The 223146-nt window shown below is 68.2% G+C and carries 209 protein-coding genes, 1 tRNA gene and 10 pseudogenes (1 of these 220 running past the window's edge); 106 read left to right on the forward strand and 114 right to left on the reverse strand.

What is annotated here, in order from left to right; translation table 11 throughout:
* Positions 1–48: 48 nt before the first annotated feature.
* The 7 genes and pseudogenes from flgK to AC1RRR_RS11580 all read left to right on the forward strand — a co-directional run.
* Positions 49–2160, forward strand: coding sequence for a flagellar hook-associated protein FlgK (gene flgK / locus AC1RRR_RS11550; RefSeq protein ID WP_492813143.1), 2112 nt, complete (start codon positions 49–51; stop codon positions 2158–2160).
* A gap of 3 nt (positions 2161–2163) precedes the next feature.
* Positions 2164–3087, forward strand: a complete 924-nt coding sequence (locus AC1RRR_RS11555) for a flagellin (protein WP_492813145.1) — start codon at positions 2164–2166, stop codon at positions 3085–3087.
* Between the two features lie 66 nt (positions 3088–3153).
* Positions 3154–4368: a tRNA 2-thiouridine(34) synthase MnmA gene (mnmA, locus tag AC1RRR_RS11560; RefSeq protein WP_492813147.1), complete on the forward strand. Its 1215-nt coding sequence runs from the start codon at positions 3154–3156 to the stop codon at positions 4366–4368.
* Between the two features lie 9 nt (positions 4369–4377).
* Positions 4378–4722, forward strand: coding sequence for a gamma-glutamylcyclotransferase family protein (locus AC1RRR_RS11565; RefSeq protein ID WP_492813149.1), 345 nt, complete (start codon positions 4378–4380; stop codon positions 4720–4722).
* A 60-nt stretch (positions 4723–4782) separates the two neighbouring features.
* A complete protein-coding gene (locus AC1RRR_RS11570) occupies positions 4783–5232 on the forward strand; it encodes a DUF4126 domain-containing protein (RefSeq protein ID WP_492813151.1) in 450 nt (149 codons plus the stop codon).
* On the forward strand, positions 5229–5378 hold the full coding sequence (locus AC1RRR_RS11575) for a hypothetical protein (RefSeq protein WP_492813153.1): 150 nt from the start codon (positions 5229–5231) through the stop codon (positions 5376–5378). Before AC1RRR_RS11570 ends, AC1RRR_RS11575 begins: the two co-directional genes overlap by 4 nt.
* A gap of 6 nt (positions 5379–5384) precedes the next feature.
* Positions 5385–5478 (forward strand): annotated as a pseudogene (locus AC1RRR_RS11580) (hypothetical protein); the annotation flags it as partial.
* Between the two features lie 6 nt (positions 5479–5484).
* On the opposite strand, the gene AC1RRR_RS11585 reads toward AC1RRR_RS11580, so the two are convergent.
* Together AC1RRR_RS11585 and AC1RRR_RS11590 are read right to left on the reverse strand one after the other, a co-directional pair.
* Positions 5485–7296: a methyl-accepting chemotaxis protein gene (locus tag AC1RRR_RS11585; protein WP_492813155.1), complete on the reverse strand. Its 1812-nt coding sequence runs from the start codon at positions 7294–7296 to the stop codon at positions 5485–5487.
* A 120-nt stretch (positions 7297–7416) separates the two neighbouring features.
* Positions 7417–7917, reverse strand: coding sequence for a winged helix-turn-helix transcriptional regulator (locus AC1RRR_RS11590; protein WP_492813157.1), 501 nt, complete (start codon positions 7915–7917; stop codon positions 7417–7419).
* A 235-nt stretch (positions 7918–8152) separates the two neighbouring features.
* On the opposite strand from AC1RRR_RS11590, the gene AC1RRR_RS11595 reads away from it, so the two are divergent.
* Both AC1RRR_RS11595 and AC1RRR_RS11600 read left to right on the forward strand, forming a co-directional pair.
* Entirely contained in the window at positions 8153–9340 is a 1188-nt protein-coding gene (locus tag AC1RRR_RS11595) for an acetyl-CoA C-acyltransferase (protein WP_492813159.1), read from the forward strand.
* A 47-nt stretch (positions 9341–9387) separates the two neighbouring features.
* On the forward strand, positions 9388–9657 hold the full coding sequence (locus AC1RRR_RS11600; RefSeq protein ID WP_492813160.1) for a GNAT family N-acetyltransferase: 270 nt from the start codon (positions 9388–9390) through the stop codon (positions 9655–9657).
* Here AC1RRR_RS11600 and AC1RRR_RS11605 read toward each other — a convergent pair.
* Entirely contained in the window at positions 9654–10157 is a 504-nt protein-coding gene (locus AC1RRR_RS11605; protein WP_492813162.1) for a winged helix-turn-helix transcriptional regulator, read from the reverse strand. The two genes, AC1RRR_RS11600 and AC1RRR_RS11605, sit on opposite strands and share 4 nt — an antisense overlap.
* A gap of 102 nt (positions 10158–10259) precedes the next feature.
* On the opposite strand from AC1RRR_RS11605, the gene AC1RRR_RS11610 reads away from it, so the two are divergent.
* On the forward strand, positions 10260–11054 hold the full coding sequence (locus AC1RRR_RS11610; RefSeq protein WP_492813164.1) for an SDR family NAD(P)-dependent oxidoreductase: 795 nt from the start codon (positions 10260–10262) through the stop codon (positions 11052–11054).
* Positions 11055–11168: 114 nt separating this feature from the next.
* On the opposite strand, the gene AC1RRR_RS11615 is transcribed toward AC1RRR_RS11610, so the two are convergent.
* On the reverse strand, positions 11169–11738 hold the full coding sequence (locus AC1RRR_RS11615; RefSeq protein ID WP_492813165.1) for an OmpA family protein: 570 nt from the start codon (positions 11736–11738) through the stop codon (positions 11169–11171).
* A gap of 195 nt (positions 11739–11933) precedes the next feature.
* On the reverse strand, positions 11934–12803 hold the full coding sequence (locus AC1RRR_RS11620) for a LysR family transcriptional regulator (RefSeq protein ID WP_492813167.1): 870 nt from the start codon (positions 12801–12803) through the stop codon (positions 11934–11936).
* Between the two features lie 100 nt (positions 12804–12903).
* On the opposite strand from AC1RRR_RS11620, the gene bla reads away from it, so the two are divergent.
* The 3 genes from bla (at position 12904) to AC1RRR_RS11635 (ending at position 17154) form a co-directional block, all read left to right on the forward strand.
* Entirely contained in the window at positions 12904–13806 is a 903-nt protein-coding gene (bla, locus tag AC1RRR_RS11625) for a class A beta-lactamase (RefSeq protein ID WP_492813169.1), read from the forward strand.
* A gap of 308 nt (positions 13807–14114) precedes the next feature.
* On the forward strand, positions 14115–14453 hold the full coding sequence (locus AC1RRR_RS11630; protein ID WP_492813171.1) for a hypothetical protein: 339 nt from the start codon (positions 14115–14117) through the stop codon (positions 14451–14453).
* Between the two features lie 85 nt (positions 14454–14538).
* Positions 14539–17154, forward strand: coding sequence for a glycoside hydrolase family 3 C-terminal domain-containing protein (locus AC1RRR_RS11635; RefSeq protein WP_492813173.1), 2616 nt, complete (start codon positions 14539–14541; stop codon positions 17152–17154).
* A 117-nt stretch (positions 17155–17271) separates the two neighbouring features.
* Here the strand turns inward: AC1RRR_RS11635 and AC1RRR_RS11640 are convergent, their stop codons facing one another.
* A complete protein-coding gene (locus AC1RRR_RS11640) occupies positions 17272–18240 on the reverse strand; it encodes an SDR family NAD(P)-dependent oxidoreductase (RefSeq protein ID WP_492813174.1) in 969 nt (322 codons plus the stop codon).
* A 97-nt stretch (positions 18241–18337) separates the two neighbouring features.
* Here AC1RRR_RS11640 and AC1RRR_RS11645 point away from each other — a divergent pair, with 97 nt between their 5' ends.
* Positions 18338–18916: a TetR/AcrR family transcriptional regulator gene (locus AC1RRR_RS11645; RefSeq protein WP_492813176.1), complete on the forward strand. Its 579-nt coding sequence runs from the start codon at positions 18338–18340 to the stop codon at positions 18914–18916.
* 1 nt (position 18917) lies between these two features.
* Here the strand turns inward: AC1RRR_RS11645 and AC1RRR_RS11650 are convergent, their stop codons facing one another.
* The 3 genes from AC1RRR_RS11650 to AC1RRR_RS11660 are packed head-to-tail and all read right to left on the reverse strand — an operon-like array spanning position 18918 to position 20330.
* On the reverse strand, positions 18918–19292 hold the full coding sequence (locus AC1RRR_RS11650; protein ID WP_492813178.1) for a hypothetical protein: 375 nt from the start codon (positions 19290–19292) through the stop codon (positions 18918–18920).
* A 1-nt stretch (position 19293) separates the two neighbouring features.
* A complete protein-coding gene (locus AC1RRR_RS11655; RefSeq protein ID WP_492813179.1) occupies positions 19294–20208 on the reverse strand; it encodes a beta-1,6-N-acetylglucosaminyltransferase in 915 nt (304 codons plus the stop codon).
* A complete protein-coding gene (locus tag AC1RRR_RS11660; RefSeq protein WP_492813181.1) occupies positions 20205–20330 on the reverse strand; it encodes a hypothetical protein in 126 nt (41 codons plus the stop codon). Before AC1RRR_RS11660 ends, AC1RRR_RS11655 begins: the two co-directional genes overlap by 4 nt.
* A 540-nt stretch (positions 20331–20870) precedes the next feature.
* Here AC1RRR_RS11660 and AC1RRR_RS11665 point away from each other — a divergent pair.
* Genes AC1RRR_RS11665 through AC1RRR_RS11675 form a run of 3 tightly spaced genes read left to right on the forward strand, consistent with a single transcriptional unit; the run spans position 20871 to position 21447 of the window.
* The gene (locus AC1RRR_RS11665) at positions 20871–21077 is read left to right on the forward strand and encodes a hypothetical protein (RefSeq protein ID WP_492813183.1); all 207 of its coding nucleotides are present in this window, start codon (positions 20871–20873) and stop codon (positions 21075–21077) included.
* Positions 21074–21259: a coiled-coil domain-containing protein gene (locus tag AC1RRR_RS11670; protein WP_492813184.1), complete on the forward strand. Its 186-nt coding sequence runs from the start codon at positions 21074–21076 to the stop codon at positions 21257–21259. The genes AC1RRR_RS11665 and AC1RRR_RS11670 overlap by 4 nt, the downstream gene beginning before the upstream one ends.
* Positions 21256–21447 (forward strand): hypothetical protein, encoded by a 192-nt coding sequence (locus AC1RRR_RS11675; protein WP_492813185.1) that lies wholly within the window; start codon positions 21256–21258, stop codon positions 21445–21447. The genes AC1RRR_RS11670 and AC1RRR_RS11675 overlap by 4 nt, the downstream gene beginning before the upstream one ends.
* A 9-nt stretch (positions 21448–21456) precedes the next feature.
* Here AC1RRR_RS11675 and AC1RRR_RS11680 read toward each other — a convergent pair whose 3' ends face one another.
* From AC1RRR_RS11680 to AC1RRR_RS11695, 4 genes are all read right to left on the reverse strand, one after another.
* Complete coding sequence (locus AC1RRR_RS11680; protein ID WP_492813187.1) at positions 21457–21789, reverse strand: hypothetical protein; 333 nt, start codon at positions 21787–21789, stop codon at positions 21457–21459.
* A gap of 352 nt (positions 21790–22141) precedes the next feature.
* On the reverse strand, positions 22142–24721 hold the full coding sequence (clpB, locus tag AC1RRR_RS11685; protein WP_492813189.1) for an ATP-dependent chaperone ClpB: 2580 nt from the start codon (positions 24719–24721) through the stop codon (positions 22142–22144).
* 105 nt (positions 24722–24826) lie between these two features.
* On the reverse strand, positions 24827–25594 hold the full coding sequence (locus AC1RRR_RS11690; RefSeq protein WP_492813191.1) for a M48 family metallopeptidase: 768 nt from the start codon (positions 25592–25594) through the stop codon (positions 24827–24829).
* A gap of 81 nt (positions 25595–25675) precedes the next feature.
* Entirely contained in the window at positions 25676–26230 is a 555-nt protein-coding gene (locus tag AC1RRR_RS11695) for a TetR/AcrR family transcriptional regulator (protein WP_492813193.1), read from the reverse strand.
* A gap of 153 nt (positions 26231–26383) precedes the next feature.
* Between AC1RRR_RS11695 and AC1RRR_RS11700 the strand changes: the two genes are divergently transcribed.
* Positions 26384–26872 (forward strand): hypothetical protein, encoded by a 489-nt coding sequence (locus AC1RRR_RS11700; protein WP_492813195.1) that lies wholly within the window; start codon positions 26384–26386, stop codon positions 26870–26872.
* Here AC1RRR_RS11700 and AC1RRR_RS11705 read toward each other — a convergent pair.
* Genes AC1RRR_RS11705 through AC1RRR_RS11715 form a run of 3 tightly spaced genes read right to left on the reverse strand, consistent with a single transcriptional unit; the run spans position 26869 to position 29511 of the window.
* Positions 26869–27459, reverse strand: a complete 591-nt coding sequence (locus AC1RRR_RS11705; RefSeq protein WP_492813196.1) for a DUF4893 domain-containing protein — start codon at positions 27457–27459, stop codon at positions 26869–26871. The two genes, AC1RRR_RS11700 and AC1RRR_RS11705, sit on opposite strands and share 4 nt — an antisense overlap.
* Positions 27460–27514: 55 nt before the next feature.
* Positions 27515–28291, reverse strand: a complete 777-nt coding sequence (locus AC1RRR_RS11710) for a sialate O-acetylesterase (RefSeq protein WP_492813197.1) — start codon at positions 28289–28291, stop codon at positions 27515–27517.
* Positions 28288–29511, reverse strand: a complete 1224-nt coding sequence (locus AC1RRR_RS11715) for an SGNH/GDSL hydrolase family protein (protein ID WP_492813198.1) — start codon at positions 29509–29511, stop codon at positions 28288–28290. Before AC1RRR_RS11715 ends, AC1RRR_RS11710 begins: the two co-directional genes overlap by 4 nt.
* A 234-nt stretch (positions 29512–29745) precedes the next feature.
* On the opposite strand from AC1RRR_RS11715, the gene AC1RRR_RS11720 reads away from it, so the two are divergent.
* Positions 29746–31926 (forward strand): hypothetical protein, encoded by a 2181-nt coding sequence (locus tag AC1RRR_RS11720; RefSeq protein WP_492813200.1) that lies wholly within the window; start codon positions 29746–29748, stop codon positions 31924–31926.
* A 361-nt stretch (positions 31927–32287) separates the two neighbouring features.
* A complete protein-coding gene (locus AC1RRR_RS11725; RefSeq protein WP_492813202.1) occupies positions 32288–35146 on the forward strand; it encodes a TonB-dependent receptor domain-containing protein in 2859 nt (952 codons plus the stop codon).
* Positions 35147–35209: 63 nt separating this feature from the next.
* Here the strand turns inward: AC1RRR_RS11725 and AC1RRR_RS11730 are convergent, their stop codons facing one another.
* The 3 genes and pseudogenes from AC1RRR_RS11730 to prmC all read right to left on the reverse strand — a co-directional run bounded on the left by AC1RRR_RS11730 (position 35210) and on the right by prmC (position 37520).
* On the reverse strand, positions 35210–36409 hold the full coding sequence (locus tag AC1RRR_RS11730) for a DUF4167 domain-containing protein (protein ID WP_492813204.1): 1200 nt from the start codon (positions 36407–36409) through the stop codon (positions 35210–35212).
* A gap of 4 nt (positions 36410–36413) precedes the next feature.
* Positions 36414–36613, reverse strand: a pseudogene (locus AC1RRR_RS11735) (hypothetical protein); the annotation flags it as partial.
* Between the two features lie 37 nt (positions 36614–36650).
* A complete protein-coding gene (prmC, locus tag AC1RRR_RS11740) occupies positions 36651–37520 on the reverse strand; it encodes a peptide chain release factor N(5)-glutamine methyltransferase (protein WP_492813206.1) in 870 nt (289 codons plus the stop codon).
* Between the two features lie 109 nt (positions 37521–37629).
* On the opposite strand from prmC, the pseudogene AC1RRR_RS11745 reads away from it, so the two are divergent.
* Positions 37630–37770 (forward strand): annotated as a pseudogene (locus AC1RRR_RS11745) (type II toxin-antitoxin system ParD family antitoxin); the annotation flags it as partial.
* 143 nt (positions 37771–37913) lie between these two features.
* On the opposite strand, the gene AC1RRR_RS11750 reads toward AC1RRR_RS11745, so the two are convergent.
* Positions 37914–38675 (reverse strand): MOSC domain-containing protein, encoded by a 762-nt coding sequence (locus AC1RRR_RS11750; RefSeq protein ID WP_492813208.1) that lies wholly within the window; start codon positions 38673–38675, stop codon positions 37914–37916.
* A 92-nt stretch (positions 38676–38767) separates the two neighbouring features.
* Here AC1RRR_RS11750 and AC1RRR_RS11755 point away from each other — a divergent pair, with 92 nt between their 5' ends.
* From AC1RRR_RS11755 to AC1RRR_RS11765, 3 genes are all read left to right on the forward strand, one after another.
* A complete protein-coding gene (locus AC1RRR_RS11755) occupies positions 38768–39979 on the forward strand; it encodes a YihY/virulence factor BrkB family protein (RefSeq protein ID WP_492813210.1) in 1212 nt (403 codons plus the stop codon).
* Between the two features lie 83 nt (positions 39980–40062).
* Positions 40063–40590 carry a GNAT family N-acetyltransferase gene (locus AC1RRR_RS11760; RefSeq protein ID WP_492813211.1) on the forward strand — a complete coding sequence of 176 codons (528 nt, stop codon included), beginning with the start codon at positions 40063–40065 and terminating at the stop codon, positions 40588–40590.
* Between the two features lie 37 nt (positions 40591–40627).
* Positions 40628–41146: an AAA family ATPase gene (locus AC1RRR_RS11765; protein WP_492813213.1), complete on the forward strand. Its 519-nt coding sequence runs from the start codon at positions 40628–40630 to the stop codon at positions 41144–41146.
* A 24-nt stretch (positions 41147–41170) separates the two neighbouring features.
* Here the strand turns inward: AC1RRR_RS11765 and AC1RRR_RS11770 are convergent, their stop codons facing one another.
* A complete protein-coding gene (locus tag AC1RRR_RS11770; RefSeq protein ID WP_492813214.1) occupies positions 41171–41296 on the reverse strand; it encodes a hypothetical protein in 126 nt (41 codons plus the stop codon).
* Between the two features lie 70 nt (positions 41297–41366).
* On the opposite strand from AC1RRR_RS11770, the gene AC1RRR_RS11775 reads away from it, so the two are divergent.
* Positions 41367–42131 (forward strand): DUF3108 domain-containing protein, encoded by a 765-nt coding sequence (locus AC1RRR_RS11775; RefSeq protein WP_492813216.1) that lies wholly within the window; start codon positions 41367–41369, stop codon positions 42129–42131.
* Positions 42132–42134: 3 nt separating this feature from the next.
* Here AC1RRR_RS11775 and AC1RRR_RS11780 read toward each other — a convergent pair whose 3' ends face one another.
* The gene (locus tag AC1RRR_RS11780; protein ID WP_492813218.1) at positions 42135–42602 is read right to left on the reverse strand and encodes a hypothetical protein; all 468 of its coding nucleotides are present in this window, start codon (positions 42600–42602) and stop codon (positions 42135–42137) included.
* 50 nt (positions 42603–42652) lie between these two features.
* Complete coding sequence (locus AC1RRR_RS11785) at positions 42653–44035, reverse strand: aminotransferase-like domain-containing protein (RefSeq protein ID WP_492813220.1); 1383 nt, start codon at positions 44033–44035, stop codon at positions 42653–42655.
* Positions 44036–44132: 97 nt separating this feature from the next.
* Between AC1RRR_RS11785 and AC1RRR_RS11790 the strand changes: the two genes are divergently transcribed.
* Complete coding sequence (locus AC1RRR_RS11790) at positions 44133–44798, forward strand: LysE family translocator (protein ID WP_492813221.1); 666 nt, start codon at positions 44133–44135, stop codon at positions 44796–44798.
* A 50-nt stretch (positions 44799–44848) separates the two neighbouring features.
* Positions 44849–45322: a molybdopterin-dependent oxidoreductase gene (locus AC1RRR_RS11795; RefSeq protein ID WP_492813223.1), complete on the forward strand. Its 474-nt coding sequence runs from the start codon at positions 44849–44851 to the stop codon at positions 45320–45322.
* Between the two features lie 160 nt (positions 45323–45482).
* On the opposite strand, the gene AC1RRR_RS11800 is transcribed toward AC1RRR_RS11795, so the two are convergent.
* Together AC1RRR_RS11800 and AC1RRR_RS11805 are read right to left on the reverse strand one after the other, a co-directional pair.
* Positions 45483–46019 (reverse strand): DUF1993 domain-containing protein, encoded by a 537-nt coding sequence (locus AC1RRR_RS11800; RefSeq protein WP_492813225.1) that lies wholly within the window; start codon positions 46017–46019, stop codon positions 45483–45485.
* Between the two features lie 105 nt (positions 46020–46124).
* The gene (locus tag AC1RRR_RS11805) at positions 46125–48332 is read right to left on the reverse strand and encodes a putative bifunctional diguanylate cyclase/phosphodiesterase (RefSeq protein ID WP_492813227.1); all 2208 of its coding nucleotides are present in this window, start codon (positions 48330–48332) and stop codon (positions 46125–46127) included.
* 178 nt (positions 48333–48510) lie between these two features.
* Here AC1RRR_RS11805 and prfA point away from each other — a divergent pair, with 178 nt between their 5' ends.
* The gene (gene prfA / locus AC1RRR_RS11810) at positions 48511–49581 is read left to right on the forward strand and encodes a peptide chain release factor 1 (protein ID WP_492813229.1); all 1071 of its coding nucleotides are present in this window, start codon (positions 48511–48513) and stop codon (positions 49579–49581) included.
* A complete protein-coding gene (locus tag AC1RRR_RS11815; protein ID WP_492813231.1) occupies positions 49581–50345 on the forward strand; it encodes a pseudouridine synthase in 765 nt (254 codons plus the stop codon). The genes prfA and AC1RRR_RS11815 overlap by 1 nt, the downstream gene beginning before the upstream one ends.
* A 6-nt stretch (positions 50346–50351) precedes the next feature.
* Here AC1RRR_RS11815 and AC1RRR_RS11820 read toward each other — a convergent pair whose 3' ends face one another.
* Positions 50352–50882, reverse strand: coding sequence for a DUF4303 domain-containing protein (locus AC1RRR_RS11820; protein ID WP_492813233.1), 531 nt, complete (start codon positions 50880–50882; stop codon positions 50352–50354).
* Between the two features lie 156 nt (positions 50883–51038).
* Between AC1RRR_RS11820 and AC1RRR_RS11825 the strand changes: the two genes are divergently transcribed.
* Positions 51039–51740, forward strand: coding sequence for a class I SAM-dependent methyltransferase (locus AC1RRR_RS11825; RefSeq protein ID WP_492813235.1), 702 nt, complete (start codon positions 51039–51041; stop codon positions 51738–51740).
* Between the two features lie 120 nt (positions 51741–51860).
* Positions 51861–53117: a TraB/GumN family protein gene (locus tag AC1RRR_RS11830; RefSeq protein WP_492813237.1), complete on the forward strand. Its 1257-nt coding sequence runs from the start codon at positions 51861–51863 to the stop codon at positions 53115–53117.
* Between the two features lie 66 nt (positions 53118–53183).
* Here the strand turns inward: AC1RRR_RS11830 and katG are convergent, their stop codons facing one another.
* Positions 53184–55406, reverse strand: coding sequence for a catalase/peroxidase HPI (gene katG, locus AC1RRR_RS11835; protein ID WP_492813238.1), 2223 nt, complete (start codon positions 55404–55406; stop codon positions 53184–53186).
* A gap of 296 nt (positions 55407–55702) precedes the next feature.
* Between katG and AC1RRR_RS11840 the strand changes: the two genes are divergently transcribed.
* The 5 genes from AC1RRR_RS11840 (at position 55703) to AC1RRR_RS11860 (ending at position 60463) form a co-directional block, all read left to right on the forward strand.
* Complete coding sequence (locus tag AC1RRR_RS11840) at positions 55703–57004, forward strand: cation:proton antiporter (RefSeq protein WP_492813240.1); 1302 nt, start codon at positions 55703–55705, stop codon at positions 57002–57004.
* The gene (locus AC1RRR_RS11845) at positions 57001–57498 is read left to right on the forward strand and encodes a flavin reductase family protein (protein WP_492813242.1); all 498 of its coding nucleotides are present in this window, start codon (positions 57001–57003) and stop codon (positions 57496–57498) included. The genes AC1RRR_RS11840 and AC1RRR_RS11845 overlap by 4 nt, the downstream gene beginning before the upstream one ends.
* A gap of 33 nt (positions 57499–57531) precedes the next feature.
* Positions 57532–59094 (forward strand): tryptophan halogenase family protein, encoded by a 1563-nt coding sequence (locus AC1RRR_RS11850; protein WP_492813244.1) that lies wholly within the window; start codon positions 57532–57534, stop codon positions 59092–59094.
* A gap of 93 nt (positions 59095–59187) precedes the next feature.
* Positions 59188–59952, forward strand: coding sequence for a dioxygenase family protein (locus tag AC1RRR_RS11855; protein WP_492813246.1), 765 nt, complete (start codon positions 59188–59190; stop codon positions 59950–59952).
* Positions 59953–60043: 91 nt separating this feature from the next.
* Positions 60044–60463 (forward strand): helix-turn-helix domain-containing protein, encoded by a 420-nt coding sequence (locus tag AC1RRR_RS11860; protein WP_492813248.1) that lies wholly within the window; start codon positions 60044–60046, stop codon positions 60461–60463.
* Between the two features lie 5 nt (positions 60464–60468).
* Here the strand turns inward: AC1RRR_RS11860 and ispG are convergent, their stop codons facing one another.
* The 6 genes from ispG to AC1RRR_RS11890 all read right to left on the reverse strand — a co-directional run bounded on the left by ispG (position 60469) and on the right by AC1RRR_RS11890 (position 67933).
* On the reverse strand, positions 60469–61608 hold the full coding sequence (gene ispG / locus AC1RRR_RS11865; protein ID WP_492813249.1) for a flavodoxin-dependent (E)-4-hydroxy-3-methylbut-2-enyl-diphosphate synthase: 1140 nt from the start codon (positions 61606–61608) through the stop codon (positions 60469–60471).
* A gap of 207 nt (positions 61609–61815) precedes the next feature.
* Positions 61816–62889 (reverse strand): helix-turn-helix domain-containing protein, encoded by a 1074-nt coding sequence (locus AC1RRR_RS11870; RefSeq protein WP_492813250.1) that lies wholly within the window; start codon positions 62887–62889, stop codon positions 61816–61818.
* Between the two features lie 161 nt (positions 62890–63050).
* Positions 63051–65315: a phosphoenolpyruvate--protein phosphotransferase gene (ptsP, locus tag AC1RRR_RS11875; protein ID WP_492813251.1), complete on the reverse strand. Its 2265-nt coding sequence runs from the start codon at positions 65313–65315 to the stop codon at positions 63051–63053.
* Positions 65316–65559: 244 nt separating this feature from the next.
* The gene (locus AC1RRR_RS11880; protein WP_492813252.1) at positions 65560–65931 is read right to left on the reverse strand and encodes a YMGG-like glycine zipper-containing protein; all 372 of its coding nucleotides are present in this window, start codon (positions 65929–65931) and stop codon (positions 65560–65562) included.
* Positions 65932–66064: 133 nt separating this feature from the next.
* Positions 66065–67012: a DMT family transporter gene (locus AC1RRR_RS11885; RefSeq protein WP_492813254.1), complete on the reverse strand. Its 948-nt coding sequence runs from the start codon at positions 67010–67012 to the stop codon at positions 66065–66067.
* Positions 67013–67087: 75 nt separating this feature from the next.
* Positions 67088–67933, reverse strand: a complete 846-nt coding sequence (locus tag AC1RRR_RS11890) for a hypothetical protein (RefSeq protein WP_492813256.1) — start codon at positions 67931–67933, stop codon at positions 67088–67090.
* A gap of 301 nt (positions 67934–68234) precedes the next feature.
* On the opposite strand from AC1RRR_RS11890, the gene AC1RRR_RS11895 reads away from it, so the two are divergent.
* Complete coding sequence (locus AC1RRR_RS11895) at positions 68235–68612, forward strand: SprB repeat-containing protein (protein WP_492813258.1); 378 nt, start codon at positions 68235–68237, stop codon at positions 68610–68612.
* 3 nt (positions 68613–68615) lie between these two features.
* Here AC1RRR_RS11895 and AC1RRR_RS11900 read toward each other — a convergent pair whose 3' ends face one another.
* The 4 genes from AC1RRR_RS11900 to AC1RRR_RS11915 form a co-directional block, all read right to left on the reverse strand.
* Entirely contained in the window at positions 68616–69350 is a 735-nt protein-coding gene (locus AC1RRR_RS11900) for a helix-turn-helix domain-containing protein (RefSeq protein WP_492813260.1), read from the reverse strand.
* An 18-nt stretch (positions 69351–69368) separates the two neighbouring features.
* The gene (locus tag AC1RRR_RS11905; RefSeq protein WP_492813262.1) at positions 69369–69833 is read right to left on the reverse strand and encodes a hypothetical protein; all 465 of its coding nucleotides are present in this window, start codon (positions 69831–69833) and stop codon (positions 69369–69371) included.
* 90 nt (positions 69834–69923) lie between these two features.
* A complete protein-coding gene (locus tag AC1RRR_RS11910) occupies positions 69924–71171 on the reverse strand; it encodes an aspartate kinase (RefSeq protein WP_492813264.1) in 1248 nt (415 codons plus the stop codon).
* Between the two features lie 115 nt (positions 71172–71286).
* The gene (locus AC1RRR_RS11915) at positions 71287–72123 is read right to left on the reverse strand and encodes a hypothetical protein (RefSeq protein ID WP_492813266.1); all 837 of its coding nucleotides are present in this window, start codon (positions 72121–72123) and stop codon (positions 71287–71289) included.
* A gap of 248 nt (positions 72124–72371) precedes the next feature.
* On the opposite strand from AC1RRR_RS11915, the gene ubiG reads away from it, so the two are divergent.
* The 4 genes from ubiG (at position 72372) to AC1RRR_RS11935 (ending at position 75043) form a co-directional block, all read left to right on the forward strand.
* Complete coding sequence (gene ubiG / locus AC1RRR_RS11920) at positions 72372–73124, forward strand: bifunctional 2-polyprenyl-6-hydroxyphenol methylase/3-demethylubiquinol 3-O-methyltransferase UbiG (protein ID WP_492813268.1); 753 nt, start codon at positions 72372–72374, stop codon at positions 73122–73124.
* A 131-nt stretch (positions 73125–73255) separates the two neighbouring features.
* Positions 73256–74263, forward strand: coding sequence for a YMGG-like glycine zipper-containing protein (locus AC1RRR_RS11925; RefSeq protein WP_492813270.1), 1008 nt, complete (start codon positions 73256–73258; stop codon positions 74261–74263).
* A gap of 118 nt (positions 74264–74381) precedes the next feature.
* A complete protein-coding gene (locus AC1RRR_RS11930; RefSeq protein ID WP_492813272.1) occupies positions 74382–74681 on the forward strand; it encodes a glycine zipper 2TM domain-containing protein in 300 nt (99 codons plus the stop codon).
* An 83-nt stretch (positions 74682–74764) separates the two neighbouring features.
* Positions 74765–75043 carry a type II toxin-antitoxin system ParD family antitoxin gene (locus tag AC1RRR_RS11935; RefSeq protein ID WP_492813273.1) on the forward strand — a complete coding sequence of 93 codons (279 nt, stop codon included), beginning with the start codon at positions 74765–74767 and terminating at the stop codon, positions 75041–75043.
* Between the two features lie 252 nt (positions 75044–75295).
* Here AC1RRR_RS11935 and AC1RRR_RS11940 read toward each other — a convergent pair whose 3' ends face one another.
* From AC1RRR_RS11940 to AC1RRR_RS11955, 4 genes are read right to left on the reverse strand one after another with little or no spacing between them, the layout of a single operon-like run.
* Positions 75296–75730 carry a DUF1178 family protein gene (locus AC1RRR_RS11940; RefSeq protein WP_492813275.1) on the reverse strand — a complete coding sequence of 145 codons (435 nt, stop codon included), beginning with the start codon at positions 75728–75730 and terminating at the stop codon, positions 75296–75298.
* A gap of 19 nt (positions 75731–75749) precedes the next feature.
* Positions 75750–76571 (reverse strand): carbon-nitrogen hydrolase family protein, encoded by an 822-nt coding sequence (locus AC1RRR_RS11945; protein WP_492813277.1) that lies wholly within the window; start codon positions 76569–76571, stop codon positions 75750–75752.
* Positions 76568–76822, reverse strand: coding sequence for a glutaredoxin 3 (gene grxC, locus AC1RRR_RS11950; protein ID WP_454761238.1), 255 nt, complete (start codon positions 76820–76822; stop codon positions 76568–76570). The genes AC1RRR_RS11945 and grxC overlap by 4 nt, the downstream gene beginning before the upstream one ends.
* A gap of 31 nt (positions 76823–76853) precedes the next feature.
* A complete protein-coding gene (locus AC1RRR_RS11955) occupies positions 76854–77618 on the reverse strand; it encodes a ComF family protein (RefSeq protein ID WP_492813280.1) in 765 nt (254 codons plus the stop codon).
* Between AC1RRR_RS11955 and AC1RRR_RS11960 the strand changes: the two genes are divergently transcribed.
* The gene (locus AC1RRR_RS11960; RefSeq protein WP_492813282.1) at positions 77618–78529 is read left to right on the forward strand and encodes a methyltransferase domain-containing protein; all 912 of its coding nucleotides are present in this window, start codon (positions 77618–77620) and stop codon (positions 78527–78529) included. The two genes, AC1RRR_RS11955 and AC1RRR_RS11960, sit on opposite strands and share 1 nt — an antisense overlap.
* On the opposite strand, the gene AC1RRR_RS11965 is transcribed toward AC1RRR_RS11960, so the two are convergent.
* Together AC1RRR_RS11965 and mutT are read right to left on the reverse strand one after the other, a co-directional pair.
* Positions 78526–78762 carry a Flp family type IVb pilin gene (locus AC1RRR_RS11965; protein ID WP_492813284.1) on the reverse strand — a complete coding sequence of 79 codons (237 nt, stop codon included), beginning with the start codon at positions 78760–78762 and terminating at the stop codon, positions 78526–78528. The genes AC1RRR_RS11960 and AC1RRR_RS11965 overlap by 4 nt on opposite strands.
* On the reverse strand, positions 78678–79082 hold the full coding sequence (gene mutT / locus AC1RRR_RS11970) for an 8-oxo-dGTP diphosphatase MutT (protein WP_492813556.1): 405 nt from the start codon (positions 79080–79082) through the stop codon (positions 78678–78680). The genes AC1RRR_RS11965 and mutT overlap by 85 nt, the downstream gene beginning before the upstream one ends.
* A gap of 278 nt (positions 79083–79360) precedes the next feature.
* Between mutT and AC1RRR_RS11975 the strand changes: the two genes are divergently transcribed.
* A complete protein-coding gene (locus tag AC1RRR_RS11975; protein ID WP_492813286.1) occupies positions 79361–80809 on the forward strand; it encodes a DEAD/DEAH box helicase in 1449 nt (482 codons plus the stop codon).
* Between the two features lie 226 nt (positions 80810–81035).
* Complete coding sequence (locus AC1RRR_RS11980; protein WP_492813288.1) at positions 81036–83231, forward strand: PAS domain-containing protein; 2196 nt, start codon at positions 81036–81038, stop codon at positions 83229–83231.
* Here the strand turns inward: AC1RRR_RS11980 and AC1RRR_RS11985 are convergent.
* From AC1RRR_RS11985 to AC1RRR_RS12005, 5 genes are all read right to left on the reverse strand, one after another.
* Positions 83228–84778, reverse strand: coding sequence for a hypothetical protein (locus AC1RRR_RS11985; RefSeq protein WP_492813290.1), 1551 nt, complete (start codon positions 84776–84778; stop codon positions 83228–83230). The two genes, AC1RRR_RS11980 and AC1RRR_RS11985, sit on opposite strands and share 4 nt — an antisense overlap.
* Positions 84775–85530 carry an ABC transporter ATP-binding protein gene (locus AC1RRR_RS11990; RefSeq protein ID WP_492813557.1) on the reverse strand — a complete coding sequence of 252 codons (756 nt, stop codon included), beginning with the start codon at positions 85528–85530 and terminating at the stop codon, positions 84775–84777. Before AC1RRR_RS11990 ends, AC1RRR_RS11985 begins: the two co-directional genes overlap by 4 nt.
* Before the next feature lie 86 nt (positions 85531–85616).
* Positions 85617–87758 carry a TonB-dependent siderophore receptor gene (locus AC1RRR_RS11995; RefSeq protein ID WP_492813292.1) on the reverse strand — a complete coding sequence of 714 codons (2142 nt, stop codon included), beginning with the start codon at positions 87756–87758 and terminating at the stop codon, positions 85617–85619.
* 149 nt (positions 87759–87907) lie between these two features.
* On the reverse strand, positions 87908–88435 hold the full coding sequence (locus AC1RRR_RS12000; RefSeq protein WP_492813294.1) for a hypothetical protein: 528 nt from the start codon (positions 88433–88435) through the stop codon (positions 87908–87910).
* Between the two features lie 87 nt (positions 88436–88522).
* Entirely contained in the window at positions 88523–89002 is a 480-nt protein-coding gene (locus AC1RRR_RS12005; RefSeq protein WP_492813295.1) for a hypothetical protein, read from the reverse strand.
* A gap of 70 nt (positions 89003–89072) precedes the next feature.
* On the opposite strand from AC1RRR_RS12005, the pseudogene AC1RRR_RS12010 reads away from it, so the two are divergent.
* Positions 89073–89168, forward strand: a pseudogene (locus AC1RRR_RS12010) (hypothetical protein); the annotation flags it as partial.
* A gap of 16 nt (positions 89169–89184) precedes the next feature.
* On the opposite strand, the gene argJ reads toward AC1RRR_RS12010, so the two are convergent.
* On the reverse strand, positions 89185–90651 hold the full coding sequence (gene argJ, locus AC1RRR_RS12015) for a bifunctional glutamate N-acetyltransferase/amino-acid acetyltransferase ArgJ (RefSeq protein WP_492813297.1): 1467 nt from the start codon (positions 90649–90651) through the stop codon (positions 89185–89187).
* A gap of 9 nt (positions 90652–90660) precedes the next feature.
* The gene (locus AC1RRR_RS12020) at positions 90661–91629 is read right to left on the reverse strand and encodes a peptidylprolyl isomerase (protein WP_492813299.1); all 969 of its coding nucleotides are present in this window, start codon (positions 91627–91629) and stop codon (positions 90661–90663) included.
* Positions 91630–91928: 299 nt separating this feature from the next.
* Between AC1RRR_RS12020 and secA the strand changes: the two genes are divergently transcribed.
* Complete coding sequence (gene secA, locus AC1RRR_RS12025; RefSeq protein ID WP_492813301.1) at positions 91929–94700, forward strand: preprotein translocase subunit SecA; 2772 nt, start codon at positions 91929–91931, stop codon at positions 94698–94700.
* A gap of 30 nt (positions 94701–94730) precedes the next feature.
* On the opposite strand, the pseudogene AC1RRR_RS12030 reads toward secA, so the two are convergent.
* Positions 94731–96108, reverse strand: a pseudogene (locus tag AC1RRR_RS12030) (MFS transporter); the annotation flags it as partial.
* 72 nt (positions 96109–96180) lie between these two features.
* On the opposite strand from AC1RRR_RS12030, the gene AC1RRR_RS12035 reads away from it, so the two are divergent.
* Positions 96181–96885 carry an ArsR/SmtB family transcription factor gene (locus tag AC1RRR_RS12035; protein WP_492813303.1) on the forward strand — a complete coding sequence of 235 codons (705 nt, stop codon included), beginning with the start codon at positions 96181–96183 and terminating at the stop codon, positions 96883–96885.
* 162 nt (positions 96886–97047) lie between these two features.
* Here the strand turns inward: AC1RRR_RS12035 and AC1RRR_RS12040 are convergent, their stop codons facing one another.
* The gene (locus AC1RRR_RS12040) at positions 97048–98103 is read right to left on the reverse strand and encodes a DUF2855 family protein (RefSeq protein ID WP_492813305.1); all 1056 of its coding nucleotides are present in this window, start codon (positions 98101–98103) and stop codon (positions 97048–97050) included.
* Positions 98104–98171: 68 nt separating this feature from the next.
* The gene (locus AC1RRR_RS12045; RefSeq protein WP_492813307.1) at positions 98172–99557 is read right to left on the reverse strand and encodes a carotenoid oxygenase family protein; all 1386 of its coding nucleotides are present in this window, start codon (positions 99555–99557) and stop codon (positions 98172–98174) included.
* Between the two features lie 79 nt (positions 99558–99636).
* On the opposite strand from AC1RRR_RS12045, the gene AC1RRR_RS12050 reads away from it, so the two are divergent.
* From AC1RRR_RS12050 to AC1RRR_RS12070, 5 genes are all read left to right on the forward strand, one after another.
* Positions 99637–100242 (forward strand): TetR/AcrR family transcriptional regulator, encoded by a 606-nt coding sequence (locus AC1RRR_RS12050; protein WP_492813309.1) that lies wholly within the window; start codon positions 99637–99639, stop codon positions 100240–100242.
* An 83-nt stretch (positions 100243–100325) separates the two neighbouring features.
* On the forward strand, positions 100326–101225 hold the full coding sequence (locus AC1RRR_RS12055) for an EamA family transporter (protein ID WP_492813311.1): 900 nt from the start codon (positions 100326–100328) through the stop codon (positions 101223–101225).
* Between the two features lie 50 nt (positions 101226–101275).
* A complete protein-coding gene (locus AC1RRR_RS12060; RefSeq protein ID WP_492813313.1) occupies positions 101276–101602 on the forward strand; it encodes a GIY-YIG nuclease family protein in 327 nt (108 codons plus the stop codon).
* 211 nt (positions 101603–101813) lie between these two features.
* The gene (locus AC1RRR_RS12065; protein WP_492813315.1) at positions 101814–102947 is read left to right on the forward strand and encodes an epoxide hydrolase family protein; all 1134 of its coding nucleotides are present in this window, start codon (positions 101814–101816) and stop codon (positions 102945–102947) included.
* Between the two features lie 59 nt (positions 102948–103006).
* Positions 103007–104026, forward strand: a complete 1020-nt coding sequence (locus tag AC1RRR_RS12070; RefSeq protein ID WP_492813316.1) for a threonine aldolase family protein — start codon at positions 103007–103009, stop codon at positions 104024–104026.
* On the opposite strand, the gene AC1RRR_RS12075 is transcribed toward AC1RRR_RS12070, so the two are convergent.
* The 4 genes from AC1RRR_RS12075 to AC1RRR_RS12090 all read right to left on the reverse strand — a co-directional run bounded on the left by AC1RRR_RS12075 (position 104023) and on the right by AC1RRR_RS12090 (position 107970).
* A complete protein-coding gene (locus AC1RRR_RS12075) occupies positions 104023–106221 on the reverse strand; it encodes a putative bifunctional diguanylate cyclase/phosphodiesterase (protein ID WP_492813318.1) in 2199 nt (732 codons plus the stop codon). The genes AC1RRR_RS12070 and AC1RRR_RS12075 overlap by 4 nt on opposite strands.
* Before the next feature lie 158 nt (positions 106222–106379).
* Positions 106380–107015 (reverse strand): carboxymuconolactone decarboxylase family protein, encoded by a 636-nt coding sequence (locus AC1RRR_RS12080; protein WP_492813320.1) that lies wholly within the window; start codon positions 107013–107015, stop codon positions 106380–106382.
* A gap of 1 nt (position 107016) precedes the next feature.
* Positions 107017–107541: a VOC family protein gene (locus AC1RRR_RS12085; protein ID WP_492813321.1), complete on the reverse strand. Its 525-nt coding sequence runs from the start codon at positions 107539–107541 to the stop codon at positions 107017–107019.
* 69 nt (positions 107542–107610) lie between these two features.
* A complete protein-coding gene (locus AC1RRR_RS12090) occupies positions 107611–107970 on the reverse strand; it encodes a phage holin family protein (RefSeq protein ID WP_492813323.1) in 360 nt (119 codons plus the stop codon).
* A gap of 107 nt (positions 107971–108077) precedes the next feature.
* Between AC1RRR_RS12090 and AC1RRR_RS12095 the strand changes: the two genes are divergently transcribed.
* From AC1RRR_RS12095 to AC1RRR_RS12115, 5 genes are all read left to right on the forward strand, one after another.
* On the forward strand, positions 108078–108185 hold the full coding sequence (locus tag AC1RRR_RS12095) for a hypothetical protein (RefSeq protein ID WP_454717671.1): 108 nt from the start codon (positions 108078–108080) through the stop codon (positions 108183–108185).
* A complete protein-coding gene (rpoH, locus tag AC1RRR_RS12100) occupies positions 108182–109078 on the forward strand; it encodes an RNA polymerase sigma factor RpoH (protein WP_492813559.1) in 897 nt (298 codons plus the stop codon). Before AC1RRR_RS12095 ends, rpoH begins: the two co-directional genes overlap by 4 nt.
* Before the next feature lie 70 nt (positions 109079–109148).
* Complete coding sequence (locus AC1RRR_RS12105) at positions 109149–109631, forward strand: hypothetical protein (RefSeq protein ID WP_492813325.1); 483 nt, start codon at positions 109149–109151, stop codon at positions 109629–109631.
* 15 nt (positions 109632–109646) lie between these two features.
* Positions 109647–110369: an alpha/beta fold hydrolase gene (locus AC1RRR_RS12110; RefSeq protein ID WP_492813327.1), complete on the forward strand. Its 723-nt coding sequence runs from the start codon at positions 109647–109649 to the stop codon at positions 110367–110369.
* A gap of 264 nt (positions 110370–110633) precedes the next feature.
* Positions 110634–112922: a TonB-dependent receptor plug domain-containing protein gene (locus AC1RRR_RS12115; RefSeq protein ID WP_492813329.1), complete on the forward strand. Its 2289-nt coding sequence runs from the start codon at positions 110634–110636 to the stop codon at positions 112920–112922.
* A gap of 162 nt (positions 112923–113084) precedes the next feature.
* Here AC1RRR_RS12115 and AC1RRR_RS12120 read toward each other — a convergent pair whose 3' ends face one another.
* From AC1RRR_RS12120 to AC1RRR_RS12150, 7 genes are all read right to left on the reverse strand, one after another.
* Positions 113085–113831 carry a response regulator gene (locus AC1RRR_RS12120; RefSeq protein ID WP_492813561.1) on the reverse strand — a complete coding sequence of 249 codons (747 nt, stop codon included), beginning with the start codon at positions 113829–113831 and terminating at the stop codon, positions 113085–113087.
* A gap of 160 nt (positions 113832–113991) precedes the next feature.
* Positions 113992–115140, reverse strand: a complete 1149-nt coding sequence (locus tag AC1RRR_RS12125) for a hypothetical protein (RefSeq protein WP_492813331.1) — start codon at positions 115138–115140, stop codon at positions 113992–113994.
* 100 nt (positions 115141–115240) lie between these two features.
* Positions 115241–116110 carry an alpha/beta fold hydrolase gene (locus AC1RRR_RS12130; protein WP_492813333.1) on the reverse strand — a complete coding sequence of 290 codons (870 nt, stop codon included), beginning with the start codon at positions 116108–116110 and terminating at the stop codon, positions 115241–115243.
* A gap of 32 nt (positions 116111–116142) precedes the next feature.
* Complete coding sequence (locus AC1RRR_RS12135) at positions 116143–116928, reverse strand: polysaccharide deacetylase family protein (RefSeq protein WP_492813335.1); 786 nt, start codon at positions 116926–116928, stop codon at positions 116143–116145.
* On the reverse strand, positions 116928–118589 hold the full coding sequence (locus AC1RRR_RS12140) for an ATP-binding protein (RefSeq protein WP_492813337.1): 1662 nt from the start codon (positions 118587–118589) through the stop codon (positions 116928–116930). The genes AC1RRR_RS12135 and AC1RRR_RS12140 overlap by 1 nt, the downstream gene beginning before the upstream one ends.
* Before the next feature lie 148 nt (positions 118590–118737).
* Positions 118738–120024, reverse strand: a complete 1287-nt coding sequence (locus AC1RRR_RS12145) for an adenylosuccinate synthase (RefSeq protein ID WP_492813338.1) — start codon at positions 120022–120024, stop codon at positions 118738–118740.
* 135 nt (positions 120025–120159) lie between these two features.
* Entirely contained in the window at positions 120160–120768 is a 609-nt protein-coding gene (locus AC1RRR_RS12150; protein WP_492813340.1) for an acyloxyacyl hydrolase, read from the reverse strand.
* 137 nt (positions 120769–120905) lie between these two features.
* Here AC1RRR_RS12150 and AC1RRR_RS12155 point away from each other — a divergent pair, with 137 nt between their 5' ends.
* The 6 genes and pseudogenes from AC1RRR_RS12155 to AC1RRR_RS12180 all read left to right on the forward strand — a co-directional run bounded on the left by AC1RRR_RS12155 (position 120906) and on the right by AC1RRR_RS12180 (position 127239).
* Positions 120906–121883, forward strand: coding sequence for a threonine ammonia-lyase (locus tag AC1RRR_RS12155; protein WP_492813342.1), 978 nt, complete (start codon positions 120906–120908; stop codon positions 121881–121883).
* A 43-nt stretch (positions 121884–121926) separates the two neighbouring features.
* Positions 121927–122012, forward strand: a pseudogene (locus tag AC1RRR_RS12160) (hypothetical protein); the annotation flags it as partial.
* Between the two features lie 18 nt (positions 122013–122030).
* Positions 122031–123224, forward strand: a complete 1194-nt coding sequence (locus AC1RRR_RS12165) for a DSD1 family PLP-dependent enzyme (RefSeq protein ID WP_492813344.1) — start codon at positions 122031–122033, stop codon at positions 123222–123224.
* A 36-nt stretch (positions 123225–123260) separates the two neighbouring features.
* Positions 123261–124916, forward strand: coding sequence for a M28 family metallopeptidase (locus tag AC1RRR_RS12170; RefSeq protein WP_492813346.1), 1656 nt, complete (start codon positions 123261–123263; stop codon positions 124914–124916).
* Positions 124917–125007: 91 nt separating this feature from the next.
* The gene (locus AC1RRR_RS12175; protein ID WP_492813348.1) at positions 125008–126396 is read left to right on the forward strand and encodes an L-serine ammonia-lyase; all 1389 of its coding nucleotides are present in this window, start codon (positions 125008–125010) and stop codon (positions 126394–126396) included.
* Between the two features lie 49 nt (positions 126397–126445).
* Positions 126446–127239 (forward strand): annotated as a pseudogene (locus AC1RRR_RS12180) (DUF72 domain-containing protein).
* Here AC1RRR_RS12180 and AC1RRR_RS12185 read toward each other — a convergent pair.
* Together AC1RRR_RS12185 and AC1RRR_RS12190 are read right to left on the reverse strand one after the other, a co-directional pair.
* Entirely contained in the window at positions 127236–128027 is a 792-nt protein-coding gene (locus AC1RRR_RS12185) for a DUF1295 domain-containing protein (RefSeq protein WP_492813350.1), read from the reverse strand. The pseudogene AC1RRR_RS12180 and the gene AC1RRR_RS12185 sit on opposite strands and share 4 nt — an antisense overlap.
* Positions 128028–128177: 150 nt before the next feature.
* A complete protein-coding gene (locus AC1RRR_RS12190; RefSeq protein ID WP_492813352.1) occupies positions 128178–129401 on the reverse strand; it encodes an acetyl-CoA acetyltransferase in 1224 nt (407 codons plus the stop codon).
* A gap of 124 nt (positions 129402–129525) precedes the next feature.
* Between AC1RRR_RS12190 and AC1RRR_RS12195 the strand changes: the two genes are divergently transcribed.
* A complete protein-coding gene (locus AC1RRR_RS12195) occupies positions 129526–130455 on the forward strand; it encodes a winged helix-turn-helix transcriptional regulator (protein WP_492813354.1) in 930 nt (309 codons plus the stop codon).
* Between the two features lie 135 nt (positions 130456–130590).
* Here the strand turns inward: AC1RRR_RS12195 and AC1RRR_RS12200 are convergent, their stop codons facing one another.
* Entirely contained in the window at positions 130591–131595 is a 1005-nt protein-coding gene (locus AC1RRR_RS12200) for a dipeptide epimerase (protein ID WP_492813563.1), read from the reverse strand.
* A gap of 47 nt (positions 131596–131642) precedes the next feature.
* On the reverse strand, positions 131643–131837 hold the full coding sequence (gene didA / locus AC1RRR_RS12205) for a DNA damage-induced SOS-independent cell division inhibitor A (RefSeq protein ID WP_492813356.1): 195 nt from the start codon (positions 131835–131837) through the stop codon (positions 131643–131645).
* Positions 131838–131951: 114 nt separating this feature from the next.
* On the opposite strand from didA, the gene AC1RRR_RS12210 reads away from it, so the two are divergent.
* Together AC1RRR_RS12210 and AC1RRR_RS12215 are read left to right on the forward strand one after the other, a co-directional pair.
* Positions 131952–132260 carry a polyhydroxyalkanoic acid system family protein gene (locus AC1RRR_RS12210; protein ID WP_454717687.1) on the forward strand — a complete coding sequence of 103 codons (309 nt, stop codon included), beginning with the start codon at positions 131952–131954 and terminating at the stop codon, positions 132258–132260.
* A 4-nt stretch (positions 132261–132264) separates the two neighbouring features.
* Positions 132265–132888, forward strand: coding sequence for a GNAT family N-acetyltransferase (locus AC1RRR_RS12215; RefSeq protein ID WP_492813358.1), 624 nt, complete (start codon positions 132265–132267; stop codon positions 132886–132888).
* Here the strand turns inward: AC1RRR_RS12215 and AC1RRR_RS12220 are convergent.
* Positions 132831–133265: a winged helix-turn-helix transcriptional regulator gene (locus AC1RRR_RS12220; RefSeq protein ID WP_492813360.1), complete on the reverse strand. Its 435-nt coding sequence runs from the start codon at positions 133263–133265 to the stop codon at positions 132831–132833. The genes AC1RRR_RS12215 and AC1RRR_RS12220 overlap by 58 nt on opposite strands.
* Before the next feature lie 71 nt (positions 133266–133336).
* On the opposite strand from AC1RRR_RS12220, the gene AC1RRR_RS12225 reads away from it, so the two are divergent.
* A complete protein-coding gene (locus AC1RRR_RS12225) occupies positions 133337–133720 on the forward strand; it encodes an MAPEG family protein (RefSeq protein WP_492813362.1) in 384 nt (127 codons plus the stop codon).
* Here the strand turns inward: AC1RRR_RS12225 and AC1RRR_RS12230 are convergent.
* A complete protein-coding gene (locus tag AC1RRR_RS12230; RefSeq protein WP_492813364.1) occupies positions 133717–134574 on the reverse strand; it encodes a sigma-70 family RNA polymerase sigma factor in 858 nt (285 codons plus the stop codon). The two genes, AC1RRR_RS12225 and AC1RRR_RS12230, sit on opposite strands and share 4 nt — an antisense overlap.
* Before the next feature lie 97 nt (positions 134575–134671).
* Between AC1RRR_RS12230 and AC1RRR_RS12235 the strand changes: the two genes are divergently transcribed.
* On the forward strand, positions 134672–135130 hold the full coding sequence (locus AC1RRR_RS12235) for a carboxymuconolactone decarboxylase family protein (protein WP_492813366.1): 459 nt from the start codon (positions 134672–134674) through the stop codon (positions 135128–135130).
* Between the two features lie 15 nt (positions 135131–135145).
* Here the strand turns inward: AC1RRR_RS12235 and AC1RRR_RS12240 are convergent, their stop codons facing one another.
* Positions 135146–135556: a DUF983 domain-containing protein gene (locus tag AC1RRR_RS12240; RefSeq protein ID WP_492813368.1), complete on the reverse strand. Its 411-nt coding sequence runs from the start codon at positions 135554–135556 to the stop codon at positions 135146–135148.
* Positions 135557–135606: 50 nt separating this feature from the next.
* On the opposite strand from AC1RRR_RS12240, the gene AC1RRR_RS12245 reads away from it, so the two are divergent.
* Positions 135607–136971: an aminotransferase-like domain-containing protein gene (locus tag AC1RRR_RS12245; RefSeq protein ID WP_492813370.1), complete on the forward strand. Its 1365-nt coding sequence runs from the start codon at positions 135607–135609 to the stop codon at positions 136969–136971.
* Here AC1RRR_RS12245 and AC1RRR_RS12250 read toward each other — a convergent pair.
* A complete protein-coding gene (locus AC1RRR_RS12250) occupies positions 136961–137866 on the reverse strand; it encodes a LysR substrate-binding domain-containing protein (RefSeq protein ID WP_492813372.1) in 906 nt (301 codons plus the stop codon). The two genes, AC1RRR_RS12245 and AC1RRR_RS12250, sit on opposite strands and share 11 nt — an antisense overlap.
* Positions 137867–137984: 118 nt before the next feature.
* On the opposite strand from AC1RRR_RS12250, the gene AC1RRR_RS12255 reads away from it, so the two are divergent.
* Together AC1RRR_RS12255 and AC1RRR_RS12260 are read left to right on the forward strand one after the other, a co-directional pair.
* Positions 137985–138740, forward strand: coding sequence for an SDR family NAD(P)-dependent oxidoreductase (locus AC1RRR_RS12255; RefSeq protein WP_492813374.1), 756 nt, complete (start codon positions 137985–137987; stop codon positions 138738–138740).
* A gap of 11 nt (positions 138741–138751) precedes the next feature.
* The gene (locus AC1RRR_RS12260) at positions 138752–139111 is read left to right on the forward strand and encodes a nuclear transport factor 2 family protein (protein ID WP_492813375.1); all 360 of its coding nucleotides are present in this window, start codon (positions 138752–138754) and stop codon (positions 139109–139111) included.
* 24 nt (positions 139112–139135) lie between these two features.
* Here the strand turns inward: AC1RRR_RS12260 and AC1RRR_RS12265 are convergent, their stop codons facing one another.
* Positions 139136–139336 (reverse strand): hypothetical protein, encoded by a 201-nt coding sequence (locus AC1RRR_RS12265; RefSeq protein ID WP_454717695.1) that lies wholly within the window; start codon positions 139334–139336, stop codon positions 139136–139138.
* A 50-nt stretch (positions 139337–139386) separates the two neighbouring features.
* Positions 139387–140010: a TetR/AcrR family transcriptional regulator gene (locus AC1RRR_RS12270; protein WP_492813377.1), complete on the reverse strand. Its 624-nt coding sequence runs from the start codon at positions 140008–140010 to the stop codon at positions 139387–139389.
* A 76-nt stretch (positions 140011–140086) separates the two neighbouring features.
* Here AC1RRR_RS12270 and AC1RRR_RS12275 point away from each other — a divergent pair, with 76 nt between their 5' ends.
* Both AC1RRR_RS12275 and AC1RRR_RS12280 read left to right on the forward strand, forming a co-directional pair.
* Entirely contained in the window at positions 140087–141163 is a 1077-nt protein-coding gene (locus tag AC1RRR_RS12275; RefSeq protein ID WP_492813378.1) for an efflux RND transporter periplasmic adaptor subunit, read from the forward strand.
* 4 nt (positions 141164–141167) lie between these two features.
* Positions 141168–144236 (forward strand): efflux RND transporter permease subunit, encoded by a 3069-nt coding sequence (locus AC1RRR_RS12280; RefSeq protein ID WP_492813380.1) that lies wholly within the window; start codon positions 141168–141170, stop codon positions 144234–144236.
* A 151-nt stretch (positions 144237–144387) separates the two neighbouring features.
* On the opposite strand, the gene AC1RRR_RS12285 is transcribed toward AC1RRR_RS12280, so the two are convergent.
* The gene (locus tag AC1RRR_RS12285; RefSeq protein ID WP_492813381.1) at positions 144388–145077 is read right to left on the reverse strand and encodes a DUF4145 domain-containing protein; all 690 of its coding nucleotides are present in this window, start codon (positions 145075–145077) and stop codon (positions 144388–144390) included.
* Between the two features lie 51 nt (positions 145078–145128).
* Between AC1RRR_RS12285 and AC1RRR_RS12290 the strand changes: the two are divergent.
* The 4 genes and pseudogenes from AC1RRR_RS12290 to AC1RRR_RS12305 all read left to right on the forward strand — a co-directional run.
* Positions 145129–145227, forward strand: a pseudogene (locus tag AC1RRR_RS12290) (hypothetical protein); the annotation flags it as partial.
* A 33-nt stretch (positions 145228–145260) separates the two neighbouring features.
* Entirely contained in the window at positions 145261–146892 is a 1632-nt protein-coding gene (locus AC1RRR_RS12295; protein WP_492813382.1) for a phytoene desaturase family protein, read from the forward strand.
* Positions 146889–148028, forward strand: coding sequence for an aromatic ring-hydroxylating oxygenase subunit alpha (locus tag AC1RRR_RS12300; RefSeq protein WP_492813384.1), 1140 nt, complete (start codon positions 146889–146891; stop codon positions 148026–148028). Before AC1RRR_RS12295 ends, AC1RRR_RS12300 begins: the two co-directional genes overlap by 4 nt.
* A 119-nt stretch (positions 148029–148147) precedes the next feature.
* Positions 148148–148735, forward strand: a complete 588-nt coding sequence (locus tag AC1RRR_RS12305; protein WP_492813385.1) for a TetR/AcrR family transcriptional regulator — start codon at positions 148148–148150, stop codon at positions 148733–148735.
* A 168-nt stretch (positions 148736–148903) separates the two neighbouring features.
* Here the strand turns inward: AC1RRR_RS12305 and AC1RRR_RS12310 are convergent, their stop codons facing one another.
* The 6 genes from AC1RRR_RS12310 to AC1RRR_RS12335 all read right to left on the reverse strand — a co-directional run bounded on the left by AC1RRR_RS12310 (position 148904) and on the right by AC1RRR_RS12335 (position 157091).
* The gene (locus tag AC1RRR_RS12310) at positions 148904–149143 is read right to left on the reverse strand and encodes a hypothetical protein (RefSeq protein ID WP_492813386.1); all 240 of its coding nucleotides are present in this window, start codon (positions 149141–149143) and stop codon (positions 148904–148906) included.
* Positions 149144–149282: 139 nt separating this feature from the next.
* Entirely contained in the window at positions 149283–150533 is a 1251-nt protein-coding gene (locus AC1RRR_RS12315; protein ID WP_492813388.1) for a metal-dependent hydrolase family protein, read from the reverse strand.
* On the reverse strand, positions 150530–151852 hold the full coding sequence (locus AC1RRR_RS12320; RefSeq protein ID WP_492813390.1) for an amino acid permease: 1323 nt from the start codon (positions 151850–151852) through the stop codon (positions 150530–150532). The genes AC1RRR_RS12315 and AC1RRR_RS12320 overlap by 4 nt, the downstream gene beginning before the upstream one ends.
* A gap of 74 nt (positions 151853–151926) precedes the next feature.
* A complete protein-coding gene (locus AC1RRR_RS12325) occupies positions 151927–154311 on the reverse strand; it encodes a TonB-dependent receptor (RefSeq protein ID WP_492813392.1) in 2385 nt (794 codons plus the stop codon).
* Positions 154312–154453: 142 nt separating this feature from the next.
* Positions 154454–156475 carry a tetratricopeptide repeat-containing sulfotransferase family protein gene (locus AC1RRR_RS12330; RefSeq protein ID WP_492813394.1) on the reverse strand — a complete coding sequence of 674 codons (2022 nt, stop codon included), beginning with the start codon at positions 156473–156475 and terminating at the stop codon, positions 154454–154456.
* 46 nt (positions 156476–156521) lie between these two features.
* Positions 156522–157091, reverse strand: coding sequence for an SRPBCC family protein (locus AC1RRR_RS12335; RefSeq protein ID WP_492813395.1), 570 nt, complete (start codon positions 157089–157091; stop codon positions 156522–156524).
* 86 nt (positions 157092–157177) lie between these two features.
* On the opposite strand from AC1RRR_RS12335, the gene AC1RRR_RS12340 reads away from it, so the two are divergent.
* Positions 157178–157777, forward strand: a complete 600-nt coding sequence (locus tag AC1RRR_RS12340; protein ID WP_492813397.1) for a TetR/AcrR family transcriptional regulator — start codon at positions 157178–157180, stop codon at positions 157775–157777.
* On the opposite strand, the gene AC1RRR_RS12345 is transcribed toward AC1RRR_RS12340, so the two are convergent.
* The 12 genes from AC1RRR_RS12345 to AC1RRR_RS12400 all read right to left on the reverse strand — a co-directional run bounded on the left by AC1RRR_RS12345 (position 157774) and on the right by AC1RRR_RS12400 (position 172562).
* Positions 157774–159036, reverse strand: a complete 1263-nt coding sequence (locus tag AC1RRR_RS12345; protein ID WP_492813399.1) for an NAD(P)/FAD-dependent oxidoreductase — start codon at positions 159034–159036, stop codon at positions 157774–157776. The two genes, AC1RRR_RS12340 and AC1RRR_RS12345, sit on opposite strands and share 4 nt — an antisense overlap.
* Positions 159029–160429 carry a glutamine synthetase family protein gene (locus tag AC1RRR_RS12350; RefSeq protein ID WP_492813401.1) on the reverse strand — a complete coding sequence of 467 codons (1401 nt, stop codon included), beginning with the start codon at positions 160427–160429 and terminating at the stop codon, positions 159029–159031. Before AC1RRR_RS12350 ends, AC1RRR_RS12345 begins: the two co-directional genes overlap by 8 nt.
* Positions 160426–161829, reverse strand: a complete 1404-nt coding sequence (locus AC1RRR_RS12355) for an aspartate aminotransferase family protein (protein WP_492813403.1) — start codon at positions 161827–161829, stop codon at positions 160426–160428. Before AC1RRR_RS12355 ends, AC1RRR_RS12350 begins: the two co-directional genes overlap by 4 nt.
* A 137-nt stretch (positions 161830–161966) precedes the next feature.
* Positions 161967–163085, reverse strand: coding sequence for an ABC transporter ATP-binding protein (locus tag AC1RRR_RS12360; RefSeq protein WP_492813405.1), 1119 nt, complete (start codon positions 163083–163085; stop codon positions 161967–161969).
* On the reverse strand, positions 163082–163939 hold the full coding sequence (locus tag AC1RRR_RS12365; RefSeq protein ID WP_492813407.1) for an ABC transporter permease: 858 nt from the start codon (positions 163937–163939) through the stop codon (positions 163082–163084). The genes AC1RRR_RS12360 and AC1RRR_RS12365 overlap by 4 nt, the downstream gene beginning before the upstream one ends.
* A complete protein-coding gene (locus AC1RRR_RS12370) occupies positions 163936–164853 on the reverse strand; it encodes an ABC transporter permease (protein ID WP_492813409.1) in 918 nt (305 codons plus the stop codon). The genes AC1RRR_RS12365 and AC1RRR_RS12370 overlap by 4 nt, the downstream gene beginning before the upstream one ends.
* Before the next feature lie 137 nt (positions 164854–164990).
* Positions 164991–166085 carry an ABC transporter substrate-binding protein gene (locus AC1RRR_RS12375; RefSeq protein WP_492813411.1) on the reverse strand — a complete coding sequence of 365 codons (1095 nt, stop codon included), beginning with the start codon at positions 166083–166085 and terminating at the stop codon, positions 164991–164993.
* 44 nt (positions 166086–166129) lie between these two features.
* Positions 166130–167509, reverse strand: a complete 1380-nt coding sequence (locus AC1RRR_RS12380) for a glutamine synthetase family protein (protein ID WP_492813412.1) — start codon at positions 167507–167509, stop codon at positions 166130–166132.
* Entirely contained in the window at positions 167506–168861 is a 1356-nt protein-coding gene (locus tag AC1RRR_RS12385) for an aspartate aminotransferase family protein (protein ID WP_492813414.1), read from the reverse strand. Before AC1RRR_RS12385 ends, AC1RRR_RS12380 begins: the two co-directional genes overlap by 4 nt.
* Positions 168858–170300 (reverse strand): NAD-dependent succinate-semialdehyde dehydrogenase, encoded by a 1443-nt coding sequence (locus tag AC1RRR_RS12390; RefSeq protein WP_492813416.1) that lies wholly within the window; start codon positions 170298–170300, stop codon positions 168858–168860. Before AC1RRR_RS12390 ends, AC1RRR_RS12385 begins: the two co-directional genes overlap by 4 nt.
* 7 nt (positions 170301–170307) lie before the next feature.
* Positions 170308–171798 carry an aldehyde dehydrogenase gene (locus tag AC1RRR_RS12395; protein ID WP_492813418.1) on the reverse strand — a complete coding sequence of 497 codons (1491 nt, stop codon included), beginning with the start codon at positions 171796–171798 and terminating at the stop codon, positions 170308–170310.
* Positions 171799–171863: 65 nt separating this feature from the next.
* Positions 171864–172562 carry a GntR family transcriptional regulator gene (locus tag AC1RRR_RS12400; protein WP_492813420.1) on the reverse strand — a complete coding sequence of 233 codons (699 nt, stop codon included), beginning with the start codon at positions 172560–172562 and terminating at the stop codon, positions 171864–171866.
* 47 nt (positions 172563–172609) lie between these two features.
* Here AC1RRR_RS12400 and aptA point away from each other — a divergent pair, with 47 nt between their 5' ends.
* Together aptA and gst are read left to right on the forward strand one after the other, a co-directional pair.
* Entirely contained in the window at positions 172610–173923 is a 1314-nt protein-coding gene (aptA, locus tag AC1RRR_RS12405; RefSeq protein WP_492813421.1) for an omega-aminotransferase AptA, read from the forward strand.
* 51 nt (positions 173924–173974) lie between these two features.
* Positions 173975–174676: a glutathione transferase, Atu5508 family gene (gene gst / locus AC1RRR_RS12410; RefSeq protein WP_492813423.1), complete on the forward strand. Its 702-nt coding sequence runs from the start codon at positions 173975–173977 to the stop codon at positions 174674–174676.
* On the opposite strand, the gene AC1RRR_RS12415 is transcribed toward gst, so the two are convergent.
* Together AC1RRR_RS12415 and AC1RRR_RS12420 are read right to left on the reverse strand one after the other, a co-directional pair.
* Positions 174673–175629, reverse strand: coding sequence for a bifunctional helix-turn-helix transcriptional regulator/GNAT family N-acetyltransferase (locus tag AC1RRR_RS12415; RefSeq protein ID WP_492813425.1), 957 nt, complete (start codon positions 175627–175629; stop codon positions 174673–174675). The genes gst and AC1RRR_RS12415 overlap by 4 nt on opposite strands.
* Before the next feature lie 67 nt (positions 175630–175696).
* Entirely contained in the window at positions 175697–176179 is a 483-nt protein-coding gene (locus tag AC1RRR_RS12420) for a hypothetical protein (protein ID WP_492813427.1), read from the reverse strand.
* Between the two features lie 140 nt (positions 176180–176319).
* Between AC1RRR_RS12420 and AC1RRR_RS12425 the strand changes: the two genes are divergently transcribed.
* The 7 genes from AC1RRR_RS12425 (at position 176320) to AC1RRR_RS12455 (ending at position 183193) form a co-directional block, all read left to right on the forward strand.
* Entirely contained in the window at positions 176320–176694 is a 375-nt protein-coding gene (locus AC1RRR_RS12425) for a BlaI/MecI/CopY family transcriptional regulator (protein WP_454761309.1), read from the forward strand.
* On the forward strand, positions 176694–178133 hold the full coding sequence (locus AC1RRR_RS12430; RefSeq protein ID WP_492813428.1) for a M56 family metallopeptidase: 1440 nt from the start codon (positions 176694–176696) through the stop codon (positions 178131–178133). The genes AC1RRR_RS12425 and AC1RRR_RS12430 overlap by 1 nt, the downstream gene beginning before the upstream one ends.
* Positions 178133–179467 carry a M56 family metallopeptidase gene (locus AC1RRR_RS12435; protein ID WP_492813430.1) on the forward strand — a complete coding sequence of 445 codons (1335 nt, stop codon included), beginning with the start codon at positions 178133–178135 and terminating at the stop codon, positions 179465–179467. The genes AC1RRR_RS12430 and AC1RRR_RS12435 overlap by 1 nt, the downstream gene beginning before the upstream one ends.
* Before the next feature lie 98 nt (positions 179468–179565).
* Entirely contained in the window at positions 179566–180915 is a 1350-nt protein-coding gene (locus AC1RRR_RS12440) for a pectate lyase (RefSeq protein ID WP_492813431.1), read from the forward strand.
* A 169-nt stretch (positions 180916–181084) separates the two neighbouring features.
* Positions 181085–182203: a chorismate synthase gene (gene aroC / locus AC1RRR_RS12445; protein WP_492813432.1), complete on the forward strand. Its 1119-nt coding sequence runs from the start codon at positions 181085–181087 to the stop codon at positions 182201–182203.
* 177 nt (positions 182204–182380) lie between these two features.
* The gene (locus tag AC1RRR_RS12450; RefSeq protein WP_492813433.1) at positions 182381–182920 is read left to right on the forward strand and encodes a response regulator; all 540 of its coding nucleotides are present in this window, start codon (positions 182381–182383) and stop codon (positions 182918–182920) included.
* Between the two features lie 48 nt (positions 182921–182968).
* Positions 182969–183193: a hypothetical protein gene (locus tag AC1RRR_RS12455; RefSeq protein ID WP_492813435.1), complete on the forward strand. Its 225-nt coding sequence runs from the start codon at positions 182969–182971 to the stop codon at positions 183191–183193.
* On the opposite strand, the gene AC1RRR_RS12460 is transcribed toward AC1RRR_RS12455, so the two are convergent.
* The 3 genes from AC1RRR_RS12460 to queC all read right to left on the reverse strand — a co-directional run bounded on the left by AC1RRR_RS12460 (position 183194) and on the right by queC (position 184979).
* Complete coding sequence (locus AC1RRR_RS12460) at positions 183194–183562, reverse strand: 6-carboxytetrahydropterin synthase (RefSeq protein WP_492813437.1); 369 nt, start codon at positions 183560–183562, stop codon at positions 183194–183196.
* 71 nt (positions 183563–183633) lie between these two features.
* The gene (gene queE, locus AC1RRR_RS12465) at positions 183634–184266 is read right to left on the reverse strand and encodes a 7-carboxy-7-deazaguanine synthase (RefSeq protein WP_492813439.1); all 633 of its coding nucleotides are present in this window, start codon (positions 184264–184266) and stop codon (positions 183634–183636) included.
* On the reverse strand, positions 184263–184979 hold the full coding sequence (gene queC / locus AC1RRR_RS12470) for a 7-cyano-7-deazaguanine synthase QueC (RefSeq protein WP_492813441.1): 717 nt from the start codon (positions 184977–184979) through the stop codon (positions 184263–184265). The genes queE and queC overlap by 4 nt, the downstream gene beginning before the upstream one ends.
* A 469-nt stretch (positions 184980–185448) precedes the next feature.
* On the opposite strand from queC, the gene AC1RRR_RS12475 reads away from it, so the two are divergent.
* From AC1RRR_RS12475 to AC1RRR_RS12490, 4 genes and pseudogenes are all read left to right on the forward strand, one after another.
* Positions 185449–188283, forward strand: coding sequence for a TonB-dependent receptor (locus AC1RRR_RS12475; protein WP_492813442.1), 2835 nt, complete (start codon positions 185449–185451; stop codon positions 188281–188283).
* A 201-nt stretch (positions 188284–188484) separates the two neighbouring features.
* Positions 188485–190017: a response regulator gene (locus tag AC1RRR_RS12480; RefSeq protein ID WP_492813444.1), complete on the forward strand. Its 1533-nt coding sequence runs from the start codon at positions 188485–188487 to the stop codon at positions 190015–190017.
* A 113-nt stretch (positions 190018–190130) separates the two neighbouring features.
* A complete protein-coding gene (locus AC1RRR_RS12485; RefSeq protein WP_492813446.1) occupies positions 190131–190859 on the forward strand; it encodes a helix-turn-helix transcriptional regulator in 729 nt (242 codons plus the stop codon).
* Positions 190831–190961 (forward strand): annotated as a pseudogene (locus tag AC1RRR_RS12490) (hypothetical protein); the annotation flags it as partial. The gene AC1RRR_RS12485 and the pseudogene AC1RRR_RS12490, both read left to right, overlap by 29 nt.
* Here AC1RRR_RS12490 and AC1RRR_RS12495 read toward each other — a convergent pair.
* On the reverse strand, positions 190957–191271 hold the full coding sequence (locus AC1RRR_RS12495) for an Mpo1-like protein (RefSeq protein ID WP_492813447.1): 315 nt from the start codon (positions 191269–191271) through the stop codon (positions 190957–190959). The pseudogene AC1RRR_RS12490 and the gene AC1RRR_RS12495 overlap by 5 nt on opposite strands.
* Positions 191272–191415: 144 nt before the next feature.
* Between AC1RRR_RS12495 and AC1RRR_RS12500 the strand changes: the two genes are divergently transcribed.
* Both AC1RRR_RS12500 and AC1RRR_RS12505 read left to right on the forward strand, forming a co-directional pair.
* Positions 191416–192225, forward strand: coding sequence for an acyl-homoserine-lactone synthase (locus AC1RRR_RS12500; RefSeq protein ID WP_492813449.1), 810 nt, complete (start codon positions 191416–191418; stop codon positions 192223–192225).
* A gap of 264 nt (positions 192226–192489) precedes the next feature.
* Positions 192490–192921, forward strand: a complete 432-nt coding sequence (locus AC1RRR_RS12505; protein WP_291870668.1) for a helix-turn-helix domain-containing protein — start codon at positions 192490–192492, stop codon at positions 192919–192921.
* Positions 192922–193022: 101 nt separating this feature from the next.
* Here the strand turns inward: AC1RRR_RS12505 and AC1RRR_RS12510 are convergent, their stop codons facing one another.
* The gene (locus AC1RRR_RS12510; protein ID WP_492813450.1) at positions 193023–193373 is read right to left on the reverse strand and encodes a PilZ domain-containing protein; all 351 of its coding nucleotides are present in this window, start codon (positions 193371–193373) and stop codon (positions 193023–193025) included.
* Between the two features lie 224 nt (positions 193374–193597).
* On the opposite strand from AC1RRR_RS12510, the gene AC1RRR_RS12515 reads away from it, so the two are divergent.
* Positions 193598–194572 (forward strand): glucokinase, encoded by a 975-nt coding sequence (locus AC1RRR_RS12515; RefSeq protein WP_492813452.1) that lies wholly within the window; start codon positions 193598–193600, stop codon positions 194570–194572.
* 38 nt (positions 194573–194610) lie between these two features.
* On the opposite strand, the pseudogene AC1RRR_RS12520 reads toward AC1RRR_RS12515, so the two are convergent.
* A pseudogene (locus AC1RRR_RS12520) lies at positions 194611–194699 on the reverse strand (NlpC/P60 family protein); the annotation flags it as partial.
* A gap of 21 nt (positions 194700–194720) precedes the next feature.
* A complete protein-coding gene (locus tag AC1RRR_RS12525; RefSeq protein ID WP_492813454.1) occupies positions 194721–195920 on the reverse strand; it encodes a methionine gamma-lyase in 1200 nt (399 codons plus the stop codon).
* Between the two features lie 107 nt (positions 195921–196027).
* Between AC1RRR_RS12525 and AC1RRR_RS12530 the strand changes: the two genes are divergently transcribed.
* The 4 genes from AC1RRR_RS12530 to AC1RRR_RS12545 all read left to right on the forward strand — a co-directional run bounded on the left by AC1RRR_RS12530 (position 196028) and on the right by AC1RRR_RS12545 (position 200725).
* Positions 196028–196486: an Lrp/AsnC family transcriptional regulator gene (locus AC1RRR_RS12530; RefSeq protein ID WP_492813455.1), complete on the forward strand. Its 459-nt coding sequence runs from the start codon at positions 196028–196030 to the stop codon at positions 196484–196486.
* 75 nt (positions 196487–196561) lie between these two features.
* Complete coding sequence (locus AC1RRR_RS12535) at positions 196562–197995, forward strand: sensor histidine kinase (protein ID WP_492813457.1); 1434 nt, start codon at positions 196562–196564, stop codon at positions 197993–197995.
* Between the two features lie 187 nt (positions 197996–198182).
* A complete protein-coding gene (locus tag AC1RRR_RS12540) occupies positions 198183–199568 on the forward strand; it encodes a glycoside hydrolase family 47 protein (RefSeq protein ID WP_492813458.1) in 1386 nt (461 codons plus the stop codon).
* A gap of 140 nt (positions 199569–199708) precedes the next feature.
* Positions 199709–200725: a glycerophosphodiester phosphodiesterase family protein gene (locus tag AC1RRR_RS12545; protein ID WP_492813460.1), complete on the forward strand. Its 1017-nt coding sequence runs from the start codon at positions 199709–199711 to the stop codon at positions 200723–200725.
* Here AC1RRR_RS12545 and AC1RRR_RS12550 read toward each other — a convergent pair.
* The 6 genes from AC1RRR_RS12550 to AC1RRR_RS12575 all read right to left on the reverse strand — a co-directional run bounded on the left by AC1RRR_RS12550 (position 200658) and on the right by AC1RRR_RS12575 (position 207312).
* Positions 200658–201122 carry a hypothetical protein gene (locus AC1RRR_RS12550; RefSeq protein WP_492813461.1) on the reverse strand — a complete coding sequence of 155 codons (465 nt, stop codon included), beginning with the start codon at positions 201120–201122 and terminating at the stop codon, positions 200658–200660. The genes AC1RRR_RS12545 and AC1RRR_RS12550 overlap by 68 nt on opposite strands.
* A 68-nt stretch (positions 201123–201190) precedes the next feature.
* A tRNA-Met gene (locus tag AC1RRR_RS12555) sits at positions 201191–201267 on the reverse strand.
* Positions 201268–201311: 44 nt separating this feature from the next.
* On the reverse strand, positions 201312–202364 hold the full coding sequence (locus AC1RRR_RS12560) for a glycosyltransferase (protein WP_492813463.1): 1053 nt from the start codon (positions 202362–202364) through the stop codon (positions 201312–201314).
* Between the two features lie 205 nt (positions 202365–202569).
* The gene (locus AC1RRR_RS12565; protein WP_492813465.1) at positions 202570–205785 is read right to left on the reverse strand and encodes a S41 family peptidase; all 3216 of its coding nucleotides are present in this window, start codon (positions 205783–205785) and stop codon (positions 202570–202572) included.
* A gap of 89 nt (positions 205786–205874) precedes the next feature.
* Complete coding sequence (locus AC1RRR_RS12570) at positions 205875–206993, reverse strand: NAD(P)/FAD-dependent oxidoreductase (protein WP_492813467.1); 1119 nt, start codon at positions 206991–206993, stop codon at positions 205875–205877.
* Positions 206994–207027: 34 nt separating this feature from the next.
* Positions 207028–207312 carry a hypothetical protein gene (locus tag AC1RRR_RS12575; RefSeq protein WP_454717754.1) on the reverse strand — a complete coding sequence of 95 codons (285 nt, stop codon included), beginning with the start codon at positions 207310–207312 and terminating at the stop codon, positions 207028–207030.
* Between the two features lie 49 nt (positions 207313–207361).
* Between AC1RRR_RS12575 and AC1RRR_RS12580 the strand changes: the two genes are divergently transcribed.
* Complete coding sequence (locus tag AC1RRR_RS12580; protein ID WP_492813469.1) at positions 207362–208720, forward strand: APC family permease; 1359 nt, start codon at positions 207362–207364, stop codon at positions 208718–208720.
* Between the two features lie 14 nt (positions 208721–208734).
* Here AC1RRR_RS12580 and AC1RRR_RS12585 read toward each other — a convergent pair whose 3' ends face one another.
* On the reverse strand, positions 208735–212166 hold the full coding sequence (locus AC1RRR_RS12585; protein WP_492813471.1) for an indolepyruvate ferredoxin oxidoreductase family protein: 3432 nt from the start codon (positions 212164–212166) through the stop codon (positions 208735–208737).
* Positions 212167–212308: 142 nt separating this feature from the next.
* On the opposite strand from AC1RRR_RS12585, the gene AC1RRR_RS12590 reads away from it, so the two are divergent.
* The 4 genes from AC1RRR_RS12590 to AC1RRR_RS12605 all read left to right on the forward strand — a co-directional run bounded on the left by AC1RRR_RS12590 (position 212309) and on the right by AC1RRR_RS12605 (position 215509).
* On the forward strand, positions 212309–212806 hold the full coding sequence (locus AC1RRR_RS12590) for an Lrp/AsnC family transcriptional regulator (RefSeq protein WP_047409974.1): 498 nt from the start codon (positions 212309–212311) through the stop codon (positions 212804–212806).
* Positions 212807–212869: 63 nt separating this feature from the next.
* On the forward strand, positions 212870–214144 hold the full coding sequence (locus AC1RRR_RS12595) for an MFS transporter (RefSeq protein ID WP_492813473.1): 1275 nt from the start codon (positions 212870–212872) through the stop codon (positions 214142–214144).
* Between the two features lie 95 nt (positions 214145–214239).
* Positions 214240–215136: a pirin family protein gene (locus AC1RRR_RS12600; RefSeq protein WP_492813475.1), complete on the forward strand. Its 897-nt coding sequence runs from the start codon at positions 214240–214242 to the stop codon at positions 215134–215136.
* A 70-nt stretch (positions 215137–215206) separates the two neighbouring features.
* Positions 215207–215509, forward strand: coding sequence for a hypothetical protein (locus AC1RRR_RS12605; protein ID WP_492813477.1), 303 nt, complete (start codon positions 215207–215209; stop codon positions 215507–215509).
* Positions 215510–215621: 112 nt separating this feature from the next.
* Here AC1RRR_RS12605 and AC1RRR_RS12610 read toward each other — a convergent pair whose 3' ends face one another.
* Positions 215622–216767, reverse strand: coding sequence for an acyl-CoA dehydrogenase family protein (locus AC1RRR_RS12610; protein ID WP_492813478.1), 1146 nt, complete (start codon positions 216765–216767; stop codon positions 215622–215624).
* Positions 216768–216944: 177 nt separating this feature from the next.
* Here AC1RRR_RS12610 and AC1RRR_RS12615 point away from each other — a divergent pair, with 177 nt between their 5' ends.
* Positions 216945–217646, forward strand: coding sequence for a winged helix-turn-helix transcriptional regulator (locus AC1RRR_RS12615; protein WP_492813480.1), 702 nt, complete (start codon positions 216945–216947; stop codon positions 217644–217646).
* A gap of 4 nt (positions 217647–217650) precedes the next feature.
* Here AC1RRR_RS12615 and AC1RRR_RS12620 read toward each other — a convergent pair whose 3' ends face one another.
* Positions 217651–218736, reverse strand: a complete 1086-nt coding sequence (locus AC1RRR_RS12620) for a phytanoyl-CoA dioxygenase family protein (RefSeq protein WP_492813482.1) — start codon at positions 218734–218736, stop codon at positions 217651–217653.
* Positions 218737–218832: 96 nt separating this feature from the next.
* Here AC1RRR_RS12620 and AC1RRR_RS12625 point away from each other — a divergent pair, with 96 nt between their 5' ends.
* Together AC1RRR_RS12625 and corA are read left to right on the forward strand one after the other, a co-directional pair.
* Positions 218833–219852 (forward strand): adenosine deaminase, encoded by a 1020-nt coding sequence (locus AC1RRR_RS12625; protein WP_492813484.1) that lies wholly within the window; start codon positions 218833–218835, stop codon positions 219850–219852.
* 4 nt (positions 219853–219856) lie between these two features.
* Entirely contained in the window at positions 219857–220825 is a 969-nt protein-coding gene (corA, locus tag AC1RRR_RS12630) for a magnesium/cobalt transporter CorA (RefSeq protein WP_492813486.1), read from the forward strand.
* Here the strand turns inward: corA and AC1RRR_RS12635 are convergent.
* The 3 genes from AC1RRR_RS12635 to AC1RRR_RS12645 all read right to left on the reverse strand — a co-directional run.
* A complete protein-coding gene (locus AC1RRR_RS12635; protein WP_492813488.1) occupies positions 220822–221292 on the reverse strand; it encodes a DUF2199 domain-containing protein in 471 nt (156 codons plus the stop codon). The two genes, corA and AC1RRR_RS12635, sit on opposite strands and share 4 nt — an antisense overlap.
* A 56-nt stretch (positions 221293–221348) precedes the next feature.
* The gene (locus AC1RRR_RS12640) at positions 221349–222332 is read right to left on the reverse strand and encodes a DegT/DnrJ/EryC1/StrS family aminotransferase (RefSeq protein ID WP_492813489.1); all 984 of its coding nucleotides are present in this window, start codon (positions 222330–222332) and stop codon (positions 221349–221351) included.
* 115 nt (positions 222333–222447) lie between these two features.
* Positions 222448–223146, reverse strand: the final stretch of a protein-coding gene (locus AC1RRR_RS12645; protein WP_492813491.1) for a class I adenylate-forming enzyme family protein. 837 nt of this gene lie beyond the right edge of the window; only the last 699 of its 1536 coding nucleotides appear in the window; the start codon falls outside the window, past its right edge; its stop codon occupies positions 222448–222450.

The raw sequence follows: 223146 nt of genomic DNA on the forward strand, positions 1-223146 counted from the left end.
GCCCCCCCCCCCCCCCCCCCCCCCCCCGCTTCTAGGGAGGGTTACCGCATGTCGCTGAATGCGATCATGAGCACGGCGACGTCCGGCATGATGGCCGCGCAGACGGGTCTGCGCGTCACGTCGGACAACATCGCCAACGTCAATACCAATGGCTATGTCCGCAAGACGGTCAGCCAGTCGAACCTGCTGTCCAACGGCATGGGCGTGGGCGTCAGCATCGACGCCATCAAGCGCGCGACCGACCGCTTCCTGCAGTCGGCCAGCCTGAACGCCGCTTCGGACAGCGGTCGCGCCTCGGTCGTCGCCAGCACCCTGGACAGCGCCCAGCAGCTGTTCGGCGACCCCAGCGGCGACACCAGCTTCTTCACGACGCTGGACGATATCTTCTCGGCCTTCTCCTCGGCCCAGGACGATCCGTCCTCGTCCCTGCTGCGCACCCAGGCCCTGACCCGCGTGGACGACTTCCTCAGCGAGTCCAGCCGCATCACCTCGTCGCTGTCCAAGCTGGGCAAGGACGCCGACACCCGCATCTCGGCCGACACCAATCGCGTCAACGACCTGCTGAGCCAGATCGACGGCCTGAACACCGACATCACCCGCGCCAAGGTGGCCGGGGCCGACGCCACCGGCGCCGAGAACGTCCAGGGCGGCCTGATCGACGAACTGGCCAAGCTGATGAACGTCCAGATCACGCCCCGCACCCTGGGCGGCGTGTATGTGCGCTCGACCGAGGGCCTGCCCCTGGCCGGCGACGGCGCGGCCAAGATCAGCTACCAGACCTCGCCCACCGCCACCGGCTATCTGACGGTGCAGCTGGCCAACGGTTCGGTGCAGCCCACCCCGCTGAACATCACCAGCGGCGAGATCAAGGGCCTGCTGGACGTGCGCAACGTCGAGCTGGTCAACCTGTCCGACCAGCTGGGCGAGTTCACCTCGCGCGCGGCGGAAGAGATCAACCGCGCGTCCAACGCCGCCTCGTCGGTGCCGGCCCCGACCAGCCTGAACGGTCGCGACACGGGCCTGGACGCCCAGGCGGCGATCACCGGCATGACCGGCAAGACGACGATCGCCCTGACCGACTCCAGCAGCGTCATCCAGCGCCGCATCGACATCGACTTCGACGCCGGCACGATGAGCGTCAACGGCGCCGCCGGCACGCCCTTCACCACCGCCAACTTCATGACCCAGCTGAACGCGGCCCTGGGCGCCCAGGGCTCGGCCGGGTTCTCGGGCGGCGCGCTGAGCATCAGCGGCGCGGGCGGCCTTGGCGTGGCCATCCAGGACGACGCCACCAACCCGGCGACCAAGGCCGGCAAGGGCTTCAGCCACTATTTCGGCCTGAACGACATCATCCGCACCAACGGCTATTCGCCGTATGAGACGGGCCTGACCGCCAGCGATCAGCACGGCTTCACCTCGGGCGCGATGACCATTCGCCTGACCGACGTCGAAGGCGGCCGCATCCGCGACATCACCGTCGCCCCGCCGCCGGGCGGCACCATGCAGGACATGCTGGACGCGCTGAACTCCCGCGCCAACGGCACGGGCCTGTACGGCGTGTTCTCGATGAACGACAAGGGCCAGATCAACTTCGCGTCGAACTCGACGACGCCGGTGACCATGTCGGTCGTGGCCGACACCACCGAACGCGGCGTCGGCGGGCCCTCGGTCAGCCAGCTGTTCGGCATCGGCCCGGCCGAGCGCAGCACCCGCGGCGAGAAGTTCTTCGTCTCCAAGGAGATGGACGCCAACCCCAAGCTAGTGCCCTTCGCCCAGCTGGACCTGACCCAGATCGTCGGCGGCAGTCCCGCCCTGGCGATCGGCGACGGCCGCGGGGCCCTGGCCCTTGCCAAGGCCGGCGACAACAGCGCCGCCTTCGCCGCCGCCGGCGACGCCTCGGCCGTCAATATGAGCGTCAACCGCTACGCCTCGGACTTCAGCGGCTCGATCGCCCGCAAGGCCGGCACCGCCGAAAGCCGCAAGGACGCCGCCAACGCGGTGTCCAGCGAAGTCGACAGCCAACGCCAGTCGGAAGAGGGCGTGAACCTCGACGAAGAACTGATCAACCTGACCACCTACCAGCAAGCCTTCAACGCCTCGGCCCGCCTGATCCAGGCGACCAAGGACATGTTCGACGTGCTCACCGGAATCCTGGGGTAAGCCATGACCCGCGTCTCGACCGTCCAAAACTACAACATCATGACGTCCAACCTGATGGCGGCTCAGATCCGCCAGAACGAGGTGGGCGCGCAGGTGTCCAGCCAGAAGGTCGCCAACGACCTGAAGGGCTATGCCAAGAACGCCGAAATGCTGACCGCCATGCGCAGCACCCAGACCAAGATCAACGGCCTAGTCGACCAGACCAAGATGGTCGGCAACCGGCTGGAGATGCAGGACACGGGCCTGGGCCGCATCGCCAACGCCACCCAGAGCGGACGCGAGGCGATCGCCAACGCTCTGGCCGCCGGCAGCGCCACCACCCTGATGCAGCAGATGACCGCCGCGTTCGGCGAGGTGGTCCAGGGCCTGAACGCCAAGTCGAACGGCCTCTACGTGTTCTCGGGCGCCAAGACCGACACGGCCACGACCACGGCCACCACCATGGCCGACCTGACCAGCGTGCCGATCACCTCGGACCTGTTCCAGAACGACCAGTACATCGCCACCAACCGGGTGGACGAGCAGACCAACGCCAAGACCGGCATCCTCGGCGACGCCGTCGGCACCGACGTGTTCGAGGCCTTCAAGCAGGTGCAGGCCTATATCGACGCCAATGGCCCGTTCACCGGCAATCTGGACGACGCGCAGGTCAACTTCCTCAAAGGCCTGCTGCCGGTGTTCGACGCGGCCCAGAAGGGCGTGGTCGACGCTCAGGGCAAGAACGGCGTGACCCAGAAGCGTTTCGAGAGCGCCCAAACGGATCTCTCCAACCAGGCCGACACCCTGACGGCCATGGTCGGCGGCATCACCGACGTCGACATGGCCGACGCCGTGACCCGCCTGGAAGCCGCCAAGCTGGCCGTCCAGGCCTCGGCCCAGGTGTTCACCAGCCTGCAGGCCTCGTCGCTGCTGAACGTGCTGAAGTAGGGAGCGGCGCGAAGACGCGCCCTCCTCACCTCGCAAAACCGACCTTCAGGCGCTATATGGCGGCGGATGAACGCCGACGTCCTGACCATCGCCCCTGCTTCCGACACCGATACGCTCATCGCGCGCGCGGTCGAACAGGTGCGCGCGGCCGTCGGCCTGCCCGAGGGGACGCGGATCGTCGCGGCCATGTCCGGCGGCGTGGATTCCACCGTCACCGCCGCCCTGCTGGCCCGCGCCGGCTATGACGTAGTCGGCGTGACCCTGCAGCTCTACGACCATGGCGCGGCGATTACCAAGAAGGGCGCCTGCTGCGCCGGCCAGGACATCCTGGACGCCCGCATGGCCGCCGAGCGCATCGGCATCCCGCACTATGTGCTGGACTACGAAAGCCGCTTCCGCGAGCAGGTCATCGAGGACTTCGCCGACGCCTATCTGCGCGGCGAGACGCCGATCCCCTGCGTGCGCTGCAACCAGACCGTCAAGTTCCGCGACCTGCTGGACGTCGCCCGCGACCTGGGCGCCGAGGCCATGGCGACCGGGCATTATGTGCAGCGCGCCTTTGCTGGCGGCGGTAATCGCCCGCAGCTGCGTCGCGCCGCCGATCCCGCCAAGGACCAGAGCTACTTCCTGTTCGCCACCACGCGCGACCAGCTGGACTTCCTGCGCTTCCCGCTGGGCGGGATGGACAAGCCGACCGTGCGCGCCGTCGCCTTCGGCTTAGGGCTGGCCATTGCCGACAAGCCCGACAGCCAGGACATCTGCTTCGTGCCCGAGGGCAAGTACACGACCGTCATCGACCGCATCCGCCCACAAGGCGCCGAGGCCGGCGATGTCGTGCACCTGGACGGCCGCGTGCTGGGCCGTCACGAGGGCGTAACCCGCTACACCATCGGCCAGCGTCGCGGCCTGAACATCGCCGTCGGCGACCCGCTGTTCGTCGTCCGGATCGACGCCGACAAGCGCCACGTCATCGTCGGCCCACGCGAGGCCCTGCTGACCGCCTCCCTCACCCTGAAGGAAGGCAGCTGGCTGGGCGGCCAGGACAGCCTGGAAGCCGCCGCGCAGGACGGCCAGCCGGTGCTGGCCCGCGTCCGCTCGACCCGTGAGCCCGTCGCCGGCCGCCTGGCGCTGACCGGCGACACGGTCTCGGTGGTGTTCGACGGCGCCGAGGAAGGCGTCGCGCCCGGCCAGGCCTGCGTGCTCTACGACCCTGCCGACCCCGAACGCGTGCTGGGCGGCGGCTTCATCGCCGCCACGGTCCGCCAGATGGACCTCACCTAGGAGCCCCTGATGTCCGAAGCCACGATCCGCCTCTTCTCCTACGGCACCTTGCAGCAGGAGAGCGTGCAGATCGAAACCTTCGGACGGCTCCTGAAGGGTCAGGCCGACACCCTGCCCGGCTTTGCCAAGACCATGGTGCGGATCACCGATCCGGCGGTGCTGGCGACCAGCGGCCAGGAATACCACCCGATCGTTACGCCCAGCGAAGATCCGGCCGAGGCCATTCCCGGCGCGGTGTTCGAGATCACGGCCCAGGAACTGGCCGCCGCCGACGACTACGAGGTCGCCGACTACAAGCGCATCGCCGTCGTGCTGGGCTCGGGCCTCCCCGCCTTCGTCTACGTCAAAGCCTGAGCGTCGGATCGAACCGGGTCTTGCGGGGTTCAGAAGAGGACCCTTTCACGGAAGATCCGCATGCTTCGATCCCTGCTCATCGGCCTGTCGGCCGGCTCTCGCTCCATGACCCCGCTGGCCGCCGTCAGCGAGGCCGCGCATGGCGGCCACCTGGACGCCGGCAATCCCTCCGCCCAACTGCTGGGCCATCCCCTGGTCGCCGCCGGGACCAAGGCCTTGGCCGCCGGCGAGCTGTGGGGCGACAAGCTGAAATCGGCTCCCGACCGCATCGTGCCGCTGGGCATCGCCGCCCGGGTCATCACGGCCGGCTTCACCGGCGCGGCCCTGGCGCCGCGCAAGAAGATGCTGCTGGGCGGCGCGCTCGCCGCCGGCGCGGCCGTGGCGGCCGCCTATGTCACCTTCCACCTGCGCATGAAGGCCATCAACCGCTTCGGCCAGACCAACAGCGGCCTAGTCGAAGACGCCCTGACGGTGGGCGCCGCCCAACTGGTGACGCGAGCGCTGCGATGATCGAGCGCAAGGACAAGGAGCCGGTGACGCCGGAGATGACGCCAGCGCCGGAGGCTGACTCCACGGCCGAGGGCGTTCGCCGCCAGCGGCAGCACATCGAGGACCTGGACGGTGAAGACCCGCTACGCGGCGGGGTCGCGGACTAGCGAAACCTCGTCCTTCGACAGGCTCAGGATGAGGTTTCTACTGATACGCCGAGCTAAAAGTAGCCCTCATCCTGAGCTTGTCGAAGGACGAGGACGGCTCCACTGACTAAGCCGCCCGCCCCGGACGCGAGGCCGGCGCTGCCGCGGCCTCGTCCACCTTGAAGCGGCTCATCAGGCGGAAGAGTTCGCTGGTCTCGCGCGCCAGACCGTGGGCGGCCGCCGTAGACTCCTCGACCATCGCCGCGTTCTGCTGGGTCATCTGGTCCATCTGGTTCACCGCGACATTGACCTCGCCCAGCCCAGTGGACTGTTCCTTGGCGGCGGCGGCGATGCCGGCCACCACGCCGCTGATCTGGCCGACGCGCTCGCCGATCCGGGTCAGGGCCTCGCCGGCCTGGGCGACCAGTTCGACGCCGCGCTCGACCTCGCCGCCCGACGCATGGATCAGCCGCTTGATGTCGCGCGCCGCCTCGGCCGAGCGCTGGGCCAGGGCCCGCACCTCCATGGCCACGACCGCGAAACCCTTGCCGCTCTCGCCGGCGCGGGCCGCCTCGACCCCGGCGTTCAGGGCCAGCAGGTTGGTCTGGAAGGCGATCTCGTCGATCACCCCGATGATCTGGTTGATCTCGCGCGAGCTGGCCTCGATCTGGCCCATGGCGGCGACGGCGTCGTCGACCACCCGGCGCGAACCGTCGGCGTCGTGCTTGGCGTGGCCGACGATGTCGCGGGCCTGGTCGGCGCCCTCGGCCGTCCTGCGCACCGTGGCGGTGATCTGATCCAGGGCGGCGGCGGTCTCTTCCAGGCTGGCGGCCTGGCGCTCGGTGCGCTGCGACAGTTCGCTGGAGGCCTGGCTGATCTCATCGGTCCCCGAGCGGATCCCGCGGCTGGCCTCGGACAGCACGCCCATGGTCTCGCGCAAGCTTTCCATCGCCTGGTTGAAGTCGGCGCGCAGCTTTTCGTAGTCGGCGGCGAACGGGGTCTTGAGGCGGAACATCAGGTCGCCAGCCGAAAGCTTCTCCAGGCCCAGGGCGATCGAGGTCACGACCTGTTCCTGCTCCTTCTGGGCCTGGGCCTTGGCGGCCTCGACGCGGGCGCGCTCGGCCTCGGCGGCGGCGCGCTGCTCGGCGGTCATGCCCTCCAGGCGCAGCTTCTCGATCGCCGCGTCCTTGAAGGCCTGGACCGCGCCGGCCATCTCGCCGATCTCGTCGCGGCGACCCACGCCCGGAATGGCGATGGCATTGTCCCCGGAGGCCAGGCGGCGCATGGCCGAGGTCATGGCGCTGACCGGGGCGGCGACCAGGCGAGTGAGCGCCACGGCGAGGATCGCCGACAGCGCCAAAGCCAAGAGGCAGCTGACGACCAGATAGACCTTGCCCATGAAGATGGCCGTGGACTGCGACTGCATCCGGTCGTCCTGCAGCAGGTGCTGGGCGTCGCTGATCTCGTCCAGGGTGGCCTGCATCTCGCGCAGGGTGTTGCGGCCCATCAGTTCGACGGCCTGGTCGTGGCCGCCCGGCTGCTTGGCCAGGGCCAGCGGCTTGTCGGCGAACTCGGCGCGCCAGCCGGCGATCATGCTCTTCAGTTTCTGGGCCCGCGTCCGCTGCCCCTCGCTGCTGGTGTCGGCGATGAAGCGGTCGATCGCGCCGTCCACCGCCTTCACATGGGCCTCGTAGGCCTCCAGGTGCGAGGCGTCGCTGGCCATGACGAAGCCGCGCACGGCGTTCTGCTGCTCGACCAGCCCTTGGGTGACCGCCTCGACGTCCAGGGACAGATCATATGTCTTGTCGTTCTTCTGGGCGGCGTCGTGGATCTGGTCCAGCTTCAGGAAGACCATGGCGTCGCCGATCAGCGACACGACGATCAGCACCGCGAAGGTCAGCGCCAGCTTGCGCGCGATCTTCAGGTCGTTGAGGAACATGAAAAGCCGTCCGGAACTGGGCCGGCAAACGTTTGCCGCGCGCGCAAACTTCGCGCCCCTCGTGCTTTCCGAAACCTTACCCGGCGAAAAGGCCGCACCCCGTTGGCGACCCGAAACGGGTCACTCGGCCGCGATCTTGATGGCTTCGAGGGCCTCGCCGACGGTCATCGGGTGCTGGTCCTGGGAGACGCGCTCCAGGTCGCGGCGCTGGACCACCTCGCCGCATTCCTCGCAGGCCAGGACGGGGTGGAAGGCGCAGCCACAGGTCTTGTGGCGGAACAAGACCGGCGAATTGTCGCGACCATAGACGTGGCGGTCGCCCCATTCCGACATGGTCAGCAGCACCGGCGACAGGGCCAGGCCCTTCTGGGTCAGCCAGTATTCGTGGCGCGGCGGACGCTCGGAATAACGCCGGGTCTCCATGACGCCGTGGCCGACCAGGGTCTTCAGGCGCGCGGCCAGGACGTTGCGGGCCACGCCCAGCCGCTCCTGCCACTGCTCGAAGCGCTTCACCCCGGCAAAAGCGTCGCGGAGGATCAGCAGGGTCCACGGATCGCCCACGACCTCAAGGGTGGCGGCGACCGAGCAACGTTCGTTCGTATAGTCAGCTGTGCGGCCCATTTGGCGAGGTTGCGGCGTTCCGCGAGGGAAAGCAAGAGACCGTTGCGTTTGAAGATGAACCACAGTAGGTTTTTTATCGCAATTGACTCTCTCGGTTATTGCACGACTGGCGAGGAGGCGCGGCTTGCGCCAACACCTCCTCGCCCCTTTCCCATCACAATCTCGCAACCCACTTGCGCATGATCGGGCGATGAGGGCCTATCTCGCCTCAAAATCCGCCCAGGGAGCTTAGTTCATGTCTGTCGCCGATCCCGTCGTCATCGTCTCCTACGCCCGCACGCCGATGGGCGGTTTCCAGGGCGCTCTGGGCGGGGTGAAGGCCACGGACTTGGGGGCGGCGGCGGTCAAGGCGGCCATCGAGCGCGCCGGCGTGGCGGGCGACAAGGTCGAGCAGATCATCATGGGCTGCGTGCTGCCGGCGGGCCTCGGCCAGGCTCCGGCGCGCCAGGCGGCGCTGGGCGCGGGCCTTCCCCTTTCTGTCGAGGCGACCACCGTCAACAAGATGTGCGGCAGCGGCATGCAGGCGGCGATCATGGCGCATGACGCCCTGGCCGCGGGCTCGGTCGACGTCGTCGTGGCCGGCGGCATGGAGAGCATGACCGGCGCCCCCTACCTGATGTCCAAGCACCGCGCGGGCGCCCGCATCGGCCACGACCAGATGTGGGACAGCATGTACCTGGATGGCCTGGAGGACGCCTACACCCCCGGCAAGCTGATGGGCGCCTTCGCCGAGGAGACGGCGGCCCAGTACCAGTTCAGCCGCGAGGCCATGGACGACTACGCCACCCGTGGCCTGGCCAAGGCCAAGACGGCGATCGAGAGCGGCGCCTTCAAGGCCGAGATCACGCCGGTGACCGTCACCACCCGCAAGGGGACCGAGGTCGTCGACACCGACGAACAGCCGCTGAAGGCCGATCCGGCCAAGATCCCCACCCTGCGTCCGGCCTTCGCCCGCGACGGCGGCATCACGGCGGCCAACAGCTCGTCGATCAGCGACGGCGCCGCCGCCCTGGTCATGACCCGCGAGAGCGTGGCCAAGGCCCTGGGCCTGCCGATCGTCGCCAAGGTCGTCAGCCACGCCGCCCATGCCCACGAGCCGGGCCTCTTCACCACCGCCCCCGTGCCGGCCATGAAGAAGGCGCTGAAGAAGGCCGGCTGGGAGGTTTCCGACGTCGACCTATTCGAGGTCAACGAGGCCTTCGCCGTCGTCGCCATGATCGCCCAGCAGGAGCTGGGCATCGATCCCGACAAGCTGAACGTCAACGGCGGCGCCTGCGCTCTGGGCCATCCGATCGGCGCCTCGGGCGCGCGGATCCTCTGCACCCTGATCAACGCCCTGCAAGCGCGCGGCGGCAAGAAGGGCCTGGCGTCCCTCTGCATCGGCGGCGGCGAGGCCACGGCCATGGCGGTGGAGCTAGTCTGATCCCATCTAGGGCGGATCAGATTGCCCGAGAGGCGCGTTTCCTCGTCATGACCGACACCTTCCGCCACAACCCCGAACGCAGCCGCTACGAGCTGGAGGTCGACGGCCTGCTGGCCGTGGCCGACTACCAGCGCGCCGGCCACCGGCTGGTGATCCCGCACGTCGAGGCCGACATGGCCCTGCGCGGCACCGGCGCGGCGGGACGGCTGATGACCAAGGTCGCCGAAACCGCGCGCGCCGAGGGCATGCGGATCACCCCGCTGTGCTCCTACGCGGCGGCCTGGCTGAAGCGGAACGATCCGGACCTGATCGCTTAGGCCTTCCCGGCCGCTTTCTCCGCCATGAAGGCCACCCGAGACAGCACTTCCGGGCCCGCCGCCGGGCCGGGCCTGTAGGCGAAGCTCTCATTGGTGATCGGCTTGCCGCTGACCCGGTCGACCATGATCGGCTCGGCGGCGACGCCCGTTTCACGATCGACCAGCTGACCGGCCACGCCCTCGATGGCGAAGTGGCGGTTGCCGAACGCTAGCAGCGCCGTCAGCACCGGCGCGAAGTCCCGCCCCAGGTCCGTCAGCAGATATTCGTAGCGCGGCGGTCGCTCGTTATAGGCGCGCTTCTCCAGCATGCCGTTCTCCACGAGGCCGGCCAGGCGCTTGGTCAGGATGTTGGGCGCCACGCCCAGGCTCTTCTCGAACTGGTCGAAGCGGGTCAGCCCCTGGGCGGCGTCGCGCAGGATCAGCAGGGTCCAGTGATCGCCCACCCGCTCCAGCGTGCGGCCGACCGGACATTGGGTGGGCAGGCGTTCAGATTTGCTCATGACAAAAGATTTGGGATGTCACTTGCGAAAAGCAAGTTACCCCATAGCTAAGCGTGGAGCCGGACCATCGAGGCCTCGGCGAGGGATACGAGGACTACCACGATGAGCACCACCAACAACCAAGGCACGGCCCTAATCACCGGCGCGTCGACCGGCATCGGCGCGACCTATGCCGACCGCCTGGCCAAGCGCGGCTACGACTTGATCCTGGTCGCCCGCGACGAGGCCCGGCTGAACGCCCTGGCCGATCGCCTGCGCGGCGAGACCGGCGTCAAGGTCGAGGTCATCAAGGCCGACCTGACTGACAAGGCCCAGGTGGCCGCGCTGGAACAGCGCCTGGCGACCGACACGGCCATCACCACCCTGGTCAACAACGCCGGCGTAGCGGGCGCGGGCGACTTCCTGGCCTCCGATCCGGAAGCCTTCGACAAGATGATCCAGCTGAACGTCACGACCGTGACCCGCCTGGCCTCGGCGGCGGCCCGCAACTTCGTGCCGCGCAACACCGGCGCGATCATCAACCTGGCCTCGGTGGTCGGCCTGATGCCCGAGCTGAACATGCCGGTCTACGGCGCGACCAAGGCGTTCGTGACCTATCTGACCCAAGGCCTGCGTGTGCAGTTCGCCGAGTCGGCCGTACGCCTGCAGGCGGTGCTGCCGGGCGCCACGCGCACCGAGATCTGGGAGCGCTCGGGCTCGGACATCGATGCCCTGGACCCGAACATGGTCATGGGCGTCGACGATTTGGTCGACGCGGCGCTGGCCGGTTTTGACCAGGGCGAGCTGGTGACGATCCCGTCCCTGCCCGACGCGGCCGACTGGGACGGCGCCCTGGCGGCGAAGGCCAAGCTGTACCCGAACCTGTCGCGCAGCGAGCCAGCGGCTCGCCTACGCTAAGTCTTAGAAGCAGAAAGCTCGCCGGCGCGGCGCTCACTCCCGCGCCGGCGAGTCCGCCCTGATGGGCTTTCCCGGGTTGATGCGCACCGGGAAAGCCCATCTGGAACGCGAATTCTACGAAAGCACCATCACGACCACGCGGCGGTTCTGAGCCCGGCCTTCGCGCGTTTCGTTCGCGGCGACGGGGGCGTCCTGGCCGTACGAGATCGTCGCCATGCGGTTCAGGGCGACGCCGTGCACGCTGAGGAACTTGCGCACGGTTTCCGCGCGCTTCTCGCCGAGCTCGTCGTTGTATTCCTTGGAGCCCGAGTTGTCGGTGTGACCCTGGATTTCCAGGTACACGTTCTTGTTGTCGGTCTTCAGCTTCTCGGTGAATTCCGACAGGCGCTGCTCGGCTTCCGGCGAGAGGTTCGCGGCGTTGACCGGGAACTTCACGGAGTCGTCGCTCAGCACCAGGGCGTACTGGAACTTGCCTTCAGCCAGCTTGCCGGCCGCGATGGCGCGGTCCAGGGCTTCCTTCGAGGTCTTGTCCAGTTCACCGATCTGGGTGTCATGAGTGCTGACCCGCTCATTGACCGCACCCACCTGGGTGTTCACGTACTTCTTGGTGGCGCAGCCGCTGACCGACAGGCCGCCCATCACCAGGGCGGCGGCGACCATCATCGTCTTCGTGCTTGCTATCATTGTTTCCATCTCATCCGTAGCTGGGGCGCAGCGTCCTGCAACGCTCGCAGGACCAAATCGGGCAGCCGAACTTGGCCAAAGATAGGCGTGATTCCGGCGCTTCCGGGCCAAGCTATGCCGTTGATATGGCAGCGATTTCAGAGCCAATAGAACCGCGCACGAGCGCCGTTTACGGACTTTGGTTCCGAAGATTCTTTATTGATTTTCCGTGCTGGAAAGCCACGCCTGAAAGGCCTTCAGAGCCGGAGTCGGGGCCCTGGATTTCAGCCAGGTCAGCCAGTAGCGACCGGCGCTGACCTGAGTCGGGAACGGCCTCACGAGGCGTCCCTGCTGCAGATCGCGAGCAAACATCATCGGCGGGGCCAGCGCCACCCCAAATCCCTGGATGGCCGCCTCGACCATCACCCACGAGCTGTCGAACACCGGCCCGCGGATGGGCGGCGGCGACAGGCCGGCGGCGGCGAACCAGTCCGGCCAGTCGGCGGCGCGATAGCTGCGCAGCAGGGTCTCGCTGAAGAGGTCGGTCGGCTCGGTGATGCGTTCGGCCAGGGCCGGCGCGCACAGCGGGCTCATCGGCGCCTCGAACAAAGGCGAGGCCTCGGTGCCGTGCCAGGCCCCGTCGCCGAACCGCACCGCGCAGTCCAGCCCCTCACCCGCCAGGTCGGTGCGGTTGTTGTTGGTGAAGAGCCGCAGGTCGACGAACGGATGGGCCTCTCTGAACGCCGGCAGGCGCGGCAGCAGCCAGCCGACCGCGAAGGTGCCCACGACGCCGACGCTCAGGACCTCCAGCACCCGGCCGCCCTCGAAGCGGGCCAGCACGTCGTCCAGCCGGTCGAAGGAGTCCCGCACGGACGGCAGCAGGGCCAGGCCCTCGTCGGTCAAGGCCAGGCCGCGCGGCAGGCGGCGGAACAGGACCGCGCCTAGGCGGGCTTCCAGCCCCTTCACCTGGTGGCTGACGGCGGCCTGGGTCACGCACAGCTCGATCGCCGCCCGCGTGAACGACAGGTGCCTGGCCGAGGCCTCGAAGGCGCGCAGGGCGTTCAGGGGCAGCTGGGCGCGGCTCATTAAGGATGACCCTAGATCAGCTAATGGGTCCGCCAAGGTATCGTCGTTTGCGGCCAAGACCAGCCCCCGGCAGGTTTCGCGGGCAAGGAGACCCCCACCCATGTTCCACCGTCGTAAGTTCTTAACGGCCCTGACGGCCGCGCCCGTTGTCGTGCCCGCCTTCGCGAAGGCCGCCGTGTTCAGCAGCGCGCCGCCTTTTGACCTTAGCTCACGTATTAACGAATTGGAGCAGCGCAGCGGCGGCCGCCTGGGCGTAGCGGTGCTGGACACCCAGACCGGCCGCCGTTTCGCCTGGCGCGGCGACGAGCGCTTCCGGATGTGCAGCACGATCAAGATGCCGCTCTCAGCGGCAATTCTCCGCCGCGTCGACCAGGGCCGCGAGCGCCTGGATCGCCGGATCACCTACGGCCGCGAGGTGCTGATGGGCAATTCGCCGGTGGTCGAGAAGCATGTCGCCGGCGGCATGACCATCGGCGAACTGTGCCACGCGACGATCACGGTCAGCGACAACGCCGCCGCCAACCTGCTGCTCGAGGCCCTGGGTCCGGGCGACGGCGGTCCGGCCGCCCTCACCCGCTTCCTGCGCGCCATCGGCGACCAGACCACCCGCAGCGACCGTCTGGAGCCGGAGCTCAACACCGGGACGCCCGACGATCCGCGCGACACCACCACGCCCGTGGCCATCGCCGACACCTGGAAGACCCTGCTGCTGGGCGACGCCCTCTCGCCCGCCTCCCGCAAGCAGCTGACCGCCTGGGTCGTGGCCAACAGGACCGGCGACAAGCGCCTGCGGGCGGGCCTGCCCAAGGGCTGGCGGGTCGGTGACAAGACCGGCAACAACGGCAAGGACACCACCAACGACGTGGCGATCGCCTGGCCGCCGGGGCGCAAGCCGGTGCTGATCGCGAGCTTCCATGATCGGGGGAGTTCGGATGATGACGTGCGCAACGCGGTGCTGGCCGACGTGGCGCGGGCGGTCGTGGCGGCGGGGTTCGGGGGGTAGCGCGAAGTTATCCACAGGGCGGAGAGAGGCCGTGCCGACGGCTTCCCTCTCTCCTCCCCCTTTTGGGGGAGGGGGACCGCCGTAGGCGGTGGAGGGGCCAGCGCGGCCGGCTCATGACTAGCCCCGTCCGTCACGCCACGCTGCGCGGGCGCGCCACCTCCCCCAGACGGGGGAGGAGAGATGAAAGGCCCTCGGATTCCCGTGGTTATCCCCGCCCGGTCACCGGCGTTTCCCTGTCACAGCAGCGACTTACCCAAAAACACCCGTTTCTTATCCCCGCCCCTCCCGCCTGCCTCATGCTTCTCCCCATGAGCCAGCCCCAATCCCCCAGCGCCTGGTGCGCCGATCTCCAAGCCAAGCTGATGGCCGCCCTCGACGCCGCCTGGGCCCTCGCCGAGACCAGCGATGACCCGGCCGTCATCGCCAAGGCCCGCGACAAGGCCAAGCTGTGTGGCCAGATGGCCGCCGAGGTCCGCAAGGTCGCCGCCATGGTCCCGCAGCCCAAGCCCCGCCACCTGCCGACCGCCATCCACGAAGCCTTCGACCGCCTGGACGCCGCCACCGCGCCGCTGATCGAGGCCGCCAAGCCACCGGCCGCCCAGGCCCAGGCGATGCAGGCCGCCCTCCGCAAGCTGAAGCGGCGATAGACACCGCTCTTGTTACCGCTACCTTTTCTGCTAGCTTCCCCGCGCTGACACCGGTGACCAAACCGGGACGGGGAGAGAAACGACCATGCTGAAGACCATCGCGCCCTCGCTGATTGCGCTCGCGATTGCAACGTCGGCCTCGGCCCAGACCCTGCCCTACCAGGACCCCAGCCTCCCCGCCGCCCAGCGCGCCGCTGACCTGGTCAGCCGCATGACGCTGGAGGAAAAGGCCGCCCAGCTGCGTCACGCCGCCCCGGCCATCCCGCGCCTCAAGGTCCCCGCCTACAACTGGTGGAACGAGGGCCTGCACGGCGTCGCCCGCGCCGGCGAGGCCACCGTCTTCCCGCAAGCCATCGGCCTGGCCGCCACCTGGGACGAGCCGTTCATCCACGAGGTGGCCGACACGATCGCCACCGAGTTCCGCGCCAAGTACGTGGAGAAGGTCGCGCCCGACGGCAGCACCGCCCAGTATCGCGGCCTGACGGTCTGGTCGCCCAACATCAACATCTTCCGCGACCCGCGCTGGGGCCGGGGCCAGGAAACCTGGGGCGAGGATCCCAAGCTGACCGCGACCCTGGGCTCGGCCTTCGTCGAGGGCCTGCAAGGGCCCGACCTGAACCACCTGAAGACCCTGGCCATGGCCAAGCACTTCGCCGTGCACAGCGGCCCCGAGGCCGACCGCCATCGTGACGACATCCACCCCTCGCGCCACGACCTGGAAGACACCTACCTGCCGGCCTTCGAGGTGCTGGTGACCAAGGCCAAGGCCCAGTCGGTGATGTGCGCCTACAACGCCGTCGACGGCCAGCCGGCCTGCGCCAGCGACATGCTGCTGAAGGACAAGCTGCGCGGCCAGTGGAAGTTCGACGGCCACGTGGTCTCGGACTGCGCCGCCATCGCCGATGTCTGGCTGCCGACCTCGCACGCCTATCGCAAGACGCCGGCCGAGGCCTTCGCCGTGACGGTCAAGGCCGGCACCGACCTGCTGTGCGATTTCGGCGGCCCCAACGGCGTCGAGGCGCCGGCCATCGTCGAGGCGGTGCGCACGGGCCTGGCCACCGAGGCCGAGGTCGACCAGGCCGCCCGCCGCCTGTTCGAGGGCCGCATGCGCCTTGGCCTGTTCGATCCGCCCGGCTCGGGTCCGTGGGGCAAGATCACCGCCGCCGACAACGACACCCCGGCCCACCGCGCCCTGGCCCTGAAGGCCGCGCAAAAGGCCATGGTGCTGCTGAAGAACGACGGCCTGCTGCCGCTGAAGGCCGCGCCGAAGTCGATCGCCGTGATCGGGCCCAATGCCGACAGCGTCGATGCGCTGGTGGGCAACTATAACGGCACGCCGTCCAAGCCGATCACCGTGCTGGCCGGGATCCGCGAGCGCTTCCCCGACGCCAAGGTGACCTATGTCGCGGGCACGGGCCTGATCGGTCCGCCCAGCGCACCGACGCCGGAGGCGATCTTCTGCCAGGACGCCGCCTGCATGACCAAGGGCCTGAAGGTCGAGGAATATGCAGGGCTGGAGCTGGCCGGCGCGCCGACCGCGACGCGCGTCGACGCCAACGTCAACTTCCGCTGGGGCTGGCCGACGCGCACGCCCCGACAGGCCTCGGTGCGCTGGAGCGGCTTCGTCACGCCCACGCAAAGCGGCCCGCACAGCTTCGCCATCGACGGCGAGCGCGGCTGGCGCATCCTGATCGACGGAAAGGCCGTCGCCGAAGCCTGGGACACGATCCAGGATCCGGGCCAGGCCCAGACCATCATGCTGACCGCCGGCAAGGCCTATGCCATCACCATCGAGGCCCGCCAGGACAGCAGCCGCGGCAGCCAGAAACTGACCTGGAGCCAGCCGGCCGACAACGCCGACACCGCCATCGCCGCGACCAAGGACGCCGAACTGATCGTCTTCGTCGGCGGCCTGTCGGCGCGGATCGAGGGCGAGGAGATGCCGGTCCACGCGCCGGGCTTCGCTGGCGGCGACCGCACCAGCCTGGACCTGCCCGGTCCGCAGGCCAAGCTGCTGGAAGGCCTGCAGGCCACCGGCAAGCCCGTGGTCATGGTGCTGGTCAACGGCTCGGCCATGGCGGTGAACCAGGCCGACAAGACCGTGCCGGCCATCATCGAGGCCTGGTATCCCGGCGGCGAAGGCGGCAAGGCCGTCGCGGGCCTGCTGGCCGGCGACTTCAGCCCGGCCGGCCGCCTGCCGGTGACCTTCTACCGCTCGGCCGACCAGCTGCCGCCGTTCAAGGACTACACGATGGCGGGCCGCACCTATCGTTACTTCAAGGGCGAGGCGCTGTACCCGTTCGGCTACGGCCTGTCCTACACGACCTTCAAGTACGGCAAGCCGGTGCTCAGCAAGGCCAGCGTGAAGGCCGGCCAGACGCTGACCGTCAGCGTCGACGTCACCAACACCGGCGGCCGTGACGGCGACGAGGTGGCCCAGCTGTACGTCACCCGCCCCGACGTGGCCGGCGCCCCGATCCGCGCTCTGAAGGGCTTCCAGCGCGTCACGCTCAAGAAAGGCGAGACCCGCAAGCTGACCTTCGCCCTGGACGCCGCCGCCTTCGCCACGGTCGACGCCGACGGCAAGAAGAGCGTGGTGCCCGGCGCCGCCGACCTGTGGGTCGGCGGCGGCCAGCCCGTCAGCCGCCCGGGCCTGGCCCAGGCGGCCGGGGTCGCGGCGAAGGTGACCGTGACGCCTTAAGGCAGCGGGTCCGTCCTCGCCCTTCGACAAGCTCAGGGTGAGGACTACTTTTGAGCCCCAGCAGTAGAAAACCTCATCCTGAGCTTGTCGAAGGACGAGGTTTTCGGCTCCTCCGACTTAGAAAGTCTCGCCGACCAGCTTTTCGCTCAGCGCCCACAGGGCCTGGGCGTTGGCGGGGTCGAGGGCGTAGCTGCGCACGCCGTAGCGGACTTCCGAGGCGTCCTCGACCGGCGGGGCCAGGTGGCAGTCCTCGCAGTAGCGGCCGGCGACCTCGTCGATCGGAGCCACCACGCCAGCCCAGACGCTGGTCGCCGCGCCCTGCGGGATGGTCTTCCACTCGAAGGCCTTCTCGCCCTTGGCCTCGGCCTCGGCGTTCAGCTGGTCCAGCATGCCCTGGATGAAGGACGGGTCCAGGTGGCGGGCCAGCTCGGTCTGGATGCCGCCCGGATGCACGGCCACGGCCCGCACGCCGCGATCCTTGTGACGGCGGTCGAACTCGACGGCGAACAGGATGTTGGCGGTCTTGGAGCGACCATAGGCGGCGAACGGCACGTACTCGGTGGTCTCGAAGTTGGGGTCTTCCAGGTTCACGTCCGAAAAGCGGTGGCCCGACGAGGCCAGCGACACCACCCGCGAGCCGGCCTTCAGCAGGCTGGCGATGCGGTTGATGAAGGTGAAGTGGCCCAGGTGGTTGGTCCCGAACTGGGTCTCGAAGCCGTCGACGGTCTTGCCCAGCGGGGTGGCCATGACGCCGGCATTGGCGATGACCAGGTCGAAGCCTCGGCCGTCCTTGACCAGGGCGTCGGCGGCGGCGCGCACGCTGGCCAGGCTGGCCAGGTCCAATTCGATCAGCGACAGCGAGCCGCCGCTCGTCGCGGCCGCCTCGCGCACGACGGCGGTCGCGCCTTCGGCCTTCTGGAGGTCGCGGGCCGCGCCCACGACGTCGGCGCCGTGGGCGGCCAGGGCGCGGGCGGTCTCTACGCCCAGGCCGGCCGACACGCCGGTGACCAGTACGCGCTTGCCCTTGAGGTCGACGCCGGCCAGGACGTCGTCGGTGGTGGATTTGGCGCCGAAGGAATTGCTCATGACTCTCTCGCTCTCTTGTTGTCAGAGCCAATCCGGAGGATAAGTGGAGGAAGGCTCCGGATACATATTCGGAGGCATCCTCCGTTTTTCAAGATCGATGTCCGAAGATTCTGAGATCAAGACGCGGAAACCCCGCGCCGACAGCCTGCGCAACCGCGAGCTCCTGCTGACGACGGCCAAGACAGCCTTCGCCGAGACCGGCGCCGACGCGCCGCTGGAGGACATCGCCCGCCGGGCCGGCGTGGGCATCGGCACGCTGTACCGCCACTTCCCCACCCGCGAGGCCCTGGTCGCGGCGGTCTATGCGCGGGCGCTGGAGCAGCTGGCGCAGGCCGCCGACGACCTGCTCGCCACCCGCCCGGCCGGCGATGCGCTAGCCGCCTGGCTGGAGCTGCTGATCGACTACATGGCCACCAAACGCGTCGTGGCCCCGGCCCTGCAGGCCGACCCCGGCGAAGGCTCGCGCGTGTACGCCAGCGCCGGCGCGACCATCCTGCCGGCGTTGCAGAAACTGACCGACACCGCCCACGCCGCCGGGGAGATCCGAGGCGACATCGGCTTCGAGGACATCCTGCGGATGATGGCGGGCCTCAGCCAAGGCTACGAGCGGCCGGGCTGGGAGGTCGGCGCGCGGCGGCTGCTGGGGGTGATGATGGACGGGTTGCGGACGCGCTAGGCTAGGCGGGCGCGTCCGCCTCCTGGCGCCAGGACCGCGTCGTCGCGAAACCGATCCAGAGCGCCGCCAGGATCGCCGTGACGGCGAGCAAGGCGTTGAAGCCACGCTCGAAGACCAGGCGCGAGTCCACCGCCGTCGTGGCGGGCCCGACAAGGCAGTCTTCGGGCCCACGCGCGGGCGCTGGACGCCGCAGCACCGCCTGGCGGGCCAGGCGTTCGCTGGTGGCGCGGATTTCCACGCACCGCGTCCAGTCGCCGCCCGGAACGATGACGTAGCTCTTCAACGGCGGATCGCGCAGGAGATCGACCACGGAAAAGCCGACGGCGCCCACATACGCCGTCGCGCACAGCGCCATCACGAGATTGCGGCTGGCCACACTAGGCCACCAACATCGCGAGCGGATCGGCGACCGCCGGCGAGCGCTCGCTGGCGACGACCTGGGTCCGCAGATGGGCTTCCAGGATATCGAGGATCTCCACATCCACCTCGGCGTCGAACTTGCGCGCGAAGAGGTCGGCGCTGGACGTCAGCCTGTCCGCGTCAGCCTTGGTGAAGGTGCGAGGGCGCAGCTTGATGTCGCCATCGGGGACCCAGTCGATCATCCGCTTGTCGTCGTTGACGATCTCGCCGTGCGCGGCGGTGTTCATCATCACGGTCTGGAAGAAGCCTTCATCGGCGATGAAGGTGTTGCGGTAGAAGGCCTTGTAGCGATCGACCGACGGGTCGTGGCAGACGAACTGGCAGAACGCCCGGCTGACGATCTTCCACTGGTTGCCGATATAGGGCGTGGCGTCCTTCAGGAAGAGACGGGTCACCAGGCTGTCGATGATGCGACCGCCCTGCTCGACCACGTGCTGCAGGATCCGCCCCATGGTTTCGGGTCGGCTCTGGGCCTGATCCAGGACCCGGATGAACTCGCGTCCCCGATTGGCGTCCAGGAAGGCCCGGATGCGGTCCTGCGTCGCCAGCGGAAAGTCCTGGCCGCTGAGATTGATGAAATAGTCCCACCGGGCGTCCATCTCGAGCAGCTTGGCCATGCCCCGCAGCTCGGCGTCGACCAGGCTGTAGCCGCCCCACAGGGCGCGCTGGCCTTCGAGAATGGCGGCGTTGGGATAGGCCGCGAGGAACGTGCGCAGCTCGTCCTCCAGGCCCGGGCCGGCGTTCTTGTCGACATGGACGAGGTAGTGGTTGGCCGGATCATGGATCGCCTTGAACAGCCGCTTGAACTGTTCGGGATAGCGGTGGACCAGGACCAGATAGGCGATGGTCGGCGGCGCTTGGCGCTTGATCAAGACTTGGTGCCTCGCAGGGCGTCCGGGTCGATCGGCCTGGGCCTGGAAGGCTGTCCCTCGGTCGACCGGGAATCGTTCAGGCCCTTGGGAGCCGAGGGGCGGGTTCCGGGATAGGTTTTCATCGTGCGGTCTTTCGTCGAGCGCGCCGATCCGCGGCGCTCGGTCTTCTCGCTGCGCCCGGCGGCTACTTCTTGCGCGGCGCCAGGGCCTGCGAGAGCGCGGCCGACGGCGCGGCGGCGATCACCTTGGGCTTGATCGCCTTGGGTTTGCGGACTTCACGATTGCCTTTGGACATGGCGTTCCTTTTGAGGGCGGCGGACGTCGGCCATGGGCGCGGCGCGGGCCAAGCCCGATCCGTTGTGGTCGACTCTCGCGATAAGGGGTGTCCCGGCTTCGGGACCTAGGGACCTTCCGCCTGGCGGACCGGTCCGAATGGCGTGACTGCGCGCCTCAAGGGAACCTTAGCACGGAGAACCACGCGACAGGGAAATGATTGCGCCGACTGGGGAGCCATCGCCCTCGGATCGCGCTATCATCCCTGCGCCACGGATTACCCCGCGCCATGCGGACTCGTCGGCCTGAAAGGACGTCATGTCCTCCCCCTCGAACACGCCAGTCCGCACGCCGACGCGCGCGGTGTTTCAATGAGCCCGTGGAGCGCCGTGCTGGCGATCTTCGGCGTGCGCCAGGTCTCGATCCGGGAGGTGCGGGCCGAGGCCTTTTTCCTCGGCGGCCGGCACAAGGGCGAGATCCGGGAAGGCGCGCAGAAGGAGTTGCTGGCGCCCGGCCTGGATCCCGAGCGCGCCGCCCTCCTGAGGGCGGTCATTCGCACGACGCCGCCGTCCACGGTCGAGGGCGCGCGCCCATGACCGACGAAGACGCCCAGGCGATGCGTCGCGAGAACGACTATCTCAAGCGCCGGAACGCTCAATTGCAGAACGACGTCACCAGTCTCGGCAGCCAGGTCCTGCGCATGCAGCAGGAAATGGAGCGCCTGAGCGGTCGCCATCCCGGTCAGGCGCCAAACCCGCTGGCGAGCGGACAATCATGACCCTGACACCCGGCCAACGCGCGGCCCTGCAGAACCTGGCGCGGAAGAAGTCGGGCGAGGCGGTCGACTGGATCAATATCGGCGACGCCCGCGCGCTGACCGAACAGGGCCTGGCCGAGAGGACCGGCGGCGGCTGGGTCATCACCCCGGCCGGAGCGGCCGCGCTCGCCGCGTCGGGGGAGCCTTAACGGAAGGCCTTAGTTCCCTTCCTCGTCCACATAGATCACCACCGGCTTGCCGCGCGACAGCGGCTCCCAACCGGCTTCGATGGCCGAGGTGATGGCCTTGGCGATGATGCGCACGGGAATCTGCGAGGGCTTGAGCGGCGGCGCGCTGAACTTGGGTTTGGGGCCGGGCGGGAACTCGATCAGCGCCTCGCGCTGGCCTTCCTTGTGGCGCGCGGCGATCACCTTGCCGTGGCGCTCCGACGGGTCGTAGTTCCACTGCGGCAGCCGGTGCAGGCGCCAGACATAGGGGTGGCCGTCGACATCGATGTCGAACTCGACGGTGAGTTTGGTGGTTTTGGCCATGCGGGGGAATAACCCGATGTGGCTCCAAGAAAAAGGGCCGCCCTCCTATCACCCTCTCTCATGGAGAGAGGGAGGGGCCCGCCGCCGCAGGCGGTGGGAGGGTGAGTGGGTTCGCCGGTCCAAGCAAACCCACCACCGTCATCCCGCGCTTTATGCGCGGGACCCATCGTTCAGCTTCTACGTGAGAGTTTAGGCCCGCACTTCCACTTGCGGCGGACAAATGGGTCCCGCGCATAAAGCGCGGGATGACGGCCTAGATCCGGGTTTCTCCGGCCGCCTTTGTAACCACTCACCCTCCCACCGCTACGCGGCGGGCCCCTCCCTCTCTCTAAGAGAGAGGGAGTTCTTACCCTTACTGCAGCGTCGCCTTGCCGAACGACAACACGCCGTTCTCGACCCCGACGGCGATGACGCCGCCGTCCTCGATCTCGCCGGCCAGCAGCTTTCTGGCGATCGGGTCGATCAGTTCCTTCTGGATCACGCGCTTCAGGGGGCGCGCGCCGTAGACCGGGTCGTAGCCCTTGTCGGCGATCCAGTTCAGGGCCTCGGCGTCGATCGACAGCGTCATGCGGCGGTCGGTCAGCAGCTTCTCGACGCGTTGCAGCTGGATCTTGACGATGTCGCCCATGTGCGCGCGGGACAGGCGCTTGAACAGGATGATCTCGTCGATCCGGTTGAGGAACTCGGGGCGGAAGTGGCCGCGCACCATGTTCATCACCATCGGCCGGACGGCGTCCACGTCTTCGCCCTCTTCCTGGTTGGCCAGGAACTCGGCGCCGAGATTGCTGGTCATGATGATCAGCGTGTTGCGGAAGTCGACCGTGCGGCCCTGGCCATCGGTCAGGCGACCGTCGTCCAGCACCTGCAGCAGCACGTTGAAGACGTCCGGGTGGGCCTTCTCGATCTCGTCGAACAGGACGACCTGGTACGGACGGCGGCGGACGGCCTCGGTCAGCGCCCCACCTTCGTCGTAGCCGACATAGCCGGGAGGCGCGCCGATCAGGCGGCTGACCGAGTGCTTTTCCATATATTCGGACATGTCCATCCGGGTGATGGCGTGCTCGTCGGCGAATAGGAACTCGGCCAGGCTCTTGGTCAGCTCGGTCTTGCCCACGCCCGTCGGGCCCAGGAACAGGAAGCTGCCGATCGGCTTGGTCGGATCGTGCAGGCCGGCCCGCGCGCGGCGGACGGCGTCGGACACGGCGGTCAGGGCCTCGTCCTGGCCGACCACGCGACCGCGCAGTTCGTCCTCCATCTTGAGCAGCTTCTCGCGCTCGCCTTCCAGCATCTTCTCGACCGGCACCCCGGTCCAGCGGCTGACCACGGCGGCGATCTGCTCGGCGTCGACGACTTCCGGCGTCAGGGCGGCGGTGTCGCCTTCCTCGGCCTCTTCCAAGCGGCGTTCCAGGGCCGGGATCTCGCCGTACTGGATCTGGCCCGCACGCGCGAAGTCGCCGGCGCGCTGGGCGTTGGCGAGGTCGGCGCGCAGGCGGTCGAGGGCCTCACGGGCTTGCGCCGCGCCGCCGACCTTGTCCTTTTCGGCCTTCCAGCGGGCGGTCATCTCGTCGCTGCGGAACTGCAGGTCGTCGACCTCGACTTCCAGGTTCTCCAGGCGGTGCTTGGAGGCGGCGTCGGTTTCCTTGGAGAGAGCCTCGCGCTCGATCTTCAGCTGCACCAGGCGGCGGTCGATCTCGTCCAGCTCCTCGGGCTTGCTGTCGATCGCCATGCGCACGCGGCTGGAGGCCTCGTCCATCAGGTCGATCGCCTTGTCCGGCAGGAAGCGGTCGGCGATGTAGCGGTTGCTGAGCGTGGCGGCGGCGACCAGGGCCGAGTCCGAGATGCGCACCCCGTGGTGGACCTCGTACTTCTCCTTCAGGCCGCGCAGGATCGAGATGGTGTCCTCGACCGTGGGCTCGCCGACGAAGACGGGCTGGAAGCGGCGGGCCAGGGCCGCGTCCTTCTCGACGTGCTTGCGGTACTCGTCCAGCGTGGTGGCGCCGACGCAGTGCAGCTCGCCGCGCGCCAGGGCGGGCTTCAAGAGGTTGGAGGCGTCCATCGCCCCGTCGCCCTTGCCCGCGCCGACCAGGGTGTGCATCTCGTCGATGAACAGGATGATCGAGCCCTCGGCCGCCGTGGTCTCGGCGAGCACGGCCTTCAGGCGCTCCTCGAACTCGCCGCGATATTTCGCGCCGGCGATCAGGCTGCCCATGTCCAGCGACAGCAGCCTCTTGTCCTTCAGGCTTTCGGGCACGTCGCCATTGATGATGCGCAGGGCCAAGCCCTCGACGATGGCGGTCTTGCCGACGCCGGGCTCGCCGATCAGGACGGGGTTGTTCTTGGTGCGGCGCGACAGGACCTGGATGGTGCGGCGGATTTCCTCGTCGCGGCCGATCACGGGGTCCAGCTTGCCGTCGCGGGCGGCGGCGGTCAGGTCGCGGGCGTAGCGCTTGAGCGCCTCATAGCCTTCCTCGGCATTGGCGCTGTCGGCGGTGCGGCCCTTGCGAATGGCGTTGGCGGCGGTCTCCAGGGCCTGGGCGCTGACGCCGGCTTCCTTGAACAGCTTGGCCGCGTCCGCGCCTTCCTTGGCGATGGCGATCAGCAGGCGCTCGGTGGTGACGAAGGCGTCACCGGCCGCCTTGGCGCTCTTCTCGGCCTCGGCGAAGACGCGGGCCGTGTCGGGCTTCATGTAGAGCTGGCCGCCGGCGCCGTCGACGCGCGGGGTCTTGGCCAGCAGGGTCTCGACGCCGCCGTCCAGCTGGTCGGGGCGGCCGCCGGCGCTCTGGATCAGGGCGCGGCTCAGGCCGTCCTTCTCCTCGAGCAGCACCTTGAGGATGTGTTCGGGCGCGAACTGCTGGTGGCCGCGGGCCAGGGCCAGGCTCTGCGCAGACTGGACGGCCTGCTTGGCGCGGTCCGAATAGAGATCGATATTCATAGGTCTAAGGTGTCCCCTTCCTAGGCGGATCTGGACCGGTCGCCTCTTCTGAGCACGACCCGTCCCGATGGGGCATTTAGGTGTGGCTCCCTAGCCACACAAGGCTCACCAGCCCCGGCTAGCCAGATAACGTTCGAGCTCGGAAATCCGCACCGCGTCGGACGGGTGGGTCGAGCCCAGGTCGCCGCCGCCGGCTTGGCCGGCCTTGGCGTCCAGCGCCTGCATGTTGCGCCACAGCGCCACGGCCTCGCGGGGGCGGTAGCCGGCCCGCTGCATGAAGTCGACGCCCAGCTTGTCGGCCTCCAGCTCCTGCTTGCGCGAGAACGGCAGCAGCACGCCGAACTTGGCGGCGTCGCTGCCGTGGTCCTTGAGCAGCTTGCCAAAATCGGTGCCGCCGGCGGCCGCGCCGGCGATGCCCAGCAGGATCTTGGAGGTCCGCTCCTGCGACACGCGCTCGGCGGCGTGGCGAGCCACGACGTGGCCGGCCTCGTGGCCGATCACGGCGGCTAGCTGGTCGTCGTTCTCGACGATGGCCAACAGGCCCACGGTCACCCCGACATGGCCGCCGGGCAGCACGAAGGCGTTGGGGGCCTCATCCAGGAACACCGCGTAGTCCCAGGGCCGATTACCCAGGCCCGCGGCGGTGATCACCCGCTGGCCCACGGCCTGGACGCGGGCGTTCTTGCGCGGCTCCTTGGAGATGTAGCTGGTGCGCAGCGTATCGGCCCAGGCCTTCTCGCCCTCGCCGACCAGGCTGTCGTCATTGACGATCAGCAGCTGGTCGCGGCCGAGGTCGGCATTGTAGGCGCAGCCCGACACCGCGCAGGCGGCGGCCATCAGGAGCGGCAGGGTGAGGCGGCGCAAGGTTGCCATGAAGCTCGACTGTGTTTCCAACACGACACAAGCCTTATCCCTGGCCGGCTTGCCGGACGCAACCGGCGAAGCTTCCAGGACCTAGTCCTCGTCCAGCGGCCGGCCATTGCGGGCGCGCAGGTCGGCGATCAGGGTGCGCATGGCCCAGCCCGTGGCCTTGGCCATCTGCTCGCCGGTCAGGTTCCAGTGGTCGCGCATCTCCAGCCAGGGCGTGGTGTGCAGCACCTGCAGCATGGCGGTGGCCAGCACCTGGTCCTGCGCCGGCAAGTCCTTGACCAGATCGGCGGTGGCGGCGCTGTAGCGGGCCAGGCGCTCGTCATTGGTCGACAGCCGCATGACCCGGCCCTGGGGCGTGGACCGCACCAGGGTGGCGATCGGAGCGATGCTGTCGAAGCCGGTATAGATGTCGTGCAGGTCGTTGATCAGGTCGGCCTCGCTGGACGGATAGGTGACCCGTGGCCCGGCCAGCTCCTGCACCCGCGCATGCGCCGCCGCCATCAGCGCCTCGCGGTCTGGGAAGTAGCGATAGACCGTCCGCCGCGCCACGCCCGTGCGCTCGGCGATCAGGTCGTGATTGATGTCCATCCGCCCCTCGGCCAGCAGGTCGATCAGGGCGTCGGCGATGCGCGTGCGCATCTCCAGCTTCTGGGTCTCACGAGCGCCGGCCGTTTTGGGAATCTCACCATCCATGGCGGATGGATTTAGAGCGCGGCACATTTTGTGTCAAATTCTGATTGACACTTTTTGTGCCACATAGCATTCAGCGCTACCTCAACGAAGGGGATAACGATGCTATTTCACATGTCGATCGCGGCGCGGGATCCGCAACACGTGGCCGAGGTCTTCGCCGAACTGTGGGGCGGCGAGGCGTTTCCGTTCCCGCCGGTGTCCGACAACGGCTGGATCGCCGTGGCCGGCGATGATCGCGGCACGGCGCTGGAGGTCTATCCGGCCGATGTCGTGCTGCGCGAAGCCGACGGCGACGCGGACGCCTATGGCGAGGCCACCGGCCAGGTCGTCTACTCCGCCAGCCATGGCGCGATCGCCACGGCGCTGGACCTGGACGCGGTCATGGCGATCTGCGCCCGCGAAGGCTGGCCGGCCAAATACCGCAAGCGCGGCGGCATGTTCGGCGTGGTCGAGGTCTGGATCGAGGGCCGCCAGATGATGGAGATCCTCACCCCCGAGATGCAGGGCGAATACCTGGCCTGCATGAGCTTCGCCACCTGGCGCGCCATCCGCGACGCCGTGGCGGCCGGCCAGGCCATGCCGGCCTAGCGGCGCAGCTCGAGGAGATCCAGCTTCGACTCCTGCTTGGGCCACGGCAGGGCCAGGCGATACTGGCCCGCGCCGATGCGCTCGAAGACGCCGACCTGGTCGCGCTCGGGATCGCGGCCATAGCGGGCGCGGCCCTCCCCCGTGCCCCACGCCACCGCGCCCAGGAACACCAGGCGCTTGTTGGTCTCGGGATAGAGGTTCCCGGCCTGGCGTTGGCTGCCGGTGGTCTTCTCCAGGATCAGATCGCCGCCCGGCGTCAGCGCGACCCGGCAGCGGAACCAGCCATAGGCCACATAGGACGGCCCGCTGCTCGGCGAGCCCAGCTTGATGGTGCGGCAGCGGTAGGCGCCCGGCGTCGGCTGCGGGCGGGCCATGGAGACGCGGGGGTCGACCAGCGCGCCCAGGGCTCGCAGTTCGCGCCCGTGGCCGTCAGCGCGGGCCTGCGACAGCGCTGCGTCCCAGGCCTCGTCCAACTGCTCCAGCCGGCGGACATCCGATCCCTTGGCGTCGGCGCGCCAGTCGCCGGAGGCGGCGTGAGCCGAGCCGGCGGCGAGGAGGGACAGGGCGAAGACGGCGGGCAAACGCATGGCGGCTCCTGAGCTTTGCAGTCAGGGGTAACGCGGGGGTGCGGCGGGAGTTCGGCTAACGACACCCCTGCTTCAGCAATCCGTCCATCGCCGCCGCCAGCTTGCCGCCCAGCACCCGCTGCCCCGCCGTGGTCAGGTGCAAGGTGTCGGCCTTCAGCGGCAGGCCGCCGGCCGGGACCATGGCCACGCAGAGCGGCATCGGTCCCGCCTGGACCGCCTGGATCGCCGACCACGACGGATAGGTTTTGGGCGCGGAAACCTCCGGCGACGGCGGGTCGGCCAGTTGGACCAAGACCAGCGGCAGGTGCTTGGACCCCAGGTCCGCGCGGAACCGGGCGACCAGGACCTCGAAGCTCTCGCGCCAGCCGGCGGCGGAGTCCGAGCGGGCGGCGTCGGTTTCACCCTGGTACCAGAGGATCCCCCGCACCTTGCCAACGGCCTTGGCGCGGGCCAGGCACGAGCCGTAGAGCGTGTCCCGCCCCTCCCCCGGCGTCCACTGCGCCATGGACGAGCCACCCTTGGCGCAAGGGACCAGCAGGATCGGCCGACCGTTAAGGCCGTGCAGGGTCCGAGCAAAGAACAGGCCCGGCCCGACGGCGGCGATCGTGTCGGTCGAGATGGCGTCGACCTGGCCGATGGCGGTGTCCAGCGGCTCGACGGCGGGCCGGATCGTCTCCTCGTTGCCGTAGAGCGTGATGGCCGGATCGGCGAGGCGCTCGGCCGCCGTCAGCTCCTCGACCAGCCCCCGGCCCGACATGTTGGACTGCCCCGTCAGCAGATAGACGTCGGGCTTTTGCGCCATCAGCGCCAGGGCCAGCAGCAGGCCGCTCATTTCAGCACCGCCAGCGGGATGGCGGCCGCCATGGCGCGATAGCCGGCCGGCGAGGGATGCAGCAGGTCGCCGCTGTCGTACTCGGCCTTAAGCCGTTCGGGATGAGCCGGGTCGCGGGTGACGGCGTCCAGGTCGACCACGGCGTCGAAGGCGCCCGACGCGCGGATCCACTGGTTCACCGCCTGGCGGTCGGCGTCGGCGTCCGCGTCGGAGCGGTAGGTCTTGGTCCCGCCGAACGGCAGGATGGTCGCGCCGACGACGCGGATCCCCTGGCCGTGGGCGCGGTCGATCAGTTGGCGATAGCCGGCCTTCAGCCCCTCGACCACTGCCTGGCGACCTTCCGGCGTCACCGGGCCTTCGCGCGACAGCATGCCGATGTCGTTGACGCCGATCAGCACGATCAGGGTCTTCACGCCCGGATGGCTGAACACGTCGCGATCCAGCCGCGCCAGGCCGCTGACGCTGGTCCCGTCCTTGAGCAGGCGGTTGGCGCCGATGCCGGCATTGATCACCGCCAGGTTCCGGGTCCTGGGGTCGGCCTGCAGCCGCTCGGCCAGCACGTCGGGCCAGCGCTCGTAGCGGTTCACGCCCGCGCCGCTGCCGTCGGTGATGGAGTCGCCGAAGGTCGCCACCGCAAAGACCTTGGCGTTGTCGACCTCGACCCCGGCCAGCTGCAGCCATTGCAGGTTGGTGATCGCGCCCGGCAGGTCGGCGGCGTCCGGCGTCGCGCCTGTGGCCAGATAGGTCGTGGTGCGGCCCGAGCGGTGCTGGGTCGCCACGCTCGGCGCGGCCGGCATAGCAAGGCTGACGGCCAGGCGGTCCAGCGCCTTCACCGGCAGGGCCACGGGATCGGACAGCCACACCGCGCCGGCCGGAATGACCACCGCCTCGCGGCCGTCGAAGGTCACCTTGCGGTCGCTCCCCGCGACGATGGCGGCGCTGGCCGGCGCGGAGGACAGCGCCACATGCGCGGCGTCGATGCGCAGCGGCGCGGTCCCGAAAGCGTTGGAGAGCCGCAGGCGCACGCGCGGCCCGCCGGCGGTCAGGCGCACCACCTCCCGGACCACGAACGGCCCTTCCGGCCAGGTCGGCGGTTTCTCGGTCTCGGACGACACCAGCCCGGTCGACCAGGCGCTGACCCAGGGCGAAAGCCGTTCCGCCGCGTGGCCACTGGTCGCCAGCAGCAAGGCGCCCGCCAGCACCAGCATCGTACGCTTCATGCCGTCTCCCCGATCATTGGCGGGGACCTTAGCGAGTCCCACAAATGGGGCAATCGCTCCACGATATGGATGTCAGGAGTCGGCGGCGGCAAGTCCCGGCCCCATTCGCAACTTTCCTAACGAAATTCGAACTTGCACAACCGCGGCGGTCGCGAATGATTGTAACGCTAGTGGGATTCAGTAATAGGCGAGTGCGTGCGCGCCGGTGCGCAGATTTCCGTGGGGGGAACCAAGATGACTCTGGATCAGCTGATCAAAGCGTACACGGCCGTTCACGACGGGAAAGCGCCGGACGCCGCGACCCAGGCCCGGCTTCAGTATTTCGTGCAGCTGTCCGAGCAGCGGCCCACCGACGCGGCGGCGATGAGCTACATCGTCAACAGCGCCGACAGCACCACGGCCCTGGCCGTGCTCAGCTACCAGTTCTTCACGGGCAAGAGCCCGACGGCGGCTGGCCTCGACTTCCTGGTCAATTCGTCGAGCAACACGAACGACCTGAACGACGAGTACTATCGCAAGTTCAGCCTCGAGAACCGTTACATCAACTTCGCCGCCAACCTCGGCATGGGAGGCGAAGGCGCCAGCGTCTTCGCCAACAAGTACGGCGCGCTGAGCTTCGCCGACTATGTGGCCTCGATCTACCAGACGATCATCGGGTCCAACTATGCGGCGGCGGCGGGCATCAATCCCGCCCAGGCCATCGCCGACATCATCTCTCGCAAGGACGCCCTGCTGGCCACGGCGACCGGCGCCGGCATGATCAATTCCGGCATGACGGCCGCTCAAATCGACATCGCCCTGAAGGCCGCGACCGCCGGCTATCTGCTGGGCGAAGCGATCAAGGCCGACGTCGGCCTCTACGCCTCGGCCGCCAACAACTTCATGGTCGCGGTGGCCACCGGCACGGCCGTCTACAACACCGACATCACGCGGACCTATGCTAGCCCAGCCAACCTGACCGGCGGGAGCGGCCAGGCGGTGTCGCCGGGCTTCAACTTCCCACCACCAGTCGTCACCCCGCCCGAGCAATCCGTCAGCCACGCCTTCGCCCTGACCACAGGCCGCGACATCTTCACCGGCGCCGATCTGGCCGACACCTTCACCGGCCAGATCGGCGCCGGCGCGACGCTGAACGCCACCGACGTGCTGAACGGGGCCGGCGGCACGGACACGCTGCTGCTGACCAGCGACGCGGCGTCGTTCGCGCTGGACCCCAGCAAGATCACCAGTATCGAAGTCCTGCGCATCAAGGCCCAGACCCAGGCCCTGAACATCGACGTGGGCGGGATCGCCTTCACCGAGGTCAACAACAACGGCTCCACCCAGGCCCTGACCTTCGACAACGCCGCGCCGACCAGCACGCTGTCGATCAACAACACCACCTCCGACACCACCTTCGTCACGCCGAACACGGGGCTGGGCGGCAATGCCGACGCGATCACTCTGAAGCTGGAGGACGTGACCTCGGCCGCCGGTGTCACCATTACCGCCGACATCTCTCGCCCCAACGAGTTCGAGACGCTGAATATCGTCTCGAACGGGTCCGGGACCAACGCGATCACCCTGGCCACCGACGCCGACCAGACCAGCCTGTCGACGATCAACATCCGCGGCGCGGCCGGCCTGACCCTGCGGTTCGCCGCCGGCGGCGGCGACCACACCGCGCAATATGCGACGACCATCAACGCCCACAACCTGACCGGCGCCCTGGACATCATCACCGGCGTGGTGGCCAACACCATCACCGGCGGCTCGAGCAATGACGTGATCCAGCTGGGCGCTCAGGGCGTCAACGCCGTGTCGGGCGCCGACGCGATCGCGACGGGAGCCGGCAACGACATTATCCGCTTCGTCGGCAACAACCCGGCGGGCACGGGCGGTGCGACCGACCTGACCGCTTTCGCCACCATCACCGACTTCTCACTCGCCAACGACAAGCTGGCCTTCAGCGCCAACGACGCCGACTTCAGCCTGACGGCCGATAACGGCGGGCCTTTCACCGTGACCGGTCTGTCCAAGATGAATAGCGCCGGTGGCCTCGATCCCAACGATCCGATGGTGGTCCAGGAGATCGAGCAGAATGGCCCGCCCAGGGATCGAATCTCCGGCGTCACCTTCTTCAAGCTGACGGAAGCCGTTGCGTTCACCACGGACGTGAAGGGCACGTTCAGCGCCGCGCTCGGCGGGTCAGTGCTCAACCTATTGGCGAGCGACGCCAACTATCTGATCTCGGTCTATGACACGACCCACAGTCAGATGATTATCGGCGTCGTGAACATCAGCCGCGGCGGCTTCAATTCCTTTAGTGGGCAAGATTTGACCGATGACGCCGGCGTCGCCGTCATCGGGGTCGTCAACATGTCGCAGACAGATTACGGCCTCTTCGGCGCGACCCATCTGGGCACGGCGTTCTAAGCCAGCCGTCGTCACTGGGCACCTGAGACAGGGCGACCCTCAAGGTCGCCCTGCGGGTATTCGTGGGGCCGAGCGAACGACCCAAATCGTCAGTCCAATCTGACATTTTTGGTCAGGCCAGTTTGACAAAGCCAAAAAACATGGTCATGCCAATCGCGCGACAGTCATTCGTGTACGTCGCGGCAGGAGGCGACCGTAACGGCGGCGCGCTCTGGGGAAACGAAAGGTCTTTTCTCGGACAGCGCAGGTCCGTTCGACGCTCTCAAAAACATCAAAAATAACAAAGCGTAATGCCGGGTAACCGGTCACCTCGATGAGCAGGAGGGGAAAACTTGCTCATGCAAAAAGGGGTGGAATACCAATGTCTCGATATAACAACGGGCTCGTGCGTCGCGCGGGTCTGCTGGTCAGCGTCTCGACAGCCGTGCTGTTGAGCGGCGGCTACGCCATGGCCCAAGACAAGACGGCGGCTGACGAGTCTCAGGTCGTCGAAGCCGTCACCGTGACCGGCTCGCGGATCACCGCGATCGCCACCAATGCGCCGACGCCGGTGACGGCCGTCTCGACCGAACAGCTGACCCAGACCACGCCCAGCGCCCTGCCGGACGGTCTGAACAAGCTGCCGGTGTTCCAGGGCTCGTCGATCCCGACCCGCTCGGGCGACGGCGCGGGCAACCAGGCCCAGAACGTACTGGCCCTGCGCGGCTTCGGCGCCCAGCGCACGCTTGTGCTGATCGACGGCCACCGCCAGACGCCGTCCAACGCCAACGGCACGGTCGACGTCGACTCGGTGCCGCAGATGCTGATCAGCCGCGTCGACGTCGTCACCGGCGGCGCCTCGGCCGTCTATGGCTCGGACGCCGTGACGGGGGTGGTCAACTTCATCCTCGACAAGAAGTTCACCGGCCTGAAGATCGAGGCCAACGCCGGGATCTCCACGTACGGAGACGGCCAGAGCTACAAGTTCGGCATCGCCGGCGGGGCCAAGGTGCTGGGCGGTCGCGGCCACGTGATCGGCTCGTACCAGCGTCGCGAGACCGACGACGTCGACAACTTCGACCGCGCCTACGGCCGGGGCGTCTACACCCTGACCGGCAGCGGCACGGCGGCGGCGCCCTTCACCACCTCGGCCAATGTCCGCCGGGGCGACAGCGCGTTCGGCGGCAAGATCACCGCCTGCACCAATTCGTGCTCGGCCCTGAACCAGCAGTTCATCAGCAACGGGGTGCTGGGTCCGTTCCTGCCCGGCCAGACCACCGGCACCGGCAACCAGAACGTCGGCGGCGACGGGGCCTATGCCCGCTACACCACCGCCCTGGTGGCCATGCGCCAGGACGAGCTGTTCGGCCGGTTCGACTTCGACCTGACCGACAACGTCCAGTTCTACGCCCAGGCCTCGTATGCCAACGCCTATAGCGGCGGCTGGCACTTCCCGGTCAAGCTGACCCCCGGCAACGGCCAGGCCAGCACCTTCTACAAGAACAACCCCTTCCTGAACGCGGCCACGCGCGCGGCCCTGGGCGACAATGGCGCCTCGGACGCGACCAACACCTTCCAGATGGGGACCTACATCATCAGCACGGGCCCCAAGGGCCTGACCGGCACGCGCAACGTCAACGAATATACGAACTTCAACACCGGCCTGTCGGGCACGCTGGGCCAGTACCGCTGGGACCTGTTCTTCACCCACGGTCGCAACGACCTGATGGTCGAGAGCCGCAACAACTCCAACTACCAGAAGCAGTTCGCCGCCCTGGACGCGGTGACCGTCGGCGGGACGGTGCAGTGCTACGCCGCCACCCAGGCCGCCACGGCCGCCGCCTACAAGGGCTGCGTGCCGCTGAACGCCTTCGGCCCGACGGCGATCACCCAGGACGCCTTCGACTGGTTCACCGACAACACCCACCAGAACGTCATCAACACGATGGACAATGTGGGCGGCAGCTTCACCGGCACCGCCTTCGACAACTGGGCCGGCCCGATCAACTTCGCCGTCTCGGCCGAAGCGCGCTGGAACAAGTACACGGTGTGGAGCGACGCCAGCCCGACCGCCACGGTCGACTGCACCGGCCTGCGCATCTGTAACGCCGCCCTGCCCCTGTGGGCCCAGCCGGTCTCGGCCAATGTCACGGCCAAGAACAACGTCTGGGAAGTCGCTGGCGAGCTGGCCATTCCGCTCTTGAAGGACCTGCCGTTCGTCAGCAGCCTGGATGCGAACCTGGCCGGTCGCTACACCGACTACAGCACCTCGGGCAGCGTCCAGACCTGGAAGGTCGGCCTGGACTATCGCGTCAACAACAGCCTGCGGTTCCGGGCGACCACGTCGCGCGACATCCGCGCGCCGACGCTGAACGACCTGTTCCAGCCGATCCAGGCCTCGGTCAGCGGCTTCGTCGACCTGCATACCTCGACCAGCAGCACGGTGTTCATCTCGACCCAGGGCAACGCCAACCTGGTGCCGGAAGTGGCCCGCACCTACACGGTCGGCGCGGTGTTCACGCCCAGCTTCCTGCCCGGCTTCAACGCCTCGGTGGACTGGTACAAGATCAGCATGGACAACGCGATCGGCTCGATCGCGGCCAGCAACACCAGCATCCAGCAGCTGTGCGAGGCCTCCGGCGGCAGCTCGCCCTACTGCGCGCTGTTCGAGCGTCCGCTGCCGTTCAGCAACACGACCCCGGCCAACTTCCCGACCAAGGTCTATAACCAGAGCCTCAACACCGCTTATACCGAGATCAAGGGCTTCGACTTCGAGGCCAACTATCGGTTCGAGGCCCTGGGCGGGTCGTGGTCGGCGCGTGTGTTCGCAAACCACCAGCCGACCAACATCTCGCAAGCCTTCCCCAACGCCCAGTTCAGCAAGGTCTCGGCGCCCAAGACCCGGGTGACCACCTTCCTGCGCTACGAGCGGGGCGACCTGGCGATCGGCCTGCAGGACCGCTGGCTGAGCGGCTTCAGCAAGATCACCAACATCCCGCGCACGCCGGCCGAGAAGCAGTACTGGGTCGATCCGGACGTGCGCGCCTTCAACAGCGCCGACGTCAATGTCGAGTACAAGTTCGGCGGCAATACCACCGCCTATGTCACGGTGCAGAACGTGGGCAACGCCAAGCCCGAGATCGTGCCGCTGGCCGGCTCGATCGGCCTGACCTTCCCGGTCCCTCCGGGCCAGGACATCATGGGCCGCTACTACACCGTGGGCGTTCGCGCGCGGTTCTAAAGGGCAAAGAAAAAGGGAGCCGCTTTCGCGGCTCCCTTGATCTTGTCACCGCTCTTGAGCGGATCAGGCGTCTTCGGATTCCGAACCGGCCGGAGCGCCCTCGCCCGCTTCGAAGCTGCGCGGCGCGCGGCGACGACGGGGCTTCTTCACCTCTTCACCACCGTCGGCGGCGGGAGCCTCCGCAGGGGCTTCAGCGGCCGGAGCTTCAGCCTTCGGCGCGCGGGTCGACTTGCGGCCCAGGAAGGCCGGAGCCTCGCTGATGGCGCCGTCCTGGCCGCGCAGCACGGGCGAGCTTTCGCTGGTCGAGGCGTTCGAGGTCGGCAGCGGCGAGGCTTCCGGCTCGATCACGGCCAGCGGGTCACGCTCGCCGCGCGGCTGCCAGTCACGGTCGCGGTTGCGATCGCGGTCACGGCCCCGACGACGGCCTTCACGGCCCTCGCCCTCACCGCCCTGCGGCTGTTCACCCTCGGCGGCGGCCGGACGGTCTTCACGGGGACGATCATCCCGGGGGCGGTCGTCGCGGTCACGGAAGCGGTCTTCGCGAGGCCGGTCGTCGCGCGGGCGATCGTCACGGGGACGGTCGTCCCTGGGGCGGTCATCACGCGGGCGGTCGTCACGGGGACGATCATCGCGCGGCCGGTCGTCACGAGGGCGGTCATCGCGGTTGCGGTCGCGGTCGTCGCGGTCACGCCAGCGGTCGCGGCGGCCTTCGCCTTGGCCCTGGTTGTCGCGGGGACGATCGTCGCGGTTCCGGTCGCGATCGCGGCCTTCGCGGTTGTTGTCGAAGTTGCGGTCACGGTCGCGGTTGCGATCGCGGTCACGGTTTTCGAAGCGGTCGCGGCGCTGCTCGCCGCCTTCACCGTTCTCGCCGCCTTCGCCCTGGCCTTCCGGCTGGGCGGGGGCTTCGGCGACTTCCGGCTCTTCCGGCGGCTCGGCTTCGAAGTCGATTTCGTAGGCCGCGTAGACGTCCTTGCCGACGATGTCGGACACGGGACGATTCGGCTGGATGGCGCGCAGGACGCGGAAATAGTGTTCGGCGTGCTGCAGATAGTTCTCGGCCAGAACCCGGTCACCGGACGACGTCGCGTCGCGGGCCAGCTGCTGGTACTTTTCATAGACGCTCTGGGCCGCGCCGCGAACCTTGACCCCTTCGGGCCCGTTCGAGTCGAAAGCGCGGTTGGCGTTGTGCTGTTGAGGCTTGCCGCCGCTGCCACCGCGATTGTTGCGGCCGCGCTGGCGCTTCATGCCTTTGAAATCTCTCATGGTCTCTCTGAACCTGTCCGGAGGTCAGTCTTGCGCTGGCGCGTCCGGCCTTGCTGGTCTCTGAGCGGGTCGAACCCTGTTGAGTTTCAGAGACACTGGTTTCCGTAGAGCCCCCGCCCTGTCTTTGGGCGCGGCGACCGGCGAACCGGGCGCGCCTGCCAGGGGAGCCTCACAGACGTTGTAGACGTCTGCTTTTCCCGTCACCTGGCGATCTGGAAGGGGACATGACTCGTCTAACGGTTCACGCCCCGGTTTCCAAGGGGTTTTTCACCCCCGTGACAACACGGTCGTGCGTCGACAGGTCTTTGATCGTCTGGACCTGTTGCGCGCCCGCCTCGCGGAACAGCGCTTCGACGGCTTCGGACTGGTCGAAGCCGATCTCGACGGCGAACATCCCGGCCGGTTTCAGCACCCGCAGGATCTCCGGCGCCAGCAGACGATAGGCGTCCAGGCCGTCGGCCCCGCCGTCCAGGGCCAGGCGCGGCTCGTGGTCGCGAACCTCGGGCTCCAGCGTGTCGATGACGGCCGTCGGGATGTAGGGCGGGTTGGAGACCACCAGGTCGAAGCTGGCGTCGCCCAGGCCCGCCGTCCAGTCGCCGTGCATGAAGGCCGCGCGGGTGTTCAGGTCCAGGCTGGCGGCGTTGTCGCGGGCCACGGCCAGCGCCTCGGCCGAGGCGTCGATACCCAGGCCCTTGGCGGCCGGACGCTCGGCCAGCACCGCCAGCAGGATCGTACCCGAGCCGACGCCCAGGTCCAGCATCGAGAACCCCATCTGCTCGGGGAAGGCCTTCAGCACCTCGTCGACGATGACCTCGGTCTCGGGACGGGGCGTCAGGACGTTCTTGTTCACCTGCAGCAGGATCTTCCAGAACCCCTTGCGGCCGATGATGTGGCTGACCGGCTCGCGACGCGCGCGGCGGCTCAGATAGTCCTCGAGGGTCGCCTCCTGCTCGGCCGTCAGCTCGCGATAAGGATCGGTGACGATTTCGGTGCGGCTGACATTGGCGGCCACCTCCAGCATCAGGCGCGCGTCGATCGACGGCTGATCGATGCCGGCGTCCTTCAGACGATCCTTGGCGGCGGTCCAGGCTTTGACGAGGGTCAGGGTCATGGGCGGGGTTTAGCGTGTTGGATTGGCGGAGGCGAGATAGGAAAGGCAGAGAGAAAGGGTATCCTGGGGACGCGGAGGACAGCTGATGGACCAGCGACCGAAGGATGCCGAATACGAGGCGAAACTGGCTGCGTTAAGGGCGGCGGTTCGAGCGGGCATAGAAAGCGGCCCTGCGGAAACCTTCGATGTTGAAGCCTTTCTCGTCGAACTGAATGAAGAATACGACGCCAATCAAAATCTGCCTTCCTAGGCCTCGTGCCTAGGACCCAGCGTTAAGTGCGCATTGAAGATCCATGGTGCGCTCCTAAGCCGGCGGGGAGCTTCCTCACACTTTGAACCCAGCCGAACCATGGGTCCTAGGCACAAGGCCTAGGAAGGCAGGTAGGGCGAGGTCTAAGCCAGGGAGAGAGCGTCCCCCTCCGCCACCGCACCGCCCGCCGTCACGTTCACATAGATCCCACAGAACATGTGCTCGTAGTTGTCGAACAGGGCCTTCACCAGCTCGACATCCCGCTCCGCCGTCGTGGGATCCACGTGAGTCGCCGCGCATCGGACGATGGGTTTGAGGACCGTTGCGGTCGCGCCGCCGACGGTCAGGGTCTTGCCGGTCCAGTCGTTCTCGACCCAGGCTGGCCAGCCTTCGACATAGAGGTTGGCGCGGAAGCGCAGGGGATCGAGGTCCATGCCCAGGCGCTGCCCAAGATCGCGCACGCTGGCCAGGTTGACGATCGAGACGTAGCCGGACTTGCTGTCCATGAACCGGTGCGCGCCCGGGCCTTCGATCACCTTGAGCGGCCCGGTGATCTCGCCGTCCAGCAGGTCGGCCAGCCAGCCCTCCAGCCCCGCCCGGCCCGCGTCGCTGCGCAGGTCGCCGGCGAAGTCGGGGCGGCCTTCCGCGCGGGCGGTGAAGACGCCGCTGGCCTCGTCATAGGCCGTGCGGGCCTTGGCGACGGCGGGGATCTTGGCCAGCACCGTGAACTTCATCTTCGAGATGTGGCCGGGCGCCTGCGGATCAAAACCACTGGGCCCGTCCTCAACCGCGTACAGCCGGTCACACGGAAAGCAGGCCCCGGCCTCCAGCGTCGCGGCGGTCAGGCGCTCGGGCGTGAAGCCCTTGACCGGGTGGCGGTAGATCGAGGCGATGCGGGCGTCCATGGCGCGGAAGATTGTGGACGACTCAGGTCCTGGCAAGGCTTGCGCGGAACAGAGCGCCGCCGTCCGGGTTTTGCAGGCCTGGAGGGCGTTTCATGGCCGACGCAGCAAAGCGTCCGATCCTAAAGTACCTGAAGTCGCGTCCGTACCACCTGGCGCCCTGGATCGTGCTGCTGGCCGTCGCGCCGTTCGCCTTTCCCAAGAAGCCTGTCGAAGAGCATATCGAGGCGCCGCCCGGCCTGTCGGAAGACCGCGCCATGCCGCCGGCCGACTTCGACCAGGCCGAGCCCAAGCGCGGCCGCGCCGCCCGTCATCCCGGCCACATCCCGCTCTTGGGCTGGCGCGACATCCTGTGGCGCACCTGGCGCGAGATCACCGTCGACCGCCTGCCGGCCGTGGCCGGGGGTGTGACCTTCTACACCCTGCTGGCCCTGTTCCCGGCCATCGGCGCCTTCGTGTCGCTGTACGGCCTGTTCGCCGACGTGCGCACTGTCGAGGAGCAGCTGCGCGAGATGCGCGGCGTCTTCCCGCCCAGCGTGGTCCAGATCGTGGGCGAGCAGATGCTGCGGCTGGCCAGCCAGGGCCAAGCCAAGCTGGGCGTGGCCTTCGGCTTCTCCCTGCTGCTGTCGATCTGGAGCGCCAACGCCAGCATGCGCGCGCTCTTCGACGGGCTGAACATCGCCTATGACGAGGACGAGAAGCGCCACCTCGTGCCGCGCACCCTGCTGAGTTACCTCTTCACCTTCTGCGCCCTGCTGTACGCGGCGGTCGCCTCGAGCGTGCTGATCGCGACGCCGCTGTTCCTGAAGGCCGCGCGCCTCTCGGCGTTGGACGAGATCATCGCACCGATCCGCTGGCTGCTGGTGCTGGGCATGACGGCCTTCGCCTTCGCCGTGCTGTATCGTTTCGCGCCCAGCCGGGCCCAGGCCCGCTGGCGCTGGGTGTGGATCGGGGCGGCGGCGGCCTCGGCAGGCTGGCTGTTCGGCTCGCTGGGATTTTCGTTCTACCTGGCCAACATCGCCCACTACGACGCCACCTACGGCACGCTGGGCGCGGTGATCGCCTTCATGGTCTGGGTGTGGTTCTCGATCATGGCCATCCTGGTCGGGGCCGAGCTGAACGCCGAGATCGAGCACCAGACCGCCGTCGACAGCACCACCGGCCCCGAACGCCCGATGGGCGCGCGCGGCGCGGCCATGGCCGACACGGTGGGGCTGGCCTTCCATCCCTGGGAGATGATCAAGCGCGAGGCGGGCATGGTCCGCCGCGTGACTGGCGGGGCCTGGAACAAGGTGCGCGGGCGCTGATTGTTCGGCTTGACCCCGGGAATCGGCTTGTTGCGACCGAGCGGCGTTCCTAGCTTCCGACCTTGACCGTCGGGGAGCCTTCCATGTCGCTGCTTCGCCCATACCAGGATCACGAACTGGCCGACCTGGCCGTGCTGGTGAACTCGGCCTATCGCGGCGAACTCGCCGAGAAGGGCTGGACCAGCGAGAGCTACCTGCTGGGCGGCCAGCGCACCGACGAGGACAGCCTGCGGGCCGACTTGGCGCAGACCCCCGGCTCCACCTTGCTCACCCTGCGCGACGAAGACGGCGCCAAGCCACACGCCTGCGTCTGGCTGCAACCCGGTGAGGACGACGACTGGTACGTCGGCATGGTCACCGTCTCGCCCCTGCGCCAGGCCGGCGGCATCGGCCGCACCATGCTGGAGGCCGCCGAGAGCTATGCGAAAGAACGCGGCGCCAAGCGCATGACCATGACGGTGATCTCGGTGCGCGACACCCTGATCGCCTGGTACGAACGCCGCGGCTACCGCCTAACCGGCGAGACCGAACCCTTCCCCTATGGCGACGAACGCTTCGGCGTGCCCCAGCGCGACGACCTGCACTTCGTGATCATGGCCAAGGCGCTGTAGACGCGCTAAGCCTTGGGGGCCTCGAAGAGGAACTCCCATGCATCGCTACATCCTGACCGGCGCCCCGGGCGCTGGCAAAACCGTGCTGTTGCGCGCCCTCGAGCGCGCGGGGCATGGCGTGGTCGAAGAGGCCGCGACGGACGTCATCGCCCTGGCCCAGGCCGAGGGCGGCGCCGAGCCGTGGACCGCCCCAGCCTTCATCGACGCGATCGTCGTGCTGCAAAGGCAGCGGGAAGCGCGGGCGGTCGGCGACGTCGTGTTCTTCGACCGCTCGCCAGTCTGCGCCCTTGCTCTGGCGCGGTTTCTCGGCCACCCGATTTCGCCGTTGCTGCGGGAGGAGTTGGACCGGATCGCGGGTGTGTACCAGCGGCGGGTGTTCCTGATGCGGGGGCTGGGCTTCGTCACGCCGACGGCCGCGCGGCGGATCAGCCTGGAGGACGCGCTGGCGTTCGAGCGGGTGCATGAGGCGGCTTATGCGGAGCTGGGGTACGAGTTAGTTTCGGTCGAGCCGGGGTCGGTGGCGGAACGGGTGGCGGCAGTGTTGACGCGCCTCTGAGCAGCGCCCCCTCCGTCACGTCGCCTATCGGCGCCGCGCCACCTCCCCCGCAAGCGGGGCAGGAGGGTGAAGCTGCCTCCTCCCTCGTGAAACGGGGGAGGTGGATCGATGCGGATACGCATCGAGACGGAGGGGGCGCTCCAGCCGCATTACCGAAGCTTAAGTAGCCGACCGCCCCCACCTCCCCTCACATGCCCCGATCCAAACTCAGGGGCTCTCCATGTCGCTCACCCTCCGCGCGGCCATCGCCGTGCTCGCCCTGTCCGTCGCGGCCTCGGCCCAGGCCGCCGTCACCCCGGTCCCCGTCGGCCAGCCTCTCGCCCGGTTCGACAAGCTCAAACCCGCCACCCACCGCTATCTGCGCTACAAGCAGGTCGGCGACACGATCCAGCCGCTGGACGTCTGGACCCGCGAGATCCGCATCGAGCCCGACAAGGCCGGCGTCAAACGCCTGCACATCGTCCAGCACTGGGATGGCGCGACGCCGGGGACGGTGAAGACGCTGGACAGCTGGTTCGAGCTGAACACCTTCCGCCCGTTCACCCACGAGCGCCGCACCACCAAGGACGGCCAAACCAAGGTCGAGGGCTTCGACTTCAAGCCCGACCGGATCGTCGGCCTGAAGGACCTGCCGGACAACGCCCAGGCCGCCTATGACGTGGCCTCGCCGCAGCCGACCTTCAATTTCGAGACCGACATGGAGTTCCTCCAGGCCCTGCCGCTGGCGGCCGGCTACGAGGCGCAGATCGTCTTCCACCATCCGGGCGGCGGCGCGCCCGCGCCGTACGTGTTCAAGGTGACGGGCAGCGCGGTCCTGACCAGCTCGGCCGGCGGCAAGGTCGACTGCTGGGTGGTGACCACCGACTACAACCGCCCGGAGATGAAGCCCACGACCTTCTGGATCGCCAAGGACAGCCAGGTCGTGATCAAGAACGTCGCCACCGCGCCGGACGGAGCGGTGTGGGTCAAGACGCTGATCTGGTAGGCGCTATTTGCTGGTGAAGACCTTGCGGCATAGCTGGTCGGCGAAGTCGCGGGACATCTGGGCTTCGACGTCGGCCAGGGTCTCGAACTGGTACTTCATGTTCGTCCAGCCGGCGCCGCTGGTGCGCACCGAATGCGTGGCCAGCACCGAACGCGTGGCCGGGTCGTAGAGGCGGACCTCGCCCTGCAGATTGCTGCCCGGCCCCATGTTGTCGCGCAGGCTGGGGTTGGAGCGGTGATACTTGGTGATGTCGACCTGCAGGGTCACCGGATAGGTCCCCTTCACGCAGCGCGCCAGCTTGGCCGACACCTCGCGGGTGAAGACCGTCTGGAATTCGTCGGTGGAGTCGGGCGGGCTGTTCACCTGCACGGCCGTGACCGTCACGCGCGGCGCGGTCGGCGCGGCGGCCTGGGCTATGGCGGACGTGGCGAAGAGCGCGCCGCATACGGCGGCCAGGACGGACTTGAGCATGACGGTTCCCCTCGAACCCTCGCCTCATAGCAAAGCTTGACGTCGCCCGCCTAGATCACCGCCCGTGAGCGCTCGGCCACTTCGCTGAACAGCGCGCTGGCGACGATCTCCAGCCCCCGCCGCAGGGTCTCGCGGTCGGGCACCGCGCCCAGGCAAACGCGGACGCCGCTTTCGAAGCCGACCTCGACCACCGGCGCGCTTGGCGGGGTGACCTCGGCGCCGCCGCGCAGGGCGCGGCCGGCCAGGCGTTCGGCGTCCAGCTCGTTCATCGGCAGCCAGACGTGGGGGGCGGTCTCGGACTGCGGGGCCTCGATCGCCGGGCCCAGCAGGTCGCGGACCAGGCTCATGCGGATGCGGGCCTCGTCGCGGGTCTCGGCCAAGATGGCGTCGGCGCTGCCGTCCTCGATCCACTGGGTGGCGATCAGGCCGCCGAAGGCCGGCGGGGCGTAGGTGGCCACCCGCACCGCGTCCAGCACCCGCTCGAACATCTCGCTGGCGGGCGCGACCAGGAAGCCGGCCCGCAGGCCCGGCGCCAGGGTCTTGGAGACGCCCGAGACGTGGAAGGTCCGCTCCGGAGCCAGCATGGCGAACGGCGGCGGCGAGCCCTCGGCATAGGCGCCGTAGATGTCGTCCTCGACGATGGTCAGGTCGTACTTGCGGGCGATACGGACGATGTCGTCGCGGCGGGCGCGGCTCATGATCCGGCCGGTGGGGTTCTGCAAGGTCGGCAGCACGGCCAGCACCTTGGCGCCGGTCTCGACGATCGCCGCCTCCAGGGCGTCGGGGCGCAGGCCCTCGTGATCCATGGCCAGGCCGCGCACGCGCCAGCCGCTGTGCAGGCCCAGGGTCTTGAGGCCGTGATAGGCCAGGCACTCGGTCAGCAGCGTCTCGCCCGGCCGCATCACCGCGCCCAGGGCCAGGGACAGGCCCTGCTGGGCCCCGGCGCAGCAGATCAGCCGCCGCCAGTCGACGCTCTCATAGCTGCTGGTCCGCGCCAGCCAGGCCGCGCCCGCGCGCCGCTGGGCGTCGTGGCCGGTGGGCGGGGCGTAGGCCAGGTGCTCCAGCAGGTCGGCCCGCTTGCGCAGGCGCGCCAAGGCCTCGGGCAGGCGGGCGCCGGCCGGGGCCTGGGGGGCGATGTTCTGGGCCAGGTTGATCGGACCGGCCCGTTCGTAGGGACGGTGCTCGGCGGGCGCGTTGACGAAGCTGCCCCGGCCGACATGGGCGCTGACCAGGCCCGCCTTCTCGGCCTCGACATAGGCCCGGGTGACGGTGCCCAGGCCCACGCCCAGGCGGTAGGCCAAGTCGCGCTGCGGCGGCAGGCGCACGCCGGCGGCCAAGGCGCCCGAGGCGATGTCGGCGCGCAGCACCGCCACCAGCCGCTCGTAGAGCGGGGCGTCTCCGTCGGGGATGACGGGCGTCCAGATGGCGGCCACGGCAAGCGCTCCTTTATTGTCACGATGACAATATGCAATTTGACTCACGATACAATGGAAATCATCACCATGACACTCCTGACCAATGGAGGTCGTGATGACTCCGGAACTGCTGCTCGCCTACGTTCTCTTTTGCTTCGCCACCGCCGGTACGCCGGGGCCGAACAACATGATGCTGCTGGCATCGGGGGCAAATTTCGGGCTCCGGCGGACCGTACTGCACATCCTGGGGATCAGCTGCGGGCTGGGCTTCATGGTGCTGTGCATGGGGCTGGGCCTGGGCGGCGTGTTCCGGACCTATCCGGTGCTGCACGAGATCCTGCGCTGGGTCGGGGCGGCCTACATGCTGTGGCTGGCCTGGAAGATCGGGACCTCCAGCACCGTCAGTGACAAGTCGCTGGCCAAGCCCATGACATTCCTGCAGGCGGCGGCGTTCCAATGGGTCAATCCCAAGGCCTGGGCCATGGCGCTGGGCGCCGTCACCACCTACGCGCCCGAAGGGAGCGGCTGGACGATCGTGCCGCTGCTGGCCGGGACCTTCATGCTGGTCGGCGCGCCGTGCAGCGCGGCCTGGGCGGGGTTCGGCCAAGGCCTGCGGCCGTTCCTGGACCGGCCGGCGGTGCTGCGGACGTTCAATGTGACGATGGCCGTGCTGCTGGTGGTGTCGCTGTATCCGCTGGTGTTCGAGCACAAGACGCCGAACCTCAGCCTGGAGGCGCTGGCGAGCGTGCCGGCCCCGCCGGCGATGCAGTCGCGGGGGTAGGCTTGCGTCGCGGGGTTTCCACAGGCCAGATCGGCCGCAAGGAGACCCCCATGCGCCTGCTGCTCGCCCTCGCCTTCACCGCCCTGCTGGCCACCAGCGTCGCGGCCCAGGACCTGAAGGTCACCGTCGCCGGCCGCGACACCGTCACCCTGACGCCGAAAGACCTCGCCGCCCTGCCCCGCGCCAAGGCGACGATCAAGGTCAAGGGCGCGGACGTCACCTATGAAGGCGTGCGGCTGGACGCCGTGCTGGCCCAGGCCGGCGTGGTGCACGGCGAGCGACTGATGGGGCGGTATCTGAACCAGGTGGTCATCGCCCGCGCGGCGGACGGCTTCTTCAGCGTGCTGTCGCTGGCCGAAACGGATCCGGTCTATCGGGCCAATCCGGTGGTGCTGGCGGATACGGTGAACGGCAAGAAGCTGGATGAGCGCGAAGGGCCGTATCGGCTGGTGGTGGACGGGGATCTGAGGCCTTCGCGGGCGCCGCGGCAGGTGGTGTCGATCGAGGTCAAGGCGGCGTTCTGAGACTCAGCACTGGCCCCCACCTGACCTGCTGACGCAGGTCTGTCCGCCCCCAAGCGGGGCGGAGAGGAAACCTCACCGCCCGCATCGGGCTTCCCCTCTCCTCCCCCTGCTGGGGGAGGGGGACCGGCGGAACGCCGGTGGAGGGGCCAGCGCCGGCTGCCTACGCAGCCACCGCCTTCACCCGTTCCGGCCCGATCCCCAGGAAATCCCGCTTGCCCAGCGGCACGCCGTTGTGGCGCAGGATGTCGTAGGCCGTCACCACGTGGAAATTGAAGTTCGGGATCGCGAACTCCAGCAGATAGTCCAGGCCCGTGAAGCCCAACGTGATCGACGGACCGGCCGGCACCGTGACCTCACGCTCGGCCGCGCCCTCGAAGGCCGAGGCCGGGACGCTTTCGACGAAGGCCAGGGTCTTGGCGACGCGGTCCTGCAGCTGGGCGAAGGTGGTCTCGTCATCGGCCATGGCCGGCGCGTCGACGCCGGTCAGGCGGGCGATCGTGCCCTTGGCGGTGTCGGAGGCGCGCTGGATCTGGCCGCTCAGCGGCAGCATGTCCTCGAACAGGCGGGCGGTGACGTAGTCGTCCGGGTTCGCGCCGGTCGCCTCGGCATGGGCCTTGGCCTTGTCGAGCAGGGCCGACAGCGTCTTGAGGCCGCGCGCGTTGACGGTCACGGCGACGTGCTGGATGGAAACGGACATGGGAGATCCTCGCTGAGCCCGGACCCCTCCGGCCCGAGCTGCCTAGCGAGTTAGACACGCTTATGAGCGTTTTCAATAAAGACTGATGACAATTCCTGTCAGCAGTTACGCATCGGCGGTGAGCCGCACCCGCCCGCCGCCCTCGACCAGGGCGTCGATCTGGTCGGCCGGCACCGCGGCGCTGAACAGGAAGCCTTGCGCCTGGGCGCAGCCGATCTCCTTCAGCTGCTGGCGCTGGGCGTCGGTCTCGACGCCCTCGGCGATCACCGACAGGCGCAGGGCCTTGGCCAGGCGGACGATGGCGTGGACCACCGCGCCGGCCTCCTTGTCCTCGCCCAGCGGGGTGATGAAGCTGCGGTCGATCTTGATCTTGTCGATCGGATAGCGCCGCAGGTAGCTGAGCGAGCTGTAGCCGGTGCCGAAGTCGTCCAGGGCCAGCGAGAAGCCCATCTCGCGCAGGCGCTCGATGGCCCGGTGAGTGGTCTCGTCGTCGCCCAGTAGCGCGCCCTCGGTGATCTCCAGCTCGATCTTGTCGGCCACCGCGCCGGTCTCGTGCAGCAGCAGGGCGACCTGGTCGGGGAAGTCGGCCTGCTTCATCTGCAGGGCCGAGACGTTGACGGCGACCTTCAGGTCCTTCCAGCGGCGGCTGTCGGTGAAGGCGCGGCGCATGACCAGATGTCCCAGGGCGTCGATCAGGCCGCAGTCCTCGGCCAGGGGCACGAAGGCGGCGGGCGAAATGGCGCCCTTGGTCGGATGGGTCCAGCGGGCCAGGGCCTCGACCCCGACCACCTGGCCGACCGCATCGACCTGCGGCTGGTAGGCCAACCACACGCCGCCGTCGTCCATGGCCTGGCGCAGATCCGCCTCCAGCCCGCGCCGGGCCTTCAGCGCCGCGTCCATCTCGGCCTCGAAGAAGCAGTAACGGCCGCGGCCCTCTTCCTTGGCGCGGTACATGGCGACGTCGGCGCGGCGGGCGGCCTCGACGGCGCCGGCATGGGCTTCGGCCTGGTCGATCATGGCGACCCCGATAGAGCCGCCGACGAAGACCGTGCCGCACGACAGCTCGACCGGCGCGGCCAGGGCGGCCACCAGGCGCTCGGCCAGGGCGGCGGCGCCCTTGGGCTCCAGGTCGATCGCCACCACGCCGAACTCGTCGCCGCCCAGGCGGGCCACGGTCTCGCCGACCCGGCACAGGGTCGACAGCCGCTTGGCCATGGCCTGGATCAACTCGTCACCGGCCGCGTGGCCGTGGGTGTCGTTGACCGCCTTGAAGCGGTCCAGGTCGATGGCCAGCACGGCGGCGGCCCCGCGACGCCGCGACAGGCCGTCGATCGCCTGGCGCAGGCGCTCTTCGAACAGAACACGGTTGGGCAGGCCGGTGAGCGCGTCGTGCAGGGCCATGTGTTTGGCCCGCGCCTCGCTGGCGACCAGGCCCTCGGCGATCTTGCGGCTGCGGCGGGCGAAGACCAGCACGGCCACGGCCAGGCCGCCCACCACCAACAGGATCGGCAGCACCGCCTTGCGCAGCAGGCGCTGGCCCGGATGCGGCGGCTCCCAGTCCAGGGTGGCGACGACCTGGCCGCTCAGGTTCTTCAGGGGCACATGGGCGTCGTCCCTGTCGGCGGTGGAGTCGCCCGGATGCAGGTGGATGCCGGCCAGCAGGAACCGGTTGGCGAAGCCCTCCAGGAAGGCCGCGTCCAGCTTCAGCGCCGTCAGCACCACCGGCGCACGCTCGTGCTGGATCAGGGCCTTGCCGAAGTCGGGCTGCACCAGGCTGGCGGTGACGAGGTAGGCCTCGCCGTCGATGCGTTCGATGGCGCTGACCTGCACCGGCTGCGAGACCATGTCGCCATCGGGACGCGGTCCGGTCGGGCGCGGCGTCATCGCTTCGCGCTGGCGCAGGCGGTCCATCACCGGCGCGAAGCCCGGCGCATGGCGCTCGTACCAGGCGTCGGTGATCGGCTGGCCCAGCCGCTCGTTGAAGATCGCCTGGCCCTGGGGATCGACCACGAAGATGTAGTCGAAGCCCGCCTGGGTCATCAGATAGGCGCCGATATTCTCGTGCGCCCACTTGGGATCGTACTGGTTGTCCAGCGCCTTCACCGCGTCGTCCCAGCCGACCTCGGGCCAGATGGTGCGTTCGATGTCGACCATCTTGGACTGGATGCCGCGCTCGACCAGGGCCTGTTCGTGCAGCAGGGCGTCGCGGTCGACGCGAGCGGCGATCATGAACAGCACGGCGACCAGGACGCCGACCGTCAGCAGGGCCATGCCCGCCAGGGGGGCCGAAAGGCGGGTCTCGATACGCTTCATAGTCGGGGAGGCCCAGGCCGGCGACGGGAAGCCGACACACTCGCCCTGAATGGCTAAGTCTCGGCTAACAGCGCGAGCATTGCTCTCCGAAACGGGTTTGCTCCCCCATCCATTCCCTTCGGCGGGGAAAAGCACTAGAGAGACCGACCCAATCCCCTCCAGCCATGCGACCATAGCTTTGCGACTGCCCCAGGCCCGTCTCGACCAGGTTCTCGACCGTTTCCGCGAAGTGGAGGCGCGCATGGGCGCGGCCACCGACGGGACCGAGATCGTCAAGCTCTCCAAGGAGCACGCCGAGCTGCGCCCGGTCGCCGAGGCCGTCGAGCGCCTGGCCAAGCTGAGCGCCGAACGCGCCGAGCTGGACGTCATGGCCGCCGATCCCGAGATGGCCGACATGGTCAAGGACGAGATCCAGGCCCTGGACGAGAAGCTGCCGATCCTCGAGCACGACCTCGCTTTGATGCTGGCCCCCAAGGACAAGGACGAGAACGCCTCGGCCATCCTGGAAGTCCGCGCCGGCACCGGCGGCGACGAAGCGGCTCTCTTCGCCGGCGACCTCTTCCGCATGTACCAGCGCTACGCCACCCTGCAGGGCTGGCGGGTCGAGATCGACAGCATCTCGGAAGGCGAAATGGGCGGCTTCAAGGAAATCGTCGCCTCGATCACCGGCGACGGCGTGTTCGGTCGGCTGAAGTTCGAGAGCGGCGTGCACCGCGTGCAGCGCGTGCCGGCCACCGAAGCGCAAGGCCGCATCCACACCTCGGCCGCCACGGTCGCCGTGCTGCCGGAAGCCGAAGACGTCGAGATCGAGATCAAGGAAAGCGACCTGCGGATCGACACCTACCGCTCGTCGGGCGCCGGCGGTCAGCACGTCAACAAGACCGACTCGGCCGTGCGCATCACCCACTTGCCCACCGGCGTGGTGGTGACCTCCTCGGAAAAGTCGCAGCACCAGAACCGCGCTCGGGCGATGAAGAACCTGAAGGCGCGCCTGTACGACATGCAGCGCGAGGCCCTTGACAGCGCCCGCTCCGAGGCCCGCAAGAGCCAGGTCGGCAGCGGCGATCGCTCGGAACGCATCCGCACCTACAACTTCCCGCAAGGTCGGGTGACCGATCACCGGATCAACCTGACCCTCTACAACCTGGCCCGGATCATCGAGGGCGACAGCCTGGACGACGTGATCAACCCGCTGATCGCCGAGGACCAGGCCGAGCGCCTGGCCAGCCTGGAAGAGAGCTTCAGCTAGTGGCCTTCACCCGGACCTATGACGAGGGCGAGCCCCAGCGGGTCAACAAGTGGCTGGCCCAGAGCGGCGTCTGCTCGCGCCGTGAAGCCGAGCAGTTGATCAGCGACGGCCTGGTCTCGATCGACGGCGAGGTCGTGGAAGACGTCGGCCGCAAGATCCTGCCGGGCCAGACCCTGGTGCTGGCCGACCGCGCGACCGCCAAGCTGGACGCGGCCGTCACCTACATGATCCACAAGCCGGTCGGCATCGTCTCGGCCCAGCCGGATCCCGGCCAGGTGCCCGCCGCCCGCCTGCTGACCCGCCAGAACCAGTGGGGCAACGCGCCCGCCCCCATCCCGCAGTCGGGCGACCTGCTGCCGCCGGTCGGCCGCCTGGACAAGGACTCGCGGGGGCTGCTGCTGCTGTCGAGCGACGGCGTGGTGGCCAAGGCCGTGATCGGCCCGCAGTCGGACCTCGAAAAGGAATACCGCGTCGCCGTCATGGGCGAGCTGACCGAAGAGAAGATCGAGCTCCTGCGCTTTGGTCTGGAGCTGGATGGGAGAGAGCTCCGCCCCGCCGAGGTCGAGGTCATCTCCGACCAACGCCTGCGCATCGTCCTGCGCGAAGGCCGCAACCGCCAGATCCGTCGCATGTGCGAGCTGGTCGAGCTGAAAGTGGTGGATCTGTTCCGGGTGCGGATCGGGCCGCTGGACATGGACGACATGCCCGAGGGGCGGTGGCGTCCGCTGACCAGCGCGGAGCGGGCCGCGTTGATCGCGGGCTAGACTTGCCTAGGCCCAGGGCAGGTTGAATTCAGCCGCCAGCGTCGGCGCGTTAAGCCGTTCCGCGGACCGCCGCTCGACCGCTTGCGCCTCGTCGCTATCGGAGATCGTCACGAACAACGTCACGCCTTCAAGCGCCTGCGCCCGCTCGGCCCGCAGATGGGCCAGCGCATCGATCATCGCGTCGATCAGGTGGTCGAAGTAGGCGCTGAAGTCCGCGCCCGAGTCGCCGCTCGCCGCTGTGAACTCGCGATTGATGTCCGCGAAATGGCCATTGCCGGAGCTCTCGTACCGCCACTCGGCCGGAGCCCAGCGCAGATAGGCCGCGTAATCCGACGTCATGTCCTCGACTTCGGCCTCTGCGGCGTGTTTCGCGGCATAACCCTCCTCGGTATTGGCGCAGAACCCGACGCTCATGCCGTCATCCGCCGTCTGCAGACAGATCGCGTAGAGGCGCTGCTTGTCGCGCAAGGACGCCAATCCGTCGAACGCCGCGATCGTCGCCGCGCGAAGCTTCTCTGCTCTGACGTTCCAGTCCACGCAGGCTCCCTTTCGATCCTGACCAAGCTAGCACCCAGACCCCGCCCGGCAAGCGGACCTTGGCGGCATCCGCTATGGGTGGTGAGCGGACGGCGTCGCCGTCGACGCGCTATTGAGACGGCTGGCGCGCGCCAGATTTGGCGTTACATTATAACAATGCCCCAACCCAATCCCCCCGCCCCGACCAACTTCTTCAGCCAGGAGATGGCCGACGCCTATGATCGGCGGAACAGCGCCCTCGCCCCCATCTCCGACAATCTGCATTTCCTGATGCGGCTGGTCCTGGCCGACCTGCCCGCCGATGCCCGCGTGCTGTGCGTCGGGGTGGGGACCGGGGCCGAGATCCTGTCCTTGGCCAAGGCCTATCCGAGCTGGTCGTTCGTCGGCGTCGATCCGTCCGAGGAGATGCTAGCCGTCGGGCGACACCGGCTCGAACAGGCCGGCGTGCTAGAGCGTTGCGAGCTGCTTCAGGGCTATGTCCAGGATGCGCCCGCCGACGGTTTCGACGCCGTGGTCAGCCTGCTGGTCGCGCACTTCATCCAGCGCAAGGACCGAGCCGCCTTCTACACGGCCATCCATGATCGCCTGAAACCCGGCGGCCGCCTCGTCAGCGCCGAGATCAGCGCCGACCTGGACGCTCCGGAATTCCCGCGGATGCTCGAGGACTGGAAGCAGGTCCAAACCCTGATGGGCGCGACGCCGGAGTCGCTGGCCAAGCTGGGCGGCATGATGCGGGACGTGTTGGGGGTGCTGCCCCCGGCGGAGACGGAAACCCTGTGGCAGGCCGCCGGCTTCCGCCAGCCGATCCCGTTCTTCCAGGCCTTCATGATCCGAGGCTGGCACGCGGCGAAGGCTTGATGGGCGGTCTCTGCATGGCTGCGTTTTAATTGGCCGTCCCAACCGGGCCCCGATAGACCACGAGCAGTTGAGTCGTTTGGGGAGGTACGCGTGCCGAGAGTTTATTGGGGTCTGTCAGGCGTGCTTCTCGCCGCGCTCAGCGCGTTTGCGACCAGCGCGGTCGCCGAGGAGGCGACGCCCTCGCCCTTCGCTTCGCGTCTCGCCCAGGCGATCGCGCCTCTGGATGTCAAGGCGGATGGTCTGTCCGGCGCGGGCGCGCTCGTCCTGTCCAAGGCCATAGCCGATAGCCGCTACGTCCTGATCGGCGAGAGCCACCACAGCCGCGAGATCCCGGCCCTCACGACCCAGATCTGCCGCCTGATGGCGCCCTCCGGCCTGACCGCCATGGCCATCGAGACCGGCCCGGAAGCGGCGCGCGTCGTCGATTCCGTCATGCGATCGAAAGACCCCGAAGCCCGGATCGACGATTTCGTGCGCGCGCATCCGGACAGCATCGCCTTCTTCAACGGCCGCGATGAAGTCCGGATGGCCGGCGATTGCGCCGCCGCCGCCGGACCGAAGTTCAAGCTCTGGGGGTTGGACCAGGAGTTCCTGGGATCCAGCGGCCATCTGCTTGAGGCAATGCTGGCCTCGAAGCCAGGGCCCCTCGCCCGGGCCGCCCTGACCGATCTGGCCGCGCAGGACAAAAAAGCGACCGTTGCCGCGCTCGCATCAGGCTCGCCTTTCGACCTCTTCCTGCTCTCGGCCACACAGGACGATCTTGATAAGACCGCCGCCGCGGTCGCGCGGGATGGCGGCGCGCGCGTCCGCCATCTGTTTGGCCTGCTCACGGAAAGCCGCGCCATCTATCAGGCGTCGAAGTCGGGCCAGGGCGACCCCAACGGACGCCGCGCGCGGCTGATGAAGCGCACGGTCGCCGCCCACCTCGCCGCCAATCCCGACGCGCGAGTGCTGATGAAGTTCGGCGCCTACCACGTCTACAAGTCGATCAATCCGCTCAATCAGCGCGACCTCGGCGCCTATGTGGCCGAGCGCGCCGAGGGCGAAGGCGTCTCGGCGCTGCACATCATGGTGCTGGGGGCCAAGGGCTCGGAGGGGGGTTATGGCGGCGTCGGGCGGCCCTCCGTCGTGCGCGCCTTCGATATGAAGGACGACAAGGACCCGGACTGGCGCAAGGACGCCGCGCTCGCGAAGGCGGCTGAAGCCGCGCCGGGATCGTGGATGCTGGTGGATTTGCGGACGCTCCGGACCAAGAGCGTGTTGGCGTCGGCGCCGCCGGAATGGCGTGACCTGGCGCTTGGCTACGACATCGCCATCCTGGCTCCGACACTCACCGCCTCCAGCGTGCTCGGCGTCGAGAAACCCACGGCGCGTTGATCTCGCGCGAAAAGGGCGGCCGCTTCACGGCAGCCGCCCCAGCTTTCCTTCGGCCAGGGCCGAGGGCTAGTTCAGGTCGATCCGGTCGGCGTTCATGACCTTGGTCCAGGCGGCCACGAAGTCCTTCACGAACTTGCCCTGCGCGTCGGACGAGCCGTAGACCTCGGCGAAGGCCCGCAGTTCGGCGTGGGAGCCGAAGATCAGGTCGACGCGGCTGGCGGTCCAGCGGGGCTCGCTGCTCTTGCGATCATGGCCGGCGAAGGCGTTGACCGCCGTCGGGCTCCAGACGGCGCCCATGTCCAGCAGGTTGACGAAGAAGTCGGTCGTCAGCACGCCCGGGCGATCGGTGAACACCCCGGTCTTGGAGCCGCCGGTATTGGCGCCCAGCACCCGCAGGCCGCCGACCAGCACGGTCAGTTCCGGGGCCGACAGGCCCAGGAGCTGAGCGCGATCGACCAGCGCTTCCTCGGGGGCCATGAACTGGGTCCCGTCCTTGCGGTAGTTGCGGAAGCCGTCCGAGATCGGCTCCAGCGGCTCGAACGACTCCGCGTCGGTCTGCTCGGCCGAGGCGTCGGTGCGGCCCGGCGCGAACGGGACCTCGATCGGCGAGCCGGCGTCCTTGGCGGCTTTCTCGACCGCCGCCGAACCGCCCAGCACGATCAGGTCGGCCAGCGAGACCTTCTTACCGAAGTCCTTCTGGATGCCTTCCAGCGTCGACAGCACCTTGGCCAGCACCGGCGGATCGTTGACCGCCCAGTCCTTCTGCGGAGCCAGGCGCACGCGCGCGCCATTGGCGCCGCCGCGCTTGTCGGACTTGCGCCAGGTCGAGGCCGAAGCCCAGGCCGCCGAGACCAGCTCGGAGACCGACAGGCCCGAGGCCAGGATCTGGTCCTTCAGCGCCTTGACGTCGTTGGCGTCGACCAGCGGGTGGTCCACGGCCGGAACCGGGTCCTGCCAGATCAGCGTCTCGGCCGGGACCAGCTTGCCCAGGTAACGACGCTTGTCGCCCATGTCGCGGTGGGTCAGCTTGAACCAGGCGCGGGCGAAGGCGTCGGCGAACTGGTCGGGGTTCTCGTAGAACCGGCGCGAGATCTTCTCGTATTCAGGGTCGAAGCGCAGGGCCAGGTCCGAGGTCAGCATGCGCGGGCGCTGCTTTTTCGACGGATCGAAGGCGTTCGGGATGTCGGCCGGCGCGTCCTTGGCTTCCCACTGCTGGGCGCCGCCGGGGCTCTTGGTCAGCTCGTATTCGAACTTGAAGAGGTTGTCGAAGAAGTGGTTGCTCCACCGCGTCGGCGTCTGGGTCCAGGTGACTTCCAGGCCCGAGGTGATGGCGTCGGCGCCCAGACCGGTGCCGTGCTTGCTGGCCCAGCCCAGGCCGGCGGCTTCGATCTCGCCGCCTTCCGGCTCGGGACCGACGAACGAGGGATCGCCCGCGCCGTGGGTCTTGCCGAAGGTGTGGCCGCCGGCGATCAGGGCGACGGTTTCCTCGTCGTTCATGGCCATGCGGGCGAAGGTGGCGCGGATGTCATGCGCCGAGGCCAGCGGATCGGGATTGGCGTTCGGGCCTTCCGGATTGACGTAGATCAGGCCCATCTGCACGGCGCCCAGGGCCGGATGCAGCTGGCGCTCGCCGCTGTAGCGTTCGTCGCCCAGCCACGAGCCCTCGGGACCCCAGTACAGTTCCTCGGGCTCCCACTGGTCGACGCGGCCGCCGGCGAAGCCGAAGGTCTTGAAGCCCATCGACTCCAGCGCGACGTTGCCGACCAGCACATAGAGGTCGGCCCAAGACAGCTTGGCGCCGTACTTCTGCTTGATCGGCCACAGCAGGCGGCGGGCCTTGTCGAGGTTGGCGTTGTCCGGCCAGCTGTTCAGCGGCGCGAAGCGTTGTTGCCCGCCACCGGCGCCGCCACGGCCGTCCGAGGTGCGGTAGGTGCCGGCGCTGTGCCAGGCCAGGCGGATGAACAGGCCACCATAGTGACCGAAGTCGGCGGGCCACCACTCCTGGCTGTCGGTCTGCAGGGCGTGCAGGTCGGCGATCACCGCGTCCAGGTCCAGGCTCTTGAAGGCCTCGGCGTAGTCGAACGCCTCGCCCATCGGGTTGGAGCGTGGCGAGTGCTGGTTCAGCCCCTCGAGCCGCAGGTTCTGGGGCCACCAGTCGCGGTTGCCATGGCCGCCACGGCCGCGTCCCATCGGGCACTGGCCCTGAACGCTGTCTTCGACTTTCTTGTCCACGTCGTTTCCTCCGCTTTGGCTTGGTTCAACCCGGCGCCGTCCCCGACACGGCGCCATCAGGACGCCCCAACCGGCGATAGGTAAAATTGATTGTTCCTATCGCCAGGATAGACTGAGCCATTGGCGGCAAAGGCGCCGACGGCGGAACCGTCCGTACAACCCCGCATCGCCCATCACGAGAATGTAGCTACCTACCTACATAGGCTTCAAAAAATTGTAGGCACGTAGGCTCGAAACTCAAAATGACAACGTTGGACAAAATCGGCTTGCCAGCCCATTTTTTGCGTTGTTAGCGTCGCTCCAAGGGACGGAACGCGACCGCCAAAAGGCGGCGCGGAAACCAGGGGGACGCCATGACGCCGGCTGAATTGAGCGTAGCCTTTTTCCTGCAGATGGCCGTGATCGTGGCCGCGTGCCGCGCGTCCGGCTGGGTCATGAAGCGCTTCTTCGACCAGCCGCAGGTCATCGGCGAGATGATCGCCGGCATCGTGTTGGGCCCGTCGCTGCTGGGCCTGCTGGCCCCGGATCTCCAGCATCACCTGTTCCCCAAGGAAACCAAGTCGGTCCTGTTCGTCGGCGCTCAGCTGGGCGTGGGCCTCTACATGTTCCTGGTGGGCGTCGGCTTTCGCGCCGACCACTTCAAGGCCAACGCCAAGAGCGCGGTGACAGTCTCGCTGTCGGGCATGGTCGCGCCGTTCCTGGTCGCCATCGCCCTGACGCCGTGGCTGATGGGCCTGAACCTGTTCGGCAAGGGCGTGAGCCATGTCCAGGCCATGCTGTTCATGGGCGCGGCCATCTCGATCACCGCCTTCCCGGTACTGGCCCGCATCATCCAGGAGCGCGGCCTGACCAAGACCCCGCTGGGCTCGCTGGCCCTGTCGTCGGGGGCCATCGACGACGCCGGCGCCTGGACGGTGCTGGCCATCGTGCTGGCCAGCTTCGGCGGCGGCCCGGCCGTGGCGCTGAAGGCCGTGATCGGCGGCGGCCTGTTCGCCCTCTTCATGCTGACCGTCGGCCCCAAGCTCTTGGCGCCGCTGGGGCGATGGGCCGAGCGCGAGGGCAAGGTCACCCCGCCCCTGCTGGGTGTCGTCATCATGCTGTTCATGCTGAGCGCCTGGGCCATGGACGCGGCCGGCCTGCACTCGGTGTTCGGCGGCTTCCTGCTGGGCGCGGCCATGCCCCGGGGCGTGCTGACCCGCGAGCTGAAGCGCTCGCTGGAGCCGCTGACCGTGGCGCTGCTGGTGCCGATGTTCTTCACCTTCTCGGGCCTCAACACCCAGATGAACCTGCTCAACAGCTGGTCGCTGGCCGCCGTCGCCCTGGTCATCCTGGCCGGCTCGATCCTGGCCAAGGGCGGGGCCTGCTGGGCCGCCGCCCGCCTGACCGGCCAGGACAACGCCACGGCCTTAGGCATCGGCGCCCTGATGAACGCCCGCGGCCTGATGGAGCTGATCATCATCAATATCGGCCTGCAGAAGGGCATCATCGGCCCGGCGCTGTTCTCGATGCTGGTGGTCATGGCCCTGGTCACCACCCTGATGACCTCGCCGCTGTTCGAGCAGGTCTATGGCAAGCAGGCCCGCGCGCGCGGCGAGCTGGGGGCGCTGAACGAAGACGAGGACGACGAGCTCGTCCCGGCCGGCGCCAAGGCATGATCCCCGCCCCGGCCGCGTCGCCGCCCCCATCGACCGACTTCCGCGACGTGCTGGCGCACCTGGCCAGCGGCGTCGCCATCGTCTCTTGCTGGGATGGCGACGCACCCCGGGGCCTCTTGGTCAGCTCGATCACGGGGCTGTCGGTGGACCCGCCGCGCTTCCTGTTCTGCGTGCGCAAGGAGGCCGGCTGCCACGACATCTTCCTGCGTCGCCCGGCCCTGTCGATCGCCCTGCTGGGCGCGGCCGACAAGGACGAGGCGGTGCGGTTCGGCGGCCCGGTCCAGGCGCACGAGCGCTTCTGCCCCAGCCGCTGGGACCTCGGCGCCGATGCGCCGCCCACCTACCGCCAGGGCCTGGCCCAGGCCGCCTGCACGATCGACGAGATCGTCGAGGCCCAGACCCACTCGATCTTCATCGTCACGGCCAGCGACCATCGCCTGGACCCGGCCGCGCCGCTGATCGCCTGGAACCGCGCGCTGATCGTGGTCGACTAATCAACAACAAGAAAGTCCGCAGGGGAGTAACCGATGAGCGACAAGAACCCGAACGCCATCCAGAAGATCGTCATCGTCGGCGGCGGCTCGGCCGGCTGGATCTGCGCGGCCATGCTCAGCCACTTCTTCCGCGACGGTGACTGCGCCATCGAGCTGATCGAGAGCGAGCAGATCGGCACCGTCGGCGTGGGCGAGTCGACCATCCCGCCCTTCCTGCAACTGATCTCCAGCCTGGGCCTGGACGAGCGCGAGTTCATCCAGGAGACGCAGGCGGCCTTCAAGCTGGCCATCCGCTTCGAGAACTGGCGCAAGAAGGACGAGGTCTATTACCACCCGTTCGGCCAGATCGGCGGCCCGATCGGGTCGCACGAGTTCTACCAGTGCTGGCTGCGGGCCAAGGCCAACGGCCACCCGTCGGCGCTGCAAGACTTCGCCCCGGCCACGGTGATGGCCGACCAATGGAAGTTCATGCCGCCGGGCGCCTTGCAGAAGACCATGCTGTCGGCCTCGCGCTACGCCCTGCACATCGACGCCAACCTGGTGGCCAAGTACCTGCGCAAGTTCTCCGAGGCGCGTGGCGTCAAGCGCGTCGAGGGCATTGTCGACCAGGTCGTCACCCGCAATGACGGGACGATCGAGAAGGTGATCCTGCAAAGCGGCTACGAGGCCGCCGGCGAGCTGTTCATCGACTGCTCGGGCTTCCGCTCGATCCTGAACGGCAAGGCGATGGACACCCCGTTCCTGGACTGGTCCGACGTGCTGCTGAACGACCGCGCCATCACGGTGCAGACCGACAACATCCGCGAGCCGCATCCCTACACCCTGGCCGCCGCCCAGGACTTCGGCTGGCGCTGGCGCATCCCGCTGCAGCACCGGGCCGGCAACGGCTATGTGTTCTGCTCCAAATACATCAGCGACGACGAGGCCCGGCATGTGCTGCTGAGCCAGGTCGAGGGCGAGCCGATCACCGACACCTGGCTGGTGCCGTTCAAGACCGGCATGCGCACGAAACTCTGGAACAAGAACTGCGTCGCCATCGGCCTGGCCGGCGGCTTCATCGAGCCGCTGGAGTCGACCGCCCTGCACCTGATCTATCGCGGCATGGACTATCTGCTGCGGTTCTTCCCCGACCGGACCTTCGCCCCGGCCTTGCAGGCCGAATACAATCGCCGCATGGCCGCCGACTACGAAGAGATCCGCGACTTCATCGTGCTGCACTACCAGACCACCCAGCGCGACGACACGCCGTTCTGGCGCGAGTACCAACAGGTCCAGCCGCCTCAGAGCCTGAAAGAGCGCATCGAACTCTTCCGCGAGACCGGGACCCTGCGCGACGGCGTCGACGACATGTTCCGCGCCCCGTCGTGGCAGTCGGTGATGGAGGGCATGGGCATCCGGCCCAAGCGCTATCAGCAGCTGGTCGACACCACGCCCTATGAGGTGATCCGCCAGACCCTGGATCGCTCGGCGCCGATCGTGAAGGCCCAGGTCGCTACGCTGCCGGGGCACGGCGAGTTCCTGGCCCACCACTGCCCGGCCCCGCCGCCGCCTCCCCCGCCGGAGCACCGCCGGCCCAAGGTCGCGGCGACGGCCTAAGCTTTCAGATCGCGACAGGTCGGAAACGAACCCGGCCCTCGCGGCGCCACGAGCCAGCGGCATCCCTGTCGGACGACAACGACGGGGATGACCATGGCCGACCTTCATCGACGCGGACTGCTGGCCCTAGGCCTGGCGGCTGGGACGAGCGCTTCGGCGCAGACCAGCCTGCGGCCGGGCCCCAAGCTGACGCCCGCCGTCACCGAGGGTCCCTACTACCTGGCCGACGCGCCGGTGCGGGCCGACATCGCCGAGGGCCTGCCGGGCGTGGCGGTCGAGCTGCGTTTCCATGTGTTCGACGAACTGGGCGCGCCGCTGAAGGGTGCCAGGGTCGATGTCTGGCACTGCGACGCGCAAGGCCGCTATTCGGGCGTGGACGCCCTACAGGCGCAGCGGTTCCTACGCGGCGTGCAGCCGGTCGATGACGGTGGGGCGGCGACGTTCCGGACGGTCTATCCGGGCTGGTACGAGGGCCGCACGACCCACATCCACTACAAGGTCTGGCTGGGCCAGCGGGCGCTGCTGACCTCGCAGGTCTTCCTGCCCGACGCGCTGAACGAGTTCCTCTATGTCCAGGCCGCCGACTACCGGCGCGGACGCCCGCGCGACACGCTCAACAGCAACGACGGCATCGCCCGGCAGGGCGGCGAGGCGACCTTCGCGGCGGTGGCCGAGGGCGAGGATCGCTACCGGGTCGATTTCGACGTCGTGGTCGACCGCAACGCCCGGCCGCGCGCCGAGGGGTTCATGGGGCCGCCACCCAAGGGTCCCCCGCCTGGCCCGCCGCCGGGGGGTTTCGGCCGCCGCGAGAGCCTCACCGGCGAGGCGCGTGTAGCGGCGCTGTTACCGAAGACCTGACTCCCGCACAGCTTGATACACTCCCGTTACAGAGCCGCCCTAGTTGCACCGCAGCATTGGCGTTCTTTCCGACGGGTACGGAGAGAGTGACATGCCTTACGACACCGCCAAGGATACAGAGAGCCGCCGCCCCAGCTCGGTCGACCTGCACGTCGGCACGCAGGTGCGGATGCGCCGCAAGGTGCTGGGCGTCACCCAGGACCAGCTGGCCGACAGCCTGGGCATCACCTTCCAGCAGGTGCAGAAATACGAGCGCGGCGAGAACCGGATCAGCGCGTCCAAGCTCTACCAGATCGCCACCCTGCTGAAGACCGACATCGGCTTCTTCTTCGACGGCCTGCCCGACCCGGTCGAGACCGGCGGCGAAGGCTGCGAGGCCGACCGCACGGTGCAGACCTTCCTGCACACGTCGGAGGGGATGCAGCTGGCCGAACTGTTCCCGCGCATCGGCCCGAGCCGCGTGCGGCGACAGCTGGTGGATCTGGTGCGGGTGATGGCGGAGGGGGCTTAAAAGCCCTACTCCGCCGCCAACGCCTTCGCGGCTTCGGCGGCCTTCAGCTCAGCCGCCTTCTTCTCGACCAGCTCGACGATGTGGTCGACCATGCCGTCGTTGGACTGTTTGTGGTCGGGCTTGCCGGCCATGTAGACCATGCCCGCGCCGGCGCCGCCGCCGGTGAAGCCGATGTCGGTCATCAGCGCCTCGCCCGGGCCGTTGACCACGCAGCCGATGATCGACAGCGACATCGGTTGCGAGATGTGGGCCAGCCGCGCCTCGAGCGCTTCCACGGTCTTGATGACGTCATAGCCCTGCCGCGCGCACGACGGACAGGCGATGATATTGACGCCGCGGTGGCGCAGGCCCAGCGACTTGAGGATGTCGAAGCCGACCTTGATCTCTTCGACGGGATCGGCGGCCAGCGACACCCGAATGGTGTCGCCGATGCCGGCCCACAGCATCGAGCCGATGCCGATCGAGGACTTCACCGTGCCGGTGCGCAGCGCCCCGGCTTCGGTGACGCCCAGGTGCAGCGGGCAGTCGATGGCCTCGGCCAGCTGGTAGTAGGCCGCCACGGTCATGAACGGGTCGGACGCCTTCACCGAGATCTTGAACTCGTGGAAGTCGTGGTCTTGCAGGATGCGGGCGTGGTTCAGCGCGCTCTCGACCATCGCGTCGGGGCACGGCTCGCCGTACTTCTCCAGCAGTTCGCGCTCCAGTGAGCCGGCATTGACGCCGATCCGCATCGAGCAGCCGTGGTCGCGGGCGGCCTGGATGACGTCACGCACGCGGTCGGGCGAACCGATATTGCCTGGATTGATCCGCAGGCAGGCCGCGCCGGCCTGGGCCGCCTCGATGCCGCGTTTGTAGTGGAAGTGGATGTCGGCCACGAGCGGGACCTTGGCCTCGCGAGCGATGGTCTTGAACGCGGCCGTGCTGTCGGTGTCGGGGCAGCTGACCCGGACGATGTCGGCCCCGGCCTCTTCCAACTGACGGATCTGCTCCAGCGTCGCCTTGGCGTCGCTGGTGAGCGTGTTGGTCATCGACTGGACGGTGATCGGCGCGTCGCCGCCCACCTCGACATTGCCGACGCGGATCTTGCGCGATTGCCGGCGCGTGATCATGCGCCAGGGACGGACGTGCGTGTGGTCTGCGGCCATGGGGGTAATTTAGAGGTTCTGCGGCAGGAACTGAAGGGTTTCGCGCATGCATCCCCCTAATTGCTTTCCTAGGCCTTGTGCCTAGGACCCATGCGTCCGCTCGCTCGGCCTCGCCGGGTACGCGACCACACGTGCGGAGCGCTCTTCGTCCAATCTGAACCAAGCCCGCCCATGGGTCCTAGGCACAAGGCCTAGGAAGGCAGGATTTTATTGGCGAGGAGCCGCAGGCGCGGCCGGCTTCGGAGCAACCGGAGCCGCCACCGGCGCCGCCGGCACCAGCTTCGCCACCGCCGTCTGGTTCGACGTCAGCCGCCCCGTCAGACGCCCGTTGAAATAGACGTCGAACAGGTTCGGCTCGACCACGTCCAGGATCAAACCCGGCGTGTTCGGCGCGCGATAGGCGTCGCCGGTCGAGAGCCAGCGGGTCATGTGGATCGTGCCGTCGGCGCGGCGCACGGTCAGGGCGCCGGCCTTGCGGGCCTGGATCAGGACGCCCGAGGCTTCGGCCGGCGAGGCGCCCAGCATCTGGCCCTTGGGCTTGAACTGCGAGCCGACCACGAACTGGTTGGCCGGATCCACGACACCCGCCTTGGCGTCGGCCTCGGCGCGGGCCTTGGCGGCGATCTTGGCGGCGTCGACCGAACCGCCGTTGGCGGCGGCGTCGTCCAGGCCAGGAGTCTTGTAGGGCTCGGGCGTGGTGCTCTCGACCGGGGCCGGCAGCGGCGCGCCCAGGGCGACCTGGTTGTTGCCGGCGTGGGCCTGGACCTGGGTCGAGGCGGCGGCCGGAGCCACCTGGGCCGGAGGCTCTTCCTTGGTGATGGCGCGCTGGGCGACATTCCACAGCAGGATGGCGCCGACCACCAGCAGGCCGCCGGCGAAGATCAGGGCCAGGCGCGGGTCGCGCTCGCGGCGCACGCCGACGGGGGCTCGCAGCTCGGCGGCGTCGTTGTCGGGCGCATCGTTCTTGAAGCGGGCCACGGCGGCCTCGGCGTCCAGGCCCAGCAGGCCGGCATAGGCGCGGACATAACCGATGGTGAACGGGCGCGAGGGCAGGTCGTCGAAGCGCAGGTCCTCCAGCGCCTCGATATAGCTCTGGCGGATGCGGGTGGCGTCGGCGACGTCCTGGGTGGTGAGGCCACGGAACTCGCGCGCCGCCTTCAGGGCCATGCCCACGTCGGCGCCCTCATCGATCGACGGATGATGGACGGCGACCGGCGTATCATCCGCATCGGCGTCGGCGACAAGGTGCAGACGTCTCACGTTGCCCGTATCCAGCGGCATGACTTGACTATACGCCCCCAAAATCGCGCCGCGCGCGAAGCGCGACGCACTCCCCCACCCCGTATCGCACGGAGGTCTTAACAAGTGTTTGGGATAACAAACTAAGTAGCCGGATTCAATGGACTAAACGGTGACGCTTGGTTAACGGCCAAGCTTTTCTTCTAAACGGCGACGTAAAGCTTCCGGGCCAAGGTTTCGATTTCGCCGCGCAAGGATCCGCTGGTGCCCTTCAGCAGGGCCTCGACATTGCGTCGCGCGGCCTCGCGATCGCACGACAGGACCATCTGCTTGACCGGGCCGATGCCGGCCGGCGGCATGCTAAGCCCTTCAAATCCAAGGGCGACCAGCGCGAAGGCCTCCAGCGGACGGCCGGCCATTTCACCGCACACGGACACCGGCGTACCGGTGTCGGCGCAGGCCTGCTGGATGGTCTTCAGCGCGCGCAGGGCGGCCGGCGACAGCGGGTCGTAGCGGTCCGAGACCTTCGGATTGCCCCGGTCGGCGGCGAACATGTACTGCATCAGGTCGTTGGTGCCGACCGAAACGAAGTCGGTCATCGGCAGCAGTGCGTCGAGATGCCACAGCAGCGACGGGGCCTCGATCATCGCCCCGACGTCCAGGCGGGCCGGCGCGGCGCGGCCACGCTTCAGGGCCCAGGCCACTTCCTGATCGACGAAGGCGCGAGCGGCGCGGAACTCGTCGACATTGGCCACCAGCGGGAACATCACCTTCAGCGGCCGGCCGTTGGCGGCCTTGATCAGGGCGCGGATCTGCATGCGCAGCAGGGCCGGACGGTCCAGGCCCATGCGCACGGCGCGCCAGCCCAGGGCCGGATTGTCCTCGCGCTCCAGCTCCATGTACGGCAGCAGCTTGTCACCGCCGAGATCGAGCGTGCGGAAGGTCACCGGCATGCCGTCGGCGGCGTCCAGCACCTTTTCGTAGAGCGCTGTCTGGGCTTCCAGGCGCGGCAGCTCCTCGGCGACCATGAACTGGAACTCGGTACGGAACAGGCCGATGCCCTCGGCCCCGGTCTCGGCCAGGATGTCCAGGTCGACGGCCAGGCCGGCGTTCATCAGCAGGGTGATCTTGGCCCCGTCCTTGGTGATCGGCGGGGTGTCGCGCAGGCGGGCGAACTCGGCCTTGCGCTGGGCGCGGACCTCCATCCGGGTCTTCAGGGCCTTCACGACGTCCGGACGCGGCCGCAGCCAGGCTTCCTGGGTTTCGCCGTCGACGACCACGGGGTCGCCTTCGCTGACCCGGTCGCGCAGGCCGGCCAGGCGGCCAACGCACGGAATGTCCAGGGCGCGGGCCACGATGCCGGCGTGGCTGGCGGCCGAACCTTCCTCTAGCAGGATGCCCTTCAGCTTGGTGCGGTCGTATTCCAGCAGGTCGGCCGGCCCCAGGTTCCGGGCGATCAGAATGGCGTCGTCGGGCAGCACACGCACGGCGTGGACGTCGCCCGACAGGTGGCGCAACAGCCGGTCGTTCAGGTCTTCCAGGTCGTGCAGCCGCTCGCGCAGATAGGGATCGCGGGCTTGGCCCAGGCGCGCGCGGTGCTCGGAGCGGACACGCTCGACCGCGGCCTCGGCCGTAAGGCCCGAGCGCACGGCTTCGTTCAGGCTCCGGTTCCAGCCCCGGTCGTGAGCGAACAGGCGGTAGGTCTCCAGCACCTCGTACGAGGCGCCGACCAGGCCGTGCTGGCCTTCCAGCATCTGGTCGATCTGGGTCTGCAGCGCCTCGATGGCGTAGGAGAGCCGGGCCTCCTCGGCCAGGGCGTCGTCCGACAGCAGGGTCTCGGGGACCACCGGCTGCTCGTGCAGCACGGCCACCCCGTAAGCGAGGCCTTCGGCGAAGCGCGAGCCCTTCAGGCGCTCGGGCTTGTGCGGCGCCAGCTCGACGTCCTTGAGCTCGTCGGCGCCCAGCAGCTCGCTGGAGCTGACCATCTCGGCCAGCACCATGGCGATGATCTGGAGGTCCTCGACCTCCTCCTCGTCATAGACCCGCTCGGTGCGGTTCTGGACGACCAGCACGCCGATCGCCCGGCCGCCGCGCAGCAGCGGCACGGCCAGGAAGGCGTGGTAGGGATCTTCGCCGGTTTCCGGACGGTACGAGAACTGCGGATGGCTGGCGGCGTCCGACAGGTTCAGCGGCCGGCCCAGGCGCATGGTCTCGCCGACCAGGCCCTCGCCCGGTCCCAGCCGCGTGACGTGGACGGCCTCTCGGGCCAGACCCTCGGTGGCGAACAGTTCCAGATCGTTGGAGGCGCGGCGCAGATAGATCGAGCAGACTTCGGCGACCATCGAGATGGCGATGGTGCGCACCACCATGTCCAGCTTGGCCTGGGCGGGACCGCCGCCGGCCATGGCCTCGCGAATCTGCCGCAGCAGGCTGCGTGGTCCTCGAACGGCGATGCCGGATGCAGCCATCTCGTTCGCGTGCGCTCCCTAAGTGCCCGGAGGTACGATCTAGCCTAGCTTGAGCCGCCAGGGGTTAAAGACCGTCCGTCCTCTAGATGGGGGCTATAGCAGATTTCGCCCGCGCGAAAGCGGCCTAGGTCAACCGAACGTCGATTAGGTGCGACGGCACGAAAAAGCGCCGCCCGGTTTGAGCCGGACGGCGCAGTCTGCACGCTAGGGGAGGGATCGGAACTCTAGCGGCGAATGGGGATGACTAGCGGCGATAGCCGTAGTCGCGAGCGTCGTAGCGGTTGCCGTAACGGTCGTAGGCGTAGCGGCTGTTCTGGTAGCCACGCTGATCGTAGCGGTTGTTGTAGTAGCCGCGGTTGTCGTAGCGCGGGGCCGTACGATAGCCGTAGCCGTAGTTCTTCTTCTTGGCCGTCGTCGCGCCCAGGGCCGCGCCGGCGACCGCGCCGATGGCGACCGCTTCGGTCTTGCCGTCGCCGATGGCGGCGCCGGCCACGCCACCGATCACCGCGCCCAGGATGGCGCGTTCGGTCTTGCTGGCGGCGAAGGCCGACGAAGCGGGGATGATCATCGCGGCGGCGACGGTCGCGGCGATCGCAGTCTTGGTGAAGGTCTTCATGACAAACTCCTTTTCCAGATGCGTCGCCCCCAAACCAATTCTGGGCGGCGCTGTTGATGTCTGTTGTAAGGGGGTCTGCCTGAACCTGATTTGAACCACGCCGTTCAGGTTCGCGTCATGTTGAGAAAAAGTTTTAGCCCGTCGCCAGGGCCTCTTTCGCCGGCCGATGCAGCCGCACCGACCACAGCACGCCCACCAGCATCAGCACGATCGCCGCCCACTCCAGCCCGCGCGGCCAGCGGCCTTCGTGCAGGAAGCCGTACAGCAGCGCGAACAGGGTCTCGAACACGATCAGCTGGCCCGACAGGCTGAGCGGCAGCAGGCGGCTGGCCGAATTCCACAGGCCGTTGCCGATCACCGAAGCCCCGATCGCCACCGCGAAACTGACCATCCAGAACCAGCGCCAGTCGGCCGCCGCGTGTGCCACGCCGCCCATCATGAAGGCCGGGACCACCAGCAGCAGCGACAACAGCCCCGTGGCCAGACCGGTCAGCAGCGACCACTCGTGGCTGGTGAACTTCGGCGTCGCGGCCAGGCGGCGGGCGTTCCAGACGGCGTAAGCGGTCCACATGGCCAGCGCCAGCGTCGCGCCCAGCAGGCCGACGACCTGCTTGCCGATGCCGACGCCGTGGCTGTCGGTAAATACCGAGACGTTGATGCACACCCCGCCGGCGACGATCAAAGCCAGGGGAGCAGCCAGATAGCGAAGCGGGACGCCCTCCCCCGGCTTGGCGCCGACCAGGGTCACGGTCACCGGCAACAAGCCGATGACCAGCGACGCCAGGGCCACGCCCGAGCTCTGCACCGACACCGACAGGCCGACATAATAGATCAGGTTGCCCAACAGGCTCAGCAGGACCAGATCGCGCCAGTCGCGCCCGTCCATCTTGGCCATCACCATCCGCCAACTCGGGACCAGCAGCACCGCCGACGCCAAGCCGTAGGCGATGTAGCGCCCCGCCGTCATCTGCAGCGGCGTGAAGGCGGCCAGCAGCTTGGGCGCCAGGAACACCCCGCCCCAGAACGCGCCGGCGACCAGGCCGCACAGCAGGCCGAGGAGGAGATTGCGGGAGGTGCTCATGGGCCTGGGTTAGCACCGCGCGCCAGGGGCGGCTTGGCGAAAGCTCTCGGAGGTTTGGCGTCTCCTCCCGGCGCGCTAGTTGGTCGCTTCGTAGCGACCTGGCCCGTGATCATCCTTCTTGGGCAAGGTGAGGAGCACGCCGGCCTTGGGTGAGATCACCTGAATGCGCTCGATCTTGGCCGACACGACACACCCCTTCCAATGCTGCTCGGAGGGATTGTCCAAGGTCGGAGTGGTTTTGCTTTCCCCGCAATCGACGATGGAGCCCGTCGACGACTTGCTGACGGTTCCTTCGATCAAGGCATACAGGTTGGCGGTCGCGGCGCGCGCGTCATCGGGCTTCATGGGAATGAGCTTGCTGGCCGCGTCATACACGCCGTACTTCGCCTTCGGCAGGGTTCCCATGTGGTCGTCGCCAATGCTTCCCACACCGAACTCGGTCCAGTAGGAGGACGTCACTTCTCGCTCCGCGCCGAACGCGTTGGACATCTTCCTCGGCTGACCGGTCGTATAGTCCGTGCTCAGCGCAAAGTAGCTGTAGTCGGGCCCGGGACCGCCCGCATCGCGATACTGAACCGTTGTGTCGGGATAGACGCGGATGTTCAGGACTTCCTTTTCCGCATCATATTCGTAACGGACACCCCCCACGTCACTGACGGGCAGACGAACCTGGAAACGACGTCCCTCCAAGGCGGAGTCGTCGAAGCCCTTGCTGAACTCGTCCTTCGGCGTGAACGTGAGCTTGGCCTTGCCATAGGCGATCATGTTCGCGGCCGTCACCGTGCCGTCGGACTTGAGCTGCAAGTCGGCTGCGCGGGCCGCGGCCTTCGACGCTTCTTCGGTTCCGGACGACGACTCCCCGCAGCCGGCCAGCATCAGGGCCGCGGCGCCGGCCACCCAGAACATCTTCGAAAACCGCATAACGCCTCCCCAAGCGAATCCGGGGTCAAGGGACCATGCCGGACAGGGGAGATCAACCGCAGCGCTACTACCCTTTCCGCCACGCCCCCGGCGTAACGCCCATCACCGCCTTCCAGCCGGCGACCAGGCCGCACAGCAGGCCAAGCAGGAGATTGCGGGAGGTGCTCATGGGCCTGGGTTAGCAGGTCCCATTCCAGCGGGCTTGGCGAAAGCTCCCGCGGGTTTGGCGAGTGCTCTCAAGGGTTGACTCTTAAGTAGAGTGGTGACGCAATCCAACCCTAGGTACAAGCAGGAGGGTTCGATGAAATCTCGTCGTGAAGTGATGTTCTCCGCCGCCGGCCTTGGCGTGGGCGCCCTGATGGTCGCCACCGCCGCCCAAGCCCGCACGCTATCGGCCAGCGCCTCGCCGTCGATCGTCGGCATGGACGACGACAACTGGTCCGATCCCGTCACCGTCAGCGTCAGCGGCGGTATCGGCCCCTATACCTATCAGTGGGTGCGCACCTCGGGTTCCAGCGACATCTGGGCCACGGACGACACCAGCCCGGTGACCCAGTTCCGCTGGCTGGGGAACTTCAACGGTCCGCCGCGCCTGTCGGGCTGGGTGTGCCAGGTGACCGACAGCGCCAACGAGACCACCAGCACCGGCCTCATCCGCGCCGCCTACGCCTCGGACTGAGACCTAGACGCGTCCCTTTCGCCAGGCGCCAGGGGTCACGCCCAGGCTGGCCTTCATGCGCTTGGTGAGACCGCTCTGATCGCCGTGCCCCGTGCGCACGGCGATCTCGGCGATCGACAGGCTGATGTCGGAGAGCAGCCTTTGCGCCGCCCGCAGGCGCGCATCCGACAGCGCCCCGTGCGGGGTGGTCCCATAGGCGTCGGCGAACCGTGCGAAGAAGCGGCTCTGGCTCATGCCGGCCTCATTGGCCAGGTCGCGGACCGTCAGCGGCTGGTCGAAGCGCGCCTCGATCATCGCGGCGGCGCGGGCCAGGCGCGGATCGACATTGATCGGCGCCGCCGAAAGACCGCGTAGCAAGAGCGGCGTCCACAGGCTGGCCACGCTGGTGTCGATCGCGCTGGGCGCTTCGCCGGCCAGATACTCCAGCAGGCCCCGCACCGCGCCGGTCACCGGAGCGAACGGCCGCTCGCGCAGGGCCTCGAACGGCTTCATCAGCGCGCCGCCGATGTCGGCGACCACGAACAGGTTCTCGCCGCAGGCGGCGAAGGCGTGGCGGGTCCCGGGCGGCACCACCGCCGCGCGGCCAGGATCCACGCGCCCGCCCTTGCCGTCGATCTCCATCTCGAGCACGCCCCGGCGCGGCAGCACGATCTGGTCGAAGGCGTGGGCGTGCGGCGGCGCGTCCTCGCCGTAGCGGCGGAACGACAGTTCGGCGGGGGCGGTCAGGTCGTGACCCATGCCCTCAGTGTAGCGGAGTTACCCGTGCCCCGGCAGGGCCAGGGCTTCGCTGGCGTCCTCGACCAGCTTGCGGGCCTGCTGCAGGGCCGCGTCGATATCGGTCTCGATGAACTCGACCTCGAGGTCGGTCAGCGGGTGCGGGGCGGCGACGACATTGCGCAGATAGGCGCGCTTTTCCGCCTCGGTCATGGTCCACCAGCCGACGGTGTGGCCTTCCTCGATGACCGCGTCGCCCATGGCCAACAGGTCGTCGGTGTCGAAGATCGGCTGGCCGGGCTTTTCCGGGAACCACTGGCCGTCGTCCGGCAGGGCCTGGTCCAGCTTGTTCAGCAGCGCCGCCAGCCACGGGCTGATCAGCAGCGGCTTCTCATAGCCGTCGCCGAACTTGGCGCGCAGCAGCAGGTCGTAGAGCAGGTCCAGGCCCGCGTCGCCGTGGAAGGTGACGGTCTTGGCGTCGGGATCGAACTTGAAGACGTCGGACATGGCGATTCTCGGAGGCTGCGGCGCCTTCTTAACGTCAGAACACGACGTTTCGGCAACGGCGAAGCGCGATCGCGCTTCGCCTTAGCAATCCTACAGCTGGTCCAGCCCGTACACCGCATGCAGGGCGCGCACGGCCAGTTCGGTATAGGCCGCGTCGATCAGGACCGAGATCTTGATCTCCGAGGTCGAGATGACCTGGATGTTGATGTTCTTCTCGGCCAGGGCCGCGAACATCGACTGGGCGACGCCGGCGTGGCTGCGCATGCCGACGCCGATGACCGACACCTTGGCGACGTCCTCGTTCACCGCGACGTCCTCGAAGCCGATCTCGGCGCGAGCGGCCTGGACGATCTCGACGGCGCGGGCGGCGTCACGCTTGCCGACCGTGAACTCCATGTTGGCGGTGTCGGCGCTGCGGGCGCGCGACTGCACGATCATGTCGACGTTCACATTGGCGTCGGCGAGGCGGCCGAAGATCTGCGAGGACACGCCCGGGTGATCGGGCAGACCCAGCAGGGTGATCTTGGCTTCGTCGCGGCTGTAGGCGACGCCCGAGACGATGCGCTTTTCCATGATTTCTTCCTCGTCGCAGACGATCGTACCTTGGCCCGGGGCTTCGCCCGGTTCGACGAAACTCGACAGCACCCGCACCGGGACGCGATGGGCCATGGCCATCTCGACCGAACGGGTCTGCAGCACCTTGGCCCCCAGCGAGGCCATTTCAAGCATCTCTTCGTAGCTGATCTTGGCCAGGCGCCGGGCCTTGCTCTCGATCCGCGGGTCGGTGGTGTAGACCCCGTCCACGTCGGTATAGATGTCGCAAGCGCCCTTCACGGCGGCGGCGATCGCCACGGCCGAGGTGTCCGAGCCGCCACGGCCCAGGGTGGTGATGCGCTGCTTGGTCGTCACGCCCTGGAAGCCGGCGATGACGGCGATCTCGCCGTTCGCGAAGCATTCGTCCAGGTTTTCGGACGGAATGTCCTCGATGCGGGCGCTGCCGTGGGCCTCGCTCGTGATGATCGGCACCTGCCAACCCAGGAACGAGCGGGCCTTGTGGCCCATGTTGCGTAGGGTCATGGCCAGCAGGCCGGCCGTGACCTGTTCGCCCGACGCGACGACGGCGTCGTACTCGTCGTCCGACTCCGGAAGCCCTTGCGCGGCGCGGCCCGCGCCGTCCGTCCAGGCGACCAGCTCGTTGGTCTTGCCCGACATGGCCGAGACGACCACCGCCACCTGCTTGCCCGTCGCCACCTCGGCCGCGACCAGGCGCGCCACCCGACGGATGCGCTCCAGGTCGGCCACCGAAGTGCCGCCGAACTTCATCACCAACCGAGACACGTGCCTGTCACCTCGAAAACCGGTCAATTCTTGCGCGGAACGCGGCGCAACGCCCCCGCTCGCGCAAGCCGCCGCCTTCTAGCGACCTTGATGCGGCGCCGCAATGCTCTCGCCGCTATTTTTGGGCGGCGGAAACGTCCGGAACCGGCGGAACCTTGAACGCCACGACCTGCCGGCTGGCGCGATTGACGCCCCACAGCACGCGCTTGTCGTAAGGATCCCAGGCGATGGCCTGGCCCTCGACGGGGATGGCCAGGGTGGCGACATAGTCCAGGGTCGCCCCGCCCTCGGTGGGAATCTTCAGGGCGTACAGCTCGGGCCGGTCGTGGCCGGTGATGTACAGCAGCCCGTCGTCGCCGAACCCGCCGCCCGAGCAGCTGTAGGGCGCCATCCGCTCCAGCACCTGGGCTGGCAGGGCGTAGGCGCCGACGCGCCGCCACTGGTCGTCGAACTTGACCAGGGTGGTCCAGCGATGGTCGCGGTTCGGCTCACCGCCCTTGGCGTCGTAATTGGCGAACATCGCCCACCAGAAGCCGTCGTGGCGGTCCACCCAGGTCAGGGAGCCGATCCCCGGGCCCAGCGGAATGGTCCGCGTGTGGGTCATCTTCACCGGATCGAAGATCTCGACGGCGCTGTTCTGGGGCACGCTGGGATAGTTCGAGCCGGCGCAGACCAGGTCCTTGCCCACGATCAGGCAGGCGTTCAGGTGCTTGAAGCGCACGGGATCGCCGGTCCAGGTCGCCTGCTTGACGCCGCTAGCCTTGTCGTAGCGGGCGATGCGGCCGTTATCGATGGCGTAGAGATGGGTCTTGTCGGCCGCCACGCCCTGCTTGGCCTCCGGCGCGTCGAAGCGGCGCAGCTCGGTGGTCTGAAGGGTGGGTTCCTGGGCAGCGACGCCCGAAGCCGTGATGGCGACCATCGCTGCAGCGATCAGAAGACGTTTCAAGCGCATAACCTTAGACCGGCCTCGGACGACTGTTCGCACCTTGGACGCGGATTGTGACGGTTGCGCGCGCCCACCTCACCAATCACCGATCATCCCCGCGAAAGCGGGGATCCAAGCTGGCTCTCGGGATGTAGCGAGGCCGTAGCCTAACCGCTGACTCGGCTTGGATCCCCGCTTTCGCGGGGATGATCGGATTGGGGGATGGTGCGCCAGATCTGATGCACGATGCACGAAATCGCTCTACATACGCCCCCATGACGCAAGCAGCCACCCCCTCCTGGAGCATCGACCCCGCCGACGTGGCGCGGTTCTCGGCGATCGCCGCCGAGTGGTGGGATCCCAAGGGCAAGTTCGCGCCGCTGCACGTGTTCAACCCCTGCCGTCTGGCCTTCATCCGTGAACAGGCGCTGGAGCGGTTCGAGCGCGATGGCAATCTGCGCCAGCCGTTCCAGGGCCTCTCCCTGCTCGACATCGGCTGCGGCGGCGGGCTGCTGTCCGAGCCGATGGCGCGGCTGGGCTTTGACGTCACCGCCGTCGACGCCTCGGAAAAGAACATCAAGACCGCCGCGACCCACGCCGCCGAGCAGGGCCTGGCCATCGGCTACCGCCCCGCCACCGCCGAGCAGCTGCTGGCCGAGGGCGCGGGACCGTTCGACGTCGTTTTGACCATGGAAGTCATTGAGCACGTCGCCGATCCGGGCGAGTTCCTGCGCACCTGCTCCAAGCTGCTCAAGCCCGGCGGCCTGATGATCGTGGCCACCCTGAACCGCACGCTGAAGGCTTTGGCGCTGGCCAAGATCGGCGCCGAATACGTCCTGCGCTGGGTGCCGCCCGGCACCCACGAGTGGAAGCAGTTCCTGAAACCCGAAGAGCTGCGCGCCTTCATCGCCGGCGAGCCGGTCGAGATGCACGGCCCCTTCGGCGTGGCCTACAATCCGCTGACAGGCCGCTGGAGCCGGTCGGCCGATGTCGACATCAACTACATGATGACCGTCACCAAGGCCTGACCGTGAGTTGAAACGGCAGAGGTCCGGGAACCTCGATGTCACGCGGGCTTTTCCTCCCCGGGACATGAACCCGGATTGGCGACCCTGTCGGGGGTGGCCGTCGATCCGTTCGAGTGGGAACGGAGACACCTATGACTCGCAAGACCTTGGCCGCCGTCCTGGCCGCCACCGTGGCGTGCGGCGCGATCGCCCCCGCCTTCGCGCAGGATTCGGCTTACCAGCAGAGCCTGCGCAACTACGACAACCAGCGCGCCAACTATTACGACAAGGTGGCCGAGTATCAGGACCGCCAGGCGGCCTATGAGCGCGACCGCGCCAACTACATCCGCAATCGCGACGACTATGACCGTCGTTACGGCCGTGGCGCCTATGACCGCCGCAACCCCAGCTTCGCCGAGCGCTACCGCGTCGCCCAGTACCGCGACAGCGCCGCCTACTATGCCGAGCAGGCCGAGTTCGAGCGGTCGCGCGCCACCTACGAACGCGCCCGCTACGACTATGACCGTCGTTACGGCCAAGGCAGCTACGACCGCCGCAATCCCCGCGAGGCCGACCGCTTCCGCACCGAGGGCGTCAGCTATACGTCCGGCTACAATGCCGACCGCGACCAGTGGGAACGCGACCGCACGCGTTATCTGAGCGCCCGCGACGACTATGACCGCCGTCGTGGCGCCGGGGCCTATGACCGTCGCTATCCCGGCGAGGCCAGCCGTTACAACGCGCCCTATGCCGGCGCCTACAGCATCGACACCAGCGCCAACGTCAATTACCGCGACGACTGCCGTCAGGACGCCAAGAAGAACGCCACCGTCGGCGGCGTGATCGGCGCCCTGGCCGGCGCGGCCCTGGGTTCGAACGTCGCCGCCCGCAACGCGCGTCCGGAAGGCACCGTCCTGGGCGCCCTGGTCGGCGCCGGCGTCGGCGCGGCCGTGGGCAACGCCTCGGCCAAGTGCGACACGCGCGGCAACTACTACAGCTATGACCAGACCCAGCCCTATCGCTACAGCGACGGCCGCTACGCCGAAGCCAGCGAACGCTGCCGCCTGGCCCCGGCTCCGGCCGAGTACAACGGCCGTGTTGAGCAGCGTTATGTCCGCGTCTGCCCCGACGCCGACGGTCGTTATCGCGTCGACGGCTAAGCTCGAACCATAAGACCCAAGCTGGACGGTCGGCTCCCCGACTTTCTGGAAACCCGCCGCCAGCTTGGGCGTTATGACCTCGAGGGATCTAAACCAAGAAACTATCGGAGAGCCCGCCATGCGCGCCCGCCTGAAGACCATCGTCCTGGCCACCGTCGTCGGTTTCACCGTCAGCAGCGTGGCCATCACCGCCGCAGAAGCCCAGCAGCGCCGTGAGCGCGTGCTGGTCTGCAACAAGTCCAAGGCCAAGAACGGCGCCATCATCGGCGGCCTGGGCGGCGCCCTGCTGGGCAACACCGTCGCCGGCCGCGGCAACAAGACCGAAGGCGCCCTGCTGGGCGGCGCGGTCGGCGCCGTCGCCGGTCACGAGATCGGCAAGGGCAAGAAGAAGTGCCACTACGAGTACCGTTATCGGTAAGACGTAGGGGTTCATCCAGAGCCAAAAGGGCGGCGGATCTCAGGGTCCGCCGCCTTTTGCATGTCGGGCTGCCTCCGGGGCTGATGGCAATTGCCAAAACGTGCCAACTTTGGGGCTGGAGGCACATCATGGCTACGATGAACGTGTCCCTCCCCGACGCGATGAAAGCGTGGGTGGAAGGGCAGACCGAGACCGGCCGCTACAGCAATGCGAGCGACTATGTGCGCGACCTGATCCGGCGCGACCAGGAGCGCGCGGACAAGATCGCAGCCCTCCAAAAGCTCGTCGACGAAGCCGAAGAGAGCGGCGCAAGCCAGAACTCGATGACCGACATTCTCGCCATCGCGCGTCGCGGCCTCTGAAACCCTCTCTCATAGAGAGAGGGAGGGGCCCGCCGCCGTAGGCGGTGGGAGGGTGAGAGGTTTCACCATTGGCCGAAAATTCCCAGAACTGAGGAGCCGTGAAGCCAGTAGCGACAACCAATCCGCTGGCAGCTGGCCAACAATATCAGCGCTTCGTTCGGAGAGATTATAACCTCTCACCCTCCCACCGCTTCGCGGCGGGCCCCTCCCTCTCTCTATGAGAGAGGGCGACTCTGCGACAGCCTCACCGACCTAGTTCACGTCCGTCTTCTTCGGCGCCGCCGGCGGCAACGCCGCGACCTTCACCCCGTCCTCGACCAGCGCCTTTACCTCGGTCGGCGAGGCCTCGCCGTAGATGCCGCGGTCTTCGGACTTGCCCTCGTGGATGGCGCGGGCCTCCTTGGCGAAGGCGTCGCCGACATAGTCGAAATTGTCCTCGACGTGCCGACGGACCTCGCCCATGGCCGTCATCATCATCTCGCGCATTTTCGGATCGACGGCGGGCGCCGCGCGCTGAGCTTTGGTCCCTGCCACGGCCGGGGCCATGATCTGCTTGGAGACGCCGTGCGAGCCGCAGACGGGGCACTCGACCAGCCCCCGCGCGGCCTGGTCGTCATAGTCCGACGACGACCCGAACCAGCCCTCGAACTCATGGGCGTGCTCGCACTGAAGCGCGTACTTGATCATAGGCGGAGGGTGCGCGCTTTCAGGGACCGACGAAAGGCCGGGCGTTCTTGAGGACCGGGATCGCCGCCCGCGCTGACAAGGCCGCAGGCAGATCCAGCTCGGCCAACAGCACGCCGGGCTCGTCGTGGTCAAGCTTGCCGATCACCTCGCCCCAGGGGCCGATGGCGATCGAGCGGCCCCAGGTGCCACGGCCGTCTTCGTGGAAGCCGCCTTGGGCGGCGGCGATCACGAACGAGCCGGTCTCGATGGCGCGGGCGCGCAGCAGCACGTCCCAGTGCGCCTCGCCGGTCGGCCGAGTGAAGGCGGCCGGGGCGGTGATCACCGTCGCGCCGGCCAGGGCCAGCGCCCGGTGCAGAGCCGGGAAACGCATGTCGTAGCAGATGGTCAGGCCAAACTGGCCCAGCGGCGTATCGACGACCACGGCCTTCTCGCCCGGCGTATAGGTCGCCGACTCCCGCGCCGTTTCGCCGGTCGGCAGGTCGACGTCGAACATGTGCAGCTTGTCGTAGGTCGCCACGATCTTGCCGGTGGGATCGATCACGGCTTGGCGGTTAGCGGCCTTGCCGTCCTCGCGCAGCACCAGGGCCGAGCCGATGTCGATCCAGGTCCCGGTCTCGGCCGCGATCTGGCGCAGGCCATTGACGACCACGTCGTCCTCCAGCGCGACCAGGGTCGGCAGCAGCTTGGCGCGGTCCTTCTGCAGGACGTTGGTGCATTCCGGCGTGAGCACGAACTGCGCGCCGCCCGCGATCGCCTCGCGCACCAGCGGCGCGACATGGGCCAGCGCCGCCGCGTGGGTGGCGGGCGTACGGGTCTGGATCAGACCGACCTTCAAGCTCATGCGGCCAGCATCTGGTCCAGCTTGCCCTCACGCTCGAGGGCCATCATGTCGTCGCAGCCGCCGATGTGCTGCTCGCCCACGAAGATCTGCGGGAAGGTCGTGCGACCCGAGCGCTGCATCATTTCCTGGCGGAGCGCGGGATCCATGCCGGCCTCGACCTCGGTGAAGTCGGCGCCCTTCTCGTCCAGCAGGGCGAGGGCGCGGGCGCAATAGCCGCAGAACGGGCGGGTGTAGATAGTGACGTGAGCCATGGTGCAGTCGATACCCTGGTGTTGTGCGTCCTCATATAGGACGCGCCTGCATTTCTGTAACGCGGGCGACGACAGATAACGTCACCGACGCCGCGCCGGCGGCCAGAAGCGCTCGCGCGCAACCCTCGGCCGTGGCGCCTGTGGTCAACACGTCATCAATGAGAACGATCCGCCGGCCCTCAATCCGCGCCCGCCTCGTTTCGGGGACGACAAAGGCGGCGGCGACGTTGCGACGGCGGCCCGTGGCCGACTTGCCGCCCTGGCTGGCGGTGTCGCGCTTTCTCACCAGGACGTCGGGCAGGTAGGCCAGCCCCGCCGTCCGGGCCAGCGGCCGGGCGATCTCGGCGGCCTGGTTGTAGCGACGGCTGAACAGGCGCGATCGGTGGACGGGCACCGGGACCACGGCGTCGGCGTCTTCCAGCAGATCGACCGCCGCCCGCGACAGCCAGCGGGCGAACAGCCGCGCCAGCTCGGGCTGGTCGGCGTGTTTCAGCTTCAGGATCAGGTCGCGCGAGTGCTCATCATAGACGCAGGCCGCGCGGCACCGCTGGAAGGCTCTCGGCTTGGCCAGGCAGCCGGGACAACGCTCCAGCGCCATCTCGGCATAGGCCATCGCCAGGCCACAGCCGTCGCAGACCGGGTCGTCCAGGAAGGTCACCTTGGTGAAGGCGCTCGCAGACAGCCCACCACTGAGCGCCGCTTCGCCGTCCAGACTGGATGGCGGCAGGAGCAGATCGAGCACGCCCCGACCCAGCCCTTTCCAGAACGGTCCGGAATCGCCATGTTCCGCGCGCAATGACCGCCTCCCCCCTGCTCTTCGACCGCGCCCTGCATCGCGCCCGTCTCGACCGCGCCGCGCCCGACTTCGCGACCGCCGATTTCCTGAAGGCCCGGGCGGCCCAGGACGTGGTCATGCGGCTGGAGACGATCCTGCGACGGTTTCCGGTCGCCGTCGACCTCGGAGCCAGAAACGGCCATTTTTTCAAAGCCTTGGCCGATAGCGACGCCCGCGCCAACATCGACACGCTGATCGAGGCCGACCTGTCGGGGCGGATGCTGGGCGGCCGCGATAGCTTGCGGGTCGTCGCCGACGAGGAGCGCCTGCCGTTCGGTGACGGGACCCTGGATCTGGTCACCTCGACCCTGTCGCTGCACTGGACCAATGACCTGGTCGGCGCGCTGATCCAGATCCGCCGCGCGCTGAAGCCCGACGGCCTGTTCGTCGGGGCGATCTTCGGCGGCGCCACCCTGACCGAGCTGCGCCAATGCCTGCTGGCCGCCGAGGCCGAGCTGTCGGACGGCGCGTCGATGCGCGTCTCGCCGTTCGCCGACGCCATCGACGCGGCGGGCCTGCTGCAACGGGCCGGGTTCGCCCTGCCCGTCGCCGACGTAGATCGCGTGAAGGTGCGCTACAGCCACCCGATCAAGCTGCTGCAGGACCTGCGCCGCATGGGCGAGACCAGCGTGCTGATCGACCGCTCGCGCAAGCCGCTGACCAAGAAGATCCTGTTCCGGGCGATGGAGCTTTATGCCGAGCGCTTCGCCGAGGCCGACGGCAAGGTGCCCGCGACCTTCGAGATCGTCTCGGTCACCGGCTGGGCGCCGCACGACAGCCAGCAAAAGCCGCTAAGGCCGGGCTCGGCCAAGATGCGGCTGGCGGATGCTTTGGGAACGACGGAAGAGTCCGCAGGCGATAAGGCCGGTTAGGAGCCGATCGCGTTCGCGGTCTTGGTGAAGGCCGCCTTGATGTTGCCGCCGATCGTGGTCAGGGCGGTGATCAGGATGACGGTGATCAGGCACATAAGTACGCCGATCTCGACGGCGGTGGCGCCGCTTTCGTCACGCCAGAAACGGTTCAGAGCAGATCGCGCAGCCAGGCGACCAGCGGCTCGTCCGCCGGGGGCATCGGATAGTCCGTGAGCTTGTCGGGCTTCACCCATGCCAGCGCCTCGTGCTCCTTGCGCGCCACTTGGCCTTCCCACCGACGCAGCAGGTACAGTGGCATCAGGAGGTGAAAAGACTCGTAAGAGTGTGACGCGAAGACGAACGGCGCGAGACAGGCCTGGGCGACGGTGATGCCCAGCTCCTCGTTCAGCTCGCGGATCAGGCACTGTTCCGGCGTCTCGCCCGGCTCGACCTTACCGCCCGGAAACTCCCAAAGGCCGGCCAACTGCTTGCCCTGCGGCCGCTGGCAGATCAGCACGCGCCCGTCGACATCGATCAGGGCGGCGGCGGCGACGAGGACGATCGGCTTGGTCATGAGGCCGGGTTTGGCGCGGCGCTTGGCCGCTGGCAAGGCCGGGAACTGGCCCTTCCTTGACTTTTGCACTGCAACAAGCGATATCCGCCTCGCGCCGACTTGGCGCTATCGGTGCTCCAGCCGCGTGAGGGTCCTTTTTGGACCAGCCTGTCGAGCGCCCTGAAGAGCTTCTCATTAGAGAGCCCGTGCACGCGGGGCGCTCCCCGACCGACTAGCCGAGGGGCCAGCCGTGCGAGGACGCATGGGCTGCATTCGGCGCATGATTAAGACAAACATCCGTGACTCAATTCGCTGACCTTGGCCTGGCCAAGCCGCTGCTGAAGGCCCTCGCTGAAAAGGGCTACAAGGAGCCGACCCCGATCCAGGCCCAGGCCATTCCGGTGGTGCTGCAAGGCAAGGACCTCTTGGGCATCGCCCAGACGGGCACCGGCAAGACCGCCGCCTTCGCCCTGCCGATCCTGCAGCGCCTGGCCGAGGACCGTAAGCCGGCTCCCCGCCGTGGCTTCCGCTGCCTGGTCCTGTCCCCGACCCGCGAACTGGCGACCCAGATCGCCGAGAACTTCAAGGCCTACGCCGTTCACATGGGCCTGTCGGTCCACACCATCTATGGCGGCGTCAAGTACGGCCCGCAGATGAAGGCCCTGGCCGGCGGCATCGACGTTCTGGTCGCCACCCCGGGCCGCCTGATGGACCACATGGCCGAGAAGTCGGCCATCGTCTCGGGCACCGAGATCTTCGTCCTGGACGAAGCCGACCAGATGCTGGACCTGGGCTTCGTGGTGCCGATCCGCAAGATCGCCAGCCAGCTGACCAAGAACCGCCAGAACCTGTTCTTCTCGGCCACCATGCCCAGCGAGATCGGCAAGCTGGCCGGTGAGCTGCTGAAGGATCCGGTGCAGGTCTCGGTCGCCCCGCAAGCGACCACCGTCGAGCGCATCGACCAGCGCGTCCTGTTCATCGAGGCGCAACGCAAGCGTCCGCTGCTGGCCGAGCTGTTCGCCGACAGCAACTTCTCGCGCACCATCGTCTTCACCCGCACCAAGCGCGGCGCCGACCGGGTGGCCAAGTACCTGAACGCCGCCGGCATCGAGGCCGCCTCGATCCACGGCGACAAGACCCAAGGCCAGCGTGAGCGCGCCCTGGCGGCCTTCAAGGCCGGCGAGATGCGGGCCCTGGTGGCCACCGACATCGCCGCGCGCGGCATCGACGTCAACGACGTCAGCCACGTCATCAACTACGAGCTGCCCAACGTGCCGGAGGCCTATGTCCACCGGATCGGCCGCACCGCCCGCAAGGGCAAGGACGGCATCGCCATCAGCTTCTGCGCCGATGACGAGCGTAACCTGCTGAAGGACATTCAGAAGGCCACCCGCCAGACGATCCCGACCTTCGACCGCCGCAACGACAAGAACCTCGCCGCCGCCGCGGCCGTCGCCGACAAGCTGGCGCCGCCGGAAAAGTACGTCGATCCCCGCAAGGCGGACCCGCGCAACGACGTGCCGTCGGAACTGCGTCGCAAGCGCAACCGCAACGGCAACCGCAATGGCGGTGGCGGCGGCAACGGTGGCGGCCGCTCCGAGGGCGGACAGAAAGCTCAAGGCAAGGGTCCGCAGCGCCAGGGTCGCGGTCCGGGTCAGGGCCAGAAGCCCCAGGGTCCCCGGAACGAGTTCCGTGGTCCCAAGCGCGACGCCGCTCCGGCCGAGAAGCGCTGGTCGCCCATCGACTAAGCGGAAATAAAACAAAGGGTTGTAAAACGGGGCGGCGAAAGCTGCCCCGTTTGTATGTCTGCGTCCTTTCGTTACAGCGCAGCTTGTCTCTACGTCGTCTATGGGTTCACCTTAACGACGGGCCGGCCAAGTGAGGCCGGATGGGGGACCAACTGCGATGGGCGAGGGTGAACCACGCGCCACGCCTGTATTGACACGCATCGCGGGCGGCGAGATGGCTGCTCGCGTGAGCGCCTTCGATTGGTCGATGACGCCCCTGGGCCCGAGGGACGCCTGGTCTCCGGCCCTGCGCCTGTCGGTCGACATGATCCTGGCCGCCAACTTCCCGATGGCATTGCGCTGGGGGCCCGAGCTGGTCCTCGTCTACAACGACGCCTACGCCCCCGCCCTGCACGAGAACCACCCGCAGGCCCTGGGCGTGCTGTTCACCCAGACCTCGCCCGAGTTCCAGGCCTCGATCCGCACCCTGCACGACGACATCCTGGCCGGGACCAGCCCCGGCTTCGCCTTCGACAAGCTGCCGCTGCGGGTGACGCGGGGCGGCAAGCAGGAGCTGGGCTATTTCCGGGTGAGCTACAGCCCCGTGCCGGACCCCACGGGCGCCAACGGCGTCGGCGGGGTGCTGGTCACCGCCGTCGAGATCTCGCAATCGGTCGCCGACCAGAAGACCCTGCGCGCCACCCAGGAGCGCTACGCCATGGCCCGCGAGGCAGCCGGGGTGGTCGGGGCCTGGGAGTGGGACATCAAGGCCAACAAGGTCTATGCCGACGCCCGCTACGCCGAGCTGCACAACGTCTCGCCCGAGTTCGCCGAGGCCGGCCTGCCGGCCCAGAGCTACACGCCGGCCGTCCATCCCGAAGACGCCGACCGCATCCGCGACACCGCCCTGAAGGCCGCTCGCGAAGGCGGCGACTTCTCCGAGGAATACCGCCTGGTCCAGGCCGACGGCTCGATCCGCTGGGTCTATACGCGCGGTCGCGCCTATCTGGACGACGCGGGCCAGCCGCACCGCAACACCGGCGTCATCGTCGACATCACCGAGCGCAAGAAGGTCGAGGCCGAGCTGGCCGCCGCGCGCCTCGACCTGGACCTCGCCGCCCAGGCCGCGGGCATGGGCCGCTGGGACCACAAGCCCTCGCGAGGCGAGCGATACTGGGACGCCCGCGCCCGCAGCATCTTTGGCCTGGCGCCCGACGACGAGCCCACGCAAGAGCTCTTCGATCGCCTGCTGCATCCCGACGACCTGCCGGCGATCCGCGCGGCGGTGGCCGCCGCCGTGGACCCGGCCGGTCCCGGCGCGATCAACATGGAGTACCGCATCCGGCGCGCCGACGACGGCGCCGAGCGCTGGGTCGAGACGTTCGGCCAGGCCTTCTTCGAGGGCGACCAGTGCGTGCGGTTCGTCGGTGTGGTGTCGGACGTCACCGAACGCCGCGAGGCGGTCGAGCGCACGCTGCGCCAGGAGGAGACCCTGCGCCAGGCCGTCGACGCCGCCGACGTCGGCACCTGGGACCTGGACATCGACAGCGGCGCCCTGACCTGGTCGGACCGCTGCTACCAGATGTTCGGCATGACGCCGGGCGATGCGGTCGATGTCGAGACGGCCTACGCCTTGATCCATCCGGGCGACGTGGCCCGCGTGCGCGACGCCACGATCCAGGCCATGGATCCGGCCATCCGCCCGGACTACGCGGTCGAGTACCGCGCCATCGGCCGCGACGACCATGTCGAGCGCTGGCTGGGCGTGAAGGGCAAGGTGTTCTTCGGCGACGACGGCAAGGCCCACCGCTTCGTCGGGGCCGTGGTCAACATCACCGACCGCAAGCGCTCGGAGCTGCACCTGCGGCTGCTGGTCAACGAGCTGAACCACCGCGTGAAGAACAGCCTGGCCACCATCCAGGCCATCGCCGCCCAGAGCTTCACGGGCGAGCGCGCCCTGCCCCAGGCGCAGGAAGCCTTCTCCAGCCGCATCGTCGCCCTGGCCGAGGCCCACGACCTGCTGACCCGCGAGAACTGGGAGGGCGCCGAGCTGCACGACGTCACCGCCCGGCTGGCAGCCCTGCACGGCGGCGCGGCGCGGTTCGACCTCTCCGGTCCCTCGATCCGCCTGTCGCCCAAGACGGCGCTCTCGTTGTCGATGGCCCTACACGAACTGGCCACCAACGCTATGAAGTACGGGGCGCTGTCGACGCCCGAGGGCCGCATCCGCGTGGTCTGGGACTTCGCCCCGGAACCGGGCGCGGCGCGGCTGGACCTGACCTGGACCGAAAGCGGCGGGCCGCTGGTCAAGCCGCCGACGGATCGCGGCTTCGGCTCGCGCCTGATCGAACGCGGCCTGGCGGCGGAGCTGTCAGGCTCGGCGGCGATTGATTTCCAGCCCGAGGGGGTGGTGTGCCGGATCCGGGCGTTGCTGGAGGCCTAGACCGAAGCCGCCCTAAGCGCCGCGCCGATCTGCTCGTCCGTCCGCCGCAAGGCCATCATCACCGCGCCCGCCACGATCAGCGGCAACAGCGCCCAGACGTACCAGCCGGCCACCGCCAGGGCCGTCGCGCCGCCGAACAGGAAGGCGATCAGGAGCTCGGCCAGGGCGGACAGGAACGAGCCCGTACGCCGGCGGCGGAAGTCGGCGCGTTTGCCGGGCTTCTGATGCCAGATGCCGATCAGGCCCGAGCTCCAGGCGGTCAGGCCCGCGCCGATCGCGGTCCACAGGGCGGCCAGGGGCGCGAACCAGGCCAGCACCGCGATCGGGACCGCCAGCAGCACCGCCACCGGGATCAGGGCCGCGGTCAGCTTGGCCCGGCGCAGCACGCTCATGGGTGTCGGCGAGATGGCCAGCAGGTCGGGCGTGTCCTCGGCCGAGACGGTGATCCAGATCAGGCTGCCGGCCACCTGGCCCGCCAGGAAGGTCACGGCGGCGGCCGGACCGGCCAGGGCCCAGACCGGCAGGTGCGCGGCGTTGCGGGCCATCAGGAAGGCCAGCGGCAGCATGTACAGCACCCGCAGCAGCACCTGCGACAGCAGGGCCGCGTCACGGCTGACCAGGCGCAGCTCCTTGCGCACCGTGGCCCGGAAGGCGCCGGCGGCGAAGGCGCGGGTCGGGCCCTTCGCGGCCTTGCGGGTCTCGGCCCCTTGGGTGGCGGCGGCCGCGTCGGCGAAGCGGCGGCCCAGCACGCGGGCGGCGAACAGGAAGATGCCGAGACCGATCGCCGTGATGACCAACAGCGGGATCGGCTGACCCAGCGCCGCCCTCAGCGGCCAGTCGGCGAACGGCGGCAGGACGATCTTGCCGTCCCGGACATCCAGGGCGATGCGGGCGAACAGGCTCTCACTGGCCCGCTCGCCCATCAGGTTGCGGTACTGGCTGGCCAGGAAGAAGGCCGCGCCGATCAGGGCCGCCATCACCTGGGCCACGGTGCGCGTGCGGCGCGGGCCGATCAGAGCAAACAGCGCCATGGCCAGCAACAGGCCCACGCCCGACGCGCCCAGGGCGGCGGCGCTCAGCACCACGAACACGCTGGCCCAGGCCCAGTGCCCCAGCAGGATCGACGGCGTCAGCAGCAGCACCGCTGGCGCCAGGAACCAGAGCCCCGCATTGACCGCCAGGCCCAGCGCCCGGACGAACAGCACCTTGCGCGGCGCCAGGGGCGACGAGAACAGCAGGTCCAGGTCGTTGCGCTCGTAGAGCGCGTCCGCCGAGGCCGCCAGGGTGGTCGACAGCATCAGGGTCAGGATCACCGCCAAGATCAGGTCGGCGATAATCGCCGACAGCGGCAGGATCGGGACCTCATGCCCCCGCACGCCCAGCCCCAGAAACACCCCGCCGATCAGGATCAGGGCGCCCAGGATACCAAAGGCGATGAACGCGCCGGGCCCGCTGGCCTTGCGCCCAGCCTTGAAGCCGCGCCAGGTCAGCCGCAGCTCGTGAGCCAGCAGCCACGGCGTGCTGGCGGGCTTGAACGGTAAACTCACGGCGCAACAGCCTCGGAGGTCAGCTGCAGGAACACGTCCTCCAGCGTGCGGCCGCTGGCCTCGCCGGCCTTGGCGCGCAGCTCGTCCAGCGTGCCCTCGGCCATCAGGCGGCCGCCGGCGATGATGCCGATGCGGTCGGCCATGCGCTCGGCGACCTCGAGAATGTGGGTGGTCAGGATCACGGTGCCGCCGGCGTCGACGCGGGCTTGCAGCATGTCCTTCACGAGGCGCGCGGCGGCGGCGTCCAGGCCCGTCAGCGGCTCGTCCAGGATCAGCAGCTTGGGGTCGTGGATCAGGGCGCCGGCCAGGGCGACCTTCTGCTTCATGCCGCGCGAGAAGCCCTCGCAGCGGCGGCGGGCCTCGTCGGCCAGGCCCAAGGTGGTCAGCAGCGCTTCGGCCTTGGCCTTGGCAGCGCGGGGCTCGATGTTCCAGAGGCCGGCGACGAACTCGAGGTACTCGAGCGGGGTGAGCTTGTCGTAGATCATCGCCTCGTCGGGCGCCCAGGCCAGCAGGGCCTTGGCGGACGCAGGATCCTTGCGGGCATCCACCCCAAAGATGGCGACCTCGCCGCTGTCAGGCTGGGTCAGGCCGGCGACCATGCGCAGGGTGGTGGTCTTGCCCGCGCCGTTGGGACCCAGCAGGGCGTAGAGCTCGCCGGCATGAACCGTCAGGTCCAGGTCGGACACCGCGGGCTTGGCGAACGTCTTGTTCAACCCGCGAACGATCAAGGCTTCCGTCAAACCCGCCCCCAGCACTGCATGGCGGCGATGTGAGCCCGATGCGCGCGGCGAGGCAAGAAAAAGCGCCCGCCTCCCGAAGGAGACGGGCGCTGGCCGTCTTAGAACGCGTACTTCAGGGCGACCGTGTAGTTGCGCGGCTCGCCATAGCGGTACTGGCTGTAGAAGCCGGTCTGCGCGTAGTAGGTCTTGTCCGTCAGGTTCTCGATATTGGCCTGGACCGACAGCTGCTCGTTGATCTCGTAGCGGGCCATCAGGCTGACCAGCGTGTAGGCCTTCTGCGTGAAGCTGAAGGGCGCGCCGGTGACCGGGTTGGTCGAGGCCGAATAGGCCTCGCTCTGCCAGTTGACGCCGCCGCCAACCGTCAGGCCGCTGAGCGCGCCCGGCAGCTGGTAGGTCGTGAACAGCTTGAGCAGCTTGCGCGGGAAGGCGGTGTTGACCTTCACGTCGTTGACGTCGCGCATCTGGAACTGGCTGTAGCCCAGCGAGATGTTCCAGTTGTCGACCGGCTTGCCGATCACTTCCAGCTCGAAGCCCTTGCTGGTCGCGCCCTTGGCCGCGATCGAGGCGCGGGTCGGCGGGGACGAGCCCGGGATGATGTGCGTCAGGTCCGGATCGGTCTGGGCCAGGTTGTCCTGGACGATGCGGAACACCGCCACCGAGGTCTGCAGCTTGTCGCCGAAGAAGGCGCTCTTCAGACCCCCTTCCAGGCTCTCGCCGGTGATCGGCTTCAGATAGTCGCCCCGGAAGTCCTGGGCGTTCTGCGGCTGGAAGATCTCGGTGAAGCTGGCGTACAGGCGATGGTTCGGCGTCAGGTCGTACAGGGCGCCCAGATACGGCACCAACACGTTGTCGTCGCCGAAGTCGAAGGTCCCGTAGTTGAAGCCCTTCTGGCGCCAGCTGGACAGGCGCGCGCCGCCGATGACCTTGAATTCGTCGGTGACGTTCAGGCGGGTGGCGACGTAGTAGCCGCTCTGCGTGATCGTCTGGTCGACGGTCGGCGACTTGGTCGTCGAGAAGGTCGGGTGCGGGATGGCCTGCCAGTCGAAGAAGCTGCCCGCCGTCGTCGCCGCGCTGGTGGCCGCGAAGGTGTCGGTGGTCAGGTGCTGCTTGCTGCCCAGCGCGCCCAGCACCAGCTCGTGCTGGCGGCCGAACAGGGTGTAGTCGCCCTTGACCTGCACATCGATGCTGTTCTGCAGGCTCTCGCCCTTGTCCTTGTAGGGGAACGGCGCCCACTGCCAGGTCCCCGCGGTCTTGTCGATCAGGCCCGACATGTAGAGCAGCTCGGTGCTCTGGGCGTTGCGGATCCAGTTGTAGTTGACGCTCAGCGACCAGCCGTTGCCGAACTGGTGCGAGAGGTTGGCGAAGATGTTCTGGTTGGTGCTGTCCCAGTAGCTCCACTTGGCCGAGGCGGTCTTGGTGCGCGGCCAGATGGCGACGCTGCCGTCGCTGTAGAAGGTGGGCAGAGCGCCCCAAGCCGGGGCGTTCGGGGCGCCCTTCTGCTGGCTGGCGCCGACGCGCAGCAGGGTGGCGTCGTCGAGGTCGGCGTCGATGACCCCGTACAGCACCGACTTCTCGTTCTTGTACCAATCGATGAAGTTCTCGGTCTTCTCGTACTTGGCGACGGCGCGGCCGCGGATCTTGCCGCTGGACGTCAGGGCGCCGGCGACGTCGGCCTGGACCTGGCGGTTGTTCCAGCTGCCGACGCTGGCGTTGATGTAGCCGTTGAGCTCGGTGCTGGTGGCGTGCTTGCGGACCAGGTTGATCGAGGCCGAGGGGTCGCCCGCGCCGGTCATCAGGCCGGTGGCGCCACGCACGATCTCGACGCGGTCATAGATCGACACGTCTGCGATGGTCTCGCCGGCGCCGCCGGCCAGGGTCCAGGCCGTGGGGACGCTGTCGATCTGGTAGTTCTTGATCTCGAAGCCACGCGCATTGAACGTGTTGCGCACGTCGTCGACCTGATTGGCCGCGACGCCAACCGTGTTGACCACGACGTCGGCCACGGTGCGCATGTTCTGGTCCAGGATGCGCTGGGCGGTGATCACGGTCACCGACTGCGGCGTCTCGCGCAGGGTCAGGCCCAGGCCCGTGGCCGTGTCGATGCGGTTGTTGATCGTGTACGAGCCGGTGATGACCACCTGGTCGACTTCGCTCGCGTCGGTCTTGGCCTCTTGCGCCATGGCGGGCGCGGCGAATGCGAGAAGAGCGCCGCCCGCGAGCAGCGTGGTTTTGAAGTCCATAGAACTCACCCCTGATAGGACGCCTGCCGCACGGAGAGACGCGGCGGTCGCAGGCGTTGTCGGCTTGAGACGCCGTTGATCAGGAGCCTATAGCGAGCGTCACCTGCAATTGCAAATGACTCTCATCAACTTTCGGGTAGCGGTCCCTTTTAGAACTTGGTCTTGCAGCCCTGCTTCAGGTGCACGCCGCGCAGGAAGCCGCGCCGGGCCAGGCCGGCGTCGACGGCGGCGTTCATGCGACGGTCGTTGGGCGCCGCGCCCGTCACTTCGCGAACCAGGCCGCGGAAGGGGATGATGCTGTTGATGATGGTCTTGCCGCCCGCCTCGGCCAGCTTGCCGGCGCGGTTCTCCTCGTAGGAATTGCCCACGATGTAGTCGGGGCCCAGCACGCCGTTCAGGTCCCGCACTTCGCGAGACAGGGACACGCACGTCTTCAGCCCCTTGAGGCTGTAGGGATCGGCATAGGCCTTTTCCAGGATCGGCGGGATCTCGCGCTTGGACATGCCGACGTCGCGGACCGGCTGGCTACCGATCTCGGTGGCCTTCTTCTTGGCCTCGCCCCAGCGACCGCCCGGCTCGTCCGGCGTGGCCGGCGGCTTGACCTGGGCCAGAGCGGGCGCAGCCGAGGCCAGCATCGCGACCAACAGTCCGGTCATGACGGTTTGCTTCAGAGACATCTCAACGCCCTCCAACCCAGGTAAACACCGATCAGGAACGATGCTTCGGGCTTGCGGTTCCGCTTGCCCGGCAAGGATTTGAATAGCTTAGTTCGGCGGGGTCGCCGCTTCCAGTTCGAACGCCCCGTCGAAGGCGTCTTCGCTGGGGACGGTCCCTTCCAGGGCGCCGATGAACAGGTCCTCCAGCGCGTCCCAGATGAAGGTCATCTGCTCCAGCACGGCCGGCACGCGGGCAGGCTCGAAGCCCGGATACAGGTCCTCGACCAGCCACAGGCCGGTCTGGCCGTCATAGCCGAAGCGGCAGCCGATCAGGCGGAACTGGGCCAGGGCCATCGTCTCGAACAGCGCCGTCAGGTCGCGGGCCTCGGCCAGGTCCTCGGGGTCCAGCACCAGGCAGCGCACCTGCAGCCAGCCGTGGTCGGGCAGCAGGTAATAGGCGCCCTCCTCCTCGCCGCCGGAGACTTCCAGGCCACGATCGATGGCGTCGACGACATAGCCGGCCTCGCGACAGGCGGTCGTGAGGCTTTCGAGCAGAGCCGCTTCTTGATCGGGAGTGAGGTCGGTCATGGGGAGAGGCTCCGGTCTAGGCTCGTCGCTCTAACATTCATCGTCATCCCGCGCTTTATGCGCGGGACCCATGGGTCAGCTTACACGTGAGAGCACTATTTCGCCGCGCACTTGCGGCGGAAAGATGGGTCCCGCGCATAAAGCGCGGGATGACGGGGAGTTTTGGGGCAGCGGCTAAGCCCCTAGCTCCGGTAATCGCCGTTGATCGCCACGTACTGCTTGGTCAGATCGCAGGTCCACACCGTGGAAGACCCCTTGCCCACGCCGACGTCGACGCTGACCTCGAACTCCTGGTTCTTGACGTAGGCGCTCATCTTGGCCTCGTCGTATTCGGCCGAGATCAGGCCGTCACGGGCGGCGTACAGGTCGCCGAACTTGACGCTGATCTTCTCGCGGGCGACCGGCTCGTCGGCGCGGCCCACGGCCATGACGATGCGGCCCCAGTTGGCGTCCTCGCCGGCGAAGGCGGTCTTGACCAGCGGGCTTTCGGCGATGGTGCGGGCGATCTTGCGGGCCGAGGCGGGGCTCTCGGCGCCGTTGACGGTGATCTTGACGAACTTGGTGGCGCCCTCACCGTCCTTGACCAGCTGCAGGGCCAGGTCCAGCAGCACGGCTTCCAGCTTCTCGCGGAAGTCGGCCAGGCGCTTGTCGCCCGGACGGCTGATCTTGGGCGCGCCCGACTGGCCGGTGGCGAACAGCAGCAGGGTGTCGTTGGTCGAACGATCGCCGTCCACCGTCACGCAGTTGAAGGTCGTGCGGGTATAGAGCGAGACCAGGGTCTGCAGCGCCGCCGGGGCGATGGCCGCGTCGGTGGCCACGAAGGCCAGCATGGTCGCCATGTCGGGCGCGATCATGCCCGAGCCCTTGGCGATGCCGGCGATCTTCACCTCCACGCCGTCGATCAGGGCGGTCGCATAGGCGCCCTTCGGGAAGGTGTCGGTGGTCATGATCGCGCGACCGGCCTGGGCCCAGGCGTCGGCGGTCAGGCGCGCTTCGACTTCCGGCAGGCGGGCGGTGATCTTGCTGTCGTCCAGGATGACGCCGATGACGCCGGTCGAGGCCATCATCACGTCGCGCTGGCGGCAATCCATGCGCTTGCCCACGGCCGTGGCCACGCGGCGCACGGCGTCGGCGCCGGGACGGCCGGTGAAGCTGTTGGCGCAGCCGGCATTGACCACCAGGGCGCGGACGTCCGCGCCGCCGGTGGCGGCCAGCTGGCGCTTGCACCAGTCGACGGGGGCCGAGCCAACGCCGTGACGGGTGAAGACGCCCGCCGCCGAGGTGCCCTCGGCAAACCGCATCAGCAGCAGGTCTTCGCGTTCGTGCTTGTAGAAGCCGGCGCGGCCCGTCGCGATCTCCACGCCCGGGATCGGCGGGATATGCGGAAACGGCACGGCCAGCGGCGAGATGGCCAGGCCAGGCTTACCGGCGCCGGTCGCAGCGGGCTTGGCCGGCGCGGGAACGGCCGGAGCCGGGACGGTCTCGCCGGCCGACTTCTGGGCGCGGCGCAGGCCGGCGCGCTTCAGGGCCGAGGTCAGGGGATCGACGATCGCGTCGATCACGCCGCTGGCGCGCTCGGCCGGCGTCGGCGCGGCTTCAGGAGCCTTCGCGGCCGTCTTCTTGCCGGAAGTCTTGGGAGTCTTGGTCATGAGCCGCTCTTATTTCTTAGCGGGTTGAGCAGGAGGCGGCGGAGCCGAGGCCGGCGCGCCGGCCGGCGGTTCGGGCGGCGCCGAAGCCGGTTCCTGGGCGCCGGCCGGGCCGGGCGCGTCGGCGGTCTTGCCGATCAGCATCTCGACCTTGGCCGAGCCACGCAGCTTTTCGAGGATGTCGCGGACCTGGTCATAGGTCAGGAAGCGCACGATCTGCGGACGCGCGGACTCCAGGGTGATCGGCTCCTCGGTGCGCTTGTCCTCGACCTTGACCAGCACCCAGCCGCCCTCGGCCGCGAACGGACCGACGAGCGCGCCCTTGGCGGCGTCCTTCAGGGCCACGCCATAGGGCTCGGGCATCACGTCCAGGGTGAAGTAGCCCAGGTCGCCGCCGTTGAAGCGGGTGGCCTGGTCGGTCGAGCGCTCCATGGCTAGGGCGTCGAACGAGGCGCCGGAGGCCAAGAGCTTCTTGACGCTGTCGGCCTCGGCCTGGCTGCCGACGATGATCTGGCGGGCGCGGATCTCTTCCGAGCGCTTCGAGAGCTTCTGCTGCTCGGCATAGAGCTTACGGATGGCGTCCTCGGTGACGGCCTTTTCCACGACGCCCTCGACCAGCATGTCGCCCAGGATGCGCTCGCGGGCGGCGGCCAGGCGGCGCTGGGCGATGGCTTCCTTGTCGATCTTGCGCTTGGTCGCCTCGGCGGCCAGCAGCTTCTGATCGATCACCTCGTCCAGGCGCTGGCGGAAGACCTCGCTGGAGATGTCCAGCGGCTCGCCTTCGCTGATCAGGCCCTGAGCAACCGCCTCGCGCTTGACGTCCGACGCCCAGATCACCTGGCCGTTGACGCGCGCCACGGCGGTGTCGCCGGGCTCGGGCGGACGCTCGGCGACCTTGTTCTGGCCGCACGAGGCCAGCACCAGGGCGCAGGCGACGGCGCCGATCAAACGAGAGAGGCGGAAAGTGGTCTTCAAGGCCAAGATCTCCGGCTTTGTTGCAGACGGCTCTAGCGTGCTTTTTCGCCGAGTGGAAACGGCTTCGCCATCGAAAGCGTTCGACCTAGCGAAAACTGAGGCGGGACGGCCACTAACGGCCCTTAAAGCCTTACTTACGCCGGGGTCTTCGCGTTGACACCAAGATGACCGGTGCTTAAGTCTCCGGCCGCACCGGAAGAGTGGATTTTTCCGTTAATCCAGTGCGACTCCATATTCCGTAGTCGAGGCCGCACAGCCTTAGCGCCGGCCTCCTCGTCAAAACGTCCCTTTCGGATTCCCCCTGCATGCTTGGTCTCGCCAAAAAGCTCTTCGGCTCTTCGAACGAACGCAAGGTCAAGACCTTCCAGGCGCGGGTCGCCAAGATCAATGCGCTGGAGCCGGAATACGCCGCCCTGTCGGACGAGGCCCTGAAGGCCAAGACCGCCGAGTTCAAGGACCGCCTGGCCAAGGGCCAGACCCTGGACGACGTGCTGAACGAAGCCTTCGCCGTCGTGCGCGAGGCCGGCAAGCGCGTGCTGGGCATGCGCCACTTCGACGTCCAGCTGGTCGGCGGCATGGTGCTGCACTTCTCGGGCATCTCGGAAATGCGCACGGGTGAAGGCAAGACGCTTGTCGCCACCCTGCCGACCTATCTGAACGCCCTGGAAGGCAAGGGCGTCCACGTCATCACCGTCAACGACTACCTGGCCACCCGCGACGCCGACTGGATGGGCCAGATCTACAACTTCCTGGGCCTGAGCTATGGCGTGATCGTCAACGGCCTCAGCCAGGGTGAGCGTCAGCGCGCGTACCGCAGCGACATCACCTACGGCACCAACAACGAATTCGGCTTCGACTACCTGCGCGACAACCTCGTCTACAGCGTCGAGGAAATGGTCCAGCGCGGCCACAACTTCGTCATTGTCGACGAAGTGGACTCGATCCTGATCGACGAAGCCCGCACCCCGCTGATCATCTCGGGCCCGACCGAGGACCGCAGCGAGTTCTACAAGACGATCGACGTGCTGGTGAAGCAGCTGATCCTCGATAAGGGCACGTACGACCACGACGAGAAGCAGAAACAGGTCATCCTCACCGAGGACGGCCAGGAGAAGATCGAAGAGATCCTGATGTCGGGCGGCCACCTGGCCGAGGACTCGGCCGGTCTCTACGACGCCGCCAACGTCTCGGTGGTGCACCACGTCAACCAGGCCCTGCGCGCCAACATCCTGTACACGCGCGACAAGGACTACATCGTCAAGGGCGGCGAAGTCGTCCTGATCGACGAGTTCACCGGCCGCATGATGACCGGCCGCCGCCTGTCGGAAGGCCTGCACCAGGCCATCGAGGCCAAGGAAGGCGCCGACATCCAGCCCGAGAACCAGACCCTGGCCTCGGTGACCATCCAGAACTACTTCCGCCTCTACAAGAAGCTGTCGGGCATGACCGGCACGGCCTCGACGGAAGCCCAGGAATTCGACGACATCTACAAGATGGGCGTGTCGGAAATCCCGACCAACCGCACCATCCAGCGCATCGACGACGACGATGAAGTCTATCGCACCGAGCGCGAGAAGAACGAGGCCATCCTCAAGCAGATCGCCGACTGCCACATGCGCGGCCAGCCGATCCTGGTCGGCACCGTCTCGATCGAGAAGTCCGAAGAGCTGTCCAAGCTGCTGACCAGCTACTCGTTCGAGAATGACGGCAAGAAGCAGAAGGGCATCCCACACCAGGTGCTGAACGCCCGCTTCCACGAGCAGGAAGCCGGCATCGTCGCCGACGCGGGCGTGCCCGGCGCGGTGACCATCGCCACCAACATGGCCGGCCGCGGCACCGACATCCAGCTGGGCGGCAATGTCGACATGCGCCTGGCCTCGTGGCGCCAGCAGCAGCGCGGCATGGGCCTGGAGATCGACCACCAGGACGAGCTGGCCCAGAAGGCCGCGCTGGAAGCCGAGATCGCCGGCGCCAAGGCCGCGGCGCTGGCCGCCGGCGGCCTGTTCGTGCTGGGCACCGAGCGCCACGAAAGCCGCCGCATCGACAACCAGCTGCGCGGCCGCACCGGCCGTCAGGGCGACCCGGGTCGTTCGAAGTTCTTCCTGTCGTGCGAGGACGATCTGCTGCGCATCTTCGCCGGCGAGCGCCTGGACGCGATCATGCGCACCTTCGGCGTCCAGGAAGGCGAGGCGATCACCCACAAGTGGCTGAACAACGCCATCGCCACGGCGCAAAAGCGCGTCGAGCAGCGCAACTACGAGATCCGCAAGAACCTCCTGAAGTACGACGACGTCGTCAACGACCAGCGCAAGGCCGTGTTCGAGCAGCGCCAGGAGTTCATGGAGTCGACCGACCTCTCGGACATCATCGCCGAGATGCGCCAGGACACGATCGACGACCTGGTCGCCCGTCACCTGCCGCCCAAGGCCTATGCCGAGCAGTGGGACATCGACGGCCTGAAGGAACGCGTCCAGTCGATCCTGGGCCTCGATTTGCCGATCGAGACGTGGGCCGCCGAGGAAGGCATCGCCGACGAAGAGATCAAGGACCGCATCCAGAAGGCGGCCGACGCCTACGCCGCCCAGCGCGAAGAAATCATCACGCCCGAGCAAATGCGCTCGGTCGAGAAGAACTTCCTGCTGCAGATGATCGATCTGCAGTGGCGCGAGCACCTGATGCACCTGGACCACCTGCGCAACGTCATCGGCCTGCGCGGCTACGGCCAGCGTGATCCGCTGAACGAGTACAAGACCGAAGCCTTCTCGCTGTTCGAGAAGTTGCTGGGCGACCTGCGCACCAACACCACCCGCTGGCTGATGACGGTCGAGATCGCCTATGCCGAGCCGGAAGTCCCGCACCAATCGCTGGACAACCTGGTCGAGGTCCACTTGGACCCGCTGACCGGTGAGAACGCCGCCGTCGCCGGCGCCATTCCCGACGGCCTGTCGCCGCAACAACGCGAAGCCCTGCCCGTCTCGGCCCTGCCGGAAGGCTGGGACCGCACCAACCGCAACAGCGCCTGCCCCTGCGGCTCGGGCAAGAAGTTCAAGCAGTGCCACGGCTCGCTGGTGAAGTGAGCCTCTAGGCCCCGCTGAGTTTAGGACGCCCGCTCCGGGAGACCGGAGCGGGCGTTTTCTATTTCCGCGTAGGCAGCCCCGCCACCGCCGCCGCGCCGATCAGCAGAACCGCCGCGCTCAGGCCCGAGACGTGCAGACCGGCCACCACGTCCGTCCCCGCCAGCGCGCCGAAGATCGCCACGCCGGCCGCGCCGCCGACCTGGCGGCAGGCGTTTAGCGCGCCCGAGGCCGCGCCGGCGTCGTGCTTGTCGACGCTGGCCAGCAGGCCGCTGGTCAGGGCGGGGATGGCCAGGCCCATGCCGCCGGGGATCAGGGCGAAACCGGGCAGCATCTCGAGCATGTCGCTGCCCGTCCCCAGCCGCGCCGTCAGGGCGTAGCCGCAGGCGGCCAGCAGTACGCCGCCCGTGGTGACCGTCCGCGCGCCGAAGCGGGCCACCAGGCCGCCGCTCAGCAGGTTCGAGACGATGAAGGTCGCCGTCAGCGGCAGGAAGGCCAGGCCCGCCTTGGCCGGCGCCCAGTGCAGGGCGCGCAGCATGTAGAGGCCCAGCACGAAGATCAGGCCGTAGTAGGTGAAGTTCAGCGCCGAGCCGACGACCACCGCCGTCCAGGCCGGGCGCTTGCGGAAGACGCTGAGCGGCATGGCGGGATGGGCCGCGCGGCGCTCGAACAGCACGAAGGCGGCCGCCAGCAGCACCCCGGCGACCAGGGCCAGCAAGGGCGCCCCGCCCCAACCTCGGTGCCCGCCCTCGATCAGGCCGCCGACCAGCAGCGACACCGCCGCCACCGCCAGGGCCTGGCCGGGAATGTCGAACGGGACCTTGGGCTTGGCCGGCGCGTCGGGCGCGACCAGCAGCGTCAGGACCGCGCCCAAAGCGCAGACCGGCAGGTTGACGAAGAACACCCAGCGCCAGCCCAGGGTCTCGACCAGCAGGCCGCCCAGCACGGGGCCCAGGGCGATCGACACCCCGCCGGCGGCGGTCCACCAGCCGACGGCCGAGGCGCGCTTACTGTTATCGCCGTGCGCGGCATGGGCGATCAGGGCCAGGGACGGCGGGATCAACAGCGCACCCGCCGCGCCTTGCGCCGCGCGGGCCAGGATCAACGCCAGGGGGCTCATGGCGAACCCGCACGCCGCCGAGGTCACGCCGAACAGCACGAGCCCCGCCACGAACGCCCGGCGCGGCCCCACCCGGTCGCCGATCGCGCCGGCCGACAGCAGCATGGCCGCCAAGGCCAGAATGTAGGCGTCGACCACCCATTGCAGCTGCGCCGTCGGGGCGTGGAAGGCCGCGCCGATGGCGTCCAGCGCGACATTGACGATGGTCACGTCCAGCTGGGTGACGAAGAAGCCGAAGCTGGCGGCGGCGGTGATCCAGGGCAGGCGTGCGTTACTCATGGTCCTGGACATGCCCCGATCCGCCGCCCGGATGCTACACGCGCCGATGAACCATTCCGTCGGCGATCGCCGTATGATGCGAATATGGACGCCAATATCGCCACCCCCGCCGCCCTGATCGGCGACCCGACCCGCGCCGCCATGCTGCAGGCCCTGCAGGACGGCCGCGCCCAGCCCGCCAGCGCCCTGGCCTGGGCGGCCGGCGTCACCGCCCAGGCGGCCAGCAACCACCTTTCCAAGCTGGTCGACGGCGGCCTGCTGGCGGTCGAGCGCGAGGGGCGGCATCGGTACTACCGCCTGGCCTCGGCCGAGGTGGCGCATGCGATCGAGGCGCTGTCGGTGCTGGCCACGCCGGTGCGGTCGCTGGAGATCCCGCGCTCGCCCAAGGCTCGGGCGCTGCGGGATGCGCGGTGTTGCTACGGGCACCTGGCGGGGCGGCTGGGGGTGCGGGTGTGCGAGGCGCTGGTCGATCGGGACCTGATCCGGCCGGCGGCGGAGAAGCTCTATGACGTGACGCCGGAGGGCCGCGCCTGGTTCGAGGAGCTGGGCGTGAAGGTCGACGCCCTGCGCTCGCCAAGGGGCGTGGCGCGGCAGTGCCTGGACTGGACCGAGCGGCGGCATCACCTGGCCGGGCCGCTGGGGGTGAAGTTGCTGGAGGCAATGAGCGCGCGGGGGTGGTTGGCGTTGGAGGCGAAGGGCCGGGCGGTGCGGTTGACCACGGAGGGGGCGACTGCGCTCCGCGAACGATTGGGTGTGACGTTGGATGAAGAAGGCCGCGTCGCAGCCTGAGGGATACCCTCTCCTCCCCTTTTGGGGGAGGGGGACCGCCGAAGGCGGTGGAGGGGCCAGCGCCGGCCGACTCATGACTGGCCCCCTCCGTCACGCCACGCTGCGCGGGCGCGCCACCTCCCCCAGACGGGGGAGGAGAAATTGAACGCGACGCGCTACTCGCTACGGCTTCAGCACCACCCCGACCTCCGGGGAAGTCCCGCCCTCCACCTGCGCCAGATACGCCGCCTGCATCGCCTCGCGGCCCTGGCCGATCTCGACCGTCAGCCACCGCGGCGCATCCGCGACAAACCCCGCCCAGGCCGAGCCGTAGCGCTGTTCGAACTCGCCCGGCGCCCAGTCCTTCTGCCGCTTGGCCACCCGATCCGGCGCGAAGAAGAACGCCGGCGTCGGACCCGGCAGGGCCCCGCCACCACGCGGCGCCTCCCAATGCGTGCCGCCCACCAGGATCGAGGCCTTCAGCTCACCCCCGAACCGGTTGTGTACGGCCGCCAACACCGCCGCATCGCCCGCGAAGTCCACGAACGCCGCCGGCCCTTCGATCGGCGCGCTGGCCAGATTGTCGTACAGCACCACCTGATCGTAGAACCCCAGCCCCTCGACGAACGCCCGGTTACGCGGCGAGGTCAGGCCCACCACGGTCACCCCACCCCGCTTCTTCAACAGCGCCGCCAGGCCGATCGCCGTCTTGGACGAGGCGCTGGACAGGATCACGCTCTTGGCGCCGTAGAAGCCGTGCTCGTCGAACTGGTCGTCGATCAGGAAGGCGGTGATGAACAGCGGTTGCAGCAGCGCCCGGTGCGCCTCCAGCGCATCCTCGGCGCCCACCGCCTGGTACTGGTTGTAGACCGGCGGCAAGGGCTGGCGATGGGCCGCCACGTCCGTGAAACCGCTCTTGCCGGGCTTGGCCTGAACGGTCAGGTGCGTCGACATCGGCCAGTAGCCGTAGAACCGCTGGCCCACCACGATGTCCGGATGCGCCGAGGCCTCGACCCTGGCATGCCCCCACACCGGCACCCGTCCGAAGCCGTCTGGGCCAGGGAAGAAGTCCCAGTACTTCATCATCTCGCCGAACACGGCATAGGTGATGTTGTTGGCCGTCAGGGCGAAGCTCTCGATGGCTAGGCGGACCTGGCCGTCCGCCAGCGGCGGCGGCTCCACGTCGTGGAATTCGCTGCGGCGCAGGTCGGTCTTGGCGACGACGAAGTCCCAGGCCATGGCGGCCTCCCATGCTGTTTCGGGGAGTTAGCGGGAGGCCACGCGGCAAGTCAAACGTGCGTTTGAGGTCAGGCGCTGACCCACTGGCCGTGGAAGCCGAACGGCACGCGGCGCGGCAGCCTGGCGCCGGCGATCGGGCCGTTCTCCACCGCCTGGGCGTCGAACACCACGAACTCCGAGACGTCGTCGGCCTGGCGATAGATCACCGCCGTCAGCCAGCCTTCTCCCTCCGCCGCGCCGTCGCCAGCATGGGTGAAGACGGCTTCGGAGATCGCGTCGCCCTGCGGCACGGTCCAGGTCTTCCGTGTGCCAGCGACCAAGTCGACATGGGCCACGATGTTGGAGCGGAAGTCGCCAGGCTTCAGGCTCTGGCCGACGAACCAGCCGTGGCGATAGGCCATGCCGGCGAAGCGTTCGTCGAAGCGCGGGAACTCGCCGGCCGTGTCGTCCAACTGGACTTCGGTCACGGCGCCGGCCGCCAGGTCGATCGTCCAGCGCGTCAGATAGGCGGCGGCGTTCTCGCCCTTGGTCCCGTCGGCGTTGGGGAACAGCGGCGCGGAGGCGTAGCGCATGACGTCGGCGACGATCGTCTCGCCCTGCTCGAACGCATTCATGACGTGGAACGCGTAGCAGGCCGGGACCTCGATCCAGCGCAGGCTGGCCACGCCCTGATCCCGCCGGATCACCGCCAAGTGGCCGCCCACCTCGGGCTCCCAGGCGAAGACCGGCTTGCCGCTCATGGCGCGCGGCAGGCTGCCGGTCAGGGGCAGGACGGGAATGACGATGTAGTGCTCGGTGACGATGCAGTCGTGGATCATCGAGCAGTACGGCGCTTCGAAGATCTCGCGCTTGAGGAGCTTGCCGTCCTTGTCGGCGACGCCCCAGCTGACCTTGTTCGACAGCGGCATCGGGTCGTCGGCATAGGCGAAGAACACCAGCTCGCCGGTGATCGGGCAGGCCTTGGGGTGGGCGGTGACCTTGCCGCCCAGGTCGTAGGCGCCCAGGGTTTCCAGGTCCGGACCGCTCATCTCGAACGGCGCATGGGCCTCCTCCAGCGCCAGCAGGTGACCGCCATGCTGGATGATGTTGGTGTTCATCGCCCCTTCGGACGCGACACCCAGCACCGACGGGTCGGTGGTCATCGGGTTGCCCCAGCTGCCCCACAGCGCCTGCCCCGCGTCGCGCTCCATCCGCCACTTGTTGGTGCGGACCCAGCGGTTGCGGTAGCGGACCTGGCCGCCCTCCACCGTAAAGGCGTGCAGCATGCCGTCGCCGACGAACCAGTGATAGTTGGCGTCGCGCGGGTCGAACTGCGGGTTGGGGCCGTTGCGGTAAAGCGTGCCCTTCAGGCCTTGCGGCAGGTCGCCCCAGACCTCCAGCGCGAAGTCGTCCTCGCTGCGCACCGGCGCGAAATTGCCTGAGAGAAACGGATTGATACGCACATCGCCGTCCATGGTCGCTCTCCCAATGGGTTATTGTTTACAGTGTAAATTTATGTTGTAAGCGAATGGTCGAGTCAATCGGGATTCTTGCTTGCCCCGCGTCCTGTCCTCCGAAGACGTCGAAGCCTTTCGCGTCCGCCTATGCGAGGCGGCCGAGCAGCTGTTCGCCGAGCGCGGCATCGAGGCCGTGACCATGCGCGAGCTGGCCCAGGCCCTGGGCGTCAGCCCGATGACCCCCTACCGCTACTTCAAGGACAAGGACGCCATCCTGGCGGCCGTCCGCGCCGCCGCCTTCGCCCGCTTCGCCGCCCGGCTGGAAGCGGCCATGGCCGCGGCCGCCGATCCGCTGCGCCGCTCGCGCGACGCCGGCCAGGCCTATGTCGACTTCGCGCTGTCCGAGCCCCAGGCCTACCGCCTGATGTTCGACCTGAACCAGCCGACCGAGGGCGACTATCCGCAGCTGCAAACCGCCATCGTCCGCGCCCGCCGCACCATGACCATCCACATCGAGGCGATGATCCAGGCGGACCAGCTGGAAGGCGACGCCGAGCTGATCGGCCACCTCTTCTGGTCGGTGCTGCACGGCATGCTGATGCTGCAGCTGACCGGCAAGCTGGCGCCGACGATCGACCCGGTGAAGCTGCGCCAGCTGGCCTCTCAGACCCTGGTCAAAGGCCTGGGGATCTCCGCGCCCTGATTGTCACGGGAACAATGTTTCCGTTGCGACGCCGGGCCTGAAGGCCCAAGTCGAGGCTAGTCCAGCTTGCGATTGGAACCTCGATGTCGACTGCCGCGCCCCTGCCCTTGCGCCACTTCCTGCTGGCCCTGGCCGTAGTCGCGGTGTGGGGCACCAACTTCGTGGTCATCCGCATCGGCCTGAACCACCTGCCGCCGCTGCTGTTCGCAACCTTGCGCTTCTGCATGGTGCTGGTCCCCATGGTGTTCTTCGTCAAGCGCCCGGCGGTGTCGTGGAGCAACCTGGCGGCCTATGGCCTGCTGATCGGCGCGGGGCAGTTTGGTCTGCTGTTCGTGGCCATGAAGGGCTCGATCTCGCCGGGCCTGGCGTCGCTGATCCTTCAGACCCAGGTGTTCTTCACCATCGGCATGGCCATGTGGATCAGCAAGGAGCGGATCCAGGGCTTCCAGATCGCCGCCCTGGTGCTGGCCGTCGCCGGCATCGTGGTCATCGCCGCCCATGGCGGCGGCGCGGCCACGCCGCTGGGCGTCGCCCTGGGCCTGCTGGCCGCGCTGAGCTGGTCGGGCGGCAACATCGTGGCGCGCCAGGCCGGCCCTGTGAACATGCTGGGCTATGTGGTCTGGGCCAGCCTGTTCTCGATCCCGCCGCTCTTCGCCATGTCCCTGTGGCTGGAGGGCTGGCCGGCCATCGTCAAGGGCGTGACGGGCGCGGGCTTCACCACCTGGCTGGCCGTCGCCTGGCAGGCCGTGGGCAACACCATGTTCGGCTACGCCGCCTGGGGCTGGCTGCTGGCCCGCCACCCCGCCGCGACGGTGACCCCGATGGCCCTGCTGGTGCCGGTGTTCGGCATGAGCGCCTCGGCGCTGTTGCTGGGCGAGGGCCTGCCGGCGTGGAAGCTGATCGCGGCGGCGTTGGTGCTGACCGGCCTGGCGGTGAACATGCTGTGGCCGAAGGTGCGGATGAAGTTCCTGGCGGCGGCTTGAGATTCGCACCCAAGGGTTGATTTCATCGCGAGCACACTCAAGCTCGCGACATGGTCCCGCGCGACGCCTCCATCGCTGTCTACATCATGACGAATAAACCCCACGGCACGCTGTACGTCGGTGTGACGAGCATGTTCGAGGCTCGGGTCGTCCAGCATCGCGAGAAGCAGCTGAAAGGCTTCACCCAGAAGTATGGGCTGACGCGGCTCGTCTGGTACGAGACCCACGAGGACATGACCGTGGCCATTCATCGCGAGAAGCGGCTAAAGGAATGGCCACGGCAGTGGAAGATCAATTTGATCGAGCAGGATAATCCACGCTGGGATGATCTGTACGATCAGGTGATGAACTGGACGCCCGTGCCTCGGCAGGTTTAGCCCCCACCCCTCCCCCAACCGTCATCCCGCGCTTTATGCGCGGGACCCATGGTTCAGCTTCCACGTGAGAGCGTGAGCCCGCACTGCACCTGCGGCGGACAAATGGGTCCCGCGCATAAAGCGCAGGATGACGGGTTGGGGGAGTTCGGAGCTCTATTGACCGCCGTCACGTAAGCGAGCGGAGGCTCCTTCGAAACAAGGGAGGCCCGTCATGACGCCGTTCAAGGTCGAGTGGAGCCGCGAGGCTGTCGACAAGGTCCTTACCCAGGTCCGCGCCTACGAGTTCCCGCCCGCGCCGGAAGGCGGCGGTTGGGCCTATGGGTGCGACGCCGACTTCCTGAAGGACCTCTGCGGCTACTGGACCGACGGGTTCGACGTCGCGGCGGCGCAGGCCAACCTCAACCGCTTCCCGCAATTCACGACGACCATCGAAGACCTCGACATCCACTTCGTCCATGTGGTCGGCGAGGCGCAGGGCAAACGGCCGCTGCTGATCAGCCATGGCTGGCCGGGCAGCCACTTCGAGTTCTGGGACGCCATCGAGCCCTTGGCCTTCCCGTCGCGCCACGGCGGCGATGCGGCCGACGCCTTCGACCTCGTCATCCCGTCGCTGCCGGGCTTCGGGTTCTCAGGCAAGCCCAAGCGGCCGCTGGGCCAGCGGGCGACAGCGCGGATGTTCGACACGCTGATGGGCCAGCTCGGCTACGAGACCTATCTCGCCCAAGGCGGTGACTGGGGCGGGCTCGTCACCTCGTGGTTGGGCCTGGACCATGCCGCGCACGTGAAGGCTATCCACCTCAACATGATCGGCCTGCGCCCGCACGGCCCGCCGACGACGCCGGAGGAGATCGCCTGGATCACCGGTTTCGGCGCGCAGATGGATCTGTGGGGCGCCTATTTCCGCCTGCAAGCGAGCAAGCCGCAGTCGGTGGCGTGGCTGGGCGCCAATAACCCTGTCGGCCAGGCCGCCTGGATCCTGGAGCGCTTCCACGACTGGGCCGACCTGTCGGCCAAGCCGTTCGAGCAGGTGTTCACCCGCGACCAGCTGCTGACCAACCTCATGCTGTACGTGATGACCGGCAGCTTCACGACCGGCGCCTGGTACTACCGCGCCCTGCTGGAGGAAGGCGGCCCCGTCCTGGCCCAGGGCCAGCGCTGCGAGACCCCGACCGCCTTTGCCAACTTCCCTGGCGAGAGCATCTACAAGCCCCCGCCCCGCTCGTGGGCCGACCGGGCCTACAACATCACCCGCTGGACCGACCAGCCGCGCGGCGGCCACTTCGCGGCAATGGAGGAGCCAGGGCTGTTCGTCGAGGACGTGCGGAGCTGGGCGCGGGAACTCTAGACGCCTCGACCTTCGCCATGGCATGCCCGGCGCAGTTCCTTCCAGGAGTTCGCGCCCCCATGGCCCGCTACGACTTTGCTTCCGACAACGTGGCGGGCGCGATGCCCGAAGTCATCGAGGCGCTGGTCGCCGCCAATGTTGGGACGGCTTCCGGCTATGGCACGGACCACGTCAGCAAGGCCGCCGCCGACCGCATCCGCGCCCTGCTGGATGCGGACGCCCAAGTACGCTTCACCGCCTCGGGCACGGCGGCCAACGCCTTCGCGCTCACCTTGCTCGCCCAGCCGCACGAGGCGGTGCTGGCCCACGAACACGCCCACATCTGCACCGACGAGACCGGCGCTCCCGGCTTCTTCGGCCAGGGCGTGGGCCTGATCGGCCTGCCCGGCGCCTCGGGCAAGATCGCGCTGTCGGCGCTGGAAGCCGCCCTCGCCCGCCCCGAGGTCTCGTACAACCAGCCGGCCAACGCCCTGTCCCTGACCACCGCCACGGAATACGGCACGGTCTATTCGGAAGCCGAACTGCGCGCCTTGGTCGCGCCGGTGAAGGCCAAGGGCTACGGCGTCCACCTGGACGGCGCCCGCCTGGCCAACGCCGTGGCCGCCGGCTTCAACCTGAAGAGCGTGGCCAAGATGGGCGTCGACATTCTCGTCATGGGCGGCACCAAGGCTGGCTCGACGCCGACCGAGGCCGTGGTGTTCCTCAACCCCGACCACGCCCGCCGCCTGGACGCGCGCCTCAAGCACGCCGGCCAGTTGGTGTCGAAGGGCCGCTTCCTGGCCGCCCCGTGGCTGGGCCTGCTGGGCGAGGACGGCGGCACGGGTCCCTGGGCGGCCCGCGCGGCCCACGCCAACGCCATGGCGCAAAAGCTGGCCGGCCTGATGCCCTTCGAGATCAAACACCCCGTCGAGGCCAACGGCATCTTCGTCGAGATGGACGAACCCACCCTGGAGCGCCTGCGCGGCGAGGGCTGGTTCGTCTACCGGTTCCTGGACGGCACCGTGCGCTTCATGTGCTCGTGGGCGACCACGCCCGAAATGGTCGAGGACCTGGGCGCGGCGCTGAAGCGGGTGGCCTAGGACGCCGCCCGCTTGGCGCCTTGCGTCTGCGGCGCGGGCTCTTCCTTCGGGGCGAAGGTGATCACCGGCGCGGCGGCTTCGGCGGCCGAGGCGGCCGTGATGCCGAGCAGCTTGGCGATCTCGCTGGCCGGGGCCGGGCGGCTGATGAAGTAGCCCTGGATCTCGGCGCAGCCCTGGCCGCGCAGGGCGTTCAGCTGTTCCAGGGTCTCGACGCCCTCGGCCGTGGTGACGATGCCCATGGACGAGCCCAGGTCCAGAACGGCCTTGATGATGGCCATGGCGTCGCTGTCTTCCAGGATGTCGCGGACGAAGGTCTGGTCGATCTTGATCTTGTCGAACGGGAAGCTGCGCAGATAGCTCAGCGAGCTGTAGCCCGTGCCGAAGTCGTCCATCGAGATGCGCACGCCCAGGGCCTTCAGGTCATGCAGCATGGTCATGTTGGCCTGGCTGTCCTGCAGCAGCACCGACTCGGTGATCTCCAGCTCCAGCCGCTGGGCCGGCAAGCCTGAGGCGGCCAGGGCCGAGACGACGGTGCGCACCAGGCCGCGGTCGCGGAACTGGGCCGGCGACAGGTTGACCGCCAGGCGCACGTGCGAGGGCCACTTGGCGGCCTCGGCGCAGGCGGTGCGCAGCACCCACTCGCCCAGCTGGACGATCAGGCCGATCTCCTCGGCCAGCGGGATGAAGTCGGCCGGCGAGACCATGCCGCGCTCGGGGTGGCGCCAGCGCAGCAGGGCCTCGCAGCCCGTCACCTGCTCGGCGCCCAGATTGTAGAGCGGCTGGTAGAACAGCTCGAACTCGCCGGCCGTCAGGGCGCGGCGCAGGTCCAGCTCCAGGGCGCGGCGGGCTTGCAGCTGCTCGTCCATGGCGCGCTCGAAGAAGTGGAAGGCGCCGCGGCCGTCGGCCTTGGCGCGGTACAGGGCCATGTCGGCCTTCTTGAGCAGCTCGTCGGCGTCCTCGCCGTCCGAGGGCGCGGCGGCGACGCCGACGCTGGCGCCGATCACCACGTGGTGGCCTTGCAGGTCGAACGGCTGCGACATCGCCTCGACGATGCGGCCCGCCAGGCGGGTGGCCCCGCCCATGTCCTTGAGGCCGCTCTGGACCACGGCGAACTCGTCGCCGCCCAGACGGGCCACGGTGTCACCCTCGCGCACGCAGCCGCGCAGGCGCTCGGCGGCCTCGCGCAGCAAGGCGTCGCCCAGCGGGTGGCCCAGGGTGTCGTTGACGGTCTTGAAGCGGTCCAGGTCGATGAAGTGCACGGCCAGCTCGTCGCCCTTGCGGGCGCGGCGGGCCAGGGCGTCGGACAGCGACTTCTGGAACAGCACGCGGTTGGGCAGCTCGGTCAGCGGATCGTAGTGGGCCAGGCGCGCGATCTGGGCCTCGGCCCGCTTGCGCTCGGCGATGTCTTCCGAGACGCCCAGCAGATATTCCGGCACGCCGTCGGCGTTGCACAGCGCGATCTTCTTGGTGCGCAGGATGGCCATGCCGCCGTCCTTGCGCGGCACGTGGTCTTCCTCGACGACGCGGACTTCGCCGGACTCCAGCACTTCGCGGTCGCGCTCGACATAGATCGCCGCCAGCTCGGCGTCGTGGATGTCGGCATCGGTCTTGCCGATCACCTCATCGCGCTTGAAGCCCAGGGTCTTCTCGCCGGCGCGGTTCAGCAGCACGTAGCGATGGTCGTCGGCGCGCTTGACGAACACCATGGCGGGCATGGCCTCGACGATGGCGGTCATGAAGGTCTGGGCGCGCTCGACATCGGCCTTGGCGGCGGCCAGGGCCTCGACGCCCCGGCGGTTGGTCTCGTTGGCAGCCTGCAGCAGGCCCAGCACCGTGCCGACGCCCAGATAACGGCCGTCCTCGGTGACGATGAAGCCGCGCAGCAAGTCCGAGGCGCGGTACGACAGGCTGTCGGTGGTGAAGGCCGCCAGCTCGGTATTGGCGTCGACGACCAGCGGCTCGCGGTCCATCAGCGTCGAGATCGGGCGATTGGCGTACAGCGCGCGGCCGTACTCGGCGGCCATGCGCAGGAAGAAGGCGTTGCGCTCGACAATGCCGATCGGCCGGTCCTCGGCGTCGAGCACAGGCACGATCAGGGTGTCGGGCTCCTCACGGAACCGCTCATACAGCGACTTGCCGAGATCATCCTGGCGCGCCGGCGCCAGCGAAGAAACGGTGTCCCGCAAGGTGAACATGGTACGCCTCCACTTACGGGTGGCAGGGACCATTTCCTGACTAACGGGGCGCTAATGGCCCCGCTTGGAGCCCTTCATTTCGCCAAAACTTCATAGGGTTGTCACAGTGTTTGCCGCGCTATTTACAGTGCTTATCTACTTTTAAGAGTGACCCGAAACTAGCGCCCGGTATCCATGAAGTCTCGGGCCTTGAAGTCGTCGGGCGCGGCGACCTCGACGATGGGCTCCTCGCGGTCGTCGAACTCGGTGCGCAGGGCCCGGCTCATCACCGCGTGCATCTCATAGAGACAGGTGATGTAGGTCAGCTCCAGGATCTCTTCGTCGGTCAGGAACGCCTTGAGCGCGGCGAACACGCCGTCGGCGATGCGGCCGCCGTCCAGCACCAAGCCGTCGGCATAGGCCAGCACCGCCCGCTCGCGCGGTTCGAATACCTCCGAGATCTGCCAGTGCGGCACGGCGGCGATCTTGTCCTCGGGCACGCCCAGGCCGCGCAGCGACTTGCAGTGCTGGGAGAACACGAACTGACTGCCGCGCGTCCAGCCGGTCCGGGTCTGGGCCAGCTCGCGCAGCACCGGGTCGATCTTGCGGGCGGGGTCACGATAGAGGGCGAAACCTTGGGCGGCGTGGCGCAGTACGTCGGGGCTATTGGCGAAGACCGTCCACCAGTCGCCGCGCGTGCCGGTGGCCGTTCCGGGTTCGGCGACAGGATCGCGGTCGCCGAACAGCAGGTCGTAGAGCTTCAGCGTCCCTTTGTCGGTTACCTCGCTCCGAGGGACTTCGCGCAGGCGCGGCACCTTAAGCGTCCACCGTGGCGCGCGCCGGCTCGTGCTTGACGTCCTCGGGCCCGAAGTCGCGGGTGAAGGCGGCCAGCTCCATCATGATGCCGTTGGGATCGGTGAAATAGACCGAGCGCACGAAGACGCCGGGATGCAGCTTGCGCGCCACGCCCATCTCGCTGTCGTCGTGATTGACCACCATCGGGAAGGCCGGCACGCCCGCCGCCTGCAGGCGCTCCAGGCAGGCTTCGAGGTCGGCCTCGTCGACCGTGAAGGCCACGTGGTTCATCGAGCCCACGGCGGTCTTGGAGTCGGCCGGGAAGCTCTTCACCGAGGCGATCCCCGGCGCGGCCGGCGGCGTCTCGGGCCACCAGAAGAAGGCCAGGCACGACCCGCCGCCGCAGTCGAAGAAGAAGTGCTGGCCGCCGTCCGGCAGGGCCACGGTCTTCACGAGGGGCATCTGCAGCACCTCGGAATAGAACCTGACGGTCTGCGCCATGTCGCGACAGACCAGAGCCAGGTGATTGACGCCGGTGATCTTCATCTCGGCTTCCTCCCGGAGACCGAGGTTACGCCGATCGCGGCCCGCGTCGAGCGTGCCGCGACGTCGCTTCTATTCGCGCTCCCGCTTGGCGTCCCCCAGCAGCACCTGGCCGATCCAGCTGACGACGCCGGTCACCACCGCCGCCTGTACGCCCGCCCACAGGCCGTGGACCTGCATGCCGGGCACGATCAGGGACACCAGGCCGATCATCGCCGCGTTCACCACCAGCAGGAACAGGCCCAGGGTCAGCAGCGTCAGCGGGAAGGTCAGCACCGTCACGATCGGTCGGACGATGGCGTTGACGACGCCCAGCAGCAAGCCGGCCAGCAGCAGGGTGGTGACCCCCTGGACGACGACGCCGGTAATCAGGCGATCCGACAGCCACAGGCCGGCGGCGGCGATCAGGATGCGGAGAATGAAACGGATCATGGCGGTGCGACTCCCCTCGATTTCCGGAACAGTGAACTACGGAAATCGGCTGAGCAAACTGTCGCCCGATTTGTACAATATCCCAGCCGTGAACTCGGACATTACAAATGCGTTACCGCCCTTCCAACCGCCGCCTTGCGAACTATCTATCCTCTCGTGTGGGGGATGATCGCGCGCGAACGGCGAGCGGATCCGCACACCGCAAGGGGATATAAGAAGTATGGCCGTGAATTCTCTATCGGTGATGTCGCCGGACGGCGGCTTGTCGCGTTATCTCACCGAGATCCGCAAGTTCCCGATGCTGCCCAAGGACGAGGAGTTCATGCTCGCCCAGCGTTGGAAAGAGCATCAGGACTCGGCCGCCGCCCACAAGATGGTCACCTCGCACCTGCGCCTCGTGGCCAAGATCGCCATGGGCTATCGCGGCTACGGCCTGCCGATCGGCGAAGTGATCTCGGAAGGCAATGTCGGCCTGATGCAGGCCGTCAAGAAGTTCGAGCCCGACAAGGGCTTCCGCCTGGCCACCTACGCCATGTGGTGGATCCGCGCCTCGATCCAGGAATACATCCTGCGCTCGTGGTCGCTGGTGAAGATGGGCACGACCGCCGCGCAGAAGAAGCTGTTCTTCAACCTGCGCAAGGCCAAGAGCCAGATCGCCGCCTTCCAGGAAGGCGACCTGCATCCTGACCAGGTCAGCCAGATCGCCACCAAGCTGGGCGTGCTGGACAGCGAAGTCATCTCGATGAACCGCCGCCTGTCGGGCCCCGACGCCTCGCTGAACGCGCCGCTGCGCGCCGACGGCGAAAGCGAGTGGCAGGACTGGCTGGCCGACGACGACCAAGTCAGCCAAGAGACCGTCGTCGCCGAGAACGAGGAAAAGTCGCTGCGGATGTCGCTTCTGGAAGAAGCGATGGTCGAACTGACCGACCGCGAGCGCCACATCCTGACCGAGCGCCGCCTGAAGGACGACCCGACCACCCTGGAAGAACTGGCCGCCCAATACGGCGTCAGCCGTGAACGGGTCCGTCAGATCGAAGTCCGGGCGTTCGAAAAGCTGCAAAAGAACATGCGCGAGGCGGCCGTCGCCAAGAACATGGTCGATGCGTAAGCCACACCGCTCACGCCAGTGAGACGGAAAGGGGCGCTCTTCGGAGCGCCCCTTTTTCGTTTCGGGTCCGATGGTCTACAAGACCTCCGCCATGACCCTGACCTGCGCCCATACCGGTCAGCCGGCCGTCTACCAGCGCACGCCCGACGACTGCATGATCTGCGTCCTGGCGATGCTGACCGGCCGTTCGTACGAGGACGTGGTCGCCGCCGCGCTGGCCCACGATCCCGCGTTCCCGGTCCAGGGCCCGATGAGCCATTCGATCCTGCGCAGCGTGGCCCACGGCTGGGGCTTCATGCTGCTGAGCGGCATCTACATGCTGTGGGCGAGCCCCGGCATCGTCGGCGTGCTGTCGCCCACCCTCCCGGGCACGGGCCACGCGGTGTTCTGGGACGGCGAGAAGATCATCGATCCCAAGCCCGGCGGCGAGGTCGACCGCGCCTATGTCGACGCCCACGGCCTGGAGTTCACCCAGCGCGCCAGCGACCTGCTGCCGCTGGCGGACCACGAGCTGGCCATCGCCGCCGCGCGGACGACGGACGAACCGTTCTGAGTCTATAAGGCCCAGATGACCGACGCGACTCCCCTGCCCCAGCTGATCCTGCTGCCCGGCCTGCTCAACGACGCCGAGCTGTGGCGCGACCAGATCAGCGGCCTGGCCGATGTCGCCCGCATCTGGGTCCCGGATCTCGCCCCCTACGCCACCCTGCGCGAGATGGCGCAGAGCGTGCTGGAGAAGGCCGAGCCGACCTTCGCCCTGGCCGGGTTCTCGATGGGCGGCTACGTGGCCCAGGAGATCGCCCGGATCGCGCCGGAACGCATCGAGCGGCTGGCCCTGCTGGACACCTCGATCCGCGTCGACACGCCCGAGCGCGCTGCCCAGCGCAAGGCGCTGAACAAGGCCGCCGCCAAGGGCCAGACCTTCATCGGCATCGGCCAGGCGATCATGAAGTCCTATGTCGACGCCTCGCGCCTGGACGACACCGACCTGACCGGCCGCATCGTCGACATGACCCAGCGCCTGGGCCGCGACGTCTTCCTGCGCCAGAACAGCCTGGAGCGCGAAGACGGCGAGGCGGCGCTGCGGGCCCTGCGTGTCCCTTTGGTCATTATCGTCGGGGAAAACGACCAGATCACCCCCGCGCCGGGCCATCACGAGATGGCCAAGGCGATCGGCTGCTCGCACCTGCTGGTGATCCCCAGCACCGGCCACATGACGCCGATGGAAGCGCCCGGTCCGGTCAATGGGGCCCTGCGCCACTGGCTGCAAAGACCCGCCGGAAAGCGCTGATCAACGGCTTATGGCCACGCTTTAGCCGCATTTGAGATCGAAGTAATAGTTATATCGTATCAGGCAAAGCCGACGATAAACGCTCCGGAAAACGAGTAATAAGCGCTTTACTTAAGCGGCGCTGGAGCCGTCGTTTCAAAAATCTGCAACAAAACCGTCAAGCAAACATCACTGGTCCACCTGGACCGTGAAATCTATCCCCTGCCCCGCATACGCGAACGCGCGCCTGCTCAAACAAGAGCGCGCAGACAAAGGGGATATTTCATGCGGAAGACCATGCTCTTCGCGCTGGCGGCGCTCGCGCCGCTGGCCATTGCCTCGGCCGCCACGGCCGCTCCGGAAGACGCGCCGATGGCCACGGCCGACGAGCCGACCCTGGCTTCGGCGGTCGTCGTCCAGGCCAAGATCGCCTACCGCAACCGCAGCGAGTCGACCGCCCCGGTCCTCGACTACGGTCTCGACTACTTCCAGCGCTTCGAGCCGCTGACCGTCGGCGACGCCCTGAAGCGCGTCCCCAGCGTCTCGTTCCTGTCGGACGTGCTGGAATCGGACGGCGTGCGCCTGCGCGGCCTGGATCCGGCCTACACCCAGATCCTGATCAACGGCGAAAAGGTCCCGGGCTCGGGCTCGTCGTCGGGCGCGTTCGGCAACGGCGCCGACCAGTCGTTCTTCGTCGACCGCATCCCGGCCGAACTGATCGACCACATCGAGATCTCGCGCGGCGCCTCGGCCAACCGCAGCGGCGACGCCGTCGCCGGCGCCCTGAACATCGTCCTGCGTGACGCCCTGGCCCTGGACGGCGGCTATGTCCGCGCCGGCGCCCTGATGTTCGACGACAAGCGCATCCGCGGCGCCTTCGGCGGCGTGTGGGGCGGTCAGGTCGGCCCCGGCCGTCTGCTGGTCGGCGCCAACGTCCAAGGCCGTCGCAACCCCAAGGAAAAGCTGAGCCTGCGCTATGACGAGCCCGGCGCGGCCCTGAACAACAACGAAGTCCAGACCGACAAGCGCAACGGCACCGACAGCTCGTTCAACATCGCCTACGACGTGCCGGTCGGCCCCGGCCAGCTGTCGATGAACGGCTTCTACGTCCACACCGACCGCTACCAGGACGAAGACTCGATCGAGTACAACACCGGCAACAACACCAACGCCAACCTGTCGACCATCAACAACAACGACGTCGACATCCAGCAGGACAGCTACTCGCTGAACGGCAAGTACAAGTTCCCGATGGCCGGCGGCACGACGACCGTGAAGCTGGGCTACGCGGCGTTCAAGAACGACGAGTACGAGTTCGAGTACGAGACCGAATATCTGCGCGACTCGACCCCGTTCCCGGACGGCGACCGCTTCACCGGCGACCGCGCCAAGACCCGCGTCACCGACGATGAAGCCTCGGCCAAGCTGGAGCACAAGCGCGAACTGTCGCCCAGCACCGACCTGGAGTTCGGCGTCCAGTACGAAGGCAAGCGCCGCGACAGCCGCGTCAGCGAAGTGCCGCGCAACCGCTACAACCTGCCCTCGGCCAGCCCGCCCGCCTACGGCCCGTTCTCGGTCGTCGGCAAGGCCCGCCTGGAGCAGACCCGCATCGACCCGTACGTGATGCTGTCGGGCCGCTCGAACGGCTTCAAGTGGGAAGCCGGCCTGCGCTACGAAACGACGGACGTCACGATCAACGACTACGTCCTGCGTGAAGAGACCGAGAAGAAGTACGAGGTCCTGCTGCCCTCGGCCTCGATCCGCTACAACCTGACGGCCGCCGATCAAATCTACGCCTCGGTCGCCCGCACGCTGCGCCGCCCCAGCTTCCAGCACCTGTCGCCGGTGCTGCTGGAAGAAGAACTGGGCGCCAACGACTTCGTCGGCAACCCGGACCTGGAGCCGGAAAAGGCCTGGGGCCTGGACGCGGGCTACGAGCGCCGCATGGGTCGTGACGGCGTCTTCGGCGTCAACGTCTTCTACCGCGAGATCAAGGACCTGCTCGAGATCTACAACACCAACGTCCGTGGTTCGGCCGATGATCCGCCCAGCGACATCGCCTGGGTCTTCTCGGCTCGCAACACGGGCGACGGCAAGGTGTACGGCATCGAGTTCGACCTCTCGACCCCGCTGTCCTTCATCGGCATGGACAACACCGGCGTGTTCCTGAACTACTCGTACCTCGACTCCGAGGTCAGCGACGAGTTCGGCAAGCGCCGCTTCAACAGCCAGGCCGAGTCGGTGTTCAACGTCGGCTTCATCCAGGACATCCCGACCTTCGCCGCCTCGTTCGGCATGACCTATCGCAAGCAGGGCGAGGCCTATAGCCGCGTCGTCGGCGAAGAGGTCACGACCACCTACGGCGCCGACCTGGAAGCCTTCATCGAGAAGCGGGTCGGCAAGAACATGGTCATCCGCCTGACCGGCTCGAACCTGCTGGACGCCAACAAGCGCGAGACGTTCAACAAGTTCACCACCATCGCCAGCCAGCAGACCCGTGACTTCGACGAGTACGAGCTGGAGCGCGAAAAGGCCGGCCCGGTGTTCCAACTGACCGCCCGCGTGGCGTTCTAAGGAACCTTAGACATGAAGAAGGCGGCGCCCGTGAGGGCGCCGCCTTTTTTCTTGGTCCGTCCTCGTCCTTCGACAAGCTCAGGATGAGGACTACTTTTGACGCGGTATCCGTAGAAACCTCATCCTGAGCTTGTCGAAGGACGAGGTTTCGGCTCCGCCAGCCTAAGCCGCTCGCCCCGTATCCTCACCGCTCATAAAGCCCAGCAGGGCGTCGATGCGCTTGACCAGCTCGACCCGCGCGGCGCTGCCGGAGAGATCCGCGCCCATGACGGTTTCCAGCGCGGAGGCGGCCTCGACCAGGCGGCAGTCCTTGACGGCCTCGCCCACGCGCTTGAGCTCGACGGCCTGGGCGACCAGGGCGCGGCGGGCCTGGGCCGGATCGGTGTCCAGGGCGGTGGCGGCGGATTTGACGATGCGCAGAGCCTGGGAGAGGCGCGCGGCGGGCGTGCCGGCCGCGTCGGCCTTGCGCTTGCGCGGACCCTTGTAGTCGGCCGAGTTGAAGCGGCGACGGTCGGGACCGACATAGGCCACGGCCTCGATCCAGTCGCGCGGCTTCAGGGTCACCGCCTCCAGGCGGCGCTCCAGGTCCTTCAGATTGAAGGGCTTGCGCATGAATTCGTGCACGCCGGCGTCGCGGGCGCCGAAGATCGCCTCGGCGGTGGCTTCGGCCGTGCACATGATCACCGGAGCCTCGCGGCACAGCAGGTCGCTGCGGCGAATCTTGCGGGTGAAGGCCAGGCCGTCGACGCCGTTCTGGGCGTGCTCGACGAAGATCAGCTGCGGATCGGTGGCGCGGGCCATGGCGTAGCCCTTCTCCGCCGACGGCGCGGCGAAGATCTGCACGCCGCCCAGCGGACGTAGCTGTTCGGCCAATAGGCGCGCGGTCGCGGGGTTGGGGTCGACGACCATAACCCGTTGCACCTTGGCGGCGACACGCTGAATTGTGCGGACGTTCCCGTCGAACACGTGACCCGAGACTCCTCGAAACCAGACCCCTTCACTAGGCCTAGAATGTAAAAATCCGCTTATTGATCCAGAGGGGTTAACCGCGTCAGTTTGTCCGCCCCCACTAGAGGCTGAGCGGCACTGACAGGCCCGCCTCGAAGTCCATGAAGATGTCGATCGCCTCTTCGACATCGACCGTCAGCGGCTCGCCCTGCGGGAAGCGGTACCGCCAGTAGCTGGAGATGTGCGAGATCACGCCCACCCGCTCGCCCAGCGACAGGAACATCTCGGGCGCGCGCAGCAGGAAGTCGCGGAAGGCCGTCGGGCGACCGTTCTCGATCAGGTCCTCGAAAGCGTCGTCATAGACCTTCAGCGTGCGCAGGATCGCCGACCGCTCGACCAGCACCCCGCCCTGCAGGCGGCGGCGGCTGTCGTCGATGAACTTGGAGGTCTCGGCGTCCTTGTTGCCGGTGATCAGCAGACGGCCGATCTCCTGGCCCACCGTGGTCAGCTGCGGCCACAGCTTGGTCAGCATCCACTTGTAATAGAGGAAGCCCTTCCAGCTGAAGACGCCTTCCTTGAAGCTCTCGCCTTCCATGACCAGGGTGTCGCGCAGGGGCTCCAGGCGCTCGTCGACATCGGTCGACAGCAGGGCCTCGACCAGGCGCGCGGCATGGGCGCGACCGACGCCGCCGGACCCGCGATAGGCCAGCTCGATCAGCCGGGCGATCTCCATGGTCACGAAGCCCTGCATGTTCTCGTAGTCGGCCAGCGACAGGGCGAAATAGCAGTTGGCCACCAGCACGCCGTTGCGGCGCAGGTGTTCGCGCAGCAGGAACGGATCCAGCGACGGCAGCACGTCGATCAGCCGCAGGGTGGCCAGGTCGCGGCTCATGTCGCCCGAGGCGTTGCACGCCTCGACCACCAGGTCGGTCCAGCCCCGTTGCCCCACGAACACCGACTGGCCGCCCAGGCCCAGGTCGCCGCGGTCGAACGGAATGATGATCTTGGTCGCGGTCGGCCGGGCCTCGTCGAACAGGTACATGTCGTCGTTGCGCAGGCGGTGCTTGAGCAGGATGGCGGTGTTCAGGGTCCGGTTCCGGAACAGCGGCGCCTGCGCATATTCCGGCCGCCTGCTGCTCTCGGCCTCGACGGCCAGCAGGTTGAGGACGCGACTGGTCGAGGCCGTGCGCTCCAGCGCGCGCAGGCTGCGCATCATCCGGTCGGCCTTATGGACCGGCTTCAGCTTGCGACGGCGCGCGAGTGCGGACACGAAACCCCCTTATGTGGACAAGCCGTCATAAGGGAAGCTGGCTAACAAACGCTAACCGAACCGCGCTCGGCGCAGGCCCCGCAACCGGAAGTGGGGAGACTTAGCGCGAGGGGGTCGACCGCACGAAATCGGTGATCAGCCGCGCGGCGGGCTCGGCGTGGGTCTCCAGCAGCAGGTGGCCGGCGTCCAGGACGTGAGCCGCCGCGCGCGGCAGGTCCTCCAGCCACGACAGCACCTCGGCGGTCTCGAAATAGGGATCATGCCGGCCCCAGAGGACCAAGCCGGGTGGCTGGTGCGCCTTCAGATAGGCTGCGATCTCGCCGAACCGGGCGACGTGGTTGCCGTAGTCGGCGATCATCGCGTGCTGGGTCCGCATATGGCCCGGCAGGTTCATGACCCGCCAATCCTCTTCCCAGCGCGAGGGATCCAGGCGCACCACCAAGTCTTCCGGCACATTGTCGGCGTACTGGCCGCGCGTGCCTTTCGCCGTGAGGTGAGCGGTGGCCGCGGCGGTGTTGCGGGCGTCCGGGGCGGACCAGAATTCGATAACGTCGGCCCAGCTGGGCCCCATGCCCGAGCGGTGGGCGTTGCCGTTCTGGACGATCAGGCCGCTGACCAGGTCCGGCGCGCGCATGGCGAGGTCCAAGGCGACCGGCGCGCCAAAGTCGTGGACGTACAGATAGCGCTCGCGCACGCCCAGGCGGTCGAGCAGCTCCTCCAGGCAGTCGGCAAAGGCCTTGAAGGTCGGCGCCTCCAGCGGGTCCGAAGCGCCGCTGCCCGGCAGGTCTGGGGCGACGACGAAGGCGACCTCCGACAGTGGCTCCATCAGGCCTCGGAAATAGCCCGAGGCGTTGGGCACGCCGTGGATCAGCACCACCGCCGGCCGCTGGCTCACATCGCCGGAAGTGCGGAACGCCAGGTCGACGCCGCGCGCCAAGCGCATCGTCTGGATGGGAAGGTCGGAGGCCATAACCACCAAACGCGGCGCCCCCAGGCCAAGGTTCAGCGCCCGGTCGTGGCCCGCTGCATGACCTGCTGGAACGGCGCGACCCAGATCTCGGCCTCGTGGGCCTTGAGGTAGCGCAGCAGGCCCTGGTGCGCTTCGGCCGAGACGGTCAGGTAGTCGCCGCCCACGCCGTGGAACATGAAGACGCCCAGGCCGCCCGCGCGCTGCACGTCCTTGACGTAGGCGATCAGGTCCTCGGCCGTGGCGGTCTCGGGGAACGAGCGGCTGGGCACGCGGAAGGGGTCCAGCTTGGCCGGGTCGCTGACCACCGCATCGCTGGGCACGCCGGTGCGGACATAGGCGATGGTCCCGGACGCCTTCAGCGCGTCGGTATAGTCGACGCCGCCGGCCAGGCTGATGCTGCAGGGGACGGAATAGGTCCGCGTCGTCTGGCCGTCGATCGCGGTCAGCAAGGTGTTCATCGCCCCGACCTCACGCAGCATGCCGGGCACCGTGTAGCGCTCGGAATTGAACTGGGCGTCCATCGGGAAGGACGCGCGCGGGCACGGGTGGAACATCGAGTGGTTGCCCAGCTCGTGCCCGGCCTGGGCCAGCTTGCGCCAACGCGGGATGTCCTTGGCCGCGAAGGTGCCGTTGAGGAAGAAGGTCCCGCGCAGGCCCGCCGCCTCCAGCTGCGGCGCGGCGACGTCCAGGTGCGAGACCAGGGCGTCGTCATAGGTCAGCACGATCGCCGCCTTGCGCCCGCCCGGCCAATCGAAGGTCCCCGCCGCGACGGGCGAGGCCAGAGACAGGGCGACCAGCGCGGCGACGATCGCGCGCATCAGGCGACCGCCAGGCGAACCGTCGGCGCCGGCGCCCGCAGGCCCGCCACCGTCATCAGCAGCCCCGCGGGCTGGATCGGCTTGGGATGCGCGGCGTCGAAGCCCTGGGCCAGCAGGCGCTCGGCGTCGCCGGCCATGGCGTCGGCGGTCAGGGCCACCACCGGCATGTCCACCCGGCCGGCCTCGCCCGCGCGGATGCGGCGCACGGCCTCGCTGCCGTCCATCCCGGGCATGTGGACGTCCATCAGCACGACGTCGAAGTCCTCGACGCGCAGGCGGGCCAGGGCCGTGTGGCCGTCGTCGGCCGTGGCCACGACAGCGCCGACCGCTTCCAGGATGGCGCGGGCGACGGTCTGGTTGATGCTGTTGTCGTCGACGACCAGCACCCGCGCGCCGGTCAGGTCCAGCGCCTCGTCGGCGTCGCCGGCGGCGTCCGGACGCTGCGAGGCGGCCAACGGCAGGCGGGCGGTGAAGGTCGAGCCTTGGCCCGGCGTGCTCTCGACGCCGATCTCGCCGTCCATCATGTCGACCAACTGGCGGCAGATCGCCAGGCCCAGACCGGTGCCGCCGAAGCGGCGGGCAATGGTGCGGTCGCCTTGCACGAACGGGGTGAACAGGCGCTCCTGCTGCTCGTCGCTCATGCCGACGCCGGTGTCGGTCACGGCCAGCAGGACGCGGGCCTCGGTCGGCGCGATGCGCACGGTGACGCGGCCGGCCTCGGTGAACTTCAGGGCGTTCGAGACCAGGTTCATCAGCACCTGGCGCACGCGGGCGGCGTCGCCCGACAGCCATTCGGGGGTGGCCGGATCGATGTCCAGGACCAGGTCCACGCCCTTGAGCCGCGCGGTCTCGCTCCAGACCAGGCGGATCTGGGCGGCCAGCTTGCGGACGTCGAACGGCAGGGCTTCCAGCTCCAGCTTGCCGGCCTCGATCTTGGAGAGGTCCAGAATGTCGTTGAGGATGGTCATCAGGCCGTGGCCCGACTGCTCGATCATCTCCAGATATTCGGCCTGGCGCTGGTCCAGCTTGGCGCCGCGCAGGGCGTAGGCCAGGCCGAGAATCCCGTTCATCGGCGTGCGCAGCTCGTGGCTCATCATCGCCAGGAAGGCCGACTTGGCGCGGCTGGCTTCCTGGGCCTCTTCCTGCGCCTGCTCCAGGGCCTGGTTGGTGCGGCGCATGACCCGCACGGCGTCGATGGCGTAGCCGACCAGGCCGGCGATCGTCACCAGGGCCACGGCCTTGTCCCAGGTATTGAAGCGCTGGGCCATCAGCGGGGCGACGGTCAGGGCGATGAACGGGCCGGGCAGGATGGCCAGCATCGCCGTCCAGCTGATCGTCGCGTATTTCAGCCCTTCGACCACCAGGCCGAACAGGATCATCACGGCCGCGAACTTCATCGACATCGGGCCGTTGACGGCGGACCAGCCGGCCATGACCGACCAGGCCAGGGTAAAGGCGGCCGGCGGCCCCAGGCGGATGTACAGCGGCGTGCGCCCGCCCACCCGCGGCTTGAAGCTGAATTGCAGATAGACCAGCCAGCCTTCGAGCAGGACGTTGACGGCCGCCCAAAGCAGCGGCGGCACGGGCCCGAAGTGGAAGGCCAGCAGGCCGCCGACCAGGGTCGTGACCAGCAGCCGCGCGACGCGGCTGCGCCGGCTCATGATGAGCGAGGCGCCTTCGCGTCCGTCATCGAGGAAGTCTCGGAGAGCCAAAACGCTCCTCCCGCACGGCTAAGGTGCGGGAGGTTAAGGTCAACTTGGTTCACCAAGCGTTTACCGTGCGACGGTCTGTCGCACCTTTTTTGTGCAGCTACCCTTGGAAGGGGTCGCGCATGAGAATGGTGTCATCACGTTCCGGGCTGGTCGACAGCAGGGCCACCGGAGCGCCGATCAGTTCCTCGACGCGGCGCACATATTTGATGGCGTTGGCGTTGAGGTCCTTGAACGAGCGGGCGCCGGCGGTGCTTTCCGTCCAGCCGGCGATCTCCTCGTAGACCGGCGTGGCGGCGGCCTGGTCGCGCAGGCCGGCCGGCAGGTAGTCGACGACCTTGTCGCCGATCTTGTAGCCGACGCAGATCTTCAGGGTCTCCAGGCCGTCCAGCACGTCCAGCTTGGTCAGGGCCACGCCGTGGATGCCGTTGATGGCCACCGACTGGCGCACCAGCACCGAGTCGAACCAGCCGCAGCGGCGAGCGCGGCCGGTGTTGACGCCGACCTCGCGGCCGACGGTCGACAGGTGCTTGCCCACGTCGTCGAACAGCTCGGCCGGGAACGGGCCCTCGCCCACGCGGGTGGTGTAGGCCTTGACGATGCCCAGCACGAAACCGGTCGCCGACGGCCCCATGCCCGAGCCGGCCGAGGCCTGGCCCGCGGCAGTGTTGGACGAGGTCACGAACGGATAGGTGCCGTGGTCGACGTCCAGCAGCGAGCCTTGCGCGCCTTCGAACAGGATGCGGCGGCCGGCCTTGTGGGCCTGGTCCAGCACCCGCCACGCCGGCTGGGCGTAAGGCAGGATGCGCGGGGCCAGTTCCATCAGGGCGTCGAACAGTTCCTCCGCCGAGGCCTCCGGCAGGTTCAGGCCGCGACGCAGGGCGCCGTGGTGGCTGAGCAGGCGCTCGATCTTCGGCTTCAGGGCTTCCGGATCGGCCAGGTCGGCGACACGGATGGCGCGGCGGCCGACCTTGTCTTCATAGGCCGGGCCGATGCCGCGGCCGGTGGTGCCGATCTTCTGGGTCGAGGCGGCCTCGCGGGCTTGGTCCAGGTCGCGGTGCAGCGGCAGGATCAGGCAGGCGTTGTCGGCCAGGATCAGCAGCTCGGGGGTGATGGCCACGCCCTGGTCGGCGATCTTGTCGATCTCGCCCAGCAGATGCCACGGATCGACGACGACGCCATTGCCGATCACCGACAGCTTGCCCTGGACGACGCCCGAGGGCAGCAGGGCCAGCTTGTAGACCTTGCCGTCCACCACCAGCGTATGGCCGGCGTTGTGGCCGCCCTGGAAGCGCACGACGACATCGGCTCGGTTGCTGAGCCAGTCGACGATCTTGCCCTTGCCTTCATCGCCCCACTGGGCGCCGACGACGGTTACGTTGGCCATGGTAGAGATATGCCTTGTCACCTGCCCGGTGACGTCCAGCGGCCCTTCGACAGGACTCGGCCGCAGACGTTTATTCAGTTTTGGGCGGCGCTCGAAGCACCATCGGGCGAACCGTCAAATCGGCTCAGCGCGAAGTCAGAAGGCGTAAACCAGCCGAACCCCCGCGTCGTCAAGCCCCTGGTTCTTCCCCTGATGGAAGATCTGGCCGTTCGACAGGTGGGTGTAGCTCAGTTCCACCGACACCTTGTCGCTGACCTGGTAGCCCAGGGCCAGCTCCGGCTCGAACAGCACCTTCGAGCCGAAATCGATGCGGTGATAGTAGAGATAGGTGCGGCGATCGCGCTCGGCCTGGGTCAGGCCCGGCGCGTTGGCGGGCGGCAGGCCGGCCTTGCCGTCGGTATAGGCCAGACCGATGCCGGGGCGGAAATAGAAGCCGCCGGGCTGGCCCAGCTCGATCCGCCAGTCGAAGCCCGCGGCCACGAAGTTGGAGGTGTTCTTGCTGTTGATCGACACCATGGTGTGGACCTGCGGCTTGCCCAGCCAGCGCAGGTTCTCCAGACGGTTGGTGCGATAGCCCAGGTGGACGTCGAAGCCGTCCTCGCGACCCGCGGCGCCCAGGCCGACGGCGTTGCCGATGAAGGTCACGTCGTGCTTGTAGACACCGACAAAGGCTTCGCCGGCGCAAGCGGGCGCGGCGACGGCCAGCACGGCGGCAGCCGCAGTGGCGAACATGGCGGTCTTCATCGAGTCGTCCTGAGAAATCAGCCCGTTCCCTATATGGAGCCAACGGCGATTGTCGCAAAGTGTTTCGGGCGGGGACTTTTGAACGTCCATGCCCCGATATCTTCAAAAGCGCGACCGCAACCCCTAAAGCTGGGGGCATGACCGTTTCCCTCGCCGACATCCAAGACGCCGCCGCTCGCCTGAAAGGCCTGGCGGTCGAGACCCCGCTGATCGAAAGCCCCGCGCTGAACGAGCGCCTGGGCGGGCGGGTGTTCCTCAAGCCCGAGACCCTGCAGCGGGCCGGGGCCTTCAAGTTCCGGGGCGCCTATAACCGCCTCAGCCAACTGAGCGACGCGGAGAAGGCGCGCGGCGTCGTGGCCTTCTCGTCCGGCAACCACGCCCAGGGCGTGGCCCTGGCGGCCAAGCTGCTGGAGATCCCGGCGCTGATCGTCATGCCATCGGACTCGCCGGCCGTGAAGGTCGCGGGGACCAAAGGCTTCGGGGCCGAGATCCGCTTCTACGACCGCTTCACCGAGGACCGCGTCGCCATCGCCGACCAGATCGCCGCCGAGCGCGGGTGCACGGTCGTGCCGTCCTATGACGACCCGCACATCATCGCGGGTCAGGGCACGCTGGGGATCGAGATCGTCGAGCAGGCGCGGGCGCTGGGTGTCGAGCTGGATCGTGTGCTGTCGCCGGTCGGCGGCGGCGGCCTGATCGCTGGGACGTCGACGGCCGTGAAGGGCCTGTCGCCCTCCACGGAAGTCTGGGGCGCCGAGCCGGCCGGTTTCGACGAGACCCGCCGCTCGCTGGAGAGCGGCCAGCGCGAGACCATCGACAAGGACGCCCGCTCGATCTGCGACGCCCTGCTGACGCCGGTGCCGGGCGAGCTGACCTGGCCGATCAATCAGCGGAACCTGTCAGGCATCGTGGCGGTGACCGACGCGGAGGTGGCCGAGGCGATGCGGTATGCATTCTCGACGCTGAAGCTGGTGGTCGAGCCGGGCGGGTGCGTGGCGCTGACCGCTGCTTTGACCGGCAAGGTGGATCTGAAGGGCAAGACGGCGGCGATCGTGCTGTCGGGCGGGAATGTGGATCCGGGGTTGTTCGCCAGCGTGCTCAAGGGTGAGATCTAACCCTCAACCCCTGCCGTCATCCCGCGCTTTATGCGCGGGACCCATGGTTCAGCTTGCACGTGAGGGCTAGCTTTTCTCCGCACCTGCGGCGGACAAATGGGTCCCGCGCATAAAGCGCGGGATGACGGTTGAGGGGATACGGACAAAGTGAACTTTCCAAGCGCTGAACACCTCCCCCAGACCCCCCTCCTCGTTGTCGACCGCGCCGCGCTCACCCGCAACCTGACCCGCATGCAGGCCCTCTGCGACGCCGCCGGCGTCCGCCTGCGCGCCCACGGCAAGACCCACAAGAGCTCCACGCTCGCCCGGCTGATCGTCGAAGGCGGCGCCGTGGGCCTGTGCTGCCAGACGGTCGGCGAGGCCGAGGCCTTCGTGGCCGGCGGCATCAAGGACGTCCTGGTCACCGCCCCGGTCCCGCCGTGGGGTCCCGCGCGCCTCGCCGCCCTCGCCCGCACCGGCGCCACGATCGGCGCGGTCGCCGACGACGAGGGCCAGATCGACCGGCTGTCGGACGCGGCCGTCGCCGCCGGCGTCCGCCTCGACCTGATCGTCGACCTCGACCTCGGCACCCACCGCGCCGGCGCTTACCCCAAGGACGCCTTGCGCCTCGCCCGCGCCGCCGACGCCTCGCCCGGCCTGCGGTTCGCCGGTCTCCAGGCCTACCTCGGCCACCTGCAGCACATGGACGACCTGGCCCTACGCCAGAGCGCCGACGAGGCCGCCTTCGCCACGTTGAAGGCCCTGGTCGCCGAGCTGACCGCCGCCGGCTTGCCCCCGCCCGTCGTCACCGGCGGCGGCACCGGCACCCACGCCTACGACCTGGCGTCCGGCGTCTATACCGAGCTGCAAGCCGGCTCCTACGCGGTGATGGACGTCGAGTACGGCGCCTGCGGCGCGCCCGGCGGCGGCGACTGGGCCTTCGAGCCGGCGCTGTTCGTGGCCGCGACCGTGGTGTCGGGCAACCACAAGAGCCACGTCACCTGCGACGCCGGCTTCAAGGCCATGTCGATGGACGGCCCGCCCGCTCGCGTGGTCGCCGGCGCCGCGCCCGGCTCCCTCTGGCGGCCGATGGGCGACGAGCACGGCATGATCGCCCATCCCGCCATGATCGACGTGCTGAAAGCCGGCGGCCGCGATCCGTTGGGCTTCGACCGCGCCGTGGCCGCCGCCGACGCCGATCCCGCCCGCGACTTCCCGCCGGACGCCCCCAAGGTCGGCGACCTCGTCTGGCTGCAACCGGGCCACTGCGACCCGACCATCAACCTCTATGACGCCCTGCACGTCTGGGACGGTGAAAAGCTGGAGCGATGGCCGGTGGACGGCCGCCGGGTCACGCTCTAGGGTCCGCGCCAAGATTTCCCCCAAAGAGGGTTCCGGATGAAACGCCTGCTGCTCGCCACCGCCTTGATCGCCGCTCCCATGCTGGCGCAGGCCGCCGACGCGCCCAAGATCGACCCCGTCAAGCTGTCGGCCCACATCAAGATCCTGTCGTCCGACGAATATGAGGGCCGAGGCCCCGGAACGGCCGGCGAGACCAAGGCTGTCGGCTACATCGTCGAGCAGATGAAGGCCATCGGCCTGACCCCCGCCGGCGATGTGCAAAAGGACGGCAAGCGCGCCTGGACCCAGAACGTGCCGCTGGCCAAGTTCGAGATGGCCGGCCCGGTCGCCGCCTCGGTGTCCAAGGACGGCAAGAGCACGCCGCTGGCCCAGGGCGACCAGATCGCCATCCGCGCGTCCATGACCAATGTCGACGCCGTCTCGCTGAAGAACGCCCCGATCGTCTTCGCCGGCTATGGCGTCAAGGCTCCGGAGCGGAACTGGGACGACTTCAAGGGCCTGGACGTGAAGGGCAAGATCCTGGTCGTGCTGATCAACGATCCGGACTTCGAGACCGGCTCGGGTGACTTCGGCGGCAAGGCCATGACCTATTACGGCCGCTGGACCTACAAGTACGAAGAGGCCGCCCGCCTGGGCGCCGCCGGCGTGCTGATCGTCCACGAGACGGCCCCGGCCTCGTACGGCTGGGCGACGGTCAAGAACTCCAACACCAACGTGATGTTCGACATCGTCCGCAAGGAGCCGGCCAAGTCGCATCCGGCCATCGAGGCCTGGATCCAGCGCGATACGGCCGTTGACCTCTTCAAGCAGGCTGGCCTGGATTTCGACGCCCTGAAGAAGCAGGCCCAGAGCCGCGACTTCAAGGCCGTGGAACTGCCCGGCGTGACCTTCTCGGCCGACTTCAAGGTCAAGCACCAGGTGATCACGTCCAAGAACGTCGCCGGCCGCATCGTCGGCACGAAGTTCCCGAACGAGACCATCATCTACAGCGGCCACTGGGACCACCTGGGCGTCGGCGCCCCGGACGCCAAGGGCGACAAGATCTATAACGGCGCGATCGACAACGCCGACGGCATCGCCGCCCTGCTCGAGCTGGGCCGCGCCTTCAAGTCCAGGCCCGCGCCGCAGCGCTCGATCCTGTTCCTGGCCGTGACCGCCGAGGAGAAGGGCCTGCTGGGTTCGGAGTACTACAGCGCCAACCCGCTGTTCCCGATCGCCACCACGGTCGGCGACATCAATATCGACGCCCTGTCGGCCGCCGGTCCGGCCAAGGACATCGGCACGTCCGGCGACGGCAAGGTCGACCTCCAGGACATGCTGGTCGCCAAGGCCAAGCTGCACGGCCGTTACTTCACGCCCGATCCGTCGCCGCAGGCCGGCCACTTCTATCGTTCGGACCACTTCCCGTTCGCCAAGCGCGGCGTGCCGGCCATCTCGATCGGCTCGGGCAACGACCTGATCAACGGCGGCAAGGAAGCCGGCGAGAAGGCCGAGGCCGACTACACCGAAAACCGCTACCACCAGCCGGCCGACGAATGGTCGGCCAGCTGGGACCTGTCGGGCCAGGCCATGGACCTGGGGCTGGTCTACGAGATCGGCGCGGACCTGGCGAACAGCCGCGTGTGGCCGCAGTGGCAGGCGGGGTCGGAGTTCAAGGCGCTGCGCGACAAGACCGCCGCGCAGCGGAAGTAATCTCGCTACCGACTATCCCCGCGAAAGCGGGGATCCATTCTGACGTGCCGCTTGGGTCCCCGCTTTCGCGGGGATGGGCGGGAGTTTTTGTATGACCGCCTCCGTCTTCGACCTCTTCAAACTCGGCGTCGGCCCGTCGAGCAGCCACACCATGGGGCCGATGACGGCCGCCGGGCTGTTCATCGGCCGCCTACGTGACGCCGGGAAGCTGTCCGCCGTCGCTCGGGTCGAGACCCGCCTCTACGCCTCGCTGGCCCTGACCGGACGCGGCCACGCCACCGACCGCGCCGTGATCCTGGGCCTGATGGGCTTCGTGCCCGCCACGCTGGATCCCGACGCCGGCGAGGCCGCGCTGCTGGAGAGCCAGGCCACCCAGTCCTTGAACCTCGGCGGCGACCACCCCATCGCCTTCGACGAAGCTCGCGACATCGTCTGGCTGGGCCATGAGCGCCTGCCCCAGCATCCGAACGGCCTGACCTTCACCGCCTTCGACAAAGCCGGCGAAGTCCTGGCCGAGCGCACCTACTTCTCGATCGGCGGCGGCTTCGTGCGCGACGAGTTCGAGATGGGCAGCAACGCCCCGCCCGAGCCCGGCCCAATCATCCCCCACCCCTTCGAGAGCGGTGCCGACCTCTTGCAACGCGCCGCCGACGCCGGCCTGTCGATCGCCGGGGTCATGGGCGCCAACGAGCTGGCGCGGATGTCGGAAGGCGACATGAACGCCGGCCTCGACCGCATTTTCGAGGCCATGGAGGCCTGCATCGATCGCGGCATGCGCCAGGACGGCGTCCTGCCCGGCGGCCTGACCGTCAAGCGCCGCGCCCGCCAGATCCACCAGACCATCCTGGGCCGGATGGAGCGCCAGATGAGCGACCCGCTGGCGGCCATGGACTTCGTCAATCTGTGGGCCATGGCGGTCAACGAAGAGAACGCCGCCGGCGGCCGCGTCGTCACCGCCCCGACCAATGGCGCGGCGGGCCTGGTGCCGGCGGTGCTGCGGTTCTTCGTGCGCTTCCACAAGGGCACGCCGGAACAGATCCGGGTGTTCCTGCTGACCGCCGCCGCCATCGGCGCGCTCTACAAACGCAACGCCTCGATCAGCGGGGCCGAGGTCGGCTGCCAGGGCGAGGTCGGGGTGGCCTGCTCGATGGCCGCCGCCGGTCTGGCGGCCGCTCTTGGGGGAACAAACGCCCAGATCGAGAACGCCGCCGAGATCGGCATGGAGCACAATCTGGGCCTCACCTGCGATCCGATCGGCGGCCTGGTGCAGATCCCCTGCATCGAACGCAACGCCATGGGCGCCATCAAGGCCATCGACGCCGCCCGCCTGGCCCTGCTGGGCGACGGCCAGCACTCGGTGTCGCTCGACAAGGTCATCGCCACGATGAAGCGCACCGGCGAGGACATGAACGAGATCTACAAGGAAACCTCGATGGGCGGCCTGGCGGTGGGCCTGTCGGTGAACCGGGTGGAGTGCTGACGGCAGGAGTCAGCAGGCTTGTCGCCCGCTCTTGCCGAACCGCGCGGCGATGCTAGGGTGCGCACCAAGAACAGGAAGGGAACAAACATGGCCAAGGGCGTGATCCGGGCGGGCATCGGCGGCTGGACGTTCGAGCCTTGGCGCGGTCCCTTCTACGGCGCTGACGTCAAGCAGAAGGACGAGCTGAAATATGCGTCGTCCAAGCTGACTAGCATCGAGATCAACGGCACCTACTATTCGACCTTCAAGCCGAACAGCTGGCAGAAGTGGCGCGACGAGACGCCGGACGACTTCGTGTTCGCGGTCAAGGCCAGCCGCTACTGCACCAACCGCAAGGTGCTGAGCGAGAACAACGACTCGCTCGAGAAATTCCTGTCCCAGGGGCTGGAGGAGCTTGGTCCGAAGCTGGGCCCCATCAACTGGCAATTCATGGGCACCAAGAAGTTCGATCCGGCTGATTTCGAGGGATTCCTGAAATTACTGCCGAAAGAGCGTGGCGGGGTGCGCCTGCGCCACGCGCTGGAGGTCCGCAATCCGACCTTCGCCTGCCAGGAGTTCTACGACCTGGCCGCCAAGTACGGCGCGGCCATCATCTACGCCGTCGACGACGAGGAGCCGACCTGGCCCTGCATCGACGAACCCACGGCCGACTTCACCTATGCGCGGCTGATGTCCAGCAAGGAAGACGAGCCGACCGGGATGAGCTCGGACGAGCTGGATGGCGTGGTGAAGCAGACGCGGAAATGGGCCGAGCGCGGGGACGTGTTCGCGTACTTCATCGCCGGGGCCAAGGTGCGCAACCCGGCGGCGGCGATGGCTCTGATCGAGAAGCTGAGGGGCTAAGCCGTCCTCTTCGGAAACCACGGCACGAACCCACTCGTCCGCGCCACGTACTCCGCATAACCCGGCTTGCTCTTGCGCATCCGCCCCTCGGTGGTCGGCACGCCGCTCCACTTCGTCAGCAAGAAGGTGATCAGCAGCGGCCCCGGCAGGCTCCAGGCGCCCAGCCCGGTGTCGGCGGCGATGCCGTACAGCCCCCACCACACGCAGGCGTCGCCGAAATAGTTCGGGTGGCGGGTGTAGCGCCACAGACCCCGATCCATGACCTGGCCGGCATTGGCGGGATTGGCCTTGAAGCGGGTCAACTGCCAGTCGCCGATCGTCTCAAAGGCGATGCCGATCAGGGCCAGCACCGCGCCGGCGATCGCAAAGGAACCCAGCGGTCCCGGCTGCTGACCCAGCTGCACTGGCAGGGCGACGACGAAACCCAACAGCATCTGCAAGCTGAACACGTAGATCAGGGCCGTCTTGGCGAAGCTCCAGCCGCGCGTCTTCTCGGCATGGGCGATCATCGAGACATAGCGCCGATCGGCCCCGTGCTTGCGCCAGCGCCAGAAGAGGTATCCGCCCAGCCGCGCCGCCCACAGGGTGCAGAGGCCCGTCAGCAGCAAGGCGTGTGGCGTCGGCGGCGACTGTAAAAAGGTGCTCCAGGCCAGCAGCGCCATGCTGGGTCCCCACCAGGCGTCGATGAAGCTCACGTCCTTGATCCGTAGACTGATGATCCACAGAAGCAGGAACGCGATGAGCGAGACGGCGGCGTTGGTGAGCAGGAGGGTGAGCAGCGGAGGCATTGAAGTCCTTTGAACCGAAGATCCTCCCCCGCGATGCGGGGGAGGTGGCCCAGAGGGCCGGAGGGGGCTAGCTCGGCTTGAGCAGCACTCGCCCCCTCAGTCGCTACGCGACAGCTCCCCCGCATCGCGGGGGAGCATCTAACTCTCCCCCTACGTCCCCACGACAAAACTCACCGTCGTCGTGGTCGACCCGCCGATGTTCAGCGTCTGCACCGTCTTTGCCCCCTCGACCTGATAGTCCTCGGCCCGTCCCGAGGTCTGCTTCCACGCGTCCAGCAGCATCCGAACGCCCGTAGCCCCCACCGGGTGCCCGGCGCCAATCAGCCCGCCGGACGGATTGATCGGCAGACGTCCGCCCATCGCGATGTCCCCCGCCTCGACCGCCTTCCAGCTCTCCCCCGGCGCGGTCAGGCCCAGGTGGTCGATGGCCATGTATTCCGTGGCGGTGAAGCAGTCGTGGGTCTCGACCGCGTCGATGCCGGAGACGTCATCGGCGATGCCGGCTCGCGCGCGGGCGTCCAGGATGGCGCGGCGCACCTGCGGGAAGACGTAGTCACTATCCCGCGACGCCTCGACCTTGCGCGCATAGCTGATCGGGGCCGAGCGATGACCCCAGCCTTTGATGCGCGGAATGCTCTCCAGCGCGATGCCGCGCTTGTCGGCATATTCCCGCGCCCGTCGCTCCGACGCCAGGAACACCACGGCCGAGCCATCGGTGACCTGCCCGCAGTCCTGCTTGCGCGTGCGGCCCTCGACCACCGGATTGGCGGCCTCGTCGGCGGTGAAGGCCTCGGGGCCGAAGTTCCAGCCGCGCGTCTGGGCGTTGGGATTGCGCTTGCCGTTGGCGAAATTGACCTCGGCGATGCCCATCAGGTGCTCGTACTTCAGCCCGTAGCGCCGGTCGTACTCGTCGGCGAGGTCGGAGAAGGCGCGCGGCCACAGGAAGCGCGCGTCCTGGAATTCGTGGCCGGCCCAGGCGGCGCTGCCCAGGTTCTCGGCCGCCTTCTGGCCGGGGACGTTGCGCATCTGCTCGACGCCGACCACGCAGGCCAGATCATAGCGCCCCGCCTCGATCTCGGCCGTCGCCGCCAGGATCGCCACGCTGCCCGAGGCGCAGGCCGCCTCGTGGCGCGCGGTCGGCAGGCCGTCGAAGTCGGGATCGACCAGGCCGAACATGCCGCCCAGCAGACCCTGGCCCGCGAACAGCTCGGCGGCGAAGTTGCCGACATGGCCGGTCTCGACGTCCCCCACGTCGAGACCGGCCGCCGCCAGGCCCTCCCCGACGGCCTGCGCGAAAGCGTCGGCCAGTTCGCGCCCCTCGCGGCTCCAGTTGGCGGCGAAGTCGCTCTGCCAACCGCCCAGCACATAGACCATGCGCCAGCTCCCTTCTTCTAGTTAGTTCGATTATACAAGCGACCATCGTCGAGTCTACGACCTAGACGAACAATGGTTTGAACGCTGATTGACTTAGCCTGCCGAAACGCCCCACCAACCGGCCATGGTCGCTCAGAAGGCCCCCACCCTGGTCAGACGCAGTTCAGCCGCCCGCGCGCTGAACCTGATCGGCGACCGCTGGACTCTCCTGGTGCTGTACGCCGCCTTCATGGGCGTGAAACGGTTCGACGGCTTCGTGGAAATGACCGGCGTCGCCCGCTCATTGCTGACCGACCGCCTCAAGCGGCTGGAGGCCGGCGGTATCCTGGAACGCCGCCTCTATCAGAACCGCCCGCCGCGCTTTGAGTACCGACTGACGGCCATGGGCCGTGACCTCTACGACTCGGCGCTGATGCTGCTGGGCTGGGAGATGCGTTGGCGCTTTGATCCGGGTTGCCCTTCGCACCAGATCGTCCACGAACCCTGTGGCCAGCCGCTGAAGCCCGTCCTGGCCTGCAAGGCCTGCGGCGAGGCGGTGAAGGTGCGCGACATCACCCTCTCCCCTGGCCCCGGCGCCGGCCTGGAGCCCGCGCCGCCGGCCCGCCACTCGCGCCGCGCCAGCTCGGACGACGTCGGCGGCCCGGCCCTGCATCCGATGCTGGAGCGCGGCATCGAGGTGCTAGGCGACCGCTGGACCGCCCACCTGGTGGCGGCGGCCTTCTACGGCCTGCGCCGGTTCAAGGATTTCCAGGCCGGGCTGAAGGTGGCCAGCAACATCCTGACCGACCGGCTCGAGCGGCTGGTCGCGCGGGGGATGCTGGAGCGCGTGCGGTATCAGGAGCGGCCTGAGCGGTGGGAGTATCGGCTGACGCAGGAGGGACGTGACCTGTTTCCGCTGATCGCGGCGCTGATGGCGTGGGGCGATCGGTGGTTGGCGGGGAGTGAGGGGAGTCCGGAAATCCTGACGCACAGCTGCGGAGCGCGACTGGAGCCGGTGGTGCGGTGTGGGGGGTGCGGCGGGGGCGTCAGCGTCGAGAACACCAAGGTCCCCTAAGCTCTCCTCCCCCTCTTGGGGGAGGTGGCGCGCCCGCGAAGCGTGGCGTGACGGAGGGGGGTGGTCATGAATCGGCCGGTGCTGGCCCCTCCACCGCCTTCGGCGGTCCCCCTCCCCCAAAGGGGGAGGAGAGAGCTAGGTCAGCCAAAGGCCGTGGGTGTCTTCCCCATCCCCCCAGAACCCCGGCTTGGGCGCCCTGATCCGCCCGCGCTCCACCCGCAGCCCGCCGGGGTGATCCACCGCCAGCCACCACGGCCCATCGAGATCCGCGAAGTCACTCGCCCCGCCCAGATGCAGCGCCGGCGCGACGCCCAGCGACGAGGCCACCATGCACCCGGTCATCACCTGGAACCCCAGCCCCCGCGCGGCCTGCAGCATCGCCACCGCCTCGGTCAGGCCGCCGGTCTTGTCGAGCTTCAGGTTCACCGCCTGATACCGCCCGCGCAGCGCCGCCAGATCGCCGCCGACATGGACGCTCTCATCGGCGCAGACCGTGAACGGCGGGTCCCAGCCCTCGAGTTCATGATCCGCATCCGCCGGCAGCGGCTGCTCGACCAGGGCGATCGGCAGGTCGGCCAGCAGGCTCTTCAGCCCATCCAGGATCTGGAACGTCCAGCCCTCATTGGGATCGACGATGAGCCGCGAATTCGGCGCGGCGGCCGCGACGGCGCGCAGGCGGGCGGCGGGGTCTTCGGCGGAGAGCTTGATCTTGATCAGCGGCGCGTCGGCGACGGCGCGGGCGGCCTCGGCCATCTTCTCGGCCTCGTCCAGGCTGACCGTCACGGCGGTGACGAGGTCCGTCGGGACCGCCAGGCCGGTGGCCTCCGCCACGCTGACGCCAGTGCGCTTGGCGCGCAGGTCCCACAGCGCCAGATCAAGCGCGTTGCGAGCCGCGCCGGGCGGCAGGGCGGCGCAGGCGGCTTCGACATCGTCAGAGGCCAGCGCGGGCGCGAGTTGGGCCAGCACACTCTCCACCGTCTCGTCGTAGCGGCCGTAAGGCACGCTCTCGCCACGTCCGATGTGGCCGTCTGCCGAGGCGGTCACCTCGACCACATCGGCGGCGGTCTTGACACCGCGCGAGATGCGGAACGGAGCCTTCAGCAGGTGCGAGACCGGGCGGACGGAGACGGCGATCGACATGCCCGCAGGCATGCCGCGTTTCGCCAGATCCTACCAGCCCCCCAAAATCACCAGCCCCAGTGACGGGGGATCGGCGAGTCGGCGCGGCGCTCGGCCATCACCTTCAGGGCCAGCGGACGGTCGACGACGAACAGCACCGCCCAGACCAGCAGCACGCCGGCATAGTGGATGGCGCCGAGCAGGCCGCCGGGACGACCAGGGCGGACGAAGCGAAGCGGCTGGGTCATGGCGAAGTCGGTCATGTGGTCGTCCCTCATCTGATGGAGAGACCTTGGCTGTGCGGTGCGCCAGAATCGGACGTATTGAACTGGACCGCTGCCACCCGCATTTCAGCGGTGCGCCTTCACGAGGATTCCATGGCCAAGACCGTCAGCATCAACATCCCCCACCAGCTGGGCGCGGCCGAGGCCAAGCGCCGCCTGGAACAGGGCCTGTCGCAGCTGGCCGGCCAGATCCCCGGCGGCGACGCCAAGGGCTTCACCCAAAGCTGGGCCGGCGACGTGCTGAACTTCTCGGCCGTGGCCATGGGCTCGACCATCACCGGCGTCGTCCAGGTGCTGGAAGACCACGCCCGCCTCGACATCACCCTGCCCGGCCTGCTGGGCATGGCGGCCGGCAAGATCAAGGACGAGCTGACCCGCCGCGGCCAGTTGCTGCTGAAATAGTCCCATGAACACGCTCGGAACGTGGGCGACCGGCTACTGCCGGGCGCGCGGCTATGGCGATCCCGTACCGGGACCGGCCGGACTGTGGTTCGAGATCGGCTTCCCCGATCAGGTCGGCCGGCACGTGGTCACCTCGGCCTTCGATCCGGACGCCTATCGCCGCCTGGTCACCGGGATCACCGAGCCCTTCACCTATGTCGAGGCCCTGGGGCCGCGCGAGACGATCCTGCCCCACGTGCCGGCCGGCTGGACGTTGCGGGACCCGGCCTGGCTGATGGCCACACGCCTGGCCGCTCTCCCGGACGCCGAGCCGCCGGCGGGCTACACGCTTCGCCTGATCGAGACCGACAACAAGCTGCACATCGACATCGACGGGCCCGATGGCGACCCCGCCGCCACCGGCCGCTGCGGCCTCAACGGCGAGGCGGTCACCTTCGACCGCATCATCACCGAAGAGGCCCACCGCCGGCGCGGCCTGGGCGGCCTGATCATGCGCCGCCTGACCAACGCCGCGATCGAGCGCGGCGCCCGCGACGGCGTGCTGATCGCTACGCCGGACGGCCGGGCGCTCTATTCGACCTTGGGCTGGTCCGAGGTCGGCGAAGTGGTGTCCGTCATCAGCGGCTGATCGCGCGTCAGAAGCTGCGACGGCGTCATGGTCAGGAGCCCCTCCGGAATCGGCCGGCGGTTGGGGATGTTGTCGCGCCCCCAGACCGCGATGGCCTGCAGCACCGGCAACAGGTCGGCCCCTGCCTGGGTGAGCGCGTAACGCCCCCGCGCCCCCGAACCGGCGTCCGCCCGCTGCTCGACGATCAACCCGGCCTCGACCAGGCGCTTCAGGCGCTCGGACAGAATATTGGTGGCGATGCCCTCGGGGGCGGACTGGATCTGGCGGAAGCTGCGCGCGCCCAGCATCAGGTTGCGGATCACCAGCAGCGACCACTTGTCCCCCAGGATATCCAGGGTCGAGGCCATGGCGCAGTCGGAACGGAAGGTGCGGTCCATCACGGCGATCTCACGCTTGCAAAATGCAACCTAAGCCCGGATAGTCCCGCCAACAAGTGGGGGAAATCCGAATGATCGTCGCACCTATCACGTCCGCCCTGGCCGCGCTCGCCGCCGTCGCCCTGGTGGGGCTCAGCGTCCCGATCTCGGCCCAGCGGTTCAAGGCCAAGGTCTCGCTGGGCCACGGCCGCGACAAGGACCTGGAGTGCCGCGTCCGCGCCCAGGCCAACTTCGTCGAATATGTGCCGCTGACCCTGATCGTGCTGGGCCTGGCCGAGGTGGGCGGCGCGTCGACGACGGCGATCGCGATCATCGCCACCGCCGTCGTCCTGGGCCGCCTCGCCCACGCCTGGGGCATGCTGGGCGGACCCTTGCGCGCGCGTCAGCTGGGCATCCTGCTGACCTGGGGTTCGCTGCTGGGCGCCGCCGTGACACTGGGCCTGCGCCTCCTCTAGACCACCGAGACCTCGGCCGAGGCCAGGCGGTCGGGATCGCCGGAGGCGAAGATCTCGACGACCTTGCCGTTCTCGATCTTGATATCGAGCACGACGTACAGCTTGCCCAGCGGGGCCACGACCGCGCCGATCGCGCCGTCGACCAGGGCCGTGCGGGCCGTCTGGGCCAGGCCGTTGTAGAAGTTCGCCACCGTCTCGGCGCCGCGCAGCTCGCGGGTCTGGCCGCCGCCGGCGAACACGTCGGCGCGGACCACGACATTGGGATCCAGCACCGCCATCAGCCCGGCCATGTCGCCGGTGCGCGAGGCCAGCAGGAAGGCGTCGACCACGCTCTTCTGAGCTGTCTGGGCCGTATCCAGCACGTCACCGCCGCGCACCCGGCGGCGGGCCCGGCTGGCCAGTTGGCGCGCGGCGTCGGGCGTGCGGTCGACGATCGGCGCGATCTGCTCGAACGGCATGTCGAACAGGTCGTGCAGCACGAAGGCGATGCGTTCGGCCGGATTCAGGGATTGCAGCACGACCAGCAGCGCCAGACCCACGGAGTCTGCCAGGATGGTCTCGCGCTCGATGGCGTCCTCGCCGCTGACCGATGGCTCGGGACCGCCTTCCAGCAGGGCGTCCTCGCGGCGGGATTTCTTGCTGCGCAGCATGTCCAGGCACACGCGCGAGGTCACCGTCGTCAGCCAGGCCGACAGGTTGTCGACGCCGCTGGTGTCGGCCCGCGACAGCCGCAGCCAGGCCTCCTGCACGGCGTCCTCGGCCTCGGGCAGCGAGCCCAGCATGCGGTAGGCCACGCCCCGCAGGCGGGTGCGGTCGGCTTCGAATTTCTGGGCCAGATAATTTTTTTCAGTCACGGCGGTCACATCGCTCCATCGGGGTCCGTCACCTCTTCGACGAACGCAAATCGCCGGATGTGACCGGCACGTCGAAACGATCTGAAGGAGAAGTCCGATGCAAGCCCGTATGACCCAGCCCGCCTTCCTGCTGCCCGACGCGATGAAGGCCCTGATCGCCCTGTCGAAGTCCGCCCATGTCGAGGGCGTGCCGGACACCCTGCACGAGCTGCTGCACCTGCGCGTTAGCCAGATCAACGGCTGCGGCGTCTGCCTGGAGATGCACGCCCGCGCCGCCGCCAAGGCTGGCGAGAGCCCCGAGCGCCTGGCCACCGTCGCCGGCTGGCGCGACACGCCTTACTTCACCGACGCCGAGCGCGCCGCGCTCGCCTTGGCCGAGGCCGTAACCCGAGTGGCCGACAAGGCCGACCCGGTGCCGGACGACGTCTGGAACGAAGCCGCCCGTCACTATGACGAGAAGGCCCTGGCCGGCCTGCTGATCAGCATCTCGGCGATCAACGTCTGGAACCGCCTGAACGCGGCGACGCGCCAGGTGGCGGGTTCGCTGGGGGTCTAACCCCCTCCTGAGGGTCTAGAGCCGCCGCGAGTCGTAGTCGTGGCGGCCCAGGCTCTCGAAGCGGCCTTCCTCGGCCTTGTTGATGTACTGGGCGGCGACCAGCCAGCCCTTAACCGGGCGCAGGGTGCCCAGGCAGCCGACGATCAAGGCCGGGAACACCGTGGCGAAATGCACCCAGATCGGCGGGTGGAAGGCCACCTCGACCCAGGCGAAGATCGAGATGATCACGATGCCGACGCCGCTCATCACGAAGAAGGCTGGGCCGTCGGCGGGGTCGGCGAAGCTGTAGTCCAGGCCGCAGCGGTCGCACGACGGGGCCAGCTTCAGGAACCCGCTATAGAGCTTGCCCTCGCCGCAGCGGGGGCAGCAGCACTTCAGGCCGGCCTCGACGGGGGTCGGAGAGTCATAGAATTCCTGGTCGGCCATCGAAGAGCCCTTCCTACAATCGCAGGATTGATCCATACATTGTGCGATCAATGTATGGATATTGTCGCGTGACCACAACTAAGGGATCACCGAATCTAGCGCCCGCCTGGCTGCGTCGGATCGACGCCCTGGACGGCCCCGCCTATCGCCGGATCGCCCAGGCCCTGGAAAACGCGGTGGCCGAGGGCGAGCTGCAGGCCGGTGATCAGATCCTGGCCCAGCGCGAAGTCGCCCGTCTTGTCGGAATCGACTTCACCACCGTCACCCGCGCCTACGCCCTGGCCCGCGAGCGCGGTTTGATCGAGGGCACGACCGGTCGCGGCACATTCATCCGCTTACGGACAATCGAGGATGAAGCCGGCCTCGTCGACCTGTCGATGAACCTGCCGCCCCCGCCGGCGGGGCTGAACCTGGCCGCCCTGTTGCGCGAGACGACGGGCGCGATCCTGGCGCGGACCGATCCGGCGACCTTGATGGCCTACCACCCTGGCGCGGGATCGCTGGCCCAGCGGACAGCCGGCGCGGCCTGGCTTGTACCGGTGTTGGGCGAGGTCACGCCTGACCGCGTAGTGGTCGCCAGCGGGGCGCAGACGGCGCTGTCGGCGCTGCTGGATCACCTGACGGTCCCCGGCGACACGATCATCGCCGAGGCCTTCGCCTATCCGGGCCTGCTGGCCACCGCCGCGCGACGGGGCTTGCGGGTCGTGGCCTGTCCGCTAGACCGCGAGGGGCTGGAGCCCGAGGCTCTGACGCGCCTGATCGCCAAGCACCACCCGCGCCTGATCTGTGTCACCCCGACCTTCCAGAACCCGACGGCGGCGACCATGAGCCTGGCGCGGCGAGAAGCCGTCGTCGACATCGCGCGGACGGCCGGCGTGACGATCATCGAGGACGACGCCTACGGCCTGCTGCCCGCCGCGCCTCTGCCCGCCCTCGCCGCCCTGTGGCCCGAGGGCGTGTTCCACGTCGCCACCACCGCCAAGACCCTCTCGCCGGGTCTGCGCCTGGCCTATGTCGTCGCCCCGCCGGGACAGGCCGAGGGCTTCGCGGCGGCCCTGCACGCCATCGCCCAGATGCCCGCGCCGCTGATGGCGGCCGTGGTCACCAGCTGGATCCGCGACGGGATCGCCGGTCAGGTGCTGGCCGGGGTGCGAGAAGAGGCCGTGGCGCGGCGCGCCCTGGCGGCGGAACTGCTGCCGGCGGCTCTGGGCGGCGCGGAGAGCCTGCATGTCTGGCTGCCCGGCGCCGTGGCCAGCCCGGCGGCCCGCGAACGCGGCCTGGCTCTGGTCGGCGCCGAGGCCTTCCGCGCGCCGGGCGCGACTGGCGAAGGCCTGCGCATCTCGCTGGGCGCGGCGGGCAAGCGCGCGACGCTGGCGCGCGGCCTGAAGGAACTGGCGGCCCTGGCTAGTCGGTGAGCCCGCCGCGCCGGAACGCCTCGGCCAGCTGATCGATCAGGGCGCGCACGGCCGGCGGCAGGCCACGGCGGGTGGTGAAGACGACGTGCACGATCCCCGGCCGGCTGCCCCAGTCGGGAAACACCCGCACCAGCCGGCCGGCCTCCAGCAGGTCGCGGCACGCATGGTCGGGCAGGAAGGCCACGCCCAGGCCGGCGGCGGCGGCCTCGCGCAAGGCCCCGAAGTCGCCGCAGGTCATGCGCGGCGTATGCTTGACGCTCCGCGCCTCGCCCTCGGCGTTCAGCAGCTCCCACTCCAGCTCGCCGATCTGGTCGGTGGGGCTGAGCGTCGGCAGGTCGGCCAGCGCCGCCAGCGGCTGGCCGGCGCAGCGCATCGCCAGGCGGGGGTCGGCCACCAGGATGCGGCTCGATCGACCCAGGGTGCGCATGGTGAGCGCCGCGTCGGTGTCCAGGGTCAGGCGCACACGAATGGCGACGTCGATCCGCTCGGCGATCAGGTCCACCGGCCGGTCCACCGCCACGACCTGCAGCCGCACCTTGGGATAACGCGCCATATAGGCCTGGAAGGTCGGCGACAGGGCCTCGATCAACCCGACTGGACAGCTGCACCGCACCAGGCCGTGCGGTTCGCTCAGCGCCTCGGCCACCACCGCGTCGGCCTGCTGGGCGTCCAGAATCAGGAGGCGGCAGCGCTCGTGGAAGGCCTGGCCGACCTCGGTGACCCGGAAGCGGCGGGTCGAGCGCTCGATCAGCCGCACGCCCAGCCGCGCCTCCAGGGCCGCGATCCGACGGCTGAGCGTCGACTTCGGCTGACGTAGCGCCCGGCCCGCCGCCGCGAAGCCGCCATGGGCCACCACCTCGGCGAACAGGACGTAGTCGTTGAGGTCGATCGCCACGATTGTCTCACTAATGGAACGCTGAGAGCCGATTTACCCGTCTACTCCGCTTTCCGTCCCGAATGCATGTTGTTTTCACCGACGGACGCCCCGCCGGCGAAACCAAAGGACAAAGACGATGAGCAAGACTTTCGAAGGCAAGGTTGTGGTGGTGACCGGCGGCGCCAGCGGCATCGGCCTGGCCACGGCCAAGCGCTTCTCCGAACTGGGCGCTTCGGTCTACGTGACCGGCCGCCGCGAGGCCGAACTGGCCGCCGCCGTGAAGGCGATCGGCGGCGACGTGACCGGCGTCCAGGGCGACGCCTCCAAGCTGGCCGACCTGGACAAGCTGTATGATGCGATCCAGCAGCGCCACGCCCATATCGACGTGCTGGTGCCCAACGCCGGTGGCGGCGACATGCTGCCGCTGGGCGCGATCACCGAGGCTCAATACGAGGACATCTTCGGCCGCAACGTGAAGGGCGTGATCTTCACCGTGCAGAAGGCCCTGCCCCTGCTGCGCGACGGCGGCGCGATCGTGCTGATGGGCTCGACGGCCGCGGTGCAGGGCACGCCGGCCTTCAGCGTCTACGGCGCTTCGAAAGCGGCGGTGCGCAACCTGGCGCGCGGCTGGACCGCCGACCTCAAGGACCGCCAGATCCGCGTCAATGTCGTCTCGCCCGGACCGATCAAGACGCCGGGCCTGGTCGAGCTGGCCGGACCGGAGGCCGCCGCCCAGCAAGGCCTGCTGGACTTCATGGCCAGCCAGATCCCGCTGGGCCGCGTCGGCGACCCGTCCGAGATCGCCAAGGCCGTGACCTTCCTGGCGTCCAGCGACGCCAGCTTCATCGCCGGCGCCGAACTGGTCGTCGACGGCGGCATGACGCAAGTCTGAGGAGGATCGAGATGACCATACAGCAGCTGCTGACCCGCAATCTGCACGAGGTGTTCGGCGAGGGTGACGCCGACCGCCGCCGGGCGGTCGCCGACGAGATCTTCGCCGACGACATCGTCTTCCACGGCCCGAAGGGTTCGACCTATCGCGGTCGCGAGGCCATCGTCGAGATGGCCGGCGCGGTCCGGGCCTCGCACCCGACCTTCGCCTATACCGAGACCGCCCCGGCCCAGGCCAATGCCGACAGCGGCATGATCGCCTGGGTCTCGGGCCCGCCTGGGGAGCCGTCGCGCTATGCGGGGGTGGACTTCATCCTGGTGCGGGATGGGAAGATCGCGGCGATCTACCTGTTCCTGGATGGCGAGGGGTAGCGGCCAACTAGGGCGGCGTCGGGTCTAGAACTCGACGTCGTCCTCGTTGATCTCAGCGTCACCCTCGCCGCCCATGGCGTTCTCGAGGCTGTCGATGATGTCGTCCATCTGGTCGGTGGTGATCGAGACGTAGATCGACTCGCCGCCGATGGCCGAGACCAGGAGGCGGTAGCCGTCCTCGGTTTCCTGCAGGCTGAACGATTGGAGCGGCAGGAGCTTGGCCATGGGGGATCCTTCCCGGAAAAACGAGGCGCTCATCTAGAGACCCAAAGGTCCTACTTCAACGCCCCTCGGCGCAGCATGGCCACATGGGTGGCGATCAGCGGCTCGCGATCCACCCACGGGAACTCCGGCCGGGCGATCAGCAGCGAGACCAGGCCGTGCAGGCCGGCCCACAGCGACTGGGTCGCGGCCATGACGTCGCCGCCGGCCATCAGGCCCTTGGCGTGCAGCTCGCTCACCATCTCGACGAAGACGTGGAAGACTTCCTTGCCCGCGATCATCGGGCGGCCGCCGGTCTTCTCCAGAAACGAGCCGTCGACGCTCTTCTCCAGCATGAAGGCCACGCGGTAGGCGTCGGGATGCTCCAGCCCGAAGTCGATATAGACCCGCAGGCAGCGCTCGAAGTTCTCCGGCGTCGGGGTGTAGTCGACCCGCGCCAGCGCCATCTTCTGCCCCAGGATCGCGAAGGCCCGCACGCACAGCTCGGCGGCGATGTCGTCCTTGGTGGCGAAGTAGGCGTACAGGGCCGGCTGCGAGATGCCGGCGATCTCGGCGATCTGGCGGGTCGAGACGGCGTGGACGCCCTTCTGGGCGAACAGGCTCTGGGCGGCGTCGAGGATCTCCTCGCGGCGCTCAGCGCCCTGGCCCTTGGGTTTACGCGGGGAACGGGTCTTCATCCGACGTCCTTGACCACCGGTCTGCAAGCTTGACAAGCAAGCATTATCGATCACTGATAACTTATCATCGATCGATGTGGAACAGCTTATGTGGCGGAACCGGTTTCTGGCTTCGACAGCCGTGGTCATGACCGTGGCCTTGGCCGGCTGTGGCGACAAGCCCAAGACCGATGAGCCGGTCGCGCCCACCCCGGTCGAGGCCGCGCGGGTCGCCGCCCCCGGAGCGTCCGGCGCGGTCACCGGCGCCGGCACGCTGGAACGCCGCCGCGAGATGGCCCTGTCGTTCCGCATCCCCGGCGTCCTGACCGCCCTGCGGGTCGAGGCCGGCGACCGCGTCCAGGCCGGCCAGGCCATCGCCGCCATCGACCCCGCCGGCGTCGACGCCCGCCAGCAGCAGACCTCTGCCGACCTCGAGCGCGCCCGCCGCGACGTCGAGCGTGACAAGGCGCTGTTCGACAAGGGCTATGTCAGCCGCCAGCGCATCGACGACCGCACCAGCGCACTGAAGGCCGCCCAGGCCGCCTATGACGCCGCCCGCTTCGACCGCCGCTGGGCCAGCCTGGTCTCGCCGGTCTCCGGCGTCGTGCTGGAGCGCCGAGCCCAGGCGGGCGAGGTCGTGGCCGCCGGCCAGGTGGTGGCGCGGGTCGCCGACCTGACCTCGCCGCTGGTCCTGCGCCTGCCCCTGGCCGCCCGCGACGCCGCTCGCATCCGGGTTGGCGACACAGCCCAGGTCACGGTCGAGGATCTCGGCGGCCAGCCCCTCAACGGCCGTGTCACCCGCGTCGGCGAGGCCGCCGACACCCGCACCGGCGCGATCAGTGTCGAGATCGAGCTTTCGGCCCCGCCGGCCGACTTGCGCTCCGGCCAGGTGGCGCACGCGACCTTGCAGGTCCGCACCCCGACGGGCGCTGCGGCCGCCTATGCCCGCATCCCCGCCGAGGCGGTGCTGGAGGCGACCGGTCAGCGGGCCTTCGTCTACCGCTTCGACGGCGGCAAGGCGCGGCGCACGGCGGTGACCTTCGGTGGCTTCGACGGCGACGACGCCTTGGTCTCGGGCCTGCCGGGCGGGACCCAGGTGATCACCGCCGGGGCCGGCTTCGTCGCCGACGGCGAGGCCGTGCGGGTCATCGATCCCACCCATCTGGGTCGCTAGAGCCATGACCTTCGACCTGGCGACCTTCGCCGTCCGCCGCTGGCAGTTCACGCTGGTGGCCTTCGGCCTGCTGATCATGCTGGGCGTCAACGCCCTGACCAGCGTGCCGCGCTCGGAAGACCCGCACTTCCCCACCCCGATCGTCATCGTCCGCGCGGTGCTGCCCGGCGCCGAGCCGTCCGAGATCGAGCAGCTGATCGTCGACCCGATCGAGGACGCCGTCGACGGGCTGGACGACATCGACAAGGTCGAGTCGACCGCCGTGGACGGGGCGGCGGTGATCCGCGTCCACTTCACCTGGAACGTCGACACCGAACGCAAGTTCGACCAGGTCGTGCGCGAGGTGAACGCCATCCGCGGCGCCCTGCCGGCCGGCGTCCAGCGGCTGGAGATCGAGCGGATCCGCACCACCGAGGTGTCGATCGTCCAGGTCGCTCTGACCTCGGACATCATGCCGATGCGCCGGCTGGAAAAGACCGCCGACCGCCTGCGCGAGCGCCTGGACCGGGTGCCGGGCGTGCGCGAGGCCAAGTACTGGGGCGCGCCGCCGTCGCAGGTGCAGGTTACCCTGGACCTGGCTCGCCTGTCCGCGCTGCGCCTGCCCGCCACCGCCGTCGCCGACGCTCTGAGGCAGGCGGGAGCCGAGGCCCCCATCGGCGCGGTGCAGGCCGGAGAGCGCCGCTTCAACGTCAAGTCTGGCGGCGCCTTCCACGACCTGGCGACCATCGCCGACACGCCGGTGCGCTCGATCGGCGGCCAGGTCACCCGCGTGCGCGATGTCGCCACCGTCGCCTGGGCACAGGCCGAGCCCTCGCACCTGACCCGCTTCAACGGCAAGCGCGCCATCTTCCTGACCGTGAACCAGAAGGACGGCCAGGACGTCGCCAAGATCACCCAGGGCGTGCAGCAGGTGCTGGACGACTACGAAAAGACCCTGCCCGCCGGGGTGAAGATGGAGCGCGGCTTCGTCCAGGCCGAGAACGTCCGCCACCGGCTGAACAACCTGTTCCGCGACTTCGGCATCGCTCTCGCCTTGGTGCTGATCACCCTGCTGCCGCTGGGGCCGCGCGCGGGCCTGGTGGTGATGGTCTCGATCCCGCTGAGCCTGCTGATCGGCCTGACCATGCTGCAGGCGTTCGGCTTCACCCTGAACCAGCTGTCGATCGCCGGTTTCGTGCTGGCCCTGGGCCTGCTGGTCGACGACAGCATCGTCATCACAGAGAACATCGCCCGCCGGGTGCGCGAGGGTGAGGACCGGGTCGAGGCGGCCATCAACGGCACACGCCAGATCAGCCTGGCGGTGCTGGGCTGCACGGCGACCCTGATGCTGGCCTTCCTGCCGCTGATGGCCCTGCCGGCCGGGGCGGGGGCCTATATCAAGTCGTTGCCGGTGACGGTGCTGTGCACCATCGCCGCCTCGCTGCTGGTCTCGATGACCATCATCCCGTTCCTGGCCAGCCGCCTGCTGGACAAGCACTCAGACCCCGAGGGCAACGCCCTGCTGCGGGCGGTCAATGACGGCATCCACCGCTTCTATCGGCCGGTGCTGCATCGGTCCCTGGCGCGGCCGTGGCTGACCCTGGCCATCCTGCTGGCCATCTGCCTGACCACCCTGCCGCTGGTGAAGCTGATCGGCTCGTCGCTGTTCCCGGCCGCCGAGACCCCGCAGTTCCTGGTCCGCGTCGAAACCCCCGACGGGTCGTCCCTGGCCCGCACCGACCAGGCCCTGCGCTACGTCGAGGCGCGCCTGAAGAAGGAGCCCGACGTCGCGTGGGAGGCCGCCAACCTGGGCCGCGGCAATCCGCAGATCTTCTACAACCGCAGCCAACGGGAAAGCGCCACGACCTTCGCCGAGGTGTTCGTCAGCCTGAAGGCCTGGGAGCCGGGCAAGAGCGACAAGGTGCTGGACGGCCTGCGCAAGGACTTCGCCAACTATCCCGGCGCGCGGATCAGCGTCGTCACCTTCGAGAACGGCCCGCCGATCGACGCCCCGGTGGCCATCCGCCTGACCGGCCAGAACCTGGAGGTGCTGAAGGCCCTGGCCGCCCGCACCGAGGCGATCCTCAAGGCCACCCCGGGCACGCGCGACGTCACCAACCCGATCCGCCTGGACCGCACCGACCTCGACCTCGGCGTCGACGAGGCCAAGGCCGCCGCCCTGGGCGTGCCCGCCGGCGCCGCTCGCCGTGTCGCCCGCCTGGCCTTGTCCGGCGAGGAAACCGCCCGCTTCCGCGACCCGGACGGCGACGACTACGCCGTGACGGTGCGGCTGCCGATGGCCCAAGTCGACGGCGCGGCGCGTAACCCGCTATCGGCGCTGAAGGGCGTCTATGTCCCGACCGCCGACGGCCTGGCCGCCCCGCTGGACGCCATCGCCACGCCGAAACTCAAGAGCAGCCCCTCGCGTATCGACCGCTTCGACCGCGAGCGGACGGTGACCATCAGCTCGTACGTCCGCACCGGCTTCCTCGCCTCGGCCGTGACGGCGGAGGCCCAGGCGCGGCTGGAGAAACAACTGCCCCTGCCACCGGGTTATCGCCTGTCGCTGGGCGGCGAGGCCGAGGCCGCCTCGGAGAGCTTCGCCGGCCTTGGCGCGGCGGTGCTGGTCGCCGTGTTCGGCATCCTGGCCGTGCTGGTCCTGGAGTTCCAGAAGTTCAAGACCGCCCTGGTCGTGGCCGGCATCATCCCGTTCGGGGTGTTCGGCGCGGTGCTGGCCCTGGCCCTGACCGGCTATTCGCTGTCCTTCACCGCCACGATCGGCGTGATCGCCCTCATCGGCATCGAGATCAAGAACTCGATCCTGCTGGTCGACTTCACCGAGCAGCTGCGGCGTGAAGGCATGAGCCTGCACGACGCCATCGAGAAGGCCGGCGAGGTGCGTTTCCTGCCCGTGCTGCTGACCTCCGTGACCGCGATCGGCGGCCTGCTGCCGCTGGCGGTGGAACGCTCGGGCCTCTACTCGCCCCTGGCCATCGCCATCATCGGCGGGCTGATCACCAGCACCCTGCTGAGCCGCGTGGCGACGCCGGTGATGTACTGGCTGACGGCAAGGGGGAAGGCGGAGGCGGCTTAGGGGCATCCTCCTCACCCGTGAAACGGGGGGAGGTGTCACGATGCGAATACGCATCGCGACGGAGGGGGCGCTTACGATCCCTTTGAAACCTTGGCTCTCACCTCCGGCAATGTCCGTGAAGTTCGGTCTCCGGGCGTAGTGAAGTGAACCTTTATGGGCCTTCTCGGAACGCCGCGACCTCACCTGGTAGTTCGAAGACGTAGCGTAAAAACATCTCAGTGAAGAGGCGTAGGGGACGCGCGTCCTCCTCCGTAAAATCCTCGGGGTCGTGAAGCGCTTCATTCCCCTCGACCCTCACATGATCGGCCCAGTCCTTCATGTCGGGGGTGATGCGATGCTGTTCGTGCAGCCATTGAAGGCGCTTGAAGAACGTGAGGCCTTTAGGAACTCCATCCAGGGCCTTCGTCGCAATATCAAGTGCAGATCGATACATCGCGACCGCAGCGTTCCAACTGTGCTGCCTAAAGGCCACTTCTCCTTCTAAGAACCGCCTAGCGACATTCTCCGGCGAATGGTTCGGCGCACTGAATTCGCCCCGCTGAGGCCATAGGTTAAGCACCTCGAATTTATCCTGGAGGTTGGCCTTTCCAATCGAAGAGGGTGCATTGGGATAGCTATTGGCCCTCAGCATTGCCGTAATTGGCTTCCCGCATGAGCCACAGAGCAAGGTCACGTACCAATGATACGACGTATCGCGGACAGCGCCTTCCCAGACTTGAGAGGCTGCGACCTGGTTGATCGGACAATGCGGACAGTTGATCATCAATACAGGCAAGTTGCAGCCCTTCCGAGAAACACCATGAATTTGCGGTGAGTCGCCAAAAGCCAACAGGTGCGGCATGTCTACAATGGCCTGACCTTCTCGCTTTCCCCTTTGCCGACACTCCGAAACGCCCCCTCTGTCACGTCGCCTATCGGCGCCGCGCCACCTCCCCCGCAAGCGGGGCAGGAGGAGAGCCTCGCGCCCCTTGCCTATTATACGATCGTATAGCAACCTCCTCTCCTACTCTTGGGGAGAGGGATCATGGCCGACACCACCAGCCGCGACGCGGTGATCATCGGCGGGGGTCATAACGGCCTCGTCTGCGCCTTCTACCTGGCCAAGGCGGGCTTGAAGGTCACGGTCTGCGAGGCCCGCGGCGTGGTCGGCGGGGCGGCGGTGACCGAGGAGTTCCATCCCGGTTTCCGCAACTCGGTGGCCAGCTACACGGTCAGCCTGCTCAATCCCAAGGTCATCGCCGACATGGGCCTGCACGGCTACGGCCTGACCTTCCTGGAACGGCCGATCTCCAACTTCCTGCCGATCAGCGACGACAAGTACATCAAGCTGGGTGGGGGCCTGGAGCGCACCCAGGAAGAGTTCCGCAAATACAGCCGCCGCGACGCCGAGGTGCTGCCGGCCTATTACGCCATGCTGGACGAGATCGGCGACGTGCTGCGCGACTTCGCCCAGGAGACGCCGCCGAACCTGGGCGACGGCCTGCCGGGCATGCTGCGAGCTCTGCGCCAGGGCGGGCGGTTGGCCTTCCTCTCCCGTGAGCGCAAGCGCGACCTCTTGGACCTGTTCACCAAGAGCGCCCGCGACGTGCTGGACGGCTGGTTCGAGAGCGATCCGGTCAAGGCCGCCTTCGGCTTCGACGCCGTGGTCGGCAACTTCGCCAGCCCCGACACCCCCGGCTCGGCCTATGTGCTGCTGCACCACACCTTCGGCGAGGTGAATGGCAAGAAGGGCGCCTGGGGCCACGCGGTCGGCGGCATGGGCTCGATCACCCAGGCCATGGCCAAGGCGTGCGAGGCGGCCGGCGTCGAGATCCTGCTGAACGCGCCGGTCGAGGGCGTCCACGTGGACGGGACCAAGGCGGTCGGCGTGCAGCTGGTCGATGGCCGCCAGATCATGGCCCCGATCGTCAGCGCCAACGTCAATCCGGCCATGCTCTACAAGAAGCTGGTCCCGCCCTCGGCCCTGACCGCCGACTTCCGCAAGACGGTCGACGGCTACAAGAACGGCTCAGGCACCTTCCGCATGAACGTGGCGCTGTCGGAGCTGCCCAGCTTCACCTGCCTGCCCGGCCGCGAGACCGCCGAGCACCACCAGTCGGGCATCGTGATCGCCCCCAGCCTGGACTACATGGACGCCGCCTATCGTGATGCGAAGGCCGAGGGCGTCAGCAAGGCCCCGATCGTCGAGATCCTGATCCCCTCGACCATCGACACCTCGCTCGCGCCTCCCGGCCAGCACGTCGCCAGCCTGTTCTGCCAGCAGTTCGCGCCGACGCTGCCGAACGGCCGCAGCTGGGACGACGAGCGCGAGGCAGCGGGCGACCTGATCATCGACACGGTCGACCAGTGGGCGCCGGGCTTCAAGGCCTCGGTGCTGGGCCGCACCCTGCTGTCGCCGCTGGATCTGGAGCGCAAGTTCGGCCTGATCGGCGGCGACATCATGCACGGCCACATGTCGCTGGATCAGCTGTGGGCCACGCGGCCGTTCCTGGGCCACGCCAGCCACCGTGCGCCGATCAAGGGCCTCTACATGTGCGGGGCCGGCACGCACCCCGGCGGCGGCGTCTCGGGCAATCCAGGTCGCAACGCCGCGCGCGAGATCCTGCGCGACAAGGACTTCGCCACCGCCGTGAAGCTGTCGGTGGTCGGGCGATGACCGCGATCTCCAACGAGGACCCACAAGCGGACTGGGGCCTGCCGGGTTGGATCTACGGCTCCGAGCGGTTCTTCAAGGAAGAGCAGGACAAGATCTTTCGCCCCTCGTGGCAGATCGTCTGCCACCTGAACGACATCCCTAAGCCCGGCGACTTCCACACCTTCGACTTCGTGGGCGAGAGCCTGGTCGTGGTGCGCGGCAAGGACGGCGGGGCGCGGGCCTTCGCCAATGTCTGCCGCCACCGGGGCGCGCGGTTGCTGGACGGTCCCGTCGGCCACTGCGGCCGGATCGTCTGCCCCTACCACGCCTGGACCTACGACCTGGAAGGCCGGCTGATCGGTGTGCCGATGCGCGACGACTATCCCGCCCTGCAGATGCACGAGCAGGGCCTGGCCAAGGTCGAGACCGAGATCTGGCGCGGCTTCGTCTTCGTGCGGATCGAGGGGGAAGGCCCGTCGGTCGCCACGATGATGGCCCCCTACGAGGACGAGGTCGCCCACTACCGCTTCGAGGAGCTGCAGCCGTTCGGCCGCGTCACCCTGCGGCCGCGCGAGGTCAACTGGAAGAACATCAGCGACAACTATTCCGATGGCCTGCACATCCCGATCGCCCACCCCGGCCTAACGCGACTGTTCGGCAAGGGCTACGGCGTCGAGGCCAAGACCTTCGTCGACAAGATGTGGGGCCAGCTGATCGACGAGCCGTCGCGCAATCCGTCCGAGCGGCTGTACCAGGACCTGCTGCCCGACGTTCCGCACCTGCCGGAGGATCGAAAGCGCCTGTGGACCTATTTCAAGCTGTGGCCGAACTTCGCGTTCGACATCTATCCGGATCAGGTGGACTTCATGCAGTTCATCCCGGTCTCGGCCACGAAGACGATGATCCGCGAGATCGCCTACGCGCTGCCGGATGAGCGGCGCGAGATGAAGGCGGCGCGCTATCTGAACTGGCGCATCAACCGTCAGGTCAATGCCGAGGACACCGAACTGGTGGCGCGCGTGCAGCAAGGCATGGCCTCGCGGACGTTCACGGCGGGACCGCTGGCGACGAGTGAGGTCAGCTTGCGGAGCTTTGGCCGGAAGATGCGGGCGCTGGTTCCGGAGAGCCGGCTGGAACGGCCACCGGAGGGGTGGTGAGGATCGCAAGAAGCCCCCTTTCCCCTCGATGGGGGAAGGGTTGGGGATGGGGGTGCTCGCACGGCGACCGCCGTATCACCCCCACCCAACCCTCCCCCATCGAGGGGGAGGGCTAAGCCATGCGCGCCGCCTTCACCCGTGAAGCCCCCGATGTTCGCCGTCAGGCCCTGGTGGCCGCCGCCGAGACCGTGCTCGCCCGCGAGGGCGTCGGCGGAACCTCGGTCCGCGCCATCTGCGCCGAGGCGGGAGTCTCGCCGGGTCTGCTGCGGCACTATTTCGAGGGTGTCGACGAGCTGATCGCGGCGGCCTACGAGGCCGTGGGCCAACGGATCGATGCGGCGCTGGATGCGGCCTTGAACGCCGCCGGTCCCACGCCGCGCGAGCGCTTGCTGGCCTATCTGACCGCCAGCTTCGCGGCCCCGGTGCTGGATCCCCAGCTGCTGGCCGCCTGGATCGGCTTCTGGTCGCTGGTGAAGACCAAGCCGCGCATCGCCGCGATCCATGCCGCGTCGTACGCGGACTTCCGGGCGCGACTGGAAACGCTTCTGGCAGACGCCAACGCCCGCGACACGCGGCTGGCGGCCATCGCCCTGACGGCGACCGTGGACGGACTGTGGCTGGAGCTGTGCCTGGACCCGGCGACCTTCGCCCCCGAAGAGGCGGCGCGGATCATCGGTCGCGCGCTGGAAGGCTGGTTAGAAGGATAGAACTCCGGTCTTCCCGACAATGCCGGTTCAGGGAGACGTCGGGGCGCGCTGTCATTGCAGCGCCATTCCCACCACCCCAAACACCTCGGCGACCAGCTGTCACCGGGAAGACCGGATGCCCCCTATGGGGTGGAGCGCGGTAGACTTCGCGCTCCAGAACTCTGAACTTTAAGCCGCCGCGACCTGATGGGCGGCGCGATTGCGGCCCCAGGCGGGGGTGCGCACTTCGGGCTCGTCGACATGGATCTGAGCCTTGCGGCCCTGGGCGATCATGTGACGCGCCAGCAGCTGTGCCAAGCCCTCGGCCTCGTGTTGCGACGAGTACGAACCAATCAGCTCGGCCGAGTCGTTCCAGGTCACATGCCACACACCGGCGACCGGGCGGACGTAGTAGTGATTCTCGGTCATGAAGACCTCCTTGGACGTACTCAACGTGACGCTAACCACGCAGACATGACAGTTGTTTCGCTATCGCACAACAAAATTGCGCTGCGATGCACAATGCATCATCCGGACCAAGTCAGGCTGTGCAGTTATTCACCTCCGCTCAGGGTTCATTCTTAACCACGACGCCGCCCTTCATGACCTTGGGCACGCGGGTCAGCACCGAGACGTCCGCCAGCGGATCACCGGGCACCGCGATCAGGTCGGCGTAGCAGCCGGCCACGTCGCAGCCGACCTGGCCGGTCTTGCTCATCAGCTCGGCCGCGACCGTCGTCGCCGACTGGATCGCCTGCATGGGCGTCATGCCGTACTTGACCATATAGGGTAGTTGGCGGCCGTTCAGTCCGTGCGGATAGACGCCGGCGTCGGTGCCGTAGGCGATCTTGACCCCGACCTTCACGGCCTTGCGGAAGCCGTCGCGCTGGGCCTGCGTGGTCTCGTAGTTCTTGCGCAGCGTCTCGGCGGGCCAGCCGTGGGCCTTGCCGTATTCGTCGATCCAGTCGCCGTCATAGATGTCGGCCACCAAGAACACACCCTTGGCCTTCATCATGGCGATGGCCTCGTCGTCCATCAGCGAGCCGTGCTCGATCGAGCGGACGCCGGCCTTCATCGCGACCTTCATGCCATTGGCCCCGTGGGCGTGGGCGGTGGCGTAGGTGCCGCGCTTGGCGGCCTCCTCAACGGCGGCGCGGATCTCGTCTTCGCTGAGCTCCAGCTGGCCGGGCTCGGTGCCGACGGTCAGCACCGCGCCCGTAGCGATCAGCTTCAGGAAGTCGGCCTTGTGCGCCAGGATGTTGGCGGCCTTGCGATGGGCGTCGGCGGCGTCCTCGACCACGCCCACCCGCATCTCGGCCGGGATGCCGACGTCAGCGGCGATGCCGGTCACCTCCCCGCCCCCGCCGGGCACGGTGATGTAGGCTCCCGCCACCGACATGCGGGGACCAGGCACCAGACCATTGTTGATCGCATCGCGCAGGGCCACGTCGCCGAACGCTCGCCAGGTCCCGACGTCACGCACGCTGGTGAAGCCGGCCATCAGGGTCTTGCGCGCATGGTCGGCGGCGATGAACGACTGGTAGGCGGCCGTGGTCAGCAGCGGCTCGGCGATGTTCTCGGTCTGCTCCTGGTCGACCAGATGGGTGTGCATGTCGATCAGGCCGGGCAGAACGGTCAGCTTGCTCCAGTCGGTGACCGGGCCGTCCTTGGGCGCGACCTTCCACGGCGTGACCGCGGTGATCTTCTCGCCCTCGATGCGGATCAGCTGGTCGGTCAGCACCTTGCCGGCCTGGGGATCGACCAGCGCGCCAGCATGAACGTAGGAGATCTGGGCGGCCAGCAGCAGGGCGACGATCATGTGAGAGCCTCGGGAACAGGACGCGCCGCGCGGGCGGTCAGGAAGCGGACGGGCAGGCCGGCGATCAGCAGCACCAAGCCCCACAGGGTGGCCTGGGCGCCGGCGCCGTAGAGGGTCCAGATCGAATACAGCGCCGCCAGGATCGCGAGCACGGTCAGGCCCATCGTGGCCGTCATCCGCTTCTGCTGCTGCAGGCGCAGGGCCGCCAGGGCGCTGAACAGGTAGGTGAATAGGCTGGCCGAGGTCGCCAGCAGGGCGATGAAGGTGAAGAGATCGGCCATCGACTTGGCGTAGTTCATCAGCACCAGGGCGGTCAGCAGGGCGCTGGACAGCACGTGGGCCCGCACCGGCGTGCCGCGCTTGCCGGCCTTGCCCAGCCAGGCCGGGAACACCCCGTCGCGGGCCATGGCGTAGGGCATCTCGCCCTGCAGCAGCACCCAGCCGTTCAGGGCCCCGAAGGCGCTGATCGCGGCGAAGGCGGCCAAAACGAGCCGCAGGTCGCCGCCGCCGTGATAACCGACGAAGTCCGCGAACGGGGCGTTGGAGCCCTTCAGCAGGTCGGCGGGCGACAGCAACACCACCGCCGAGCAGACGACCAGATAGATCAGGCCGGTGAAGGCCGTGCCGTACAGCGTGGCCTTAGGAATGGTCTTGGCCGGCTCATGCACCTTGTCGGCGGGCACGGTGGCCGACTCCAGGCCCAGCAGGGCCCACAGGGTCAGGGTGGCGGCGGCGGTGATGCCGCCCGCCGACAGCTGCGAAGGCTCGAACGGCGTCACCGCCGCCCCGCCCCTGCGCGCGAAGACGACGACGGCCAGGCCGGCCACGGCGATCAGCGGCAGCAGCTTCAGGATGGTGGCCACGACCTGCAACCGCCCGGCCGACCTGGAGCCCCAGCAGTTGACCGCCGTCAGCCCCCAGACCAGGGCGACGGTGACCAGGGCGTGCAGGCCCGGCGCGGTGGCGATGGCGGGCGCGAACACCGACAGATAGCTGACGCAGCCGACCGCGATCGCCGCGTTGCCGACCCACATCGAGATCCAGTAGGCCCAGGCGACCATGAAGCCGGCTGTCGGCCCGAACGCTTCCTGGGTATAGGCCAGCGGCCCGCCGGCGCGCGGGAAAGCCTCGGCCAGCTTGGCGAAGACGAAGGCCAGGCACAGCGCCCCGCCGATCGTCAGCAGCCAGGCGATCACGGCGTTCCAGCCGTACGGCGCCAGCGAGGCCGGCAACATGAAGACGCCCGAGCCGATCATGTTGCCCACGACCAGGGCCGTGCACATCCACAGGCCCAACGGGCGGGCGCTCGACGACGCCATGTTTCCCCCTAACGCGACTCTAAAACAAAGGGGCGGCCCTTTGCGGACCGCCCCCTCTCACTCCCCACCACGCACTAGAACTCTTTCCCCACCTTGATCCCGACGGTGCGGGGCTGGTTCGGGACGATATAGGCCTGGGTTCCGCAGACGCTCTCGGCGCATTCGGCGTAGCGGTTCAGGCTGGCCCGCTTGTCGAAGACGTTCTTGAGGTAGAGCTGCATCGACCAGCTGTCCTTGGACAGGCCGGTCGAGAAGTCGACCACCGAGTAGCGGCCCTGCTTGCCGATGATCTCGCGCTCCTTGAGGCGCAGATCGGTCCAGTTCGAGGTCTGGCCCATGACCGACACCTGCCAGAAGCCGTCATAGTCGGCGACCTGGTACTGGTAGCGGGCCGTGATGTTGGCCTTGAACTTGGGCGTGATCGGCAGGCGCGTGCCGTCCGGCGCTTGCGGGCCGTCGGGGAACGCCGTCGAACCGACCGGGCAGGTCGTGATCGGCGTGCCGGCGCTGTCGGTCGCGCCGCAATAGTTGGCGGTCAGCTTGGCGTCGGTATAGGCGGCCGAGGCGTTCAGCGTGAAGCCGTTGACCGGCGCCCAGGTGATGTCGCTCTCGATGCCCTTGATGCGCGCCTGGTTGGCGTTCTTGATCTCGGTCAGGCCGTTGGCCCCCAGGATCGAGAACTGGAAGCCCGACCAGTCCTCCATGAAGATCGCGCCGTTCCAGCGGAACGCCCCGCCCCACGAGGTCTTCCAGCCGGCCTCGTAGTTCTTCAGATAGTCGGCCTGGTACGGCGGCAGCGTCGAACGGCGGTTGATGCCGCCCGGCCGGAAGCCCTTCGAGTAGGTGGCGTAGACCAGCTTGTCGCCGTCGATCTTGTAGGTCAGCGTCACCTTCGGCGAGTTGCCGCTCTCCTTGGTGCCCTTGTCCAGATTGGTGCAGGGCGAACCGGCCACCACCGGCCCCTTGAAGCAGGCCCGCTCGCCGGTCGAGCCGTAGCCCGTGCCGTAGCCGTAGAAGCCGACCAGGGTGTTGTGCGCCTTGAAGAAGCGGATGCCGGCGGTCAGCATCAGCTTGTCGGTGATGTCGTACTCGGCCTGGCCGAAGATCGCCTTGTCGCGATCGATCCGCTGCTGGGCGGTCAGCCAGATGGTGCCGACATAGCCCGGCACCGACAGGGTGCTGCCCAGGCCGTCGATCTTGTAGTTCTGGAAGATGCCGTGCTTCTGCTTCTGGTAGAAGCCGCCGACCACGAACCGCAGCTTCTGGTCCTGCGGCGAGGCGATGCGGATCTCGTGGCTTTCCTTGCGATAGCGGTCGCGGCCCTGGATGTACTGCGACGGGTTCACCAGGTTGCCGGCGTTGTCGGTCCAGTAGAAGCCGTAGCCGACCTGGTCGTAGAAGTACGAGTAGTCGGTGTAGTCCTGGTTGGTCTCGTCGTTGCGCTTCAGGTACGAGCCGGCATAGGTGACGTCCAGATTGGCGACCTGGCCCTCGATGGTCAGGGCTGCCTGGACCCACTTGTCCTTGCTGCTTTCCGGATAGAAGTGCGTGACCTTCAGGTCGCCGACCTGCGGATCATAGGCGAACAGGCCGCCGACCTTTTGCACCTGGCCCATGACGCTGGGGGTGATCACCCAGTTGTCGTCCAGCTCGACCCGCAGGGCCGCGCGGCCGCCTTGGGTGTAGACGCTGTTGTAGTTCTTCCGCACCCGGTTCTTGTTGTTGATCGTGTAGTCGTTGGTCGGGTCGGTGTCGCCGCGATCATAGGTGCGCGTGCCCGCCACGTTGTCGATATAGCCGGCGTCGCGGACGTCCCAGCCGACCGCGCGGACGGCGATCTTGTCCGACAGCGGAATGTTGACGAAGCCTTCGATCGTGTGGCCCGTCCCGCCGTGATCGACCTTGTTGGCCTCGACATCGACGCCCGCCGAGAAGCCGGCTGTCGTGGGCTTGTTGGTGATGATCCGCAGGGTCCCCGCCTGCGAACTGGCGCCGTACAGCGTGCCTTGCGGACCGGCCAGGGCCTCGACCCGGGCGATGTCGTAGACGTGGATGTCCAGCGCGCCCTGGATCGTGGTGACCGGCTGCTCGTCCAGATAGGTCCCGACGCTGGGCAGCGAACCCGAGTGGTTGCCGTCGCCGCCGCTGGCGACACCGCGCATATAGACCTGGCCAAAGCCCGGCCCGCTGGTCGTGAACGACACGCTGGGCAGGTACTTCACATAGTCGACGAAGCTGGCGACCTGCAGCTGCTCCAGCTTCTCTCCGCCGAGCGCCTGGATGCTGACCGGAACGTCCTGCAGATTCTCGGACCGCTTCTGCGCGGTGACGACGACCTCCTCGAGGGCTGTCGTGCTTTGACCAGATTGGGCGTGCGCGACGCCCGTAAGCATTGTGGTGGCGAACAAGGCGGCAGAGCAGACGCCGACCTTCTTCAAACGAACCGATCCCGACGACATACAGTCGCTCCCCTTGGCGGCTTTGATCGAACGAGGTTCGGCCTGCCTCAGGGCCTCGGCAAGATTGGAAATTTCAGTTTGGTGTCAATTCCTTGAAGTGTTGCACAAATGGCAAGGCGCGATGGAGGCCGCGTTGAGATGGTCAAATAACGGGCGGGTCGGGATAAGCGTCCAACACCGGGCCCAATGCCTGCTTGAGCGGGTCCAGATGCGATTCGAATTTCTGCCAGTGCTCGACGGCGTCCTTGAAGATCGGGCGGCGCACCTGCTCTGAACTGGCGGTGCGTACGGCGCGATCGTTCTCGTGCGGCGACAGACAGGCTTCCTCGAACGGTAGCCCGCAGTGGGCCAGCAGCGCGCGGATTTCCGCCTCCGGGTCGGCGATCATGTGCTCGTAGATCACCCGATGCACACGGCCGGGCAGCACCGCATCGAAATGCGTCATCAGGTCGACGTAGTCGGCGTAGTAGCGGCCGATGTCGGTCAGGTCGTAGCTGAACGCCTGCCCCCGCGCGAAGTGCTGCTTGAAGCCCGAGAAGCAGCAACCCAGCGGGTGGCGGCGGGCGTCGATGATCTTCGCATTGGGCAGGATCAGGTGGATCAACCCGGCGTGCGCGAAGTTGTTGGGCATCTTGTCGATGAAGAACGGCCGGTCGGTCTTCCGCTGGATTCGCGTGCGCTCCAGGAACTCCTCGCCCAGGGCCCTCAGGTCGTCGGCTGAGAGGTCGGCCAGGCTTTCCGGATAGCTCGACTCGGCGCGGGTCGCGGTCTTGCCGCCCAGGCGCCGGGCCATGACGATCAGGTCGGGCAGTTCCATGGTGCCTTCGACCATCGAGTGGCTGGCCAGAATCTGCTCCACCAGGGTCGAGCCCGAGCGCGGCAGGCCGACGACGAAGATCGGATCGGGGGCTTGCGAGCCTTGCCCGGCCCGCGCCGCCAGGAACGCCGGGGTGAACACCGCTTTGGTGCGGGCGGTGTCGGAGGCGTTCTCTTCCGGATCGTAGTCGAGCTGCTTGCGCCGGATCGCCGCCCCGGCGGCGTAGTGTTCGAACGCGGCGTCCCACAGTTCGGCGTCCTCATGCGCCTTGCCCAGGGCGTAGCGCAGGTGAAGGCGGTCTTCGTCGGAGAGGTCCGGTGTTTCTAGCGCGGCGGTCATGGCCGCAAGATCCGCCTCGCCGAACTTGACGGTCTTGAGGTTGGCCAGGCTCCACCAGGCCTCGCCCAGGGTCGGGGCCTGTTCCAGCGCCTGGCGATAGGCCGCGACGCAATCGGCCTGCCTGCCCACGGTCTTCAGCGCGTGGCCATAGCTCATCCAGCCCTTGGGCTGGTTGGGATAGTCGGCCAGCACGCGGTCATAGACGGCGATCGCGCGGTCGTATTCGCCCAGGCGCGCCAGGATGGCGGCGTGCAAGTTGGCGTAGCCGGGATGGCGAGCGTCCTTGGCGGTGAGCGTCTCGATCTGGCCCAGCGCCTCGGCGTTCTTGTTCTGGCGATAGAGCATGGTCGCCAGATTGTGCCGGGCGGCGGCGAAGTTCGGGGCCAACTCGACGCAGCGGGTCAGCAGGGCCTCGGCGTCGGCGTAGCGACCCAGGCGCGCACCGGTCTCGGCCAGCATGCGGATGGCGGCGACGTCGCCGGAGTCTGTCTTCAAACGATCCCGCAGGATCTGTTCGGCCTCGCCCAGGCGGTTGTCGGACAGGGCGGTGGCGGCCTCGACCAGGGCCGGGTCGCGGGTGGAGGCGCGCAGCTGGCGGGCCAAGGCCTTCTCGGCGCCGACGCTGTCGCCCAGCAGGTCGAGGTTTTCGGAGAGGCCGCGCCAAGCCTCCGACAGGCGCGGCTCCAGGGCGCTGGCCCGATCGAAGGCGCGGACGGCCTCGGCGGTGCGGCCCAGCTGTTCCAGGCTGAGGCCGAGTTCCAGCTGGGCCAGCGGCATGTTCGGCAGGGCGGCGGCCAGCGGCGCGACGGTATCGAGCGCGGCTTGCGGATCGCCCGACAGGCGCAGCGCGGCGGCCAGCAAACGGGTCGTGTCGGCATGACGCGGCACCGCTTCCAGGATCGCCCGCGCCTGCTCGACCGCCATCCGCGGGTCTGCCTCCAGCAGCCGCTCGGCGTGCTCGAACGCCTGGGCGAGGCTGAGGGCGGGCTGGGCGGTCGTGGACTCCATTCCATCAGGAGAGCGGAGCGTCGCGACGGGTGTCAATCCGGCCGCGTTACTTCGCGAACTTCTTCTTCAGCTCCGCCAGGGTGTACGCATTGCCCCACTCGAAGTGCCCGTACACCGTCTTGGCCTCGGCGTTGTCGCCGTAGCCCGTATTGGTCAGCCGCACCCGCGTGCCCTCCGCGATCGGGGTGAACTCGATCACCGTCACGGTCTTCTGGAACTCGCCCTGGCCCGCGAAGCCCACCGGCGCCTGAATGTTGCGGATGACCAGCAGCTGGTCGGGGATGAAGGTGACGATCTGGTTCTTGATGTTGCCCGCGTCGCCCGGCTTGGCCTTGGAGTCGTAGCTGGACTCGATCATGCCGCCGGTGCGCAGGTCGACCTGGGCCATCGGCACCGCCCAGCTCTTGAAGCCGTCGGTCGTGGCGAAGGCCTCGAACACCGCTTTCGGCGGGGCCGGGATGTCCATCGACAGCTGCAGCGCCTTCTGGCCGGCGGCGTCGACGTACGAGGTGTTCGAGACACCCGGAAAGTCCTTCCAGCTGCGCGATTGCTGAGCGCTGGCGGTCCCCATGAAAGCCAGCAACGCGGCGGCCGCGATCATCGTTGACTTGAACATCAGGTCCCCTCCCCAGGGTCGCTTGAATGACCGTTCAAGTGAAGCACGACTTGATTGAACGTTCAAGCCCGGTGCAAACTGCGGCCATGGCTCCCCAGAACCCGCTCGACACCCGCAGACGCATCCTGCTGACGGCGATGGAGCTGTTCGCCGCCAAGGGCTACGGCTCGACCTCGGTGTCGGACATCCTCTCGCGGTCGCAGGCCAACAGCGGCAGCCTGTACCACTTCTTCCCCGGCAAGCAGGACGTGCTGGTCGGGGTGCTGGAGATGTACCGCGACGGCATCCAGGAGATGCTGCTGGACCCGGCCTGGCGCGGGGTCGAGGACCCGGTCGAGCGGATCTTCGCCCTGCTGGCGGCCTATCGCGGCATGCTGCTGGAGACCGAGTGCCTGTACGGCTGCCCGATCGGCTCACTGGCGCTGGAGATCCACGAGCCCGACCCGCCGGTGCGCGAGCTGCTGGCCCAGAACTTCATCAACTGGACTGCGGCCATCGAAGGCTGCCTGAAGGACGCCGGCCTGCCGTCGGGCGTCGACCTGCGCGGCCTGTCGGAGTTCATCCTGACCACGATGGAAGGCGCGGTCATGCAGGCGCGCACCCATCGCGACATCGGCTTCTTCGACCGCAGCATCGCCCAGCTGCGCCAGCACATGGCGCTGCTGACGGCGAAGGCGCTGGCCTAGAGCCGGTCGCGCAGCGCGTACCAGGACAGCCCCGCCACCGTCAGCGGCCAGCGCAGCAGGCGGCCGCCGGGGAACGGCGGGGTCGGCAGGCGGGACAGCAGCTCCACCGGCCCGGTCTCGCCCAGCGCCGCCTCGGCCAGCAGCTTGCCGACATACGGCGCCAGCATTACGCCCTGCCCGGAATAGCCGGACGCCACGCGGACGCCCGCCGCGACCTCGCCCACGAACGGCATCCGGCTCATGGTGATGCCCAGGGTCCCACCCCAGGCGTAGGTGATCGGGATGTCCTTGAGCTGCGGATAGACCTTGGCCAGGTTCTTGCGGACCATGCCGGCGATGTCGCTCGGAAAGCCCGGCCGGTAGTTCTCGCCGCCGCCGAACAGCAGCCGGCCGTCGGCCGTCTTGCGGAAATAGTTCACGACGAAGCGGCTGTCCGACACCGCTGCGTTCGAACGGATGATCTGATCGGCCTGCTCGCCCAGCGGCGCGGTGACGGCGATGAAGTTGTTGATCGGCATGACCCGCGCACGGGCCTTGCCGGCCATGGCGTTCAGCAGGCCATCGCCGCTGAGGATCAGCTGGTCGCAGGTCACCCGGCCCGTCGCGGTTTCGACGACGATCCTGCCGCCCTCGCGTCGCCAGCTTTCGGCGCGGGTGTGCTCGTGGATCGTCGCCATCGCCCGTCGCGCCATGCCCAACGCCAGGTTCAGCGGATGCACATGCCCCCCGCCACGATCGACCAGACCGCCGTGATAGACGTCCGTGCCCAGTTCGTCCGCAAGCTCGGCCTCGCCGATCAGCGCCAACTGGTCGTAGCCATAGCGGTCGGCCATCAGCGCGACATAGGCCGCGTCCTCGGCCTCGCCGTTTGGCTTATGCCGAGCGTGGATCATCCCCGGCCGCCAGTCGCAGGGGATCGTGTCGGTCAGGGTCTTGAAGTGCGTCCGCGCGTCTTCGGCCAACCGCCACAGAGCCAGGGCGTCGTCACGACCGACGGCCTTCTCCAGCCACGCCTGGTCGCGCCGCTGGCCGGTATGGACCTGCCCGCCGTTGCGCCCGCTCGCCGCGCAGCCGACGCGGCCGGCCTCCAGCACGACGACCTTAGCGCGTCCCGCCAAGGCCATCGCCGCGCCAAGCCCCGTGAACCCCGCCCCGACGACACAGACATCGGCGCTGACGTCGCCGTCCAGCGGCGCCAGGTCGGGGTGGTCGTGGGCCGTGGCCGCGTACCAGTTCCCGGCTCCGTAAACCTCAGACATTCAGCAGCAGGAACTCCCGCTCCCACGGGCTGATCGTGCGCATGAAGGTCTCGTACTCGGCCTGTTTCACGCGGTCATAGGCCTGGCTGAAGATCGGCCCCAGGATCTCGACCAGCGGCTCGCATTCCGTGAACAGCTTGAGCGACTCCGACAGGCTGCGCGGCAGCTGCACGCCCGCCACGCTGGCGTCGGTGTCGACCGGATCGCTGGGCTTCAGGCCCTGGGTCATGCCCAGATAGCCGGCCGCCAATGAGGCGGCGATGGCCAGATACGGATTGGCGTCCGACGAAGGAATCCGGTTCTCCAGACGCCGGTTGGCCGGGTCCGACGGCGGCACCCGCAGGCCGCAGGTGCGGTTGTCGTAACCCCACTGGGTGTTGACCGGCGCACCCGAGTCTCGCGCGATCCGGCGGTACGAATTCACGTACGGCGCCAGGATCGCCATGATCGCCGGCAGATAGGTCTGCTGCCCCGCGATGAAGCCGTGGAACAGCGCCGTCTCCTCGCCGGTCTTGCGGTGCGAGAACAGGTTGTCGCCGTCCTTGTCGACGATCGACTGGTGGATGTGCATGGCGCTGCCGGGCTCGGACGCCATCGGCTTGGCCATGAAGGTGGCGTAGATCTCGTGCTCCAGCGCCACCTCGCGGATGGTGCGCTTGAACATGAACACCTGGTCGGCCAGCTCCAGCGGATTGCCGTGCCGCAGGTTGATCTCCATCTGCGCCACGCCGCTTTCGTGGATCAGGGTGTCGATCTCCAGGCCCTGGCGCTCGGAGTATTCGTACATGTCCTCGAACAGCGCATCGAACTCGTTGACCGCGCTGATCGAATAGCCCTGCCGGCCCGTCTCCGGACGCCCCGAACGGCCGATCGGCGGTTTGAGCGGGTAGTCCGGGTCGGTGTTCTTGTCGACCAGGTAGAACTCGATCTCCGGCGCCACGATGGGCACCCAGCCCTTCTCGGCATAGAGCGCCAGCACCCGCCGCAGCACCTGACGCGGGGCCTCCTCGACGGGGCGGCCGTCGGGGTGGAAGGCGTCGTGGATGACCTGGGCCGTCGGGTCCTGCGCCCACGGCACCGCCGCCAGGGTGGCGAAGTCCGGGGTCAGGAAGATGTCGGTGTCCGACTGCACCGCCGTGACCACGCCCTCGAACTCGGGGAAGTCGCCGGTGATGGTCTGGTAGAACACCGCCAGCGGCAGGTTCATCGAGGGCGTCCCGAGGAACTTGCGCACCGGCATGATCTTGCCGCGCGCCACGCCGGCGAGGTCCGGCACGACGCACTCGATCTCCTCGATGCTCTGCCGCGCGAACCAAGCCTGGGCCTCTTCCAGCGACGAGACGCCCCGGTTCAGCGTGGTCTCGCGCTTGGCCTTGTTGTGCTTCGGTTTCATGCCGCGGCCTCCGGTTTCAAGGCCCGCAGCACCGGCTCGGCCTCGTCCAGAGACTGGCGGATGATGGCGACAAGTTTGTCGATCTCGGCGTGGGTGATGATCAGCGGCGGGCAGCAGACGATGCTGTCGCGGATGGCGCGGACCATCAGGCCGTTCTTGATGCACAGGTCGCGGACGATCGGGCCGGCCTCGCCCTCCTTGTCGAGGAAGCGATGGTTCGTGCCTTTCTCGCGGACGATCTCGACGGCGCCGATCAGGCCCAGCGAGCGGGTCTCGCCGACCAGCGGGTGGTCGTTCAGAGAGGCTAGGGCCTTGGCCAGATACGGCCCGGTGTCGTCGCGGGTGCGCTCGATCAGGCCCTCGCGTTCCAGGATCTCGATGTTCTTCAACGCCACGGCCGCGCAGGTCGGGTGGCCCGAATAGGTAAAGCCGTGGATGAAGTCGCCGCCCTTCTCGCGCAGCTCGGCGACGATGTGGTCGGCCACGCCGACGGCGCTGATCGGCAGGTAGCCGGACGACAGCCCCTTGGCCATGGCGATCAGGTCGGGCTTGATGCCGTAGTGCTGGTGGCCGAACCATTGGCCCAGCCGCCCGAAGCCGCAGATCACCTCGTCGCAGACCAGCAGGACACCATACTTGCGGCAGAGCGCTTCCACCGCCGGCCAGTAGCCATCCGGCGGAATGATCACCCCGCCCGCGCCCTGCACGGGCTCGCCGATGAAGGCCGCGACGTTCTCGGGGCCAACTTCGAGGATCTTGTCCTCGATCTCCTTGACCGCGCGATCCCGGAAAGCGGCGGGGTCCTCGCCGAAGCCGTCGCCGAACGGATAGGGCTGCATCACGTGCTCGACGCCCGCGATCGGCAGGTCGCCCTGCTTGTGCATGTGCTTCATGCCGCCCAGCGAGACGCCGGCCACGGTCGAGCCGTGATAGGCGTTCCAGCGGCTGATGAAGACCGTCCGCGACGGCTGGTCCTTGAGCTTCCAGTAGTGGCGGACCAGGCGGAAGACCGTGTCGTTGGCCTCCGAGCCCGACGAGTTGAAGAACACGTGGCTCAGCTGGCCGCCCATCTTCTCGGCGATCTTGGCCGCCAGGGTCACGGTCGGCGGCGTCGCGGTCTTGAAGAAGGTGTTGTAGTACGGCAGCTCCAGCATCTGCTCGTAGGCGGCGTCGGCCAACTCCTTGCGGCCGTAACCGACATTGACGCACCACAGGCCGGCCATGCCGTCCAGGATCTGGTGACCCTCGCCATCGTGGATGTAGACGCCGTCGGCGCGGGTGATGATCCGGCTGCCGCCCAGCTCGGCGATGACCTTGTGGTCGGCCTGGGCCGGCAGGTGGTGGGCCAGATCGAGGCGCTTGAGCTCGGCGATGTCGTGGTTGCGGATCGGGACGGTCATGAGGCTTTCCCTGCTTCACTCTTTATCCGCTCATCCCCGCGAAAGCGGGGACCCAAGCGGTGTTTGTTGTTTCGCTGGAGCACTCACCGCCAGCTCGGCTTGGGTCCCCGCTTTCGCGGGGATGATCGGTTTGGGGGCTAGGACAACAACACCGCCGGCGAGCAGGCGTGCCAGCACAGCCACACCGTCTCGCCCAGCTTGAAGTCTTCCTGGTCCCAGCGGGTCAGGTTTGAGCGCTGGACCTTGATCCGGCGCCCACCGGCGATCTCGACCTCGTAGGTCGAGGAGCCGCCCAGATAGGCCTCGTGCTTGATCACGCCCGCGATGGCGTTGGTCCCTTGCGGGCAGTCGCCGAGGTTCGGGGGCGTGTCGCCTTCCTTCTTGTGCAGCTCGATCTTCTCGGGACGGATCGCCGCCCAGACCGTGCCGCCGCGCGCGCCAGTGACGCCGTGGTCCAGGAAGATATCGACCGGCAGGTCGGGCGAGCGGATCACCGCATGGCTGGGCTCATCGACGGCCAGCACGCCCTCGAACAGGTTCACCTGGCCGATGAAGTCGGCCACGAAGCGGCTGTTGGGGAACTCGTAGAGGTCGTTGGGCGAGGCCACCTGCTGCAGCAGACCCTTGCTCATCACCGCGCAGCGGGTGGCCAGGGCCAGCGCTTCGTCCTGGTCGTGGGTGACCATGATGAAGGTGATGCCGACCTTCTCCTGCAGGGTGCACAACTCGGTGCGCATCTGTTCGCGCAGCTTGGCGTCCAGGGCCGATAGCGGCTCGTCCAGGAGCAGCACGCGCGGCCGCTTGACCAGCGCCCGCGCCAGGGCCACGCGCTGGCGTTGGCCGCCCGACAGCTGGTCGGGCTTGCGGCCGCCATAGCCGCCCAGTTGCACCAGCTCCAGGGCCTCCTCGACGCGGCGGTCGCGCTCGGCCTTGCCGACCTTGTCGACCACCAGGCCGTAGGCGACGTTGTCGGCCACGGTCATGTGCGGGAACACGGCGTAGGACTGGAACACCATGTTCACCGGCCGCTTGTTGGGCGGCACGCTTACGATGTCCTCGCCGTCGATCAGGATACGGCCCTCGGTGGGCGTCTCGAAGCCGGCCAGCATGCGCAGCAGCGTGGTCTTGCCGCAGCCCGACGGGCCCAGCAGGGCGAAGAACTCGCCCTCGGTCACGGTCAGGGAGACGTTGTCGACAGCGGCCACCTTGCCGAAGCGTTTGGTGACGTTCTCGAAGGTGATGATCGGCTTGCTCATTTAGCGTCCCCCGCCCCATGCCCCGCGGTCGCGGCCGGGTCCCCCTGCAGTTTCAGCGCCGCCGCGGTCAGCAGCACGGTCAGCACAATCAGCACCGTCGAGGCCGCATTGACCTCCGGCGTCACCGAGAAGCGGACCATCGAATAGACCTTCACCGGGAAGGTCACCGTGTCGGGACCGGCGGTGAAGAAGGTGATGACGAAGTCGTCCAGGCTCAGCGTGAAGGCCAATAGCGCCCCGGCCACCAGCGACGGGGCCATGTGCGGCAGGATCACGTCGCGGATGGTGCGGAACTCGCCGGCCCCCAGGTCGCGGGCCGCCTCCTCCATCTCGCGGTTGAAGCTGGCCATGCGGGCGCGCACGACCACCGCCACGAACGGGAACGAGAACGACACGTGGGCGATGATGATCGCCCCCAGGTTCAGCGGCCACGGCAGGTCCTGCGGCCAGGGCATGACCCGGGCGAAGAACACCAGCATGGCCACGCCCATGCAGATCTCGGGCACCACGATCGGCAGGGCCAGGGCCCCGTCCAGGACCGTCTTGCCGGGGAAGCGGAAGCGCCACAAAACGAGGGCCGCGGAGGCGCCGAGGATCAGGCTGATCACCGTTGAGGCCGCCGCGATCGTCAGGCTGTTGCCGAACGCCTCCAGCAGGGCGGAGTCGTTGAACAGCTTGTCGTAATATTTGAGCGTGAAGCCCTTCCAGACGATGTTGCGCTTGCTGTCGTTGAAGCTGAACACCATCAGCGCGATCAGCGGCGCGTAGAGGAAGACCCCCACGGCGGCCAGCCAGGCCTGCATCTGCCAGCGGCGGAGGTATTCGAGGGGGCCGGGAGCGCTACGCTTGCTCATGCCTTGGCCTCCGGCGTGCGCTTAGCCAGCAGCGCCTGGATCGCGATGGCGATGAAGGTCAGGTACATCAGCACGAACGACATGGCCGCGCCGAAGGGCCAGTCGTTGGCGCGCTTGAACTGGCGCTCGATGACGTTGGCGATCATCTGGCTGTCGGGACCGCCCAGCAGGTCAGGCGTCAGATAGGCCCCCAGCGCCGGGATGAAGGTGATCAGCACGCCCGAGGCGATGCCCGGCAGGGCCAGCGGCACGACCACCTTGAACAGGGTCCGCAGGTGCCCGGCGCCGAGGTCCAGGCTGGCCTCCAGCAGCGACTTGTCGAGCCTATCGAGGGCCGAATAGAGCGGCAGCACCATGAAGGGCAGGTGCACGTAGACGAGCCCCAGGATCACCGCGAAATTGTTGTGCAGCAACTCCAGCGGCTGGAAGTCGCCCAGCGGCTGCAGGCCGACCAGCGCCGCCAACCCTCCCCCGCCCTTCCACAGCCACTCTAGGCCCTGGTTCACGTAGCCTTCGGTGCGCAGCACGGCGATCAGGGCGTAGGTGCGGATCAGGAGGTTCGTCCAGAACGGCAGCATGATCAGCAGCAGCAGCCAGGTCTTGGCCTTGTCGGACGCGAAGGTGATGGCCAGGGCCACCGGGAAGCCAATGACCAGGCACAGGCCCGTGGTCAGGCCGGCCACCCAGGCCGACTTCAGGAAGATCTTCAGGTACAGCGGCTCGATCGCCCGGGCGTAGTTGCTGAACGTGCCGCTGATGGCGATCTCGGTCAGGCCGGCGTTGTGGCCGAAGCTGTAGGCCCAGACGATCGCCATGGGCGCGAGGAAGAACAGCACCAGCCACACCAGCGGCGGTCCCAGCGCCGCGGCGAAGACGGCTTTCGCCTGTTTCCAGGATTGTTCCATCGTCAGCATCTCTCCCTTCCCCCTTTGATGGGGGAAGGGCGGGGTTGGGGGTGAAAGCGGTTCAGAACTTGGCGAGGCTGGAGTGACGTCCACCGTGGGTGTCACCCCATCCCCACCCCTTCCCCATCAAGGGGAAGGGAGCCGGATCAGGCCGCCCGCACCCGCGTGATGACTTCCTCGTACAGGCTGGCCTTCTCGGCCCCTTCGAACGCCCCGTACTCGCACTTGGCCATGACGTCGGCCGGCGGGAAGATCACCTTGTTCTCGCGGTACTCCTCCGGCATCAGCGCCTTGGCCGCAGCATTGGGGGTCGGGTAGAGGATCGTCTTGGTGATCTCGGCCCCGGCCTGGGCGTCCAGCAGGTAGTTGATGAAGGCGTGGGCGTTGTTGGGACGTGGCGCACCCTTGGGGATGCACAGGGTGTCGCTGTTGATCAGCGAGCCTTCCTTGGGCACCACGAAGTCGATGTCCGGGTCGTCCTTCATCACCTGAGCGATGTCGCCGTTGTATTCGAGGACCAGGTCAACTTCCTTCGAGACCAGCAGGTCCTGGCCGTTGTCGTCGTGGAAGGCCTTCACGAACGGCTTCTGCTTGATCAGCATCTGCTCGATCTTGGGGATCATGTCGGCCGGGATGTCGTTGACCGAGTGGCCCAGATACTTGGCCGACAGGCGCACCAGGTCGGCGCTTTCCGACAGCAGGGCGATGCGGCCCTTGTACTTGTCGCTGTCGAACAGCCACTTCCAGCTGTCGGGTACGCCGTCGACCTTGCTCTTGCGATAGCCGATGCCCAGCAGCAGCCAGGTGTAGGGCATCGAATACTTCCGGCCCGGATCGAAGTCCGGATTGAGGAAGGACGGGTCGATGTTCTTCATGTTCGGGATCTTGGCGTGATCCAACGGCTCGAGCATGCCGGCCTGGCCCATGCGGGTCACGAACTCGTTCGACGGCACGATCACGTCGAAGCCCGGATTGCCCGCCTTGAGCTTGGCGAACAGTTCGTCGTTGGTCGCGAACAGGCTCATGTTCACGTCGACGCCGGTGGCCTTCTTGTAGTCGCCCAGCGTGGTCTCGCCGATATAGGTGTCCCAGTTGTAGAAGTTCAGCTTGGGCTCTTCGCCGTTCGCTCCGGTGGCCTTGGGTTTCTCGCCGCAGGCCGTGAAGCTGAGGCCGATGGCCGCCGCCCCGAAGGCCGTCAGAAGCGAGCGCCGCGAGGCCCCGCCGTTCCTGTATCCGCTCATCCGAAACTCCCTCATGTTTCGTTGCAGTTGTTGGGCAGTTGTTGTCAGGCGTTACGCAGGTACCAGTCGAAATCGAGCTCGGTGACCACCTCGAAGAACCGCGCCTGTTCGGTGCGCTTCACCGAGACGAACATGTCCACGAAGCGGTCGCCGAGGTAGTCGCGCAGCACGGCCGACTTCTCGAAGAGATCCACCGCCGCGAACCAGTTGGCCGGCAGCCGCGACTTCTCCTTGGCCGCCGCCGCATAGCCGTCGCCGACCACCGCCGGGCCCGGATCGATCTTGTTGGTCAGGCCGTGGTGGGCGCTGGCCAGCAGCACGGCCATGACCAGGTACGGATTACCGTCGGCCCCGGCCACGCGGTGCTCGACATGGCGCGTCGGCGCCGGACCGGCCGGGACGCGCAAGCTAACGGTGCGGTTGTTGACGCCCCAGGTTGCGGCCACGGGCGCGTAGCTGTTGGCCTTGAAGCGGCGGTAGCTGTTGGCGTTCGGCGCCAGGATCGCCATGCCCTCGCCCAGCAGCGCCTTCATGCCGCCGATGGCGTGCTTGAGCATCGCCGAGCCTTCGGTGTCCTCGGCGGCGCACAGGTTGTTGCCGTCCTTGTCGTTGAAGCTGACATGGACGTGGAAGCCGTTGCCCGCGCGGTCGGCCCAGGGCTTGGCCATGAAGGTCGCCTCGCAGCCGTGGCGCAGGGCCACGCCCTTGGCCATGCGCTTGTACAGCAGGGCGTCGTCGCAAGCGCGTAGGGCGTCGGGCTTGTGCTTGAGGGTCAGCTCGACCTGGCCCGGCGCGAATTCCGAGATCGCGCCTTCCAGCGGCACGCCGATGACGTCGGCGGTGTCCCACAGCTCGCGCAGGAACGGGGCGTGGGCCTCCAGCTCGGGCAGGCCATAGACCTGGATGCCGCTGGGGCGCAGGCCGGTCTGCATCGACTTGGCGGGCTGCAGCTCGCCGCTCGGGCCGCGCTCCAGGTCGACCAGGTAATATTCCAGTTCGCAGGCGGCGACCGGCGTCAGGCCATCGGCGGCGTAGCGGTCCAGCACCCGTTGCAGCACGTGGCGCGGATCAAGGTCGTTGGGCGTCCCATCCAGCTCGTACAGCGACAGCATTACCTGGGCGACGTCGGGGCCCAGCCACGGCGCGAGGGTCAGGGTGCCCGGAACCGGCCGCGCGCGACGGTCGGCGTCGCCGTCTTCCCAGACCAGGCCCGTGTCCTCGCAATCGGCCCCCAAGGTGTCGACCACCAGGATCGAGCCCGGCAGGAAGCGGCCATACTCGTAGATCGCTTCCAGCTCATGCACGCGCAGCCGCTTGCCGCGCGGCACGCCGGTCATGCTGGTGAAGAACACGTCGACGAACCGCACCTGCGGGTGGGCGGCCAGGAAGTCCCGGCATTCCTGGATGTCGGCTACAGCGCTCATGCGTCCCCCATCGCCGCCGCGAAGCCGTCCACGGCCGCGACCAGCCGGTCGATCGCCGCGCCGTCGGTGTCGGGCGAGACCAGCATCATGTTGTGGAAGGGCGCGATCAAAACGCCCCGGTTGATCAGCCACAAGTGCAGCGCTTCCACGGCCTCATGGTCCAGCACTTTCCGCATCTCAGCGGCATTCTTTGGCGGAGGATCGGCGAAGACCAGTTCAACGCGGGCGCCGACATGGGCCACCGACCACGGCAGCTTGCGGGCGGCGATCACGGCCTTGAGACCCGCGACCAAGCGGTCCGCGCCGGTCAACATCCAGGTGTAGGCCGCGTCGGTCATCACCTCCGACAGCATGGCCCGCATGGCGGCCATGGCCAGGGCGTTGCCCGACAGCGTGGTGCCGATGCCCGACTGGCCCGGACCGATCCGCGCCTGCGCCTCGTCCATCCGCGCCGAGAGTTCGGCCGTGACGCCCCAGACGGCAGCCGGCACGCCGCCGGCGACGGCCTTGCCCAGGACGAAGACGTCGGGCTCCAGGTCGTAGGTTCGCGTGTAGCCGCCGGGACCGGTCGAGATCGTGTGGGTCTCGTCGATGACCAGCAGGGTCCCGGCCTCGCGGGTTAACTGGCGCAGGGCGTCGTGGAAGCCGGGCTCGGGCAGGATCATCCCGCAGTTGGTCATCACCGGCTCGGCCAGCACGGCGGCGACGTCGCCGGGCGCCAGCGCGGCTTCCAGGGCGGCGAGATCGTTGAACGGGACCACGCGAGTCGTGGCCGTCAGGTCGTGGACCTGGCCCAGCAGGCCCGGCTTCATCACGCCTTGCCCGTCCTTCAGCACCACGAAGGCGTCGTCGACCATGCCGTGGTAGCAGCCGTCGAACACCAGCACGACCGGCCGCCCGGTCACCGCCCGCGCCCAGCGGATCGCCGCGCGGTTGGCGTCGCTGGCCGTGATCGCCGTCTGCCACAGGGGCAGGCCGAAGCGCTCGGCCAAGAGCCTGCCCACGATCACCGCCGAGGCGGTCGGCAGCATGAACCCCGCCCCGCGCTTGATCTGGTCGGCGACGGCGGCCGCCACCGAGGCGTCGCCGTGCCCGAACATCGACGGCGTGTCGCCCAGGCAGAAGTCGTCATAGAGCTTGCCGTCGACGTCGGTGACCTGCGCCCCGACGCCCTGCGCCGCGAAGATCGGCGATGGCGACGCCCAGTCGTTCATCCAGTGCATTGGCGCCCCGCCGCGCCAGACCGCCGAGGCGGCGTTGGCCATGGCGACCGACCGCGGATGCTCGGCCAGGAAGCGCGCGCGTTCGTCGGCCAGCAGGTCGGACAGAGGGCGGGCGAGCTGGGCGATCATCCGACCCCGCCGAAACACAGGTACTTGGTCTCCAGGTACTCATCGAGCCCCTCGGAGCTGCCTTCGCGACCCAGGCCGCTTTCCTTGACGCCGCCGAACGGCGCCACTTCCGTGGAGATCAGGCCTTCGTTGATGCCGACCATGCCGGCCTCGATCGCCTCGGCCACGCGCCAGCAGCGGGCGACGTCCTTGCTGTAGAAGTAAGACGCCAGGCCAAACGGCGTGGCGTTGGCCAGCTCGATCGCCTGCTCCTCGGTGTGGAACTTCACGATCGGGGCGACGGGGCCGAAGATCTCTTCCTGGAACAGGCGCATGTCCGGCGTCGCGCCGCTGAGCACCGTCGGCTGATAGAACAGCCCGCCCAAGTCGTGGCGCTCGCCGCCGGTGACCACCTTGGCCCCGCCCTCGACGGCCTCGCGCACCAGGCTTTCGACCTTGGCGATGGCCTTGTCGTTGATCAGCGGGCCGATCAACACGCCCTCGCCCGTGCCCGGTCCCACCTTCATCGCCGCGACCTTCTCGGCCAGGCGCGCGACGAAGGCGTCGTGGATGCCGGCCTGGACGATCAGGCGGTTGGCGCAGACGCAGGTCTGGCCGGTGTTGCGGTACTTGCTGGCGATCGCGCCGTCGACGGCGGCCTCCAGGTCGGCGTCGTCGAAGACGATGAAGGGCGCGTTGCCGCCCAGCTCGAGCGACAGCTTCTTCATCGTGCCGGCGCACTGCTGGTAGAGGATCTTGCCCACCGGCGTGGAGCCCGTGAACGACAGCTTCCGCACCCGGCTGTCGTCGCAGAGCGCCTTGCCGATCGCGCCGCTATCCTTGCCGGTGACGACGTTCAGCACGCCCGCCGGCACGCCTGCCTCGACCGCCAGGCGGGCGATGGCCAGGGCGCACAGCGGCGTCTCGGCGGCCGGCTTGACCACCACCGTACAGCCGGCGGCCAGGGCGGGGCCGACCTTGCGGGTGATCATGGCGATCGGGAAGTTCCACGGCGCGATGGCCGCGCACACGCCCACCGGCTGCTTGATCGAGGCCAGGCGCTTGCCCGGCATCGGCGAGGGAATGGTGTGGCCGTAGGCGCGCTTGGCCTCGTCGGCGAACCAGTCGATGAACGCCGCGCCATAGGCCACCTCGCCCTTGGACTCGGCCAGCGGCTTGCCCTGCTCGGCGGTCATCAGCCGGGCCAGGTCGTCGGCGTGGGCGAGCATCAGGTCGCTCCACTTGCGCAGGATCGCGCCGCGCTCCTTGGCGGTCTTGGCGGCCCAGGTCGGGAAGGCTCGGTGCGCGGCCTCGATCGCCACCCGCGTCTCGCCCGCGCCCAGGTCGGCGACATTGGCGATCACCGTCCCGTCGGCCGGATTCAGCACCTCGAAGGTGGCGTCACCCTCGATCCAGAGGCCGTCGATGAAGGCTTCGGTTTCAACGAGATTCAGGGTCATTGGGGGGCTACCTCAGCGTCACGGACACCGACTTCAGGTCGGCGTACTTGTGCAACGCATGAAGGCTGCGGTCGCGGCCAAAGCCGGACTGCTTGAAGCCCCCGAACGGCATGGTGATGTCGCAGGCGTCCCAGCCGTTGACCCAGACCAGGCCCGCCTTCAGCCGCTTGGCCCCGCGCAGGGCGCGGTTGATGTCGGCGGTCCACAGGCCGGCGGCCAGGCCGTAGACCGTGTCGTTGGCCAGGCGCAGGGCCTCGTCCTCGGACTTGAAGCTCATCACCCCCAGCACGGGCCCGAACACCTCCTCGCGGGCCAGGGTGTGATCGGGCTCCAGGCGGTCGAAGATGGTCGGCTCGACATAGAAGCCGCCGGTCTCCTGCCGCACGCGCTGGCCGCCCAGCACCCGCCGCGCGCCCTGGCTTTCGGCGGTGGCGATGTAGTCCAGGGCGGTGTTCATCTGCCGCTCACTGACCATGGCCCCGAACTGGGTCGATGGATCCAAAGGATCCCCGACAATCATATCTCTGGCGACCGCCACGACCTTCTCCAGGAAGGCGTCCTTGATCGAGGCCTCGACCAGCAGGCGCGAGGCGGCGGTGCAGACCTCGCCCTGGTTATAGAACACGCCCCAGGCGGCGGCCTGGGCGGCGGCGTCCAGGTCCGGGCAGTCGGCGAAGACGATCTGGGGCGACTTGCCGCCCAGCTCCAGCGACACGCGCTTCAGGTTCGAGCGGGCCGAATATTCCATCAACTTGCGGCCCACGGGGCCCGAGCCGGTGAAGGCGATCATGTCGACGTCGTTGGACAGCGCCAGCGCCTCGCCCGCGACACTGCCCAGGCCGGGGATCACATTGAGTACGCCAGGCGGCAGCCCGGCTTCGAGAGCCAGCTCACCTAGCTTCAGGGCCGTCAGCGGCGACTGCTCGGCGGGCTTCAGGACCACCGAGTTGCCCATCGCGAGCGCTGGCGCGACCTTCCACATCGCCATGTGCAGCGGGAAGTTCCACGGCACGATCGCGCCGATCACGCCCAGCGGTTCGTGGACCGCGTAGCTCAGGCGATCGGCCGGCGAGGCCCCGACCTCGCCATAGACCTTGTCCAGCGCCTCGGCGTACCAGCGGCAGGTGCCGATCGCGAGCGGCACATCGACATTGCGGGCGTCGCTGATCGGCTTGCCGACGTCCAGGCTCTCCAGCAGGGCCAGGTCCTCGGCGTCGCGCTCCATCAGCTCGGCCAGGCGGAACAGCACCTTCTTCTTGGCGCGGGGACCCTGGTCGCGCCAGCGGCCGTCCTCGAAGGCGGCGCGGGCGCTGGCGACCGCGCGGGCCACGTCCTCGGCCTGGCAAGCGCTCACCTGATTCAGCACCAACCCGTCGCGCGGCGAGACGTTGTGGAAGGTCGCGCCCGAGGCGGCCTCCTCATGCCGGCCGTCGATGATCGCCTGCCCCGGCAAGGCCAGGCGCGAGAGACGGTCGGAAATGTCGGCGGGCAGGGTCACGCGGGATAATCCGGACTAATTGTGATCACAGTTTTACGACGATGCGAATGAGTCAAGCGCCCGACTTAAGGCCCGGCCTCGACGGCCGCCCGCATCTTGTCCATGCCTTCGGAAAGGTCAGCGGCGATGGCGCGGCGGGCGCCGTCCGCGTCACCGTCCTTGAGAGCGGTGATCGCCTCGGCATGGCGGTCGGCGGCCAGGTCGTTGGCGCCCACGCGGCCGAACACCACCCGCATGAACGGCCCGACCTGCAGCCACAGCCCGCCGGCCATGGCCTCTAGCACCTCGGCCCCGGCCCGCTCGTAGATGGCGAAATGGAAGGCGTGGTTGGCGGTCATGTAGCGGTCGACATCGCCCAGCCGCAGCGCCTCGTCGACATCGGCGTCGATGGCCTGCAGCTGACGGATCAGTCCGGTGTCGGCGTTTTTCGCGGCGCGGGCGGCCAGCTCAGGCTCGACCCACAGGCGGGCCAGGGACAGCTGCTCCAGGCGGTCGGCGGTCAGGGACGGAACGGACAGCCGCTTGTTGGCCGGATTGATCGCCAGCGCCCGCTCGGCCACCAGACGGCGGACGGCGTCGCGCACCGGCATCGGACTGACGCTCAGTTCGGCCGCCAGGCTGCGCAGCGACACGCCCTTGCCCGGCGCGATGCGGCCGGTGATCAGCGCCTGCCGGATCGCCTCGTACACCTGGTCGTGGACGGCTGTCTGATCGGCGAGCGGTTTGCGCACTTTCCCTACGACCCGATTGAGGTGACTTGCCAAGTCACACCCAACTGCGATCACAATGCAAGCGCCTCGGAGAGTTCCCCATGTCCAGCGCCAACGACCTCGACGCCTTCTGGATGCCGTTCACGCCGAACCGGCGGTTCAAGAGCAACCCGCGCATGCTCTCGTCGGCCAGCGGCATGCTCTACAAGACGCCCGAGGGCCGCGAGGTGCTGGACGCCACGTCCGGCCTCTGGTGCGTCAACGCCGGCCACGACCGGCCGAAGATCCGCGAGGCCATCCAACGCCAAGCGGCCGAGATGGACTACGCGCCCTGCTTCAACATGGGCCACCCGCTGGCCTTCCAGTTCGCCTCGCGCCTGGCCCAGGTGACGCCGAAAGGGCTGGACCGGATCTTCTTCACCAACAGCGGTTCAGAGTCGGTCGACACGGCGCTGAAGATTGCGCTGGCCTACCACCGCGCCCGCGGCAAGGGGACCAAGACCCGGCTGATCGGCCGCGAGCGCGGCTATCACGGCGTGGGCTTCGGCGGCATCTCGGTCGGCGGCATCCCAACCAATCGCAAGTACTTCGGCAGCTTGCTCACCGGCGTCGACCACCTGCCCCACACCCACGGCGTGCCCGGCAACCTGTTCGCCAAGGGCCAGCCCGAGCACGGCGCCCATCTGGCCGACGACCTAGAAAGGATCGTCGCCCTGCACGACGCCTCCAACATCGCCGCCGTGATCGTCGAACCCGTGGCCGGCTCCACCGGCGTGCTGGTTCCGCCCAAGGGCTATCTGGAGCGCCTGCGGGCGATCTGCGACAAGCACGATATCCTGCTGATCTTCGACGAGGTCATCACCGGTTTCGGACGCCTGTCGGCCCCGTTCGCCGCCGACCGCTTCGGCGTCACGCCCGACCTGATCTGCATGGCCAAGGGCCTGACCAACGCCGCCGTCCCGTGCGGCGCGGTGGCGGCCTCGACCAAGATCTATGACGCCATGCTCGAAGGCGCCGACGCCCCGATTGAGCTCTTCCACGGCTACACCTACTCGGCCCACCCGCTGGCCTGCGCGGCGGGCCTGGCGACCTTGGAAACCTACCAGGAGGACGATCTCTTCGCCCGCGCCGCCGGCCTGGAGGGCTACTGGCAGGACGCCATGCACAGCCTGGCCGACGCCCAGCACGTGGTCGACATCCGCAACCTGGGCCTCGTCGCCGGCATCGAACTCGCCCCCCGCCCCGGCGCCCCGACCGCCCGCGCCATGGAGGTGTTCGAGACCTGCTTCGACGAGGGCCTGCTGATCCGCGTCACCGGCGACATCATCGCCCTATCGCCGCCGCTGATCCTGGAGAAGGCCCACATCGACCGCATGGTCGAGACGATCCGCAAGGTGCTGAGCAAGGTCGACTAGAACGGACGCGGCGTCCCGGCGTTGTCACCGGACGCTTCCGGGAGCCCCGCCATGTCCGACTACACGCTCTACTACTGGTCCGCGCCCTTCCGGGGCCAATTCGTGCGGGGCGTGCTGGCCTTCGCCGGCAAGACCTGGACCGAGGCCGGCGACGACGCGATCGGCGAGTTGATGGCCGGCTCGGTCAAGGACATGCCCGTCCCGTTCATGGGTCCGCCCCTGTTGGTCGACCACAAGGCCAGCGTCGCCATCGCCCAGATGCCGGCCATCGTCCTCTATCTGGGCGAGACCCTGGACCTGCTGCCGAAGGACCCGGCGCTGAAGGCCCTGACGCTGAAGATCGTTTGCGACGCCAATGACGTCATCGACGAACTCACCCTGGATGGCGGCCGCCAGATGTGGACGGCCGAGCGCTGGAAGGACTTCGAGCCACGTCTGGAGAAGTGGATGTCGTTCTGGGAAGAGACCGGCCGCCGCCACGGCCTGACGGCGGACGGCGGCTTCCTGCTGGGCGGCGAAGCTCCAGGCATCGCCGACGTGGTCACGGCCGTCCTGTGGTCGACGATCACCGAACGCTTCGAGAAGATCGGCCAGATCCTCGACAAGGCCGCGCCGCACACCGCCGCCTTGGTCCGCCGCGTCGCCGACCTGCCGCCGCTGAAGGCGCTCGCCGCAAAGGCCCACGACGACTACGGCGACACCTGGTCCGGCGGCCAGATCGAGGCCTCGCTGCGGAAGGTTCTGGACGCCTAGCCCCTCGGCTGGAACGACATCGCCACGTCGCACCGCTCATAGCGCGCCCCGAACAGCCGCATGATCTCGGCGTCGTGGACGAAGCCCAGTTTCTCGTAGAGGTGGATGGCCGGCGCGCACTTGGTGTTGGTCAGCAGATAGACCTTGTCCATGCCCAGGCTGGCCGCGCGCTCCAGGGTCTTGGCCAGCAGGTATTCGCCGACCTTGCGGCCGCGCGCGTCGGGCGTCACGCCCATCTTGGTCAGCTCGACCCAGCCGTCCTTGGACACCATCAGGGCCGCCGTGCCAACCACGCCCAGGTCGGGCGTCTCAGCGAACAGCACCACCCCGCCCTTATCGAGGATCAGCTCGCGCGGCCGCGACAGAAGGTCGATGTCGTTCTGCTCCAGCGAGAACATGTTGCTGATCCAGTCGGCGTTGATCCGATAGAAGGCCTCGGCCAGGTCGTCGGAGAAGTCGCGGGCCCACATGGTCGGCGCGCCCGCCGCCTCGATGCGGGCCAGCAGCGACTTTTCCGTCAGCCGCGCCTCCACCTTGGAGAGCCCCTGCATGAAGTCCCCCTGCAGGCCCTCGACCAGTTCGGCGGCGGCGCCCTCGATGCGCGGCAGGAGCTCGGTCTGGACGCGGGCCAGCAGCGCCTCGCCCTTCTCCGTCAGGGCCAGGCGCCTGGAGCGGCCGTCGCCCGGCACGGGTCGCGCCTCGACGAAATCGCCCAGAGTGCCAAGGGCGCGGGTCACCGTCGGCTGGGCCAGTTGCAGGCGCTCGGCCAGTTCACCGACCGCGATCGGGCCGTGCAGGCGGATGGTCATCAGCAGCGACATCTGGGCCGGCTGCACCGGCAGGTCGAGAGACCGCGCCACCTCGGCGGCGTCGGCCTGCATGCGCTCGGCCAGGCGTTTCAGCCGGCTGCCCAGGAACCCCACGCCAAACCCCGCCAGCAGATCGACGTCCATGTCGAACCTCCATTTCATAGCACGCTATATAGCTAGCTATGAAATGGCCGGATTGGCAAGAGGCCAACTACATTCTGAAGGGCGGAATGACGACGCAGCGCACCTCGTCCTTGATCACCGTGACCGCCGCCGACTTGCCGCCGGTGAGGTCGTAAAATTGGTCACGCCCGCCCAACGACACGCGCAGATAGTCCGGCGCGCCGAACTTGCAGACGGCATAACGAACCTTCTCGCCTCCGATCCGGTCAACCAGGTGCGTGCAGCTCATCGTCCCGCCGGCCCGCTGGAACAGCGTCTCGTCATAGGGGGTGGCTTGCGGATAGCGGCGCAGGCTTCGGAAGATCGTGGGGTCAAGCGGCGCGCAGGCCGGACCGGTGACCCGCCAGACCGCGTCCCGACGCACCGCCTCGGCGCGATCGTGGCGGGCCATCACCTCCGCGCCCACGCCGATCAGCGCCACGAACCCGATGGCGACCGGCGCCCAGCGCCAGGGGCTGCGCGCACGGCCTTCCAGGGGCAATTTTCGGATACGGACCTGATCGGTCGTCATGAGGGAACTCACATTTGTAAGCTAGATGTACGTTCGTAAATCATGATCCCACGCCTGTCACTACCGAACGACGTTCATCACACTTGACGCCGATGCGTTACATTTGTAGCGTACTCGCGACATCACAGAGATCCGCCGCCATGACCGAACCCTCCGACCTGGAACTGGAAGTGCTGAAGGCCTTCTGGCGCGGCGGCGCGATGAGCGCCCGCGAGGCGCAAGGCCTGATCGAGCCCGAGCTGGGCTGGAGCGCCTCGACCACCCGCACCGTGCTGGAGCGGATGGTGGCCAAGGGCCTGCTGGTCCGCCGCTCGGTGCACGGCCTGGCCGTCTATGAGGCCCACAAGGGCAAGGTCGACGTGATCGGCGGCGTACTGAACCGCCTGCGCGGCCTGCTCGAGATCGACGGCCGCCTGCCGGCCTCGGCCTTCGCCGGCAGCCAGATCCTGTCGGCGACCGAGATCGCGGAGTTGGAGGCCCTGCTCAACACCGCCGCGAAGACGGAGGACAAGTGATGCACCCGCTGCTCGCTTCCACCGCCCTGGGCCTGATCGCCGCCTGGCCGGTCAGCGTGCTGGGCCTGGGCCTGGGCCGCCTGGTCGAACGCGTGACCGACGATCCGCGTCCGCGCGCCGCCGCCTGGAGCCTGGCCTACGCCCTGCCCGGCGCCGCCCTGGCCGCCACTGTCGCCCTGACCTTCGCGCCCCAGCCGCAAACGCCGGTCATCGAAGCGCCCGCCGTCGCCGCGCCGGTCGTGGCCTCGACCTGGACGCCCGAAAGCGAACTGACGACCAACCTGGCCTGGAGCCTGGTCGGCCTGTCCGCCGCCGGCCTGCTGGCCCGCGGCCTGCGCTGGAACGGCGGCCGGCGTCGCCTGGCGGCGATCCGCAACAGCGCCGAGCCCTGCCAGGACACCGCCCTGGTGGAAGCCATCCGTCGCCGCGCCGCCCTGCTGGGCGTGACGCCGCCGCCGGTGCGGGTCAGCGACCAGATCAGCGAGCCGCTGCTGGCCGGCGCTCGTCGGCCCGTGATCCTGCTGCCCAAGGCCCTGGTCGAGACCACCGACGCCGCCCGCCTGGAACTGGTCTGCGGCCACGAGCTGGCCCACCTGCAGCGCGGCGACAACTGGCGCATCCCGGCCGAAGAAGCCCTCGCCGGCCTCTTCTGGCTGACCCCGCCCGTCGCCGCCCTGCGCGGCCGCATGCTGGCCGCCCGCGAAGCGGTGTGCGACGCCGCCGCCCTGGCCGACGCCGCGCCCGAGGCGCGCCGCGACTATGCTCGCGTGCTGGTCGAGGCCTTGCGGATGAATGCCCTGCCCGCCGCCCAGTCGGCCTTCACGGGCCGTGAGCGGGGCCTGGCCCGCATGCGCCTGTCGGCGATCCTGCAGCCGACTAGCGGCGCCTCGGCCGGTCGCGTCGGCCTGGCCATCGTGCTGGGCGGCGTCCTGACGGCGGCCACCGGCGCGGGCTCACTGGCCCTGGCCGACCAGGCCCGCCGCCTTGCCCCGCCCGCGCCCGCCGCCGTGGCCGAGGAAGCCGCTCCGGCGGCAGAAGCCGCCCCCGCAGTCGAAGCCGCGCCGATGGCGATCCAAGCCGCGCCCGCCGCACCGGCAGCGCCGGCAGCGGAAGCCGCACCGGCCGCGCCAATGGAGATCGCCGTCGCGCCCGATCCGCGACCGAACCCGCAGCCCAACCCCCAGCCGAATCCGCAACCCAATCCTCAGCCGAACCCGCAACCGCGTGTCGAGGCCAAGGTCGCGGTCGAGCCGTCCGTGTCGGTCCAGACCCAGGTCCAGCCGACGATCCGGCTGATCCTGCCCGACGACAAGGCGCAGGACTTGGGCCGTCAAATCAAGATCATCAACCCCGACGTCAGCACACGCACCTCGACCCAGTCAAAGGCCTCGGTCAGCGTCAACGTGCGCAGCGCCGAGTCGCCCTGGGATCGCCGCTGATGAACCCGCTGTTCGCTTCCGCCGCCCTGGGGCTGGTCGCCGCCTGGCCCGTCGCGGGCCTAGGCTGGCTGGCCGGCAAGGCCGCCGACCGCCTGACCGGCGATCCCACCCCGCGCGCCGCCGCCTGGAACCGCGCCGTCGCCCTGCCGCCGGCCGTCATGGCCCTGATGGTCGGCGTCTCGGCCTTGCCGGAAGAAGCCACGACGCCCGTCTACCAGGTCGCCATGGCCTCCCGCGCCGTCGCGACCGCCAGCTCCGTCGTCACCGACGCCTCGTCTCGGGCGCTGGCCGGCTTCAACGGCGTCGAGACCCTGGGCGGGGTGTTGATCCTGGGCGCGCTGGGTGGCCTGGCCGTCACGGCCATCCGCCAGGCCATGGGCCGCGCCAAGCTTCGCCGCATCGTGACCAAGGCCCGCCCCGTGTCGCAGGACCTCGCCCTGGCCGTCCGCGCCGCCGCCCGTCGCATGGACACCGGCCGCCCCGAGGTGAAGGTCAGTGACGAGATCGACCAGCCCCTGCTGGCTGGCCTGTCGACGCCGGTCATCCTGCTGCCGTCGTCCATGGTCGCGCGGCTGGACATCGACCGCCTGGTCCCCGTCTGCGCCCACGAGTTGGCGCACCTCAAGCGCGGCGACAACTGGCGGCTCTTGTTCGAGCATCTGCTGGGCGGCCTGTTCTGGATGGCCCTGCCCTATGCCGCGCTGCGCACCCGCGCCGCCGCCACGCGCGAGGAGCTGGCCGACGCCCTGGCGCTGGACGGCGCCGGCCCGGCCGTCCGCCGGTCGTATGCCGAGACCCTGATCGACGTGCTGCGCACCCGCGCCGCCCCCACCCTGCACCCGGCCTTCACCGGCAAGGGTCGGAGACCCACCCACATGCGCCTGAAAGCCATCACCGAACCGCGCGCCCCGGCCAGCCTGGCCCGCCGCGCCCTGCTCGCCCTGATCAGCCTGCTGGCCGTGGGCGCCGCGACCACCGGCTCGATCGCCCTGGCCCAACAGGGCGAAGGCGGCGGCCGCACCAGCAGCCGCAGCACGATCAGCGACGGCAAGGGTCAGTATATCGATATCCGCTCGGACTATGTCCGCGTGACCAATGCCGAACTGATCGGCGGCCAGCTGCAGCCCGAGGAAGGGCAAACCTGGACCTATCACGGCAATATCCGTGTGCGCGGCCGCCTGAACGGGCCGCAAACCCGGGTGCTGGTGAACGGCCAGGCCCCGCCGGCGGGCTTTGATCCCACCGCGCTGCCGAAGGGGTCGATCAACGAACTGCAGGTCACCCACTACCAGCGCGACGCCGCGCCCAGCGTGGTGCTGAACGTCATCATGTAGCTAATGACACCGGTGGACAAAGCCGGTGTCACTCTGCATTTTCGCCCCTGACCAGACGGTGGGACCAAGCATCCCGCCGTCGTTTTCGGGGATGGACCATGCTCAGCCGCCACCTTCTCGCCGCCGCCGGCGCGCTCGCCCTGACCTTCGCGGCGGGCTCGGCCCTCGCGGCTGATGTCCTGGCCTTCCCCGGCGCCGAGGGCGCGGGCCGGTTCAGCACCGGCGGTCGCGGCGGCGCGGTGATCCACGTCACCAACCTGAACGACGACGGCCCCGGATCCTTGCGCGCCGCGATCGCGGCCACGGGCCCACGCACGGTGGTGTTCGACGTCGCTGGCACCATCCAGCTCAAGCGCGAGCTGAAGATCAGCAACGGCCAGATCACCATCGCCGGCCAAACGGCGCCGGGCGGCGGGATCACCCTGCGCGACCAGACCCTGGTGGTCAGCGCCGACGACGTGATCATCCGCTTCATCCGCTCGCGCCTGGGGGCCGAGAGCAAGGTCGAGGGCGACGCCATCTGGATCAGCGGCGGCCGCCGGATCATCCTGGACCACGTCTCGGCCAGCTGGTCGGTGGACGAGACGCTATCGGCCTCGGCCCGCTACGACCGTCCGGACCAGGGCTTCTATGACCTGACCGTCCAGTGGTCGATCATCGCCGAAAGCCTGGCGCACTCGATCCACGTCAAGGGCGACCACGGCTATGGCAGCCTGATCCGCGGCGGGAACGGGTCGAAGATCAGCTTCCACCACAATCTGTGGGCCAACCACATGGCCCGCGCGCCGCGTCCGGGGAACTATGACGGGCCGGACAAGGACCCGATCGGGGCGTTCTTCGATTTCCGCTCGAACGTCTTCTACAACTGGGGCAGCGACAAGTCGGGCTATAACGCCGACAAGGCCACGCTGTCGGCCTACAACTTCGTCGACAACGCCTACATCCCCGGCCCCAGTTCGCAGAAGCCCATCGCGTTCAAGGAAAGCGACACCCTGGCCAAGGCCTATTTCGCCGGCAACAGCATGGGCGGCGTGGTGCCCAGCGATCCGTGGAGCCTGGTGACCTTCACCATCCCCGAGCCGGCCGGCTATCGCCTGGCCGCGCCGGTCGACGTCGCGCCGGTGACGCCCGAGCCGGCCGACAAGGCCTATGCCCGCGTGCTGGCCGACGCCGGCGCTTCGGTGTGGCGCGATCCCGTAGATGCTCGGATCCTGGAGGGCGTGAAGACCCGTACGGGCAAGGTGATCAACATCCAGTCCGACGTCGGCGGCTGGCCGGTGCTGCCGGCGGGCAAGGCGGCCAAGGACACCGATGGGGATGGTATGCCGGACGCCTGGGAGAAGGCGCATGGGCTCGATCCGAAGAAGGCTGATGGGGCGGTCGTGGGTAAGGACGGGTGGACGAACCTGGAGCTCTATCTGGCGGATGCGGCGAAGGTGCGGGGGTAGACGCTGTAGATCCTCCCCCTAGCGGGGGAGGTGTCGCCGCAGGCGACGGAGGGGGAAGTTCTGCTGAACCGGCCTCTTCCCCCACCGGCGCTTCGCGCCACCTCCCCCGCTAGGGGGAGGATCTTTGCCGCTTTTGCCGAGCGGGATATTTCCCGCTAAACCCCCCGGCATGTCGCACAACACCTTCGGTCACCTGTTCCGCGTCACCACCTGGGGCGAAAGCCACGGCCCGGCGCTTGGCTGCGTCGTGGATGGCGTGCCACCCGGCATCGCGCTGACGGCCGAGATGATCCAGGGCTTCCTTGACAAGCGCCGGCCGGGCAACGGCAAGTTCGTGACCCAGCGCCAGGAGCCGGACGCCGTCCGCATCCTGTCGGGCGTGTTCGAGGACGAGCGCACCAACGGCCAGCGCACGACCGGCACGCCGATCAGCCTGATGATCGAGAACACCGACCAGCGGTCCAAGGACTATGGCGAGATCGCCCAGGCCTTCCGCCCCGGCCATGCCGACTACCCGTATTTCGCGAAGTACGGCGTGCGCGACTATCGCGGCGGCGGGCGCAGCTCGGCGCGCGAGACGGCGGCCCGCGTGGCGGCCGGCGCCGTGGCGCGGCTGGTGATCCCGGGCGTGACGATCCGCGCCGCCCTGGTGCAGATCGGTCCGCATGCGATCAATCGCGACAACTGGGACTGGGCGCAGACCGAACAGAACCCCTATTGGTCGCCGGACGCTGAGATCATCCCGGTCTGGGAAGAACACCTGGAAACGATCCGCAAGGCCGGCTCCTCAACCGGCGCCGTGGTCGAGGTGGAAGCCATCGGGGTGCCGGCCGGCTGGGGCGCGCCGCTCTATGGCAAGCTGGACGCCGAACTGGCCGCCGCCCTGATGTCGATCAACGCCGCCAAGGGCGTGGAGATCGGCGAAGGCTTCGCCAGCGCCGCCCTGACCGGCGAGGACAATGCCGACGCCATGCGCCTGGGCGAGAACGGTGAGCCCGTGTTCCTGAGCAACCACGCCGGCGGCGTCCTGGGCGGCATCTCGACCGGCCAGCCGGTGGTGGCGCGCGTCGCTTTCAAGCCGACCTCGTCGATCCTGATTCCCCGCCAGACCCTCAACGAGGCCGGCGAGGAAGTCGACCTGCGCACCAAGGGCCGCCACGATCCGTGCGTCGGTATCCGTGGCGTACCGGTGGTCGAGGCCATGACCGCCTGCGTGCTGGCGGACGCCTTCCTCCGCCACCGGGGGCAGACCGGCGGGCATGTGTTCGCGCCTGGCGCGAGCCGATGATAGCGCAAACAATGGTCAGTCGACGTGCCACTAACTGGTCTTACCACTGAATTAATTCAGGTTTCGGGTTGACGTGCATACGTTTGCAGGCGTAAGCCTCGCTTGAACGTATCCCCTGACGCGCGATCATCACGCGCCATGGTTGCGGTACGCGGCGCGAACCAGGGGGCTTGGCGCGTGCGTTTCGACCTCTTGAAGATCCTGCTGGTCGACGACAACCAGCATATGCGGCTGCTGCTGATCGAGATCCTGCGCGCCATCGGCGTGCGCCAGGTCTATGAGGCCATGGACGGGTCCGAGGCCCTGGCGATCCTGCGCTCGACCGCGATCGACGTGGTGTTCACCGACCTGTCGATGAACGGCCTGGACGGCATCGACTTCGTCAATCTGGTCCGCAACTCGCCCGACAGTCCCAACCCGTTCGTGCCGATCGTGATGATCACCGGCCACTCGACCGAGCGCCGGGTGAACGAGGCGCGCGACGCCGGCGTCAACGAGTTCCTGGTCAAGCCGGTCACGGCGCGCGGCGTCATCCACCGCCTGACCCTGCTGATCGAGAACCCCCGCCCCTTCGTGCGGGCCGGCGACTATTTCGGTCCCGACCGCCGCCGGCGCGACGATCCCCGCTACCGGGGCGAACGCCGCCGCGACGAGGACAGGGCGACCTATGTCGATGACCCCGTGATCGTGCGCGGCCATCCGACGCGGAGAATTTAAACCATTCGCCGGGTAGAACGTGGTGAACAGCGTTTTATGAGCTTCACCATGACCTTCCGTCGCCTTGCCCCTATCGCCGCCGTCCTGGCCCTGGTCGCCGTCTCGCAGACGGGCTGCCTGGCCGCCGCCGCGGTCGGCACCGTGGCCGGCACGGCCATCGGCGTCACCGGCGCGGTCGTCGGCGGAGCCGGCAAGGCTGTCGTGGCCACCGGCAAGGCGGTCATTCCGGGCGACGGGAAGAAGGACCGCGAGCGGGACGAGTACCGCCGCTAGCTAGAGACTAAGCGCGCACGTCTCGCCGATCGTCGGGCGCGACAGCACCACGCGCGACAGGCCGGGGAATTGGGCCTTCAGCCGCTCGGCGAAATACAGGCACAGCCGCTCCAGGGTCGGGACTTCCAGGCCCGGACGGTCGTTCAGCAGGCCGTGGTCCAGCTCGGCCGCGACGGCCTTGAGCGCGACGTCCAGGGTTTCCAGGTCGGCGACCCAGCCCTCTTCCCGCATCTCGCCCTTCACGCTGGCTTCCACCTTGAACGAGTGGCCGTGCAGCTTGCGATAGCGATGGTCCGTAGGACCCTGCTCGATGTAATGGGCGGCGTCGAAGAACGCGGCCTTCGTGATTTCGAAGACGTATCCGGACATGTGACTTCTTTTGACTAGGCCTGGGAGGCTCTAGCGCAACGACCCTGTCACCAAGTCGCGCGCCTTATCCATCAGGGCAGGCCGAGATATTTGTGCGTTTGGACGCTTAAACGCCATTGTGGGTGCGAAAGGCAATAGGCGACCGCCAATTGCGTGTTCCTGTCGCGGTCCGGACCGTCCATCGGTTGCAGGTAGAAGCGCTCGAAATCCAGGTCGGCGAAGCGCTCCGGCATGGCCTTGTCCTGCGGGAAGACCAACTTCAGCTCATGGCCCGAGGTTTGGACCACCGGCGCGTCGGCCTTGGGGCTGATGCAGATCCAGTCGATGCCGGCCGGGGCTTCCAGCGTGCCGTTGCTCTCGACCGCGATCTGGAAGCCGCGCGCGTGCAGGGCCGCGATCGCCGCCTCGTCCAGTTGCAGGAAGGGCTCGCCACCGGTGCAGACCACCAGGCGATCGTCCGGGCCGCCGGTCCACTGGGCTTCGACCGCCGCGGCCAGGTCATCGGCCGTGGCAAACTTGCCGCCGTTCTCGCCGTCGGCGCCGACGAAGTCGGTGTCGCAGAAGGTGCAGACGGCCTTGGCGCGGTCCTGCTCGCGGCCGGTCCACAGGTTGCAGCCCGAGAAGCGGCAGAACACCGCCGCCTTGCCGGCCTGGCCGCCCTCGCCCTGCAGGGTCAGGAAGATCTCTTTGACGGAGTAGGTCACTGAGCCAGGGCCTCGCGGCCGGCGGCGTCCCACTCGACATAGCCTTTCTCGCGCAGCTCGCACGCCGGGCAGGTCCCGCAGCCGTGACCCCAGCTGTGCAGCACGCCGCGTTCGCCCTGGTAGCAGGTATGGCTCTCTTCGACGATCAGCTTGACCAGGTCCTCGCCGCCCAGCGACTTGGACAGCGCCCAGGTCTGCGCCTTGGTCAGCCACATCAGCGGCGTCTCGATCCGGAAGTTGCGATCCATGCCAAGATTCAGAGCGCTCTGCATGGCGTCCATCGTGTCACGGCGACAGTCGGGATAGCCCGAGAAGTCGGTCTCGCACATGCCGCCGACCAGGGCGTCGACGCCCCGGCGGTCGGCCAGGGCGGCGGCGTAGATCAGGAACACCAGGTTGCGGCCGGGGACAAAGGTCGAGGGCAGGCCGCGCTCGGTCATCTCGATGGCGCGGTCGGCGGTCAGGGCCGACTGGGCCACCTGACCGAAGCTCTTGATGTCCAGCACATGGTCCTCGCCCAGGCGGTCGGCCCACTGCGGGAAGCGCGCGGCGATCTCGCGGCGCACGGTCTGGCGCGCCTCCATCTCAATCGAATGGCGCTGGCCATAGTCGAAGCCAACCGTCTCGACGCGCGCGTAGCGCTCGAGGGCCCAGGCCAGGCAGACGCTGCTGTCCTGGCCGCCGGAGAATAGAACAAGCGCGGCTTCGCTCATGCGAGGCTCTCAAAGGAAAAGAAGGGGAACATGGCCCCTCCTCTACACGAGGCAAGGCCAGGCCGGAACAGCGCAGCCCGCGCAGGCGCAATCGTCGCAATACTACGACGACGAACGAGCACGAAGTCTTTCGCCAGCGAACTAAGCCATAGCGCCCGTTATCAAAGGCCATAGCTGGCCAGCGCGCGTCGCACTTCCGCTACGTAAGCCGCAAACCCGATCTTCTAATGTGTTGTAAGCTTACACCCATCAGGAGAACACCACCTCTCGGAAAGTGAAAAGCTGTAACCTATCGCTGTTCACTTACGATCAGGCCAGTTGACAGCTTTCAAACGCAAGTATGCAATCTGCGAATGCTGCGAGGGGCTCGCCGTACGCCCGCGTGGTGAAAACAGTACGGCGCCGAGGAAACACCGACCCTCGCAGGCTCCATCCATAAGGCGCCGCCCGGGTCCAGGGAGGGAATTCAATGTCGCAAACTCTGCGTATGCGGAGCCTTTTGGTCATGGGCGCTTCGGCGGTCGCGATCTCCGGCTTCGCCGTCCCCGCTTTCGCTCAAACGGCCAAGCCGGCCCAACAGAACACCACCGTCATCGAAGAGCTGGTGGTCACCGCCCAGAAGAAGGAAGAAGCGCTTCAGGACGTGCCGATCGCGGTGTCGGCCTTCAGCCAGGACAGCCTGGAAGCGCAGAAGATCGACGGCGGCCCGAACTTGCAGCTGGCCATCCCGAACGTCACCTTCGCCAAGAGCAACTTCACCAACAGCTTCAACTTCCAGATCCGCGGCATCGGCGCCAAGGCCGTCGGCGCGTCGGCCGACCAGGGCGTCGGTGTCCACATGAACAACGCCCCGATGCAGTCGGGCAATCTGTTCGAAGCCGAGTTCTACGATGTGGAGCGGGTGGAAGTGCTGCGCGGCCCGCAGGGCACGCTGTACGGCCGCAACGCCACCGGCGGCGTGGTCAACGTGATCACCGCCAAGCCGACCGACCAGTTCGAGGCCAACCTGCGCGCCGAGTACGGCAACTTCAACACCACCAAGTTCCGCGGCATGGTCAACGTGCCGATCTTCGGCGACAAGCTGGCCCTGCGCCTGTCGGGCACCTCGCTGAAACGGGACGGCTTCGTCACCAACACCTTCAACGGCCACAAGGTCGATGACCGGGACATGTACTCGACCCGCGTCCAGGTGATGTTCAATCCGACCGACAAGCTGCGCACCAACTTCCTGTGGGAACGCTTCCACGAGGACGACAACCGCGCGCGGACCGGCAAGCAGCTGTGCACCAAGGATCCCGGCCCGACCTCGGTCGGCGGCGTGCCCGTGCCCGCGGCCGTCCAGCGCTACCTGACCCAGGGCTGTCTGTCGGCCTCGCTGTACGCCCCCGCCGCCTACGGCACGGTCAACACCTCGGGCACCCTGACGGGCCTCTTGGGCAACATCTTCGGCTTCACCTCGGGCGACGCCAACGCCGGCGACACCACCTCGACCAACCTGCGCGAGATCGAGACGGCGCTGGATCCGCTCTACCAGTCGGGCTCCAACGTCTATCAGCTGACCCTGAACTACGACCTGACGGACTCGCTGACGGCCACATCGATGACCGCCTACAGCAAGGGCAGCGTCTATACGAAGCAGGACTACAACCGGAACGTCTCGCCGGTCGCCTTCAACAGCACGCCCTTCACGCCGGGCGGCTTCTTCAACGACCCGCAGGTCGGCAACACCAACAAGTTCACGACGATCGACGTCTCGTCGGGCCGCTCGGAACAGTTCAGCCAGGAACTGCGCCTGCAGTCGGCCTTCTCCGGCCCGCTGAACTTCACGGTCGGCGCCATCCACTTCACCTATCGGACGCTGACCGACTACTACGTGATCGGCAACTCGCTGACCCTGTCGTCGATGGCGCTGAATGCGTCCAAGGGCCTGTCCCCGACCTGCAACCCGGCGACCACCGCCAACTGCATCGGCATCGACACGGCGGCCAATCCCACGGGCGACGGCCACAACTACTATGACAACCGCACGCCCTATACCCTGGTGTCGGACGCGGTCATGGGCGAGCTGTACTACCAGCTCAATGACGACCTGAAGTTCACCCTGGGCCTGCGCCAGACCCGCGACAAGAAGGCGGTCAAGAACTACTCAACCGTGCTGCTGGCCCCAGGCTACGGCCTGACGCTGAACCCGACCAACCCCGACCAGCGGGCCCGCTTCAACGAGACCACCGGCCGCGTCGGCGTGGACTACAAGGCCCATCTGGGCTTCACCGACGATACCCTGCTCTATGCCTTCTACTCGAAGGGCTACAAGGGCGGCGGCATCAACCCGGGCGTTCCGGCCGGCGCGATCGGCATCAGCCAGACCTTCGGCCCCGAGTTCGTCAACGCCATCGAGATCGGCACCAAGAACACCCTGATGGGCGGCAGCCTGCTCTTCAACGCGACGGGCTTCTCGTACGACTACAAGGGCTATCAGATCAGCAAGATCGTGAACCGCACCTCGGTGAACGAGAACGTCGACGCCAAGGTCTACGGCTTCGAACTGGAAAGCATCTGGTCGCCGGTCCGCAATCTGCGCCTGAACGCCAATCTCGGCTATCTGCACACCAAGATCGGTTCCGGCGTCACCTCGATCGACACCATGAACCGCACCCAGTCCAACGCGGCCTATACGGTCGTGAAGGTGGGTCCGCAGGCCTCGTCGGTCGGCGCCAACTGCGTGCTGGCCACCGCCGGCGTGGCCACCATCATCGCCGCCGGCGCCGGGGCCACCCTGCCCTGGGCCTGCACGGGCGCGGCGGCCTACCAGGCGTTCCTGTCGACCCCGGCCGCGGCCGGCGGCGCGGGCCTGCCCGCTCCCACGGCGGCGTTCCTGGCCAACGCCACCGGTCTCTTCACCTACGGCGCCGGCTATTCGATCGAAGGCACGGCCGCGGACCTGTCGGGCAACGAGCTGCCCAACTCGCCGCACTGGACCACCTCGGTCGGCGCCCAGTACACCTTCGAGCTGTCGGGTGGCTGGTCGGCCACCCTGCGCGGCGACTACTACCGCCAGAGCAAGCAGTACGCCCGCGTCTACAACACCGCCTACGACCAGCTGAAGTCGTGGGACAACGGCAACGTGACGCTCAAGGTGGAAAAGCCGGAGTGGGGCGTCTCGATCGACGCCTACGTCAAGAACATCGGCAACAAGACCCCGATCGTCGACGCCTACACCACCGACGACAGCTCGGGCCTGTTCACCAACGTGATCACCGCCGAGCCGCGTCTGTACGGCATCGCCATCACCAAGTCCTGGTAGAACCGGGTCTGCACCACACTTCGGAAGGGGCGGCGGTCACACGCCGCCCCTTTTTCCTGTCCGGTTTTCGCCCAACATGTCGACAGCCCGACAGAAAACTCTGTGTATTCCGACATTACCGGTTTGGGAGCGCTCCCAACTTAACGACTCCGCAAGGGCGCCGAGGGCATGGTGCCCCTCCAAATCCCAGCGAAGCGCCGCATGGAAACGCTGACTCGTCTGATCGATACCCGCGCTCCGATCTCGCCTGACACGCCTTGCGGCGTGGTCACGGCGATGTTCGACGCCGATCCGGCCCTGGCCGCGCTCGGGGTCGTCGACCCGGACAACGCGCCCATCGGCCTCGTCTATCGCGACGTGCTGCAAGGCATGATGCGCGTCGCCGGCGAGCATCTGGCCGACAAGCCGATCGCCGAGGTCATGGACGCCGAGCCGCGCAAGGTCATGGCGCAGACCGACTCCAACAGCTTCGTCAACGCCCTGGCCGACAGCCCGACCCCGGTGTTCCGCACCGCCTATGTCGCCGTCGACACCGCCGGCCGTTTCGCCGGCGTAGGCGGCCTGGCCTCGCTCCTGGCCTCGCACCGCCGCCGCCAGGCCGACGCCCGCGACGCCATGGCCATGGTCGAGCGCATGGCCGTCGACATCGGCGCGCACCTCGACGGCGTCCTGGCCATCACCGAGCGCCTGGAACAGCAGCGCCTGACGCCCGACGCCTCGGCCTTCGTCCGCGCCATCGGCGAGACCAGCCGCGACATGGGCGCGACGGTCGCCCGCGCGATCGACCTGCACCGCTCGGCCCGCGGCCAGCTGACTATCAACGCCGCCCCCACCCGCCTGCGCGACTTCGCCGACGCGGTCGAGGACCGCTGGGCCGCCCGCGCCCACGAAGGCGGCTCGACCCTTCTCGTCTCCTACGACGGCGATCCGGAATGCGGCGTAGAGGTGGACGGCGAGCGCCTGCTGCAGGTGCTCGACATCCTGATCGAGAACGCGCTCTCGGCCGGCCGCGGCGCCATCGAGGCCCGCCTGACCGCGCGCGTCGAGGGCGACCACATCCGCCTGGAAGGCCAGGTCCGCGACAATACCGGCGGCCACGCCGACGAGCGCCTGGCCCGCGTCCACGACCCGCTGGGCGACGCCAGCCTGCAGGACCGCAACGAGATGGCCCTGGCCGTCGGCATGGCCCTGGCCCACCGCGTCCTGCGCGCCATGGGCGGCCCGCTGCACGCCGAGGCCAATCGCGGCGTCGGCCTGACCGTCGGCTTCGCCCTGCCCCTGCCCGCCGCCGTCGCCGAGGCCGAGGTCCACGAGACCCAGGAAGTCGCCGGTCGCGCCGCCCACATCCTGATCGTCGACGACAACGCCACCAACCGCATGGTCGCCGAAGCGCTGTGCGACATGTTCGAGTGCACCTCGGAACAGGCCGTCGATGGCGTCGAAGCGGTCGAGATGGCCAAGAGCGGCCGCTACGACCTGATCCTGATGGACATCAAGATGCCGCGCATGGACGGCATCGCCGCCACCCGCGCCATCCGCGAGATGGCTGGCCGCCCCGGCGCCGTGCCGATCGTGGCCCTGACCGCCAACGCCGACCCGGCCGACGTCCAGACCTACATCGCCGCCGGCATGCAGGACGTGGTCGAAAAGCCGATCAAGCCCGAGCGTCTGGCCGTCGTGCTGAGCGCCCTGCTGGCTGGCGAAGACGAGCAGGACGCGGAAGCCGCCGCCTAAACCCTTGACCTTGGGCCGCGACGCTTGGTCGCTCTACCCGAAAGCGTAGACGCTTGCGGCCGCCTCGCATCCGCGAATAGCCTGCGTTCCGCGAGCGCGGAGTAACCAGACGCGTGCTGAACACGGCTGAACAACAGGCCTGGGCCTTTCTGAGCCAAGCGCCTCACCTGGGCTCGGCCCAGGAGGTCGAGACGCACTTCGCGCAAGCGATCGCCGCCTTCGGCTATGACAAGTTCTGCGCCACCCTGGTCAATGCCGAGCACTACGGCAAGGAACCGCCCACGCTCAGCCGCCAGGACTTCGACGTCTGGGACCAGCGCTACTGGGGCGAGCGCTACGTGGTGCACGATCCGTGCGTGAAACTCCTCCTCAAGTCCCCTCGCTCCTTCGCCTGGACCGACGCCAAGCCGTTGGGCGACGGCCGCGCCCAGTCGATGTGGGGCGAGGCCTCGGATCTCGGCATGAACGACGGCTATGTCGTGCGTGTCTTCGGCCCTGCCGGCCAGGAGGTGCTGATCCGCATGTCCACCGAGGCCCGCGACACCGACCCGACCTCGCGCGCGGTGATCGACAGTCTGGCCACGGTGTTTGGCACCATCATGCTCAAGCACTGGGAAATGCAGGACGACAATCCCGACTACGGGGTCGTCTCCGAGCGCCAGGCCCAGTGCCTGTACTGGGCCGGTCGCGGCAAGACCGACTGGGAGATCGGCGCGATCCTGGAACTGTCGCCCCGCACCGTCCACCACCACATCGAGGCCGCCAAAAAGCGCCTGGGCGTCGTGAAACGTCAGGAAGCCGTGCTGAAGGCGGGTGAGCTGGGGCTGTTCTCGAAGCTGTAGGTCCGAAAACCTCGTCCTTCGACAGGCTCAGGATGAGGTTTTCTACTGAACCACCGTAGTCCTCATCCTGAGCTTGTCGAAGGACGAGGACGGCTCCTCAGAACTTCCGCCGCGCGGTCACCACCTCGAACCACAGCCGGAAATCCCCCATCAGGCTGTAGAGCGGATATTTGAACGTCGCCGGCCGGTTCTTCTCGAACACGAAGTGGCCGATCCAGGCGAAGCCGTAGCCGACCAGCGGCGCGGCGACGAAGAACCGCCAGTCGCGCACGACTCCCAGGACCAGGCAGACGATCACCAGGCTGGTGCCGATCACATGCAGCCGCCGGCTGACCGTGTTGACGTGTTCGGTCAGGTAGAACGGGTAGAAGGCCGCGAAGGTGCGGTAGCGCTCTTCTGTTGCGGTGCTCATGCCTCCGATTCTGATCCTCAACCGTCGCCGTGGCAAGCTTCACGCGGGGGAATGAAGAAGACCATAGGCCGTTTGGCCTATCGCGCTTTCCCCGGATCATGTCCCTTAATCCAGGCCGTCCATTCCGCCTGCTGGGGGCCGGCCATGATCCACATCATCACTTCCGAGAACCGCCATCTGTACGGTCCGCAGCTGTGGGCCATGCACGAGGAACGTCGCCGCCAATGCGTCGAGAAGAACGGCTGGGTCGACCTGGTCGTGCTCGATGGCGGCGAGGTCGACGACTATGACGACCACCGCGCCATCTACCTCTTGGGCTTCAACGACGACATGGAGCTGGAGGTCGGCCTGCGCCTGCGGCCCACCGACGACCGCTGCATGCTGGCCGACAAGTTCGCCCACCTGATCGCGCCCGGCGAAAGCCCCAAGAAGGGCCTCGACGTCTGGGAAGCCTCGCGCCTGTTCACCACCGAGGCCTATCGCAAGCGCAAGGGTCCGGGCCGCGGCGAGCGGGTGTTCGAGTGCTGGGCGGCCGCCTTCGAACTGGCCTTGCGCCACGGCGTGACCCGCCTGGTCGGCATGATCGACATGCAGCTTTATCCGGGCATCCTGAACTCGCCGATCGACACCCGCCTGGTCGGCATCCCCCGCCCCTATGAGTACGGCGTGGTGGCCGGCTCGGAGATCGCGGTCAGCCACGAGCTGCTGGATCGGGTGCTGGAAGCCATCTGCCGCGAGTCCCCGATCGGCTACCAAGTCGACCAGCTGGACCTGATGGCGTTCGGCGACCTGGCCGCGGTGCAGCGCCAGGTGACCCGCGCCATGACGCCGCAGCTGACCGCCGGCCAGGAGCGCGACGAGACCCTGGCGGCCGAGACCCTGTTCCGCCTGCACGACAACACCGGCCAGGCCCGCCGCATCTGGGACGGCCGCGCCCGGATGCTCAACGCCTGACGACATAAGCCTTTGAGCACATTGGCCGGTTCGCTTCCGAGGCGGATCGGCCACACCTTCGCCGCCTCCCGACCGCGATACTCGCCTGACGAAAGCAGGTCGCGCATGGGTTGGCGGCGAATCGCCTTACGGGCGACTAGCCTCCTCGTTCCGGGGAAGGAAGCCGAACCATAGCGACAAGTCGCCGCGCATTGGGTTCGCTTGCTTCCACCGACGTCACGGTCGTGTCATCTTCCCCGAACAACCGTTGGAGGCGGAAAACTTATGAGCGAAGAAACCGAAGGCCGACGCCCCAACCCTGTCGACCTGCACGTCGGTGGCCGGGTCCGGATGCGTCGCAAGCTGCTTGGCGTCAGCCAGGAACAGCTCGCGGACTCCCTGGGTCTGACCTTCCAGCAGGTGCAGAAGTACGAACGCGGCGCCAACCGCGTCAGCGCTTCGAAGCTGTACGAGATCGCCAAGACCTTGCAGGTCCCGGTGTCGTTCTTCTTCGACGGCCTGGCTGACCCGATGAGCGGCGCTGAAGTCGACGACGCCACCCAGCACGCCGAGAAGGTGGTCCAGGAATTCCTGACCACACCGGAAGGTCTGGAGCTGGCCGAGGTGTTCCCGCGTATCGGCCGAGGCCGCGTCCGCCGTCAGGTCCTGGACCTGGTGCGCGCGATGGCCGACGAAGCCTCTCGCGAGACTGCCTGAGCAGGACATCACGCGGCCGCCGCGCCCCAGGCGCGGTTAGTACAACGAGTAGCAAAGACCTCGGTCGGCGGGCCGGGGTCTTTGTCGTTTCTGGATCCTGGTTAGCCGGTCGAGACGTCGGATTGCGAGTGCAGCCAGATGCGCTTGGCCGTGCCGGCCGCCGCTGAGGTCAGGCCTCGCAGGTCATAGGTCCGGACGATCCGCATGCCGATCTCGCGGTCGCGCTGCCAGGCGATGGTGACGTCGTGGGCCAGGCCCGCGGCCAGATCCACCAGTTGCACCTGCCCCGGAGGCGTGGTGCTGGACAACATCTGCACGCGCGCGCCGCTGCTGGACAGGTCGCGGATCACGCAATCCCATGCGAAGGCGCCGCACAGGACCTTACCGGATCTCTGAGTTTGGATGCGGACGGCTGTCCGCCGATCCTCCACGCCTGACGCGTACTTCGCCATAGGGGGATAAACGCACGGCGCGGTTAATCGCCCGTGCAAATTTAAGATTTTTATAGTGAAGGTTAACGCGCCCCGGACCCGAAGCGGGTTTCCTGTTTCAGTCGTGACAACCTTGTCATAACGTTGTTCGTCGGTGATAGCTTCCGTTTACCGGTCGATGTTACCGGTACAACAACGATCATCCGAAGCCGGACCAAAAATAACCGGCCACGCGAGGAAACGACATGGCTAAGGGATCGGTCTTACTGGCCGACGTGAACGGGCGTGACCTGGCGGTAGCCGTCGTGCGTCCCGGCGATCCGCCCCGCGATCATCAGGAGCTGGCCTGCGCCTCGCTGCGCGAGCTGGAACAGCATCTGACCAGGATGCTGACCGAGGGCGGCCATGGCGAACTGATCGGGGCGGCGATCTGCGGCGCGGGTCCCGAGATCGACGGCGCCATAGACCTCACCGCCGGCGACTTCACCGTCACCCAGTCATGGCTGCGGGCGGTGCTGAAGACCCCGCGCGTGGCCCTGCTGAACGACTTCGCCGCCTGCGCCCTGGGCGCGCCGCGCCTGGCCCCTTCGGCCATGACCGTGATCCACGACGGCAAGCCGGCCAAGAGCGCCCCGATCGCGGTGATCGGCCCGAATCTCGGCCTCGGCGTCGCCGGCCTGTCGCCGCATCGCAACGACGGCTGGGTGCCGGTGGTCAGCGAAGGCGGCCACATCGACTTCACCCCGGGCGAGACCCGCGAGGTCCCGGTGTTCTCGGCCCTGCAGATCAAGTACGGCCGGGTCTCGGCCGAGCATTTCCTGTCGCAGCAGGGCCTGGTCGATATCCACCTGGCGCTGGGCGGCGAGGGCGACAGCGACGACGTGATCCTGTCCCGCGTCCGTGACGGCGATGCGCGGGCCCGCGAGGCGGTGTCGATCTTCAGCGCCCTGCTCGGCGCCTTCGCCGGCGACGCGGCCCTGATGTTCGCCGCCCGCGGCGGGGTCTATATCAACAGCCCCCTGATGGAGCGCATCGACGGCCTGCTGGACCACGCGGCGTTTGCCCGACGGTTCTCCGACAAGGGCCGGATGAGCGCATATCTGGAGGGGGTGCCGGTTTATCTGACGGTGGGCCGGTGCACCCTGCTGGGGCTGTCGGGGCTGTTTAGCGCGAGTGACATGAAGTACTCGGCGGAAGAGGTGAAGTTCTTGGATTGTTGAGGCTGCCTGGGGGCAGAGCGCCAAAGATCCTCCCCCTAGCGGGGGAGGTGTCGCCGTAAGGCGACGGAGGGGGAAGAGGCCGGGCCAGGACAACTACCCCCTCCGGCGCTTCGCGCCACCTCCCCCGTTAGGGGGAGGATCTATGATCTCAAGCCAACTCCGCCACCCGCTCCATCGCCCCCTCCAGATCCCCCAGAATATCCTCCACCTCCTCCAGCCCCACCGACAGCCGCACCAGCCCCTCGCCGATCCCCGCCGCCGCCCGCTCCTCGGGCGCGTAGGTCGAGTGGGTCATGCTGGCCGGGTGCTGGATCAGCGTCTCCGCATCGCCCAGCGACACGGCCCGGCGGATCATCGTCAGGCGGTTCATCATCGCCACGCCCGCCGCGTGGCCGCCTTTCAGTTCGAAGGCGATCATGCCGCCGCCGCCGGCCATCTGCCGAGCAGCCAGGTCGCGCTGCGGGAAGCCGTCCAAGCCCGGAAAATAGACCCGCTCCACGGCCGGATGCGCCTCCAGCCAACCCGCCACCGCCTCGCCGTTCTGACCGTGGCGGGCCATGCGCAGCGACAGGGTCTTCAGGCCCCGCAGCACCAGGAAGGCCGTGAACGGCGACATCACCGCGCCGGTCATGTCCTTGACCCCCACCAGCCGTACGCGGGCCATGTCCTCGACCCCGCCCACGGCGATACCGCCCACCAGGTCGCCATGGCCGCCCAGGTACTTGGTGGCCGAGTGCACGACCATGTCCGCGCCCAGGGCGATGGGCCGGGTCAGCACCGGTGTGGCGTAGGTGTTGTCGACCACCACCTTGGCGCCGGCGTCGTGGGCGATCGCGCTGATCGCGGTGATGTCCACCAGACGCATGTTCGGATTGGCCGGGGTCTCGAAATAGACGATCCGGGTCTTGCCCGAGATGACCTCGGCCAGAAGCTCGGGCCGGGTCATGTCCACCTGCCGCACCGTGACGCCGAACCGGCTCAGGCCGTCGCGCAGGAAGGCGAAGGTGCAGCCGTACAGGGTCTGGTCGGTGATCACCTCGTCCCCGGCCTGCAGGAAGCTCCACAGCACCGCGGTGATCGCCCCCATGCCCGAGGCGGTGGCGACGGCCGCCTCCGCGCCCTCCAGGCTGGCCAGGCGGCGCTCCAGGAGGTCGGTCGTCGGGTTGGAGATCCGCGAATAGAAGTGCCCCGCCCGCTGCCCGGCGAACATCTCACCGCCAACCTCGGCGCTCTCGAAGGCGAAGGTCGAGGTCAGGTGCACCGGCGGCGTCAGCGCCCCGTGCTCATCGGCGGGATCGTAGCCCGCGTGAATCGCCCGCGTGGAAAAGCCGCCGTTGTCGCTACGCATGTGTCACTCCCTATTTGAGATGACAGTGGCGCAGGCGGCGACGTGGCAGATTGCGAAGTCTGCTACACAGAGCTCCAATTTTGGCAGATTCTGCTCAAGGAGCTTTCATGGACGCTAAAGACCGCCAGATCATCCGCGAGCTGCAGAAGGACGGCCGGCTGACCAACCAGGAGCTGGCCGAGCGGGTGAACCTGTCGCCCTCCCCCTGCCTGCGCCGGGTGCGCATCCTGGAGGCCGAGGGGGTGATCACCGGCTACACCGCCCTGGTCGACCAGAAGGCCTATGGCCTGCCGATCACCGTCTTCGTGCGGGTGCGCCTGAACAGTCCCAGCCAGGACCTGATCACCGGCTTCGAGGCGGCGGTGGCGCGCATCGACCAGATCCTGGACTGCTTTCTGCTGGCCGGGAGCGATGACTACCTGCTGCGTGTTATCGTCGACAGCCTCGAGGGCTACGAGGATTTCATGCGGCGCAGGCTTCATGCCATCCCCGGCATCGCCTCGATCGACACCAGTTTTGCCTATGGCGTCGTCAAGCAGACCCGCGTCTTTCCGGTCGCGGGTTGACCGTGACGTCACCCGAGTATCGCTCACGCGAAATTCAATCGAAGCCTGACCGTCTCGCCCGCTAGAAGCGTACCGATGATCGACGAAGCGCCGCCCCAATCTGCATCACCCATGGCTGCTTCCCCCAGCGTCACCACGGCGCTGAAGCATGCGCCGTTGGGCATCGCCATCTTTGACAGCCAGATGCGTTACCTGGCCGCCTCGCGGCAGTACCTGACCGACCAGCGCCTGCCCGCCGACATGCCGCTGATCGGTCGCCGCCACTACGAGGCCTTTCCCGAGGTGCCGCAGAAGTGGCGCGACCTGCATGCCCGCGTGCTGACCGAGGGCGTCGAGCTGCGTCACGAAGGCGACCCCTATATCGACCGCGACGGCCGCACCCAGTGGATCCGCTGGTCGATGGCCCCCTGGCGCGATGACGGCGGCGAGATCGGTGGGCTGGTGCTCTACACCGAGGTGGTCACCGCCAATATCGAGGCCCGCCAGAAGCTGGAGGCCGCCGAGGCCCGCTATCGCGCCGTCTTCGACCAGGCCGCCATGGGCGTGGCCCGCCTGACCCCGACCGGCGAGATCCTGGAGGCCAACGACGCCTTCTGCGCTCTGCTGGGCCGCGACCGCGACGCCCTGCTGGGCGTGTCGCTGCCCAACCTGGTCCACCCCGACTTTCTCGATCGCACCCTGCTGTCCAGCGAAGCCCTGCTGGCGGGCGAGGTCGAGACCTGCGCGGCCGAGCGCCGCTTCGTGATCCCCGGCGGCGATCTCTGGATCCACCTGACCGCCTCGATGGTGCGGGTCGACGATGAGCCGGCCTATATCCTGGCGATCATCTCCGACATCAGCGCTCGCAAGCAGGCCGAGACCGCCCAGGAGCAGCACCAGAGCCAGCTGCGGCTGCTGATCAACGAGCTGAACCACCGCGTGAAGAACACCCTGGCCACCGTCCAGTCGATGGCCGCCCAGACCCTGCGCAACGAGCCCGACCCGATCGTGGCCTTCGAGAAGTTCGAGGCCCGGCTGATGGGCCTCTCGCGCGTGCACGACATTCTCACGCGGGAAAGCTGGCACGGCGCCGAACTGCACGAGGTGGTCGAACGCGCCCTGCGGCCGTTCGACGAGGCCGGCACGCGGTTCAGCATACAGGGTCCGCCCGTGCGCCTGCAGCCAGGCGGCGCCCTGACCATGGCGCTGATCCTGCACGAGCTGGCCACCAACGCCCTGAAGTACGGCGCGCTGTCCAATCCCGACGGCCACGTGGACCTGTCCTGGACCTACGATCCACCCACCCGGATGCTGGAGGGCCGCTGGGTCGAGAGCGACGGCCCGACCGTCTCCGAACCCACCCGCAAGGGCTTCGGCTCACGCCTGATCGAGCGCAGCCTGCGCGGCGAACTGAAGGGCGCGGCGGTGATGGACTATCGCCCGGAAGGCCTGCTTTGCACGCTCAACGCGCGTTTGCCCGAGGCGCCACCGGAAAACTCTGACGGGAACCCGACACTACCGGCCACTTAAGGTCCCTAATGGGAAACTTAGTCGACCACCGCATGGCGGGTCGCCCCTGGTTGTGTCGTCTTAGGAAGGCAGATCCTTCGGCTCATCCCACCAGCCGAAGCGCCTTTAGTCGGCCGGGGTGTCGTGAATCCCGGCCGACCACTTTCCTCCCCTCGTTGAAATCCTCGACCGCCGGTAGGCTGGCGCCATGACGCTCGCCCGACTCACGCGCCGCTCCGCCCTGACCGCTCTCGCCGCCGCCGGCCTTTCGCCCGGCCTGGCCTTGGCGCGCTCGGAGGACTGGAAGGCCCTGGCCGCCGACGTACGGTCCGAATTCCAGTGGGCCTGGCAGGGCTATGTCGCCAAGGCGTGGGGCAAGGACGAGATCAATCCGGTCAGCGGGACCTCGCGCTCGTTCTTCATCGAGGGCCAGGACCTGGGCCTGTCCCTGGTCGAGGCGCTCGATACGCTATGGATCATGGGCCTGGACGCCGAGTTCCAGGCCGGAGTCGACTGGGTGAAGTCCAACCTCTCCTTCGACGTCGATGGCGAGGCCCAGGTCTTCGAGACCAATATCCGGCTGGTCGGCGGCCTGATCTCGGCGCACCTGGCCTGCGGCGATCCCGTGCTGCTGGCGAAAGCCAAGGACCTGGCCGACCGGCTGATGAAGGCCTTCGACGCCTCGCCGCACGGCCTGCCCTGGCGCTATGTGAACCTGAAGACCGGCGCCGTCCGCGATCCCGAGACCAACCTGGCCGAGATCGGCACCTACATCACCGAATTCGGGGTGCTGAGCCAGCTGACCGGTGACGACCGCTACTTCAAGGCCGCCAAGCGGGCCATGAAGCACGCCCTGGACCGCCGCTCGAAGATCGGCCTGATGGCCGCCAATATCGACGCCCGCACCGGCGAGTACCTCAGCCGCAACGCCAGCATCGACGTCTATGCCGACAGTTTCTACGAGTACCTGTGGGACGCCTGGGAACTGTTCGGCGACACCGACTGCAAGCGCTGGGCGCAGGAGTGCACGGCCGCCCAGCTGGCCCACCAGGCCAAGCGTTATGACGGCCGCCTGTGGTTCCCGATGGTCGATTTCGAGACCGGCGCGGTGACCTCCACGGCCCAGAGCGAACTGGCCGCCTACTATGCCGGCCTGCTGGGCCAGGTGGGCCACAAGACGGAGGGCGACGACTACCTGGCCACCTTCACCCACATGCAGGCGACGTTCGGGATCATCCCGGAGTCGATCGACGTCACGACCGCCCAGCCGCGCCGCAAGCACACCGGCCTGCGCCCCGAATATCCCGACGCCTGCCTGAACCTGTGGCTGCTGGACCGCGACGAGCGCTATCGCGCCCTGGCCGCCCTCCACTATCGCCAGATGAAGGCCACCAGCCGCGCGTCATTCGGCTACACGGCGCTGAAGGACATCACGACCCGGCCGATGACCCAGGGCGACAACTGCCCCGGCTACTGGTGGTCCGAGCAGATGAAATATTACTACCTGCTGTTCTCGGACACGCCGCGCATCGACTACGCCAAGCTGCAGCTCAGCACCGAGGCCAATGTGCTGCGGGGTTTCAAAAAGGTTTAGGGCCGCAAGCGCCAGACAAATTGTCGCACCTCAAAGCGTGGGGCGCGCACCGGCCGGCGACGTCATCCCATTGAGTCCGAACTGCCGCACGCCTGTTGCGTGAATCAGCGATGCAGCACTCGGCTCGGGGGAACTGGATCATGCGACTTCCCACGTACTCGATCGCGTTAGCGCTGGCGGCTCTGTCGGGAGCGGCCCATGCCGCCGACTTGCGGGAGCGTCTCTATGATCCGTCTGGCGGCGTCATGGTGGTGGCCCACCGGGCCTGCCACGCCGCCGCCCCGTCGCGCGGCCTGACGACCGCCGTCCCCGAAAATTCCCTGGCCGCCCTGGAGCGCTGCATCGCCCTGGGCGTCGACGTCGTCGAGATCGACGTGCGCCGCACCCAGGACGGCGCCCTGGTGCTGATGCACGACGCCAAGGTCGACCGCACCACCACCGGCAAGGGCAAGGTCGCCGACCTGACCCTGGGCGAGCTGCAGGACCTGCGCCTCAAGGTCGGCGGCGCCGAGACCGCGTCTTCGCCCCCCACCCTGAGCGCCTTCCTGCGCCTGGCGCGCGGGCGCATCCTGGTCAATCTCGACCTCAAGGGCGACGCCCAGCTGGCCGCCCAGGTCGCCCGCCTGGTGCACGATGTCGGCGCCGACGACTGGGTGCTGTTCAAGGCCCGCGCCGACCTGGGCGCCACGCCGATCGCCGACCAGCCGCTGTACAAGAACCTGGCCTTCATGCCGATCGTCGGCGGCAAGGGCGCTCGGCACGCCGACCAGTTGGGCGCGATCACCACCGCCCAAGCCTCCGGCGCGCAGGCGATCCCGGCCGTCGAGCTGGATGCGCTGAAGAAGGACGGCTTCGCCGCCGTACGCGACGCCGCCCGCGCCGCCCACGTCCGGGTCTGGACCAACAGCCTGGCTGGCAAGGGCGTCAGAGGGGTGCCAGACACGGCCGGCGACAGCCACGCCCTGACCGATCCCGACAAGGCCTGGGGCGGCCTGATCGCCGAGGGCGTCAATGTCGTCCAGACCGACTATCCGGCGGCGCTGCTCGACTATCTGAACGACCGCGACCTGCGCGGCCGGGCGTCCACCTCTATCGCGGTCGCAGACGCGCGATCGCCCGCTCCAGCCCTGATCGCCGCGTCGTCCAGGTCTCGCTAAGCGCGGTCGCCTCGGCCTCGAGGTCGCGGCGGCGGCGTTCCAGATCCGCTTCGGCGTCGCGCTGCTGCGTCTCGGCGGCTTCGAGGGCGTCCTCGGCTTCGGCGAGCTTCCGCTTGCGTTCGATCTCGGCCTTGTCGTCCTTCTTCGGCTTGGGCTTGGCCTTGGACAGCTTGGCGACCTCGGCCGGCAGCCCGCCCTCGGCCCGGCGGATCACCGCGCCCGGCGCGGCCAGAGCCGCCTTGGCGTCGGGCGTCTCAGGCGCTTCTTGCGCGACGCCTTCCTTGAACAGATCGCGATCCGTCTCCCACGCCGCCAACGCCTTGGCGCGCGACGTCGCCGCCACGGTGTAGCGGTGGAAGCCGTCCGACCAGGTGAAGACCTTGGGTGCGCGCGCCATGACGCGACAACGGCCAGCGCCGCGGCGCTGTTCCAAGTCGTGGAATTCTAAGAGAAAGTAGTCCGTCCTGGTGGCGGGGGGCGGGATCGAACCGCCGACCTGTGGGTTATGAATCCACCGCTCTAACCATCTGAGCTACCCAGCCATCGCCAGGACGGACGCGGGTCATACCTCCGAGTGCGTCCCGCATCAAGCCTTGGATAACATTCCGTCCAAAGCTGCTTCCAAGCGCCGCGCCAGCTCGCCCGGGCCGTACTCGTCCAGCACAAGTGTCCGGGCGGCCGCGCCCAGGCGCCTGGCGGTCTCGCGGTCGCTGATCAGCTCGCCCAGGGCCTCGCCCAGGCGATCGGGGTCGTCGTCGGGGACTAGGCGGCCGTTAACGCCATCCTTGAGGATCTCGTCCGGGCCGTCGATCTCGGTGGCCACCACCGGCAGGCCGACCGACATCGCCTCCAGCAGGGTCAGCGGGAAGCCTTCCTGGTGCGACGGGAACGCGAAGAGGTCGCCCTTAGCCAGGAAGCCGGCGACGTCGTCGGTCCAGCCCGTCAGCTTCACGCACGGGTCGAGGTCCAGCTCCTTGATCAGGGCCTCGAGGTCGGCGCGCTCGTCGCCCTCGCCGGCGATCTCGCAGGTGACGTCGAAGTCCCAGGATCGCAGCTTGCCCACCGCGCGGATCAGGACGTCGAAGCCCTTCTTCACATGCAGGCGGCCGGCGGCGACGATCTTCACCGACGCCCCCTCGCCGCGTGAGAAGGGTTGGGCCTGGGCGCTGGGCGCCTTGACCGAATTGGGGATGAACCAGACGTGATCCTGCGGCGCGCCGCGCTCCACGGCCAGCTTCGCCAGGTGCCGGCCCACGCACAGATAGTGGACACCGGGCGCGACCTCGAACGAGGGCTTGTGCAGGCAGACCGCCTGGATCGCATTGGCCGGAGCCACCTTGCCGAACACCCGCGCCGGCCGCTGGCCGTGGCTGAGGATCAGGTCCGGCGCGGCGGCGCGCACCACGCCCTTGGCGGCGGCCAGGGTCAGCGGGTCCCAGTCGGTGAAGGCGTCCATCGAGACGAAGGCCGGCGTACGCGACGCCCCGCGTCGCGCCACCGCCCCGCCCTTGCGAACCACGCCCGTGCAACGACCGCCATGCCTGGCGGCCCACGCCTCCAGGATCGGCTGGTAGTCCAGGAACACCTGCTCCAGACCGCCCAAGCCCTTGCCCAGCATGGCGTGCAGGATGTTGGTCAAGGCAGGCTCCGGGGAGGCGTTTACGGGCCGGGACCATCGTGGGGTCCGGCCGTGGTGTCAACGCGGAGGCTGGAGCTTCTGATCCTCCCCCTAGCGGGGGAGGTGTCGGCTCGAAGAGACGACGGAGGGGGAAGAAGCCGGCTCGGCAGCACTTCCCCCTCCGGCCTTCGGCCGCCTCCCCCGCTAGGGGGAGGGTCTTGGCTCTCTACTTCCCCAGCAACACCTTCACCGCCACATCCAGCTGCGCATCGCCCATCTCGCCCAGCGACCGGTCCACATCCACGTCCACCGGACGCGGGTTCAGCTCCATGTTCTGCCCTCGCAGGTCCTCGATGCGGATGAACGGCAGGCGCACGGTCGAGCCGTCGATCAGCTGGCGGCCGCCGGTGAAGATGATCCAGCCGGCGGTCGGCTTGCCGACCACCTTGCCCAGGCCCAGCGAACGGTAGCCCTCGGTGAAGTCCTCGGCGTCCGACAGCGACGACTCGTTGATGACCAGCACGGTCGGCAGGCCCAGGGCCCGCTGGCCCAGATTCTGACGGCTAGGCACCGGGAAGCGGTCTCGCGCCGTCATCATCAGGTAGTTGCGCCGCGCGAACACATCCAGCGCATGGCCGTTGACGTAGCCGCCGTTGTTGTTGCGCACGTCGATGACCACGCCCTGCTTGCCCTGGTTCTGGGCGTCCAGGTCGATATAGAGCTGGGCCAGCGAGGCGTCGGACATGTCGGCGATGTGGACATAACCCAGCTGCCCGCCGCTGACCTTGTCGACATAGGCCCGGCGGTCATTGACCCACTGGCGATAGAGCAGGCCCGTCGCCGTGGTGGTCGAGACCGGCCGCACCACCACGTCGCGGCGGCTCTTGCCGGCGGTGTCGGCGATGGTCAGCACGGTGCGCTTACCGGCCGCGCCGCGCAGCAGCTTGTCCAGATTGACGCCGGCCGACAGCTGCTCGCCATTGACCGCCAACAGGGCCTCGCCCGGCCGGATCGAGCCTTCCAGCGCCGCCGGGCCCAGGGCGATCACCTCGCTAACGACAAGACCCTTGCCGGCCTCATAGGCCTCGCGGTCGAAACGCAGGCCGAGGTTGGCGGCGCGCACCACCGGGGCGGCCGGATCGGCGGCCTTGTTGATGCCCGAGTGCGAGGCGTTCAGCTCGCCGATCATCAGGTTGATGTTGCGCCGCAGCTCGTCGCCGGTGCGCGACCCGGCGATATAGGGCGCCCACTTTTGGCGTAGGGCTTCCCAGTTCGCGCCGTGGAACTTCGGGTCATAGAAGCCGCGGTTCAGCACGCCCCAGGCCTGTTCGAACACCACGGTCTTCTCGACGTCGAAGTCGACGTCCAGCTCGGCGTTTGCCGCCAGGGGCTTGGGCTTGGGCGTGTCGACCGGGGTCGAGACGATCGCGCCGCCCTCCAGGAACCAGACCTCCTTGCTGTCAGGCGCAAAAGCGATGTCGCCCTTGGGCTTGCGGGTCGAGGTCAGCTGCACCGGGACCGGCGGCTCCTTGGCCAGTTCGTCCAGGTTATAGGTGTAGAAGTTGCTCTGGCCGGCCTGGCGGGCGCGGAAGACCAGGGTCTTGCCGTCGGGGCTGATCAGCGGGTCGCCGACATCCATGCCCAGCGGCAGATAGGCGGCCCGCTCGCGGATACCTTCGAAGACGATGCGGGTCGGCTCGACCTTCTTCTTCGGCGCGGCGGGCTTGGCGTCAGCGACGGGCTTGGCGGGCGCATCGGTCTTGGCCGGCTCGGCCTTGGGCTCGGCCGGCTTGTCGGGCGCGTCGGCGGGCTTGAAGAGGTCGCGGAAGGCGTCCTCCTTGAACTTCGGCACATTGGGCAACAGGTCGACGCGCAGGATCTTGGCGTCCTCGCTGCGCTGGCCCATGTCGACCAGCAGGTACTTGCCGTCCGGCGACCAGGCGACCTTGCCGACATTGCCGTTGGCCAGGAAGGTCACCGGCCGCGCCGCTCCGCTGTCCAGCGACACGACATTGACGTTGTCGAACGCCTTGCGGTCGGAGACGGTGAAGGCGATCCAGCGGCCGTCGGGCGACCAGGTCAGCGGCGTGTCGTCGAAGCCGCCCAGCGGTCCCTGGAACAGCACCCGATCGGTGGCCACCTTGCCGGCCGGGTCGAAGGTCATCACCCGGACCTCCTTGCCGTCGCGCACATAGGCCAGACCCTTGCCGTCCGGCGACCAGGTCGGGACGGTGTTGCGGGCCGCACCGGTCGTCAGGGCGGTCTCCTGGCTGGTCGCGAAGTCCCAGGCATAGATATTGGCGGCCCGGTCGCGCTCGGAGACATAGACCAGGCGCTTGCTGTCGGGCGACCAGGTCGGGTCGCGCTCCAGGATCGGCGTGCGGGTCACACGCTGGGCCGCGCCGCCGTCCTTGGTCGACACGGCGAAGACCTCGCCATGGGCGATGATCGCGGCCTTCTTGCCGTCGGGCGACAGGGCCAGGCTGTCGAAGCTGGTCTCGTTCTTGTGGGTCTCGCCGGCGACAGCGGGCGCACCGCGCAGGGCGATCGCGACCTTGCTCGCCTGGTCGGTGGCCGTATCCAGCCGCCAGACGGCGAAGTCGCGCTCGAAAACGATGGCCTTGCCGTCATAGCCGATGGTCGGGAACAGCAGGCGGCCGTCGGTGAAGCGGGTGACCTGCTGCGGGGTCCCGCCGAGGGGCAGGCGCCACAGGTTCTCGGTCCCGCTCTCGTCGCTCATGTACCAGAGCGCCTTGCCGTCCAGGCTCCACATCGGCCAGTTGTGCTTGGACCCGGCCGGCAGCAGCTTCTGGTAGCCCGCGCCGTCAATGGCCTTGAGCCACAGCTCGCTCTCGTCGATGTGCGAGTGGCCGTTGCGCCAGAACTGGGCGCTGGACATGCCCTTGGCGGCCAGCGCGACCGAGCGGCCATCCGGCGACGGGGCGCTCTGGAACTCGTTCAGATAACGCTCGCGGCTTATTTCTAAGGGTGTGCCGCCGCTGGCGGCAACGCGGTAGACGTCGCCCAGCCGCGCCACGTCGTTCACGCCCGAGGTGAAGTAGATCCACTTCCCGTCCCGCGACCAGCCGTCCAGCGCCTCGGCGCTGTCGCCGAAGGTCAGGCGGCGCAGCTCGCCGGTGGCCAGGGTCAGGATGTAGATGTTGGGCACGCCTGAGCGTGTCGAGACGAAGGCCAGCGATTTGCCGTCGGGCGAATAGAGCGGCCGCGATTCCGTGGCCTCGTCGGTGACCAGCAGCCGCGCCTGGCCGCCGGCGGCCGGCACGGTCCACAGGTCGCCGCCCGAGGCGAAGGCGATCTCGCTTCCATCTGGCGAGAGCGCCGGCTCGGCGAACGACGGCAAGGCGTCGGCGGCCATGGCGGAAGAGGCGCTCAATGCGAGCGCCGACACAGCGCCCAGCAGCGCTTTCAGTTTGAGACCCATGGGGACGCCCCTCGCCCTAGAAACTCCGAAGTCGGAATTGCTAGCACGCGCGGAGGCGTGGCCAAGGGCTCAGCTGCATGAACGATTTGTCATGCGCCCAGCAGACGGCCCGCGACCTCTTCGCCAATGGCCAGGCTGCTGGTCAGACCGGGGCTTTCGATGCCGAACAGGGCCATCAGGCCTTCGAAGCCGTGATCCTCAGCGCCGCGCAGCTGGAAGTCGGGCTGGGGCTCGTCGGGACCATGGAGCTTGGGCCGCACGCCGGCATAGTCGGGGACCAGCTTGTCGTCGGGCAGGCCCGGCCAGAACTTGCGGATATAGGCGGCGAAGGCCTCGGCCCGCGCCGGATCGACCGAGTAGTCGGGCGCCGGCACATATTCCAGGTCCGGCCCGAACACCGCCTGGCCGCCCAGGTCGTTGCGGTAGTGGGTGCCCAGCGCCCCGTGGATCGGCGGCGGATAGATCAGCCGCTGGAACGGCGCCTTGCCGGCCAGGCGGAAATAGACGCCCTTGCCGTAGTGGGCCTTGGGGATGTGGTCGGCCGGATAGCCCTCGATCCGCCCGGCGACGTCCTGTGACGACAGGCCGGGCGCGGTGACCAGCAGGCGGCAGGTCAGGCTGGTCGGATCGGCGCCGCCGGCCCGCACCTTGAAGCCGCCGGCCTTGAAGACTTCGGCGCCCTCGAACGGCGTGCCCAGCACCACCGCCCCGCCGGCCGCCTCGATCTCGCCCTGCAGGGCCAGCATGTAGTCGTGGCTGGCGAAGACGCCGCTCTCGGGCGACAGCAGTGCGGCGTGCGCGTTGAGGCCGGGCTCCAGGGCGCGGGCTTGCGCGCCGGTCAGCTTCTCCATGCCCTCGACGTCGTTGGCCAGGGCCTGGTCCCAGATGGCGTCCAGGCGTGGGATCTCGTCGTCGGAGGTGGCCACCACCAGCTTGCCGCAGCGCTTGTAGGCGATGCCGTGGGTATCCAGGAATGCGTACAGCAAGCGCCGCCCCTGCACGCACAGCTTGGCCTTCAGCGACCCGGTCGGATAGTAGAGCCCGCCGTGAATGACCTCGGAATTGCGCGACGACACGCCCTGGCCGATGTGGGTCTGCTCTTCCAGCACCGCGACGACCAGACCGCGCTTGGCGAGGGCGTAGCCACAGGCGAGCCCGACAGCGCCCGCGCCGACGACAACGGCGTCGAAATCGAATTCAGTGGTCATTTCAGGGTCGCCGAACGCGCGATCAAACGGGTGATCACGACTTCATTCCAGCCTTCAGGTCGGCCAGCATCTCGGACAGGGACGGCAGGCTGTCGCTGTCGTCGGGATCGACGACATCGGCTTCCAGGACGTCGAGCAGCGCTTCCAGTTCTTCCGAACCACCGACGATTTCCGCCGCGCGGCGATAGTTCAGCTCGGCCAGTTCCGCCGCCACGCCCTCGTCCAGCGAGGCGAACTCACCTCGCTCGACCCGCGCCTGCAGGTCGGCGGCGTCCTCGGGGCTCAGCGTGACGGTCACGGGGTTCGCAGGCTTGTTCATGCCCGAAACCTAGCACGAACCACCCGCCACGCCAGCGCGTTGGCTAGACATGACCAAGCCCGCCTCCACCGAGAAAGAGGAGCTCCTCCGCGCTATCGGACCCCTACAGCTGACGCTGTACGCGGCCGGCAGCATGATGGGCGCGGGGATCTATGGCCTGATCGGCAAGGCGGCTGGACAGGTGGGGTCAGCAGTCTGGGCCTCGTTCCTGGTGGCGCTGGTCGCGGCGCTGCTGACGGGGCTGTCCTACGCGTCCCTGGCCTCGCGCTACCCCAAGGCGGGCGGCGCGGCCTATGTCACCCAGCGCGCGTTCCGAAAAGGCCTACTGACCCACGTCATCGGCCTGGCCACGGCCTGTTCGGGCCTGACCTCGATCGCCGCCGGGGCCTGGGTGATCGGCGAGAACCTCTCGACCTTCAAGGCGCTGGCCGCCGTGCCGCCCGTGGTCATCGCCCTGGCCTATGTGCTGCTGATGGCCGGCATCGTGTTCCGGGGCATCCGCGAGTCGATCTGGGCCAACCTGGTCTGCACCTTCATCGAGGCCGGCGGCCTGTTGCTGGTGATCCTGGTCGGGGCGCGGTTCTGGGGCCAGGCCGACCTGTTCGACATCCCCACGCCGGCCCAAGGCGCGGCGACCGGCCTCGTGCCGCTGCTGATCGTGCAGGGCGCGGCCCTGACCTTCTTCGCCTTCGTCGGCTTCGAGGACACCATCAATGTCGGCGAGGAGGTCAAGGACCCGCGCCGCACCCTGCCGGTCGGCATCATCGTGGCCATGGGCCTGACCGCCCTGCTCTATGTCGGGGTGGCGATCACCGCCGTCTCGGCCATCCCCTGGCGCGACCTGGCCGAGGCCAAGGCCCCGCTGGCCGCCGTCATGGACAAGGCCGCGCCGTGGCTGCCGGGCTGGACCTTCGTGATCATCACCGTCTTCGCCGTCGCCAACAGCGCGCTGGTCAACTACGTCACCGCCTCGCGTTTGCTGTACGGCATGGCCCGAGACGGCCGCCTGCCCGGTCCGCTGTCCAAGGTCCACGCCAAGCGGCGCACCCCGCACGTGGCGATCGGTGTGCTGCTGGCCATCGTCGCGGCCCTGGTGCTGATGGGCAATGTCACTCAGTTGGGTGAGGCCACGGCCCTGCTGCTGCTGGCCGTGTTCAGCGTGGTCAACATCGCCCTGCTGGTCCTGCGCAAACGCCCCGGCGAGCCGCGCGGCGCGTTCGAGCCGCCGGCCGTGGTCCCGATCCTGGGCGCGGCGGTGTGCGTGAGCCTGATCGCCGTGCGTGTCGCCACGGGCGACCTGGCCGCGCCGCTGACGGCGGGCGGGCTGATCGCCGTGACGTTGGTGCTCTATGCGATCATGCACCGGAGCTCGTCCGACGCGCACGCGGCGCGCCGGACACCGGGTTAAGGTCTCGGGCTAGATCAGCTCACGCCCCACTGTTCCCACAACTTGGCCTCGGCCGCCTTGGCGGTGACCACCGAGGCGTCCTTGACGTGGCCGTAGCCGCGGATCTGCTGCGGAATCTCGGCGATCTTGACCGCTAGCGGCAGGCTCTCGGTCGAGAGGCCGGCGGCCAGGCGGTCGAGGGTGACCTCGTACGAAGCCATCAGGCCGCGCTCCATCTTTCGCTCCTCGGTGTGGCCGAAGAGGTCGAAGGTCCCGCCGCGCAGGCCCTTCATCTTGGCCATCATCGGGAAGGCGAGATCGAGCATCCAACCGCCGAAGGCGATCTTCTTGGGCTTGCCGTCCGGCCCCTTGGGGGCCAGCAGCGGCGGCGAGAGCCAGACCTTGGTCTTGCCGCCCTTGAAGGTCCCGGCCAGCTCCGCCGCGAACCGGCCGTCGGTATAGAGGCGCGCGACCTCGTACTCGTCCTTGTAGGCCATCAGCTTGTAGAGGTTCACCGCCGCCGCGCGGGTCAGGGCTTCACCGCCGATGGCGGCTTCGGCGCTGCGCACCTTAGCCACCTTGTCGGCGTAACGCTGGGCGTAGGCGGCGTTCTGATAGGCCGTCAGTTCACGGGTGCGGTGGGCGATCAACTCGTCCAGCGGCATCACCTCGGGCGTGGCGACCTTGTCTTCCTTGACCGCGATCGCCGACGGATCATGGGCGATCCGGCGGCCCAGCTCGAAGGCCTGCAGATTGGCCTCGGCGTCGACGCCGTTCAGCTTGATGGCGCGATAGAGGGCGCGGCTGGACAGCGGGATCACCCCGCGCTGCCAGGCGAAACCGACCATGATCATGTTGGCGTAGATGGCGTCGCCAAACTCGGTTTCCGCCAGGCGCTGGGCCGGGCAGGCGTCGAAGGTCTGGGTCGCGCCCTTGATCCGGCGCGCCATGGCCCCGCTGTCGAAGCGCACGTCGCGGCTGGTGACGAACTCGGCCGTCGGGGCGAAGTCACTGTTGCCGAACGCGCGCGTGCGGTCCTTGGCGTACAGCGACAGGCCTTCCGGCGAGGCTGCCACCAGCAGGTCGCAGGCGATCAGCACGTCGGTGCTGGCGGCGGCGACGCGGCCGCCGACGATGCTGTCCTCGGTCTCGCCGATCTTGACGTGGCTGAACACCGAGCCGCCCTTCTGGGCCAGACCCGTCATGTCCACGACGCTGCCGGCGCGGCCGTCGATGTGGGCGGCCATGGCCAGGATCGAGGCCACGGTGGTGACGCCGGTGCCGCCGACGCCCGTGAACAGGATCTTGCGCACGCCGACCAGCGGCTCGAACTCGGGCAGCGGCGTCGACTCGGCGGTCAGGGCCGCCGGCAGCTTCTTGGACTGGGCGTTCTCGGCCCCTTCCAGGGTGATGAACGACGGGCAGAAGCCTTCGACACAAGAATAGTCCTGGTTACAGGACGACTGGTTGATCTTGCGCTTGCGGCCGAACTCGGTGGCCAGGGGCTCGACCGAGACGCAGTTGGACTTCACCGAGCAGTCGCCGCAGCCTTCGCAAACCAGCGGGTTGATGAAGACGCGCTTGGTCGCCTTGGGCATCGAGCCGCGCTTGCGGCGGCGGCGCTTTTCCGTGGCGCAGGTCTGGTCGTACAGCAGCACCGTGGTCCCGGGCGTGTCGCGCAGCATCTCCTGCACGCGCATCAGGTCCGAGCGCGGGAAGATCTCGACGCCGGGGGCCAGGTCGGTGACGCCCTGATAGCGCTCCAGCTCGTCGACGACGATGACGGTCTTGGTCACGCCCTCGGCCGCCAGCTGGCGGGTGATCTGGGCGGGGGTGAAGCCGCTCTCGGCGCGCTGGCCGCCGGTCATGGCGACGGCGTCATTATAAAGCAGCTTGTAGGTGATGTTGGTCTTGGCCGCGACCGCGCCCCGGATCGCCAGCGAACCGGAATGGTTGTAGGTGCCGTCGCCCAGGTTCTGGAAGACGTGCTTCTCGCTGGTGAACGGCGCGGCGCCGACCCAGGTCAGCCCTTCGCCGCCCATGTGGGTGTTGAGGTCGGTCATCGGGTCGTTGAACCCGGCCATGTAGTGGCAGCCGATGCCGGCCAGGGCCCGCGAGCCGTCGGGCAGCTTGGTCGAGGTGTTGTGCGGGCAGCCCGAGCAGAAGAACGGCTTGCGGGCCTGGTCGGCGGCCAGGCTGACGGCCGCGACGCCGGCGGCCGAGACGCGGTTCAGATAGGCGCGGGCCCGCTCCATGTGCGGGCCGTCCGGCAGGCGATCATAGATGGCGAGCGCGATTTCAGCGACCGACAGCGAACCCAGCTCCGACAGCAGCGGCGCACCGCGTTCGTCGATCTTGCCGATGATGCGGGGGCGCGCCTGGGCGGGCAGGTCATAAAGCGCGGCCCGAGCCTGGGGCTCGATCAAGGCGCGCTTGTGCTCGATGACCATCAGGGTCTCGAGGCCGGCGGCGAAGGCGCGCAGGCCCAGCGGCTCCAGCGGCCATGGCATGCCCACCTTATAGATGGAGACGCCCAGGTCGGCGGCTTCCTGCAGGGTCATGCCCATGGCCGTGAAGGCTTCCAGCACGTCCTTATAAGCTTGCCCCTGGCAGACGATGCCCAGGCGGGCCTTGCCGACGCGGACGTGCGAGGCGCCCAGCACCACGCGGTCGATATTGTTGGCGCGGGCGAAGGCCAGGGCCGCCGGGATCTTGTGGAGCCGCATGCGCCGCTCCTTCTCCATCGGCTGGTCCTTCAGCCGGATGCCCAGGCCGCCGGGGGGGAAGGCGAAGTCGGGGATCACCACCTTGTGGCGGTCCAGCGAGACGTCGATCGTCACGCCGCTATCCATGGTGTCGGCCAGGGCGATCATGCCCGTCCACAGGCCGCTGAAGCGCGACATGGAAATGCCCAGCAGGCCGTAGTCGAGCACTTCCTGCACGTCGGCCGGCGACAGCACCGGCATCTCGAAGTCCTGGAAGGCGAATTCCGATTGCGACGGCAGGGTCGAGCTCTTGCAGCCGTGGTCGTCGCCGGCCACCGCCAGCACGCCGCCGGTCGGGAAGACGCCGGCGAAATTGGCATGCTTGAAGACGTCGCCGGTGCGGTCGACGCCGGGCGCCTTGCCGTACCACATGCCGAACACGCCATCATAAAGCGCGCCGGGGAAGAGGTTGGCCTGCTGGCTGCCCCACACGGCGGTGGCGGCCAGATCCTCGTTGAGACCTTCCTGGAAGCCCACGTCGTGCGCGGTCAGCAGCTTCTTGATGCGCGCGGCCTGTTGGTCGAGACCGCCCAGGGGCGAGCCGCGATAGCCCGACAGATAGCCGCCGGTGTTCAGCCCCGCGAGGCGATCCAGGCGCTTTCGATCGAGCAAAACCCGGAGCAGAGCCTGCACGCCGGTGATGAATGCCCGACCATCTTCGAGCACATATTTGTCGTCGAGCGTGACTTCCGAGTGCCGCATAGCAAAAATTTTCCTCCTGGGTCTTCCCGCCCGTTACGCAATATCTTATAGAAGCGCGGAAATTGTTTGCCCAAGGCGTGCCCGACTCGCGGTCGTTTTGCGCAAGAAGTGAGCGTCAACGCCCGCTGGGGGGAGGAATTTCTTGTCCGAACAACTCGACGCCGTGGATGCCAAGATCCTGGATCTCATCCAACACGACGCCGGACTGTCCGTCGCGGAGATCGCCGAACGAGTCGGCCTCTCGTCCAGCCCGTGCTGGCGCCGGATCAAGCGCCTGGAGGACGCCGGCGTCATCCAGCGTCGCGTCACGATCCTGGATCGCGAAAAGCTGGGCCTGGGCTTCGAAGTCTACTGCACCGTGAAGCTGTCCCTTCCGACCAAGGAAAATCTGGACACGTTCGAACAGGCGGTCGGCAAGTGGGCCGAGGTCGTGCAGTGCGCCACCGTGACCGGCGCCGCCGACTACGAGATGCGCATCGTCACCCGCGACATGCGCGCCTTCGACGAATTCCTGCGCGACAAGCTGCTGTCGCTGGGCCTGGTGTCGAACATCGAGAGCCGCATCGTGATCCGCGGCGTCAAGAACTCGACGGCCGTGCCTCTGGGCCTGATCAGCCCGTACGTCAGCCCGCTGGGCTAATACCCTTCGGAGCGCGGTCGGGGGGCCGCGCTCCAACCACCTGACATCGAGGGAGAGGCCGCGATGGCCGGATCGAGCGCTAATGGCGCGTCGACGCGACGCGTGCTGGCCGCCAGCCTGATCGGCACGGCGGTCGAGTTCTACGACTTCTATATCTATGCGACCGCCGCCTCGCTGGTGTTCGGGCCGCTGTTCTTTCCGGCCTCCTCGCCGTCCGTGCAGCTGCTGGCCTCCTATGCCAGCCTGAGCGTCGCCTTCATCGCCCGCCCGCTGGGCTCGATCGTGTTCGGTCACTTCGGCGATCGCATCGGCCGCAAATCGACCCTGGTGGCGTCGCTGATCATCATGGGCGGCTCGACCCTGCTGGTCGCCTTCCTGCCGACCTATCACCAGGCCGGCTGGATCGCGCCGTTCATGCTGTGCCTGCTGCGCTTTGGCCAAGGCTTCGGCCTGGGCGGCGAGTGGGGCGGGGCTGCGCTGCTGGCGGTCGAGAATGCACCGCCCGGCTGGCGCGCGCGCTTTGGCATGTTCCCGCAGCTGGGGGCTCCGGTCGGGTTCATCGCCGCCAACGGCCTGTTCCTGCTGCTGGGCGCGGTCCTGACGCCGGAGCAGTTCCAGGCCTGGGGCTGGCGCCTGCCGTTCCTGGGCAGCATCCTGCTGGTCGGGGTCGGCCTGTGGATCCGTCTGAAGCTGACCGAGACCCCGGCCTTCCAGGCCGCCGCGCATGAAGCTCCGCCGGCCCACGTGCCGGTCGCCGAGCTGTTCCGCACCCACCCGCGCGAAGTCATCGGCGGCACCTTCGCCGTCGTCGCGTGCTTCGCCCTCTTCTACCTGACCACCGCCTTCTCGCTGGGCTATGGCGTCACGACGCTGGGCTATGGCCGGCAGGTGTTCCTGGGCGTGCTGCTGTTCGCGATCCTGTTCATGGCCGCCGGCATCGTCTGGGCCGGCTACTGGTCGGATGCGACCAGCCCCCGCCGGGTGCTGATGGCCGGCTCGGCCCTGACCCTGGTGGCCGGCGCGGCTCTCGCTCCCATGATGGGCTCCGGCTCGCTGTGGGTGATCGGAGCCTTCCTGTCGCTGGCCCTGGTGGTCATGGGCCTGGTCTACGGACCGCTGGGGGCCTGGCTGCCCAGCCTGTTCCCCGCCCGGGTGCGCTACACCGGCTCGTCGATCGCCTTCAATGTCGGCGGCGTCATCGGCGGCGGCATGACTCCGGCCATCGCCCAGTTCCTGGCCGGCCACGGCGGGCTGAAGCTGGTCGGCGTCTATCTGGGCGCCGCCGGCCTGATCAGCCTGCTGGCCCTGCTGCCGCTGAAGCGTTCGGACGCTCTTTAAGGGTCAAAAACGCGAACCTTGCATTGAAGGCTTTGCACAAGACGACGCGGGTCGGTCCCGGCTAAGTTCCGCTTATCCCTTCCCGGAGCCGACCCATGATCGACCTCGTCATCGAAGCCCGCCGCCACGACATCGGAAACTTCGAGGTCGGCCGTGTGCTGCCCTTCCACGCGCGGCGGATGGTCGGCCCGTTCACCTTCCTGGACCACATGGGGCCGGCCGAGTTCGCGCCGGGCTTTCCCAAGAGCGCCGACGTCCGCCCGCACCCACACATCGGCCTGTCGACCCTGTCCTACCTGTTCCAAGGCGAGATCACCCACCGCGACAGCGTCGGCTCGCTGGCCGTGATCAAGCCGGGCGAGGTCAACTGGATGACCGCCGGCAGCGGCATCACCCACTCCGAACGCTTCGAGACCCTGCGCCGCCAGGGCGGCCGCATGGACGGCATGCAGGCCTGGATCGCCCTGCCCAAGGAATATGAAGAGACCGACCCCAGCTTCAGCCACCACGAAGGCCCGGCCGAGCTGCCGTCCTACGAGAGCGGCGGGCTGAAGGCGCGGCTGATCGCCGGCGAGGCGTTCGGGGCCAAGGCCAGCGTGCCGGTCTTCTCGCCGCTGTTCTACGTCCACTGGGAGATGGAGCCGGGCACGACCGCGGCCCTGCCGGCCGAATATTCCGAGCGCGCGGCCTATGTGGCCGATGGCCGGGTCGAGGTCGACGGCCGTGAGCTCTCGGCCCTGCAGATGGCCGTCTTCGCGCCGGGCGACACCGTGGTCTTCAAGGCCCTGGAGCGCTCGACCGTCATGCTGCTGGGCGGCGAGCCGATCGGCCCGCGCTTCATGGAGTGGAACTTCGTCTCCTCGTCCAAGGATCGCCTGGAGCAGGCCAAGGCCGACTGGAAGGCCGGCCGCATGAAGCTGCCCGACCTGGACCACGACGAGTTCATTCCGCTGCCGGAAACGAAACCGGCGCCGCCGCCTCAGCCGCTCTGAGGCAACCGAACCTCCGCATTGGGATTATCCCCCTACCCGGCGCCAAGGCCGGATATGGGAGAAGATGCTCATGCGTATCGTGACGATCGCGGCTGTGGCCGCCCTGGGCCTGACGCTGATGGCCTGCGAGAACAAGGCCGAGAAGGCTCAGGAAGCGGCGACCCAGAGCAGCGCCGCCGCCGCCGACGCCCAGAACGCGGCCGCCGCCGCGACGGACGCGGCCAATGCCAGCGCTGACGCCGCCGCCACGGCGACGACCCAGCCGGCCAAGGAAGCCGCGGGCGACGCCGCTGCTGCTGCCGGTGACGCCGCCGAAAAGGCCGGCGACGCCGCCCAGAAGGCTGGCGACAAGGCCAAGGACGCCGCGCACTAAACGCCGGCGGGCCCGCCCTCGTCCTTCGACAAGCTCAGGATGAGGGCTACTTGCAGGGCCGTTCAGTAGAAAACCTCACCCTGAGCTTGTCGAAGGGCGAGGTTTTCGTCTTTTAGCCGTCGATATCCCAGCCTAGCGCCACGCGGCCGGTCAGCACGGTCTGCGGCTTTTCCTGCAGCGGGTGATACCGCGCGCCCTGGACGTCGCGGAACGCCCGCTCCAGGCCAGCCTGGCGATAGAAGGCCTGCCCGCCGGCCGCCTCCATGGCCCGCTCCACCGTCTCGATGGCCGAGCGGCCGACCAGGGTGCGCAAGGTCATGGCCAGGCTGGTAACTTCGGGACCGGGTGTCCGGGTCTCGGCCAGCGCGATCATCCGCGCCATCGCCAGGTCGAGCGCGGCGTAGCTGTTCTCCATCTCGCCGACCAGACTGGCGGTCAGGATGTCGGGCGTCTTGCGGCGCACCAATTCCAGGGTCCGCGCCCGCGCGCCATCGGCGACGCCGGCATAGGCCGAGTAGATCAGCGGGAAGGCGATCATGCTGATGATGTGGAACAGCATGTGCCACGGCCCCGCCGGGCGCCGGCCCGAGATCGCCGCGTCGGGCACGAAGACCTGCGTCAGCTCCACGTCGTTCGAACCCGTGCCGCGCATCCCCAGCACCCGCCAGGTGTCGCGGATCGCCACGCCCGGCGCCTTCAGCGAAACGCCGAAGTGCAGGACGGTCGGCCCGGCCTCGGGATCGTCATAGACGGCGCTGGTCATCAGCAGGTCGCCGGCCGGCGAGCCGCTGGAGAAGGCCTTGCGCGCGGTGATCGCGAAACCGCCCTCGACCTTGACCGCCGTCCCGCCGCTGGCCAGCCAGTCCGAACCACCGCTGGAGATCAGCACCAGGTCCTCGGCGACGAGGCGCTTAAGCAGCCCGTCGGTCGGCGCGGCCTGGTGACGCCAGCGCCAGGCGGCGACGGCCACGAGGTGGCTGTGCATGGCGAAGGCCAGGGCCGTGGAGCCGCACGAGGCCCCCAGCCGGCGGATGACCTGGCCGATATCGGTGACCGAGGCCCCGCCGCCGCCGAACTCGACGGGGACCAGCGCCTTGAAGAACCCCTCGGCCTTCAAGAGGGCGTAGGCCTCGACCACGAAGCTGTCCTCGGCGTCGTGTTCAGCCGCGCGCTGGGCGATCTCAGCGCCGATCTTGTCGGCGCGCGCCAGCCAATCGACAGCCGGCGGCGCGGTAGTGTTTTCGGGTGCGAGCAACATGTCGTAACTTCCGTCTGCGGCGGACGATCAACAGAGGTCCGCGTGATGCGAAACCTTGTGTCGCGAACACGCTGTACCTGCCTAGTTCAGCAACTGAACCGACCCGGTACAGGAACTGAACTAGCGGCCTACTCAAGCAGCAGTCTTCACGCCGCCAGGGTTTGATGGGGAGAGGGAATGGCGCAAGGCAGCTACAGGCAGTTCTGTCCGGTCGCGATGGCGGCCGAGATCCTGTGCACGCGCTGGACCGTGGTCCTGCTGCGCGAGATGGTCGCCGGCTCGACGCGGTTCAACGAGCTGCGGCGCGGGGTGCCGCGCATGTCGCCGGCCCTGCTGTCGCAACGCCTCAAGGACCTGGAGGCCTCCGGCATCGTGCGCCGCGACGCCCTGCCCGGCGAGCCGGAGGTGTTCGAATATCGCCTGACCCAGGCGGGCCGCGACCTGGAAAGCCTGATCGACGCCTTCGGCCGCTGGGGCCAGCGCTGGGTCAGCACCGACCTGTCGCTGCAGCAGCTCGATGCGTCCCTGCTGATGTGGGACATGCGCCGCAACCTGGACCCGCGCCCGATGTCGCGGCCCAAGAGCGTGATCCACTTCCGCTATCCCGAGCAGGCGCCGGCCGACCGCTCGTGGTGGCTGCTGGTCGAGCCCGAGACGCCGGTCGACCTGTGCTCGGTCGATCCGGGCTTCGACGTCGATCTCTATGTCTCGACCGACCTGCGGACCATGACCGCCATCTGGATGGGCCACGACACGGTGCGCCAGGCGCTGGGCGAGGAGCGCATGCTGCTGACCGGCGACAAGGTGCTGGCCTCCGACATGCAGGCCTGGCTGGGCCTTAGCCCCTTCGTCAAGACCGCCAGCATGGTCGGCGCCTGACGCTCTACTTGTAGCGCCGCTGCTCGCGCGCGCCGTGGCGCACATAGTGCTTGCGCGGGTCGACGCCGGAAGCGGCCACGTCGGGGTTGAGGTCCAGATAGCGCTGCGGATCGAAATCCTTCGGCGCCTTGCCGGGGAACAGGCTCGCCCAGCGATCCGCCGTGACCGGAGCCGGCGCGCCCGGGCCACGCTTGGGGACCTCGGCGATCGGGCGGTCGATATAGACGTTCGGGGCCAGCTTGCCCGTGGTGACATCGACGATGTCGCGCAGGTCCAGGTTGCCGGCCAGCGGGTCCGAGAACGCCGGCGTGTAATAGGCGCAATCGTCGAAATAATAGTGGGTGACCTGCGACCAGCGGGTGCGGGCCGGGTCGTTCTGGCGGCTGCCGCCGTGCAGCAGGTTCGCCGCCCAGATCAGCGCCTGGCCCTTCTTCGGGCGGAAATATTCCGGCTTGGTCCCGGTCGCGTCGATCAGCGCCCGCCAGGCTTCCTCGAACGGCGGCTGGGCGAACTCGGCGGTTTCCGTGCCCGCCACCTTGCCGATCGCGTCGTTGTAGAGGATCGGCCACTTGTGCGAGCCCGGATAATAGACCAGCGGCCCGGCATCCTCGTGGATGTCCTCCAGCGCCAGCCACACGCCGCACATGAAGCGCTCGGGCACGCTGGAGAAGTGGATCGAGTCCGAGTGGACGTGCTGCTGCGTCCCGACCGGGAAGTTCAGGGTCTGGAACGGAAAGGCGCGGCGGCCATAGAGCTTGGACAGCAGCGCCAGCACCGCCTCGTTCGCGGCGATCGCGCGGACGTCCTCTTGGGTGCGCCAGGCGTCCTGCACCCGCAGGCCGTCATTGGCCGCCCAGCCCTCGGCCCGCCAGCGGTCGAAGTCGTATTGCGGGGTCAGGTCGGCCTTGATGCGCTCGATGCGCGCGGCCAGGTCCTCGTCCGGGAAGTCGAAGACCGCGAAGCCCTTCTCGTTCAGCTGGATGGCGACGTCGCGCTCGCTGTTGGACAGGCCCATCTGGTCCAGCGAGGCCGCGAACAGCATCGATTCCACCAGCGGCACGCCGGGCAACAGTTTCTGAGAGACGGTCATCGACATGCCGCCGGCTTAACCGGCGCCACACGGCATTTCCAGAGGATTTCAGCGATCACGGTTGATCGGCGCCCGCCCTCGCGCGCATAAAACCGCATGACCGACACCGCCTTCGCCCAATTCGTCCGCGGCCTGCCCAAGGCCGAACTGCACATGCACATCGAGGGCAGTCTCGAACCCGAGCTGATGTTCGAGCTGGCCCAGCGCAACGGCATCACCCTGCCCTTCGCCTCGGTCGACGAGATCCGCGCCGCCTATGCCTTCTCGAACCTGCAGGACTTCCTGGACATCTATTACCAGGGCGCGGGCGTGCTGATCACCGAAGCGGACTTCAAGGACCTGGCCCTGGCCTATTTCAAGCGCCTGGCGGCCGACGGCGGCACCCATGCCGAGATCTTCTTCGACCCCCAAACCCACACCGATCGCGGCATCGCCTTCGACGTGGTGATGAAGGGCCTGCTGGCCGGCATGAAGGAAGCCGAGGAGACCCTGGGCGTCACCTCCAAGCTGATCCTCTGCTTCCTGCGCCACCTGTCGGAAGAGAGCGCCTTCGAGACCCTGGAGCAGGCCAAGCCCTGGCTGTCGGACTTGGCCGGCGTCGGCCTGGACAGCTCCGAAGTCGGCCACCCGCCGGCCAAGTTCGCTCGTGTCATGCAGGCCTCGCGGGATCTCGGCCTCAAGGTCGTGGCCCACGCCGGCGAGGAAGGCCCTCCGGCCTATGTCTGGGAAGCCATCGACCTGGTGAAAGTCGACCGCATCGACCACGGCAACCGCGCCCTGGAAGACGAGGCCCTGACCGCGCGCCTCGTCAAGGACGGCACCACCCTGACGGTCTGCCCGCTGTCGAACCTGAAGCTGTGCGGCGTGCCCAGCCTGGACGTCCACCCGCTGAAGACCATGCTGAACCTGGGCCTGAAGGCGACGGTGAACTCCGACGACCCGGCCTATTTCGGCGGCTATCTGCTGGAGAACTACCTGGCCACCGCCGGCGCGATCGGTCTCACCCGCGAGGACATCGTCACCCTGGCCAAGAACAGCTTCACCGGTTCGTTCCTGAGCGAGGCCGAGAAGTCAGAGCGCGTGGCCCAGGTCGAAGCCTACGCGGCCAGCCACTAACCCTGTGACCGTCGTCGCCGCCAACGCCTATGTCGACGGCAAGGTCGTTCGCGCGCTCAGCCTGGACGATCCGGACAGCCTGACGCCGCAAGACGACGAGTTCGTCTGGATCGGCCTCGTCGAGCCCAGCGAGGCCGAGCTGCGTGTTTTGCAGCAGGCCTTTCACCTGCACCCGCTGGCGGTCGAGGACGCGCTGAACGCCCGTCAGACGCCCAAGGTCGACGTCTATGGCGAGCACCTGTTCGTCGTCGCCAAGACCGCGCACTTCGCCAACGACCACATCGACTATGGCGAGACCGACTTCTTCGTCGGCCGCCGCCACCTGATCACCGTCCGCCACGGCTCGGCCCGCGCCCATACCGAGCTGCGCGCCCAGCTGGAGGCCACGCCCGCCCTGCTGGCCAAGGGCGTGGACTATGTGTTGCACGCGGTGCTGGACTTCATCGTCGACGGCTACATGCCGATCGTCGACGCCATCGAGGAAGAGCTGCAGACGTTCGAGCGCCGCACGCTGGACGCCTTCCTGAGCCGCGCCGAGATCGCCCGCATCTTCAATCTTCGCCGGGCGCTGATGAAGTTCAAGAAGCTGCTGGGCCCGATGACCCAGGTGGTCAGCGCGCTGGAGCACCACGACCTGCCGTGCATCGACAACGACGTGCGGGCCTATTTCCGCGACGTGCGCGACCACATCCAGCGCACCGAGATCCTGGTCGACGGCCTGCGTGAAGTGCTGACCTCGGTCTTCGAAATCAGCAGCCTGCTGGAGCAGCAGCGCCAGGGCGTCATAACCCGCCAGCTGGCCGCCTGGGCCGCCATCCTGGCCGTGCCGACGGCGGTGGCCGGCATCTACGGCATGAACTTCGAGCACATGCCCGAGCTGAAGTGGGCCTACGGCTATTACGGCGTGCTGGCCGGGATCGTGGTGATCTGCGGCCTGCTGTACCGGCGCTTCAAGAAGGCGGGCTGGCTCTAGGCGCCTGCGACCTCGAGCACTTCACGATGCCGGGCGGCGTCGATGCCGTCGCGTTGCTCCTGGGCCAGGCGGCTCTTGTCGCTTTCCAGCAAGGTCAGGGTCGGGCGTTCGTCCGGGGTTTGGAACTGGATCAGGACGCGGGTGCCCAGCGTGGTGCCGGGATAGGGCGCCAGGCGGTTGGCCAGCTTGGCGGGATGCGGCGGCTCTTCGCGGCCGTCCTCTTCATAGAGTTCCAGATAGCGCTCGAAGACCTCGGTCTCGACCTCGGCCCAGGCGCCCCAGCCGAAATAGTCGTCCGCGCCCTTGAGCGGCACGGGCAGGATGCAGCGGATGAAGAACCGATCGCCCCACTGGCACAGGTCGTCGTTGTAGCGGACCTGCTCGGCCTGCTCCTCCTCGGACAGCGCGAACACCTCGTCCGGCAGTTCGAAGCCCCAATCGAGGGTCAGGGGTTCTTGGTCGGCCATTGTAACCTTCGGCGAGAAACGACGCGCCGATGATTAGGCCAAGTCGGCGGCCGGCTCTAGGCCACCGCGTCGCGCAGGGCGTCGCACAGGCGGTCCAGGCCCTCGATGTCGAGGTTGGGATCCAGGGCGATAACCACGGTCGAGGCCGCCAGGTGGTCGGCGATCGGGGTGTCGTCGGTGGCGAGAGAACGATCGCGCACGGAGCAGCTGGCCTGGATGCCGGCGGCCTGGAGCTTCCAGGCTACGGCGCCGGCGTCGTCGGTGGGCAGGCTGAGGGCGCAAGTTTGCGAGATCCAGCTCATGCCCCAGCCCGGCTGGAAGCCGACACCGCTATCCAGCAGCAGGACGCGCAGTTGCTGGGCCGTGCCGCACAGGCGCTGGCGCAGGCCCGGCCAGGCGGCCAGACCGTCGTCGCCGCTAAAGGCTTGCGCCTCGATATCGTTGATGACCGTGGCGTCCTCGCAGGCGACGAAGACGCCCGCCCCACCGGGGAGGCCCACCAAGACAGGAACAGGCGCCTCGATCACCACGTCGAACGCGCCGGCGGCGTCGACCAGGATCGGCAGGCCGGTCTCGGCGCGGAAGGAGGCCCAGGCGCGCATGTCGGGCGCGCGGCCGTGGGCGGCGGCGGGAACGATGACCTCCAGCGGACCGGGCGCATCGGGCAGGCGCTCACGCAGGTGATTGGTGTCGAACATGGCGCTGAACGGATCGACATCGACCAGCCAGGCCTTGAGGCCCGCAGCGGCGACGCCGGCCAGGGTTTCGGGGTCGGCCAGGGCCGAGACGACGCAGACGCCGCCTTCCCGTACGCCCAGCGCCCTCAGCGCGGCGGCGGTGGCCTCGACACGATCGGCGAAGGAACGAAGGGCGACGGGACGGGCGAAGCGGGCGGCCAAGCGCTGATCGAGGTCCGAGCTGTGGCCCGCGACGCCGAGCGCGGCGGCGACCGCGTCGAAGTCGATCGGCGCGCCAGATGCGCGGACAAACGCCCTCTGCTGGAGGGCGTTGAGCTGAGCGGCGACGGGCTTCGGGAGCATTTCAGACGCAATCCACGACGAACCGGGCGACCGCAATGGCCGCACCATATGGTTAAGCAACCGTATTCATCGATTCCGCTTGGCCTAATGTGGCGCGCGGTCGCGGCAAAAAAGTCTATGCGCTAGGCGAAACTTGCCATGAGTCTCGCAGTTCGCGCTTCAAAACCTTGCCGATGTGGCTTCTTGGCAGGCTTTCGACGACACGGACGTCCGCCAGCCGCTGGGTCTTGCCGACCTGGCCGTTCACGAACGCCTTGATTTCGGTCGAATCCGCCGCACCCCGAATCGCCACGAACGCTACCGGCGTCTCACCCCACTCGGCCGAGGGCACGCCCACCACCGCCGCCTCGACCACCGCCGGATGCTGGACCAGCACCGCCTCGAGGTCGGACGGATAGATGTTGAAGCCACCGCTGATGATCATGTCCTTCTTGCGATCCATCAGCGTGAGAAAGCCGTCCTCGTCAAAGCGGCCCACGTCGCCGGTGCGGATGAAGGTCCAGCCCTCGGGCGAGGTCCAGATCGCCTCGGCGGTCTTGTCCGGGCGACCGTGATAGCCGTTCATGGTCGCGGCCGAGCGGCCGACGATCTCGCCGACCACGCCCGGACCGACCTGGACGCCGTCCTCGTCGATCAGGCGGATGTCGTGGCCCGGCGCGGGTTGGCCGACCGTGTGCAGCTTGTCGGGATGCTCGTGGGCGATGAGGATGCAGGTGCCGCCGCCCTCGGTCATGCCGAAATATTCCACGAGACCGCCGGGCCAGCGCTGCAGCACCTGGGCCTTCAGTTCCGGCGCGAACGGGGCGCTGGTGCA

Source organism: Caulobacter sp. GW821-FHT12D05, from assembly GCF_058807295.1.

Bases quoted from the DNA above. Each gene is read 5' to 3' on its own strand.
- mnmA (WP_492813147.1), top strand. From the start codon at position 3,154: ATGAACGCCGACGTCCTGACCATCGCCCCTGCTTCCGACACCGATACG.
- AC1RRR_RS11565 (WP_492813149.1), top strand. From the start codon at position 4,378: ATGTCCGAAGCCACGATCCGCCTCTTCTCCTACGGCACCTTGCAGCAG.
- AC1RRR_RS11660 (WP_492813181.1), bottom strand. From the start codon at position 20,330: ATGAAAACCTATCCCGGAACCCGCCCCTCGGCTCCCAAGGGCCTGAAC.
- AC1RRR_RS12065 (WP_492813315.1), top strand. From the start codon at position 101,814: ATGACGCCGTTCAAGGTCGAGTGGAGCCGCGAGGCTGTCGACAAGGTC.
- AC1RRR_RS12055 (WP_492813311.1), top strand. From the start codon at position 100,326: ATGTCGACTGCCGCGCCCCTGCCCTTGCGCCACTTCCTGCTGGCCCTG.
- AC1RRR_RS12220 (WP_492813360.1), bottom strand. From the start codon at position 133,265: ATGGACCGCACCTTCCGTTCCGACTGCGCCATGGCCTCGACCCTGGAT.
- AC1RRR_RS12310 (WP_492813386.1), bottom strand. From the start codon at position 149,143: ATGACCGAGAATCACTACTACGTCCGCCCGGTCGCCGGTGTGTGGCAT.
- AC1RRR_RS11860 (WP_492813248.1), top strand. From the start codon at position 60,044: ATGCCTTACGACACCGCCAAGGATACAGAGAGCCGCCGCCCCAGCTCG.
- AC1RRR_RS12335 (WP_492813395.1), bottom strand. From the start codon at position 157,091: ATGTTCAAGTCAACGATGATCGCGGCCGCCGCGTTGCTGGCTTTCATG.
- AC1RRR_RS11790 (WP_492813221.1), top strand. From the start codon at position 44,133: ATGACTCCGGAACTGCTGCTCGCCTACGTTCTCTTTTGCTTCGCCACC.
- AC1RRR_RS12340 (WP_492813397.1), top strand. From the start codon at position 157,178: ATGGCTCCCCAGAACCCGCTCGACACCCGCAGACGCATCCTGCTGACG.
- AC1RRR_RS11670 (WP_492813184.1), top strand. From the start codon at position 21,074: ATGACCGACGAAGACGCCCAGGCGATGCGTCGCGAGAACGACTATCTC.
- AC1RRR_RS12265 (WP_454717695.1), bottom strand. From the start codon at position 139,336: ATGGCCAAGCTCCTGCCGCTCCAATCGTTCAGCCTGCAGGAAACCGAG.
- AC1RRR_RS11690 (WP_492813191.1), bottom strand. From the start codon at position 25,594: ATGGCAACCTTGCGCCGCCTCACCCTGCCGCTCCTGATGGCCGCCGCC.
- AC1RRR_RS11615 (WP_492813165.1), bottom strand. From the start codon at position 11,738: ATGATAGCAAGCACGAAGACGATGATGGTCGCCGCCGCCCTGGTGATG.
- AC1RRR_RS11715 (WP_492813198.1), bottom strand. From the start codon at position 29,511: ATGAAGCGTACGATGCTGGTGCTGGCGGGCGCCTTGCTGCTGGCGACC.
- AC1RRR_RS11805 (WP_492813227.1), bottom strand. From the start codon at position 48,332: ATGAAGCGTATCGAGACCCGCCTTTCGGCCCCCCTGGCGGGCATGGCC.
- AC1RRR_RS12175 (WP_492813348.1), top strand. From the start codon at position 125,008: ATGACCGCCTCCGTCTTCGACCTCTTCAAACTCGGCGTCGGCCCGTCG.
- AC1RRR_RS11700 (WP_492813195.1), top strand. From the start codon at position 26,384: ATGCTATTTCACATGTCGATCGCGGCGCGGGATCCGCAACACGTGGCC.
- AC1RRR_RS12535 (WP_492813457.1), top strand. From the start codon at position 196,562: ATGATCGACGAAGCGCCGCCCCAATCTGCATCACCCATGGCTGCTTCC.
- AC1RRR_RS12480 (WP_492813444.1), top strand. From the start codon at position 188,485: ATGGAAACGCTGACTCGTCTGATCGATACCCGCGCTCCGATCTCGCCT.
- AC1RRR_RS11555 (WP_492813145.1), top strand. From the start codon at position 2,164: ATGACCCGCGTCTCGACCGTCCAAAACTACAACATCATGACGTCCAAC.
- grxC (WP_454761238.1), bottom strand. From the start codon at position 76,822: ATGGCTCACGTCACTATCTACACCCGCCCGTTCTGCGGCTATTGCGCC.
- AC1RRR_RS12615 (WP_492813480.1), top strand. From the start codon at position 216,945: ATGGCGCAAGGCAGCTACAGGCAGTTCTGTCCGGTCGCGATGGCGGCC.
- AC1RRR_RS11870 (WP_492813250.1), bottom strand. From the start codon at position 62,889: ATGCCGCTGGATACGGGCAACGTGAGACGTCTGCACCTTGTCGCCGAC.
- AC1RRR_RS11880 (WP_492813252.1), bottom strand. From the start codon at position 65,931: ATGAAGACCTTCACCAAGACTGCGATCGCCGCGACCGTCGCCGCCGCG.
- AC1RRR_RS12380 (WP_492813412.1), bottom strand. From the start codon at position 167,509: ATGAGCGCTGTAGCCGACATCCAGGAATGCCGGGACTTCCTGGCCGCC.
- AC1RRR_RS11905 (WP_492813262.1), bottom strand. From the start codon at position 69,833: ATGTCCGACGTCTTCAAGTTCGATCCCGACGCCAAGACCGTCACCTTC.
- AC1RRR_RS12185 (WP_492813350.1), bottom strand. From the start codon at position 128,027: ATGCCTCCGCTGCTCACCCTCCTGCTCACCAACGCCGCCGTCTCGCTC.
- AC1RRR_RS12350 (WP_492813401.1), bottom strand. From the start codon at position 160,429: ATGAAACCGAAGCACAACAAGGCCAAGCGCGAGACCACGCTGAACCGG.
- AC1RRR_RS12475 (WP_492813442.1), top strand. From the start codon at position 185,449: ATGTCGCAAACTCTGCGTATGCGGAGCCTTTTGGTCATGGGCGCTTCG.
- AC1RRR_RS11895 (WP_492813258.1), top strand. From the start codon at position 68,235: ATGAAATCTCGTCGTGAAGTGATGTTCTCCGCCGCCGGCCTTGGCGTG.
- AC1RRR_RS11630 (WP_492813171.1), top strand. From the start codon at position 14,115: ATGAGCCAGCCCCAATCCCCCAGCGCCTGGTGCGCCGATCTCCAAGCC.
- AC1RRR_RS12370 (WP_492813409.1), bottom strand. From the start codon at position 164,853: ATGCTGACGATGGAACAATCCTGGAAACAGGCGAAAGCCGTCTTCGCC.
- AC1RRR_RS11570 (WP_492813151.1), top strand. From the start codon at position 4,783: ATGCTTCGATCCCTGCTCATCGGCCTGTCGGCCGGCTCTCGCTCCATG.
- AC1RRR_RS11825 (WP_492813235.1), top strand. From the start codon at position 51,039: ATGCCCCAACCCAATCCCCCCGCCCCGACCAACTTCTTCAGCCAGGAG.
- AC1RRR_RS12440 (WP_492813431.1), top strand. From the start codon at position 179,566: ATGCTCAGCCGCCACCTTCTCGCCGCCGCCGGCGCGCTCGCCCTGACC.
- AC1RRR_RS11675 (WP_492813185.1), top strand. From the start codon at position 21,256: ATGACCCTGACACCCGGCCAACGCGCGGCCCTGCAGAACCTGGCGCGG.
- AC1RRR_RS12600 (WP_492813475.1), top strand. From the start codon at position 214,240: ATGATCGACCTCGTCATCGAAGCCCGCCGCCACGACATCGGAAACTTC.
- AC1RRR_RS11595 (WP_492813159.1), top strand. From the start codon at position 8,153: ATGTCTGTCGCCGATCCCGTCGTCATCGTCTCCTACGCCCGCACGCCG.
- clpB (WP_492813189.1), bottom strand. From the start codon at position 24,721: ATGAATATCGATCTCTATTCGGACCGCGCCAAGCAGGCCGTCCAGTCT.
- AC1RRR_RS12140 (WP_492813337.1), bottom strand. From the start codon at position 118,589: ATGAGCCGGCGCAGCCGCGTCGCGCGGCTGCTGGTCACGACCCTGGTC.
- AC1RRR_RS12135 (WP_492813335.1), bottom strand. From the start codon at position 116,928: ATGCGCGCGATCGTCGCCGCGCTGGTCGCCCTGTCTCTGGCCTCGCCC.
- AC1RRR_RS12190 (WP_492813352.1), bottom strand. From the start codon at position 129,401: ATGGTCTATGTGCTGGGCGGTTGGCAGAGCGACTTCGCCGCCAACTGG.
- AC1RRR_RS11925 (WP_492813270.1), top strand. From the start codon at position 73,256: ATGACTCGCAAGACCTTGGCCGCCGTCCTGGCCGCCACCGTGGCGTGC.
- AC1RRR_RS12415 (WP_492813425.1), bottom strand. From the start codon at position 175,629: ATGGACGTCGATCTGCTGGCGGGGTTTGGCGTGGGGTTCCTGGGCAGC.
- AC1RRR_RS12130 (WP_492813333.1), bottom strand. From the start codon at position 116,110: ATGGCCTCCGACCTTCCCATCCAGACGATGCGCTTGGCGCGCGGCGTC.
- AC1RRR_RS12145 (WP_492813338.1), bottom strand. From the start codon at position 120,024: ATGGCCAACGTAACCGTCGTCGGCGCCCAGTGGGGCGATGAAGGCAAG.
- AC1RRR_RS12325 (WP_492813392.1), bottom strand. From the start codon at position 154,311: ATGTCGTCGGGATCGGTTCGTTTGAAGAAGGTCGGCGTCTGCTCTGCC.
- AC1RRR_RS12595 (WP_492813473.1), top strand. From the start codon at position 212,870: ATGGCCGGATCGAGCGCTAATGGCGCGTCGACGCGACGCGTGCTGGCC.
- AC1RRR_RS12365 (WP_492813407.1), bottom strand. From the start codon at position 163,939: ATGAGCAAGCGTAGCGCTCCCGGCCCCCTCGAATACCTCCGCCGCTGG.
- AC1RRR_RS12495 (WP_492813447.1), bottom strand. From the start codon at position 191,271: ATGAGCACCGCAACAGAAGAGCGCTACCGCACCTTCGCGGCCTTCTAC.
- AC1RRR_RS12625 (WP_492813484.1), top strand. From the start codon at position 218,833: ATGACCGACACCGCCTTCGCCCAATTCGTCCGCGGCCTGCCCAAGGCC.
- AC1RRR_RS12200 (WP_492813563.1), bottom strand. From the start codon at position 131,595: ATGTCGATCGCCGTCTCCGTCCGCCCGGTCTCGCACCTGCTGAAGGCT.
- AC1RRR_RS11640 (WP_492813174.1), bottom strand. From the start codon at position 18,240: ATGAGCAATTCCTTCGGCGCCAAATCCACCACCGACGACGTCCTGGCC.
- AC1RRR_RS12375 (WP_492813411.1), bottom strand. From the start codon at position 166,085: ATGAGCGGATACAGGAACGGCGGGGCCTCGCGGCGCTCGCTTCTGACG.
- AC1RRR_RS11840 (WP_492813240.1), top strand. From the start codon at position 55,703: ATGACGCCGGCTGAATTGAGCGTAGCCTTTTTCCTGCAGATGGCCGTG.
- AC1RRR_RS12320 (WP_492813390.1), bottom strand. From the start codon at position 151,852: ATGGCGTCGTCGAGCGCCCGCCCGTTGGGCCTGTGGATGTGCACGGCC.
- AC1RRR_RS12585 (WP_492813471.1), bottom strand. From the start codon at position 212,166: ATGCGGCACTCGGAAGTCACGCTCGACGACAAATATGTGCTCGAAGAT.
- AC1RRR_RS11725 (WP_492813202.1), top strand. From the start codon at position 32,288: ATGTCTCGATATAACAACGGGCTCGTGCGTCGCGCGGGTCTGCTGGTC.
- AC1RRR_RS12045 (WP_492813307.1), bottom strand. From the start codon at position 99,557: ATGGACGGCGATGTGCGTATCAATCCGTTTCTCTCAGGCAATTTCGCG.
- AC1RRR_RS11720 (WP_492813200.1), top strand. From the start codon at position 29,746: ATGACTCTGGATCAGCTGATCAAAGCGTACACGGCCGTTCACGACGGG.
- AC1RRR_RS12455 (WP_492813435.1), top strand. From the start codon at position 182,969: ATGACCTTCCGTCGCCTTGCCCCTATCGCCGCCGTCCTGGCCCTGGTC.
- AC1RRR_RS12385 (WP_492813414.1), bottom strand. From the start codon at position 168,861: ATGATCGCCCAGCTCGCCCGCCCTCTGTCCGACCTGCTGGCCGACGAA.
- gst (WP_492813423.1), top strand. From the start codon at position 173,975: ATGTCCGACTACACGCTCTACTACTGGTCCGCGCCCTTCCGGGGCCAA.
- AC1RRR_RS12270 (WP_492813377.1), bottom strand. From the start codon at position 140,010: ATGAAGACCCGTTCCCCGCGTAAACCCAAGGGCCAGGGCGCTGAGCGC.
- AC1RRR_RS12060 (WP_492813313.1), top strand. From the start codon at position 101,276: ATGGTCCCGCGCGACGCCTCCATCGCTGTCTACATCATGACGAATAAA.
- AC1RRR_RS12085 (WP_492813321.1), bottom strand. From the start codon at position 107,541: ATGAAGATCACCGGCGTCAATCACCTGGCTCTGGTCTGTCGCGACATG.
- AC1RRR_RS11935 (WP_492813273.1), top strand. From the start codon at position 74,765: ATGGCAATTGCCAAAACGTGCCAACTTTGGGGCTGGAGGCACATCATG.
- AC1RRR_RS12570 (WP_492813467.1), bottom strand. From the start codon at position 206,993: ATGACCACTGAATTCGATTTCGACGCCGTTGTCGTCGGCGCGGGCGCT.
- AC1RRR_RS12315 (WP_492813388.1), bottom strand. From the start codon at position 150,533: ATGATCGTCGCCCTGCTGCTGGCCGCCCAGATCTCCTACGTTCATGCT.
- AC1RRR_RS12240 (WP_492813368.1), bottom strand. From the start codon at position 135,556: ATGGCCGACCAGGAATTCTATGACTCTCCGACCCCCGTCGAGGCCGGC.
- AC1RRR_RS12345 (WP_492813399.1), bottom strand. From the start codon at position 159,036: ATGTCTGAGGTTTACGGAGCCGGGAACTGGTACGCGGCCACGGCCCAC.
- AC1RRR_RS12280 (WP_492813380.1), top strand. From the start codon at position 141,168: ATGACCTTCGACCTGGCGACCTTCGCCGTCCGCCGCTGGCAGTTCACG.
- AC1RRR_RS11775 (WP_492813216.1), top strand. From the start codon at position 41,367: ATGTCGCTCACCCTCCGCGCGGCCATCGCCGTGCTCGCCCTGTCCGTC.
- AC1RRR_RS12580 (WP_492813469.1), top strand. From the start codon at position 207,362: ATGACCAAGCCCGCCTCCACCGAGAAAGAGGAGCTCCTCCGCGCTATC.
- AC1RRR_RS11780 (WP_492813218.1), bottom strand. From the start codon at position 42,602: ATGCTCAAGTCCGTCCTGGCCGCCGTATGCGGCGCGCTCTTCGCCACG.
- AC1RRR_RS12550 (WP_492813461.1), bottom strand. From the start codon at position 201,122: ATGGCGCGCGCACCCAAGGTCTTCACCTGGTCGGACGGCTTCCACCGC.
- AC1RRR_RS12460 (WP_492813437.1), bottom strand. From the start codon at position 183,562: ATGTCCGGATACGTCTTCGAAATCACGAAGGCCGCGTTCTTCGACGCC.
- AC1RRR_RS12635 (WP_492813488.1), bottom strand. From the start codon at position 221,292: ATGGCCGACCAAGAACCCCTGACCCTCGATTGGGGCTTCGAACTGCCG.
- AC1RRR_RS12430 (WP_492813428.1), top strand. From the start codon at position 176,694: ATGCACCCGCTGCTCGCTTCCACCGCCCTGGGCCTGATCGCCGCCTGG.
- argJ (WP_492813297.1), bottom strand. From the start codon at position 90,651: ATGACCAAGACTCCCAAGACTTCCGGCAAGAAGACGGCCGCGAAGGCT.
- AC1RRR_RS12075 (WP_492813318.1), bottom strand. From the start codon at position 106,221: ATGTTCACCTTGCGGGACACCGTTTCTTCGCTGGCGCCGGCGCGCCAG.
- AC1RRR_RS12090 (WP_492813323.1), bottom strand. From the start codon at position 107,970: ATGATCCGTTTCATTCTCCGCATCCTGATCGCCGCCGCCGGCCTGTGG.
- AC1RRR_RS11755 (WP_492813210.1), top strand. From the start codon at position 38,768: ATGGCCGACGCAGCAAAGCGTCCGATCCTAAAGTACCTGAAGTCGCGT.
- AC1RRR_RS12195 (WP_492813354.1), top strand. From the start codon at position 129,526: ATGGTCGCTCAGAAGGCCCCCACCCTGGTCAGACGCAGTTCAGCCGCC.
- AC1RRR_RS12035 (WP_492813303.1), top strand. From the start codon at position 96,181: ATGGACGCCAATATCGCCACCCCCGCCGCCCTGATCGGCGACCCGACC.
- queC (WP_492813441.1), bottom strand. From the start codon at position 184,979: ATGAGCGAAGCCGCGCTTGTTCTATTCTCCGGCGGCCAGGACAGCAGC.
- AC1RRR_RS11795 (WP_492813223.1), top strand. From the start codon at position 44,849: ATGCGCCTGCTGCTCGCCCTCGCCTTCACCGCCCTGCTGGCCACCAGC.
- AC1RRR_RS12150 (WP_492813340.1), bottom strand. From the start codon at position 120,768: ATGAAGACCGCCATGTTCGCCACTGCGGCTGCCGCCGTGCTGGCCGTC.
- AC1RRR_RS11890 (WP_492813256.1), bottom strand. From the start codon at position 67,933: ATGCGGTTTTCGAAGATGTTCTGGGTGGCCGGCGCCGCGGCCCTGATG.
- AC1RRR_RS12300 (WP_492813384.1), top strand. From the start codon at position 146,889: ATGACCGCGATCTCCAACGAGGACCCACAAGCGGACTGGGGCCTGCCG.
- AC1RRR_RS12095 (WP_454717671.1), top strand. From the start codon at position 108,078: ATGCGTTACCGCCCTTCCAACCGCCGCCTTGCGAACTATCTATCCTCT.
- ubiG (WP_492813268.1), top strand. From the start codon at position 72,372: ATGACGCAAGCAGCCACCCCCTCCTGGAGCATCGACCCCGCCGACGTG.
- AC1RRR_RS12530 (WP_492813455.1), top strand. From the start codon at position 196,028: ATGGACGCTAAAGACCGCCAGATCATCCGCGAGCTGCAGAAGGACGGC.
- AC1RRR_RS11600 (WP_492813160.1), top strand. From the start codon at position 9,388: ATGACCGACACCTTCCGCCACAACCCCGAACGCAGCCGCTACGAGCTG.
- AC1RRR_RS12515 (WP_492813452.1), top strand. From the start codon at position 193,598: ATGGCTAAGGGATCGGTCTTACTGGCCGACGTGAACGGGCGTGACCTG.
- AC1RRR_RS11770 (WP_492813214.1), bottom strand. From the start codon at position 41,296: ATGCGGCTGGAGCGCCCCCTCCGTCTCGATGCGTATCCGCATCGATCC.
- AC1RRR_RS12360 (WP_492813405.1), bottom strand. From the start codon at position 163,085: ATGAGCAAGCCGATCATCACCTTCGAGAACGTCACCAAACGCTTCGGC.
- AC1RRR_RS12525 (WP_492813454.1), bottom strand. From the start codon at position 195,920: ATGCGTAGCGACAACGGCGGCTTTTCCACGCGGGCGATTCACGCGGGC.
- AC1RRR_RS11845 (WP_492813242.1), top strand. From the start codon at position 57,001: ATGATCCCCGCCCCGGCCGCGTCGCCGCCCCCATCGACCGACTTCCGC.
- AC1RRR_RS12355 (WP_492813403.1), bottom strand. From the start codon at position 161,829: ATGACCGTCCCGATCCGCAACCACGACATCGCCGAGCTCAAGCGCCTC.
- AC1RRR_RS12000 (WP_492813294.1), bottom strand. From the start codon at position 88,435: ATGTCTCTGAAGCAAACCGTCATGACCGGACTGTTGGTCGCGATGCTG.
- AC1RRR_RS11610 (WP_492813164.1), top strand. From the start codon at position 10,260: ATGAGCACCACCAACAACCAAGGCACGGCCCTAATCACCGGCGCGTCG.
- mutT (WP_492813556.1), bottom strand. From the start codon at position 79,082: ATGACCAAGCCGATCGTCCTCGTCGCCGCCGCCGCCCTGATCGATGTC.
- AC1RRR_RS11590 (WP_492813157.1), bottom strand. From the start codon at position 7,917: ATGGGCCGCACAGCTGACTATACGAACGAACGTTGCTCGGTCGCCGCC.
- AC1RRR_RS12620 (WP_492813482.1), bottom strand. From the start codon at position 218,736: ATGACCGTCTCTCAGAAACTGTTGCCCGGCGTGCCGCTGGTGGAATCG.
- AC1RRR_RS11705 (WP_492813196.1), bottom strand. From the start codon at position 27,459: ATGCGTTTGCCCGCCGTCTTCGCCCTGTCCCTCCTCGCCGCCGGCTCG.
- AC1RRR_RS12500 (WP_492813449.1), top strand. From the start codon at position 191,416: ATGATCCACATCATCACTTCCGAGAACCGCCATCTGTACGGTCCGCAG.
- AC1RRR_RS12540 (WP_492813458.1), top strand. From the start codon at position 198,183: ATGACGCTCGCCCGACTCACGCGCCGCTCCGCCCTGACCGCTCTCGCC.
- didA (WP_492813356.1), bottom strand. From the start codon at position 131,837: ATGACCGACTTCGCCATGACCCAGCCGCTTCGCTTCGTCCGCCCTGGT.
- secA (WP_492813301.1), top strand. From the start codon at position 91,929: ATGCTTGGTCTCGCCAAAAAGCTCTTCGGCTCTTCGAACGAACGCAAG.
- prmC (WP_492813206.1), bottom strand. From the start codon at position 37,520: ATGACCCTGACCCTCGTCAAAGCCTGGACCGCCGCCAAGGATCGTCTG.
- ptsP (WP_492813251.1), bottom strand. From the start codon at position 65,315: ATGGCTGCATCCGGCATCGCCGTTCGAGGACCACGCAGCCTGCTGCGG.
- AC1RRR_RS12295 (WP_492813382.1), top strand. From the start codon at position 145,261: ATGGCCGACACCACCAGCCGCGACGCGGTGATCATCGGCGGGGGTCAT.
- AC1RRR_RS12110 (WP_492813327.1), top strand. From the start codon at position 109,647: ATGACCGACGCGACTCCCCTGCCCCAGCTGATCCTGCTGCCCGGCCTG.
- AC1RRR_RS11855 (WP_492813246.1), top strand. From the start codon at position 59,188: ATGGCCGACCTTCATCGACGCGGACTGCTGGCCCTAGGCCTGGCGGCT.
- AC1RRR_RS11900 (WP_492813260.1), bottom strand. From the start codon at position 69,350: ATGGGTCACGACCTGACCGCCCCCGCCGAACTGTCGTTCCGCCGCTAC.
- AC1RRR_RS12155 (WP_492813342.1), top strand. From the start codon at position 120,906: ATGACCGTTTCCCTCGCCGACATCCAAGACGCCGCCGCTCGCCTGAAA.
- AC1RRR_RS11915 (WP_492813266.1), bottom strand. From the start codon at position 72,123: ATGCGCTTGAAACGTCTTCTGATCGCTGCAGCGATGGTCGCCATCACG.
- AC1RRR_RS12235 (WP_492813366.1), top strand. From the start codon at position 134,672: ATGCAAGCCCGTATGACCCAGCCCGCCTTCCTGCTGCCCGACGCGATG.
- AC1RRR_RS12565 (WP_492813465.1), bottom strand. From the start codon at position 205,785: ATGGGTCTCAAACTGAAAGCGCTGCTGGGCGCTGTGTCGGCGCTCGCA.
- AC1RRR_RS12005 (WP_492813295.1), bottom strand. From the start codon at position 89,002: ATGACCGACCTCACTCCCGATCAAGAAGCGGCTCTGCTCGAAAGCCTC.
- AC1RRR_RS12435 (WP_492813430.1), top strand. From the start codon at position 178,133: ATGAACCCGCTGTTCGCTTCCGCCGCCCTGGGGCTGGTCGCCGCCTGG.
- AC1RRR_RS11710 (WP_492813197.1), bottom strand. From the start codon at position 28,291: ATGAGCGGCCTGCTGCTGGCCCTGGCGCTGATGGCGCAAAAGCCCGAC.
- AC1RRR_RS11760 (WP_492813211.1), top strand. From the start codon at position 40,063: ATGTCGCTGCTTCGCCCATACCAGGATCACGAACTGGCCGACCTGGCC.
- AC1RRR_RS11680 (WP_492813187.1), bottom strand. From the start codon at position 21,789: ATGGCCAAAACCACCAAACTCACCGTCGAGTTCGACATCGATGTCGAC.
- AC1RRR_RS12610 (WP_492813478.1), bottom strand. From the start codon at position 216,767: ATGTTGCTCGCACCCGAAAACACTACCGCGCCGCCGGCTGTCGATTGG.
- AC1RRR_RS12170 (WP_492813346.1), top strand. From the start codon at position 123,261: ATGAAACGCCTGCTGCTCGCCACCGCCTTGATCGCCGCTCCCATGCTG.
- katG (WP_492813238.1), bottom strand. From the start codon at position 55,406: ATGGCGCCGTGTCGGGGACGGCGCCGGGTTGAACCAAGCCAAAGCGGA.
- AC1RRR_RS11585 (WP_492813155.1), bottom strand. From the start codon at position 7,296: ATGTTCCTCAACGACCTGAAGATCGCGCGCAAGCTGGCGCTGACCTTC.
- AC1RRR_RS12210 (WP_454717687.1), top strand. From the start codon at position 131,952: ATGGCCAAGACCGTCAGCATCAACATCCCCCACCAGCTGGGCGCGGCC.
- AC1RRR_RS11940 (WP_492813275.1), bottom strand. From the start codon at position 75,730: ATGATCAAGTACGCGCTTCAGTGCGAGCACGCCCATGAGTTCGAGGGC.
- AC1RRR_RS12260 (WP_492813375.1), top strand. From the start codon at position 138,752: ATGACCATACAGCAGCTGCTGACCCGCAATCTGCACGAGGTGTTCGGC.
- AC1RRR_RS12215 (WP_492813358.1), top strand. From the start codon at position 132,265: ATGAACACGCTCGGAACGTGGGCGACCGGCTACTGCCGGGCGCGCGGC.
- AC1RRR_RS12225 (WP_492813362.1), top strand. From the start codon at position 133,337: ATGATCGTCGCACCTATCACGTCCGCCCTGGCCGCGCTCGCCGCCGTC.
- AC1RRR_RS12330 (WP_492813394.1), bottom strand. From the start codon at position 156,475: ATGGAGTCCACGACCGCCCAGCCCGCCCTCAGCCTCGCCCAGGCGTTC.
- AC1RRR_RS12605 (WP_492813477.1), top strand. From the start codon at position 215,207: ATGCGTATCGTGACGATCGCGGCTGTGGCCGCCCTGGGCCTGACGCTG.
- AC1RRR_RS12545 (WP_492813460.1), top strand. From the start codon at position 199,709: ATGCGACTTCCCACGTACTCGATCGCGTTAGCGCTGGCGGCTCTGTCG.
- bla (WP_492813169.1), top strand. From the start codon at position 12,904: ATGTTCCACCGTCGTAAGTTCTTAACGGCCCTGACGGCCGCGCCCGTT.
- AC1RRR_RS12115 (WP_492813329.1), top strand. From the start codon at position 110,634: ATGCGGAAGACCATGCTCTTCGCGCTGGCGGCGCTCGCGCCGCTGGCC.
- AC1RRR_RS11575 (WP_492813153.1), top strand. From the start codon at position 5,229: ATGATCGAGCGCAAGGACAAGGAGCCGGTGACGCCGGAGATGACGCCA.
- AC1RRR_RS12505 (WP_291870668.1), top strand. From the start codon at position 192,490: ATGAGCGAAGAAACCGAAGGCCGACGCCCCAACCCTGTCGACCTGCAC.
- AC1RRR_RS11645 (WP_492813176.1), top strand. From the start codon at position 18,338: ATGTCCGAAGATTCTGAGATCAAGACGCGGAAACCCCGCGCCGACAGC.
- AC1RRR_RS12640 (WP_492813489.1), bottom strand. From the start codon at position 222,332: ATGCTCCCGAAGCCCGTCGCCGCTCAGCTCAACGCCCTCCAGCAGAGG.
- AC1RRR_RS11945 (WP_492813277.1), bottom strand. From the start codon at position 76,571: ATGAGCTTGAAGGTCGGTCTGATCCAGACCCGTACGCCCGCCACCCAC.
- AC1RRR_RS11960 (WP_492813282.1), top strand. From the start codon at position 77,618: ATGACCGCCTCCCCCCTGCTCTTCGACCGCGCCCTGCATCGCGCCCGT.
- AC1RRR_RS12510 (WP_492813450.1), bottom strand. From the start codon at position 193,373: ATGGCGAAGTACGCGTCAGGCGTGGAGGATCGGCGGACAGCCGTCCGC.
- AC1RRR_RS11765 (WP_492813213.1), top strand. From the start codon at position 40,628: ATGCATCGCTACATCCTGACCGGCGCCCCGGGCGCTGGCAAAACCGTG.
- AC1RRR_RS12040 (WP_492813305.1), bottom strand. From the start codon at position 98,103: ATGGCCTGGGACTTCGTCGTCGCCAAGACCGACCTGCGCCGCAGCGAA.
- AC1RRR_RS12305 (WP_492813385.1), top strand. From the start codon at position 148,148: ATGCGCGCCGCCTTCACCCGTGAAGCCCCCGATGTTCGCCGTCAGGCC.
- AC1RRR_RS12105 (WP_492813325.1), top strand. From the start codon at position 109,149: ATGGTCTACAAGACCTCCGCCATGACCCTGACCTGCGCCCATACCGGT.
- AC1RRR_RS12425 (WP_454761309.1), top strand. From the start codon at position 176,320: ATGACCGAACCCTCCGACCTGGAACTGGAAGTGCTGAAGGCCTTCTGG.
- AC1RRR_RS11605 (WP_492813162.1), bottom strand. From the start codon at position 10,157: ATGAGCAAATCTGAACGCCTGCCCACCCAATGTCCGGTCGGCCGCACG.
- AC1RRR_RS11635 (WP_492813173.1), top strand. From the start codon at position 14,539: ATGCTGAAGACCATCGCGCCCTCGCTGATTGCGCTCGCGATTGCAACG.
- ispG (WP_492813249.1), bottom strand. From the start codon at position 61,608: ATGGCCGCAGACCACACGCACGTCCGTCCCTGGCGCATGATCACGCGC.
- flgK (WP_492813143.1), top strand. From the start codon at position 49: ATGTCGCTGAATGCGATCATGAGCACGGCGACGTCCGGCATGATGGCC.
- aroC (WP_492813432.1), top strand. From the start codon at position 181,085: ATGTCGCACAACACCTTCGGTCACCTGTTCCGCGTCACCACCTGGGGC.
- AC1RRR_RS12255 (WP_492813374.1), top strand. From the start codon at position 137,985: ATGAGCAAGACTTTCGAAGGCAAGGTTGTGGTGGTGACCGGCGGCGCC.
- AC1RRR_RS12575 (WP_454717754.1), bottom strand. From the start codon at position 207,312: ATGAACAAGCCTGCGAACCCCGTGACCGTCACGCTGAGCCCCGAGGAC.
- AC1RRR_RS11965 (WP_492813284.1), bottom strand. From the start codon at position 78,762: ATGGGTGAAGCCCGACAAGCTCACGGACTATCCGATGCCCCCGGCGGA.
- AC1RRR_RS11995 (WP_492813292.1), bottom strand. From the start codon at position 87,758: ATGGACTTCAAAACCACGCTGCTCGCGGGCGGCGCTCTTCTCGCATTC.
- AC1RRR_RS12420 (WP_492813427.1), bottom strand. From the start codon at position 176,179: ATGACGACCGATCAGGTCCGTATCCGAAAATTGCCCCTGGAAGGCCGT.
- AC1RRR_RS12285 (WP_492813381.1), bottom strand. From the start codon at position 145,077: ATGCCGCACCTGTTGGCTTTTGGCGACTCACCGCAAATTCATGGTGTT.
- AC1RRR_RS12120 (WP_492813561.1), bottom strand. From the start codon at position 113,831: ATGGTCGTCGACCCCAACCCCGCGACCGCGCGCCTATTGGCCGAACAG.
- AC1RRR_RS11750 (WP_492813208.1), bottom strand. From the start codon at position 38,675: ATGGACGCCCGCATCGCCTCGATCTACCGCCACCCGGTCAAGGGCTTC.
- AC1RRR_RS11930 (WP_492813272.1), top strand. From the start codon at position 74,382: ATGCGCGCCCGCCTGAAGACCATCGTCCTGGCCACCGTCGTCGGTTTC.
- AC1RRR_RS11695 (WP_492813193.1), bottom strand. From the start codon at position 26,230: ATGCGCACGCGCATCGCCGACGCCCTGATCGACCTGCTGGCCGAGGGG.
- AC1RRR_RS11850 (WP_492813244.1), top strand. From the start codon at position 57,532: ATGAGCGACAAGAACCCGAACGCCATCCAGAAGATCGTCATCGTCGGC.
- aptA (WP_492813421.1), top strand. From the start codon at position 172,610: ATGTCCAGCGCCAACGACCTCGACGCCTTCTGGATGCCGTTCACGCCG.
- AC1RRR_RS12070 (WP_492813316.1), top strand. From the start codon at position 103,007: ATGGCCCGCTACGACTTTGCTTCCGACAACGTGGCGGGCGCGATGCCC.
- AC1RRR_RS11800 (WP_492813225.1), bottom strand. From the start codon at position 46,019: ATGTCCGTTTCCATCCAGCACGTCGCCGTGACCGTCAACGCGCGCGGC.
- AC1RRR_RS11885 (WP_492813254.1), bottom strand. From the start codon at position 67,012: ATGAGCACCTCCCGCAATCTCCTCCTCGGCCTGCTGTGCGGCCTGGTC.
- AC1RRR_RS12390 (WP_492813416.1), bottom strand. From the start codon at position 170,300: ATGACCCTGAATCTCGTTGAAACCGAAGCCTTCATCGACGGCCTCTGG.
- AC1RRR_RS12245 (WP_492813370.1), top strand. From the start codon at position 135,607: ATGTATGGATATTGTCGCGTGACCACAACTAAGGGATCACCGAATCTA.
- AC1RRR_RS11730 (WP_492813204.1), bottom strand. From the start codon at position 36,409: ATGAGAGATTTCAAAGGCATGAAGCGCCAGCGCGGCCGCAACAATCGC.
- AC1RRR_RS11620 (WP_492813167.1), bottom strand. From the start codon at position 12,803: ATGAGCCGCGCCCAGCTGCCCCTGAACGCCCTGCGCGCCTTCGAGGCC.